The 230686-nt window shown below is 36.6% G+C and carries 193 protein-coding genes and 4 tRNA genes (1 of these 197 cut by a window edge); 104 read left to right on the forward strand and 93 right to left on the reverse strand.

Going from position 1 to position 230686, the window contains the following annotated elements:
• Nucleotides 1-113 precede the first annotated feature (113 nt).
• Genes nth through FNW07_RS06530 form a run of 4 tightly spaced genes read right to left on the reverse strand, consistent with a single transcriptional unit; the run spans nucleotide 114 to nucleotide 2532 of the window.
• Nucleotides 114-752 carry an endonuclease III gene (nth, locus tag FNW07_RS06515; protein WP_126745248.1) on the reverse strand — a complete coding sequence of 213 codons (639 nt, stop codon included), beginning with the start codon at nucleotides 750-752 and terminating at the stop codon, nucleotides 114-116.
• The gene (msrB, locus tag FNW07_RS06520; protein ID WP_126745247.1) at nucleotides 753-1145 is read right to left on the reverse strand and encodes a peptide-methionine (R)-S-oxide reductase MsrB; all 393 of its coding nucleotides are present in this window, start codon (nucleotides 1143-1145) and stop codon (nucleotides 753-755) included.
• Nucleotides 1142-1618: a peptide-methionine (R)-S-oxide reductase MsrB gene (msrB, locus tag FNW07_RS06525; protein WP_126745246.1), complete on the reverse strand. Its 477-nt coding sequence runs from the start codon at nucleotides 1616-1618 to the stop codon at nucleotides 1142-1144. The genes msrB (FNW07_RS06520) and msrB (FNW07_RS06525) overlap by 4 nt, the downstream gene beginning before the upstream one ends.
• 11 nt (nucleotides 1619-1629) lie before the next feature.
• Nucleotides 1630-2532 carry an alpha/beta hydrolase family protein gene (locus FNW07_RS06530; RefSeq protein WP_370511495.1) on the reverse strand — a complete coding sequence of 301 codons (903 nt, stop codon included), beginning with the start codon at nucleotides 2530-2532 and terminating at the stop codon, nucleotides 1630-1632.
• Between the two features lie 206 nt (nucleotides 2533-2738).
• Here FNW07_RS06530 and FNW07_RS06535 point away from each other — a divergent pair, with 206 nt between their 5' ends.
• The 7 genes from FNW07_RS06535 to FNW07_RS06565 all read left to right on the forward strand — a co-directional run bounded on the left by FNW07_RS06535 (nucleotide 2739) and on the right by FNW07_RS06565 (nucleotide 11810).
• A complete protein-coding gene (locus FNW07_RS06535) occupies nucleotides 2739-3557 on the forward strand; it encodes a M48 family metallopeptidase (protein WP_126745245.1) in 819 nt (272 codons plus the stop codon).
• A 65-nt stretch (nucleotides 3558-3622) separates the two neighbouring features.
• Entirely contained in the window at nucleotides 3623-4948 is a 1326-nt protein-coding gene (locus tag FNW07_RS06540) for an MFS transporter (RefSeq protein ID WP_126745244.1), read from the forward strand.
• Between the two features lie 46 nt (nucleotides 4949-4994).
• A complete protein-coding gene (locus FNW07_RS06545; protein WP_126745243.1) occupies nucleotides 4995-5939 on the forward strand; it encodes a DUF6252 family protein in 945 nt (314 codons plus the stop codon).
• A gap of 185 nt (nucleotides 5940-6124) precedes the next feature.
• On the forward strand, nucleotides 6125-8575 hold the full coding sequence (lon, locus tag FNW07_RS06550; RefSeq protein ID WP_126745242.1) for an endopeptidase La: 2451 nt from the start codon (nucleotides 6125-6127) through the stop codon (nucleotides 8573-8575).
• A gap of 85 nt (nucleotides 8576-8660) precedes the next feature.
• Nucleotides 8661-9683: a type IX secretion system protein PorQ gene (gene porQ / locus FNW07_RS06555; protein ID WP_126745241.1), complete on the forward strand. Its 1023-nt coding sequence runs from the start codon at nucleotides 8661-8663 to the stop codon at nucleotides 9681-9683.
• A 14-nt stretch (nucleotides 9684-9697) separates the two neighbouring features.
• Complete coding sequence (gene cmk, locus FNW07_RS06560; RefSeq protein ID WP_126745240.1) at nucleotides 9698-10384, forward strand: (d)CMP kinase; 687 nt, start codon at nucleotides 9698-9700, stop codon at nucleotides 10382-10384.
• Nucleotides 10385-10484: 100 nt separating this feature from the next.
• A complete protein-coding gene (locus FNW07_RS06565; protein WP_126745239.1) occupies nucleotides 10485-11810 on the forward strand; it encodes a nucleoside permease in 1326 nt (441 codons plus the stop codon).
• 19 nt (nucleotides 11811-11829) lie between these two features.
• On the opposite strand, the gene FNW07_RS06570 is transcribed toward FNW07_RS06565, so the two are convergent.
• Entirely contained in the window at nucleotides 11830-12414 is a 585-nt protein-coding gene (locus tag FNW07_RS06570) for a hypothetical protein (RefSeq protein WP_126745238.1), read from the reverse strand.
• A gap of 359 nt (nucleotides 12415-12773) precedes the next feature.
• On the opposite strand from FNW07_RS06570, the gene rpsA reads away from it, so the two are divergent.
• The 4 genes from rpsA (at nucleotide 12774) to FNW07_RS06590 (ending at nucleotide 23648) form a co-directional block, all read left to right on the forward strand.
• A complete protein-coding gene (gene rpsA, locus FNW07_RS06575) occupies nucleotides 12774-14549 on the forward strand; it encodes a 30S ribosomal protein S1 (RefSeq protein WP_126745237.1) in 1776 nt (591 codons plus the stop codon).
• Between the two features lie 538 nt (nucleotides 14550-15087).
• A complete protein-coding gene (locus FNW07_RS06580; protein WP_144265619.1) occupies nucleotides 15088-18627 on the forward strand; it encodes a T9SS type A sorting domain-containing protein in 3540 nt (1179 codons plus the stop codon).
• Between the two features lie 106 nt (nucleotides 18628-18733).
• Nucleotides 18734-21079, forward strand: a complete 2346-nt coding sequence (locus tag FNW07_RS06585) for a T9SS type A sorting domain-containing protein (RefSeq protein WP_144265620.1) — start codon at nucleotides 18734-18736, stop codon at nucleotides 21077-21079.
• Between the two features lie 106 nt (nucleotides 21080-21185).
• Nucleotides 21186-23648 carry a T9SS type A sorting domain-containing protein gene (locus FNW07_RS06590; RefSeq protein WP_144265621.1) on the forward strand — a complete coding sequence of 821 codons (2463 nt, stop codon included), beginning with the start codon at nucleotides 21186-21188 and terminating at the stop codon, nucleotides 23646-23648.
• A gap of 68 nt (nucleotides 23649-23716) precedes the next feature.
• Here the strand turns inward: FNW07_RS06590 and FNW07_RS06595 are convergent, their stop codons facing one another.
• Entirely contained in the window at nucleotides 23717-24382 is a 666-nt protein-coding gene (locus tag FNW07_RS06595) for a spermidine synthase (protein ID WP_126745262.1), read from the reverse strand.
• Nucleotides 24383-24440: 58 nt separating this feature from the next.
• On the opposite strand from FNW07_RS06595, the gene FNW07_RS06600 reads away from it, so the two are divergent.
• A complete protein-coding gene (locus FNW07_RS06600; protein ID WP_126745261.1) occupies nucleotides 24441-24995 on the forward strand; it encodes a 1-acyl-sn-glycerol-3-phosphate acyltransferase in 555 nt (184 codons plus the stop codon).
• A gap of 2 nt (nucleotides 24996-24997) precedes the next feature.
• On the opposite strand, the gene FNW07_RS06605 is transcribed toward FNW07_RS06600, so the two are convergent.
• Nucleotides 24998-25465, reverse strand: coding sequence for a helix-turn-helix transcriptional regulator (locus tag FNW07_RS06605; RefSeq protein ID WP_126745260.1), 468 nt, complete (start codon nucleotides 25463-25465; stop codon nucleotides 24998-25000).
• Nucleotides 25466-25777: 312 nt separating this feature from the next.
• On the opposite strand from FNW07_RS06605, the gene FNW07_RS06610 reads away from it, so the two are divergent.
• The 3 genes from FNW07_RS06610 (at nucleotide 25778) to FNW07_RS06620 (ending at nucleotide 28098) form a co-directional block, all read left to right on the forward strand.
• Entirely contained in the window at nucleotides 25778-26932 is a 1155-nt protein-coding gene (locus FNW07_RS06610) for a M14 metallopeptidase family protein (protein WP_126745259.1), read from the forward strand.
• A gap of 83 nt (nucleotides 26933-27015) precedes the next feature.
• The gene (locus FNW07_RS06615; RefSeq protein WP_126745258.1) at nucleotides 27016-27495 is read left to right on the forward strand and encodes an Lrp/AsnC family transcriptional regulator; all 480 of its coding nucleotides are present in this window, start codon (nucleotides 27016-27018) and stop codon (nucleotides 27493-27495) included.
• Between the two features lie 87 nt (nucleotides 27496-27582).
• Nucleotides 27583-28098, forward strand: a complete 516-nt coding sequence (locus tag FNW07_RS06620) for a DinB family protein (protein WP_126745257.1) — start codon at nucleotides 27583-27585, stop codon at nucleotides 28096-28098.
• Nucleotide 28099: 1 nt separating this feature from the next.
• Here the strand turns inward: FNW07_RS06620 and FNW07_RS06625 are convergent, their stop codons facing one another.
• The 6 genes from FNW07_RS06625 to aroB all read right to left on the reverse strand — a co-directional run bounded on the left by FNW07_RS06625 (nucleotide 28100) and on the right by aroB (nucleotide 35013).
• The gene (locus tag FNW07_RS06625) at nucleotides 28100-28576 is read right to left on the reverse strand and encodes a DNA-deoxyinosine glycosylase (RefSeq protein ID WP_126745256.1); all 477 of its coding nucleotides are present in this window, start codon (nucleotides 28574-28576) and stop codon (nucleotides 28100-28102) included.
• On the reverse strand, nucleotides 28576-30693 hold the full coding sequence (gene recQ / locus FNW07_RS06630) for a DNA helicase RecQ (protein WP_126745255.1): 2118 nt from the start codon (nucleotides 30691-30693) through the stop codon (nucleotides 28576-28578). Before recQ ends, FNW07_RS06625 begins: the two co-directional genes overlap by 1 nt.
• A 72-nt stretch (nucleotides 30694-30765) precedes the next feature.
• The gene (locus tag FNW07_RS13775) at nucleotides 30766-31173 is read right to left on the reverse strand and encodes a DNA primase (protein ID WP_158626885.1); all 408 of its coding nucleotides are present in this window, start codon (nucleotides 31171-31173) and stop codon (nucleotides 30766-30768) included.
• A 10-nt stretch (nucleotides 31174-31183) separates the two neighbouring features.
• Nucleotides 31184-32155: a deoxyhypusine synthase family protein gene (locus FNW07_RS06640; RefSeq protein WP_126745254.1), complete on the reverse strand. Its 972-nt coding sequence runs from the start codon at nucleotides 32153-32155 to the stop codon at nucleotides 31184-31186.
• 96 nt (nucleotides 32156-32251) lie between these two features.
• On the reverse strand, nucleotides 32252-33652 hold the full coding sequence (locus FNW07_RS06645; protein ID WP_126745253.1) for an arginine decarboxylase: 1401 nt from the start codon (nucleotides 33650-33652) through the stop codon (nucleotides 32252-32254).
• A gap of 293 nt (nucleotides 33653-33945) precedes the next feature.
• Nucleotides 33946-35013: a 3-dehydroquinate synthase gene (gene aroB / locus FNW07_RS06650; protein ID WP_126745263.1), complete on the reverse strand. Its 1068-nt coding sequence runs from the start codon at nucleotides 35011-35013 to the stop codon at nucleotides 33946-33948.
• A 93-nt stretch (nucleotides 35014-35106) separates the two neighbouring features.
• On the opposite strand from aroB, the gene FNW07_RS06655 reads away from it, so the two are divergent.
• Together FNW07_RS06655 and FNW07_RS06660 are read left to right on the forward strand one after the other, a co-directional pair.
• Entirely contained in the window at nucleotides 35107-36276 is a 1170-nt protein-coding gene (locus FNW07_RS06655; protein ID WP_126745252.1) for a proline dehydrogenase family protein, read from the forward strand.
• 136 nt (nucleotides 36277-36412) lie between these two features.
• Nucleotides 36413-37048, forward strand: a complete 636-nt coding sequence (locus tag FNW07_RS06660) for a class I SAM-dependent methyltransferase (protein ID WP_126745251.1) — start codon at nucleotides 36413-36415, stop codon at nucleotides 37046-37048.
• 5 nt (nucleotides 37049-37053) lie between these two features.
• Here FNW07_RS06660 and FNW07_RS06665 read toward each other — a convergent pair whose 3' ends face one another.
• From FNW07_RS06665 to FNW07_RS06700, 8 genes are all read right to left on the reverse strand, one after another.
• Entirely contained in the window at nucleotides 37054-37554 is a 501-nt protein-coding gene (locus FNW07_RS06665) for an SRPBCC domain-containing protein (RefSeq protein ID WP_126745250.1), read from the reverse strand.
• A gap of 103 nt (nucleotides 37555-37657) precedes the next feature.
• A tRNA-Val gene (locus tag FNW07_RS06670) sits at nucleotides 37658-37732 on the reverse strand.
• Between the two features lie 59 nt (nucleotides 37733-37791).
• Nucleotides 37792-38166 carry a DUF4258 domain-containing protein gene (locus tag FNW07_RS06675; RefSeq protein WP_126743495.1) on the reverse strand — a complete coding sequence of 125 codons (375 nt, stop codon included), beginning with the start codon at nucleotides 38164-38166 and terminating at the stop codon, nucleotides 37792-37794.
• A gap of 34 nt (nucleotides 38167-38200) precedes the next feature.
• Nucleotides 38201-39394 carry an alanine dehydrogenase gene (locus FNW07_RS06680; protein WP_126743494.1) on the reverse strand — a complete coding sequence of 398 codons (1194 nt, stop codon included), beginning with the start codon at nucleotides 39392-39394 and terminating at the stop codon, nucleotides 38201-38203.
• Between the two features lie 70 nt (nucleotides 39395-39464).
• On the reverse strand, nucleotides 39465-39872 hold the full coding sequence (tsaE, locus tag FNW07_RS06685) for a tRNA (adenosine(37)-N6)-threonylcarbamoyltransferase complex ATPase subunit type 1 TsaE (protein WP_126743493.1): 408 nt from the start codon (nucleotides 39870-39872) through the stop codon (nucleotides 39465-39467).
• A gap of 13 nt (nucleotides 39873-39885) precedes the next feature.
• Nucleotides 39886-41439 (reverse strand): PglZ domain-containing protein, encoded by a 1554-nt coding sequence (locus FNW07_RS06690; RefSeq protein WP_126743492.1) that lies wholly within the window; start codon nucleotides 41437-41439, stop codon nucleotides 39886-39888.
• Nucleotides 41440-41539: 100 nt separating this feature from the next.
• Entirely contained in the window at nucleotides 41540-42277 is a 738-nt protein-coding gene (locus FNW07_RS06695) for a DUF72 domain-containing protein (protein WP_126743491.1), read from the reverse strand.
• Nucleotides 42274-43005 (reverse strand): DNA-formamidopyrimidine glycosylase family protein, encoded by a 732-nt coding sequence (locus FNW07_RS06700; protein WP_126743490.1) that lies wholly within the window; start codon nucleotides 43003-43005, stop codon nucleotides 42274-42276. Before FNW07_RS06700 ends, FNW07_RS06695 begins: the two co-directional genes overlap by 4 nt.
• Before the next feature lie 199 nt (nucleotides 43006-43204).
• Here FNW07_RS06700 and FNW07_RS13780 point away from each other — a divergent pair, with 199 nt between their 5' ends.
• Nucleotides 43205-43843, forward strand: a complete 639-nt coding sequence (locus FNW07_RS13780; RefSeq protein ID WP_185964628.1) for a DNA polymerase ligase N-terminal domain-containing protein — start codon at nucleotides 43205-43207, stop codon at nucleotides 43841-43843.
• A 38-nt stretch (nucleotides 43844-43881) separates the two neighbouring features.
• Entirely contained in the window at nucleotides 43882-45744 is a 1863-nt protein-coding gene (gene ligD, locus FNW07_RS06705) for a DNA ligase D (protein ID WP_185964629.1), read from the forward strand.
• Between the two features lie 2 nt (nucleotides 45745-45746).
• On the opposite strand, the gene FNW07_RS06710 is transcribed toward ligD, so the two are convergent.
• Nucleotides 45747-46523: a Ku protein gene (locus FNW07_RS06710; RefSeq protein ID WP_126743489.1), complete on the reverse strand. Its 777-nt coding sequence runs from the start codon at nucleotides 46521-46523 to the stop codon at nucleotides 45747-45749.
• 198 nt (nucleotides 46524-46721) lie between these two features.
• On the opposite strand from FNW07_RS06710, the gene FNW07_RS13785 reads away from it, so the two are divergent.
• The 3 genes from FNW07_RS13785 to FNW07_RS06720 all read left to right on the forward strand — a co-directional run bounded on the left by FNW07_RS13785 (nucleotide 46722) and on the right by FNW07_RS06720 (nucleotide 49583).
• Nucleotides 46722-46886 carry a hypothetical protein gene (locus tag FNW07_RS13785; RefSeq protein ID WP_158626839.1) on the forward strand — a complete coding sequence of 55 codons (165 nt, stop codon included), beginning with the start codon at nucleotides 46722-46724 and terminating at the stop codon, nucleotides 46884-46886.
• An 8-nt stretch (nucleotides 46887-46894) separates the two neighbouring features.
• On the forward strand, nucleotides 46895-47317 hold the full coding sequence (locus FNW07_RS06715) for a hypothetical protein (protein ID WP_126743488.1): 423 nt from the start codon (nucleotides 46895-46897) through the stop codon (nucleotides 47315-47317).
• Between the two features lie 226 nt (nucleotides 47318-47543).
• Nucleotides 47544-49583 carry a M13 family metallopeptidase gene (locus FNW07_RS06720; RefSeq protein ID WP_126743487.1) on the forward strand — a complete coding sequence of 680 codons (2040 nt, stop codon included), beginning with the start codon at nucleotides 47544-47546 and terminating at the stop codon, nucleotides 49581-49583.
• Between the two features lie 56 nt (nucleotides 49584-49639).
• On the opposite strand, the gene FNW07_RS06725 is transcribed toward FNW07_RS06720, so the two are convergent.
• Together FNW07_RS06725 and FNW07_RS06730 are read right to left on the reverse strand one after the other, a co-directional pair.
• Nucleotides 49640-51931: a BamA/TamA family outer membrane protein gene (locus FNW07_RS06725; RefSeq protein WP_126743486.1), complete on the reverse strand. Its 2292-nt coding sequence runs from the start codon at nucleotides 51929-51931 to the stop codon at nucleotides 49640-49642.
• Between the two features lies 1 nt (nucleotide 51932).
• Entirely contained in the window at nucleotides 51933-56936 is a 5004-nt protein-coding gene (locus FNW07_RS06730) for a translocation/assembly module TamB (protein WP_126743485.1), read from the reverse strand.
• A gap of 241 nt (nucleotides 56937-57177) precedes the next feature.
• On the opposite strand from FNW07_RS06730, the gene FNW07_RS06735 reads away from it, so the two are divergent.
• The 9 genes from FNW07_RS06735 to FNW07_RS06775 all read left to right on the forward strand — a co-directional run bounded on the left by FNW07_RS06735 (nucleotide 57178) and on the right by FNW07_RS06775 (nucleotide 65244).
• Nucleotides 57178-58413 carry an HD domain-containing protein gene (locus tag FNW07_RS06735; protein WP_126743484.1) on the forward strand — a complete coding sequence of 412 codons (1236 nt, stop codon included), beginning with the start codon at nucleotides 57178-57180 and terminating at the stop codon, nucleotides 58411-58413.
• Nucleotides 58414-58446: 33 nt separating this feature from the next.
• On the forward strand, nucleotides 58447-59472 hold the full coding sequence (gene lpxD / locus FNW07_RS06740; protein WP_126743483.1) for a UDP-3-O-(3-hydroxymyristoyl)glucosamine N-acyltransferase: 1026 nt from the start codon (nucleotides 58447-58449) through the stop codon (nucleotides 59470-59472).
• Between the two features lie 11 nt (nucleotides 59473-59483).
• Nucleotides 59484-60899 (forward strand): bifunctional UDP-3-O-[3-hydroxymyristoyl] N-acetylglucosamine deacetylase/3-hydroxyacyl-ACP dehydratase, encoded by a 1416-nt coding sequence (locus FNW07_RS06745; protein ID WP_126743482.1) that lies wholly within the window; start codon nucleotides 59484-59486, stop codon nucleotides 60897-60899.
• 9 nt (nucleotides 60900-60908) lie between these two features.
• Nucleotides 60909-61694, forward strand: a complete 786-nt coding sequence (gene lpxA / locus FNW07_RS06750; RefSeq protein ID WP_126743481.1) for an acyl-ACP--UDP-N-acetylglucosamine O-acyltransferase — start codon at nucleotides 60909-60911, stop codon at nucleotides 61692-61694.
• A gap of 65 nt (nucleotides 61695-61759) precedes the next feature.
• Nucleotides 61760-62326, forward strand: coding sequence for an elongation factor P (efp, locus tag FNW07_RS06755; protein ID WP_126743480.1), 567 nt, complete (start codon nucleotides 61760-61762; stop codon nucleotides 62324-62326).
• Nucleotides 62327-62384: 58 nt separating this feature from the next.
• A complete protein-coding gene (locus FNW07_RS06760; protein ID WP_126743479.1) occupies nucleotides 62385-63314 on the forward strand; it encodes a UDP-3-O-(3-hydroxymyristoyl)glucosamine N-acyltransferase in 930 nt (309 codons plus the stop codon).
• Between the two features lie 2 nt (nucleotides 63315-63316).
• Nucleotides 63317-63679, forward strand: a complete 363-nt coding sequence (locus FNW07_RS06765) for a nuclear transport factor 2 family protein (protein WP_126743478.1) — start codon at nucleotides 63317-63319, stop codon at nucleotides 63677-63679.
• 96 nt (nucleotides 63680-63775) lie between these two features.
• Nucleotides 63776-64657, forward strand: coding sequence for a succinate--CoA ligase subunit alpha (gene sucD / locus FNW07_RS06770; protein ID WP_126743477.1), 882 nt, complete (start codon nucleotides 63776-63778; stop codon nucleotides 64655-64657).
• Between the two features lie 158 nt (nucleotides 64658-64815).
• Nucleotides 64816-65244, forward strand: coding sequence for a hypothetical protein (locus tag FNW07_RS06775; RefSeq protein ID WP_126743476.1), 429 nt, complete (start codon nucleotides 64816-64818; stop codon nucleotides 65242-65244).
• A 53-nt stretch (nucleotides 65245-65297) separates the two neighbouring features.
• On the opposite strand, the gene FNW07_RS06780 is transcribed toward FNW07_RS06775, so the two are convergent.
• From FNW07_RS06780 to FNW07_RS06810, 7 genes are all read right to left on the reverse strand, one after another.
• Nucleotides 65298-66476, reverse strand: a complete 1179-nt coding sequence (locus FNW07_RS06780; RefSeq protein WP_255512733.1) for a cytochrome-c peroxidase — start codon at nucleotides 66474-66476, stop codon at nucleotides 65298-65300.
• A gap of 22 nt (nucleotides 66477-66498) precedes the next feature.
• Complete coding sequence (locus tag FNW07_RS06785) at nucleotides 66499-67845, reverse strand: YHYH protein (protein WP_126743475.1); 1347 nt, start codon at nucleotides 67843-67845, stop codon at nucleotides 66499-66501.
• A 67-nt stretch (nucleotides 67846-67912) separates the two neighbouring features.
• Entirely contained in the window at nucleotides 67913-68935 is a 1023-nt protein-coding gene (locus FNW07_RS06790) for a cytochrome-c peroxidase (RefSeq protein ID WP_126743474.1), read from the reverse strand.
• The gene (locus tag FNW07_RS06795) at nucleotides 68932-69630 is read right to left on the reverse strand and encodes an MbnP family protein (RefSeq protein WP_126743473.1); all 699 of its coding nucleotides are present in this window, start codon (nucleotides 69628-69630) and stop codon (nucleotides 68932-68934) included. The genes FNW07_RS06790 and FNW07_RS06795 overlap by 4 nt, the downstream gene beginning before the upstream one ends.
• Entirely contained in the window at nucleotides 69623-70096 is a 474-nt protein-coding gene (locus tag FNW07_RS06800) for a periplasmic heavy metal sensor (protein WP_126743472.1), read from the reverse strand. The genes FNW07_RS06795 and FNW07_RS06800 overlap by 8 nt, the downstream gene beginning before the upstream one ends.
• Before the next feature lie 4 nt (nucleotides 70097-70100).
• The gene (locus FNW07_RS06805; RefSeq protein ID WP_126743471.1) at nucleotides 70101-70367 is read right to left on the reverse strand and encodes a hypothetical protein; all 267 of its coding nucleotides are present in this window, start codon (nucleotides 70365-70367) and stop codon (nucleotides 70101-70103) included.
• A 20-nt stretch (nucleotides 70368-70387) separates the two neighbouring features.
• A complete protein-coding gene (locus FNW07_RS06810; protein ID WP_126743470.1) occupies nucleotides 70388-70936 on the reverse strand; it encodes an RNA polymerase sigma factor in 549 nt (182 codons plus the stop codon).
• 210 nt (nucleotides 70937-71146) lie between these two features.
• Here FNW07_RS06810 and fabG point away from each other — a divergent pair, with 210 nt between their 5' ends.
• The 4 genes from fabG to FNW07_RS06830 all read left to right on the forward strand — a co-directional run bounded on the left by fabG (nucleotide 71147) and on the right by FNW07_RS06830 (nucleotide 75229).
• Nucleotides 71147-71893, forward strand: coding sequence for a 3-oxoacyl-[acyl-carrier-protein] reductase (gene fabG / locus FNW07_RS06815; RefSeq protein ID WP_126743469.1), 747 nt, complete (start codon nucleotides 71147-71149; stop codon nucleotides 71891-71893).
• 151 nt (nucleotides 71894-72044) lie between these two features.
• Nucleotides 72045-72464, forward strand: a complete 420-nt coding sequence (locus tag FNW07_RS06820) for a hypothetical protein (RefSeq protein WP_126743468.1) — start codon at nucleotides 72045-72047, stop codon at nucleotides 72462-72464.
• 31 nt (nucleotides 72465-72495) lie between these two features.
• Nucleotides 72496-74523, forward strand: a complete 2028-nt coding sequence (locus tag FNW07_RS06825) for a hypothetical protein (RefSeq protein ID WP_126743467.1) — start codon at nucleotides 72496-72498, stop codon at nucleotides 74521-74523.
• A gap of 205 nt (nucleotides 74524-74728) precedes the next feature.
• Nucleotides 74729-75229 (forward strand): hypothetical protein, encoded by a 501-nt coding sequence (locus tag FNW07_RS06830; RefSeq protein WP_126743466.1) that lies wholly within the window; start codon nucleotides 74729-74731, stop codon nucleotides 75227-75229.
• Between the two features lie 45 nt (nucleotides 75230-75274).
• On the opposite strand, the gene FNW07_RS06835 is transcribed toward FNW07_RS06830, so the two are convergent.
• Nucleotides 75275-77404 (reverse strand): LTA synthase family protein, encoded by a 2130-nt coding sequence (locus FNW07_RS06835; RefSeq protein WP_126743465.1) that lies wholly within the window; start codon nucleotides 77402-77404, stop codon nucleotides 75275-75277.
• A gap of 202 nt (nucleotides 77405-77606) precedes the next feature.
• On the opposite strand from FNW07_RS06835, the gene FNW07_RS06840 reads away from it, so the two are divergent.
• From FNW07_RS06840 to FNW07_RS06850, 3 genes are read left to right on the forward strand one after another with little or no spacing between them, the layout of a single operon-like run.
• A complete protein-coding gene (locus tag FNW07_RS06840) occupies nucleotides 77607-78272 on the forward strand; it encodes a response regulator transcription factor (protein WP_126743464.1) in 666 nt (221 codons plus the stop codon).
• Between the two features lie 2 nt (nucleotides 78273-78274).
• Nucleotides 78275-79663: a cell wall metabolism sensor histidine kinase WalK gene (locus FNW07_RS06845; RefSeq protein WP_126743463.1), complete on the forward strand. Its 1389-nt coding sequence runs from the start codon at nucleotides 78275-78277 to the stop codon at nucleotides 79661-79663.
• Nucleotides 79664-79720: 57 nt separating this feature from the next.
• Entirely contained in the window at nucleotides 79721-80839 is a 1119-nt protein-coding gene (locus FNW07_RS06850) for a VIT1/CCC1 transporter family protein (RefSeq protein WP_126743462.1), read from the forward strand.
• A gap of 71 nt (nucleotides 80840-80910) precedes the next feature.
• On the opposite strand, the gene FNW07_RS06855 is transcribed toward FNW07_RS06850, so the two are convergent.
• Together FNW07_RS06855 and FNW07_RS06860 are read right to left on the reverse strand one after the other, a co-directional pair.
• Complete coding sequence (locus FNW07_RS06855) at nucleotides 80911-81312, reverse strand: glyoxalase (protein WP_126743461.1); 402 nt, start codon at nucleotides 81310-81312, stop codon at nucleotides 80911-80913.
• Nucleotides 81313-81387: 75 nt separating this feature from the next.
• Complete coding sequence (locus FNW07_RS06860) at nucleotides 81388-82674, reverse strand: OmpA family protein (protein WP_126743500.1); 1287 nt, start codon at nucleotides 82672-82674, stop codon at nucleotides 81388-81390.
• Nucleotides 82675-82869: 195 nt separating this feature from the next.
• On the opposite strand from FNW07_RS06860, the gene FNW07_RS06865 reads away from it, so the two are divergent.
• Entirely contained in the window at nucleotides 82870-83289 is a 420-nt protein-coding gene (locus FNW07_RS06865; protein WP_126743460.1) for an NUDIX hydrolase, read from the forward strand.
• Entirely contained in the window at nucleotides 83286-83663 is a 378-nt protein-coding gene (locus FNW07_RS06870; protein ID WP_126743459.1) for an acyl-CoA thioesterase, read from the forward strand. The genes FNW07_RS06865 and FNW07_RS06870 overlap by 4 nt, the downstream gene beginning before the upstream one ends.
• Before the next feature lie 5 nt (nucleotides 83664-83668).
• Here FNW07_RS06870 and FNW07_RS06875 read toward each other — a convergent pair whose 3' ends face one another.
• Nucleotides 83669-84934, reverse strand: coding sequence for a mechanosensitive ion channel family protein (locus FNW07_RS06875; protein WP_126743458.1), 1266 nt, complete (start codon nucleotides 84932-84934; stop codon nucleotides 83669-83671).
• A complete protein-coding gene (locus tag FNW07_RS06880; RefSeq protein ID WP_126743457.1) occupies nucleotides 84927-85205 on the reverse strand; it encodes a DUF3817 domain-containing protein in 279 nt (92 codons plus the stop codon). The genes FNW07_RS06875 and FNW07_RS06880 overlap by 8 nt, the downstream gene beginning before the upstream one ends.
• Before the next feature lie 105 nt (nucleotides 85206-85310).
• On the opposite strand from FNW07_RS06880, the gene FNW07_RS06885 reads away from it, so the two are divergent.
• From FNW07_RS06885 to FNW07_RS06915, 7 genes are all read left to right on the forward strand, one after another.
• Nucleotides 85311-85826, forward strand: a complete 516-nt coding sequence (locus FNW07_RS06885) for a DUF6155 family protein (protein ID WP_126743456.1) — start codon at nucleotides 85311-85313, stop codon at nucleotides 85824-85826.
• Nucleotides 85827-85906: 80 nt separating this feature from the next.
• Nucleotides 85907-87436, forward strand: a complete 1530-nt coding sequence (locus FNW07_RS06890) for a DEAD/DEAH box helicase (protein ID WP_126743455.1) — start codon at nucleotides 85907-85909, stop codon at nucleotides 87434-87436.
• A gap of 271 nt (nucleotides 87437-87707) precedes the next feature.
• Complete coding sequence (gene pelF, locus FNW07_RS06895; protein WP_126743454.1) at nucleotides 87708-89249, forward strand: GT4 family glycosyltransferase PelF; 1542 nt, start codon at nucleotides 87708-87710, stop codon at nucleotides 89247-89249.
• A 38-nt stretch (nucleotides 89250-89287) separates the two neighbouring features.
• Nucleotides 89288-90901, forward strand: a complete 1614-nt coding sequence (locus FNW07_RS06900) for a hypothetical protein (RefSeq protein ID WP_126743453.1) — start codon at nucleotides 89288-89290, stop codon at nucleotides 90899-90901.
• Between the two features lies 1 nt (nucleotide 90902).
• The gene (locus FNW07_RS06905) at nucleotides 90903-91697 is read left to right on the forward strand and encodes an endo alpha-1,4 polygalactosaminidase (protein WP_158626838.1); all 795 of its coding nucleotides are present in this window, start codon (nucleotides 90903-90905) and stop codon (nucleotides 91695-91697) included.
• 7 nt (nucleotides 91698-91704) lie between these two features.
• A complete protein-coding gene (locus tag FNW07_RS06910) occupies nucleotides 91705-93663 on the forward strand; it encodes a hypothetical protein (RefSeq protein WP_126743451.1) in 1959 nt (652 codons plus the stop codon).
• A 2-nt stretch (nucleotides 93664-93665) separates the two neighbouring features.
• Nucleotides 93666-97550, forward strand: a complete 3885-nt coding sequence (locus tag FNW07_RS06915) for a DUF2194 domain-containing protein (RefSeq protein WP_126743450.1) — start codon at nucleotides 93666-93668, stop codon at nucleotides 97548-97550.
• Nucleotides 97551-97616: 66 nt separating this feature from the next.
• Here FNW07_RS06915 and FNW07_RS06920 read toward each other — a convergent pair whose 3' ends face one another.
• Nucleotides 97617-99296: a DUF4832 domain-containing protein gene (locus FNW07_RS06920; protein WP_126743449.1), complete on the reverse strand. Its 1680-nt coding sequence runs from the start codon at nucleotides 99294-99296 to the stop codon at nucleotides 97617-97619.
• A 262-nt stretch (nucleotides 99297-99558) separates the two neighbouring features.
• Here FNW07_RS06920 and FNW07_RS06925 point away from each other — a divergent pair, with 262 nt between their 5' ends.
• The 3 genes from FNW07_RS06925 (at nucleotide 99559) to FNW07_RS06935 (ending at nucleotide 103578) form a co-directional block, all read left to right on the forward strand.
• The gene (locus tag FNW07_RS06925) at nucleotides 99559-100896 is read left to right on the forward strand and encodes a DEAD/DEAH box helicase (RefSeq protein WP_126743448.1); all 1338 of its coding nucleotides are present in this window, start codon (nucleotides 99559-99561) and stop codon (nucleotides 100894-100896) included.
• 163 nt (nucleotides 100897-101059) lie between these two features.
• A complete protein-coding gene (locus tag FNW07_RS06930) occupies nucleotides 101060-102973 on the forward strand; it encodes a DUF294 nucleotidyltransferase-like domain-containing protein (protein ID WP_126743447.1) in 1914 nt (637 codons plus the stop codon).
• Between the two features lie 2 nt (nucleotides 102974-102975).
• On the forward strand, nucleotides 102976-103578 hold the full coding sequence (locus tag FNW07_RS06935; RefSeq protein WP_126743446.1) for a 3'-5' exonuclease: 603 nt from the start codon (nucleotides 102976-102978) through the stop codon (nucleotides 103576-103578).
• Here FNW07_RS06935 and FNW07_RS06940 read toward each other — a convergent pair.
• The 11 genes from FNW07_RS06940 to FNW07_RS06990 form a co-directional block, all read right to left on the reverse strand.
• Nucleotides 103575-104063 carry a 4'-phosphopantetheinyl transferase superfamily protein gene (locus tag FNW07_RS06940; protein ID WP_126743445.1) on the reverse strand — a complete coding sequence of 163 codons (489 nt, stop codon included), beginning with the start codon at nucleotides 104061-104063 and terminating at the stop codon, nucleotides 103575-103577. The two genes, FNW07_RS06935 and FNW07_RS06940, sit on opposite strands and share 4 nt — an antisense overlap.
• A 1-nt stretch (nucleotide 104064) precedes the next feature.
• Nucleotides 104065-104313: an acyl carrier protein gene (locus tag FNW07_RS06945; RefSeq protein WP_126743444.1), complete on the reverse strand. Its 249-nt coding sequence runs from the start codon at nucleotides 104311-104313 to the stop codon at nucleotides 104065-104067.
• A gap of 3 nt (nucleotides 104314-104316) precedes the next feature.
• Nucleotides 104317-105588, reverse strand: coding sequence for a beta-ketoacyl synthase (locus FNW07_RS06950; protein ID WP_126743443.1), 1272 nt, complete (start codon nucleotides 105586-105588; stop codon nucleotides 104317-104319).
• A gap of 27 nt (nucleotides 105589-105615) precedes the next feature.
• Nucleotides 105616-106050, reverse strand: coding sequence for a 3-hydroxyacyl-ACP dehydratase FabZ family protein (locus FNW07_RS06955; protein WP_126743442.1), 435 nt, complete (start codon nucleotides 106048-106050; stop codon nucleotides 105616-105618).
• A 5-nt stretch (nucleotides 106051-106055) separates the two neighbouring features.
• A complete protein-coding gene (locus FNW07_RS06960; protein ID WP_126743441.1) occupies nucleotides 106056-106850 on the reverse strand; it encodes an enoyl-ACP reductase in 795 nt (264 codons plus the stop codon).
• 10 nt (nucleotides 106851-106860) lie between these two features.
• Nucleotides 106861-107913 (reverse strand): type III polyketide synthase, encoded by a 1053-nt coding sequence (locus FNW07_RS06965; protein ID WP_126743440.1) that lies wholly within the window; start codon nucleotides 107911-107913, stop codon nucleotides 106861-106863.
• Nucleotides 107910-108620: a methyltransferase domain-containing protein gene (locus tag FNW07_RS06970; protein WP_255512734.1), complete on the reverse strand. Its 711-nt coding sequence runs from the start codon at nucleotides 108618-108620 to the stop codon at nucleotides 107910-107912. The genes FNW07_RS06965 and FNW07_RS06970 overlap by 4 nt, the downstream gene beginning before the upstream one ends.
• A gap of 9 nt (nucleotides 108621-108629) precedes the next feature.
• Complete coding sequence (locus tag FNW07_RS06975) at nucleotides 108630-109754, reverse strand: NAD(P)/FAD-dependent oxidoreductase (RefSeq protein WP_126743439.1); 1125 nt, start codon at nucleotides 109752-109754, stop codon at nucleotides 108630-108632.
• Nucleotides 109755-109761: 7 nt separating this feature from the next.
• Entirely contained in the window at nucleotides 109762-111669 is a 1908-nt protein-coding gene (acs, locus tag FNW07_RS06980; protein ID WP_126743438.1) for an acetate--CoA ligase, read from the reverse strand.
• Between the two features lie 115 nt (nucleotides 111670-111784).
• Nucleotides 111785-112012: a DUF6814 family protein gene (locus tag FNW07_RS06985; protein ID WP_126743437.1), complete on the reverse strand. Its 228-nt coding sequence runs from the start codon at nucleotides 112010-112012 to the stop codon at nucleotides 111785-111787.
• Between the two features lie 11 nt (nucleotides 112013-112023).
• A complete protein-coding gene (locus FNW07_RS06990; RefSeq protein WP_126743436.1) occupies nucleotides 112024-113559 on the reverse strand; it encodes an MFS transporter in 1536 nt (511 codons plus the stop codon).
• A 172-nt stretch (nucleotides 113560-113731) separates the two neighbouring features.
• On the opposite strand from FNW07_RS06990, the gene FNW07_RS06995 reads away from it, so the two are divergent.
• Genes FNW07_RS06995 through FNW07_RS07030 form a run of 8 tightly spaced genes read left to right on the forward strand, consistent with a single transcriptional unit; the run spans nucleotide 113732 to nucleotide 122489 of the window.
• Complete coding sequence (locus FNW07_RS06995; RefSeq protein WP_126743435.1) at nucleotides 113732-114337, forward strand: flavin reductase family protein; 606 nt, start codon at nucleotides 113732-113734, stop codon at nucleotides 114335-114337.
• A 7-nt stretch (nucleotides 114338-114344) separates the two neighbouring features.
• Nucleotides 114345-116636: an FAD-dependent monooxygenase gene (locus tag FNW07_RS07000; protein ID WP_126743434.1), complete on the forward strand. Its 2292-nt coding sequence runs from the start codon at nucleotides 114345-114347 to the stop codon at nucleotides 116634-116636.
• Between the two features lie 8 nt (nucleotides 116637-116644).
• Complete coding sequence (locus FNW07_RS07005) at nucleotides 116645-118225, forward strand: AMP-binding protein (protein ID WP_126743433.1); 1581 nt, start codon at nucleotides 116645-116647, stop codon at nucleotides 118223-118225.
• Between the two features lie 2 nt (nucleotides 118226-118227).
• Nucleotides 118228-118653, forward strand: coding sequence for a thioesterase family protein (locus tag FNW07_RS07010; RefSeq protein WP_126743432.1), 426 nt, complete (start codon nucleotides 118228-118230; stop codon nucleotides 118651-118653).
• A gap of 31 nt (nucleotides 118654-118684) precedes the next feature.
• Nucleotides 118685-119665, forward strand: coding sequence for a carbon-nitrogen hydrolase family protein (locus tag FNW07_RS07015; RefSeq protein WP_126743431.1), 981 nt, complete (start codon nucleotides 118685-118687; stop codon nucleotides 119663-119665).
• Nucleotides 119666-119668: 3 nt separating this feature from the next.
• Entirely contained in the window at nucleotides 119669-120781 is a 1113-nt protein-coding gene (locus tag FNW07_RS07020) for a cupin domain-containing protein (protein WP_126743430.1), read from the forward strand.
• 5 nt (nucleotides 120782-120786) lie between these two features.
• Nucleotides 120787-121695: a fumarylacetoacetate hydrolase family protein gene (locus FNW07_RS07025; protein ID WP_126743429.1), complete on the forward strand. Its 909-nt coding sequence runs from the start codon at nucleotides 120787-120789 to the stop codon at nucleotides 121693-121695.
• A gap of 44 nt (nucleotides 121696-121739) precedes the next feature.
• Nucleotides 121740-122489, forward strand: a complete 750-nt coding sequence (locus FNW07_RS07030; RefSeq protein WP_305069002.1) for an Asp/Glu racemase — start codon at nucleotides 121740-121742, stop codon at nucleotides 122487-122489.
• Nucleotides 122490-122519: 30 nt separating this feature from the next.
• Here the strand turns inward: FNW07_RS07030 and FNW07_RS07035 are convergent, their stop codons facing one another.
• On the reverse strand, nucleotides 122520-124454 hold the full coding sequence (locus FNW07_RS07035; RefSeq protein WP_126743428.1) for a T9SS type B sorting domain-containing protein: 1935 nt from the start codon (nucleotides 124452-124454) through the stop codon (nucleotides 122520-122522).
• Nucleotides 124455-125424: 970 nt separating this feature from the next.
• Between FNW07_RS07035 and FNW07_RS07040 the strand changes: the two genes are divergently transcribed.
• Nucleotides 125425-125604 carry a hypothetical protein gene (locus FNW07_RS07040; protein ID WP_126743427.1) on the forward strand — a complete coding sequence of 60 codons (180 nt, stop codon included), beginning with the start codon at nucleotides 125425-125427 and terminating at the stop codon, nucleotides 125602-125604.
• A 301-nt stretch (nucleotides 125605-125905) separates the two neighbouring features.
• On the opposite strand, the gene FNW07_RS07045 is transcribed toward FNW07_RS07040, so the two are convergent.
• Entirely contained in the window at nucleotides 125906-126595 is a 690-nt protein-coding gene (locus tag FNW07_RS07045) for a Bax inhibitor-1 family protein (protein ID WP_126743426.1), read from the reverse strand.
• A 41-nt stretch (nucleotides 126596-126636) separates the two neighbouring features.
• Complete coding sequence (locus FNW07_RS07050; protein ID WP_126743425.1) at nucleotides 126637-128613, reverse strand: thiamine pyrophosphate-dependent enzyme; 1977 nt, start codon at nucleotides 128611-128613, stop codon at nucleotides 126637-126639.
• A 185-nt stretch (nucleotides 128614-128798) separates the two neighbouring features.
• Here FNW07_RS07050 and FNW07_RS07055 point away from each other — a divergent pair, with 185 nt between their 5' ends.
• From FNW07_RS07055 to FNW07_RS07095, 9 genes are all read left to right on the forward strand, one after another.
• Entirely contained in the window at nucleotides 128799-129749 is a 951-nt protein-coding gene (locus FNW07_RS07055; RefSeq protein ID WP_126743424.1) for an isopenicillin N synthase family oxygenase, read from the forward strand.
• Between the two features lie 125 nt (nucleotides 129750-129874).
• Nucleotides 129875-130231 (forward strand): translation initiation factor, encoded by a 357-nt coding sequence (locus FNW07_RS07060; RefSeq protein WP_126743423.1) that lies wholly within the window; start codon nucleotides 129875-129877, stop codon nucleotides 130229-130231.
• 57 nt (nucleotides 130232-130288) lie between these two features.
• Nucleotides 130289-131158: a nucleoside phosphorylase gene (locus tag FNW07_RS07065; RefSeq protein ID WP_126743422.1), complete on the forward strand. Its 870-nt coding sequence runs from the start codon at nucleotides 130289-130291 to the stop codon at nucleotides 131156-131158.
• Between the two features lie 117 nt (nucleotides 131159-131275).
• The gene (locus FNW07_RS07070) at nucleotides 131276-131662 is read left to right on the forward strand and encodes a VOC family protein (protein WP_126743421.1); all 387 of its coding nucleotides are present in this window, start codon (nucleotides 131276-131278) and stop codon (nucleotides 131660-131662) included.
• Nucleotides 131659-132189 carry a GNAT family N-acetyltransferase gene (locus FNW07_RS07075; RefSeq protein ID WP_126743420.1) on the forward strand — a complete coding sequence of 177 codons (531 nt, stop codon included), beginning with the start codon at nucleotides 131659-131661 and terminating at the stop codon, nucleotides 132187-132189. Before FNW07_RS07070 ends, FNW07_RS07075 begins: the two co-directional genes overlap by 4 nt.
• The gene (locus tag FNW07_RS07080; RefSeq protein ID WP_126743419.1) at nucleotides 132186-133037 is read left to right on the forward strand and encodes a substrate-binding domain-containing protein; all 852 of its coding nucleotides are present in this window, start codon (nucleotides 132186-132188) and stop codon (nucleotides 133035-133037) included. Before FNW07_RS07075 ends, FNW07_RS07080 begins: the two co-directional genes overlap by 4 nt.
• A gap of 21 nt (nucleotides 133038-133058) precedes the next feature.
• Nucleotides 133059-133991: a transglutaminase gene (locus tag FNW07_RS07085; protein ID WP_126743418.1), complete on the forward strand. Its 933-nt coding sequence runs from the start codon at nucleotides 133059-133061 to the stop codon at nucleotides 133989-133991.
• Between the two features lie 73 nt (nucleotides 133992-134064).
• On the forward strand, nucleotides 134065-134646 hold the full coding sequence (locus FNW07_RS07090) for a DUF3575 domain-containing protein (protein ID WP_126743417.1): 582 nt from the start codon (nucleotides 134065-134067) through the stop codon (nucleotides 134644-134646).
• Nucleotides 134647-134657: 11 nt separating this feature from the next.
• Nucleotides 134658-135242, forward strand: coding sequence for a hypothetical protein (locus FNW07_RS07095; RefSeq protein WP_126743416.1), 585 nt, complete (start codon nucleotides 134658-134660; stop codon nucleotides 135240-135242).
• Here FNW07_RS07095 and ung read toward each other — a convergent pair whose 3' ends face one another.
• A complete protein-coding gene (gene ung / locus FNW07_RS07100) occupies nucleotides 135243-135911 on the reverse strand; it encodes a uracil-DNA glycosylase (RefSeq protein ID WP_126743415.1) in 669 nt (222 codons plus the stop codon).
• A gap of 144 nt (nucleotides 135912-136055) precedes the next feature.
• Here ung and FNW07_RS07105 point away from each other — a divergent pair, with 144 nt between their 5' ends.
• Together FNW07_RS07105 and FNW07_RS07110 are read left to right on the forward strand one after the other, a co-directional pair.
• On the forward strand, nucleotides 136056-138218 hold the full coding sequence (locus FNW07_RS07105; protein ID WP_126743414.1) for a DNA mismatch repair protein MutS: 2163 nt from the start codon (nucleotides 136056-136058) through the stop codon (nucleotides 138216-138218).
• Nucleotide 138219: 1 nt separating this feature from the next.
• Nucleotides 138220-138633, forward strand: a complete 414-nt coding sequence (locus tag FNW07_RS07110) for a thiol-disulfide oxidoreductase DCC family protein (RefSeq protein ID WP_126743413.1) — start codon at nucleotides 138220-138222, stop codon at nucleotides 138631-138633.
• 49 nt (nucleotides 138634-138682) lie between these two features.
• Here the strand turns inward: FNW07_RS07110 and FNW07_RS07115 are convergent, their stop codons facing one another.
• The 3 genes from FNW07_RS07115 to aroC all read right to left on the reverse strand — a co-directional run bounded on the left by FNW07_RS07115 (nucleotide 138683) and on the right by aroC (nucleotide 142218).
• Nucleotides 138683-139711: a T9SS type A sorting domain-containing protein gene (locus FNW07_RS07115; protein ID WP_126743412.1), complete on the reverse strand. Its 1029-nt coding sequence runs from the start codon at nucleotides 139709-139711 to the stop codon at nucleotides 138683-138685.
• A gap of 142 nt (nucleotides 139712-139853) precedes the next feature.
• Nucleotides 139854-141134, reverse strand: coding sequence for a dicarboxylate/amino acid:cation symporter (locus FNW07_RS07120; RefSeq protein ID WP_185964630.1), 1281 nt, complete (start codon nucleotides 141132-141134; stop codon nucleotides 139854-139856).
• A gap of 22 nt (nucleotides 141135-141156) precedes the next feature.
• A complete protein-coding gene (gene aroC / locus FNW07_RS07125; protein ID WP_126743410.1) occupies nucleotides 141157-142218 on the reverse strand; it encodes a chorismate synthase in 1062 nt (353 codons plus the stop codon).
• Nucleotides 142219-142378: 160 nt separating this feature from the next.
• Here aroC and FNW07_RS07130 point away from each other — a divergent pair, with 160 nt between their 5' ends.
• Nucleotides 142379-143182 carry a hypothetical protein gene (locus tag FNW07_RS07130; protein WP_126743409.1) on the forward strand — a complete coding sequence of 268 codons (804 nt, stop codon included), beginning with the start codon at nucleotides 142379-142381 and terminating at the stop codon, nucleotides 143180-143182.
• A gap of 169 nt (nucleotides 143183-143351) precedes the next feature.
• Entirely contained in the window at nucleotides 143352-143867 is a 516-nt protein-coding gene (locus tag FNW07_RS07135; RefSeq protein ID WP_126743408.1) for a hypothetical protein, read from the forward strand.
• Between the two features lie 48 nt (nucleotides 143868-143915).
• Here the strand turns inward: FNW07_RS07135 and FNW07_RS07140 are convergent, their stop codons facing one another.
• The 10 genes from FNW07_RS07140 to FNW07_RS07185 all read right to left on the reverse strand — a co-directional run bounded on the left by FNW07_RS07140 (nucleotide 143916) and on the right by FNW07_RS07185 (nucleotide 154851).
• Nucleotides 143916-144338: a protease complex subunit PrcB family protein gene (locus FNW07_RS07140; protein ID WP_126743407.1), complete on the reverse strand. Its 423-nt coding sequence runs from the start codon at nucleotides 144336-144338 to the stop codon at nucleotides 143916-143918.
• Nucleotides 144335-145468: an N-acetyl-alpha-D-glucosaminyl L-malate synthase BshA gene (gene bshA, locus FNW07_RS07145; protein ID WP_126743406.1), complete on the reverse strand. Its 1134-nt coding sequence runs from the start codon at nucleotides 145466-145468 to the stop codon at nucleotides 144335-144337. The genes FNW07_RS07140 and bshA overlap by 4 nt, the downstream gene beginning before the upstream one ends.
• A gap of 98 nt (nucleotides 145469-145566) precedes the next feature.
• Entirely contained in the window at nucleotides 145567-148566 is a 3000-nt protein-coding gene (locus tag FNW07_RS07150; RefSeq protein WP_126743405.1) for a glycoside hydrolase family 3 N-terminal domain-containing protein, read from the reverse strand.
• A gap of 9 nt (nucleotides 148567-148575) precedes the next feature.
• The gene (locus FNW07_RS07155; protein WP_126743404.1) at nucleotides 148576-149058 is read right to left on the reverse strand and encodes an ABC transporter ATPase; all 483 of its coding nucleotides are present in this window, start codon (nucleotides 149056-149058) and stop codon (nucleotides 148576-148578) included.
• Nucleotides 149059-149205: 147 nt separating this feature from the next.
• Nucleotides 149206-149820 carry a hypothetical protein gene (locus FNW07_RS07160; protein WP_126743403.1) on the reverse strand — a complete coding sequence of 205 codons (615 nt, stop codon included), beginning with the start codon at nucleotides 149818-149820 and terminating at the stop codon, nucleotides 149206-149208.
• 216 nt (nucleotides 149821-150036) lie between these two features.
• Entirely contained in the window at nucleotides 150037-150828 is a 792-nt protein-coding gene (locus FNW07_RS07165) for a (Fe-S)-binding protein (RefSeq protein ID WP_126743402.1), read from the reverse strand.
• A gap of 57 nt (nucleotides 150829-150885) precedes the next feature.
• Nucleotides 150886-151332 carry a phosphoheptose isomerase gene (locus FNW07_RS07170; protein ID WP_126743401.1) on the reverse strand — a complete coding sequence of 149 codons (447 nt, stop codon included), beginning with the start codon at nucleotides 151330-151332 and terminating at the stop codon, nucleotides 150886-150888.
• Between the two features lie 10 nt (nucleotides 151333-151342).
• Nucleotides 151343-152671 (reverse strand): (Fe-S)-binding protein, encoded by a 1329-nt coding sequence (locus FNW07_RS07175; protein WP_126743400.1) that lies wholly within the window; start codon nucleotides 152669-152671, stop codon nucleotides 151343-151345.
• A gap of 6 nt (nucleotides 152672-152677) precedes the next feature.
• Nucleotides 152678-153643, reverse strand: coding sequence for an MlaD family protein (locus FNW07_RS07180; RefSeq protein WP_126743399.1), 966 nt, complete (start codon nucleotides 153641-153643; stop codon nucleotides 152678-152680).
• Nucleotides 153644-153693: 50 nt separating this feature from the next.
• A complete protein-coding gene (locus FNW07_RS07185; protein ID WP_126743398.1) occupies nucleotides 153694-154851 on the reverse strand; it encodes an N-acetylmuramoyl-L-alanine amidase in 1158 nt (385 codons plus the stop codon).
• Nucleotides 154852-154933: 82 nt separating this feature from the next.
• Between FNW07_RS07185 and FNW07_RS07190 the strand changes: the two genes are divergently transcribed.
• On the forward strand, nucleotides 154934-157651 hold the full coding sequence (locus FNW07_RS07190) for a putative LPS assembly protein LptD (protein WP_126743397.1): 2718 nt from the start codon (nucleotides 154934-154936) through the stop codon (nucleotides 157649-157651).
• Between the two features lie 25 nt (nucleotides 157652-157676).
• The gene (locus tag FNW07_RS07195) at nucleotides 157677-158057 is read left to right on the forward strand and encodes a RidA family protein (protein WP_126743497.1); all 381 of its coding nucleotides are present in this window, start codon (nucleotides 157677-157679) and stop codon (nucleotides 158055-158057) included.
• A 9-nt stretch (nucleotides 158058-158066) separates the two neighbouring features.
• Here FNW07_RS07195 and FNW07_RS07200 read toward each other — a convergent pair whose 3' ends face one another.
• The 5 genes from FNW07_RS07200 to FNW07_RS07220 form a co-directional block, all read right to left on the reverse strand.
• A complete protein-coding gene (locus tag FNW07_RS07200) occupies nucleotides 158067-158435 on the reverse strand; it encodes a methylglyoxal synthase (protein WP_126743396.1) in 369 nt (122 codons plus the stop codon).
• The gene (locus FNW07_RS07205) at nucleotides 158435-159286 is read right to left on the reverse strand and encodes a BadF/BadG/BcrA/BcrD ATPase family protein (protein WP_126743395.1); all 852 of its coding nucleotides are present in this window, start codon (nucleotides 159284-159286) and stop codon (nucleotides 158435-158437) included. The genes FNW07_RS07200 and FNW07_RS07205 overlap by 1 nt, the downstream gene beginning before the upstream one ends.
• 16 nt (nucleotides 159287-159302) lie before the next feature.
• Nucleotides 159303-160307, reverse strand: a complete 1005-nt coding sequence (gene gap / locus FNW07_RS07210) for a type I glyceraldehyde-3-phosphate dehydrogenase (protein WP_126743394.1) — start codon at nucleotides 160305-160307, stop codon at nucleotides 159303-159305.
• A gap of 53 nt (nucleotides 160308-160360) precedes the next feature.
• Nucleotides 160361-161347: a 6-phosphofructokinase gene (gene pfkA / locus FNW07_RS07215; RefSeq protein WP_126743393.1), complete on the reverse strand. Its 987-nt coding sequence runs from the start codon at nucleotides 161345-161347 to the stop codon at nucleotides 160361-160363.
• 77 nt (nucleotides 161348-161424) lie between these two features.
• Nucleotides 161425-165945 (reverse strand): translocation/assembly module TamB domain-containing protein, encoded by a 4521-nt coding sequence (locus FNW07_RS07220; RefSeq protein WP_255512735.1) that lies wholly within the window; start codon nucleotides 165943-165945, stop codon nucleotides 161425-161427.
• A gap of 26 nt (nucleotides 165946-165971) precedes the next feature.
• Between FNW07_RS07220 and tsaD the strand changes: the two genes are divergently transcribed.
• The 7 genes from tsaD to FNW07_RS07255 all read left to right on the forward strand — a co-directional run bounded on the left by tsaD (nucleotide 165972) and on the right by FNW07_RS07255 (nucleotide 172655).
• Entirely contained in the window at nucleotides 165972-166994 is a 1023-nt protein-coding gene (gene tsaD / locus FNW07_RS07225; protein ID WP_126743392.1) for a tRNA (adenosine(37)-N6)-threonylcarbamoyltransferase complex transferase subunit TsaD, read from the forward strand.
• Between the two features lie 3 nt (nucleotides 166995-166997).
• Nucleotides 166998-167702 carry a 16S rRNA (uracil(1498)-N(3))-methyltransferase gene (locus FNW07_RS07230; RefSeq protein ID WP_126743391.1) on the forward strand — a complete coding sequence of 235 codons (705 nt, stop codon included), beginning with the start codon at nucleotides 166998-167000 and terminating at the stop codon, nucleotides 167700-167702.
• A gap of 32 nt (nucleotides 167703-167734) precedes the next feature.
• Nucleotides 167735-168376 carry a DUF4159 domain-containing protein gene (locus FNW07_RS07235; RefSeq protein WP_126743390.1) on the forward strand — a complete coding sequence of 214 codons (642 nt, stop codon included), beginning with the start codon at nucleotides 167735-167737 and terminating at the stop codon, nucleotides 168374-168376.
• Between the two features lie 306 nt (nucleotides 168377-168682).
• Complete coding sequence (locus FNW07_RS07240; protein ID WP_126743389.1) at nucleotides 168683-169633, forward strand: zinc metalloprotease; 951 nt, start codon at nucleotides 168683-168685, stop codon at nucleotides 169631-169633.
• A 236-nt stretch (nucleotides 169634-169869) separates the two neighbouring features.
• Nucleotides 169870-170817 carry a zinc metalloprotease gene (locus FNW07_RS07245; protein WP_126743388.1) on the forward strand — a complete coding sequence of 316 codons (948 nt, stop codon included), beginning with the start codon at nucleotides 169870-169872 and terminating at the stop codon, nucleotides 170815-170817.
• 82 nt (nucleotides 170818-170899) lie between these two features.
• Nucleotides 170900-172081, forward strand: a complete 1182-nt coding sequence (locus FNW07_RS07250; RefSeq protein ID WP_126743387.1) for a class I SAM-dependent methyltransferase — start codon at nucleotides 170900-170902, stop codon at nucleotides 172079-172081.
• A gap of 4 nt (nucleotides 172082-172085) precedes the next feature.
• Nucleotides 172086-172655 (forward strand): hypothetical protein, encoded by a 570-nt coding sequence (locus FNW07_RS07255; RefSeq protein WP_126743386.1) that lies wholly within the window; start codon nucleotides 172086-172088, stop codon nucleotides 172653-172655.
• On the opposite strand, the gene FNW07_RS07260 is transcribed toward FNW07_RS07255, so the two are convergent.
• The 5 genes from FNW07_RS07260 to FNW07_RS07280 form a co-directional block, all read right to left on the reverse strand.
• Nucleotides 172652-173368 (reverse strand): M15 family metallopeptidase, encoded by a 717-nt coding sequence (locus tag FNW07_RS07260; protein WP_126743385.1) that lies wholly within the window; start codon nucleotides 173366-173368, stop codon nucleotides 172652-172654. The two genes, FNW07_RS07255 and FNW07_RS07260, sit on opposite strands and share 4 nt — an antisense overlap.
• 422 nt (nucleotides 173369-173790) lie before the next feature.
• Nucleotides 173791-174210 (reverse strand): lipocalin family protein, encoded by a 420-nt coding sequence (locus FNW07_RS07265; RefSeq protein WP_126743384.1) that lies wholly within the window; start codon nucleotides 174208-174210, stop codon nucleotides 173791-173793.
• A gap of 352 nt (nucleotides 174211-174562) precedes the next feature.
• Nucleotides 174563-174636: transfer RNA gene (locus tag FNW07_RS07270), tRNA-Arg, on the reverse strand.
• Between the two features lie 14 nt (nucleotides 174637-174650).
• A tRNA-Pro gene (locus FNW07_RS07275) sits at nucleotides 174651-174725 on the reverse strand.
• A 14-nt stretch (nucleotides 174726-174739) separates the two neighbouring features.
• Nucleotides 174740-174826, reverse strand: a tRNA-Ser gene (locus FNW07_RS07280).
• Between the two features lie 308 nt (nucleotides 174827-175134).
• On the opposite strand from FNW07_RS07280, the gene FNW07_RS07285 reads away from it, so the two are divergent.
• Together FNW07_RS07285 and FNW07_RS07290 are read left to right on the forward strand one after the other, a co-directional pair.
• Nucleotides 175135-176313, forward strand: coding sequence for an acetyl-CoA C-acyltransferase (locus tag FNW07_RS07285; RefSeq protein ID WP_126742834.1), 1179 nt, complete (start codon nucleotides 175135-175137; stop codon nucleotides 176311-176313).
• Nucleotides 176314-176399: 86 nt separating this feature from the next.
• Nucleotides 176400-177161: a C40 family peptidase gene (locus FNW07_RS07290; RefSeq protein ID WP_126742835.1), complete on the forward strand. Its 762-nt coding sequence runs from the start codon at nucleotides 176400-176402 to the stop codon at nucleotides 177159-177161.
• Nucleotides 177162-177208: 47 nt separating this feature from the next.
• Here FNW07_RS07290 and FNW07_RS07295 read toward each other — a convergent pair whose 3' ends face one another.
• A complete protein-coding gene (locus tag FNW07_RS07295; protein ID WP_126742836.1) occupies nucleotides 177209-178540 on the reverse strand; it encodes a lipopolysaccharide assembly protein LapB in 1332 nt (443 codons plus the stop codon).
• Between the two features lie 42 nt (nucleotides 178541-178582).
• Entirely contained in the window at nucleotides 178583-181201 is a 2619-nt protein-coding gene (gene gyrA, locus FNW07_RS07300; RefSeq protein WP_126742837.1) for a DNA gyrase subunit A, read from the reverse strand.
• A 262-nt stretch (nucleotides 181202-181463) separates the two neighbouring features.
• On the opposite strand from gyrA, the gene FNW07_RS07305 reads away from it, so the two are divergent.
• The 3 genes from FNW07_RS07305 (at nucleotide 181464) to FNW07_RS07315 (ending at nucleotide 186000) form a co-directional block, all read left to right on the forward strand.
• A complete protein-coding gene (locus FNW07_RS07305; RefSeq protein WP_126742838.1) occupies nucleotides 181464-184016 on the forward strand; it encodes an ATP-dependent Clp protease ATP-binding subunit in 2553 nt (850 codons plus the stop codon).
• 92 nt (nucleotides 184017-184108) lie between these two features.
• Nucleotides 184109-185482 carry a 30S ribosomal protein S6--L-glutamate ligase gene (rimK, locus tag FNW07_RS07310; protein WP_126742839.1) on the forward strand — a complete coding sequence of 458 codons (1374 nt, stop codon included), beginning with the start codon at nucleotides 184109-184111 and terminating at the stop codon, nucleotides 185480-185482.
• A 14-nt stretch (nucleotides 185483-185496) separates the two neighbouring features.
• The gene (locus FNW07_RS07315) at nucleotides 185497-186000 is read left to right on the forward strand and encodes a DUF421 domain-containing protein (RefSeq protein WP_126742840.1); all 504 of its coding nucleotides are present in this window, start codon (nucleotides 185497-185499) and stop codon (nucleotides 185998-186000) included.
• 69 nt (nucleotides 186001-186069) lie between these two features.
• On the opposite strand, the gene hutH is transcribed toward FNW07_RS07315, so the two are convergent.
• Nucleotides 186070-187578 carry a histidine ammonia-lyase gene (gene hutH / locus FNW07_RS07320; protein ID WP_126742841.1) on the reverse strand — a complete coding sequence of 503 codons (1509 nt, stop codon included), beginning with the start codon at nucleotides 187576-187578 and terminating at the stop codon, nucleotides 186070-186072.
• A gap of 126 nt (nucleotides 187579-187704) precedes the next feature.
• On the opposite strand from hutH, the gene FNW07_RS07325 reads away from it, so the two are divergent.
• Entirely contained in the window at nucleotides 187705-189060 is a 1356-nt protein-coding gene (locus tag FNW07_RS07325; protein ID WP_126742842.1) for a TlpA disulfide reductase family protein, read from the forward strand.
• Between the two features lie 31 nt (nucleotides 189061-189091).
• Here the strand turns inward: FNW07_RS07325 and FNW07_RS07330 are convergent, their stop codons facing one another.
• On the reverse strand, nucleotides 189092-189940 hold the full coding sequence (locus FNW07_RS07330; protein ID WP_126742843.1) for an NAD(P)H-hydrate dehydratase: 849 nt from the start codon (nucleotides 189938-189940) through the stop codon (nucleotides 189092-189094).
• Between the two features lie 141 nt (nucleotides 189941-190081).
• Here FNW07_RS07330 and gcvT point away from each other — a divergent pair, with 141 nt between their 5' ends.
• From gcvT to FNW07_RS07345, 3 genes are all read left to right on the forward strand, one after another.
• The gene (gene gcvT, locus FNW07_RS07335) at nucleotides 190082-191164 is read left to right on the forward strand and encodes a glycine cleavage system aminomethyltransferase GcvT (protein ID WP_126742844.1); all 1083 of its coding nucleotides are present in this window, start codon (nucleotides 190082-190084) and stop codon (nucleotides 191162-191164) included.
• A 54-nt stretch (nucleotides 191165-191218) separates the two neighbouring features.
• Entirely contained in the window at nucleotides 191219-191929 is a 711-nt protein-coding gene (locus FNW07_RS07340; protein ID WP_126742845.1) for a YebC/PmpR family DNA-binding transcriptional regulator, read from the forward strand.
• A gap of 102 nt (nucleotides 191930-192031) precedes the next feature.
• Nucleotides 192032-193816, forward strand: a complete 1785-nt coding sequence (locus tag FNW07_RS07345; RefSeq protein WP_126742846.1) for an ABC transporter ATP-binding protein — start codon at nucleotides 192032-192034, stop codon at nucleotides 193814-193816.
• A 69-nt stretch (nucleotides 193817-193885) separates the two neighbouring features.
• Here the strand turns inward: FNW07_RS07345 and FNW07_RS07350 are convergent, their stop codons facing one another.
• Together FNW07_RS07350 and FNW07_RS07355 are read right to left on the reverse strand one after the other, a co-directional pair.
• Nucleotides 193886-194926 carry a PLP-dependent cysteine synthase family protein gene (locus FNW07_RS07350; protein ID WP_126742847.1) on the reverse strand — a complete coding sequence of 347 codons (1041 nt, stop codon included), beginning with the start codon at nucleotides 194924-194926 and terminating at the stop codon, nucleotides 193886-193888.
• A gap of 79 nt (nucleotides 194927-195005) precedes the next feature.
• Complete coding sequence (locus FNW07_RS07355) at nucleotides 195006-197066, reverse strand: S9 family peptidase (RefSeq protein ID WP_126742848.1); 2061 nt, start codon at nucleotides 197064-197066, stop codon at nucleotides 195006-195008.
• 137 nt (nucleotides 197067-197203) lie between these two features.
• On the opposite strand from FNW07_RS07355, the gene FNW07_RS07360 reads away from it, so the two are divergent.
• Nucleotides 197204-197524 (forward strand): YbaB/EbfC family nucleoid-associated protein, encoded by a 321-nt coding sequence (locus tag FNW07_RS07360; RefSeq protein ID WP_126742849.1) that lies wholly within the window; start codon nucleotides 197204-197206, stop codon nucleotides 197522-197524.
• 42 nt (nucleotides 197525-197566) lie between these two features.
• Here FNW07_RS07360 and FNW07_RS07365 read toward each other — a convergent pair whose 3' ends face one another.
• On the reverse strand, nucleotides 197567-198595 hold the full coding sequence (locus FNW07_RS07365) for a low specificity L-threonine aldolase (protein WP_126742850.1): 1029 nt from the start codon (nucleotides 198593-198595) through the stop codon (nucleotides 197567-197569).
• Nucleotides 198596-198643: 48 nt separating this feature from the next.
• Here FNW07_RS07365 and prfB point away from each other — a divergent pair.
• Together prfB and FNW07_RS07375 are read left to right on the forward strand one after the other, a co-directional pair.
• Nucleotides 198644-199742 (forward strand): peptide chain release factor 2 gene (prfB, locus tag FNW07_RS07370; protein WP_126742851.1). Its coding sequence is split into 2 segments (ribosomal slippage): nucleotides 198644-198706 and nucleotides 198708-199742, totalling 1098 coding nucleotides; the frame shifts between segments, so codons are not numbered across the junction.
• A gap of 52 nt (nucleotides 199743-199794) precedes the next feature.
• Nucleotides 199795-201027: a hypothetical protein gene (locus FNW07_RS07375; protein WP_126742852.1), complete on the forward strand. Its 1233-nt coding sequence runs from the start codon at nucleotides 199795-199797 to the stop codon at nucleotides 201025-201027.
• A gap of 90 nt (nucleotides 201028-201117) precedes the next feature.
• On the opposite strand, the gene FNW07_RS07380 is transcribed toward FNW07_RS07375, so the two are convergent.
• Nucleotides 201118-202476, reverse strand: coding sequence for a T9SS type A sorting domain-containing protein (locus FNW07_RS07380; RefSeq protein ID WP_126742853.1), 1359 nt, complete (start codon nucleotides 202474-202476; stop codon nucleotides 201118-201120).
• Between the two features lie 98 nt (nucleotides 202477-202574).
• A complete protein-coding gene (locus tag FNW07_RS07385; RefSeq protein ID WP_126742854.1) occupies nucleotides 202575-203486 on the reverse strand; it encodes a phospholipase A in 912 nt (303 codons plus the stop codon).
• 167 nt (nucleotides 203487-203653) lie between these two features.
• Between FNW07_RS07385 and lpxD (FNW07_RS07390) the strand changes: the two genes are divergently transcribed.
• On the forward strand, nucleotides 203654-204643 hold the full coding sequence (lpxD, locus tag FNW07_RS07390) for a UDP-3-O-(3-hydroxymyristoyl)glucosamine N-acyltransferase (RefSeq protein ID WP_126742855.1): 990 nt from the start codon (nucleotides 203654-203656) through the stop codon (nucleotides 204641-204643).
• 50 nt (nucleotides 204644-204693) lie between these two features.
• Here the strand turns inward: lpxD (FNW07_RS07390) and FNW07_RS07395 are convergent, their stop codons facing one another.
• A complete protein-coding gene (locus FNW07_RS07395; RefSeq protein ID WP_126742856.1) occupies nucleotides 204694-206019 on the reverse strand; it encodes an inorganic phosphate transporter in 1326 nt (441 codons plus the stop codon).
• Between the two features lie 22 nt (nucleotides 206020-206041).
• Complete coding sequence (locus FNW07_RS07400; protein ID WP_126742857.1) at nucleotides 206042-206686, reverse strand: DUF47 domain-containing protein; 645 nt, start codon at nucleotides 206684-206686, stop codon at nucleotides 206042-206044.
• Between the two features lie 199 nt (nucleotides 206687-206885).
• On the opposite strand from FNW07_RS07400, the gene FNW07_RS07405 reads away from it, so the two are divergent.
• The 3 genes from FNW07_RS07405 (at nucleotide 206886) to FNW07_RS07415 (ending at nucleotide 210693) form a co-directional block, all read left to right on the forward strand.
• Nucleotides 206886-208514, forward strand: a complete 1629-nt coding sequence (locus FNW07_RS07405) for an acyl-CoA carboxylase subunit beta (protein WP_126742858.1) — start codon at nucleotides 206886-206888, stop codon at nucleotides 208512-208514.
• A gap of 64 nt (nucleotides 208515-208578) precedes the next feature.
• A complete protein-coding gene (locus FNW07_RS07410) occupies nucleotides 208579-210201 on the forward strand; it encodes a M1 family metallopeptidase (protein WP_126742859.1) in 1623 nt (540 codons plus the stop codon).
• A gap of 66 nt (nucleotides 210202-210267) precedes the next feature.
• Complete coding sequence (locus tag FNW07_RS07415; RefSeq protein WP_126742860.1) at nucleotides 210268-210693, forward strand: DoxX family protein; 426 nt, start codon at nucleotides 210268-210270, stop codon at nucleotides 210691-210693.
• Nucleotides 210694-210750: 57 nt separating this feature from the next.
• On the opposite strand, the gene FNW07_RS07420 is transcribed toward FNW07_RS07415, so the two are convergent.
• Both FNW07_RS07420 and FNW07_RS07425 read right to left on the reverse strand, forming a co-directional pair.
• Nucleotides 210751-211797, reverse strand: a complete 1047-nt coding sequence (locus FNW07_RS07420; RefSeq protein ID WP_126742861.1) for an AMP-binding protein — start codon at nucleotides 211795-211797, stop codon at nucleotides 210751-210753.
• Complete coding sequence (locus FNW07_RS07425) at nucleotides 211790-212722, reverse strand: CPBP family intramembrane glutamic endopeptidase (RefSeq protein ID WP_126742862.1); 933 nt, start codon at nucleotides 212720-212722, stop codon at nucleotides 211790-211792. The genes FNW07_RS07420 and FNW07_RS07425 overlap by 8 nt, the downstream gene beginning before the upstream one ends.
• A gap of 116 nt (nucleotides 212723-212838) precedes the next feature.
• On the opposite strand from FNW07_RS07425, the gene arsC reads away from it, so the two are divergent.
• Together arsC and FNW07_RS07435 are read left to right on the forward strand one after the other, a co-directional pair.
• Complete coding sequence (gene arsC, locus FNW07_RS07430; protein ID WP_126742863.1) at nucleotides 212839-213180, forward strand: arsenate reductase (glutaredoxin); 342 nt, start codon at nucleotides 212839-212841, stop codon at nucleotides 213178-213180.
• Nucleotides 213181-213274: 94 nt separating this feature from the next.
• Nucleotides 213275-215791, forward strand: a complete 2517-nt coding sequence (locus FNW07_RS07435; protein WP_126742864.1) for an outer membrane beta-barrel family protein — start codon at nucleotides 213275-213277, stop codon at nucleotides 215789-215791.
• A gap of 49 nt (nucleotides 215792-215840) precedes the next feature.
• On the opposite strand, the gene FNW07_RS07440 is transcribed toward FNW07_RS07435, so the two are convergent.
• Entirely contained in the window at nucleotides 215841-216032 is a 192-nt protein-coding gene (locus FNW07_RS07440) for a hypothetical protein (protein ID WP_185964634.1), read from the reverse strand.
• A gap of 256 nt (nucleotides 216033-216288) precedes the next feature.
• Between FNW07_RS07440 and fumC the strand changes: the two genes are divergently transcribed.
• Together fumC and FNW07_RS07450 are read left to right on the forward strand one after the other, a co-directional pair.
• On the forward strand, nucleotides 216289-217686 hold the full coding sequence (gene fumC / locus FNW07_RS07445; RefSeq protein WP_126743066.1) for a class II fumarate hydratase: 1398 nt from the start codon (nucleotides 216289-216291) through the stop codon (nucleotides 217684-217686).
• 129 nt (nucleotides 217687-217815) lie between these two features.
• Nucleotides 217816-218523, forward strand: a complete 708-nt coding sequence (locus tag FNW07_RS07450; protein ID WP_126742865.1) for a potassium channel family protein — start codon at nucleotides 217816-217818, stop codon at nucleotides 218521-218523.
• Here FNW07_RS07450 and kdsB read toward each other — a convergent pair whose 3' ends face one another.
• The 3 genes from kdsB to FNW07_RS07465 form a co-directional block, all read right to left on the reverse strand.
• The gene (kdsB, locus tag FNW07_RS07455) at nucleotides 218524-219249 is read right to left on the reverse strand and encodes a 3-deoxy-manno-octulosonate cytidylyltransferase (RefSeq protein WP_126742866.1); all 726 of its coding nucleotides are present in this window, start codon (nucleotides 219247-219249) and stop codon (nucleotides 218524-218526) included.
• A 22-nt stretch (nucleotides 219250-219271) separates the two neighbouring features.
• Nucleotides 219272-220693 carry an ATP-dependent RecD-like DNA helicase gene (locus FNW07_RS07460; protein WP_126742867.1) on the reverse strand — a complete coding sequence of 474 codons (1422 nt, stop codon included), beginning with the start codon at nucleotides 220691-220693 and terminating at the stop codon, nucleotides 219272-219274.
• A gap of 491 nt (nucleotides 220694-221184) precedes the next feature.
• Nucleotides 221185-225399: a T9SS type A sorting domain-containing protein gene (locus FNW07_RS07465; RefSeq protein WP_126742868.1), complete on the reverse strand. Its 4215-nt coding sequence runs from the start codon at nucleotides 225397-225399 to the stop codon at nucleotides 221185-221187.
• 271 nt (nucleotides 225400-225670) lie between these two features.
• Between FNW07_RS07465 and FNW07_RS07470 the strand changes: the two genes are divergently transcribed.
• Both FNW07_RS07470 and FNW07_RS07475 read left to right on the forward strand, forming a co-directional pair.
• On the forward strand, nucleotides 225671-226489 hold the full coding sequence (locus tag FNW07_RS07470; RefSeq protein WP_126742869.1) for a DUF3822 family protein: 819 nt from the start codon (nucleotides 225671-225673) through the stop codon (nucleotides 226487-226489).
• A complete protein-coding gene (locus FNW07_RS07475) occupies nucleotides 226486-227076 on the forward strand; it encodes an RsmD family RNA methyltransferase (RefSeq protein WP_126742870.1) in 591 nt (196 codons plus the stop codon). The genes FNW07_RS07470 and FNW07_RS07475 overlap by 4 nt, the downstream gene beginning before the upstream one ends.
• Nucleotides 227077-227082: 6 nt before the next feature.
• Here the strand turns inward: FNW07_RS07475 and FNW07_RS07480 are convergent, their stop codons facing one another.
• Entirely contained in the window at nucleotides 227083-229179 is a 2097-nt protein-coding gene (locus FNW07_RS07480) for an outer membrane beta-barrel family protein (protein WP_126742871.1), read from the reverse strand.
• 164 nt (nucleotides 229180-229343) lie between these two features.
• On the opposite strand from FNW07_RS07480, the gene FNW07_RS07485 reads away from it, so the two are divergent.
• Nucleotides 229344-230686: the 5' portion of a sensor histidine kinase KdpD gene (locus FNW07_RS07485; protein ID WP_126742872.1), read on the forward strand. The gene runs 19 nt beyond the window's last position; 1343 of the gene's 1362 nt are visible here — the first part of the coding sequence; it begins with the start codon at nucleotides 229344-229346; its stop codon lies off the right edge, out of view.

Raw genomic sequence — 230686 nt, forward strand, 5'->3', positions numbered from 1 at the left:
TGTTTAAATGTTGTTCGCGTGAGGGATTGCAGCGGCATCCCACGCTTTTTGGCGTGGATACAGCATAAAGCCCGACCTGACCTTTTCCGGAAGGGCACGCCCAAATCCTATAATTAATGCTCTTTGTAATATTCACAAACGTTTTTTACTGGACATTCCGGGCATTTAGGCGTAGGACGGCAGATTTCTCTTCCTAAAAAGGAAATGGCCATACCAATTTCGCCCCAGATATCTTTTGGCAAGGCTTGCATCAGCAGTTTTTCCACTTTAATTCCGTCTTTGGCTTCGGGAATTATCCCAATTCTTGGGGCGACCCGAATCACATGCAGATCCGCTATAATACCTTCAGCAGGCACTTTTGATTCGCGCATAATCACATTCGCAGATTTTCTGCCGACACCTTTCAAGGCAGTTAAACCTTCCATTGTCAGCGGGATAGCCTTGTCTTTTTGTATGGTGTGGGCAATTTCTATCAACCAATTAGCTTTGGTATAAAAATTTCTGACTTTGGAAATATGTGGAATTAATGCTTCTGCATTTGAAACAACAAGCGTTTCCATGCTCGGATAAACTTCGAAAAGGGCATGGGCAATTTTGTTGATATTGGCATCGGAATCCTGAGCCGACAGCACCACCATCACCAATAATTGATACAGATTCTGATAATCCAACGGATGTTTTCTGCCTTTATATTTAACCAGGATAGGCTTTAGTTTATTTTTCCAGTCTTCTGAATCCTCAAATAATTCCATTTACTTTTCTTTAAAGTCTATCGATAATGAATTGACACAATAACGGACACCGGTAGCGGATGGTCCATCATCAAAAACATGGCCGAGGTGACCGCCGCAGTTAGCGCAAAGAATTTCAGTACGTATCATTCCATGTGTACTGTCCTTTATATAAGTTACTTTTCCGGGCAAAGCCTCGTCAAATGAAGGCCAACCACAATGAGCATCAAACTTGGCATCACTTCCAAATAAAGCTTCTCCACAACCTCCACAACAGTAAGTACCATCCTCATTTGTCATGTTGTATTGCCCGGAGTGCGGCGCTTCCGTTCCTTTCAAACGCAGAATTCGGTATCGTTCTTCCCCTAATTCCTCTTTCCATTGTTCTTCCGATTTTTCGATTGGATATTTCATTTTTTCTCAGGTATAAATTTAACAGATACGGAATTGGTACAAAAGCGTTGTCCGGTAGTTTCTTTTGGTCCATCATCAAAAACATGACCTAGATGCCCTCCGCAGCGTGCGCAATTAACCTCAGTCCTCGACATCCCAAAAGTATTGTCCGTTACATACGTGACAGAACCTTTTATTGCTTTGTCAAAGGACGGCCAGCCACAGTCCGAATGAAATTTTGCATCCGAATAAAATAAGACGTTCCCGCAGGCTGCACATACATATTTTCCCTTTTCAAAAGTATTTACATATTTACCGGTAAAGGCTCTTTCCGTTCCTTTTTGACGCAGGACCTGATATTCTTCAGGGGTAAGGATTTTTTTCCATTCGGCTTCCGTTTTATGGATTTTCGCCGTGGTTGTTTTCTTTTTTTCTTGTCCTTGACAGCTTACTATGGAAAAAATAAGTGTAAATAATATTAAACAGTTTTTCATACTTTAAAAAATTAGTTGTTAATGAACTGTATTACCTTTTCAATCACCTGATGATTACCAAGAATCTTGCGATGTCCCAAGCCTTTTGTTATCAATAGATCTCCTTTTCGGAGTTGCTTATGGATATGAATTCCTGCTTGAACAGGAACTTCATAATCATTTTCATCATGTATGACCAATACCGGAATATCAATTTCCTTTGCAGCTATATACGAAGAATAGCTCTCCATGGTTTCCCCAAATTGCTTTTCAAAATGCAATTTCAACTGTTCGCCACTTTCAGGTGTCAGCTCTAGTTTTGTGACAAAATCAGTTATAATATCCTGAACTTTATCTCCACTACCTATGATAACCACCTTATTTAATTGCAAACCTCTTTTAAGAGCATTCAATAATGTCATTCCGCCTAACGAATGTCCAATGGCAGCTTCGAATGGCCCAAACTTTTTTTCAATTTCCATTACCGAAGCAATGAACTCCGTCATGATGGTCTTGGTGCCAGGTGATTTCCCATGCGCGGGGGCATCAAAACTAATGGTACAATATCCCAATTTCACTAACTCTTGGGCAAATTTTACTAACTGCGTACCGCGTCCTGACCAACCGTGGACCAAAAGAACGGTCTTTTCTCCACTCCCATAATTGTATACCATTACCTTTTTATTCAATGTCGGAATCCGTAGCAATTCTTGCTTACTCTTTCGATCCATTTCCAATTCCCTTTTTGGCATTTTATGCTTGATAGGCGTCGTAAATAATCTTGCTAAAAATAAAGTGGCCCATCTCTCGGATAGGAATCGCAGTGTTTTTGCAAAAATAATGATTGGTCTGGGAATTGTTGGGACCGTCTCTTTTTTGGTGATAGTAGTTTTTTCCATATATGACAATAGACTGCAAGTTACTTTATTTATCATTTTATTAGTATTAAATAAAACTTAAAAATGCAGAATGATGCGAGGCTGGTATTTTATTTGGTATGATTAAAATATAATCGTAATTGTATGAAATATAAATCATTAGCTATAATGTTAATACATAAAAATGTAAGAAATTTAAATAATTATGATATTATAGTTTTAATAAAAATTTGTAAATTTACAATATACAAAAAAACAATATTATGAAAAAACGTCTTTTAATTACAGTAATCTGTGTGTTTTCAGTAGTCTCGTGTACTACTAAAAACCCGTTCACCGGTAAAAACAATTTGAATTTTGTTTCAAATGAACAATTATTTCCGAGCGCTTTTCAACAGTATGATTCTTTTTTGAAAGAACATAAAGTGATTACCGGAACTACAGATGCAAGGAGGATTGAAACTGTAGGTATGAAAATTAAAAATGCTGCCGAAAAATATCTGGATGCAAATGGCTATAAAGGATATTTGAACGGCTATGCATGGGAGTATAAATTAATCGACAATAAAGAGGTAAATGCCTGGTGTATGCCGGGTGGTAAAATTGTTTTTTATACAGGGATCCTTCCTATTTGTCAAGATGATGCCGGTATCGCTACGGTAATGGCCCATGAGGTTGCGCATGCTTTGGCCAATCATGGTGCTCAACGTATGAGCGCTGCACAGCTACAGCAGCTTGGTGCCGTTGGTGTTGGACTTGCAACTGGAGGGCAAAGTGCGGAAAAACAACAAATGTGGCAACAATATTATGGTTTGGGTTCTAACCTGGCAGGGATGCTGCCTTTTAGCCGCAGTCATGAGAGTGAGGCCGATATGATTGGATTAAAATTAATGGCGATTGCAGGGTATAATCCCGACCATGCCATTACTTTTTGGACGAGAATGTCTGCAAAAGCTGGTGGAAATGCGCCTCCGGAATTTTTAAGTACGCACCCTTCTGATAAGACGCGTATCTCCAACTTGAAAAAGCAGATACCGGATGCAAAAGCCGATGCTAAAAAATTCGGGGTTGTTTATAAATAAAAAAATAGACTATCTTCGAGCTGCCCATTTGGGCAGCTTTTTTTTTATCTGAATAAAAAATTATTATGGCAAATCTGGAGAAGGGAAGTAAAAAATTATTGAATGCATGGGCATTTTATGATTGGGCAAATTCGGTGTACAGCCTGGTGATTACGTCTGCCATTTTTCCTATATTTTATGGTGCACTTTTCAAAATCAAAGGTGATTTGTATATAGATGCTTTTGGGACGCATTTCAAAAGTTCGGCTTTAATTGGCTTTGTAACGGCAGCTGCTTTTTTGACTGTAGCTTTGTTTTCCCCTATTTTATCTGGTATTGCCGATTATATTGGGAACAAAAAAGCCTTCATGAAATTCTTTTGTTATCTGGGCGCGTTGGCCAGTATCGGTTTGTATTGGTTCAGTTTGGACCATATCTATTTGAGCTTACTCTTTTATTATTTTGGATTAATCGGTTTTTGGGGGAGTTTGGTTTTTTACAACTCTTATCTTCCAGATATAGCTTTTAAAGACCAGCAAGATAAAGTAAGTGCCAAAGGTTTTTCGTTCGGATATATTGGTAGTGTGCTTTTACTACTTGTGAATTTGGCTATGGTAATGAAACCTGATTTTTTTGGAATTAGCGGAACTTCTGGAGAAGCAAGTATGAAAGCCATGCGATATTCCTTTGTTATGGTTGGTATTTGGTGGATTATTTTTAGTCAATATACTTATTATTATTTGCCAAAAGGCAATAAAGGACATAAAGTGACCAGAGCTGTTGTATTTAATGGTTTTCAGGAATTGAAAAAGGTATGGAAATTATTAGGCGAAAATCAGACGTTAAAGAAATATTTATTTAGTTTTTTCGTCTTCAATATGGCTGTTCAGACCGCTATTCTGATTGCAGCCTATTTTGGAGAACAAGAAATAGCCTGGAAATCGGATAGCGAGAAAACCACCGGCATGATAATAAGTATTTTATTGATTCAATTGGTAGCGGTTTTTGGAGCTATTTTAACTTCAAAAGCATCCGATAAATATGGAAATATCAGGACGTTGATCGTGCTTTGTTTCATTTGGGTGGGAATATGTACCGCCGCTTATTTTATCACATTGCCGATTCAGTTTTACATTACTGCGGCTGTGGTAGGGGTAGTTTTTGGTGGGATTCAAGCTTTATCCCGTTCTACTTATTCCAAAATGTTACCACAAACAGAAGATACCGCTTCTTTTTTTAGTTTTTATGATGTTTCCGAGAAAATTAGTATCGTTATCGGTATGTGTATCTATGGGGTTATAGATCAGGTTACTGGCAGTCCAAGATTTGCGATAGTCTTTTTGGCAGTATTTTTTATATTGGGAATTGTTTTATTAAATAAGGTGCCAAAAAAAATATTGGTAAAAGAATAAAAATAATATACATTTGGGAAAAATTAAATCTTCCAAAATCTTCATAATGAAAAAAATAAAATTTTTTAGAGCGGCTCTTTTTTTGTTCGCAGCTATAAGTTTGATCTCTTGTACAGGTGATAATGAACCATTAGATCCGGCAATTGATTTAAACGATAATGGAGATAATGCAGCTGTTTTTAAAGCAGATTTCGATGGACAAACATTCACCGCAAATACCACTCAAGCAATTGTTAACGATGATTATATTTCGATTAACGGAAGAAAATCGTCAGGAGAATTTTTTCAAATCACAATACCTAATGCAGCTGTAGGTACCTATACTTGGGATGATTTCGATACAACGGGCGGTTTTGCATTGGCGTACAGTGGAGGTTCAGGCAGTATTCCTTATTTGGGAGCCAGAGATGATGTGGGAACTTTTGCTGATTTTGCCAATTATACAGATACGGCTGAAATAACAATCACAAGCATCGATATCCAAAATCATAAAATTTCCGGGACATTCCATTTTACCGGAGTTAGATTTGCGGATGGTTCCGTAACTACTGTAACTACAAAAACGTTCACGAACGGTTCATTTACAAACCTGCCCTATACAGGAGATACCACTGCACCAACAGGAAATGTATTTACAGCAAAGCTTGATGGGGCAACTTATACTCCGACAAATATTACCGGAATGAAGATGAGTGGAATGATATCCCTTGTAGGCAGAAGAGGGAATATTGAGAATATTGGTCTCTCCATGCCTGATAATGCAGTAGCGGGTGCGGTTTATCCATTTACCGCTTTCAGTTCAGATGCCAGGGGACAATACATTGATTCTGCCTCAGGTATATACGGTGGGGATGGAACAATGACAATTATTTCGCATGATGTTGCAAATAAAAGAATTAAAGGGACATTTAGTTTCACAGCAAGCACAGTTTTACCTCCTACAACGACTCACGCAATTACAGAAGGAACTTTTGATGTGACTTATTTATAACAGCAATCATAATAAAATTAGAATCCCGAAGTAATTCGGGATTTTTTATGGCATAAAGATTGTCTATTTTAGGTGCGTATTAAATTAGGTGGCTAATGATCAGTTTTTCGGTTAATAATCGCTTAGTTATGCTATATTTGATACCCTTTATAAATTTCTAACGCCAAAATGACTTAATTTATACCATGTCACAACATAAGATAATTACAATTGACAATTTGTCACTGCAGGAATTCGATACTGATGCCGAATTAATACCTTTATTAACGCCGGAGGATGAAGAGGAGATGAACAATGAGGAACTGCCTGGTTCCTTGCCTATTTTACCTTTGCGTAATACCGTTTTATTCCCCGGAGTTGTAATTCCGATTACCGCAGGAAGAGATAAATCCATCAAATTGATCAACGATGCGAACGCTGCCGGAAAAATCATTGGAGTGGTGGCCCAAAAAAATGAACTTGACGAAGACCCTTCCAAAGATGACATTCACCATATTGGTACCGTAGCCAGAATTCTCCGGGTATTAAAAATGCCTGACGGAAATATTACCGTTATCCTTCAGGGAAAAAAACGTTTTGAAATTGACAGTGTGATTTCAGAAGTGCCTTACATGACCGCTGCCATTAAGGAGGTTTCCGAAAAGAGACCCCAAAAAAACAACACCGAATTTTTGGCGATTATTGAGTCGATTAAGGAATTGGCTATCCAGATTATCAAGGAAAGTCCAAACATCCCAACCGAAGCCACTTTTGCCATCAAAAATATAGAAAGCCATTCTTTCCTTATCAATTTCGTTTCCTCAAACATGAATTTATCAGTTGAAGAGAAACAGGATTTACTGATGATCAACGACTTAAAAGACAGGGCCTTAAAAACGCTTCGTTTTATGAATGTGGAGTTACAGAAATTGGAATTGAAAAATGATATCCAATCGAAAGTCCGTTTTGATTTAGACCAACAGCAACGCGAATACTTTTTGCATCAGCAAATGAAGACCATCCAGGAAGAATTGGGTGGCGCTTCGCAGGAAGAAGAAATGGACGAAATGCTTCATAAGTCCTTAACCAAGAAGTGGGATGAAAAAACAAAAAAACATTTCGAGAAAGAGTTAGCCAAAATGCGTCGGATGAATCCACAGGCACCAGATTTTGGTATACAGAGGAATTATCTGGACTTGTTTTTGGAATTGCCGTGGAATGAATATTCGAAAGATAATTTTGACCTGAAACGCGCCCAGAAAATATTGGACCGCGACCATTTTGGATTGGAAGATGTAAAGAAGAGAATGATTGAGCATTTGGCGGTTTTGAAATTGAGAAATGATATGAAATCACCAATTATCTGTTTGACAGGACCTCCCGGAGTCGGGAAAACATCCATTGGAAAATCAGTAGCCGAAGCGTTGGGCAGAAAATATGTCAGAATCTCGCTTGGCGGACTTCGTGATGAGGCAGAAATCCGTGGTCACAGAAAAACCTATATTGGTGCGATGTCCGGAAGGATTATTCAAAGCCTGAAAAAAGCGGGGACATCAAATCCGGTTTTTGTTTTGGATGAAATCGATAAGTTATCGGTTAGCAATCAGGGAGATCCGTCTTCAGCGTTATTGGAAGTATTGGATCCGGAGCAAAATAACGCGTTTTACGACAATTTCCTTGAATTGGGTTACGATCTGTCGAAAGTAATGTTTATTGCCACCTCAAACAATATGGCGACTATTCAGCCGGCATTGAAAGACAGAATGGAAGTGATTAAAATGTCAGGATATACCATTGAGGAGAAAGTTGAGATTGCACGTCAGCATTTGTTTCCAAAACAATTGAAAGAGCATGGGTTAACTCCAAAACAATTGACTATTGGCAAAAGGCAATTAGAAAAAATTGTGGAAGGCTATACCCGGGAATCCGGAGTTCGGGGTCTCGAGGCTAAACTGGCACAGGTTATCCGTAATGCGGCTAAATCTGTAGCAATGGAAGAAGAATACAATCTTAAAGTGACCGATGCGGATATTATAAAAGTTCTGGGTGTTCCAAGATTAGGAAGAGACAAATCCGAAAGTAATGATGTTGCCGGGGTAGTTACCGGATTGGCCTGGACCAGTGTAGGAGGGGATATCCTGTTTATCGAATCCTTGATTTCACAAGGAAAAGGAACCATGTCGATTACCGGAAATTTAGGTACTGTCATGAAGGAATCGGCCACGATCGCTTTGGAATACATAAAATCCAATGCTGAATTATTAGGTATAAACCCAGAGATATTACCAAAATACAACATTCACCTTCACGTTCCGGAGGGAGCAACTCCAAAAGACGGACCAAGTGCAGGAATTGCAATGTTGACTTCATTAGTGTCACTCCTTACACAGAAACGTGTAAGGAAAAACCTTGCGATGACAGGGGAAATTACCTTGAGAGGTAAAGTATTGCCGGTAGGTGGTATCAAAGAAAAAATCCTGGCAGCAAAGAGGGCCAATATTAAGGAAATCATCCTTTGCCACGAAAATAAAAGCGATATTGATGAAATCAAAGCCGAATATGTGGAAGGGCTCACTTTTCATTATGTTAAGGAAATGAGTGATGTATTGACTATAGCCATCACGGATCAAAAAGTTAAAAACCCAAAAGTCTTATAAATTAAAAACGGCTGAGAAATTAGCCGTTTTTTTTATTAAAAATAATATCTTCGCATTTGCGTTATACTATGCAGAACCGAAACTTATGACTGGAAAATTCCTTTATGTTTGCTTTTTTTTACTTTGTACTGTATCGTACGGGCAGATAGGAGGTCAGTCTGTTTATCAATTCCTGAATCTGATAACGTCGCCCCGACAAGCAGCCTTAGGAGGTAAAGCCATTACTATTTATGATGATGATGTCAATCAGGCGCATTATAATCCGGCGACCATTAATGCCGACATGGACAATCATCTGGCATTGAATTATGGAAGCTATTTTGGCGAAGTTACCTACGGAACGGCATCATATGCCTATACTTACGACCGGCATCTCCAGACTTTCCAAGCGGGAGTCAACTATGTAAATTATGGAAAATTTGAAGGTCGGGATGAAAACGGGGACGCCACTGCCGAATTTACCGGAAGCGAAATAGCATTGTCATTTGGCTATGCCTATAATGTTCCCAACACCGATATACATTTGGGTGCTAATGCCAAACTCATTTCTTCAACACTCGAAAGTTATAATTCTTTTGGAGGCGCACTGGATTTGGGAGCATTGTATCTGGACGAAACCAATGAAATTAATTATGCCCTGGTCGTCAGGAATATTGGGATGCAATTCACTACTTATGATGAGACAAGGGAAAAACTCCCATTGGAAATAATAGCAGGGGTTTCCCAACAATTGCAAAATGTACCCATAAGATGGCATTTAACGTTGGAAAATCTACAACAATGGAAAGTGGCTTTTTCTAATCCGGCAAGAGCTGAAGGTTCTATTGATGGCGGATCCACAGAAGAAAAAGTATCTTTTTTAAATAATGCGATGCGTCACGTAATTCTGGGTGCCGAATTGTTTCCCAAAAAAGTATTCAATATCCGGATCGGTTACAATTTCCGGCGGGCGGCAGAATTGAAGTTACTGGAACAACGAACCTTTTCCGGTATTTCGGTAGGTTTTGGAATAAAAGTCAATAAATTGAAATTTAATTATTCGTACTCCAGATATACTCTGGCAGGGAATACCAGTTTATTTGGACTCACAATTAATTTTCAGGAATAAAAATCAACTTCATTTTGGATAAAAAAATCACTATTGCAATTGATGGATTTTCATCAACAGGGAAGAGCACTTTGGCCAAACAATTAGCGGCCGCATTAGGATATGTATATGTGGATACCGGTGCTATGTATCGCGCTGTCACTTATTTCGCATTGCAGAATGGGTATATCGACGCTGCATTTTTTGATAAGGAAACCTTAATCAGAAGCCTTCCTTTTATCAATTTGCAATTCCAATTTAATCCTGACTTGGGATTTGGGGAAATGTACCTTAACGGAACCAATGTTGAGCAGGAAATCCGGAGCCTCAGGGTTTCTAATTTTGTCAGCAAAATAGCCGAAATCTCCGAAGTACGTGCCAAATTAGTGGAACAACAAAAGGAAATGGGAAAAGATAAAGCTATCGTGATGGATGGCAGGGATATCGGAACCGTTGTTTTTCCGGATGCCGAACTCAAAATTTTCATGACCGCCAGTGCGCAAACCCGTGCGCAGCGACGTTTTGACGAACTTCAGCAAAAAGGTGATGCTGTTTCTTATAAAGAAGTACTTCAAAACGTGGAAGAGCGGGATTACATCGATACCCACCGCGATGACTCCCCTTTGGTAAAAGCGGAAAATGCCATTGAAATCGACAATTCCCACCTTTCAAGAGAAGAACAATTTGATAAAGTTTTGGCATTAGTGAACCGAATCCAATAATTTGTTGATAATAACTTCGATTTTCATTTGAATATATTAATTTATTGTTAGTTTTACGCCCGCTAAAATTTACAATTACATAATTAAAAATACCAATACTATGAGTATTAAGAATCGTCTGACCATGATGAGCTTTCTTCAGTTTTTTGTTTGGGGAGCCTGGTTAATTACAATTGGAACATATTGTTTTAATGCCAAAGGATGGACAGGAGCTCAATTTGGAGCCATTTTTTCAACTTTGGGTCTTTCTTCTTTATTTATGCCGGCAATCACAGGTATTATAGCTGATAAATGGCTAAATGCTGAAAAATTGTATGGAATTTTGCATATTTTTTATGGAATAATTTTGTTGTATGTCCCTAAAGTCAATGATCCCGATACTTTATACTATGTGATTTTTGGAGCAATGATTTGTTATATGCCAACTATCTCGTTATCAAATTCTATTGCATATACTATTTTAAAGAATAATAAATTTGATGTTGTTAAGGTTTTTCCTCCGATTCGTGTTTGGGGAACTGTTGGATTCATTGTGGCTATGTGGATAACAAATATCTTTAGTTCACCAACCCCGCCACAAATTGTAAAGGAATTAGGTTTAAGCGTTGGTAACACGTTGTCAGGGTTCACTGGTAGTCCCATTTACGCCAACCAATTCTACATAGCAGCTGTCATGGCAATCGTTTTGGGAATCTATTCTTTTACGTTGCCGAAATGCCCGCCGCAAAAAACAATTTCAAATGAATCATCATTTATTGAGCAATTAGGTTTAACGGCCTTTAAGTTGTTTGGAAGTTATAAAATGGCGTTGTTCTTTATATTTTCTATGTTTTTGGGAGGTGCTTTACAATTGACCAATATGTATGGGGATACTTTTTTAAATGATTTTGCAAAAATCCCTGAATATAAAAACTCTTTTGTAGTCGAATATTCGACCATAATTATGTCCATATCTCAAATATCAGAGACTTTGTTCATTTTGGCTATTCCGTTTTTCCTGAAGCGTTTTGGAATTAAACAGGTAATGTTGTTTTCAATGATAGCGTGGGTATTGCGTTTTGGTTTGTTTGCATATGGTGATCCTGCTGGTGGTTTATGGATGATAATTTTATCTTGTATCGTATACGGAATGGCATTTGATTTCTTCAATATTTCAGGTTCACTGTTTGTAGAAACTACGACAGATCCCAAGATCCGTTCCAGTGCTCAGGGATTGTTTATGATGATGACAAATGGGTTTGGCGCCTATCTGGGAAGTAAAATCAGTGGCTATGTAATCGATAATTATTATACACAAGGAGATGTAAAAGACTGGCATAACATCTGGTTATCGTTTACCATCTATTCCTTGATTATCGCTATCGCGTTTGCCATCATGTTCAAGCACAAGCACGATCCGAAAGCATTGGAAAATATAACACATTAATAAAAATAAAAGAGCCTGATTATTCAGGCTCTTTTTTGTTTAACTCGTTTTTGAATTTGTTGATATAAAAATCATCATCCAATTTTAAGACTTCCAACGCTTTCTCAAAAGATATCCGTTCATTTTTTACTAATGAAATGACAAATGGTTTTAAGGATTCGTGCTGCATAAAATTTATTTTGAAAAACAGCTTAATAACTTCCCCGGAAGTTAATGTCAGTTCCAATAAATTATTTGTACCGTTAGACATCGGAAAAATGTTCTTAGAACCCCTTTCTTTTCCTTCGTAATCGCTAGTTCCTACATGAATTGTTTTAATTTCTGAAATGTTTATTTTCCGTTCATTTATGCTTAAATCCGTTGCATTAAAAGTGAGAGTGCCTTCATATTTTCCATTTAGGGATTGATACCTTAGAGAGTTTGTTGTTATATAAAAACTCCAAACTAACACTAGAACTACTGCGGTAATTTTTATATAGGGATGTGGATTTTTTACTACTGATATAATAATAAAAAACGCCAGTGCCGCTAGAGACAGTATATTCCCTTTAGTAGGCTGAAAAATTTTATTACTGGGTTCAAAAATTGGAAAAGAGTTATTCACGTTGGTTTTTTTGCCAAAAGTAAGAAACATTTCAATGCTGACAATCACTACAAATCTCCCATAGCCCCGATGGCGACGATATCCTCGCAGCGCAGCGGAGAGATAAAGGCAAGAGCGGGAATGACACCGGTAAAGAAGCCCGCACTATGCGCTTCTGAAAATCAAATCGTTACTTATGGTGCGATTAATTATTTTCGTGTTAAAAAAACTTGACAAATAGATATAGATGTGTTATCTTTGCACACCTTTTGGTGGATAAGGGTTTCCATTAGGTATCAATAAATTACACAAACAACTTCTGTTGTTTTCTTTCACAACCAGAAACCCGAGAGAATGCAGAATACAAATTTTTTATCAGAATGTCTGAAACATTAAAATCACAAGAGCAGTTTTTAGCAGAATTCAACTGGCACAACTTCGAAGAAGGTATCGATGCTGTTGATCAGAAAAACCTGCAGGAATTTGAAGAATTAGTATCAAAAACTTTTATTGATACTGATCAGGAAGAAGTAGTAGAAGGTACTGTAGTAAGAATTACAGACAGAGACGCTATTGTTGACATCAACGCTAAGTCGGAAGGTGTTATCTCTCTTAACGAATTCCGTTACAATCCAAACCTAAAAGTAGGTGACAAAGTAGAAGTATTGATTGACATCCGTGAGGATAAAACAGGTCAGTTGGTATTGTCTCACAGAAAAGCACGTACTATTAAATCTTGGGACAGAGTTATTTCGGCTAACGAAACAGGAGAAATCGTTAATGGTTTTGTAAAATGCAGAACTAAAGGTGGTATGATCGTGGACGTTTTCGGAATTGAGGCTTTCCTACCAGGATCTCAAATTGACGTTAAGCCAATTAGAGATTACGATGTATATGTAAACAAAATGATGGAATTCAAAGTTGTGAAAATTAACCACGAATTCAAAAACGTTGTTGTTTCTCACAAAGCGCTTATTGAAGCGGATATTGAAGTACAGAAAAAAGAAATTATCGGTCAATTACAAAAAGGACAAGTATTAGAAGGTGTTGTTAAAAACATTACTTCTTATGGTGTCTTCATTGACTTAGGTGGTGTAGATGGATTAATCCACATTACAGACCTTTCTTGGTCAAGAATCAATCACCCAAGTGAAGTTCTTGAATTAGACCAAAAATTGAATGTTGTTATTCTTGACTTTGATGATGAGAAAACAAGAATCCAATTAGGTTTAAAACAATTGAACGCTCACCCATGGGATGCTTTGAACGCTGAACTAAAAGTAGGTGATAAAGTTAAAGGTAAAGTAGTTGTAATCGCTGATTACGGTGCATTTATCGAAGTTGCTGAAGGTGTTGAAGGTTTGATCCACGTTTCTGAAATGTCTTGGTCTACGCACTTGCGTTCAGCTCAGGATTTCGTAAAAGTTGGAGATGTTGTTGAGGCAGTTATCTTAACTTTAGACAGAGAAGACCGTAAAATGTCATTAGGTATCAAACAATTGACTCAAGATCCTTGGACAGATATCACTTCTAAATACCCTGTAGGTTCTAAACATTCAGGTATCGTTAGAAACTTTACAAACTTTGGAATTTTCGTAGAACTTGAAGAAGGTATCGACGGATTGATTTATATCTCTGACCTTTCTTGGACTAAGAAAATCAAACACCCATCTGAATTTGTAAATGTTGGTGAAAAATTAGAGGTACTAGTATTAGAATTAGATGTTGATGGACGTAAATTATCTTTAGGTCATAAACAAACTACTGCTAATCCTTGGGATCAGTATGAAGATTCTTTCGCTGTTGGAACTATCCACACAGGTGAAATTTCTGAAATTGTTGACAAAGGAGCTACTGTAGAATTCGGAGATGATATCGTTGCTTTCATTCCTACACGTCACCTTGAAAAAGAAGACGGAAAGAAATTGAAAAAAGGTGATTCAGCTGACTTCAAAGTAATCGAATTCAACAAAGAATTCAAAAGAGTTGTTGCATCTCACACTGCTATCTTCCGTGAAGAAGAAGAGAAAAATGTGAAAGCGGCTGTTGAGAATACCAATTCATCATCTAACAACAATGCATCTGCATCTACATTAGGAGATAACAATGATATTCTTGCTGAATTGAAAGCTAAAATGGAAAAAGGAGGAAAATAATCTTTCTTATCTGAATATTGAAAAGCCCCGCAATTGCGGGGCTTTTTTTGTTTTGGTACTTTCCGGTCAGGGCAGGAGGTGTGTAAAACGTGGTCAACCACGTTGGGGGACGGGGTTGACCACGTTGTTAGACGTGGTGAACCACGTTCGGAACTCCGTCTACCACGTTGTAGGACGTGGTCATCCACGTCGTAGGACGTGGTTCGCCACGTTTGGAAATCCGTTTGCCACATTGAGGGACCTGGTCAACCGCGTCCGGAACCCCATTTACCACGTTGGTGGACGTGGTTAACCACGTTGTAGGACGTGGTCAGCTATGGTCAGCACGTGGTCAACCACCTTTCGGGACGTGGTCAGGCACGTTAGGAGACGTGGTCTACCACGCTCGGGACGCCCTTTACCACGTTCAGGACACTATTTATCGGGTCTGTTACGTGCAAGCTGTATTAAAATCAAGGTGTCATACCATTGCCCATTTTGTGGAAAAAAAATTAACTAATTCGTTTATTAGTATATCTTTGTAGCCAAAATTATTTTTATGACAAAAATATACTTTCTGTTTGTGTTTTTTATTTCCTCACTTGTTTTTTCTCAAAATGCCGCAGATATTGAGCATGCTTTTAATGATTTAATGCCTTTAAATTATTATAATTACTCAAAACAAGGAAAAAACAGTAGCCGCCCAATAGCTAAGATACAGCCCGATGGTAAAATAATAATTAATAGTGGTTTTGGATTGGAAAGAATTGATAATAACATTAAGGATTTAAGCTTTAATGTTGGATTAGGTTTTTCACTATATACATTGGATTATTCAATTGATATTTTTGAAATTCAACCAAGCGGGAAAATAGTAGTGAGTGGAACGTTTAATAGTTATAATGGTACGCAAGTCAATAAATTAATAAGATTAAATACCAATGGTGATCTGGACACTACTTTCAATTGTCCTGGAGTAACGGTAACTAGGTCTGTTAGTTTTCAATCTGATGGAAAAATTGTTGTTTGCGGAATCTTAAATGGAGTTTCATCTCTTTTTAGGTTAAACGATGACGGAAGTATTGACAGTAGTTTTAATATCAGCGATTTGAATGGACAAATTAAATGTCTGTCAAATGGGAAGATATTAGCAATAGATAATTATAACAAAAGAGTAAAAAGATTTAATTCTGAAGGAAGTTTAGATCTAACATTCATTAGTCCAAGTGTATGGTTTGCACTTAATGATTATATTATGTCATTTGCAATACAATCTGACGGGAAGATATTATTAGGAGGAGAATTTACAACATATAATGGATTGCCAGTCAATGATTTAATAAGATTGAATGCCGATGGCAGTTTTGATTCGTCCTTTTCTACCGACGGTTATGTTTTTAGTAAAATACAATCAATAGTTGTTGATTCTACTGGGGAAATATTTATAAGTTCAGATTTCGCTATGTCAAATGGCAATTATAATAGCAATAACTATGTATTAAAACTAAATGGTAACGGAAGTATAGATACAAGCTTCAATTTCACAACTGGATCTGCTATGTGTGGTACTCAACAAATTTATTATGGACTAACCATTCAAAATGACGATAAAATACTTATTCAAAGGGCTGGGTATTGTTCAGGTTTTGGATTTAAATTTGACGGGGTTGGAAGGTTAAATAATGATGGAACAATTGATAATACTTTTAATTCATTTGCTGGCTTTAATGCTAAGGTTAAAGTTATTGTCCTTCAACCGGATAATAAAATTTTGGTAGGAGGTGAGTTTACTGCATATAAGGGAGAACCATCTAATTTTATTGTTCGTCTAAATCCAGATTACAGCAAAGACATGACCTTTAACGTTGGAGCAGGTTTCAACAATACGGTAAATGCAATTGTAATACAACCGAATGGTGCTATTCTTGTTGGGGGTGATTTTTATATGTTTAATAATGTAATAGCTCAGAAAATTATCAGGTTAAATATAGATGGGAGTATGGACAATACTTTTAATATCATCAACAAAGGTTTTGAAGGTACAGGTGGGGTCAGAGCTATTAAATTGCAGCCTGATAGTAAAATTATTGTCGCCGGAGCATTTACTGGTTACTATGATAATCTGGGTGGAAGATCTTTAGCAATGGGAATAGTAAGGCTAAACGCCAATGCAAGTGTGGATACTAGTTTTAATACTGGCGCAAATGGTTTTTATCCTGGAGTTGCAAATTCCATTGTATTACAGTCTAGTGGTAAAATAATTGTTGGAGGATCATTTTACCAATATTCATATGGTGGTAATTATCCCCAAAGCGTAGATAACCTTGCACGATTAAACAGTAATGGCACATTGGATTCTTTTCGTTCCAGTTATATTGACCCGATAAATGTCCTGATTGAAGAACAGTCCGGTAAAATATTAGCAGGTACTACTACCGGTATAAAAAGAATAGAGCTTAACGGATCATCAACATATGTTAATCCATTTCAAGTAGTGGGAGGCGTTAGTTCAATTGTAATTCAACCAGATAATAAAATTTTGATAGGTGGAAATTTCACAAAAATTGGAGACCAGTTGCATACTAGGTTTGCACGATTAAATGTAACTGGAAGTGTAGATATGAATTTCAATTCATATGGCGCAGTTGATGCTTCAGTTTTAGCAATTGCACTTCAGTCTACTGGGAAAATTTTTATCGGCGGAAATTTTAATTCGTACAAACAAACATTGTCAAGTAAAATAATAACTTTGAAAGGAGATGATTTTTATGGCGTTTCTGGAAATAATAAGTTGGATTTAAATATTGACGGGTGCGATATCAATGATTTAATTTTCCCTTTTTTAAAGTTGGAAATTGATGGATTTACTCTAATACCCAATAATTTAGGAAGTTATAGCTTTTCTATAGGAGCTGGAACACATATGATAGTCCCTGTTTTGGAAAATCCGGCCTATTTTAATGTTTCACCATCCACGGTAAATGTTACTTTCCCAGCACAAGCTAATCCGTTTATTCAAAATTTTTGTGTTACGGCGAGCGGTATGCATCCCGATTTGGAAGTTTCGATAATACCTGTTGCACCTGCCAGACCGGGTTTTGATGCAAAATATAAAATCATCTATAAAAATAAAGGAAACAACATACAATCAGGAACCGTAAATTTAAATTTTAATGATTCAGTTTTAGATTTTGTTTCTGCAAATCCAATAACTTCAAATCAAACGACTAATAACTTGAGCTGGGATTTTGTTAATTTTAAGCCATTTGAAACAAGGGAAATCATGTTAACCCTAAACGTGAATTCCCCAACGGAAACACCACCGGTAAACAATGGTTATGTTTTGAATTATACAGCCACAGTTTCGGGGGCAACTGATGATACGCCGATAGATAATACCTTAGTTTTTAATCAAACTGCACTGAATTCATTTGATCCAAATGATAAAACCTGCTTGGAAGGTGCTACCATCTCTCCTGCAAAAGTGGGCGATTATGTACATTACATGATTCGTTTTGAGAATACAGGAACATTCCCTGCTCAGAATATTGTAGTGAAAGATATGATTGACTTAACAAAATTCGATATCAATACTTTATTTCCAATAAAAGGTAGCCATTCGTTTGTTACCAATATCACATCTGGAAACAAGGTAGAATTCATCTTTGAAAATATCAATTTACCATTTGATGATGCCAATAATGATGGCTATGTCGCTTTCAAAATCAAGACCAAACCAACACTGGTTTTGGGGAATACTTTCAGTAATACCGCCAGCATTTATTTTGATTATAATTTCCCGATCGTGACCAATACCGCTACGACCACTATAGCTGTTTTGGCGACACAGGATTTTGTGTTTTCAAATTACTTCAGCGTGTATCCCAATCCGGTGAAAGACGTCCTGAATATTACCGCAAAAGAAACGATTGAAGTAACTTCCATCAGTATTTACAATACATTAGGTCAATTGGTTTTGGTGATTCCAAATGCCCAAAATACCAAAAACATTGATGTTTCGGGTTTGACCAAAGGAAATTATTTTATTAAAATCAATTCGGATAAAGGGACTGCGAATACGAGGTTTATCAAGAACTAATGTTCATTAATAGATATAAAAGCCTCACAATGTTGGGGCTTTTTTTGTGGGAAAAAATGACTATAAAAGATTCGGTTCCTTTATATTTGCAACCTAAATTGTATTTATGAAGAAGTTTTACTTTTTGTTGTTGGGGTTGTTTTTGTTTAGTGGTGTATATGCACAGATTGTGAATATTCCGGATGCTAATTTCAAGGCGAAGTTGTTATCCGCAACTCCGAGTAATTATATAGCTAAAAACTTAGCAGGCAATTATATTAAAATTGATTCAAATAGTAATGGACAGATTGAAGCTAGTGAAGCAATGCAGGTTGGTGAATTATATGTTTATAATAGCGCAATTTCATCGTTGGAGGGAATAAATAGTTTTACAAACCTTAAGGCCCTGAATTGTAGCACTAATCCATTAACTTCACTTAATATTTCATCAAATAATCTCTTATATTTAAGGTGTGAAAGTAATCAACTGACTTCAAGTACTTTTCAGCTTTCCAATTTGCCAAACCTTATCAGTTTGCATTGTTTTAATAATCCATTAGGTTCTTTAGATCTTAGGGCCCAAGCTAATCTTGTAATGGTGGATTGCAGTAGTTGCAGACTGACTTCTTTAAATGTTTCAGGCCTAAATAATTTAGATGATCTTGACTGTCCCTACAATCAACTTACAACATTAAATGTTAGTAACTTACCAAGTTTATTAAGTGTGGATTGTAGTCATAATTATTTAACTTCGATTAATACTTTAGGAGTATCGAGTAATTTTAGAGACCTACAGTGTTCTTACAACAGACTTACTTCTTTGGAAGTGAATCATTTGACAAATCTTACTGGTTTATTTTGTGGTACTAATTTCTTAAGGACACTTAATGTCTCTAACCTAACTAGTTTAACCAGCTTGTGGTGTGAACTAAATCAACTTACTTCCTTGTTTATGAAAAATGGGAGAAATGAATCATTATCCATGCAAGGAAACCCAAACCTTAAATATATTTGTGCGGATGAGAGCCAAGTTAGTTCTGTAGAGAGTATGATTTATGGTGATGGCTTTCTATATTATAATTGTTCAGTATCGACTTATTGTACATTTGTGCCTGGTGGAATGTATTATACTATTAGTGGTAACAGTAAATTCGATGCAACTGCTAATGGATGTGATAGTAATGACGCGTATTTCCCTAATTTAAAATTTAATCTTTCAGACGGAACAAATTTCGGAATTGCAACATCCGGCATTTCTGGAAACTATTCTATTCCTGTTCAGGCGGGAACACATGTTATCACCCCGGTTTTAGAAAATCCAACTTACTTCAACGTTTCACCAACATCAGTAAATGTCACTTTCCCAGCACAAGCCAGTCCATTTAATCAAAATTTTTGCGTCACTAAAAATGGAATTCATAATGATTTAGAGGTTTCTGTATTGCCAATAATTCCTGCAAGACCAGGTTTTGATGCTAAATATCAAATCATATATAAAAACAAAGGATCAAACACACAATCAGGTTCAGTAAATCTTACTTTTAATGATGCAGTTTTAGATTTAGTTTCCGCAAACCCAACTGCTTCCAGCCAAACATTGAATAATTTATCCTGGAATTTTACCAATTTATTACCATTGGAAAACAGATTGATTTTACTAACACTAAATGTAAATTCTCCCATGGAGACACCTGCAGTTAATTCAGGATATATTTTAAATTATCGTGCTTCCATTACAAGTCCAGTAACGGATGAAATACCAAATGACAATATATTTGCTTATAATCAAACCGTTGTGAATTCATTTGATCCAAATGATAAAACCTGCTTGGAAGGTGCTACCATCTCTCCTGCAAAAGTGGGCGATTATGTACATTACATGATTCGTTTTGAGAATACAGGAACATTCCCGGCTCAGAATATTGTAGTGAAAGACCTGATTGACTTAACAAAATTCGATATCAATACTTTATTTCCAATAAAAGGAAGCCATTCGTTTGTTACCAATATAACTGCAGGAAATAAAGTGGAGTTTATCTTTGAAAATATAAATTTGCCTTTCGATAATGCCAATAACGATGGCTATGTTGCTTTCAAAATTAAGACCAAACCGACACTGGTTTTGGGAGATACATTTACTAATAATGCAAGTATTTATTTTGATTATAATTTCCCGATTGTAACCAATACGGCTACGACAACTATTGCCGTTTTGGCGACACAGGATTTTGTGTTTTCAAATTACTTCAGCGTGTATCCCAATCCGGTGAAAGACGTCCTGAATATTACCGCAAAAGAAACGATTGAAGTAACTTCCATCAATATTTACAATACATTAGGTCAATTGGTTTTGGTGATTCCAAATGCCCAAAATACCAAAAACGTTGATGTTTCGGGTTTGACCAAAGGAAATTATTTTATTAAAATCAATTCGGATAAAGGGACTGCGAATACGAGGTTTATCAAGAACTAATGTTCATTAATAGATATCAAAGCCTCACAATGTTGGGGCTTTTTTTGTGGGAAAAAATGACTACAAAAGATTCGGTTCCTGTATATTTGCAACCTAAATTGTATTTATGAAGAAGTTTTACTTTTTGTTGTTGGGTTTGTTTTTGTTAAATGGAGTGAATGCACAGATTGTGAATATTCCGGATGCTAATTTTAAGGCGAGATTGTTGGCATCTAATTCCAATAGTGGTATTGCATTAGATTTAAATGGAGTTAATTATACAATTGATGCCAATAATAATGGAGAGATTGAAGTAAATGAAACTATAAATGTGGGCTATCTGAGTATTGGCTCTTCCAATATTTCATCCTTAGTGGGAATATCAAATTTCATTAATCTAACCTATTTACGATGCGAAGAGAATCAGATTTATTCACTGGATTTGAGCGGATTGACGAATCTCATCAACTTGGACTGTACTCATAATAATATTAATTCATTAAATATTAGTAGTTCAAATAATTTGGAAAGACTAAGATGTGACTATAATCAATTAACGCAATTAGATGTCAGCAATATGCCTAATTTGCAAGAGTTGTTTTGTTCAAGAAATTACATCACTTCTCTTAATATAAGTGGCAAACCTAATTTTTCACAATTGGATTGTAGATTTAATTTACTTACTACATTAAATTTAAGTGCTTTGCCAAGCCTGACCTATATGGAATGTAATAACAACCAACTTACGACATTAGACATAAGTGTATTACCTAATATCGGATTTGTTGAATGTGGTCAAAATCTGCTTACTTCAATAAATATCGGTTCAACCGAGCTTTATATTTTGTATTGTTATAATAATTCATTGACTGTTTTAGATTTAAGTGGTGTGGAAATTAATGATTTAATATGTGACAATAATCAGTTGTCTAGCTTGGATTTTTCATCTACGGATTTTCTGGGTACATTGAGTTGCTCAAATAATTTATTATCTGGTTTAGATTTGACCGGACAAAGATTTCTACAATATTTAGATTGTAATAGCAATCCTTTATTAACTACATTACTAATAAAAAATGGTAGTATTGAATCTGATTTTTTAGATTTTTCAGTCAATCCAAATTTGAATTATATCTGCGCAGATGAAAGTCAATTAACAGATATACAAAATTTAATTGCAACTTATGGCTATACTAATTGTCATGTAAATACCTATTGTAATTTTCATCCTGGCGGAACATATTATACAATTTCAGGGGAAAACAGAGTAGATATGAATAATAACGGCTGTGACAATTCAGACATACTTTTTCCAAATATAAATTATAATGTTACTAGCGGTACAGCCAGCGGAAATTTTATTTCTGATACATCCGGAAATTACTCTATTCCAGTTCAATCAGGAACACACACGATTACTCCAATTTTAGAAAATCCAAGTTATTTTAATGTATCACCCGCATCAGTAGTTGTTAATTTTCCTGCGCAAACAAGTCCACACACACAAAATTTTTGTGTAAGTATCAGTGCTCCGAAACCAGATTTGGAGATAGTTTTTTTGCCTTTGCAACCAGCGAGACCTGGATTTGATGCGAAGTATAAAATCATTTATAAAAATAAAGGTAATACCATTCAATCGGGAACTGTAAATCTTGCCTATAACGATGATATTTTAATTTACACAAATGGTTCTCCGTTTATTGATGGTTTAACAACAAATAATTTATCCTGGAATTTCACAAACTTACTGCCTTTAGAAACGAGAGTAATTACCTTAACATTATATGTACATTCGCCTACAGGAACGCCTCCGGTAAATGGTGGCGATATTCTAAATTATTCAACGTCTATAACGTCCGCAGCTACAGATGAAACGCCAAATGATAATACGTTTGTGTACAACCAAACTGTTGTAAATGCTTTCGATCCAAATGATAAAACGTGTTTGGAAGGCACTACTATCAGTCCTGCAAAAGTGGGCGATTATGTACATTACATGATTCGTTTTGAGAATACAGGAACATTCCCGGCTGAGAATATCGTCGTGAAAGACATGATCGACCTCGCAAAATTTGATATCAGTACTTTAGTTCCAATAAAAGGAAGCCATTCGTTTGTTACCAATATAACTGCAGGAAATAAAGTTGAATTCATCTTTGAAAATATAAATTTGCCTTTCGATGATGCCAATAACGATGGCTATGTGGCGTTCAAAATCAAAACCAAACCAACACTGGTTTTGGGTAATACGTTCAGTAATACCGCCAGCATTTATTTTGATTATAATTTCCCGATCGTGACCAATACCGCTACGACCACTATAGCTGTTTTGGCGACACAGGATTTTGTGTTTTCAAATTACTTCAGCGTGTATCCCAATCCGGTGAAAGACGTCCTGAATATTACCGCAAAAGAAACGATTGAAGTAACTTCCTTCAATATTTACAATACATTAGGTCAATTGGTTATGGTGATTCCAAATGCTCAGAATATCAGAACAGTTGATGTTTCGGGTTTAACCTACGGGAATTATTTTATCAAAATCAATTCGGATAAGGGGACTTCCAATACAAAGTTTATCAAGAATTAATTTTATGTAAAAAAAAGCCTCACAGGAATGTGGGGCATTTTTTTTTTGGACTATTTGAATTATTTATTTTATGCTATTTTCTGAACCACAATCAGTTCGTTGTGCTGTTCCACTCTGGGAATGGTCCTGCAATGGAATTCTGTGGTCTCAAAAGCCTGGATGTATTCCATATTGCGTTTGTTCCCGGATTCCTTTAAAATCATAGTGTTAAAAAGAATATAGCCATTCATTTTTAAAAGAAACCCGCTACGGTCAATGAAGAATTTTTCAAATAAAAAGGTGGGCATATTCGTGTCCTGGAAAATATCAATGATAATCAGGTCGTATTTCTCTTTGGTTTTCAGCACAAACTCAAAAGCATCATCAATCACGATACTGAGATTGGGGATTTCGTTAAGCTTAAAATAGTCGTTGGCAATTGTTATGATATCCGGATCAATCTCCACACCGGTAATTTTGCCTTTATACTGTATTTCCTCCGTCAGGGTTTTAATAACACTTCCACCGGCGACACCCAAAACCAATATGCTTTCCATATGTACGATGTTTTGGAATCCAATTGATTTCAGGCCCTTTCTCAAAATCCGCTGCAGACTTCCATAAGAGTAATTCGTGTTTTTTGAATCCAGGACCAATTCGCCATTCGCCCATGTCACTTCAAGTGTCCTGCTCAATCGGGATTTTTTCTGGTAAACAATTACAGGAATCAGATAACTCAGTAGCTTTTTGAGCATTTTACTTTTTTTTCCAAAAATAAGAGATTAATGTTACTTTTGCACAAAATTGTTGAGGATGAAGAAACTAATTTATAAATTGATTTTTTTCCGATTGATGGGATGGAAAATTACCGGTACAATTGATAATAGCATCAAGAAGTGTGTTATTATAATTGTTCCCCATACCAGCTGGCATGATTTTTATCTTGGTCTTTTTGCCAGGGGAATCACTGGCCTGCAGATCAATTGGGTCGGAAAAAAAGAATTGTTTCGTTTTCCTTTTAATATCTATTTTAAATATATGGGAGGAGCACCATTAGATCGTTCCGGAAAAATGAATAAAGTGGATGCTATCGCAGAAATATTTGCTAATAAACACGAATTTCGCCTTGCCATCGCTCCGGAAGGAACCCGTAAAAAAGTATCCGAATTGAAAACCGGATTTTATTATATTGCAATGAAAGCAAAAGTACCCATAGTTCCAGTGGCTTTTGATTACAGTAAGAAGGAAATCCGATTTGGGAATCCATTTGCACCAACCGGAAATTTGGAAGAAGACATGCAAATTTTATGCAGTTTTTTTGCAGGTGCAAGAGGGAAGGTGGCTCAAAATGGTTTTGAGTCAAAATAAATCTAACTCGGCTTATAATCCTTAAACGTTCCATTTTTATAAAAAATCACAATTTTATCGATATCACTTTGAATAGACGAGAATGCGATATTTTCGTCTGCGAACGTTTTTTTTATTTCTACGGGATTATTTGCGGAAGGAATTTCCACGCTGCTAAATAAATTTACGGGAATTTCATTTTGGATTGGAGTAGGTGGCTGTATTTTTTTTTCGGTTTCCAATGCAAATGCATTTTCATCCGTTCCTTTTGGAAAAGTTCCTTTACCATTCAAAATCCAATACAGATCCACTTCCGGAAAAACTTCCAAAATCTTTAGTATAAAATCAAGACTTGGCTTGTTTCTGCCCGAAAGGAGGTGAGACAAACTTGAACGCTGTACACCAATTTTATCCGCAAATGCGGAGGCATTAAGACTATAATAATCCAATATAACTTCCAGTCTTTTAATGAAATCTTCAGTGTTTACCATTGTAAATAATATAAATTATTTCTTAATGTTACAAATGTAAATAAAAAGATTGAGATAAACAAAATTACAGTTGTAAACTGCGTATTTCCGTAAAATACATTAATCCCACGGTTTACATAATACCAAGTAAAGCACTGATAAATAAGGCATTAATTTACAGTATTAACAAAAGTAAAAACATTAAAACTCTAACCGACAAACGGTAGTGTGACATACAGAACCTTTGTTTACATCACTAAACAATTAAGTTGGTTCTGCTGTTTACATTTGTAAATACAAAGATGTTTACTTTTGTAAAACTAAAAATAAGCTATGAATTTGAGTGTCTTATTTAATCAATATAAAGAGCAAAGCCTTTTTGGCAGATATATTACTTTATTGGAAATTGAACCTCTTATAAATCAATATGGAAAAAAAACTGCAGTACAGAATATAGGCAAATCTGTTCTTGGCAAACCTATCTATCAACTTGAACTAGGAACTGGTAAAACTAAAATTTTCATCTGGTCACAGATGCACGGAAATGAAAGTACGACTACAAAAGCGCTTTTTGATTTCCTTAATTTATTAAATAGTAACTCCGAAATAGCGAAAACCCTGTTGCGGAAGTTCACTTTTTGTTGTTTGCCAATTGTAAATCCTGACGGCGCCACCTTATACACCCGTGAAAATGCCAATAAAGTTGACTTGAATCGGGATTCTCAAACCTTGACACAACCTGAAAGTCAATTGCTGAGAGAAGTTTTTGAACGTTTTAAACCACAGTATTGTTTTAATTTGCATGATCAGCGGACTATTTTCGGACTTGAAAATAATCACAATACCGCAACTGTCTCTTTTTTGTCTCCAGCCTATAATGAGGCAAGAGAGATAAATGATGTCCGCATGAAGGCTATCAACGTAATCTCGGCGATGAATGATACTTTGCAACAGTATATTCCCCAGCACATAGGACGATTTGAAGACTCATTTAACATAAACTGTATAGGCGATACTTTTCAGTCGTTAAACACGCCGACCGTTCTTTTTGAGGCTGGTCATTTTCCAGAAGATTACCATAGAGAAGAGACCCGGAAGTACATTTTTATGGCATTAGTTGCTGGTTGTCAGTTTCTTTCAGAATCGGAAAGTGTTAGCAACAGATTGCTGGATTATTTGAATATTCCTCAAAATAAAGTGTGTTTTTATGACTTTGTTTATAAAAATGTCAAAATAAATTATGATAATACCGAAATAATTACGAATTTTGCCGCTCAATACAAAGAGGAGTTGGTTGATGGTCAGCTTTGTTTCAATGCCTATATCGTTGATATAGGGGATTTGGAAGGTTTTACGGGTCATTACGAATATGATGCTCAGAAAGCCATGTACTGGGATGGTAGGCAAAATGTTCCGCAATTGGGGCAAAAAGCTAATTTTACTTTAACGAATAATGTTAAAATAGTTAATGGATTGATAAAAATTTAAAAATTTAACTTTTTTTAAATATAAAAACCTGTTCTTTGTTCTTTGTTTTGAATAATTAGTATATAATAATTTTAAATATTTTTATGAGTAAGTTTCGTTTAGATGAAGTCGATCACCAAATTTTGGACATGTTGATTGATAATACAAGAGTTCCGTTTACAGATATTGCAAAAAAATTGTTGATTTCTGCAGGAACAGTTCACGTGAGAGTTAAGAAAATGGAAGATGCAGGGATTATCATGGGTTCTTCATTGACACTTGATTATGAAAAATTAGGGTATTCGTTCATCGCTTACGTTGGTGTTTTTTTGAATAATACTTCTCAAACCAAATTTGTTTTGGAGCGTATTAATGAGATTCCATATGTAACTGTTGCGCATATCACTACAGGAAAATTCAACATTTTCTGTAAAATAAGAGCTAAAGATACTAAACATGCTAAAGATGTTATCTTTATGATTGATGATATCGAAGGTGTTTATAGAACAGAAACGATGATTTCGCTTGATGAAAGTATCAATGATAAAAAACGTTTGATGCATACTATCTTCAAAAATATGTAATTCATTTTTGAATAAAATACAAACCTCATTTGCCTTGGTAAATGAGGTTTTTTTATTTAATTTAGGTGAATCTAACAAAAAAACACAATGAAATCAGACCAATTACCAGTTACCGAATATGCCAGTTATTATTCCAGTTACATTCAGGCGTTAGAAAATGTAGAATTGATTGAGGAATTAGAAGTTTCCGTGCACGAATTTATTCGTTTTGTACAAAATATTCCAATGGATAAATTTGATTACCGTTACTCGGAAGGCAAATGGACTATTAAGGATATAATCCAGCATCTGATTGACGCGGAGCGTATTTTCAGTTATCGTGCATTGAGAATCTCAAGAAATGACAAGACGCCGTTACCCGGTTTTGAAGAGAATGATTATGTGGAGAACACAAATGCAAATGATAGGGGTATTCAGGATTTACTGACCGAAATGGCGGTAGTGCGACAATCAACAATATCTCTTTACAAGAGTTTTACCCAAGAACAGCTACAACGAATTGGAACGGCATCTGATAAGGAAGTTTCTGTTCGTGCCATCGGATTTATTATTATTGGACATCAAAAACACCATCAGAGAATATTCCAGGAAAGATATCTTTAATTTACTTTAAAAATTCAGACCATATTTTGAGTTTGTTTTCAAAAGACATCGTATTGGCAGGACTTGTTGAAGGCATTACATAATAAGTGATGCCTTGTATCTGGCCAAATTTCCTCAAAAAATATTTGTGGCTTTCCTTTCCGTTGAAAACGATTTTTTTTATTAGTGGGAACTCCTGAAAAAGGGTGTCAAAATCATTTTCCTTGTGATTTTTGATGTGAATATCCAGACTTCCCTTGCGTTCACAGTATTCCAACACATCCCAAAGGCCGACTTTATTTTTAAGAAGGATTTTTATTTTTTCCTCAAAAAGCTTCGGAACAGTTTCGTTGCCGAATAAATTATAGATGATGGGCCAAAAATGATTTCGCTTATACGCATAATACTCCTGCCTGGCGAGTGAGGTAGCACCAGGCATGGTTCCTAAAATGAGAATTTCGGTGTCATTTTCTATTATTGGTCGAAAAGAACTAATCATTAATTTATTGGTATTTGATTTTCTTTTTCAATTATGGCCAGGCCAATCCGGATTTTATCATAAGAAACCATTTCTTCGAAATAATCAAAATAGGGTTTCAGTGCATTGGGTGAATCTAATTCAACTTTCGCTTCCTTGATTTTTATCACTTCTTCATTTGAAACAAATCCGCTTAAATCGATGTCATTTCCATCAGTGTATAATTTTGCCAAATGGGAAATAACGGTTGGAATTCCCAATTTTCTTTTGGTGGCAATATCCACTGCGTTAAGCCCGCTTTGATATAATGCCAGTGTCTCTTTATATGTGCTTGATTCTTTTTTAATCTTTGATGATTTACTCTTCTGGAAATCAATAATCGCTTTGATGAATGCGTCGCCATACTTCTCCAATTTGGCTTTCCCCACACCGTCAATCGTGATTAATTCCTCGTCACTCATCGGTCTTTGTGATTCCATTTGGCGTAAAGCCGCATCACTAAAGATGATATAGGCCGGAACGTCTTCTTCTTTTGCGATTTTAAACCGAATTTTTCTCAATATTTCAAAAAGAGAATCTGGTGATGTCTTAATTTTTTGCGTTTTGGCTTCTGATTTATCGATGCTGATTTTTTGAACGGCAGTTAATTGCACTTTTTCGCCATCAAACAACACTTTGCTAGCAAACGCGGTCAGCCTGATTTTATTTTGTTGGTGAAACGCAATTTCACAATAACCTAAATTAATCAGTTGAATTAAATACTGATTCCAATCGTACCACGAAATATCCGCACCAATACCATATGTTTTTAAATGTTGGTATTCATTTTCAAAGATATGAGCATTTTTAGAACCTCTTAAAAAATCAATAATGACAGGCAAGGGTTCTCTTTCCTGTAGACGGCTGATAGCTGATAATGCCTTTTGGGTAATGATGGTTCCATCAAAAAAGGAAGGTGGATTTTTACAGATATCACAGTTTCCGCAATTTTCGGTCACCAGTTCGCCAAAATAGGATAGGAGTATTTTTCTGCGGCAGCTCAAAGCATCTGCATATTGTTTCATGCGGTCAAGCTTTGCTAGTTGGACTTCAGAATTCAATCCTTCGGAAGCGAATTTTTGCAATTGGATTACATCACCATAGCTTTCAAATAAAATAGTTTCTGACGGCAATCCATCCCGTCCGGCACGCCCAATTTCCTGGTAATACCCCTCAATGTTTTTAGGCAGGTTATAATGGATTACCCATCGCACATTCGATTTATCGATACCCATTCCAAAAGCAATGGTTGCGCAAACTACCTGGCAATCGTCATTGATGAATTCGTCCTGGGTTTTGGATCGGGTGGTGTTGTCCAAACCCGCGTGATAGGCTTTGGCTTGGATTCCAGCCTTAAGTAATTTTCCGGCGAGTTCTTCAGTTGTTTTTCGGCTTAAGCAATAAACGATACCAGATTCGTTCGGCTTTTCTGAGACAAACTCGATGATTTGTTTTACACGGTCAAGAGCAGGACGAACCTCTAAACTTAAATTTTTTCTATCGAAAGAAGCAACGAAAACTTTGTTACAAACAAGATTTAATTGCGTACTAATGTCTTCACGTGTAGCCTTATCAGCGGTTGCAGTTAAAGCTAAGATTGGAGTGGAGGGGAAGCGGTTTTTCAGATACCCCAAGTTGGTATATGCCGGGCGAAAATCGTGTCCCCAGGCAGAAATACAATGGGCTTCATCTACAGCAATAAGACTGATGTTTAATTCACTGAAAATATTATCCAGATATGACAGACTTTCGGGAGCAATATACACCAACTTCACTGTATTCTCTTTTAGGCTTTGTATATGATTTTGCTGTTCAGCTTGTGTTTGGCTGCTGTTGATAAAGCAAGCGTTGATCCCATTTGCCTTCAAACTGTCCACCTGGTCTTTCATTAAGGCGATTAGTGGAGAAATAACAATGGTTATCCCGGGAAATAATAACGCAGGCAATTGAAAGCAAATCGATTTCCCTCCACCGGTTGGCATTATGGCGAGAGCATCCTGACCGGAAAGGATAGTATGGATTATCTCTTCCTGATTAGGCCGGAATTTTTCGAAACCAAAATTCTCTTTAAGTGTTGTATGTAAAATTTGAGTAGTCATTCGGTTTACTTGAAACTTATGAAATAAAAAAAGGAACTCCGAAAAGAGCTCCTTTAATGTATTTAAGTTAGGTTAATCTTCGTCATCTTCATCGTCTTCATCAGCAATATCGTTGGTATCCATATCATCCTCATCTTCCTCATCATCGGTCTCCGGCTTATCCACATTCAAATCGTCATCCTCCTCGTCCCCTGTGGCATCATCATCATCTTCATCAAGGTCAATTCCTTTGATACCTTCCAATGGAACGATAATATCATCATCTTCATCAAAATTGATGATTCGGTCAGATAACTTGGTGCTTATTTTTACCAGGAAAATAGTATCTTCAGTTTTTACCTCTACCGCTTCAATGGTTTCATTTTTATGATTTTTAAAACGGATAATATTTGAATCATCGTATCCGTCAGGAAATCGTTCCACTAACAGGGATAAAATCTCATTAGTCAATTTGGCGTAATCAACAATTACTCTTTTCATAAAAATTCTATTATAAATCTAATAAATAAGCAAAAATTAAAGGTGCTACAATTGTGGCATCCGACTCGATGATAAACTTAGGTGTATGGATATCCAATTTTCCCCAAGTGATTTTTTCATTTGGAACAGCTCCGGAATATGACCCGTAACTGGTCGTAGAATCAGAAATCTGGCAGAAATAGCTCCAAAAAGGGACATCATGCATTTCCATATCCTGATACAACATTGGTACAACACAAATTGGAAAATCTCCTGCAATTCCACCACCAATTTGGAAGAAACCTACGCCATTACTACTGTTTTTTGAATACCAGTCCGCTAGAAACGTCATGTATTCAATTCCAGATTTCATTGTGAAAGCTTTTAATTCTCCTTTGATAACATAGGATGCAAATATATTTCCCATTGTACTATCTTCCCAACCCGGAACGATAATAGGAAGGTTTTTTTCGGCAGCGGCATACATCCAGCTGTCTTTCAAATCAATTTCATAATATTCCTCAAGAACTCCTGATAATAACATTTTATACATGAATTCATGCGGTAAGTAACGTTCCCCTTTATTATCGGCATCTTTCCAAATTTCGTAAATATGTTTTTGCAAACGACGGAAAGCCTCATGCTCAGGAATACAGGTATCAGTTACTCGGTTAAGTCCTCTTTCCAATAAATCCCATTCTTCTTGTGGAGTTAAATCCCGATAATTTGGAACTCTTTCATAATGAGAGTGAGCCACTAGATTCATAATATCTTCTTCAAGATTGGCACCTGTACAAGAAATAATCTGAACTTTATCCTGACGGATCATTTCCGCGAAAATTTTTCCAATTTCGGCAGTACTCATTGCTCCAGCCATGGTTACCATCATTTTTGCTCCATTGGCTAACTGTTGTTCATAACCTTTTGCGGCATCAACTAAAGCTGCAGCATTGAAGTGCAGATAATGCTTTTCAATAAACTGACTGATTGGTCCTTTACTCATTGTTGTGTATTTGTTTTTATTCTTGATTTAAAAGTATAAAGTTAAAGTTACGATTGAAAATATAATTTCCTACATCGAAAACTAAAAACTTTGAAATTATTTTTTATTGTAGCCCAATATTTTTAAAACTTCTTCTGATGTCTGGTGATCAGAAAAAACTTCGGTGCCTAATATTCCGTTTTCATCCCTGTCAATCAGAATATGCTGTGGCTGTGGAATCAGGCAGTGATGCAATCCTCCGTAACCGCCAATGGTTTCCTGATAGGCCCCTGTATTAAAGAAACCGATGTATAAAGGTTTTTCTTTGTTGTATTTAGGCAAATAAATGGCATTCATATTTTGCTCTGAATTGTAATAATCATCACTGTCACAAGTCATTCCGCCTAGTAATACCCGTTCGTATTGATCGTTCCAGCGGTTGATAGCCAGCATGATAAAACGCTTATTGATTGCCCACGTATCGGGTAAGGTAGTGATGAAAGATGAGTCAATCATGTTCCATTTTTCCCTGTCATTTTGTTGTTTCTGATACAAGACCTGGTAAATAGCACCTCCACTTTCTCCAACTGTGAAAGAACCGAATTCGGTAAATATATTTGGAACATCCACTTCAGCTTCCTCACAGGCAATCTTAATCTGATTGATGATTTCGTCAATCATATATTGGTAGTCGTATTCAAAAGCCAGGGAATTTTTGATAGGGAATCCACCACCAATATTCAGGCCGTCTAACGAAGGACACTCTTTTTTCAGGGCAATATATACTTTAATACATTTAACCAATTCGTTCCAATAATAAGCATTATCATTGATACCAGTATTGATAAAAAAGTGCAGCATTTTCAGTTCCAGATTTTTATTTTCCTGAATTTGCTTTTTATAAAAGTTGACGATGTTTTTATATCCAATTCCTAAACGGGACGTATAAAATTCGAATTTTGGTTCTTCCTCAGCGGCAATCCGGATTCCAATTTTAAATTTCCCTTTAATCTGTGCCTGAAGCAAATCCAATTCTTCATAATTATCAATAATCGGAATAGTGTTTTTATGACCGTTGTTGATAATTCTTGCAATGTTTTCAATGTATTGGTCTCTTTTGAAACCATTACAGATTACATAGGTGCTTTTGTTTATTTTTCCCGATTCCAATAAATTTTCAACAATATTAATGTCAAAAGCGGAAGAGGTTTCTATGTGTATGTTATTTTTAAATGCCTCATTCATGATATATTCAAAATGAGAACTTTTGGTGCAATAGCAGTAATAATATTTCCCTTCGTATTTATTTTTCTCCATTGCATGACGGAACCACCCTTTGGCTCTGTTGATGTTTTTGGAAATTTGTGGTAAATACGTAAATTTAAGAGGCGTTCCGTATTGTTCAACCAATTTCATCAAATCAATATTGTGAAATTGTAAGTTGTCTTTGTTCAGTGTGAACTCCTCTTGAGGGAAATAGTAAGTTTGATTTATTAAGTCGAAATATTTTGTATTCATTTATTTGTCAGGAATTTAGATTAAAAGTAATTGAAAAAATTAAATTAATCTAATTTTCAAACCCGAATATTTGCATAAATTATTTGAAGTTTCTCCCTATAAATGATGGAGTATTGAAAAACATCAAAATTGAGGAACCCCGTAAAGGCAGAAAAACTGCTCCATAATTCCGTTAGGAGATGGCTGTTTGTGCTTCCGCAGAGGGAAAGTTGGCTTGTATTTTGGTGTTTATTCATTAAGGCAAATGTAAAAAATAATATATCCGACTTGCAACCCTTTTCAGTAAAAAAATGTTAAGATTTATAATCTTCAAAGGCTATTTTAATCAGTTCATTTTCAACTTCTTGATTTATTTTTATGCTTCCAATCCCATCTATAAGGGCAAATTGAATATTTCCGTACTCATTTTTTTTGTCATGAATCAGTAAATCAAGGATAGGAATAAGGTCGTTTTCCTCAAACGGAATTTTCTCAAAAATGGAATTGATCGTTTCTTTAATCTGTAGGTATTCTTCTGCCGAGAGCAATTTTTTCTGCCATGAAATATAGCTTTCCAAAACCATACCCGCGGCAATCGCCTCGCCATGTAATAAGGTTGTTTTGTTTTCGTGTTCCAAAAAGTAACTTTCAATGGCATGTCCCAACGTGTGCCCGAAATTCAGCGCTTTCCGAATTCCATTTTCAGTGGGATCCTGCATCACTATATTGTTTTTGATTACCACCGAATCATGTATCAGTATGTCAAAATCGGCAAAATCAAGCTTGCTTAAATCCAAAAATTGCTCCCAATACTTCTTATCGAATATCAATCCATGTTTCAGCATTTCCGCCAGTCCCGAACGCATTTCATTTTGCGGAAGCGTTTCCAGATATTGGGTATCTATCAAAACCATCGCCGGAACATTAATGACTCCAACCTGGTTTTTGAGATTGCCCAAATCAACTCCGTTTTTTCCTCCAACGGAAGCGTCGACCATTGCTAACAGGGTAGTGGGAACATGAACGAAATCAATTCCTCTTTTGAATGTCGAAGCCACAAAACCACCTAAATCTGTAACGACACCGCCGCCTAAATTGATAATCAGGCTTTTCCGGTCGCCGCCCAATTCGGTTAATACATTCCAAATCTGCACACAGGTTTCAATATTCTTAAAGCTTTCGCCGGCATCAAATTCAATGATTTCAATGGCAATCTCAGTTTCCAAAAAAGGAAGAAACCTTGACAGGCAATATTCATTAGTATTGCTGTCGACAATAACAAATAGCTTGGAATATTTATTTTCGGTCAAATGACTGTTGAGAGCTTCGTAACCATTTTCGTTAAAATAAATAGGATAACCGTTGGCCTTAATGGACTGCATCATTTTTTAATTGTGTTTTGATAAGGCAAAATACGGGATTTTTTGGTTAAAAATAATCGAAGTCTATTATATTTGCATAATTATAAAATTCAAATGGAAAAAATATTCAATAATACCCAAGTTGCCTTTTCGTTAAAGAGTGATACCGAGTTAGATAGAGCTTATTTTCTTTTCAAAATGATTGATAATCAGCCTTTGGTCCGTATTGGAACGGCAGTCACCAATTTTGCCATCAAGGCCCATTTGCCTGTTGAAGGATTGATCAGAGCCACTGTTTTTGATCACTTTTGTGGAGGTATCAGCGAAGAGGATTGTCTTCCGGTAGTTGATAAAATGTATACCAAAGGCGTTTCCTCTGTTTTGGATTATTCTGTTGAAGGGAAGGAAGACGAGGCGCATTTTGATGATGCGATGAATATGACCCTGAAGATTATTGATTTCGCCAAGGAAAAGAAAGCGATTCCGTTTGCGGTTTTTAAACCAACAGGATTTGGACGTTTTGAATTGTATGAAAAATTAGGAGAAAAAAATGCTTTTACAGCAGCTGAACAAGCAGAGTGGGACAGGGTAGTTGCCCGTTTTGACCGGGTGTGCAAAGCGGCGCATGATAAAGATGTGGCCCTTTTAATTGATGGGGAAGAAAGTTGGATGCAGGATGCCGCCGATGATCTGGTAGAAGAAATGATGGTGAAATATAACCAGCGAAAACCAATCGTTTTTAACACCCTGCAAATGTACCGTTGGGACCGAATGGATTATTTGAAAAAATTGCATGAAAGAGCCAAAACTGCCGGTTTCTATATCGGTATGAAATTAGTCCGTGGCGCTTACATGGAAAAAGAAATCAAACGTGCCGAAGAAAAAGGATACCCGTCACCGATATGTGCTTCAAAAGATGCAACCGATATCAATTATGACGAATCGGTTCATTATATGATTGAAAACATTGATAAGATGGCCATTTTCGCCGGCACACACAATGAGTTAAGTTCCTATAAACTGATGGAATTCATGCAGGAAAGAAATATGTCTAAAAATGATGACCGTATCTGGTTTGGTCAATTGTATGGCATGAGCGATAATATCAGTTATAATTTGGCTGCCAATGGTTATAATGTGGCAAAATACCTGCCGTTTGGACCCGTTCGCGATGTGATGCCTTACTTAATAAGACGTGCTGAAGAAAATACTTCGGTAGCCGGGCAAACCAGCCGGGAGCTGACACTGATTAAGACGGAACGCGACAGACGAAAAAAAGCATAATTACCGAATAAAAAATCCCCGACTATATTGCAGTCTGGGATTTTTTTTTAAGTTTAAGTTGCTTTTTATAATTTAGCATAAAATTCATCACCCAAAGTCAAACGACTTTTTCTGATGTTAAAATGAAGAAAATAAAATGGACAGATACCAACAGACCATCGACACATACAATCAGCTGGCTTCGGCTTATCAGGATAAATTCATGGATTTGGATTTGTATAATGATACCTATGACCAATTTTGTTCTCTGATCGAAAAGAAAAGTCCAAAAATTTTTGAAATCGGATGCGGTCCGGGAAATATTACCCGGTATCTATTGGAAAAAAGACCCGATTTTAAAATTGAAGCAATTGATGTGGCTTCAAATATGGTTCAATTGGCTAAACAAAACAATCCAACAGCTGATATTAAGATTATGGATTGCAGAGAGATTGACCAAATTCCGGATAAATTCGATGGAATCATATGTGGTTTCTGTATGCCGTATTTATCGAAAGAAGATTGTATGAAATTGATAAGTGATGCCTCTGTATTATTGAATCCTGACGGAATATTTTACTTCAGTGTCATAGAAGATGATTACAGCAAATCCGATTATGAGACCAGTAGTAATGGACAATACAAAGTATATGTTTATTACCATCAGGAAGATTATCTGCGTGAAGCTCTGGAGCAAAATGATTTTGAAATAGTCGATTTACCTCGGAAAAACTATTCAAAACCGGATGGCTCCACTTCGACTCACCTTATATTTATTGCCAGAAAAAAATAATAAATTTACGAATTAACCATTCGTTTGAGCTTATCGTTTTTATTTCTTAAATCGATTCCTCCTTCGAGAATGGATTTTAAATTGGATAAATAAAAAGTCCAGCCATTAGAACATCCTAAATGAAAACGGACTTTTGACTGATCGTCGGTCGGAATATTTTCCTGAGATAATTCCATTATGGTTTCTTCACTTTCCCCAAATATTTTCATGGTTACGATGCATTGTTCCGCAAATGTGAACTGGAGTAAATCTAGCCCATTTGCTTCCAATATTTCTCCATACTCCACCACTTCATCCGAATAGCCGTGCCACATCCATTTGTAAGTATCTCCTTTTTGAATTGGAGTGGTCGGATTTTTTAAACTTTTTTCTGAAGTGTAAAATTCACTTAATCGTAGAAACCATTTTTCCATTCCCTCTTGGGTAGTCCAATAATCATAGATTTCCTGGATTGTTGCTTTGATAGGAATTCGCTGTGTAAATTTTGACCAATCGTAATTTTCCATAATTGCTGCGGAGGTTTAATGTTAAGCAATTAAAGATATAAAAAAGAGAAGAAAGTCCGGATTGGTTGTAAAAAAAAACTTCTCAATTTCTTGAGAAGTTTTGTGGGCGATGAGGGGTTCGAACCCCCGACCCCCTCGGTGTAAACGAGGTGCTCTGAACCAGCTGAGCTAATCGCCCTGAATGCGAGTGCAAATATACATTTAGTATTTGTATTTGCAACTATAATTTTAATATTTTTATTTTTTTATGATGTCTTTTAAAACTGCCTTATCAGAATAATTGACCACTTCTAATATAATAGGCTGATTTTTAATGGTTTTGCCTTCTACAACATATAGCTTCCCGTTTTCGAATTTCTTATTGCTTTTATCAAAATCAACATCGCCATATTCCAAAGTATTTTTGATATCGATGGTATCAATCCATTCTTCCGCTAATTTTTGCGAGGCTACATCTGAATAATGAAAAGGTTTGTTTCTTAAATCATTTAAAACCCTTGCATTTGGAAAATAATTACAACGGGTATCTTTTCCGCTTAGTACCATAGCCACAAAGAACAATCCGATTACTAGACCTACCAGATAATAGGCAAAACGTTGGTAAAATTTCATTTAAATATTTTTGGTAAAGGTAATTTGAAACTATTTAAAAAACAATTAAATTAATGTCGCTGTCCGGGATGTTAAACCATTCCCCGATTGCTTTGTTGGTTAAAATACCGTGATACAGATAGACCCCATTTTTCATTCCGTTATCACGGCGTATGGCAGTTTCAATTCCACCATCATCGGCAACTTGCAATAAATAAGGAGTGATGATATTGCTGATTGACAGGGAGGCGGTTTTTGAATACCGCGACGGGATATTCGGAACGCAATAATGGATTACGTTATTTTTAATAAAGGTGGGTTTTTCATGTGTAGTTACTTCGGAAGTTTCGAAGCAACCGCCGGTATCAATAGTGACATCAACAATGACAGATCCTTTTTTCATATGTTCGACCATGGTTTCGGTTACGATAATCGGGCAGCGTTCCTTTCCATGCATGGCACCCACTGCAACATCACATCGTCTCAGGGCTTTTAATAAGGATTTTGGATGAATTGTAGAAGTGAACACCCTTTGGTTCAAATTGTTTTGTAAGCGTCTTAATTTAGTAATGGAGTTATCAAACACTTTAACTGTCGCTCCAAGGCTTAAAGCGGTTTTGGTCGCGAATTCGCCAACCGTTCCGGCACCAAGAATAACTACTTCAGTAGGAGGAACTCCTGTAATATTACCAAAGAGCAGGCCTTTTCCAAATTCGTTGTTGATCATTAGTTCTGACGCAATCAAAATCGAGGCTGTTCCTGCAATTTCGCTTAACGACTTCACAATAGGGTAGGAGCCATCATCATCTTTGATGTACTCAAAAGCTAATGCGGTAATTTTCTTTTTTATGAGGGCGTCAAAATATTCTTTACGTCTGGTTTTCAGCTGAATTGCGGATACAATTATCGTTTCGGGATTTACCAATTCTATTTCAGTCATTGTAAGGGGTTCCACTTTTAAAAGCATCGGACAGCCCAGGACTTTTTTTGTGTCGGGAGTAATTTCCGCACCCGCGTCGCTATATTCCTTATCACTGTAGCTGGAGCTCAGACCCGCACCGGCTTCGATCATTACCCTATGGCCATTGGCAGTAAGAGTGTTTACGGCATCAGGAGTCAGGCAGATTCGACGTTCCTGGTAGCTGGTTTCTTTAGGTATTCCAATAAAAAGCTCGCTCTTGCGTTTGGTAATTTCAAGTTTTTCTTCCTGTGGAATTAATTGCTGTTTGGTAAAAGGGGTAAGTGCCATAAATAATTCTAGCTGTAAATGATTGGTCTAAGTTATGAAAAACTGCCATAGCTACAAAGCTTAATACCAACTAATTCATAATTAATTGCCTTTTACCATCGGGTAAAGTTTTAATTTTCACGACGGCATGCTCCAGCGGAATTAAATTCGGGATTTTTTCCGACCATTCAATAAAGCACCAATTTCCCGAATCCAGGTATTCATCAATTCCCATATCATATGCTTCGCTTTCGTCTTTTAAACGGTAAAAATCAAAATGATAAACAATTTGATTTTTAGTTGTTTGATATTCGTTAACTAAAGAAAAGGTTGGACTACTTGTCGGTTCCTGAACACCTAAAATTTTCACCAATGCTTTTATCAAAGTAGTTTTTCCGGCACCCATTTCCCCGTTAAATAAAATGACTTTAGGAGGATTTTGGTCTACTATTTTTTCTGCAGCGTGATTGATTTCATCAAGGGTAAACTGAATTTCCATGGGAAAATAAAATTTATTTTGGGTTAAAAACTAAAAAAGGTATAATCATTTCTTCCAGCGAAATACCACCATGCTGGTATGTATTTCTGTAATAGCTGACATAATGATTGTAATTGTTGACGTATGCCAGGAAATAATCATTTTTGGCAAAAATATACGAACTGCTCATATTTATCGCCGGCAATCCAATTTGCTTAGGATCTCTGACTGCGTAAACGTCTTTGTCTTCATACGTAAGGCTTCGCCCGGTTTTGTAACGCAGGTTCAGACTGGTATTCTTATCACCGATGACTTTGGAAGGGTTTTTTACATTGATGGTTCCGTGATCTGTAGTCAAAATTAATTTGAAGCCCATTTGCTGTGCCTGCTGGATGATTTCCAGAAGAGGAGAATTCTTGAACCAGCTGAGTGTGAGTGAACGGTATGCTTTGTCATCAGAAGCCAGCTCTTTCACTACATCCATTTCGGTTTTGGCGTGCGACAACATATCCACGAAATTATAAACCACGGTTACCAAATCATTGTTTTTTAATGACTTGAAATTTTCTACCAATTTTTTTCCGGAAGCGAAATTAGTGATTTTGAAATAATCCTGCTTGATGTTCAATCCTAATCTTTTCAGGTGTGCAGTCAAAAATTCGGCTTCATAAAGGTTTTTTCCGCCTTCTTCCACATCATTTTTCCAATATTGCGGAAATTGTTTTTCCATTTCCAGTGGGGTCAAACCGGAAAAAATAGCATTTCGGGCATATTGGGTGGCTGTTGGCAAAATCGCATAATAAGGCACTTCTTTTTCCAGTTTGTAATGGTTGTTAACTACACTTTCAAAGGCTTTCCATTGATCGTATCGCAAATTATCGATAACTACGAAAAGTACTGGTTTGTCTTTCTTGGTAATTTCCGGAACTACCAACTCTCTGAATAACGTATGGGATTGGATCGGTCTTTCTGATTTTGGCATAAACCAATCTTCGTAATTTCTTTCGATGAATTTACCAAACTGTGAATTTGCTTCCACTTTTTGGGACTCCAGGATTTCGGACATACCTTGGTCGTTGATATTTTCCAATTCCAATTCCCAGAACAATAATTTTTTGTACAATTCCACCCAATCCTCAAAAGAGTTGACCATGGACATCTCCATGGCTATTTTTCGGAATTCTTTCTGGTAATCCAAAGTTGTTTTTTGGGAAATCAATCTTGAATGGTCCAGATTTTTCTTCAGGCTCAATAAAATTTGGTTGGGATTCACCGGTTTAATCAAATAATCGGCAATTTTAGAACCAATTGCTTCCTCCATGATATATTCCTCTTCACTTTTGGTAATCATAATTACCGGTGTTGAAGATTTTTTCTCTTTAATTTCCTGTAACGTTTCCAAGCCGCTCATTCCGGGCATGTTTTCGTCCAAAAATACAATGTCAAAATCGCCTTCTTCAAAAACATCCACAGCATCACGTCCATTATTGCAAGTGGTAACGGTATAATTTTTTTTCTCCAGAAATAAAATATGCGGTTTTAATAAATCAATTTCGTCGTCAACCCAAAGAATATTTATATTGTCCATAGTAGTGTGTTTGTTTTTAAAAAGGCAATTTACCACTTATCCGAACGGTTTGTTCTTAATATTATTGTAAAATTTTTTTGATTTTTTTAACTTTTTGGTCTTACGGGTGAAATTCAATTAATTGTTGTAATTCCTGTGCATTTACAACTCCGGAAGGACTTGCAGTGTTATTAAAATAGACATATATCTCTTTAACTGACTTTTTTTTCAACAAATCTTCGCTTAATGCTTTTAGCTCCGCATGGCTGTAATTGGAATAAAACATTTTTGGATTTCCATGAAGCCTGATATAGGCGGTTTTTGCCGTGGTTATTAGGGTAGTTGGTAATTTCGGATGGTTGACGGTGCAAAAGATTATATGATGTTTTTTCAACTCATCGTAAACTGCTTGGGTCCACCAGCTGATATGGCGAAATTCAATCACATTTTTAAACTTCGGATTTAAACTTTTTATGATGAGCTCAAGCTTTTCAGCACTATAGTGAAAAGTGGGAGGTAATTGGAATAAAATGCATCCGGTTTTTTCCTTGAGTCCATCTTTGCATACCGCATAGAAATCATCAATCATTTGCTGGCAGCCGACAAATTGATGGATGTGAGTAATGAGTTTTGATGCTTTAACCGAAAATTGGAACCCTTCAGGACTTTTCCCATACCAGGTCTGCATGCTTTTTAAGGTCGGAAATTTATAAAAAGTAGCATTGATTTCCAATGTATTGAAGTTTTCACAATAGAACCCGAGCCATTGACTTGCCGGCATATCTTCCGGATAGAAAATAGTTTTCCAATGCGGATTGTAAAAACCCGAAGTGCCAATATAGGTTGACGGTTTTTTCATTGGTACAACAATTGGCAGTTAACACAGAAAAAGCTTCTTCTTTTTTTTACTCCGGTATGTTTTTTAATGATGGGGAGATTACAGCGCAAACATTCTTTTTTGGTATGGGCAAGCCAATGTTTCTTGAGTTCGTAATTTTTTTTCCATTTCAGAAAATCAAAACTATAAATATGAGCTTGCTCAATAAGCTCCTTGATTTTGGCGGCCGGGAGTTTGCCTACTTTTGATTCCGGGTGAACAAAGATTCGATAAAGGACTTCATTCTTGATGATATTCCCAACCCCGGAGAAGATGTCTTGCTCCAGAAGTGCATCGCAAACTAATTTTTCCGGTGTTTTTTTTAGTTTTTCTTTGGCACATTTAGGATTCCAATTCTCATTCATCACATCGGCAGACCATTCGTAAAGGGTTGCCAGGTCTTCATCCAGAAATTTTATGGAGCAGGAATAGAAATTTATTTCGCCGTTTTTAAAAGTCAGGTTCAGTCGCACGGGCTTGTCTCTTTTTTCATTTACCCGATAGGTTCCAAAAAGTAAAAAATGGATTTTGAGTGTAAATCCTTCGAAACAAATCAGGAAATGTTTGCCCCAGCTTTTGAATGCAATAACTGTTTGTTTTTCAAGACGTTTCTGATCTATTTTGCTATTACCGCTTACCGAGAGGATTTTTTGCCCGGTAAATTGCTGTACTTCTTCTTTTAAGATAACAATGCTTGGTCCTTCTGGCATCTGTACGAATATTAAATGAATTTATAAAGCTGATAATAAAGTCAATTTGGGATTATTAAAGTTACTAAAAAAGTTTTAGGGAGCAATAATTTATTCTATAAATAACAAGAAATCAACACTTTACTTTTATTATTAGGTTATATTTAATAAATTTACAATAACTGATTTCCAATTAATTGTATACTAAAAAAGTATTTCAATGACACTAAGCAAATACAATCAAAAACGGAATTTTAAGTCTACTTCCGAACCCGAAGGAGTAGTTGCCAAATCGGAAAATGACCTCCTATTTGTTGTACAGAAACATGCAGCTTCGCATTTGCATTATGATTTCCGTCTGGAAATCGATGGTGTTTTAAAAAGTTGGGCAGTTCCCAAAGGTCCGTCGATGAACCCGGAAGACAAAAGGCTGGCGATGATGGTGGAGGACCATCCTTATAGTTATAAGGATTTTGAAGGCAATATTCCGGAAGGAAATTATGGCGCCGGAAATGTTATTGTATGGGATAACGGAACCTATACGGCCACTGAGGAAGGCGGGGATATGGAGAATAAATTAAAAGCCGGAATTCACAAGGGGCATCTAAGCATTGTCCTGAAAGGCAAAAAATTAAAAGGGGAGTTTTCTTTAATAAAGTTAAAGGGGAAACAGGAAAACGCATGGCTTTTGATTAAAAAAGATGACAAATATGCCAGTGATACCGATATTTTGACAAAGAATAAATCTGTTATTTCAAAATCAACATTGGAAGCTTTGGAAAAGAAATCCGCCAAGGAAAAGAAACCGGCAGAAAAACCAAAAAAAGAGAAAGTAGTTTCTGAAAAAAAAAAGCAGTAGCTTCATCTAAAAAAGCTAAAGTCGGTTTTGTAAAACCAATGTTGGCGACCCTAACCGAGAAACCCTTCGATAATGAAGATTGGATATTTGAAGTGAAGTATGATGGTTATCGAACGGTAGCAGTGGTTGAACCAAACGACGTCAATTTGTTCAGCCGCAATCATATATCTTTTAATAAAAATTTTGGCGCTATTGCCCAGGAATTGAAGAAGATGAAACATTCGGCAGTTCTGGACGGAGAGATTGTGGTAGAGGGTGCTGATGGCCGTTCCAATTTTCAGTTGCTGCAAAATTATCTGAAAACCGGAAAAGGAAAACTGAAATATTATGTCTTTGACCTCATCAATCTCGACGGGAATGACACGTCGGAATTATCGTTATTGGATCGGAAAGAATTGGTTCACATCCTGCTTCGGCAACATCCGTTGAAAAACATTCATTATTCGGAACATATTATTGACAAAGGGATTGATTTCTATGCCATGGCCGAAAAAAATAATCTTGAAGGGATAATGGCCAAGAAGGCGGAGGGTACTTATAGAATTAATCAAAGAAGTAACGAGTGGCTTAAAATCAAGATTTCGCAGCAGGAAGAAGCTATTATTATTGGGTTTACCGAACCTCAAAATTCACGTAAATATTTTGGAGCCATTTTACTGGGACGATATGAAGACAATCAATTAAAGTACATTGGGAAATGCGGTACTGGTTTTAAGGAAGACACCTTAAAAGAATTGTATGAAAAATTCAAACCTTATTTCATAAGCGAATCTCCGGTGCCGGAGAAAATCAGTATCAGGGATAAAATACAATGGCTGAAACCAAAATTGGTCTGCCAGGTAAAATTTACCGAATGGACTTCGGATAATAGCCTGCGACATCCTGTTTATTTAGGATTACGATTGGATAAAAAACCAAAAGAAGTCTTGGCACCAACATTATTAAAAGGAAATGCAATGGAAGCAAAAGAAAAGGAAACAAAAACAACCGAAAGCAATTTTGATTTAAAAGTCGGTAAGGTCAATTTGCACCTGACCAATCAAAATAAGATTTATTATCCGGATGATGGCATTACAAAAGGCGATATCGTCAATTATTATAAGGAAGTTGCCGATTTCATACTTCCGTATATAAAAGACCGGCCCCAATCTATGAACCGTTTTCCGAGTGGTATCACTGGCGATAGCTTTTATCAGAAAGATGTCGATTTGGACAAAATCCCTTCCTGGCTTAAAACCCAAAAAATATATTCAGAATCCAATAAAGGATATATCGATTATTTGATCTGCAATGATAAAGCGACGCTGATGTATATGGCCAACTTGGGTTGCATCGAAATCAATCCGTGGAATTCCACCTTAAAACACATCGAAAAACCGGATTGGGTGGTAATCGATATCGATCCCGCAAAGGATGATTTTAAGGAAGTAGTTAGAACTGCCCTGACCGTTAAAGAAATAATGGATGAACTGGAAACCGATTGCTATTGTAAAACATCCGGAGCGACTGGGTTACATGTTTATATTCCCTTAGGAGCGCGTTACGAATACGATTCGATAAAAATATTAGCGGAATTGATAGCACGGGAAGTACATTCGCGGCTTCCCGAAACTACCAGTATCATTCGAAGCGTAAAAAAAAGAGACGAAAAAATATATATCGACTTTTTACAAAATCGTCAGGGACAGACATTGGCCGCGCCATATTCGGTGAGACCAAAACCCGGTGCAACAGTTTCGACACCATTGGAGTGGAAGGAAGTCAATAATAAATTATCACCATCACAATTTACCATCAAAAACATATTGAAACGCCTCGACAAAAAAGGCGATTTATGGAAACCCGTTTTGGGAAAAGGAGCTAATCTGGAAAAGATTATTAAAAAGTTTTCGCAGGAATAATATTAGGAAGATTTTCGTTTTTTGGTTTCAAGGCTTGCTTTGAGCATACTCATCAGGTCGTCACTTTGTTTGTGAACCACTTTCAATTTAGGGAGGGCCTGTTTTTTACCTTTCGCTTTGTCTTTAATGATTTTCATAAGCTTATCGGTGTATTGGTCCTTATAGGCCGAGATATCGAATTTTTCTGTAAGCTGTTCAATCAATTTTTTGGCCATTTCGGTTTCTTTGGTTTTGACTTTTGCCACCGGCGGCAGTTTTAGTTCGGAAGTAGCTCTAAGTTCCTGTGTAAAACGAATACGGTTCAGTACAATAACATCTTCGTAGGGTTTAAGAATCGCCAGACTTTCCTTATTTCTTAAAACAAAAGTAGTGACACCCACTTTACCGGAAGATTTCAAAGCATCCCTTAATAATGCATAGGCTTTCATTGCACCTTTGTCGGGCTCTAGATAAAAAGGTTTTTCATAATAGAGACTGTCAATTTCTTTTTCATTAGCAAAATTAAGTATTTCTATCATTTTGGTCTTTTCGGCACCAGCCGCCTCAAAATCCGTACTGTCAAGAACCACATATTTTTCGCCCAGCATATATCCCTTGACGATGTCAGCGTATTCAACTTCTTTTCCAGTATTTTCATTAACACGTTTATATTTAATGTGGGAATGGTCTTTTTTATCCAGCATATCCATACTCAAGGAGCTGTCTTCGGTCGCCGAAAATAATTTAACGGGTATATTAATTAACCCGAAACTGATAGTACCTGTCCAAAGTGATTTCATCTTTATTGTGAATTTAATGAATATTTAAACGGCAGCTTAATCAAAGCTTATGTAAATTTAAGCAAAAAAGTGATGTGTTTCAAGGACTTAAAACTCAATATTAACGTCATGTTAAAAACGTTATATTTATCATAACTATTTGGAGTTTAAATGATTATGAATTAATTTTATGACTTATTAATTTTAAACTTTATAATTATGGAACCTTCAAGAGACACCAGATCATCTGGTACCGGAAATGCTTCGTCATCCAAGTCGGATGATAAAAAAATGGAAGATAAAAGAACTACAACTTCTTCAAAAAGTACTGATAAAACATCAGGTAGTAAAGACAGTAAATCTTCTTCAACTAAAAAACATTAACAATAGTTATGGCAACAGACAACATTGGTAAATCAGGTCAAGGTAACCGAGATAACCAAAATCCATCAAATGAAAGAGATCCTAAAAATGTAGGAAACCAAGGTGCGATGAACCAAGGCTCTCAAGGAGGCGCACAAGGTTCTAGAAGCCAGGGAACTGCTCAAGGAGCTAACCAAGGATCTCAAGTAGGATCTCAAGGAGCAAATAAAACCGGTTCTCAATGGGAACAAAATAAAGGAGCCTCTGATGACAAAAATAGAGATCCTAGAAGTGAAAGCAGCTCTGATCAAGCAAGAGGTGCTAATCAAAACTTCGAAAATAAAAACTCTATTCAAAATGACCGAAACAGTAATATGGATAAGTCAAATTTTGAAGGTGAGGACGATTCAGAAGGTGAAGATCAAAACCGATCTTTTAACAGAGATCTGTAAATTGAATTTTTAATAATCCGCTTTACTGCGGGCCTGTTAGGAGTTAATTGGCACTCTGTCAGGTAAAAACAAATACCAATTAAAAGAGAAAATCACTTACTGGTTACAGTAATAGGTTTTCTCTTTTTTATTTAGAGAAATACAGCTTTTAGGAGATTAATAGTGTTTACCAAATAAAAAGCGATAAATTTGACAGCACAAATTAGTCATACAAATTGAAATATTTATGAATCAATACCAAAAACTAGTAATAGTTACAGTTGCCAGCGTTTTGCTCTTCAGTTGCAATAAAAAGGAAGACACTTTTACTGATCCGTTAATTACCAATAGGGATACACTTGTAAATCCAGGGGACAATTTTTTCTTATATGCCAATGGAGGCTGGTTTAAAAAAAATCCTATTCCGTCATCTGAAAGAAGTAACGGTATTTTTCGCACGATAGGGGATACTATAAACAGTCAGATTAAACAAATTTGCGAAAAATCTGCCGCTGATTCTGATGTAACCAAAGGAAGCATCAAACAAAAAATCGGTGACTTTTATGCGTCCGGAATGGATTCCACTGCCATTGATAAAGCGGGTCTGACACCACTGAGTGCTGAAATGAAAATCATCGATGCTGTAAGGGATATCCCAACCCTTATGAAAACGATTGCACATCTTCATACTATTGGAGCCAGTCCGGCATTTTCCTTTTACTTAGGCCAGGATGATAAAATCAGTACTAAATACGCTTTGTTCTTTGGACAAGGAGGATTAGGAATGGGTAACAGAGATTATTATTTCAATACTGATGCGCACACGGCTACTATCCGTAAGGAGTATGTAAATCACTTGCAGGCCATGATGAAATTAATGGGTAATGATGAAGCATCTTCTATAAAAAATGCCAATACGGTTATGAAACTGGAAACCGATTTAGCCAAATCGTCCCGTAAATTGGAAGCACTTCGTGATCCGATTAAAAATTACAATAAAATGAGCGTGGCTCAATTCAATAAGATTACACCTAACATTGCCTGGAATACAGTTTTACAGACATTGGGAACTGCCACAGCCGATACGGTGATTGTGGGACAACCTGAATTTTACAAAGCATTGAATAATGTAATTAAAAGTTATACAATCGAAGATTGGAAAATCTATCTGAAATGGGATTTGGTCAATTCATATGCTTCATATCTGAGTAGTGATGTTGAAAAACAAAACTTCAAATTTTACTCTACAGTAATGGGCGGCGTGACCCAACAAAAACCCCGTTGGAAAAGAGTGGTGGAACAAACGGACGGTTCCTTGGGTGAATTAATCGGACAGGTATATGTGGCCGAATATCTCCCAAAAGGTTCCAAAGAAAAATTATTGGAAATAGGAAATAATATCCGCGATGTATATGCGCTCCATATTAAAAATTTAGACTGGATGAGTGCCGTCACTAAGGAGAAAGCATTACATAAATTGAGTAAAATTGTAATGAAAGTAGGCTATCCTGACAAATGGAAAGACATGCGCACTCTTACTATCGACAGAAAATCATATTGCAGCAATGTAATGAAAGCTAACGCTTGGGGATATAATTATATGATTGATAAATTCGGAAAACCGGTGGACAGAACGGAATGGAGTATGAACCCACAAACGTACAATGCGTATTATAATCCAAGTAATAACGAAATTGTAGTTCCTGCATGTAATATTATGGTACCTGGTTTTGAAGGCCGTATGCCAGACGATGCTATTTTGTATGGAATTATCGGAGGTTCAACTTTCGGTCATGAAATAACCCATGGTTTTGATGATCAGGGAAGCCAATATGATGAAAATGGAAACCTGAACAATTGGTGGACGGCTGAGGATTTGAAAAAATTTCAGGAAAAGACCAAGTTAATCGTTTCGCAGTTTAATAAATATACCATCCTAAAAGACAAGCATGTTAATGGTGATGCCACTCAAGGTGAAAACATTGCCGATTTAGGTGGAGTGGTAATGGGATATGAAGCTTTCAAAAAAACGGATCAGTACAAGAAAAGCCAGAAAATAAGTGGCCTTAGTCCTGAAAAACGCTATTTCTTGGCCTACGGTTATGCGTGGATGGTCAACATCAATGATGATGCATTGGCTACGCAACTGATGACTGATGTTCATGCTCCTGCACAATTCCGTATCAATGGGCCATTAAGTAATATGCCTGAGTTTTATAAAGCATTCAATATCAAAAAAGGAAGTCCGATGTACCAGCCGAATTTATCTCGTGTTGTTATCTGGTAATTTTTAAGTGTTCATAACAAAAAGAAAAACCATCAAGCAATTGATGGTTTTTTATTTTAAAACGGATAGCCAATAGCGAGATTAAATACCAGATTCTCTTTTCTCCAGCTACTGCTGCCAAAATCAATTTGGTCCAATACCCAACGATTTCCATCAGATAAATAGGGTTTCCGGAGAGGGAAGGCGAGGTCGGTTCGTAGCAACAGGAACGAAAAATCAAAACGAAGTCCAACACCGGTACCAACAGCTAATTCATTTAAAAAGTCACTTGTAAACTGTGACCCCGGTTTGTTACTATCTTTATTGATCAGCCAAATATTTCCGGCATCAATAAATACAGCACCATGTACAACGCTATACAATTTGGCTCTTAACTCGGTGTTGATTTCAAATTTTACATCTCCTGATTGGTCCGGTAAAAACGAACTGGCATCGGTATCTCTAAAGGTGCCCGGACCAATAGATCGTGCCCTAAACGCCCTCAAACTATTGGTGCCTCCAATAAAAAATTGCTTGATAAATGGCATTTCTGCAGAATTTCCATAAGGAAAACCGGCGCCAACAATAACGCGGCTGGCCAGTTGTGTCCTTTCGCTTAATTTTAGGTAATGACGGAATTCAGCTTCCATTTTTGAGTATTGACTGAACGGAACACTAAACACGGTTACAGGTTCTTTTTTAGTGACATCAGCACCGGTAATTAATCCGGCCGCATTTCCGGCAAAATCAGCAGCACCCTTAAAGTAAATGGTATGCCTTTTTGCCGTTTCCATTGTATTGGTGTACGTATAGGAATAAGTAGTACCAAAAATCAATTGCTTCGCAATGACTTTCTCCAAGCTGCCTGTGGAATCTGCGGCCATTTTCTGACGGTATAAATCGGTGACGTTTGTTGGACTGACATACATAATATCGACTACATTCAGTTGGTGTTCCTTACGAATATTTTCTTTCCATAAATAACCAAAAGAGCCTTTAAATGAGTTTAAGGAATATAGTTTAGACCTGTTTTGATATTCATAACCTATGGTTGCTTTGGTTTTAGGTACAAACCCACTGGAGGACTTGATTTTTAAAGGCGATATGAACCTTGGCCAGATTAAACTGGATTCAGCCCCTACACGATAGACATTGAACCCTTTATTAATTCCGCTGACTTGTACTTCTAATCCGCCAAAAGCACTGATAGTAAGTAATTCCGCACCTTTAAAAGTATTACGGTTACTCCAGTTGATATTTAATTCGGTACCGGAATAATTCGCAGAATTGGTCTTTGCCAATACTTCCGTACGGATGGATTTTTTTGGTAACGGAGTCAGGTAATAATAGGCATCCAGATAATTTCCTGTAGTATCAGATTCCTTAAACTGGTTTTTTACAAATTTAAAAGTTCCCAGATTCACTAATCGGTTTAAACTCAGATTGTGATTTTTTCTGTTGTATAAATCGTTCTTTTTAAAGTACAAAGTCCTGTCAAATATACGGGGATTGAAAAGCTTCTCCGGATCAATTATTTTAAAATCATTGTGTATGGTTAAGGAATCCGCATTTTTTTTTCTATTTCTGCTTAGGGAATAATTTGGATAAATAATGATATTGTTGATTCGGTACACATTTCTGGCCGCAAGAGGGGTTTCGCCTTTGACTTTCACCAACAAATCTACCTGATGATTTCCGACAGTACTGTCCACCTGGACTTTTAGAAAATCCGGACTAAAGTAAAAATAACCTTGTTCTTTTAAATAGGCATCAATCCGGATTCTTTCCGCTTTGATTTTATCTAAATCATAGGATTCACCGACCTTCAAAAAACTTTTGTCTTGAGTAGTCGTAACAATTTTGTTTAATTCCGTTGAATCGGAAGGGAAAATGACTTGCTTGATTTTATATTGCTGACCGGGTTTGATGGTATACAGCGCTTTTACTTTTTTCTTTTTTCTGGTTGAATCGGCTGCCGTTGATGCATTAAAAAATCCTTTGTTTTCTGCATGGTTCTGCAGTACATTTTTATTGTAATCCAAATCAGAAATGCTGAAAAGAACTGGTGGTTCGCCAACTTTAGTACGTAACCAATGACGGAATCCTTTTTCTTTTTTGGGCTTGCCCGCCAAATTGTAGAAGAACAATCGGTGTCGTAATCCTAATAGTTTCTTGTTTGGCTTTGGCCGAAGCAAATTTTCGGATTCTTTTTTGAGTTTTTTACGTTCTTTATTTGAAATTTCTTTTCCTTCCACTTTCACTTTACCGCCCACATAGAGTAGTTCGCCGTCAGCTAAGTATTTGGTGTTGCTGCAGGAAGTGGCAAGAAAGAGAATGAAAACGGCATAATATAAATGGTTCAATTTCATCTTATGGCTTTTTAGTAGAAGCTTTTTTTGCTTTCATTTTTGATATGGCTCTGCCTTCTTTTACTCTGTGAAATAATTCACTGAATTTATTATAATTCATTGTGATGATAAATGCGACACCGGTTTCTACAATCTGTCCCTGCAAAGCCATCTGATATTGGTTTTTACGATAGGCTCTCAAACGGTATCTTCCGTCTTTTGAAAGTTTATAATCTGCAGAAATATCGCCCGCAATAACATTGCTTTCCTGATTGACCTGTTGCTGGCCTTCCAATCCAAAAGTACTCCCGATGGTAACTTTCAATCTATCGTCAAGCAGGCGTTTGGAAACGCCCACATTCAAATCGGTTTTGTTTTCCAATTTTCCAGAAGTATAGCTTTCATACGAATCCAGATCAAAATCCAATTCCACTCCTGAAATTAAATCACTTGCCAAATTATTCAACTGTTCGGATAACAATTTACTCGCACTCTGTCTGGCCAGGGATTGTACCGTATTACCGCCTGATTCACTGGCGAAAGGATTTTCTCCAATGAAGCGGTTCAGCAATAATAAAGCAAATACCTGTTTATTTAACTCTGATGGTTCCTGACGTAATTGGGTCAGTTTTGCTTGGGTTTTGTTAATGATATCAGTAGAAACAATATTATTTCCTTCCGGTAAAACAATATCAAAGGTAATATCCGGTTTTAATAATTCACCCGTCATATTCAAGCGTGTTTCAAAGGGGATTTTCTGTTTGTAGGGATTCCGTACTTCGGGGGATTCATTGGGTAACTGATCATTTAATAAATCGATCGGTGCGGCCTCGGTTTTATAAACTGCCATTACTTTTATGTCGGCTGTTGTTGGTTCGCCGGTCCATAAAATGTAGCTGCCTTCCTTGATTTCAAATTTTCTCTTTAATAAATTGAAGGTCATTTCATAAGTTCCTTCCGTGAATTCATATCTTCCTATCAGAGTTGTTTTCCCCGAAGGATCGATTCCGCCAGTCAATTGTGCTTCTCCTTTAAGTTTCAAATAATCACCGTTCCCTTTGTCGATTACCATGCTCAATTCGGCTTCCTTATCAATAGTAATATTTACCGAAACGTTCATTCCCCGGTAATCACTTCTGCTTAACGAATCATTTGCTATCAATTTTTTATTGAATTCAGGATTGTCCTGATCTATGAATTCCACAATACCCTCGCGTTCTACTATTTCCGGATCGGATTGCGGCAAAACGACAGTCAGTTTAGATTTTTCTTTTATTTTGACATTTCCATCTACGACTGGGTTCTCTAAAGTGCCTTTGATACGCAAACGGGTGTCCAGATAAACTTCTCCGTAATACAGTTCGTTGTCTTGCGCCTTGGAGTTCAACGCACGGAAATTCTCGGCATTGACTCTTAAGTTAAAACCGTAATCCCTGAAAGTAGTTGTTGTCATATTACCATCAACCAAAAGAAGATTGTTTTTTTCATCACTGACCGTGAAGTTATCAAAAACTATGTCGTTGTTATTAATGCCGATTTTATCATTCATAGATTTAAAATACGAATTCAGGTCTTTCACTTTAAAACCAATCTCATTGAATTGCAAATCACCATTTACTCTTGGTTTATCAAAGCTTCCGTTTATTTTAAATCTTCCGGATAAAAAACCGGTGCTTTGTGTTAGATGACCCATGGCAAATCCCTGAATACTTTTCAGGTTTAGTTTTATCATATCCAGCACCATATCAAAACTATTGCTGTCGGATCTGTATATTCCATCCAGATTTACCTGATTGCCTTTTCCTGTTATTACAGCATTTGTTTTATAAATGTTTGCGATTTCATTGTTGACTTTAAGATTTATGTTTCCAATGGTATCTTTTTTAAAATTGAAATCAGCAATTTCTAAATCCGCGGTAAAAGCAATGGTTTTACTTAGATTTTTCAAAACCGCATTCCCATTCATGCGGCCACCCATAAGGAGGGAATCTTTCTGAATAATTCCGGTTATAGTTTCAATTTTAAAATCTTTAAATTCAATAGCCATGGGAGCATTCGGTCGTGCCGACTGTGATTGGATACTGATAACGTGTTTATCCTTACTTAAAGTAACCGCATTGGCATTCATGCCCTGATCTCCGAAACGGATTGTATTTGCAGGATCCATGTTCCAGGATTCATAATTCAGAACCAATTGTTCTTTCAGTTTCATTTCGGTATTCTTATCAGAAGCTTTTAGATTTCCCGCTATAAGATAACGTTCCTTATCTTTATTGTCTTTTAACTGTAAAGTATAGTCAAGTTGATTATTCTGGACAGCACCAGATAAACTGGTGTATGGCAAATCAATTTGACTATTGCGCATATTATCTACCGTAACGCCATAAACCAAAGCCTTATCCTTAGTGTCGACTTTAACAACTGCATTGGTTATCGTATTATCATTGTACACGATTTTTGGAATGGTACCATTTAAAATAATAGTATCATTTACAGAATTATAATGTCCGGTAATTAGAATAGGTTCCACATCCGTCAGTTTTGGAACTAACTGCATTAAGATCGGATGTTTTTTTATTTTGACTTCGAATGCTAATTGCTGAGGTGCAGTTTTTGGTTTTCTTGCAGATGAATGAGTATCATAATAAGCAGCAATCGAGTTGGCTATCGCATCCGCCAATTGAGTCAATTTATATTTCCCGTTGATGTTGGCATCCAGGAATTGCGAATTAAGATCAATGGTATTTTTATCAGATGTTGCTGTCGCAATGATATTGATAGTATCCAATGCGAACTCTTCATTTTCATTCGCAATCCGTAAGTGATGGATGCTCATGTTTCCGTTAAGGTAATCAGGGTCAGCGGTCGGAAAATCAGCTTCTGCCTGCCCTTTTAATTTTAACGGACCCGCATGCAGATTCAATTTTTCCAAATCAGCAATATCCACATTCATTTTTAGTTTCACGGCGGGATATTTGTCTTCAAAACTTCCATTGCTGGCTAAATCCATTGCCAGATTGGGATCTTTTACGGCCATCGTCAAATCATATACGCCACTTTTAATTGTGCCATTTAGGGTAGCATTCCGATACGTGTATTTGTTATATTGCGCGCTGGCGATTTTTCCATTTACGGCAGCGGTGGCTGTTTTGGGATTGAATCCCGTTCCATTTACTTTGGCGGATAAAGTAACTTTACCAATATCCTTATTCTTGATTAATTTTCCGATGTCAAAACTGCTCAGTACCGCATCACCTCGATAGGTTTCCCGATTTGGTCTTCGGAAATCAAAATCGCCTTTTAACTTCGCGGCACCGTAACTGCTTTGCAGGTTAATATTGGTAAAAAAATCTTTCAGGGTTCCCTTAAAAATACCTTTGACACTAAATTGAGAAGGCAACTGAATGGTATTTGGAACCGTATGGGCGGGAAGCAATTGTGTGACATCTTTTGCGGTCGATTCGATGTTTCGGATGTTCAGATCGAAATAGGCTTTTTCGGCATCGGGTAAACCAATAATTTTTCCACTGGCCGCAATTCTGGTATCGCCAATCCCGCTGACTTCCAGATTTGGAAACTGAATATTATTCATTTTTCCGCTAATTCTTGTATTAAGGGTCATTACCGCATTCGGATAACTTTTGAACGGATTTTGGTCTGCCCATTCCGGGATAAATACCATAACATCTTTAAAACCAATGCGGCTGCCTTTGATGGAAGCCTGGATATCCAATTGCCCGGGATTTTTACGTAAAGATTCCAGAGATGGATAATGCAGAATGATCTCATCCTTTAATAATGTCTGCGGCGTTTTTAAATATAAATTTTTTAAATGGGCTGATTTTTCTCCATAATAAAATTCCGTTTTTAAGGATTGGATATCAAGTCCCCGATTTTCCTTTATGGTAAGTGCATAAATATTTCCGGAAATAGCGTCAGAACTATAACTGAATTTTTCGCCGTCCAGGTTAAAATTAGATACGTCCAGATGTTTGTAATCAATACCTTTTTTATTAGCTACATAATTCTCATCATCAAAACGAAAATTAATCCGTTTTAAATCAGCCTGATTCAATTTGACTTTCCATGCGATGTCAGGAGTTTTAGAAGTTGGTGCCGGTTTTATGACTTTATATTTTCCAATGGTCAATCCGCCTTTCATGCCTTCAACTTCCAGACTTTCCACATCAATGAGTTGCTTTTTTATATCAAAAGCATTCATCCGAACGATCATTTTATCTAAGGTCAATCCTGAGTTCAGGCTGGTTCCAATGTTATCATAGCCGACTTTGATATTGGATAGGGATATTTCGCCAAGCTTTAATTTTAAATTAGTGTAAATGGTCAGCGAATCCGCTATTGCTTTGGTATCCTGGACAATTTCCTGAACAAGTTCCCCTTGCTTCAGTTTTAGGTTTAATCCATCCAATTTAATTTTTGGAATTTCAAAATCGGTATTATCCAAATCAAATTTATCAATGTGGGTGTCAAAATGTTCAAAGTAGAATTTTAAATCATTTTTGGTTATGGCATCATCAAATCTGACATTGATTTTATCAAGGTTAATATCCTTTATGGAAAACGTATAAGGCTTCGAATCGGCTTTCTTTTCTTTTTTGGATTCGAATGCCTTGATGATATAAGCGTAATTGTAAACCGAATCTTTATCCCTGCTGATATGGGCGGAAATTCCTTTTAAATCAATCGAGTTAATCTGCACTTCATTGCTCAGTAATTGGAACAGGCTAATATTGATATTTAATTTTTCGCCATATAAAAGAGTATCTTTTTGCCGGCTTTCGAGATAAACATTTTCAAGGATTACATTTTTCGGAAAACCCACATTGATGTATCCGATGGAAACTTTGGTATGGATTTTATCCTCGAGATACGTTACCGCTTTGTCTTTGATTTTATTTTGTACCGCAGGAATCTGAATGAGGAGTATTAGTAATAAGAGCAGGCCAACAATGGAAAGCAGTATCCAAAGTAAAATTCGTATGCTCTTTTTTATGTGCTTTTTCAAATTCAAAATCAATCATTTATGGTTTAAAAAAGTCAGTTAAATTAAAAATCTAATCTCTTCTTTTTATTTCAATGGTTTAAAGGGTAAAGATGAAGCTTTATTCGCTCATTTTCTTTTATACTTCAGATTTAAAGTTACATAATTATTTGCTGGATTTATAAGAATATGGAGTTAAAATTTGTCAAATGTGTTGCAACCTTATTATTTCTTATCTTTGCTCTCCTAAATTCTAATAAAAAAAGTGAGCCAAATCAATAAACTAAAAATATTAAATGACCCGATTTACGGATTTATTACGATACCCAACCCTTTTATTTATGATTTGGTACAGCATCCGTATTTTCAGAGGCTGCGTCGGATTTCGCAAATGGGATTATCCTATTTAGTTTATCCCGGAGCTCACCATACGCGGTTCCATCATGCTTTGGGCTGTATGCACATGATGCAGAAAACAATTGAAGTGCTTCGTTTTAAAGGAATTTCGATATCAGTAGATGAAGAAAAAGCATTGGAAATTGCTATTTTATTACACGACATCGGACACGGACCATTTTCACATGCAATGGAACACAGTATCGTTGAAGATGTGAATCATGAGGCCATTTCGCTGCTTTTCATGAATAAATTAAACCAGGATTTCAACGGTGAGTTGAGTCTGGCTATCCAGATATTTAAAGGACAATACCCTAGAAAATTCATGTTACAGCTTATTTCCAGCCAATTGGACATGGATCGTATGGATTATCTGAAACGCGATAGCTTTTATTCCGGTGTAGCCGAAGGAAATATTAATTCCGACCGTTTGATTCAAATGATGACTGTCGTAGATGATACGTTGGTTATTGAAGAAAAAGGAATTTATTCGGTAGAGAAATTTTTAATGGCCCGCCGATTAATGTACTGGCAGGTCTATTTGCATAAAACGAGTCTGGCTGCCGAATTGATTTTAACAAAAGCCCTAAAAAGAGCTAAAGAATTGACGCAGAAAGGAATTATTTTGCCTTGCAGTGAGCCACTTTTGTATTTTATGCAGAATAAAGTAGAGTTAGATACGTTTGATAATGATACATTAGACAAATTTGCGCAATTGGATGATTTTGATATTGTCAGCGCATTGAAATCCTGGCAAAATCACGACGATTTTATTTTGAGCACCTTGAGTAAAATGATTATTAACAGGGATTTGCTTAAAATTAAAATCAATACTGAAAAATATACGAAGGAAGAAGCGGCGGGTTATATTGCTGCTTTTGCACAATTGAATACTATCTCAATTCAGGAGGCAAGCTATTTTGTTTTCAAAGGCAAAATAAAAAATCAGGCCTACAGCAAAGATGCTGAGCCTATACAAATTCTGAAAAAAGATAAAACGATTAAAGATGTAGTGGAAGTTTCAGACCAGTTGAATCTGAAAGCGTTATCCAAACCAGTAACGAAATACTATATTTGTTTTCCAAAACAACTGGTTGAAAATTAATAATTAAAATCTATTTTTTATATTTTTGTCGGGATGAAATTTACAGCAGAACAAATAGCGGGAATTTTAGAGGGAGAAGTTGTTGGTAATCCCAATGCGGAAGTCCACACCTTGTCAAAAATTGAAGAAGGGATACCAGGTTCGTTAACTTTCCTGGCTAACCCAAAATACAACAGCTACTTATATACTACCCAAGCCACTATAACGATTGTAAACAACAGTTTTTCTCCCGAAAGCGAGTATTCAACTACACTAATAAAGGTCGAAGATGCCTATCTTGCTTTTTCTAAATTATTGGAATTTTACGATCAGGCCAAAGGCGTTAAAAGCGGAATAGAACAACCTTCTGTGATGTCGGAAAGTGTAAAATATGGGGAGAATCTGTATTTAGGCAGTTTCAGTTATATTGGAGCGAATGTTATTTTAGGCAATGACGTCAAAATATATCCCAATTGTTTTATTGGTGATAATGTTGTCATTGGCAATAATGTTACTATTTTTGCCGGTGCAAAAATCTATTCTGATACCATAATTGGTAACAATTGTGCCATTTATTCAGGTTGTATTATAGGAGCTGATGGTTTCGGCTTTGCGCCAAATCCGGATGGCACGTTTAGTAAAATCCCCCAAATTGGGAATGTAATTATTGAAGATAATGTGGATATCGGTTCTTGTACAACTATAGATAGGGCTACAATGGGATCGACCATTATCAGAAAAGGAGTAAAGCTGGACAATCAAATCCAGATTGCACATAATGTTGAAATTGGGGAAAATACAGTCATAGCCGCACAAACAGGAGTGGCCGGTTCAACCAAAATTGGAAAGAACTGCATGATTGGGGGACAGGTAGGTATAGCAGGTCATCTTACCATCTCGGATAATGTCCGTATCCAGGCCCAATCCGGTGTTGGTAGAAATATTAAGGAAGGCGAGGTTGTACAAGGAAGCCCCGCATTTAACTATACGGATTTTAGTAAATCCTATGTGCATTTCCGGAATTTACACAAAACAATGTCTGAATTTGATGAATTTAAAAAACAAAATGATAAACAATAAAAGCATAAATAATGGTTAAAAACCCGAGCGCAGGCGAACAGGCGAAGCAAACAACCATCAAATCTGAAATTTCCCTTACAGGAGTTGGATTGCACACCGGAGAAGAAGTAAAGATGACTTTTAAGCCCGCACCAGTAAACAATGGCTATACTTTTGTTAGGGTTGATCTCGAAGGACAACCGGTTATTGAGGCAGATGCCAATTACGTAGTAAATACTCAAAGAGGTACCAATCTTGAAAAATTAGGGGTAAAAATTCAGACATCAGAACATGTTTTAGCTGCCTTTGTAGGTTGCGATGTAGATAATGTTATTATAGAACTAAATGCCTCTGAACCTCCAATTATGGATGGTTCTTCGAAATATTTTGTAGAGGCGATCGAAAATGCAGGTGTAGTTGAGCAGGAAGCTGACAGAAATGTATATGTTGTAAAGGAAATTATATCTTTTACCGATGAAGCTACCGGAAGCGAAATCCTGGTTATGCCAAGTGATGATTATCAGGTGACTGCTATGGTTGATTTTGGCACTAAAGTTTTAGGCACACAAAATGCAACAATGAAAAGCATTTCCGAGTTCAAATCTGAAATTGCAGATGCCCGAACTTTCAGCTTTCTTCATGAACTGGAATCTCTTTTAGAAAACGGCCTGATTAAAGGTGGTGATTTAAACAACGCTATAGTATATGTGGATAAAGAAATATCCGACAGCACTATGCAAAACTTAAAAGTTGCATTTGGAAAAGATACTATCTCGGTAACTCCAAATGGAATTTTGGACAATCTTACATTACATTATCCAAACGAGGCAGCAAGACACAAACTCCTTGATGTGGTGGGTGATTTAGCTTTAATAGGAACCCGTATTAAAGGTAAAGTAATCGCTAATAAACCAGGTCATTACGTGAATACGCAGTTTGCCAAAAAAATGGCGAAGATGATTAAATTGGAACAGCGAAATCATGTTCCAACATTTGATTTGAATCAGGAACCGTTAATGGATATTCATAAGATTATGAGTATTTTGCCACATAGACCACCGTTTTTATTTATCGACAGAATAATCGAAATGTCTGACAGTCATGTGGTAGGATTGAAGAATGTTACGATGAATGAGAGTTTCTTCGTCGGGCATTTTCCGGGAGCACCGGTCATGCCAGGTGTGATTATTGTGGAAGCAATGGCACAAACGGGAGGAATCTTAATTTTAAGTTCGGTTCCGGATCCTGAAAATTACCTGACTTATTTCATGAAAATTGATAACGTTAAGTTCAAACATAAAGTTTTACCAGGCGATACGTTAATTTTTAAATGTGTTTTGATTACCCCAATCAGAAGAGGGATTTGTCACATGCAGGCGCATGCTTACGCAAATGGTAAGTTGGTCGCTGAAGCTGAATTAATGGCGCAAATCGCAAAAAAACAATAAAATCTACTTATGAATCAACCTTTAGCATACGTTCATCCAGGTGCGAAAATCGCCAAAAATGTAGTCATAGAGCCATTTACAACCATTCATAATAATGTTGTAATTGGAGACGGAACTTGGATTGGCTCCAATGTTACAATCATGGAAGGCGCCAGAATCGGAAAAAATTGCAATATATTCCCGGGAGCAGTTATCTCTGCAGTGCCGCAGGATTTAAAATTTGGAGGTGAAGATTCACTCGCTATAATTGGAGACAACACAACCATCAGGGAATGTGTTACTGTAAACAGAGGAACCATCGCTTCAGGTCAGACTACCATCGGTAATAATTGCCTGATCATGGCTACAGCTCACATAGCACACGACTGCCATATAGGCGATAATGCCATAATTGTTAATGGCGTAGCTCTTGCTGGTCATGTTATTGTTGGGAAATATGCTATTATCGGAGGTTTGGCTGCTATTCATCAATTCATTCAAATTGGTGATCATGCAATGATATCCGGAGGTTCATTGGTTAGAAAAGATGTTCCGCCATTTACTAAAGCAGCAAAAGAACCTTTATCCTACGTCGGAATTAACTCTGTCGGATTAAGACGAAGAGGTTTCTCCACTGAAAAAATCAGAGAGATACAAGAGATTTACAGAATATTATATCAGAAAAATTACAATACTACCCAAGCGATTGGAATCATTGAAGCAGAAATGGAAGCAACTCCGGAGCGTGATGAGATTTTGGATTTTATCAGAAATTCTTCCCGTGGGGTAATGAAAGGGTACACTGGAAATTATTAAGCAATTTGAATTAAAAATTAATCAGGTTACTGATTGACATATAAACGAAATAAATATAAAATATAATGGCATCTACATCAGATATTAAAAACGGATTGTGCATCAAATATAACAATGACATTTACAAAATCATTGAATTTCTTCACGTTAAACCAGGAAAAGGACCTGCATTTGTACGTACAAAATTAAGAAGCTTAACTAACGGAAAAGTATTAGACAACACTTTTTCTGCCGGTCACAAGATTGATGAGGTACGTGTTGAAAACCATAAATTCCAATTTTTGTATCCGGAAGGGGACTTATTTCATTTTATGAATACCGAAACTTTCGAACAGATATCTTTGAATAAAAACATCCTTGATTCTCCGGATTTATTAAAAGAAGGTGAAAATGTGATGGTAAGTATCAATACGGAAACCGATTTACCGCTTTCAGTGGATATGCCGGCATCAGTAATCCTTCAGGTAACTTATGCTGAGCCTGGTATTAAAGGAAATACCGCTACAAACGCAACCAAATCAGCTACAGTTGAGACAGGTGCAACGGTGAATGTTCCATTGTTTATCAATGAGGGCGACAAAATTAAGATCGAAACAGCGACAGGTTCTTACATGGAACGTGTGAAAGAATAGTTAATAAGATTAGAAGTTCTGTTTTTAACCTATAACTTTCTAAACTAAACAATTTAAAATGAAATTTCCAAAAGTCTATTCTTTAGAAGAAATCGCTACATTCCTTAATTGTGAATTTGTTGGAGATAAAAACTTTTCGATTCGCGGTATGAATGAAATTCATGTTGTCGAACACGGAGACATTGTCTTTGTTGATCATCCAAAATATTACGACAAAGCCCTGCAATCGGCAGCATCTATTGTTTTAATCAACAAAAATGTGGATTGTCCGGAAGGGAAAGGACTTTTAATTTCAGATGATCCTTTTAGGGATTTCAATAAATTGACACAACATTTCAAACCTTTCCAACATTCGGGTGCAGCAATTTCTGACTCAGCCAGAATAGGAGAGGGGACGGTAATCCAACCCAATGCATTTGTTGGGAATAATGTGGTTATTGGAAAAAATTGCCTGATACATTCTAACGTTGCCATTTATGACCATACGGTAATTGGCGATAGCGTGATTATCCATGCCGGAACGGTTTTGGGTGCAGATGCATTTTATTATAAAAAACGCCCGGATGGTTTTGATCAGCTGATTTCTGGCGGAAGGGTTGTTATTCACGATAATGTCGGAATTGGGGCATTATGTACTATTGATAAAGGAGTAAGCGGCGATACTATTATCGGCGAAGGCACCAAAATTGATAATCAGGTACATGTGGGCCACGATACGGTAATCGGAAAAAAATGTCTGATTGCTTCGCAAACCGGTATTGCCGGTTGTGTGATCATTGAAGATGAGGTTACGCTTTGGGGACAGGTTGGAACCACCAGCGGTATCACTATTGGGGAGAAAGCGGTAGTACTGGGTCAGACAGGGGTTACCAAATCAATTGAAGGGGGTAAAACCTATTTCGGAACACCGGTAGAGGAATCCCGTGAAAAATTGAAGCAATTGGCCAATATCAAGAAAATCCCTGAAATCATAAATAAATTAAAATAGTTATGACGGCAAAAGAACTCGTTCAGAAATTTTATCAATCCGATGCATTTATTGATCAGAAGTTGATGGAATCCTACCTGCATCCGGAAATTTTATTGGACTGGAACAGTAGTAAAGGATTTATTCAGATGAAATCAGATGATATTCTCTCCTTTACAAAGGAATTGAGTGCCGCTTATCTGGATTCAAATATAAAAATCAGTCATATTCTGGAAGAAGGAAATCTGGTTTCTATCCGTTATTCTCATTTTGTAAAAACAATCGAGAACCCCGCAGAAGAAATGCTGCTTGCCCATTTTATTGTGATCTGGGAAGTGAAAGACAATAAATTATTCCGTGGATATCAGATGAGTCAATTGTCATAAAAATATCAAATATAAAGTCCGAAAAAACTTTACAGTTAGGTATCAAAACCTTACTTTTGCAACGCGCTAATCAAAAAATAATTTAAAATATATATCATGAGTGTTTTAGTTAATAAAGATTCTAAAATAATTGTTCAAGGATTTACTGGAAGTGAAGGAACTTTTCATGCTTCTCAAATGATTGAATACGGGACAAACGTTGTGGGTGGTGTAACTCCGGGTAAAGGAGGAACAACTCATTTAGAGCGTCCGGTTTTCAATACCGTAAAAGATGCAGTAGATCAGGCAGGAGCAGACACAACTATTATTTTTGTGCCGCCCGCTTTTGCAGCTGATGCAATTATGGAAGCAGCTGACGCAGGTATCAAAGTAATCATCACGATTACAGAAGGTATTCCCGTTGCAGATATGATTAAAGCAAATGAATATATTAAAAGCAGAAACTGTACTTTAATCGGGCCAAACTGTCCTGGTATAATTACTCCGGGTGAAGCTAAAGTTGGTATCATGCCAGGTTTTGTATTCAAAAAAGGAACTGTTGGTATTGTTTCCAAATCAGGAACTTTAACGTACGAAGCAGCGGATCAGGTTGTAAAACAAGGTTTGGGAATTACAACAGCTATCGGAATTGGTGGAGATCCAATTATTGGAACTACAACTAAACAAGCGGTTGAATTGCTGATGAATGACCCTGAAACCAAATGTATCGTTATGATAGGTGAAATCGGAGGTCAATTGGAAGCTGATGCTGCCAAATGGATTAAAGCGGACGGTAACAGAAAACCAGTTGTTGGATTTATCGCTGGTGTAACAGCACCAAAAGGAAGAACAATGGGGCACGCGGGAGCAATCGTCGGTGGTGAAGACGATACTGCTGAAGCTAAAAAACGCATAATGAAAGAATGTGGAATTCACGTAGTGGATTCTCCTGCTGAGATAGGTAAAAAAGTAGCAGAGGTATTAGCTATTTTAGCATAACCCAACTCTCAATATAAAATCTAATACCTCACGGTTTCCGTGAGGTATTTTTTGATAATAACAGATTGTTAGATTGTAGGAATACTATAACAATCAAATGATTAATAATACACTTCGTCAGTTCGCTTTCGCTTGGGTGTGACCAATAAAAAATAAAAATGTATAAAGAATTAAAAAAGTTTAAAGTCAACAATCAGTTTACTTTCACAACCGATGATAGCCTCGAAGAAGTTTGCAATGCATCTGAAACAGGAAGTGGCATTTTCTTAGTGTATGCTGTCGATGGTGAAGAGAAAGAATTGATTATGGTAAGTTCTACCGGGACAGTTCAGAATGACGGAACCTTGAAAAGCAAAAACGGCGGATTGCACGACAAAATCGTAAACGGTCACCAATTTGCAAAAACCGGAAGAAAATATACTTGGCCAACTCAAATGAAATTGGAAAACATCGATAGATTGGAAGTACAATGGTACGAAACCTACAATGATAAAGTGAAAGCAATTCCAACGTTTGTAGAAGGACAAATTCTACAAAATTTCTTAGATGAAAGCGGGAAATTGCCAAGATGGAATGTAGCATTCTAAGAAACATTATATTTAATAAAAAAGGCTCCAATTTGAGGAGCCTTTTTTTTTATTTAAAATGGGCTGGACCATTTAGGATCAGTATAAACATTTGACCCCGAGAGTGTTTTTATAAAGGCAATCAGCGCATTGACTTCTGTTGCGTTCAGATTCAATTGTTGCCCAATGCCATTTGGTTTCAGCTTTGAATCCAGATTTGTATTTCCCGGAGCGATCGTAATGGTGCCATAATGTCCAATTACGTTTTGCAATGTTTCCAGATTTCCTGTATGCATCATCGGGCCGTTAGTCGTTCCGTCCTGTTTGACCAAATCCCGTAGCGATGGCGCCCTGGTATTAGTAATATCAATTCCGGTTCCGTTCAAGACACCGATGATGCCGTTATTGCCGGTATTGGGGGCGATGTCAAATTCGGGTGCGGCGTGACAGCCCGCACAACCCACTCCGCCGCCGGTCCTTACACTGAATGCATTAAAAATAGGTGGTGTCAAAAACAAATTTTTACCTTGGTTTTCCTGAGACGTAAAATTTGAAAAAGGCTGGTTATCATTCGCTGCCAATGTTCTCCCAGCATCATATCTGGAATCAAATGATTGAATGCTTCTGATGAATTGCGCCAAAGCAGTTTGTACCTTAGCTTCGGTTATTTCTTCAGAACCATAGACAAATTGAAATAACTCCTTATAGTATTCGATGCTGTTCAGTTTGGTAAGTAAGGAATCAAATCCTAAATCGCCATCAGCACCACTGAATCCCATTTCGCCATGATTTTTAATCGGCATCGTGGTTTGCAATTCTAATGACAAAGCTCTTTCATCCCAAAAGAACTTGGTCTCAGTTGAAAATCGGGTATTGATCAATCGCATACCATGTCTTCCGGTAGTTCCATTTACCCCATTACTCGCTACGGCCACGTCACTAAAAGCATTGGCCTGAACGTGACAACTGGCACACGAAATAGTATTGTCGGAAGAGAGATTCTTGTCATAAAACAATACCCTGCCTAAAGTTGCTCCTTTATCAGTAACTGGATTGGCGCCCGAATTGTCTTTGGTAATGTAACTCGGAATTTCCTGATTGGCATAATTGGCAAGATTATTTAAATCTAAAGTATTTCCGAAAGTGGCTTCAACATTGGGATAATTATTCAGAGCCTCATAGTCGGTATTACTATTGTTACAAGAAACCAACGTTGAAAATAACAGAATTACCGGAATTGATTTTAACATCATGATTTCAATTTTAGGGGTTGTCTTATTTATCGATAATAACTTTAAACGTCTTCACATTCGTTTCGTCCGATATTCTTAAGAAATAAAGTCCGTTATAAATCGTGTCAGTTTCAAAATGGCAAATGGTGCTTCCCTGCAAGAAGCTTTTAGTGTCGACAATTCGTCCTTGTTCATCTATTAATTCTGCTTTCAGGTTGCTTGCAATCATTTCACTGGACTGGATGGCAATCAGGTCTGTTGCAGGATTAGGGTACACTTTAAAATTTAATTTATCCGGGTTAAAAACGGCCGTTGCCAATGTTGTGGTAGACTCAGAAATCGATGTTACTTTAACTGCAGTTTTAACACCATAAAACGTAGGTCCGACGGCGTATGGATAAGCCGAATTATGATTGGCATCTACTGTTGTAAAATAGGCATAAGTCCCAGCTGGATATTCCGGTGTTATACAAAAACGTCCGTTGTGCGCGTCTAAATAATCAGGCGTGGCGGCAAAAGTGGCGGTATATTGATAATCTTCACGATATAATCCCAAAGGAAATGTGGCGCTTACCGCGGGGCCATCGGTAACATTTGTTCCATCTGCATATACTGTCCTCGTAGTAATATTACGAAGGCTATAGCTCGATTTCATTCTGGTTATTCCCCCGGTTCCATCCGCATTTTTATACCCATAGGCACCATAAATAGGGTAGCCATCATAGGCAAAGCCGATTAAAGGGGAGTGGGTTGATGAATTTATAACGTACAGTCCATCCGCTAAGTACAAATTGCAAACGGTGGAAATCACGGTCAAGTCTAAATTAAAAGCACTCGGGTTTTGGTGATGGTGGTAATTTCCCATAGCAGGATGGCCTTTTGCACAATCGAAACCGCCTTTTTCTGCTACGATGGCATCCCTGTTCCATATGCCGTCACCGGTTCCACCCAATGGGCCTCCGGCATTTGCTCCGGTTGTTGATTTATAAGAAACACCATCCCGGTAATCAAATAATGCCACACCATTAATAAAAACGCCGATATTACCACCAGTGGTATTGGTTGGTGTTCCCATATTTTGAGCAGGAGTCAGAGGAAATTTAAAAATGGCGTTTTGGTTTGTTGCCAAAGAAGGATTTCCATCTAAGTATGGCCCCGTAATATACGAGGGAATACCAGTCGTGGTTACATAAACATAATTTGTAGAATACTGCACCGTTTGAACATTGGCCAAAGTAGCATCATTGACAGGAGTAGAGTTTCCTGAAACATAATGTCGTCCCGTGATTCCGGTTGTATTCCTTAGCCAGGAAGTTGTAATGGGATTAGTTTGGGCGATTGCGGAAATTCCGAATGAAATTATTCCAAAAAAGATAAAAATTTGTTTCATAAATATTCTTATTATTCGTTCATACTTTAGACGATAAAAGAATTTTATTCTTGCGCAGAAAAGAAAATTATTCTCCCGGATAAGAAAAACGTTTGTCGAAAAGAGACTCCGAATCAGTTAATGTGGTTAAAAACAAAACCAGATCAATCCTGTCATTGTCCGAAAGATTCATAGGATTCCGGAGTTGTTCTGGCAAATTTTCATGAGGGCTAATCGAGTTATAATGTTTTACTACATCGGATAATTTTTTAAATCTTCCATCATGCATATAAGGAAATGTAAACTGTATGTTTCGCAACGTAGGAACTTTAAACAACAAATAATCTTTTGGATTGTTGGTGATTTTCATCCTTCCTATATCGTTCAAAGTAGTATCAATGGACAATCCGTTATTTTTAAACTTCTCACTGGTAAAAAGTGGCTCGTTATGACAGGAAGCACAATTGGTTTTAAACAAAGCATAGCCTTTTTGTTCTCGTTCCGTAAAAACTTCTTCCTTTCTCATCACTTTATCATACTTTGAATTGGAAGATTTCAACATCACTAAAAATTGAGATAACGCTTTTAATGTTCGCTGTCCGGTAATTTTTGAATCTCCAAAGGCATTTCGGAACAGGCGTTTGTATTTGTCGCTTTTTTGAAGTTTGCTTACCACATGTTCCATTGTTTCATCCATTTCCACAGGATTTGTAATTGGGTTTATGGGCTGCATATCCAAATGATTCACACCGCCATCCCACATAAACGATTTACTCCAAGCCAGATTCATCAGCGTTGATGAGTTTCGGGTACCAATTTTGCCTCCGATTCCGTGACTCAAATCATGATCAACATGAGTAAAACCGGTCGCCTGTAAATGACAACTCGAACAAGAAATAGTACTGTCCTTAGATAAAATGGGATCGTAAAACAACTGTCGACCCAATTGGAAACCTTCTTCAGTTAATTGGTTTTTAGAAAAATCGTAATGGGTTTTGGGCCAGTTTTTTGGTATTTCCAAATAAATGGGAGTTGCTTTTGTTAAAGCAAAAGCAAGCGAAATCAAAATTGAAATTCCTAAAAACAGTATGTATTTTCGTTGGATTTTCATTCGATTGAGAACATTTTTATACTATAATCCGCAAATTTCATCGCTTGTTTTCCGGGTATCATGATGCTGTTGATTTCGGATAGCGCTACTTTTGAAAATAGTGTAGCGACACCAACATTAAGCTCAAGATTTGAAGTGGCATTTTTTGGTTCCAAAGTTATTGTCCTCATAGCATATTCGGGTTTTAAGTAACCGCCTATATGAAATTGAAACGCATTTTTACGGGTTTTGCAACTCTTGCTTCGTCCTTCCAGTTTCATATTGATATACCCACTTTGCCAGGCCCAATACATTCCTTTTGTCGGATCTAAATCATCAGCCATAGCACCGGAAACGCTTGTCAGGCTATCAATCCCGATATTAAAAATAATTTTTGTTATCTTTTTTTTTGAATAGTCACAAAGCGGAATTCTATTGGAATCGGGATTTTCGATATCAATAAGATGATAACTGTTCTGTTGTTTAAATACGGTATGATCGGAGTAAAAAATCTGAATGTCAGAAAGATAAAACTTAAACAAGTCAATCTGTAACGTATCCTTATTTTCAGAGATATAGGTTTTGCTGGGTTCCAAAGGTAATTTCCCGAATTTAAAATTCAGGTGCATTATTAATGAATCCTTTTTTATCTGAGCCGAAACCGCCTGAAAAAAAAGAGCGCCAAAAATTAAAAAAAGCACTGTTTTTTTAATCATCTTTTGGTTTTGGAGGATGGGAAAATATTTTCGAAAGTTCTTCGGTTAAAACATCGTAATCTTTGAGCTGCTCTTTTCGACACAGTTTTTTAATGTCCTGGAAATGCTTGAAATGGGTAATTTCAATTTTTTTTTGATAGTTCGCTATTTCATCAATCAGACTGTCTTTTACTTTAATATCGATAGTTGATTTCACTAATTCCAAATACAATTTGTTCTTGGCTTCACGGATCTGATAATCGAAATCGTCGATCTGGCTTCTGTGCCATTGGATCAATTGTTGGTATGACTCTTGTTGTTTATCATCCAAATGTAATTTCATAATGATTATTTCCTGAGGTTTTGGCCTGTTTCCCGGGCCGCCATGTCCTTTTGGGTTATTCAAAAATAAAAAGCCCATTGTGGCCAGATTCAGCAACAGCAGTCCAATTACAGCTAAAGTCAATAATTTTGTTTTGTCCATCATTTTATTAATAAAGTTGATTGGTTTTTGTGATTGACGAGGCCAGTAGTTCTGTTTGACTATTTGTCTTGTCAGAATTAGAAAACACAAACTTAATATTCAATGAAATTAAAACGGCAAATGAAGCCGCCGCTGCCCAGATCCATGGATTTGGAAGCGTATTTTCATGTCTAATTTTATTTTGGATTTTTGAAAATAACATCTCATCCGGAACAACTTTCGTCATTCCGTTTGTGCTATTCAAAATTTCGTTGATCCATTTTTCAGTTTCCATAATTGTTTAGACGATAAAATTTATTTTTTCTTGCGGTATTCTTCGAATTTATTTGATAATTTCTCTTTCAGGTTACTTTTTGCCCTAAAAACAAGCGATTCTACGGATGAAATACTGACCTGCATGATTTCGCTGATTTCCGGATTACTCAAGCCATCGAGTTTAGAAAGGATAAAAGCAGTTTTCTGATTTTCGGGCAATTCATTAATAACACCAAACAAAATTTCTGATTTTTCTTTATTCTCCAATAAAATTCCGGGATGTTGAAAATCAGAAATATTTTCAATTTCGTATTCATTGTTGCTTTTGCGTCCAAAAATGAAAAAGCGTTTTTTACTGTTTTTCTGTTTAATGAAATCCAGGCATTTATTAATGGTTATTCGGTAAATCCAAGTTTTAAAAGCTGATTTTTCATTGAATTTTTCCATTGAGTGATGCACCTGAACAAAAACATCCTGTGTGATTTCCTGAGCGTCTTCCATATTTTGCAAATAATTCAACGCCACATTATAAACCAGCACAGTGTACTCATTATAAATGGATTGGAAGTTCTTGGGATTATTTGACATTATGGAAAATTAGGTTATTTTTTAGAATAACAAATCTTAAATTGGTTTAATTGGAATTGCGCTTTTTTTAAAAAAGGATTTATTATATATTTGAACACCGTAAATTAGCCCTGATGGTAGGGGAAATCCTTTTATTTTTTTGTTTAAAAAATAAAAGATTGTAACGGACAGCAGGAATAGCTTCAAATAAAAATAAACTTAAACGATAATATGAAATTACTAGAAGGAAAAGTAGCGATCATAACAGGCGCGAGCCGCGGAATTGGAAAGGGAATTGCAGAAGTTTTTGCACAACACGGAGCAAATGTTGCTTTTACATACAGTTCATCTGCTGAATCAGCAATGGCGTTGGAAAATGAATTAAATGCTACAGGAATTAAAGCGAAAGGATACCAGTCGAATGCAGCGGATTTTAATGAAGCCCAGACTTTAGTAGATTCAGTTCTGGCTGAATTTGGGAAAATAGATATTTTGATTAATAATGCCGGGATTACAAAAGACAACTTATTAATGAGAATGTCTGAAGAGGATTTCGACAAGGTAATTGACGTGAATTTGAAATCGGTTTTCAACATGACCAAAGCCATTCAAAAAACATTATTAAAGCAACGTTCCGGATCAATCATCAATATGAGTTCGGTGGTAGGAGTAAAGGGGAACGCTGGGCAGACCAATTATGCAGCTTCCAAAGCGGGTGTTATCGGATTCACAAAATCGGTAGCATTGGAACTGGGTTCAAGAAACATCCGTTGCAACGCTATTGCACCAGGATTCATCGAAACCGAAATGACTGCCAAACTAAACGAAGATGTGGTTCAGGGCTGGAGAGAAAGTATTCCGTTGCGTCGTGGAGGTACAACTGAAGATGTGGCAAATGCATGTCTTTTCTTTGCTTCCGACATGAGCGCGTACGTTACCGGTCAGGTAATGAATGTAGATGGTGGAATGCTGACATAGTTTTTTCAGGAGCTTATTCCTGCTGTACGCTGCAATCCACGCTAAAAAGCGTGGGATTTTCACTTCCATCAGGGCTAGGGATTTTGCATTTCAATTAATATTTATCGAAAGCATGAGAAATTATTCATTTTGGTTAAAAACGGCAGCTATTATGCAAATACTCACGGGATGTCTTCATTCTGTGACTTTATTTGTAAGTCCAAAGCCGGCTAATACAACAGAAAAGCAGCTTTTTGATTTGATGGATAACTACCACTTTGATTTCGGATCCGGATTTACCCCAACCATGGGTGATTTAATGACTTCATTCAGTATCAGTCTTTCATTATTTCTGTTATTTGCCGGGGTAATGAATTTGGTGCTGCTTCAGAATCGCGTAGCGGCGGAAACCATGGATCATGTCATCCGGATCAATACGATTTTTTTTGGACTATGTCTGTTAACAATGATTTTTATGGCCTTTCTTGTTCCAATTGTTTGTTTGGCACTGATTGTTTTAGCATTAATGATAGCCAACATTACTTTGCCAAAAAATGATAATGTTAATACAAGTGATTTTTTAAACAATTGATTACAATTTAGCTTATAAATCACATTCCATTATGACAACAAATACTGTTTTATTACTTATTCTATCGGCAGTAGCAGCATTTGGATTGTCCTATTATCAATACTTATGTAAAGCCAAAAACAAGTCTAAAATTTACTTGTTTTTGGCTTTTTTACGTTTTTTATCAGTCTTCGGTATTTTGTTGTTGCTGATAAATCCAATTATTACGAGAAAAAAATTTGAAGTTGAGAAAACGCCATTGCCAATTGTAATGGATAATTCCAGTTCCATAATCGATTTAAAAGCCACCGAAGCGGGATTGGAAGTGTATAAAAAACTGATTTCCAACAGTGCAATACAGGAAAAGTTTGATGTAGCTTCTTACCAGTTTGATAGCGAGTTTGCACTTTCCGATAAATTTGATTTCAAAGGCCGGCAGTCCAACTTTGAAGAGGTCTCCAAAAACCTCAAAAGTATCTATAAAAACAAATCCTATCCAGCGATCCTGATTACGGATGGAAACCAGACATCGGGGAATGATTATGTGTATAGTTTCGATGCCAGCAATAAAGTTTATCCGTTGGTTTTGGGCGATACGACGACATTTTTGGATTTAAAAATCAGCCAGCTGAATGTCAATAAATATGCTTTCCATAAGAATAAATTTCCTGTGGAAGTCTTTCTGAATTATTCAGGAACGAAAAGCGTTACCGCCAATTTTAGCATTTCACAGGGGAATTCGGTTTTGAATAGACAAAGCATCACATTTTCGCCATCTAAAAGATCCGCCATTATTAATGTTTTGCTTCCCGCCAATAATGTGGGGTTGCAAATTTTCAAGGCGTCGGTTTCATCAAAAGAATCAGAAAAAAACAGCTATAACAACACGAAGAATTTTGCCGTAGAAATTATTGACCAGAAGTCGGAAATCGCTATCGTATCTTCGATTAATCATCCGGATATTGGAGCTTTAAAACGTGCTATCGAAACTAATGCACAGCGTAAAGTGACCATAGTCAAGCCAAACGATATCAAATCGTTACAGAATTATAATGTTTTGATTTTGTATCAGCCCACCATTGATTTTAAATCTGTTTTTGAGAATAATAAAACTGCTGGCATTAATACCTTTATCATTACCGGAACCAATACTGATTTTGGATTTTTGAATCAGCAGCAAAACAATTTGGTTTTCAGAATGAGTAGTCAAAAAGAAGATTATCTGGCTGAGTTCAATCCTCAGTTTAATCTCTTTGCCACCGACAATATCGGATTCGAAAATTTTCCGCCTTTGCAAAGCGCCTTCGGAACCATTACTACTAATGGAAACGTGAATGTTTTATTGTCATCTAGAATCAGAAATATCGCCACAGGTGCACCATTATTGGCCTATGCTGAAAACGAGGGTAGGAGGACAGCCTATCTTTTAGGGGAGAATATTTGGAAATGGCGGATGCAAAACCATTTAGACAATCAGTCTTTTGAAAAATTTGATGTTTTTGTAGACAAGACTATCCAATATCTGGTATCGGATAATTCCAGAAAATCTTTGGTTGTCAATCATGAAAGTTTTTATAATTCAGGTGAAGCAATTGAAATTACGGCCCAATATTTCAATAAAAACTTCGAATTGGATGAAAAAGCCCGTCTGACTATTTCAGTGACGAATGCAGTAACAAAGCAGACAAAAAACTACGATTTACTGAAAACTAACAATGCTTTTAAGGTTAACCTGGACGGACTTTCTTCAGGGAAATATACTTTTGCTGTAAAAGAACTGGTTTCCAGAACAACTTATAACGGCTATTTTGAAGTATTGGACTTTGATATTGAAAAGCAATTTGTCAATCCGGATTTAACCAAACTGAACCAACTCGCGGCTGAAACTCAGGGAAAAACCTATCTTCCTAATCAAACCGATCTCTTGATTCAGAATTTGTTACAGGATACTGCTTATACAGCTACGCAAAAAGAAATCACGGCTAAATCGCCCTTGATTGATTGGATGTTTCTGTTAATTCTTTTAGCAGTCTTATTCGCAACCGAATGGTTTGTTCGAAAATACAACGGATTGGTGTAAACTCCGCCACACAATTATTGCAACCTGTTCCCCAGTAGGATTTTAAACTAATTAAAGATGTTTAAGAGCTGTTCGTATGGTGATTTTTTAGTAACTTTATGTAAATTATTGATTGTCAGAATATTAACAATATAAAATATTTTGAAGCATACATTTTTTATTCTACAAAGATGTTTTTAGTTGCCTTTAACTTAATATGAGAGTCATGAAAACAATTTTATTATTAACAACAATTATGTTTCTTTCTTATAGCTGTACGGAGCAAGAATTGGAAATGGAACAAAACACAGCATTTGCGACCGCGAATAAAATGTTGGTTGGTGAATTTCCGGGTGAGATAAAAACTGTTTATTTTCAATGCTGGGTTGCAGGCGTTAGGGGAGGCGGGTCTGGGACTGACTTTTATATTGAATTGGCAAAGCCCCTTCCTAAAGGAGTTGTAATGAGCCAAGTATACTTCAGAGATAAAAGAGAACCTATTACTATGACAGATGAAACTCATTGTGAAGCTAGTTTCCGGAACGAGTTAAATAATGATAACGAATATACTTTTCTAAGTAAAACCAAAAGCGAAGCACCAGTTAAAGCGATTCATTCTTTATCGCCGGATGATACACAGGCGGTAATTGTTTATTACGAGGATGACGTGTTAAAGTCATATTTGTTATTGGCCGTAAAAGAAATTCCACCGATAATGTATCCTTAGTATACAGCCGGAATCAGTAACGGCATGGTCTAAACGTTTTTTGCTTTAGGGAACATAGCTGATTTTGGGAGCCACAAAGAGTGTTTTCTGGTATTTCTTATCCTTTAAAAGCGAGGACTGCGTCTGATAGTAGGAAATCGTTTCATTAATTAAATCAAGCCTTTCTTTTGCTAATGGCTTTTGGTCATAATACAACTGAAAATCCCGGCCTACACCTGATTTTGGAGCCAAAGTCAATTGAAATTGTTTGGATTGGCGAACTGGTGAAATAATGGTAAGGATATTGTCTTTAATCAATCCTAAATTTTGATAGGTAGCGATCAGGGCGCGCGGCTTGTAACTTGGTTTTAGGACGTCCTGACCGTAGAACTTACTTTGATACGCAAAATTAAGCAACCCAAATAAGGTGGGCATCACATCAATCTGAGACATCATCGGAGTGAATTTTTGTGGTTGGATAAAATCAGCTCCATAAATCATTGCCGGAATCCGGTATTTATCAAGTGGTAATTCTGTTTTTCCTGAACTTGAAGCACAATGATCTGCGAGAATTACAAAAACCGTATTAGCAAACCAAGGCTCTTTTGCTGCTTTTTCAAAGAATTTTTTTATCGCAAAATCAGTATATTTTACGGCTCCTTCGCGAGACTTTAAGTCGCCGGGTATGTCAATTTTATCATTAGGATAAGTATAAGGCCGGTGGTTACTGACCGTCATTATATGGTTAAAGAATGGCTTGTTTGCTTTTGCTTCAGCATTCATAACTTTAATTGCTTTATTAAACATGTCTTCATCACAAACACCCCATATATTTTTGAAGGTAATTTCATTAGGTTTAAATGTTTTCTCATCGACAATATCATAGCCGTTGCCACTGAAAAAATCCTCCATATTATCAAAAAAGGCATCACCCCCATATAGATATTTTACATCATACCCGCGTTGCTTGAAAATGCTTCCGGTAGAGAATTTGTCTTTATTATCTTCCCTTTTGACAATACTTTCCCCTGCAGCCGGAGGTAATGATAAGGTAACTGCTTCCAATCCTCTGACGGTACGGTTTCCCACAGCATAAAGGTTTGTAAACATCAGACTCTTATTCGCTAAAGAATCCAGAAAAGGGGTGAGGTTTTCCTTATTTCCGTAGGCTTTCATATAATCAGCGCTATAACTCTCGATTGTAATCAGCACCACATTTTTGTGGTTTTCTGTACCGTTATTTTGAATTTGTCGTAAAGTGTTTTTCCCATTTAGATTTGGAATCTGCTGTTCCAAAATGGCAAAAGCATCCTTTTCCGGCAGGGTTTTATAGAATTTGAAATAATCCAACTCACTGTTCATAAATGCCAAATAAAATCTGTAAACGCCGTTCGAAGCCAGTTCATTGGTATAAATATTCTGTGAATTTTGTAGTTTGGTCAACTGTGGCAATGCAAAAAGGGAAATTAAAAACAGACCGAGATAAACTCCACTATATTTAAGTTTATCAATGAATGAAGGCAATTTTTGGAGCACTGCCTTAGATTTTATTACGATTAAGGTTGTTATTGCAACGGCAGCAATTCCAATTCCTGTGAATAAAGGAACAACAGGATACGATTCCATAATATTCCCGATTACCGTATTGGTATACACCAAATAATCTACCGCAATAAAGTTATACCGTACTCCAAATTCATTCCAAAAAAAATATTCGCTCACTGCATTCTGAATGATTATCAAGACGAAAAGGAATATTGTTACGGAATATAAAGCGAGACGGATTTTCGCTCTGTATTTTTTTGCAAACAGCAGCAGTCCAAACAATCCGGTTTTAAGTGCAATAAAACCAATTCCAAGAGTTGGCATCACGCCACCATATTCGTTCAGGATAGTATCGAAGAAAGTAATATACCCCAACAATGCGCAAAGGAGACCGAAAATAATATAGCCCCAAGGCTTGTCGAATTTAGAATTCGACAGAAATAATAAATAAATCCACAGAAAAGCACTGGCCATTATAAAAACCAAAAAATCGGAAATAATGCCAAAAGTAAATATTTTAAGGATCTCATACCATTGGAATGAGGCTTGCGTAATGGGATGCACTATTAAAACGATGCGCAGAATAAGGCTGACAGCGATATAAAAAAGCGCCAGATAATAAAAAGGAGAATATTTTTTGAAAGGTAACATAACGATTGGGGATTTATGCAAAATTAATTCAAATCGTATGCTACGGGTGGTGAATACGGCTTAAGATTGGTTTAAGATTTAAGTCAATTAATTTTAGCTTAAATTGGTGCCAAGATAGCTATTTCTATAAGAAAATGAATAACTTTACTTTGTCAATCACTTTTGTAGTGTTTCCAATGACTTGTAAAATTCCAAGAGCTTTATGCATATATTGATTGTAGAAGATGAAGCCGGTATTGTCCAATTTCTTCAGCAGGGACTTGTAGAAGAAGGCTATCTCGTTACAAGCGCTTCCGATGGTTTAAAAGGATATGAGCTGACGCAAAAAGAAAATTTTGATTTGATTCTTTTGGATTGGATGCTGCCAAAAATGTCAGGTCTTGAAGTATGTAAAGCCATACGTTTGAAAAACACTAAGACGCCAATTATTTTTCTGACAGCAAAAGACACTATTCAGGAAACTATAGAAGGAATTAAGGCTGGGGCCAATGATTATATCAAGAAGCCATTCAGTTTTGACGAATTGGTAGAACGCATTAAAATTCATTTCAGAAATCAAAAAGAGCAGGAAATTCTCAAGCTTGGAAGTATAGAAATCCATGTTTCGCAGCACCGTGTTTTAGTCAGTGGCAATGAAGTCTCCCTAACTCAGCGTGAGTTTGAACTTTTATATTATTTGGTTAAACACAAAGGAGAAGTCTGTACTAGAAGCCAAATTATTGAAGATGTCTGGGATATTCATTTTGAATATGATACCGGTGTTATTGATGTCTTTATGAATGCTATCCGAAAAAAATTAAATTTAAAGATTGAAGAAGATTATATAAAAACCATTCGCGGTATCGGATATATGGCTAATGACAAATAAATATGCAACAACTTTCGTTTAAAAACAGAATTGCTTTCAATTATCTGATCAGCACGGCCTTGATGGTGCTTTTTGTCTTTGTCATCATTTATTTTATAGTATCTTACAGTGTTTATTCTGAGATTGACAGCGATATTAATGCTGAGGCTCAGAATTATCTTAAAGAAATCGAGATAAAAAACAACAGTATCAGTATGATTGATGCCGAAGAATGGAAAGAGAAGGAACATAATACATTAAGCGTAAATCCGGTTTTTGTAGAAATTCTGAGTAAAAAGAAAGAAATACTTGATAAATCCCCAAATCTAAAAAATTCCACTTTACAATTTAATGCAGATCACGAAAATTTTAAAAATTATGATGCCATTTTGGCAGGGAAATCAATCAGGCAGAGGCAATTTTCAATTTTGCATAAAAATAGGACTGCAGGGTATATTCTTATAGCTATGTCGTCAGAAGATGCCAATTTGGTTCTTAGAAATTTAAATCAAGTATTATGGATTTCCTATCCAATTATTCTGGTCCTGTTATTTTGTTTTGCCCGGTTCGTAGCCGGAAGAAGTATCATACCAATCAAAAATATTACGCATACGGCAAGTGTCATAACTAAAGAAAATTTATCTACACGGATAAATCTTCCCCATAATAAAGATGAGTTGTACGTACTTGTAAAAACAATCAACGATCTTTTGGACCGGCTTGAAAATGCGATTGAACGCGAAAAACAGTTCACCTCTGATGCTTCACATGAACTGCGGACACCGTTAACGGTTATTAAAGGAACATTAGAGGTATTGATTAGAAAACCACGGGATCATGCTGAGTATGAAGAAAAAATAAACTATTGCATAACCGAAGTGGACCGTTTGGATCATTTGGTCGACCAATTGCTGTTACTGGCCAGATTTGAGAACCAGCAACAAATGCTCAAAATGGAAAACGTATGCCTGAATGCTATTATATTGGATACGCTCTCACGTCATTCCCACGTTATCCAGTTTAAAAACATTCAGGTTTCTACGGACTTTAATACTCATTATTATGTTAATTCGGATTTTTATCTTTTGTCAATTATTGTTGAAAACCTAATTTCAAATGGATTAAAATATACAGATAACAATGGTTTCTTAAAAATCGGAATAACTCAAACTCATGATAGAATCGAATGTGCCATCGCTGATTCGGGAATCGGTATTCCAAAAGAAGAGGTAGCGAGAGTATTTGATCAATTTTACCGTTCCCGGACGAATCAAGTTTCCGAAACCAAAGGAAATGGTTTGGGTTTGTCTATAGTGAAGAGATTGTGTTTACTGCTTAATATTGACATTGAACTTTCCAGTCAGCAACATGTGGGCACTACAGTTATTTGTAGTTTTCCAAAAGTTAATTGAGTGTTAGTAATAATTTCATCTAAATTTATAGGTATATTGACATAAAATTTGCTGCATATGGATATCGGGAAAATGAAGAGTCAGATACAGGTAGAAGTGGATACTGCATTTTTGTATGCAAGTATCGCGGCGATTCAGGAAGATTCAAGTATGCGTCAAATACTTCAGGCAATGGCTGAAATTGAAAAAGGCCATGCGAGCAGATTCCTTATCATGATTCGGGTAAAGGATCCGGATTTCCAACTTCCGGGTGTATCTCAAAGAGCCAAATTACAATTTTATCTTGGAAAATTTTTCGGCTATTCGGCTATCATTTCCGGATTGGCCGATATTGAAAAACAGATGGCTAAAGTAGCAGTACAAAATAAATTAAAAACAGGGGAGAAAGTTTCAGGTTTTGAACACAATCACCTGAAGATAATTGAATCACTCAATTATAATAAGGCATTCAATGTTTCTGGAGGCATATTCTCCAAATTAGAAAGCCGTCACAAAACAGTAGGAGGGAACGCCCTTCGCGCAGCCGTTTTGGGAGCTAATGACGGTCTTGTATCGAATATGAGTCTGGTAATGGGAGTGGCGGGTGCCTCTTTGGCAAATAATACAATTTTACTGACCGGAATTGCCGGACTATTGGCAGGTGCCATTTCGATGTCGTTGGGTGAATGGCTTTCGGTTCAGAGTTCCAGGGAACTGCATTTGAGGCAAATCGAATTGGAACTGGAAGAATTGGAATCTTCGCCGGAAGAAGAAAAGCAAGAACTGACCTTGTTGTATCAGGCCAAGGGGATGGATTATGAAGCGGCGGTCCAGTTGGCCGAGAAAGCATTTGAAAATCCAGAAACGGCCATTGAAGCACTTATTAGTGAAGAACTTGGAATCAATAAAGACGAATTGGGTGGCTCTGCATGGGAAGCAGCACTGACCTCATTTTTTCTGTTTGCATTCGGAGCAATTATTCCGGTATATCCGTATATGTTTTTAAAAGGGATGAATGCCGTTTATTTGAGTTTGGGAAGCAGTGTTGTCGGGCTTTTTTGTATTGGGGCGGCAATCACTTTATTTACAGGAAAGAGTATCTGGTTTTCAGGAATCCGCCAGGTTTTTTTCGGTTTGACAGCAGCTGCCGTAACATATGGGATTGGCTCGTTAATTGGGGTTTCACTAATGAGATAATTTCCAACGAAAAAATAAAAAATCTGCTGAACATTTGATTCAGCAGATTTTTTATAGGTATTCAATAATACTTACAACTCCGTTATTTCCATGAGTTGCACTTGATTTTGTAATCTTTCAATCAGGAGATTCATCATTCTTTTGTTCAGATGCGAGGAGTTCTTAATGTATTCGCGAAATTCATCCACTGTAAAAAGTCCTATAATCATTCCTTTCAATGCATTTCGAAATTTAATGTCCCTGTGAATTGCATTTTCAATAAAATTCAATTTTTTCTCTGGAGAAAATAAATAAAATTCACTTTTGTATTTAGTGACATAATTTTGAAATGATTCAATAAACAAATCATTCTGCAATTTTAGAATTGGTCTCAAAGTTTTATTTTGAAACAATTCTTCAGATGAGGACTCACTGGATATTGCCCCAATAACTTCACCTCTGAATTCGCTGATAAAAGTGTCCCTTGTTTCCATTTTTTATTTAAAGCTACAAAAAAAACCGCTATATCTCTATAGCGGTTTAATAAGTTATGAGTAACTATTTGTTAATTACTTTATTTTAAAAGTAACTCTTCTAACAATCTTACGTGCAAGTTTTGATTCTTTAGCAACTGAAGTATCTTCTCCATTACCAACGATATCCATTCTTGATGCATCTATACCAGCAGCGATAAGAATGTTTTTAACGCTTTCTGCTCTTCTTGCAGATAATGCGTTGTTGTATTCTGTGCTTCCAATTTCATCAGCGAATCCAATTACGTCAGCTCGTGCAGCAGGGTTAGCTTTTAGGTATTTAACTAAGAAGTTAATACTTGAAACTGAATTTTCAGATGGAGTAGTAGAATTAGTATCGAAATAAATATTAACGTATCCACCATCAATCAACTCTTTAAGAGCACCTTGGCTTGCATTTGCTGCAGTTGTTCCTTCACCGTATGTTTTAGTTAAGTAACTTTCCAATTCGTCCGGAACACCATTTTGGTTAGTGTCAATAGTTCTACCTTTAGCATCTACAGCAACACCTGCGATTGTATTTGGTTCTACATCTAAATGATCTACGATACCGTCTTTATCAGAATCATCCATCATCGTTTCCAATTCACCGATTCTATTTTCTAACTCAGCAAGTTTTTCTGTTGGTTTTTCTTCAACATACCAGTCAGCATGAGTTGTATTTTTTCCTAAGTAAATAGAAAGACCGATAGACGCATTAAATATCGTACCATCAAAACCTCTGTCTTCACCTAATGCCGCATTCTCTGCACCATCGAAAGTGTAAGATTGGCTAATGTTATTGACCATTGTGAAATCAGCATTGAAAGCGACTCTTTCGGATAATTTTATTTGACCGGTTAGACCTACTAAAAAATTAGCCATATTATCATTTCCTTCAAAGGCATCATTTGTCATAAATGAATACCCAGGGCCAGCGTGAACCTGAAGATTCACACGTTTTGTCCAATCCTCAAAATTGAATATTCTACCCAAGTTTGCTACACCTTGAATATTTGTACGGAAATATTGTCCGTCAAATTCCATGCTGCCATCTCCGGCGCTGAATTGATCATACCCAAAATCCAATTTCAAACCAAATTTGTTATTGAACATATAACGTGCACCTAAATCCGCATGAAATAAGTTTGTGTTATCTGAAAAGTGATCTGGTGTGAAAGGTTGTGTAGGTTTTGAAATACCGCCATTAATGTCTATAGACCATTGATTGTATCCTTTTCCTAAATTTTCATTCTTTACTTCAACATCTTTTGCAACATCTTGTGCAAATAATGTTGGCACAGAAAATACAGCTAATATGGCTGATAATACAATTTTTCTCATAAATAAATTAAGTTTATAAATTTCCATTGTAGGAAATATGTAAGTTTGATTACAAAAGTAATATATTTCGGCAAAGTCTCGGTATCATAATTATATTCCTTAATTTTACTATGCTTAAAACGAGCTATTGTCTATATATATTCTCTATATTAATTAAATTTTAACAGCGAATATACTAATAATAATTAATATAAAATGAGAATTTCAAAAATATTTGTGACAGTTGATGCGATTGTCTTAAAAATCACCGCAATTGGTTTTTTATTACTTTTAATTAAAAGGAAGAACGAACCGTTTAAAGATTTATGGGCATTACCCGGGGGGTTCCTAGATGAAAATGAAGATTTAGAAAAAGCGGCTATCAGGGAGCTAGAAGAAGAGACCCAAATTAAGGTGGAAGCATTAGAACAAATCGGTACTTTCGGAAAACCGTTTCGCGATCCACGAGGGCATACCATTTCTGTAGCTTATCTTGGTTTTGTTCCCGAAAACACGATCGCTGTTGCAGCTGATGACGCTAAAGAAGCAGAATGGTTTCCCATCAATCAATTGCCTGAATTGGCTTTTGATCATTCAGCAATTATACAAACAGCACTCAAAAAGCATGACTTATGAGATTCCTCACCAGAAAATGGGTAAAACCAGAAGATTTGAATCCTAATGGAAGTTTATTTGGCGGTAAATTATTGGCGTGGATAGATGAAGAATTAGCCCTGTATTCCATCATTCAATTGGAAAATTCCCGCATAGTGACCAAACACATGTCAGAGATTAATTTCAGGAGTTCTGTAAAACAAGGTGATATCGTGGAAATTGGAATCGATGTCGTTAAATTCGGAATGTCATCCCTGACCTTAAAGTGCGAGGCGCGGAATATCATTACCCGTGAAACAATCATTACCATTGACACCATTACGATGGTTAGTTTGGGTGAAGATGGCAAATCTAAAGCACATGGTAAAACACGTTTAGATCCTCGTACGGATTAAAAAAGCTATTCCGTCTCCCATACTTTTTTACCTTCTGATGGCAATTCGAAAATTTCGAGGTCAAAATAGATTATAGAGGCAAAAATATGATCGAAAATATCAGACATGATGTATTCGTAATTTTCAAAACGCTTATCATTGGAAAAGGTATAAATTTCCAACGGAATTCCGTGAGCGGTAGGCTGAAGCTGGCGACAAAGTAAAATCATGTCCTTATTCAAACCCGGATAATTCTCCAGATATTGCGTAATGTATTTCCGGAATAATCCAAAATTAGTCAGATTCCTTCCGTTGATAGAAAGGGATTTATCGACCTTATTATTAATGTTGAAATTATCAATTTCCCCTTGCCGCGCATCAATATAGCTGCTGATAAGCTGGATTTTCTTTAACTCCTGTAATTCTTCTTCGTTCAAAAAACGAATGCTTCCGGCTTTAATAAGTATATGACGCTTTATTCTTCTGCCATCAGAATCCAGCATGCCTCTCCAATTTCGAAAAGAATCCGAAATAAGGCTGTACGTTGGAATTGTAGTCGTAGTGTTGTCAAAATTACGGACCTTTACCGTAGCAAGATTAATTTCGATTACATCTCCATCGGCACCGTATTTATCAAACGTAATCCAGTCTCCAATCCGGACCATATCATTTAACGAAACCTGTACACTGGCGACAAATCCCAAAATAGTATCCCTAAAGATTAAGATGATTACTGCCGAAATGGCTCCTAAATAAGTTAGAAGTTCGGTATGGTTGACGTCAAATATTTTCGAAATAATCACAGCGACCCCAATTACCCACAAGATAATCATGATTACCTGAATATAACTGTCTATGGGTTTATCACTATAACGTGAAAATTGTTTCAAATAATCCCGCAACGAATTAAAAACGGTACGGACAATCCATAAAATTAATACAACAATATAGATGCCGACGAGCTTTCCAAATTTAGATTCCCAATAAACATAATGGTTCAAAATGATGGGCACCGACTTATAGATGAACAGAAATGGAATTAAATGCGCAATGTATTTTGCAGTTTTATTGCTGACTAAAAAATCATCGAATTTGGTTTTGGTTTTCCTGGCAATAACAGTAATGCAACTTACCAGCAGAAATTTGAATACAATATAAATGAAGTAAGCTAAAAAACAAAGTATAAAAATGTTGATCAGCAAACTAGAGTAGGAGGCAATTGTATCCTCAAATCCCCATTTTTTAAAAAGGGGATAGCACCAGCCAAATATCTTTTCGACGATGTTATGCATTCTTTAAATATTTCTTTTCAACATAAAAAGTTCCAAATGGAATGATGGAAGCCAAACAAACAATACCTAGTTTTTTTGCACTCCAATTATCTTCAAATTTCAGCATTATAGCTAGGATGATATAACCGATAAAAAGCAATCCGTGGGACATTCCAATAGGGAAAATAAATTCTGGATGTCCAAATAAACGTTTCATTGGCATTGCAAAAAAGAACAAAAGCAGAAGCGAAATCCCTTCCAAAAGAGCGATAATTTTAAATAATTTGGTCATTCGGATATTATTTTAGAAATTGTAAGGGCAAAATTAAGTATTAAACTTGACTATTAAAGTATACAACTTGAAAGTAATTTTTTTTGAAGTTATAATTTTATAAAAATGAGCAAGCGTGATTTAAAAAAATACCTTCATCAACTCGACAAACAACAGCTCGAGGAACAAATTCTGGAATTGTATGAAAAATTTCCTCCAGTGAAAACCTACTATGATTTTGTCTTTAATCCAAAAGAAGACAAACTTGTTCAGGAAAGCAAATCCAAGATTTCCAATGAATATTTCCCGGTAAAAGGAAAGCGTCCGAAAGCCAGGCGTTCAGTTGCCCAGAAATACATCAAGCATTTTCTGACTCTGGGAGTAGATCCTTTTATCATTGCCGATGTGATGTTATACAATATTGAAACAGCCCAAAAATTTGCTGCGAAAAAACTAGTGAAACATGACCTGTTTTATAAAAGTATGCTCAATTCTTTCGAGCAAGCCATAAGTTACCTTATTGAGAATGGAATTTTGTATGAATTCAAGAACAGGGTAATGGCCATCAATGAGGAGGCAGCAGCTCAAAAATGGGTCACCAGATTTGAGTTTAATGCCGCCGTGGAACGATTCGATAACTGAAATAATTTATCAATTTAAATTTTAATGGTTGGAATAACTCTTTTTTAAGCGTATTTTTGCAAAAACCATTAAGATTTACAATGCCTCACAAAGATTCAGAACTGGAAATCGAAGATAAAAAGGAGCTGTACGGCTACCAACAAGGAGACATTGACGCTATTTTTGAACGTTTGGACAATGCCCCTAAAAATCATCACTTATTGTACCAACTCCCTACTGGCGGCGGAAAGACAGTGATTTTCTCTGAAATTGTCCGACGTTATTTATCATCTCATGATAAAAAAGTGGTGGTTCTAACGCATCGGATTGAACTTTGTAAGCAAACTTCAAAAATGCTGAAAGGCTTCGATGTAAAAAACAAAATCATCAACAGTAAAGTAAAGGAACTTCCGGATCAGAATGATTATTCGTGTTTTGTGGCGATGGTCGAAACGCTGAAGAACCGAATCAACGATGAAAAATTGCATTTGGATAATGTCGGTCTTGTCATTATTGATGAGGCACATTACAATTCATTCCGAAAATTATTGAGTTCCTTTAAAAATGCATTTATTCTTGGAGTAACTGCCACGCCTTTGAGTTCAAACGTAAAACTCCCGATGAATGAGAATTACGACGAATTGATTGTAGGGGATACTATTAGTTCATTAATCGAAAAAGGATTTTTGGCGAAAGCTATTACCTATAGTTATGACGTTGGACTTACTTCATTGAAAGTGGGAATCAACGGAGATTATACAGTCAAATCTTCGGACGATCTGTATTCCAATATGGTTATGCAGGAAAAGCTGCTTCATGCCTACACTGAAAAATCGTTAGGCAAGAAGACATTAATATTCAACAACGGTATTAATACCTCTTTATACGTTTACGAAACTTTTCGAGAAGCCGGTTACGCCATTCGACACTTGGATAACACCAGCAGTCCCGAAGAACGTAAAGAAATTCTACATTGGTTTAAGAGAACTCCGGATGCAATCCTGACTTCTGTAGGTATCTTAACCACTGGTTTTGATGAACCTACAGTGGAAACAATCATATTGAACCGGGCTACTAAATCATTGACGTTGTATTACCAAATGATTGGGCGTGGATCGCGAAAATTACCTAATAAAGATACTTTTGCTGTTATAGATTTAGGAAATAATGCCGCGCGTTTTGGTTTGTGGAGTGCGCCTATCGATTGGCAGCATATATTTAAGTCCCCAGAATTCTACCTGGAAAACCTTCGTGATGATATTGAGATTGAAATGTATTTCAAATATCAGATGCCGCCGGAATTACGGGCCAAATTTAGTAAAACTACCGATGTGACTTTTGATATTGATCAGGAGCATAAGATAGTCATAGCGCAAAACCTGCGTTCTAAAATTGTTTTGGAAAAATCATTAGAACAGCATGCTACTATGTGCGTTATAAATACGGAGGAACTTTATGATGCCAAACTTCTGGCACGTGAACTCCATGATGATATTGAGTGCCGAATGAAACGGTATGCAAGTTGTTTGAGTCATTGCAGTAAAAACTATCGGGAATGGCTAATCGAAGATTACAAGGTAAAACTGAATCTTTTGATTGGTAAAAAGTTCCGAGAATCGCTTTACGACTAATTAAATTCCCCACAATCGACTATATATTTGAGTCTTTAAAGTACTTAATTTTTTCATTTTGAGTAGTTTATCGATTTTCTTCTACGTTCAACAGAACTTTTTTCTGATGCTGTTTTTTCCGTATATATTTGTTAAATAAATCCTACTTTATGGTTAAGTTTTACTGCCGTGGTCTTGTACGGTAATAAATTTAGCTCAAAATTTCGCACTTGCCCTAATTCCGCTCATCTGTGTTTCAATTACTTAATGTATACAATTTTATATTTTTTATATGAAAGAAAAGTACTCGGTATTGTTAATTTTAGAAGGTACATATCCTTTTAATGGTGGCGGAGTTTCTACCTGGGCCCACATGCTTTGTAATGATGTGAAAAATGTTAATTACATTCTTTATTCCATAAATGCCAATTTCGAAATTAAATCCAAATATACCCTAAGCGAAAATGTCAAAGATGTGATTCAGGTTCCATTATGGTCTCCATTGGAACCCCGAGAATTGCTTGATTATGGCAAAAGATATTACAAATTTGTTGACCTAAAGGAAACGGATGATGATAGTATTGTACACGATATTTTTCTGCCCATTTTTGAAAAATTCCTGACAAGTATTTATGCGGACAACAGAAGTCTGGAGGAGTTTGATAAAACCATTTTTGATTTATGGAGTTTCTTTCAGGAACATGATTACAAAAAGACCATGAAAAATATTATTGTTTGGCGGTCTTTCTGCAGTATTGTTTCAGACATCATTGCCAAAGAAAAGGATGAGGAAGTATCGTTGAACGATTTAACTGTTGGGCTGAGATGGTTGTATCGATTTCTGATCCCATTATCCATTGATGTTCCTAAAGCAGATATTTCCCATTTGACGGTCTCCGGTTTTCCGGTAATTCCGGCATTGGTTTTAAAATACAAATATGGCACTCCTATTATCGCCACTGAACATGGCGTATTTATACGAGAACGTCTGCTTTCGATAAATACTTCAGAGTATTCATTTTTTTTGAAAAAATTATTAATCAAACTTTCGGAATGCATTACGGAGTTGGTGTATTATAAATCCGATTTAATTTTGTCGGTAAACAAATTCAATATTATTTGGGAAAAATTATATGGGGCCAATCCGGAAAAAATCGAAATAATTTATAATGGTATCGATCACGAACTTTTTGTACCGGCACCAAAACCAGCGCACCTGGAAGGAATACCAACAGTAGTTGCAGCAGCAAGAATTTTTGAATTAAAAGATATTATTACGATGATTCGTTCGTGTGATGTGGTGCGACAGACCATACCGAATGTAAAATATCTGGTATATGGTGATAATAAAGCCGTGCCGGAATATACTGAAGAATGTGAGAAGCTGATTGACGAACTTGATCTTCGGGATAATTTTGTGCTGGCAGGATTCCATGCAAAACCACACCTACTTTTCTGCGAAGGTGATATTTCGATACTGACCTCTATTTCTGAGGGTTTCCCGTATACGGTTTTAGAATCCATGAGTTGCGGAACGCCAGTAGTTTCAACGGATGTGGGTGGTGTAACGGAAGCTCTGGATGATCAATGTGGCTTTATCTGTAAACCAAAAGATCACGTAGAAATTGGAAACAGGGTAATTGAATTATTGCAAAATCATGAACTAAGAGCTAAGATGGGCGCTTATGCCCGCAATAAAGTAGTGGCTAATTTCACTATAAGTAAATTTATTAAAGAATATGAACTTGCCTATGATAAAATAATGCGCAGTGAAACGATTGAGGTCCAAAATCCAACAGTCTTGGAATTACAGAATCATCAGGAAGCTTCGTAATAATGCACTAAATCTAACATTTAATCTGTCCGATCTGAATGGAAAATTACAATGAAAATATCAAGTCCTTAATACTGAAAATCAAAGATAAAATAGGAAAGCCAGTCAGTAACAGAGTGGTGATGGCTACTATTGAATCCTTGGGAATACGGGATAAGGATACTCAATATGATTTTGGCGTGCCCTCAATCAGCTATTTAGCGGATGTAATTTTCAAAGAACTGACTTTTTCGCCGGCGCACCGTGGAGCAAAAAACAAAAAAGAAAGAGAACATAATATAAAATCAACTAAATCATTACAGATCTCCGATTATTTATGGATTAAGGCAAAGATTTTTGCACATTATTATCCATTGGGAATTTTCCATTTAATGCCTGTTTTTCTGCAAATTGCTTCCATTATTTTGTTTGGGTATTCCTTATGGACGTTTGTTGGTTTCAATCATGTACAGTCTACAGCAGTAGTGCTGGGAGTAATTATTGGATTGGTTGGAACCGGTGGTTTTGTCCAGGTTATCGGAAGACAGGCTTCATTCTACTGGAATTATGAGGATTACGTAATGACAAAACAAACAGTAAATTATCTTTTAAAGACCGGTATGCTTTTTCTGTTATTGTTGTTGGGTTTAATAATGACGGCTAACTTTTTTTTCCATGTTTATCCGTTTAAGGTGCTGTTGATTGTATTTACATACGCGCTGTTGATTGGGGTTCTTTTACTGCTTCTGGCACCATTGCATACAATCAAACAGCGTTGGGTAATTTCATTAGCCGTTTCTGTGGGAACCGTTACCGCAGTGTTACTTAAGACCCAAACGGAAATGATGATTTATTTCACGCACTGGATAGGAATCCTAATAGCCATAGGCATTACAAGAGTTTATTTAATCTTGTTTTTTAGGAAAATGTTGAAAAAAGAAAAATGTAATTTCCACATTGAAATGAAATCTACGGTGGTTTTATATCACAATTATAAATATTTTTTTTATGGGTTATTTTTGTACCTTTTTATATTCACCGACAGGATATTAGCCTGGTCATCCACTATGAATGGTCCACTGCCCTTTGTAGTTTATTTTGAAAAAAATTACGAATTGGGAATGGACTTAGGGATTTTGGTATTCCTGTTATTGTCCGGAGTATTGGAATATGGAGTAGCTTCGTTTAGCCAATTTTTGGATTTGGGTCAAAAAAGCACTTCTTATAATTCACCCGAAGTATTCAATAAGCAGCTTTCTAAAATGTATTGGCAACATGTTATATTGTTGTTAGTAACTACAGTAGCTATCTTTATGTTAATTTATGCTTTAATCAATGCCCCTTGGGGATATAGAGGGCATTTTAATGAAGCATTGGATATTGTCAGCATTAATGTAAGCCTAATTGGTGGTCTTGGTTATATGTTTTTGGCTTGGGGCATGCTAAACACGCTGTATTTATTTACACTCGGACAGCCTGCCCATCCCTTAAAAGCCATCATTTTTGCGGCACTCTTAAATTTGATTGTGGGCCTGATCTGCAGCCGCTTCATCTCCTACGAATACAGTGTAATCGGAATGCTCAGCGGTTCGGTTCTGTTTATGCTTTTGACGCTTAAGGCAAATATAGATTTTTTTAAAAAACTAGACTACTACTATTATGCGGCTTATTAAGATGATACTATTTGTTTTACCTTCAATGCTGACAACCGATATGGTTGGAACTGGAATTACAAAGAATTCCGTATTGGTTTGCTATGGCAGATTGGAACCCGAAACCATAAAAGGATATACCTATGTCATTTTGGAATCCCAATATTACAATATGTATGAAATTCAAAAAATAAAATCACAAAATGAAAAAGTGGTGGCCTACATCAGCCTTGGTGAAGTAAACGCCAATTCGAGATATTTTGATTTGCTGAAAGAGAACTCTTTTGGAAAAAATGAAATATGGAATAGTTATTACTTGAACTTAAAATCAGAAAAAGCTATAGAAAGTTTAAAAGAGATTATAAGGAATACCTTAGCCATGGGATATGACGGAATGTTTTTTGATAATGTTGAAAATTTTTCCACCCACGGTCCCCAATCACAACAACGGGTGGAATTGGTGAATCTTCTCAAGGATATTGATAGTGAGTTTCCTACTCATTTCTTTATTCAGAATTCCGGAATTCAATTAATTGATGATTCCGCACCCTATGTGGATGCCGTGGTTATGGAGTCGGTGGCAACCAATTATACTTTTGAAGATAAAAATTATAAATTAAGAAATGAAACCGAATACAAAGAGTATATAAAAGAGTTAAAATCGGTAAGAAAAAAATACCACCTACCTATAATATTAATTGAATATGCTGATAGCATAACACTTCACGACGCCATACAGAAAAGGATAAAATCTTCAAGGTTTGATTATTTTATCGGGAATATAAATTTGTTGACGATGCCTCAATTCTCAAATTAAATGCAATATGTTTACGAGTTCAATAGTCTTAGGCCTGATGAGATTTTTCGGGATGTTGCTGGTTTTATTCTACATGAACCGAAAGTGGATAAATCAATCAGCGTCCAATACTTTCACGGAATTTTTAGTACACCAGTGGTTCAAATACGGAAGTATTGTTGGGATAGTTATTTTTGTGACCGTACAACTCAATATATATGACTTACTAAACTGCTTTTTGATTTTGATATTTATAATCATCATTGATAGTATCGGAATTCATAATATTAAAAGTCATGTCTATTTTGATGATAAAATAAAAGCGATCATCCACAAATTATTAAAGAGAATTGAACTCCATAAATCGCTTTCATCCTGGATTGTTTTTAAAAAAAATGACAGTGTCCTGAAAAATATTTTTTTTGAACTTGCCTTGTTTTTAAACCTCGCTGTAATCACTTTTGTAAGCCGTTACTATTTCTTCAGGTACGACTTATATTCCTTATCCAATATGTGGATTTTGGATCTTGAAAAGATAAACGCCTTTGATGCACAACATTGGTTTTTAGATGATATGGCTTTGGGAGGTGATTTGGCATTCGTAAATTTTTATTCAAAAATTACTGCTGTCAGTCCTGAAATTGCATTACAGTCTATAGGTATTCTGGAATCTATCCTGCTTAGCCTTTTGTTATTTTGGATGATGAGGAAGATTACCTTATCAAATTATTTTGCACCTATTGTTGCCGCTTTGTCATTTGCCCTAATTTATACTCTGATACCGATAAACATTAATTTCTTACTCCAGACAAAGTCAACCTTCTTAGCGTTGACATTTGCGTTTCCGGCCATGGTGTACACCTTAAAACCGGATTTGCTAAAAATAAGGAAGCTCAATTATTTTATATGTTTCATCGTGGTTTTTATAGTGATCGGACTGATCGATCTATTTACTTTGTACATACTTTTGCCACCATTTTTTGTTATTTCTATCTTCTTGACAAGCCGCATTTTACGAAAACGATTTTGGATTGGCATTGGCGCATATATCGTTGCCGCTGCCATCATATTAGGCGTTTACGCTTTGGCCTGCCGTCATTTTGAAACTGATTTTTTTATGTTTATGCATGCTAATCTGCTTTCTGTAAATTCTTACACCTACATTCCACAGTTGGTTCTGCCATTAAACAAATTACTGAATTATTACATAATAAGTGCCTTATGCGGAATCCTTTGTTTGTTGAAATTCACATTTTACAATAAGGAAAACTGGAAAGCCGCAATTGCTTTTTTACTTTATTTCATCTCTTTAATATTTATGGGATTTCTAAAAAATCCATGGATAGATCCGGATTTATTGATACAATCTCTTTCGGCATTTATTCCGATCGTTATTGGTATTAACGCTGCCATTATCGTCAGAATCTTTAAACCGGTAGCTATAAAAATGGAAAAATTCAATAAATATGCGGTGACTTTGCTTGTTATTACAATAGTTTGTTCAGCGGTTTATTATCAAAAAAATGCGATTGACCAATTTTCAGAATCCGATGATGTTCCAAAGCAGGTGCTTCAGGTGTATGATAAAATTTCCCATAACTATTTTCCGTATTCCTACGCGGTAGTGAATGATAATTCAACTCAGGCAATTAGTGCCCACAAACATTATTTTATGAATTATGAAGATTTTCTGAATGAATATCCAAAGCAAGATTCCATTTATTTTAAGAATATCAGAAATCCAAAGTTTTTTAAAAAAAATCCACAAAACGTAATTCCAAAGAGCGTACTTCTTTTTGTATTCAATAGCAAAGAACCGAGTCCTTTCGCAGAAAATGACAGTCTGACTAAAACGCTGATAAATCAGATGGAAATCTTAAAAAAGAGAGGGCGTAAAATAGAATTGTTTTATGCCAATAAGAATTTTAAAGTATATGAAATAATTAATGAACCCAAATCGAGTAAAATTTCGGACTTAATATTTTAATTATGAAGGTGATAAACGCGGTATTAAAAAGATATAAATTTTTGCTTGCTCTCGCAATCGCAATGGTGTTTGTAAATTGTGGTACGGTTGATAATTTTGATTCGGATGCCTTTAATCTCGCAGGAGAGAATAAAAAAGGCACAAATCAGTTTCGTAGATATTCAGAGAACCCTATTATGCAGCCTCCAATTATTGAATTTATTCTAGATAATGACGATGATTTAAGTGTTAACTTTAACAGCAACTTGAAAAAAGTTTGTGATTATACCAAACTTCCCTACAAAATTATTGACATTAATAAATGGGATGCTACACCTGAAATTTCTTCCTCAACCCGCGTTTTATGCATGACATCAACTATAAAATTAAGTGACGCTTCGATAAAAACCATTACTGAATTTATAGTGAACGGCGGAACATTTTTCTTACCATTAGGAGTGGAAGACAAAAGACTTGCCTATTTATTGGGATTCAGGCCCGAAGCATTATTTTATACGGATATCACTGCTAAAGGTTTTTATTTAAAGACGCCAATACTTCCGAATTTCAATGGAAAAAAAATAAATCCAAACGAACTTCACTATGGTTATGCAAAAGAAAATTTTTCAAATAATATAAAAATTTTGGCGACTGCTGTAAACGACCCGGCCTATCCAACGATAATTAAAAATACCATTGGAAAAGGGAGAGTTATTCTTTTTAACAGTCAAAAAGACTTTAAAAAGAGAGATCGCGGCTTTCTGTTTGCCGGTATTATGGAAGGCTTGGAAGGTATTCCATATCCCGTGGCGAATGTCAGTACGATTTTTTTGGATGATTTTCCGTGTCCGCTTTTTGATATGAAATCTGAACCCATCGCTTCAGAGATGGGTCTTTCTGCTCGGGATTTTGTCAAAAAAGTTTGGTGGCCTGATATGGTAAAATTGGGCAAAAAATACAATATTGATTATTCAGTTATGTTGACCTTTGATTATAAAAATAAAGTGGAACCACCATTCACTTTTGATCAATGGGATAAAAATAAAATTAAATCCGGTCCCAATGTGGAGTCATTGAGCGATTGGTTTGTTAAAGATGCGGCTAAAAATGGACACGAGCTTTCTTTCCATGGGTACAATCATGTGGAGCTTATTAAAGGTTTGTGGAAGAATAAAGATTTCATCGGCACTTCATTAAAATCAGTACAGAAAAGATGGGAGGTAAGCAATTTTGGACCCTTACCGGTAACCTATGTTCCCCCATCGAATTTTATTGATAACATGGGAATTGACGAACTCAAAAAGGGTATGCCCTTCCTGAAATATATGTGCAGTAGTTATGATGGGGTAACTTCTGAAGGTGAAAACAGGGAATTTGATTTTGACCCTTACAATAAAGATTTTTTTGATTTCCCCCGAATTACCAGTGGCTACCATTTAAATGTCGCCCAACAATACAGCCAGCAATCGACTTATTTGTTTACCGGAATCTGGACACATTTTGTGCACCCGGATGACGTGTATCAAGTAAATACGATGAAGAATCACACGCAGGGCGAATTTGATTATAGAAATGCACTGAATTTAGGATGGTACAAAACCAAAGGCAAGAAAATCGGCATGTACTCGGAATTTGATAAATACCTAAAAGAGATGACTACGCTATATCCTCAAATGCGATTTTTAAGCGCAGGCGAGGCAGCACATATTGTTTTGGATTGGAGAGCTTCCAATTTCAATCATAAAACTGAAAATGGGTTGTATACTGTTGAAGAATTAAAACCCGAAGAATCCATATCCGGAAAGCAATATTGGTTTGTTTATATCAGTTCCGAAAATATCCAAAAAATGGAAGCGGCACTAAAAAATCAAGCAGTACGGTTTTCGAGAACCCCTTATTTGGATGGATATCTGTATTCTGTTTACACCAATACTTCAAAGCTGATCCTGCCGGATTTGAATTACATGACGGCGGAACAAAGACTAAAGCTCGATGATTTGCAGAAAAATGTTAATGCAGACATCTTGGCTTATGAAGCTAAAGTAAAAAAATTCCTGTTGGATGCAACTGGTGAAACTTGGGTCGATACGGATATGAAATTCAAAGTTGAAATCGAGAAATTAAAGCAAAAAATACAAACCGATTCCAAAATTGATCCGATTGCCTGGAATAAATATGCTAAATATATGATTTCGGAAGATAGGGCAGTAGAGGTCTGGAAGGCATTGGAAAATCATTGTCTGCAATATCCATTGCCGGAAAATATTATGTATTCCAAAGAATTAAATAAAATTATTGAATACCCGAATGATTTATCAAAAGAGAAGTGGCTCGAAGCTCAAATCTTGGTAACCCCGAATGATAAGGATTTGTTGAACAGTTATGTGGCTTCATTTTACACTCCTGAAAATCAGGCAAAAATAAAAAGCGCATTGCTGAATCTACTAAAAATAGATACCGGAACCGGTTCTTATTTGCAGTATATTCAATATTTATTAACTTATGAACCACAAAATGCTTTGGCCGAATTAGACAAAGAACAGCCGTCTGAAAAACTAAAATCCCTGGCAACAGATATTGCATGGCTTTATGCTGATAATAGTCAGTTTCAAAAAGCATACGATTGGGCGTCCTATAGTAATGACATCGATTTTGCAATACGTATGTCGTGGTTGGTAGAACTAAAATCATTTAAGGTTTTGGAATCCGAATATAAAAATTACATCGCTACAAACGGAACGGATTATAAGGCATTATCGGTATTAAGCAATATCAATCATGAAATCGGAAAATTCAAGGAAGCGTGGGTTTTAGCCAGTTCTCTACCAGAAAATACTGAAAAGGAAAATTTACGGGCGATGCTTAATAAAGATGTTATGTACGTAGATGCTTCGATTCAACAGGATTTGATTCAGAATTATCCCGCTCTTTTTTATTCTGATGTAAAAAACGTATTGATAAAAGCCGACCGAAAAGAGAATGGCGATTATATTACTTTGGCATCCGTATTGGAAAGTAACCGTACCGACCCATCTGCCTTTAAAAATTTAGTTGGCTATAGCTCGCACGATAAGTATAAAAACATTCATACACTCGCCGCAACCTTTAGCAAAATGTATAATATAGATGTTGAAATTGAAGATCCCGATAATGTTACTCATACCATTTATGGATTACAATATCAATTCAATAATCCGAAAAATTTTGACAAATTGCAATATTGGGCACGCATTAGAGGAGAGTACAGTGATTTTGATAAATTATATATTCATGCCGGAATAGGGGCGAACTACTCCAGAAACAAATGGTATCGGTCTTTGGAAATTAAATTGTTCCCTGCAGAAACGGGTCCTGCTTACAGTAAAAGTATATATCGATTGCAAGGAACACTTTACCAGGATGCCTATTTTTTTGGACTAATCAATGCCAGTTTATCACTTGAAGCCAATTATTATACATACAGCATTTCAAAAACGGTGGCGGAAACCAGTGATTCTTATGAAGGATCATCCACTGCAAAAATTATTTGGGATAATGGAAAGGAGAAAAAATCGAAGTTTCTGCCATTCGTTGAAGCTTCATACTCAGAATCCTCTATCGGAGACGCCACTTTAGATCCAGCATCCGGTTATCCATATTGGATAATTGACAGTCGGTTTTATATGGGTGGAGGATTGGGCTGGAAGTTTGGAAAAGAAGAAAGTAATTTTAATTCCCGACTAGAAGCTGCTTGGTTCTATGATGATTATAGTGGTGATTTTAAACGATTTATGGGTGAGGTTGCTTATCAAATATTTGACTATACTGCTATTACCGGCGCATTTGAAATATATTCACAATCCGAATTTTATTCAAATGTACTTCGTTTAGGTGTAAAATACAATTTGAAAAAAAAACAAAAAAAATAGTGGTTGAAGAATCCTAAAATTCTATCAACCACTATTCAAAACTTATTAATTTTTAAACTTTATAAATTAGTGAGTTACTGTAACCCTTCTAGTTTCTTTTTTGTCATTATTTTCAAATTGAACCAAGTAAACACCACTGCTTAAACCTTGAGTGTTCAAAACCATTTTATTTGTATTCAATGTAGAACTCAAACTTACTCTTTGTCCTAATGAGTTGTAAACAGATACTTTGTAGTTGCTGATTGCATCAAATTCAATGGTCATTTCATTGTCAGCAGGAACAGGATAAATCTTCATTTCTAATGTATGGATTTCAGTAGTTCCTAAAGAAGATGAAGTACCAACATTTACTGTATGTTTCAAATCATTGCAACCTGTTGTACTTTCCCAAGTAGTTTCATTTGCCATACGGATAGAATACTCTGGACGGGTGCTCAATGCTGAATCCATATCTGGCAATTTCAAGAACAATTTATAGCTTCCACCTACCATGTTAGTTGGCAAAGTCACGTTTTCAGTAATTGTCTGCTCTACACCAGCTGCCCATAATCTTGGATCAGTGTTCAATGCAACAGAATATTCCTGACCAGTTGAAGAGTTTCTCAAAACCAAGTATACTTTTCTTTGGTTGTATGGAGAAGCAAAACCAGTATTTTTTATTTTAAGAGTAATAGGCATTGCTGCTCCGATACTTGCTGTCTGTGGCAAAGTTGCATTCACCATTTGGAAACGGTAACCTAATCTGTTTTGAATTTCACTGAAACAGTTGTTAGCTTGGAATCCGCTAATAACACTAGGATTATAATCAAAATTCAAATATGACCAGTGGAATTTTGTCATTTCAGCAACTGCTGTAGAACATCCTGACCTTGGCTCATTAACCGCACAAGTTTCTCCACCCATTGCTGTATATTTTGTTTCTTGCTCCAAATATGGATACTCAGATGAAATATTGTTATACGTTCCAAAATCTGATGAACTAGCCAGGAAACAGTCATTGTGGTGACCAATTCTTGCAATGTTAGCCCCGCTGAAAGCTTGTCCTGCAGTCAAAGCTGAAGTTGAACCATATGTTTTTTGTTTTAAGGAAGGGGTTCTAATTTGAACCATTCTTGAAGCCGGCAATGCAGAAAGGATTCCGTCCACTACTTCTTTACGGTTAGCAAAATCAGTTGTACTTGGACTCATTCCAAAATTATCTGTATAATACCATTCTCCCCAAGACCCGATAAATCCGGCTTGCATAACGCTAATGATATCAGTATTAGTAACCAATAATGGTTTTACTTGTTGAATATGTGCTAACACCTGAGCTTTTGAAGCATCTCTTTGTCCAGCTACATCTGTATCAGAATAAGCAAAACGAACGATAACTTTCAAACCTGCACTTCTGATTTTATTAAAATCCGCTTGCATTGCACTTAAATATGCACTTGATATTGGAGAATTTCTAAAACTTTCTAAGTAAAACACTCTCAATAACAGTGTTGTGTTGTTGGCACGATAACCATCTAATGTAGATTGACTTAAACTAGAATAACTGGCAGAGTGCGTTTCGGTATGTTTATAGAATCCTCTTTCCGGATTATTTATAGCAGCCGATGATGGCGTATAAGTTACAGTTGAATTTTGGGCATTACTATAGAAAGATAAAAGTAATACCATGGCGATAAATAATTTCTTCATAATATTATTAATGTTAGAATTTGTTGTTGTTTTTTTTGTGGTTGTGGTTGTTGTTTGCATTGTAAAAATTTTTATTGTTTTTGATTGTAACACATTGCAAATGTATATGTTACATCTATTGGTGAATTAAAAAGAAATGTTAAAAGTGCATTTTTTGTCGATTAAGTGCACATTTTAACATTATAAACAGATAAATACTTACAAAAGGGGTAAATATCACTAACTAACTAGAAATCAACTATATATATTGATTGGTTTATTTATTATCAAAGGATTGATTTTAAGGGGAAAAGACTCTTTATCTTTGTTCAAAATTAATTTTATGTCAAAGCATTTTTCCGAATTAGGAATTTCCAACCCTGTATTACAAAGTTTAGACGAAATGAAGATTGCTGTTCCCACAGAGATCCAGGAAAAATCGATCCCAATCTTATTATCACAAAAAGATGATTTTGTTGGTATAGCTAAAACCGGTACTGGGAAGACTGCTGCATTCGGATTACCGTTATTACAGTTGGTTGATGTGAATAACAATAAAATTCAGGCTGTTATATTGGTTCCAACCAGAGAGCTGGGTCAGCAGATATATACTAATATGGAAGCCTATGCGAAATATTTACCTGAAGTTTCTATAGCAGCCACGTGTGGCGGAATCCCAATCAAACCACAAATCGAACGGTTGGCCACTACAACGCATATTGTAATTGCAACACCTGGACGTTTAATTGACCTGATTAAAAGAAATGCCATTAATATTAAAGAGGCAAAGTATTTAGTTCTGGATGAAGCTGACGAAATGGTTACGGCCTTAAAAGAAAGCCTGAATGAAATACTGACAGAATTGCCTAAAAGCAGAAGAACCTTCCTGTTTTCGGCAACCATGCCAGGTACTATCAAACAACTGGTGCAGAATTATATGTCCAAACATGTAACACAAGTTAGTGCAGATATGCAGACTGTAGGGAATCAAGGGATTGATCATCAGTACATTGTTGTTGACGCCATTGAAAAATTGGATGTGTTGATGCATTTTTTATCATCAAAAGAAGGGGAGCGGGGCATCATTTTTTGCAAGACCAAGGCGGCAGTGAATAAACTGGCTAAGAATCTGGCTATCAACCGGTTTTCTTCCGGGGCACTTCATGGCAGTCTGACGCAGCCAATCCGTGATCGTATCATGGCACAGTTCCGCGAAGGACATATCAATATATTAGTGGCAACTGATTTGGCTGCCAGAGGAATTGATGTAAAAGAAATCTCTTATGTAGTCAATTATCATTTGCCGGATGTATATGAAACGTATGTGCACCGTAGCGGAAGAACGGCTAGAGCTGGCGCAAAAGGATTGTCTTTGACTGTTTTACAACCAGAAGAAACTGCAGAATTAGTTGATTTTGAAAAAGAATTAGGAATCAAATTCACGGAGTTTAAAAAACCGGACGCTATAAGTATTGAAGAAAATAATACTTTTTTATGGGCAAAACAAATTTTCAAAACGAAACCAAACCACGAAGTTTCACCAATACTTAAGGATAAAGTCAAAACGGTATTTCATCATTTAACTAAAGATGAACTGATTGAAAAGATGCTGGCCAATTATTTACTGCAACATAAAACTGATATTAAAACAGAAACTCCCGCAAAGAAAAAGAAGCGATAATTAGATTCATATATGTGATACTACCAAAACTGTGCGATTATTGTACAATACTATTTGCACTATAATTTATATTATGTAAAATAGAATATTTTAAATCCTACTATTCTTGCATCATTACATAATAAATCCTATTTTTACAATACATCTCTTTTTTCTATTGCCTATGAATACTATTGCTGCTCGTATAGCTGATTTTCTTAAGGAATATCCCCCTTTTCACAATTTGTCCTACGAGGAATTGATGGAAATCGCAATGAGCGTTCGCGTAGTTAATTTAGAAAAAAATAAAACATTATTTCAAATTGATGATCCGCTTCATGACAGTTTTTATGTTGTGGCAGCCGGAACGATTAATTTATCGGTAATAGCTGATGCCGAGGAAACTTTATTGAATAAATGCCGCGCCGGTGATATTTTTGGTCTTCGTCCTTTTTTTGCCAAAAATAATTATATGATGACGGCTAAGGCCCGTGATGAAAGCATTTTATACGCTATTCCCATTGCGGCGTTCAAACCTTTTGTCGCGCAGAATATGGAAGTGCTGGACTTTCTTTTACAGAGTTTTGCAACCAATACAGTTAACCCTTCTGATAAGGAAAATCGCGGAAAATTCATTTCTGACAATATAGTTTATTCGGAAAAACAGCCTGAAATTCAGTATTTTCAGTCGTTAGCCTATAATAAAACGCCATTAAAAACCAGTGCATCCACTTTTGTAAAAGATGTGGCCCAGGTGATGACCGATAATCTTATGAATAGTATTATTGTCGCTGAACAAAACCTTCCTATTGGTATTGTCACGGATTCGGATATTCGCAGTAAAATTGGTACCGGTCGTTTCCTGATTACTGATGCCATCAGTAAATTAATGTCTTCCCCTGTCATTACTGTGCCGCCAAATATTTCTTTACCTGAAGCGCAACTACTGATGCTCAAAAATAATGTGACTCATTTATGTGTGACACAAGACGGTTCTGATAAGTCAGAAATTAAAGGAGTCATTTCTGAACATGACCTGATTGTAGCTCAATCCAACAATCCTGGGGTTTTGATTAAAGAAATTAAACGCTCTATAAATGCTAAAGACTTAAGGTCAGTTCGGGAAAAATTATCCCATCTGATTCAAAATTCCATCACGAAAAATATTCCGCTTTCGCATATCACCAATATTTCGGGTGAAATCACTACCGCTATTGTCAAACGGGCTGTAGAAATCGCAATATTGGAAATGGGATCCCCTCCTGCCCGGTTTGCGTGGTTATGTATAGGAAGCCAAGGTAGAAAGGAACAATTATTACTGACAGATCAGGACAGTATTTTGGTGTTCGAAGATGTGTCGGCCGATAAATACCGGGATGTAAAAGATTACTTTCTGAAACTTGCCAAAAAAGTAACGGCGACTTTAGAAAAAACTGGTTACGAATTTTGTCCTTATAGTAATATGGCCAGTAATATGTCTTGGTGTAAATCATTGACGGACTGGGTAAAACAATACAATACCTGGATGAATACTCCGGGAGAAAATACAGATGAAATAACCGGTATTTTCTTCGATTATGAGATAGCATTTGGCGAAATAAAAATTGAAGAAGTATTGACCGAATCAATTTTTGCGAATGTAAAAAACAACTTGCTGTTCTTTGATTATTTAGGAAACGATGCCCTTAGGAAACCCGCACCATTGAGTTTTTTCAAAAAATTTAATGTAGAAGAAGAGGGGCCCAATAAAAACAAATTTGACATCAAAACCCGGGCTTTATTACCGTTGATTGATGGTGCGAGACTTTTTACGTTGAGTCATAACCTGAAAGGAATCAACAATACCTATCTGCGATTTAAGCAATTGGCGATGATTGATCCCAAACATTCGGAAATTTACCTGAATTGCGCCGAAGCCTTTCTTATATTGTCAAAATTTAGGACTTTAGAAGGAATAAAGAACGAGAACTCGGGCCAATACATAAATTTAGAAGAACTTTCAAAACACGATAAGGAGAAACTTAAAAATTGTTTTATACCTATAAAAGAACTAGAGGAATTAGTAAAGGATAATTTTCAACTTACACACTTTTCATAGTTATGTTAGAATGGCTGAAAAATATTAATAGGGAGTATCCGGAATTTTGGAAAGAATATGTTTCCAAATTCGATCACAAGGAAAAAACCAAGCGGTTTGTGATTCTGAGCGCCGAAACTTCGGGATTGAATCCACAGAAAGATGTGATTTTATCCCTTGGTGCAGTTGCGATTATTAACGATGGTGTTATCATCAGCGATAGTTTTGATGTGGCGCTGCTTCAGTATATTTTTCTTCATGACAATGGACTTTCCAATGAATTCCTGATAGAAACCAAGCAGACGAAATTAGCGGAACCGCAAGCCATTCAGGCTTTTATCGAATATATTGGAAATTCAATATTAGTAGGGCATCGTATTGATATGGAGGTCGATATGATAAATGAAGCACTGGAAAAAATGCATTGCGGAAGACTGAAAAACGAAGCGTTGGATATCGAAATCATGTATAAAAAGTGGAAAGATGATTACGACAGACCATTTCCTTTAGATGAGATGTGTACGGATTTTAAGATTTCCAAAACCGACAGGCACACCTCGTCTGAAGATGCTTATAATATTGCGTTGTTATTTTTGAAATTGAAAACCCGACTCGGAATCCACTAAGAAATCATTATCCTTCTTTCAAATCTCCCGTGATGACTGATGGAAATTGGTTTTAATAGAGTATCATTTTTAATTAAAATCTCAGGAATTCCATCTTTTTTATAAATTTTGATCGCAAAATCAAGTATTTCAAGCTTTTTAAAATCTTTAATAGATGTAACCGCAATGGTATGAATGTACTCGTTCGTTATTTCCGTTTTTACAAAATAGACATTTTCTTTGCAAATCACTTTCCCTACAGCTAAATGAACGTCGGAACAGACAAATTGCATCGGATTATAATTCCGGATTTGTGTTTGACGATTATAGATTTTATAAGCAGCCTCTTTCCTACTCCACAGGTTCCACACCATATTTTCCGGGGTAGAAGATTGAAAAATGAGCAGTTGTTCTTCTGCGGTAAAAATTTTATTTAAAAAACCTTCACGTTTCCAATTACTTTCTTTTTTGGCTAAAGCTAAATCGATAATATCATTTCCAATCACATTAGGCTAATTTTGTTTTTATAATTTCCATCGCCGACTTCACATCCATCATTCGCTCCATCGATTGGTTATCAATGACAATGTTAAATGCTTCTTCGATATCTAAAATAACATCCACTAAGTTCGCGGAGTTTATTTTCAAATCATTAATAAAATCCGTATTCTCATTCAAATTGTTAAATGCTTCCTGATCTTTGATATATGGCTTAACAATGGTTTTCAATTTTTCGATTGTTTCTTCTCTGTTCATGGGTTATTTATATTTTTTTAAGATGACACATCCGTTTACGTCTCCAAAACCAAAACTGGCTTTGGCAATAATATTTAATTCTTTTTCAATCAACTGCTGAGGAATTCTGGAAGCACCTATGACTTCTGTCACTTCGGGATGCATGTCTTCGCAATTGATATTCGGAAACACAAATCCATGATGCAATTGTAACACTGTAGCGACACTTTCTATACTACCGGCGGCAGAGATGCAATGTCCTATCATCGATTTCAAGGAGTTAATATACGGAAAATTTTCTCCTTTTCGATTTAATGCCTTACTCCAATTCTGTATCTCCAGCCCATCTTTTGTAGTTGCTGTCAAATGACCATTAATTGCATCAATATCTTCGGGTCCAATTCCGGCGTTTTCAAGCGCATCAGTGATGCATCTTTGCACTGCTATCGGATTGGGTGCCGTCATTGTTCCCAAACCCCGTTGTCCTCCGGAATTTAAATTTCCACCCAGAACTTCTGCATAAATTTTGGCGCCACGGGCTATAGCCGAATCCAGATCTTCTAACAGTAAAGCACCCGCTCCGCTTCCTGGAACAAATCCCGAAGCACTGGCTGACATAGGCCGCGATCCTTTTTCAGGGGAATCGTTGTGTTTGAAAGAACAAACTTTCAAGGCGTCAAATCCACCCCAAATATAAGGACCGGAATCACTTGTACTTCCCGCAAGAATACGTTTGGCCTTACCGGATTTGATTCGGTCATACGCCATTAAGATACTTTCTGTTCCGGTAGTGCAGGCAGAAGAGTTGGTCGAAACCTGATTTCCTAAACCTAATTTCCCTGCTATATAGGCACTTACGCCACTGTTCATCGTTTGAGCTACGGCAGTGCTTCCTAATCGTTTGGTTTGAAAATCGTCAATTTTATAAATGCATTCACGGAATTTTTCTACACCACACATTCCTGTTCCAAAGATAGTCCCACTGTCCCAGTCCGGTTCTTCTGTAATATCCATCGATAATCCCGCATCTTGCCAGGCATCAATTCCTGCAATAACCCCATATAAGATTCCGGTTGCATTAAAATTACGAAGCTCCAATTCCGAAAAATAACGAAGCGATAATTCCCTGGAAACGTCCGGTTTGCCGGCAATCTGACAGGAAAATTGAAGTCGTTCCAATTCCTTGTCATGTTTGATTCCCGAAATTCCGTTTTTAATGGCGTGAGTAAATTCCTCAAGGCCTACTCCATTTGGAGCAACTACGCCAAGACCTGTTATGACTACTCTTTTTTCCATTTTATTGAAATTTAGTGCAATTGTAATTTATTTTGAAGTGATTATTCCTGCAATTGTTCCGGTGCAAATTTCCTCATTTTTGCTATTTATCATAACAACGCTGCATTTTAATTTACCAAACCTGAAATATATTTTTTTGGAAATCACCGTTATTTTCTCATTTGGGAAAACAGGCTTTAAAAATTCTATTTCTGTTGATGTTAAAGCAATTGCGGTATTCATATTAAAGGAATCATTCATTAAAAAAATACCAAGGCAAACCAAACCAATCTGTGCCATGGTTTCGGTCAGAATTACTCCTGGTGTAACTGGAATTTGCTTGAAATGACCTTTGTAAAAATAAAGATTTTCATCAAAAAAATACGTTCCGATTACTCCATCTTCATTTATTTCCAAAATGTCGTCCACAAACAAAAAAGGTTCGGAATAAGGTAATTTTGAAATGATTTCTTGTTTGTCCATCTTATTCAGCAGATCCGTTCGCCACCATCTACTGGAATCGTGGCACCATTAATCCAGGAAGCTTCGTCTCTACATAGCAAATACACTACATTAGCCACATCTTCCGGAGTTGTTAATCTTTTAAAAGGATTCCTTTTTGCTGAAAAACTGATGATTTTTTCGCTATTGGGAATCATCTGCAAGGATTGGGTATCGGTCACCCCGGCCTGTATACAATTGGATCGGATTCCGTAAGGTGCAAATTCTAAGGCAATATTTCTGGAAATTGCTTCCAATGCGGCTTTTGCTGCAGAAACGGCGCCATAATAGGGCATTGCTTTAGCGTTTCCTTCACTGGTGAACGAAATAATCCGTGCATCTTCTGAGAATAATTTAGATTCAAAAATGGCTTTGGTCCAATCATATAAACTGATAGCCATCGCATACAATGTAATTTGAAAATCGTCTGAAGATAAAATAGATTCGGTTTGACTTGTCATCGGTTTTAAATTTCCTTTTGCAATACTGTGTACCAAACATCTTATTCGGCCTTTCTCTCCGATTTTAGTTTTAATTTCGGTAATGAGCTCGGCGGTTTTTTCTTTATTAAGAGCATCTGCATTGAAACTCAAAAATTGTATACCATTGGATTTGATATGGTCAAAATTCGTTTTAATTAACTCCATTTCGGAACGGGAATTCCTGTGGATAATACAGATATTCATTCCTTGCTGCGCTAATTTTTTGGCGGAAGCCAGACCTAAACCACTGCTACCTCCGAGAATAATAGCCCAATAATCGGTATTCTGAAATGTTGCCATTGTGCCGAATTTAAAATTGCAATAAAACTCTTTGAGCCGAAAACCCGGGCCCAAAGCTCAACATCAATCCTTTTTCTCCTTTATTTGGTTTGTTGTCCATCATGCGTTCCAACACATATAAAACCGTAGCACTGGACATATTGCCATATAAACGAAGTACTTCTTTAGTATCTGCGATGTTTTTTCCTAGATCCGAAAATAAATCTTCGACGGTCTGTACAATTTTTTTTCCTCCCGGATGAAATATCAAATGATCAATGTCCTCAATTCGCAGATTATGTTTTTTCAAAAAAGGATGTATGATATCAGGAAAATGAGATGAAATAGTCTCAGGAACCTCAATATCCAATACCATTTGTAAACCTGAATTAGTAAGTTTGAAACCCATCATATGAATGTTGTCATAGAAATGATACATTTCTTCCGCGATAATTTCAGGCCCTTCATCATCTTCATGCGAAGAAAGCATTACACAGGCGGCACCATCTCCGAAGATAGCAGCACTAACAATATTTGCCATCGAATAATCATTCAACTGAAAAGTTGCTGTTGGGCTTTCAACTGCTATAACGGCAGCTCTTTTTCCTGGATTCGCCTGAAGGAAATTTTTAGCATATATAATTCCGGAAATACCTGCGGCACATCCCATTTCTGTTACCGGGAGCCTGATAATATCCTGACGCAGTTTCAGCGAATTGATGAGATAGGCATCGAGTGACGGAATCATAATTCCGGTGCAGCTAACTGTAATGATATAATCAATGTCTTCAGCATTCCATTGTGCTTTCTGTAAAGCACTGGTTAGAACTTTTTCCCCTAAATCAATCACTTCGCGAACGTAAATATCATTTCTTTCTTCAAAGGAAGTATTGGTAAAAACTTCAATCGGATCCATAATGGAATAGCGTTTATCCACTGCCGCCCCTTCAAAAATCTTTTTTACTTTTCGGATGAATCGTTCGTCCTGGCCAACTAACCAAGTGTCCAGAAAAGGGATGATTTCTTCGGTTGTCCTCGAATATTTTGGCAACTGCTTAGTAACGGCCTTTATTTTTACACTCATATTTTTGAAATTATCCACTGGTAACGGAAAGCCCATTTCCATTGAACTGTATAATTTTTAATGTTTAATTTTTTTGAAAAACGAATTAGTTCTTCTTTTTTAAAACCTCTTAAAATAGACGTTAATCCATCTTCGCGAGGCATATTTTTTAGTCGGAATACAAAACACAACAGCTGAAACAGACGGTATGCGATTTTGTTTCTGTGCAAATCATTAATGACGACTCCAATACTCGCCTGTTTGTTAAAAATAGTCATTAATTGAATAATTTCGTCATTTTTAAAATGATGTAATGTCAAAGTACATAGCACAATGTCATACTTTAGTTCGGCAAAATCCTGATTTAGAATATCTTCGCATCTAAAATGGATATTAGAATATTTTTGAGATAATTCCTTCGCGTGCTGAATTGCAAAATTATTGGCATCGATTCCGATTAAGTTAAATTTCAATCCGTTTCCTAAACCATAATTTGCCAGAGTCCGTAACATATCACCATTTCCACATCCGACATCAACAATAGTGATTTCCTGGAAGTTGGGAATCTTCATTATCAAATGTTGAACACCCCGCAAAGTTAGTTGGTTTCCACCCAAAAGGTGGTTGATTCTGGCGATTTTATCCAATGCATCAACCAAGGCTTCTCCTCCAATGGTAAAATCATCCATGATTTCAGGTCTTTCGGTCCTGTATTTGGTCTGTAACATGCCGTGATTTTAGTAAATTGGTTTTCCGTGTGTCTTTTTAATGATCTTTGGTAATAAAAATGGAAATTTAGTCAATAAATTTAACAGTTGTTCGGAAAGGTTCTGTTTTTGCAACAATGTTCCTAAAAACCGCCCTGTTTTTAATCGGTTTTTGAAATTTTTATTCCAGTCCAATGTGTATTTTTTTTCCAACTGTTCCCTTGAATTTATTTCCCCGTTGAAATATTTTTCGATTAGTTCAGAAACTATTTTAGCACTGTGAATGGCCATTGCCATCCCATTTCCGCATAAAGGATGGATTAGTCCTGCGGTATCACCTATCATCAGGATGTGGTTTTCGACGGCTTCCTTTTTTTCAAAGGAAATCTGGCTGATGGTTAATGGTTTGTCAAATAACAATTTACTGTTTTTGAATATTTCTTTTAGATTAGGATTCTTGAGCACTACATTTTCCTGATAGTTCTCGATATTTTTGTATTTCTGAAAAGTCTCATAATCGGCTAAATAACAAATATTTATTACATCTTTTTCGACTTTTGAAACTCCACAATAGCCACCTTTGAAGTTATGCAATCCAACGGCATCATTAGGAAAATCTCCTGAATAATGTCCTTTTACGGCCAACCATGGTGATTTTTTCTGAATAAAATTCCGATTAAGTTTTTGATCTACATTGGAACGTTTACCAAATGCCCCGATAACAATTTCGGATTTAAGAATAGTGTTTTTGGAAGTTGTTACGGTAAAATTATTATCCTTAAAATCTATGGATTCTACTGTTTCATGAATCACATTGCAGCCAATGCTGATTGCTTTTTTGTATAAAAATTCATCCAAAGCATACCGGCTAATTCCAAATCCTCCTAAAGGAAGATGGCCTTCTATAACTTTTCCTTTGCTGGTTGAAAATATAATCTTGGTTATAGCCGTTGGATTCAATTCGGATATATCGATTGCCAATTCTTTGAAGTAAGGTAATACTTCATTGGAAATGTATTCCCCACAGACTTTATGCTTGGGAAATTCATTTTTTTCAATCAGGGTTACCTCAGCCCCATTATTGGACAAGTGAATTGCCGCAGTTAATCCTGCGAGGCCTCCGCCAATTATAAGTACTTCATTATTTGGTTTCATAATATAATTATAATTTCCCGTCTTTTATTTCATCCACAATTTCAGGATTCAATAACGTCGAGATATCCCCAAAAGCAGTAAAATCCCCTTCAGCAATTTTTCGCAAAATCCTGCGCATGATTTTCCCCGAACGTGTTTTGGGTAATCCTGACACAAACTGGATTTTATCCAATTTGGCTATCGGTCCGATATGATCCGCAACATGTTGGTTGATTTCTTTGGTTAGATTTTCGCGGTCGCGATATTCGCCTGTTTCTTTTAGGATAACGAAGCCATACAACGCATTTCCTTTAATGTCATGCGGAAAACCTACTATGGCGCTTTCGGCAACCGCCGGATGTTCATTTATGGCATCCTCAATAGGAGCAGTTCCCAAATTATGTCCCGAAACAATTACGACATCATCGACACGGCCTGTGATTCGGTAATAACCCACTTCATCGCGCAATGCACCGTCGCCAGTGAAATACTTTCCTGGAAAAGCCGTAAAATAAGTATCCTTATACCGTTGATGATCACCCCAAATGGTTCTGGCGATTCCTGGCCATGGAAATTTAATGCACAGACTGCCTTCTTTTTGATTGCCTTCTATTTCATTTCGTTTATCGTCCATTAAAACCGGTTGGATTCCCGGTAAAGGCAAGGTGGCGTAAGTGGGTTTTGTAGGAGTAACAAATGCGATTGGGGAAATCATGATTCCGCCTGTTTCAGTCTGCCACCAGGTATCCACTACTGGGCAACGCTTCCCTCCTACGTGGTCATTGTACCAATGCCAGGCTTCTTCATTAATGGGTTCCCCTACGGATCCAATTACTTTCAATGATTTTAATGGGTATTTCTGAACATAATCGACGCTTTCTTTTGCCAAAGCCCGAATGGCAGTTGGTGCTGTATAAAATTGGGTGATTTTGTGTTTTTCAATAATTTCCCAAAAACGACTGAAATCCGGATAGGAAGGAACGCCTTCAAAAATTACCGAGGTGGCCCCATTCAATAAGGGACCATATAAAATGTAAGAATGTCCGGTAATCCAGCCAATATCGGCAGTACACCAGAAAATATCATTCTCTTCGTAATTGAATACATTTTTAAAAGTATAAGCGGTATACACCATGTAACCCGCGGTGGTATGAACCATTCCTTTCGGTTTTCCGGTGGATCCGGAAGTATACAGAATGAACAACGGATCTTCGGCATCCATTATTTCAGCGACGTTATTATCCAGTGCATTGTCCAAAAGTGGTTGCAACCATTGATCGCGGCCGTCTTTCATATTTACAGGAGTATTGGTTCGTTTGACTACCAAGACATTTTCAATAGTTGGGCATTTTTCCAATGCTTCATCCACGATTCCTTTTAAATCAATAGTCTTATTGCCGCGATATCCTCCGTCAGAAGTAATGACCATTTTACATCCGCTGTCATTGATGCGCGTTGCCACCGCGGATGATGAAAATCCCGCAAATACAACCGAATGGACAGCACCTATTCTGGCGCAAGCCAATACAGAAACAGCCAATTCAGGAATCATAGGAAGATAAATACAAACGCGGTCGCCTTTTTTTACGCCCTGTTCGCGAAATACATTGGCCATTTTTGAGACGCGTGCGTACAATTCGTTATATGAAATATGGAGCGCTTCTTCATTCGGATCGTTTGGTTCGAAAATGATAGCTGTTTTATTTCCGCGTCGCGCTAAATGACGGTCAATGCAGTTTTTGACAATGTTAACCTTTGCTTCTGTAAACCAACTTATTTTAGCTTCGGCCATATCAAATTCCATAACCTTGTCCCATTGCTGGTACCAAGTGAAGTTTTCCTCTGCAATTTTTCCCCAAAATTTCCGGGGTTCGCGAACGGATTTGTTATAATGTTTGAAGTATTGTTCTAAATTATCAATTTTATAGTAACTCATAATTAAATTATCTAACGGATATCTTAAGGGTAAAGAGCAGTAGTTTTGGTTTATTCCGAAATAAAAATACGTAATCCATTCTAATATTACTACGCTAATGGCTTAATTCGACTGACTATTTCTTCGATTCATCATATTCCCCTTTGAGAGAATAATAACCAAAAATTCCTAATCCTAAAACAATCAGTGGAGTAAGTACGAAAAGTATAATAATTCCGAAAACCAAATCTTCCTGTTTCCCGCTTTGGAATTTAGGCAATCCAAATTCGAAAATGCAGAAATAAGCCGCAGCAAAGGCAAGTGCCAGCCAAAGTATTCCCAGAATTCTTTTTAAATTATCCATAGTGATGATTTTTAAATGTGTTTCCTGCTATTTTTATTATCAATATAAATCATTCCGATGACAAAACATACTGATGCAATTACAATGGGATACCACAGTCCTTCAAGATAAAATTCACTTTCTCCGGCATCTTTAGCATGGGTTACAAAATAAGTAGAGATGGCAGGAAGCAATCCTCCAAAAATCCCATTCCCAATATGATAGGGTAATGACATAGAGGTGTATCTTATTTTTACCGGAAACATTTCGACCAGGAAAGCGGCAATTGGCCCATAAACCATCGTAACAAACAAAACCTGGATGAATATTAAAAAGATCAAAGACCATTTATCATCCGAATTAATGTGAATCGTGGTTTTAGTTTCTGTTTTGGGTTTCCCGTCAACGATTTTTGCTTTTCCGTTTTCTAAGATTATGGTTTTGATTTCCAGTAAAGTCGTTCCGTCAGAAAATGTTTTGTTTGTGGTGTAAATGGAATCCAGAGTGTGTTTCTTATTTTCCTTCAGTTCCGCGAGTACTTTTGTATTTTGGACAATTTCTGTTTTATTTTTTACGAATGTAGTTTCGTACATCTGTTTGTAAATTGGTCGATATAGTAAAATTGCCAATAGCATCCCTCCCATCATAATATACTTCCGCCCCACTTTGTCGCTTAACCATCCAAAAACAATAAAAAACGGGGTTCCAAACAATAACGCAATTCCCAATAAGGCATCCACTTGAGAAGAATCGATTGACATCACGGTTTTCATGAAACTCATCGCATAAAATTGTCCCGTATACCAAATGACGCCCTGTCCCATCGTTGCCCCAAACAAGGCTAATAACACATATTTTAAGTTGTAACGGTTTCCAAAACTTTCTTTCAAAGGATTGGTGCTGGTTTTACCTTCGGCTTTGGCTTTCGCGAAAACCGGTGATTCATCCATTTTCTTCCGAATCAGATACGATATCCCGACCATAATTATCGAAATCCAAAAAGGAACTCTCCAACCCCAGGCATCGAATTCTTCAGCAGAAAGGATGTTTTTGGTGAGTAAAATAACCATTAATGAGATAAACAATCCAACAGTAGCAGTCGTTTGAATCCAGGAAGTCCAATACCCTCTCTGTCCAACCGGAGCGTGTTCCGCGACATAAGTTGCAGCGCCGCCATATTCGCCGCCAAGTGCCAATCCCTGAAGTAATCTAAGTACTAATACTAGTACAGGCGCTATATATCCGATGGTTTCATAACTCGGAATGCAACCAATTAAAAAGGTAGCGCCCCCCATCAACAGCAAAGTAACCATGAAAGTATACTTCCTCCCAATAATATCGCCTAACCTTCCAAAGAAAAGTGCACCAAAAGGCCGGACCACGAATCCTGCAGCAAATGTTGCCAGAGTGGATAAAAAAGCTGCAGTGGGATTATCAGAAGGAAAAAATTTAGTGGAGATAACAACGGCCAGACTTCCAAAAATGTAAAAATCATACCATTCAATCATGGTTCCCATTGAGGATGCTGAAATAATTTTCCAAATTCCTTTAGTAGATTTAGTACTCATATTCTTTTGCTGGGTTAAGGCGTTGAGAATCTCAGGTTTAAATTATTCTTTTACTAAAATAGTATTTTATTTACAAAATAACTAATGAAATCAAATAAGCTTGTTTAATTGTTTTAACTATTTCCTGACAGATATTCGCGATTTTTTATTTTATTTGTAGTAAACAATCACAATGCAATTCGATCCTACTGAAATTGACCAGAAATCTATCTATAAATTACTTACCGGTGCTGTGATTCCAAGACCCATCGGCTGGATTTCCACCGTAGGAATAGATGGTGTTTTTAATTTGGCCCCATTTTCTTTTTTCAATGCGGTTGGTGATGATCCCCCACATGTAATGTTTTCTACGGTTCACCCGGACGGCGGCAATAAAGACACGCTCAATAATGTGTTGGCCAATAAAGAATTTGTTGTGAATATGGTAACAGAAGATGTTGTCGAGCAAATGAACCTCACATCCAAGACCATTTCATCCAATGAAAGCGAATTCGATTTGGCGGGCTTAACGCCCATTCCTTCCATTAAAATAAAAGCACCAAGAGTAAAAGAAAGCGCCATTACGATGGAATGCGAACTCGTGCATCATTATACTTTGGAAAACCATAAATTTGGCGGGGCGACAATTATTATCGGTAAAATTGTAATGTTTCATGTCGATGAAAATGTCCTGTTGGATGATTTCAAAATCAACCTCGAAACCTATAAGCCAATGGCGCGTTTAGCGGGTTCCAATTATTCAAAATTAGGAGAAATTTTCTCTCTCAAAAGACCATAACCAAAATATGAAAATAGCAGTTATAGGAGGCGGGCCAGGAGGTTTATACTTTTCAATATTAACGAAAAAGGCAATGCCCGACTGTCAGATTGATGTTTATGAACGCAATAAAGCAGATGACAGCTTTGGTTTCGGTGTTGTTTTTTCAGATGAAACCTTAGGCGAATTCCTAACCCGGGATACCGAATCATATAAACTTATCCGAAGTAAATTTGCCTATTGGGATGATATTGCTGTCGCACGTGATGGTGATATCGTAAGCATTTCCGGAAATGGATTTTGTGGGTGTTCCCGAAAAACGTTATTACAATTATTGCAGCAACGCTGTACGGAAGTTGGTGTAAATCTTCATTTTGAAGCCAATATTGACGATGTTTCTAAATTAGAAGCAGATATAATCGTGGCAAGCGATGGTATCGGAAGCCAAATCAGGACCCAGTTTGAGAATGATTTTGGAACTAAAATTGAACTCAAAAAAAACCGTTTTGTATGGTTAGGCTCTACAAAACCCTTGGATGCCTTTACCTATTTTTTCCGTTCCACACCTTTTGGAATGATAGTAGCCCATTCCTATCAATATGAAGAAGGAATGAGTACCTGGATTTTTGAATGTTCCGATGAAACCTGGCAAAAAGCTGGTTTTGAAGTGACTAATGAAGAAGATACCATTCGAAAAATTAGTGAATTCTTCAAAGAAGAACTCGATGGGCATAAATTGATTTCTAATAAATCTCATTGGAGACAATTTCCAGCCATAACGAGTGACAAATGGCATAAAGACAATATTGTATTGCTTGGCGATGCCAAAGCGACCGCCCACTACTCTATTGGTTCAGGAACAAAATTAGCAATGGAATGTGCTATTTCGCTTTCGGATGCGATTGTGGACAACAAATCAGATATTCTAGCAGCGTTTGAACAATATGAAAAAGCCCGGAGAAACCGCGTCGAGATGATTCAGCATGCTGCCAATGTTTCTTTGGACTGGTTCGAAAATATGGACCGAAACAGCCAGCATGATTTTATGCAGTTTGCTTTTGGCGTAATGACCCGTTCTAAAAAAGTGACATTTGAGAATTTAGCGATTCGCGATGCTTCATTTCCTCAAAAAGTATTGTCCGATTTCAATTTAAAAAATGGTACTGATAAAAATACTCCTGCTGCATTTACGCCATTTCAGTTAAGGGAAATGCAACTGAATAACCGGATTGTGATGAGTGGCATGGGTCAGTATTCTGCTGAAAACGGATTGGTGTCCGATTGGCATTTACTGCATTACGGAGCCCGGGCAATTGGAGGTGTCGGACTGATTTTAACCGAAATGACGGCAATTTCCAATACCGGACGTATCACTTTAGGTTGTGCTGGAATTTACACTAAGGAACAGGTAATTGCGTGGAAAAAAATAATTGATTGTATTCATAATAACAGTCAGGCAAAAATAGGAATCCAATTAGGGCATTCCGGACGGAAAGGCGCTACTTTAAAACCTTGGGATGGTGTGGGTAAACCAATGGATGAGCCATGGAAATTACTTTCAGCTTCCCCGATTCCTTTCAATGAAAAAATGGCTGCTCCAAGAGAAATGACTTTGAAGGATATGGATCAAATAACTTCCGAATTTGTTCAGGCAGCAAAAAATGCTGACGAAGCCGGATTTGACATGATTGAATTGCAGGCGCATCACGGATTTTTATTGGCCTCTTTCCTTTCACCGTTAACAAATATTCGCACCGATGAATTTGGCGGAAACATAACAAACAGATTAAAATTTCCGCTACGTGTGTTTACTGAAATTCGGAATTTTTTTCCGGATAGAAAACCCATGGCAGTCCGGATTTCAGCGTCAGATTGGGCAGAAAACGGAATTTCGGAAGCAGATGTGCTAACCATTTGCGAAGCCTTTAAAAATGCCGGAGCAGATATTATCAATGTCTCTTCCGGAAATACAGTTTCTAATCAAAAGCCTCAAATGGGCAGGATGTGGCAGACTCCTTTTTCGGATATGGTCCGGAATACAGTTCACATTCCAACAATAACGACAGGATATATTCAGGATATTGATCAGATAAACACGATTTTACTCAATGGAAAAGCCGATTTGGTAGCTTTGGGAAGACCATTGTTATTGGATCCAAATTTCGTAAGGAATGCGCAGGCGTACGAGCAATTCCAGGTAACTGATATACCAAAACAATATCAGGCAGGTATTTCCCATTTATATCCATACAAAGCCTCCGAAAGAAAAATGGTAGAAGGAATGAAAAAAGCTTTGAAACCGGAAAGTCATAAGAAATAATAATTCAAATGAAACACTACGTAGATAATTTTGCTCATGATAGTCTTCCGGATGTAACATTACAACCGGATTATATTTTTCCTTCCGCTGAATTTCAACAGCCTGAAATGCTCAATTGTGTCGAAAGATTATTAGATTATCATATTGCAAATGGTCATGGAGATACTAGTTGTTTGCAAACTTTTGATGAGAGTTGGACCTATCAGGATTTATACGAAAAAGCCAATCAGATGGCGCATGTATTGGTGGAAAATTTGGGTTTGAAATCAGGAAACCGTGTATTAATTCGTTCTGCGAATAATCCGATGATGGTTGCCTGTTGGTACGCTATTTTAAAAGCGGGTGGGATTGTTGTTGCAACGATGCCGTTATTGCGATCCAAGGAGTTAACGACAATAATTGATTGTGCCGAAATATCCCATGTTTTGTGTGATGATTCTCTTATTGAAGAAATGAATTTGGTCAAATCCCCTTTTTTAAAAAGCGTTAGTTTTTATGAGAAGTTGAAAACTTTAATGGCCGGTAAACCGAAAGATTTTACAAATTATCACTCCAAATCAGATAGTGTGGCGCTTATTGGTTTTACGTCGGGAACGACAGGATTGCCAAAAATGACGGCCCATTATCACAAGGATATTCTCAATATTTGCGAAGCTTTCCCTCAATATTCATTACAGCCGACAGCTGAGGATGTTTTTACAGGAAGTCCTCCTTTGGGTTTTACTTTTGGTTTGGGTGGACTGGTTTTGTTTCCGATGTATTTTGGGGCCTCAACCTTTTTGATAGAAAAACCAACCCCTGATTTATTATTGAAGGCTATTCAGGATTATAAAGTAACAATATGTTTCACGGCTCCAACTGCCTGGCGAATCATTACGACGAAAGTTAAAGAATACAATGTTTCCAGCTTGCGCAAATGCGTCTCAGCTGGCGAAACTCTTCCGATGAAAGTATGGGAAGATTGGTATAAAGCCACCGGATTGAAAATTATTGATGGGATTGGTGCCACCGAAATGTTGCATATTTTTATTTCTTCCAACGAAGAAAATATGAGACCGGGCGCTACCGGATTGGCAGTAACAGGTTATGAAGCTAAAATCGTTGACAAGAAAGGTAACGAAGTTGCCACAGACGAAGCTGGGAGGTTAGCCGTGCGGGGAATTACAGGTTGCAAATACCTGAACAGGGAAGAAAAACAAAAAGAATATGTAGAAAATGGATGGAATCTCACTGGCGATATTTTCAAAAAGGATGAAGATGGGTATTTCTGCTTCGTTGCCCGTGGCGATGACATGATTATTTCTTCAGGCTATAATATTGCCGCGATCGAAGTTGAAAGTGTACTGCTAACGCATGACGAAATTCTCGAATGCGCCGTTATCGGTTTACCCGACGAAGAGCGCGGCATGCTGGTTTGCGCCTATATTGTTTTGAAAGACCATTCTAAAGCACAGGATGAAACCGCAAAAACGATTAAGGACTGGTTTAAAGAAGTGGCCGCACCTTATAAATATCCAAGAGAAATACGTTTTTTAGAGGCTTTGCCAAAAACAGAAACCGGAAAAATTCAACGATTCAAATTAAAATAGAAATGAATATACCCTTTATAAAAACAGAAAAAATAAGGTTTCAGCATATTGATTATGCCGGAATCGTTTTCTATCCCCGATTTTTGGAAATGCTGAACGGATTGGTTGAAGACTGGTTTGCTGAAGCATTGGACCGACCATTTGAAAAAATGCATACAACCCATGGAATTCCGACAGTCGATTTAAAAGTACAATTTAAAAAACCGGCACGTTTGGGAGAAATCCTGACCAAAAAGCTGTGGGTGATAAATTTGGGAGGCGCTTCCCTACTTTGCGGATTCCGTTTTGAAGATTCAGAAGGTAAAACCTGTGTAGAAGGTGAAGTAACTTTGGTAAATGTGGCGTTCAAGGAGAACAGGGACGACATCAAAGCCGAACCGTTTTCAGAGGAGATGAAAGGGAAAATTACTCCTTTTATAATGCAATAAGTGTTACATTTATAATCAAAAAATAAAATAAATGGATTTTTCAAAATTCAAAGCCGCCACCGTTCAGACTTCACCTGTTTTTTTAAATGTCGAAAAAACGATTGACAAAGCCATTTCGTTTGTAAAAGAAGCTTCTGCAAATGGCGCACAACTGATTGCTTTTCCTGAGGTTTTCGTTGCGGGTTATCCGTATTGGAACTGGATTATGACGCCGGTTCAGGGGAGTAAATGGTATGAAGAATTGTATAAAAATTCCGTTACTGTTTCCGATCCGGATATGGAGCGATTGTATCAGGCTGCCAAAGAAAATAATATTCATATTGTAATTGGAATCAACGAAAGAGGAACCAGTTATGGTGAAATCTACAATACGAACCTGATAATTGACAATCATGGAACGGTAATCGGGAAACACAGAAAACTGGTTCCGACTTGGGCGGAAAAACTGACATGGACTTCCGGTGACGGTTCTTCTTTAAAAGTATATGACACCGAAATTGGACCCATCGGAACTTTAGCCTGTGGGGAAAACACCAATACATTGGCCCGTTTCACCTTACTTTCGCAAGGGGAATTAATTCACATCGCCAATTATATTTCATTGCCGGTTGCTCCACCCGATTATGATATGGCAGAAGCGATTAAAATACGTGCAGCGGCCCATTCGTTCGAAGGAAAATTATTTACTATCGTTTCCTGTTCAACGATTTCTCAGGAAATCAAGGACGCTTTACGTGCAGATGTTCCAAATGTGGATGAATTACTGACCCGTAAAAACTCCGCATTTTCAGGTTTTGTTGGTCCAAATGGCGCCGTTATTGGCGAACCATTGATAGATGATGAAGGAATAGCTTACGCTGAAATCGATTTACAAAAATGTATTCAGCCGAAGCAAATGCACGATATTTTAGGACATTACAATCGTTTTGATATTTTTGATTTGAGGGTAAATATTGCTCCGACTAGAAAAATTACTTTTATTGACAATCACGAAGAGTTTAATAAAAAATAAATTATGGAAGGTAAATACAGCGATGACCAAATTGGTCGTGCCAGAGTAAAGGATACGCCTGAACTGGAAGCCTACTACAAAGAATTAGAAACATTGGGCGCCGGTGCCTTATGGACTGTTGCCAATGATATAGAACCTTGGGAACCCAGAACGTCTTCGATTCCGATGTTGTGGAAATACGATGATCTACGCGAATTGGTGCTGAAATCTTCAGAATTGGTCACTCCGGAACAGGCAGGCCGACGTGTTGTTTATTTGGTAAATGACAAACGCAAAGATGTTAGTGCTGCTGTGGGTTGGCTATACACCGGAATCCAGGTTACACGCCCGGGCGAAAGTACTTCCGCTCATCGCCATAGAGCATCAGCTTTGCGTTTTATAATGGAAGGCTCTGGTGGATACACGGTTGTTGACGGGAACAAAATTACCTTTGAAGTCAATGATTTTGTTATCACTCCAAATTCTGCATGGCATGAACACGGCGTGGCTGCGGATGGGAAAACGTGTATTTGGCAGGACGGTTTGGATATTCCGTTGGTGAATGCTTTGGAAGCTAATGATTATGCCGTTTATGATGGCAAACAAAGCTTAAATAATCCGGTAAATTATTCTCCGCTAACCTATGGAAGTTCAGGATTATTACCGGCTGATAAAGTCTGGGACAAACCCTATTCTCCCCTTTTTAAATACTCCTGGAAAACCGTTTACCCAGCTCTTTTAGAAGCAGCGAAGGTTAACGATGGTTCTCCTTTTGATGGCATTTTAATGAATTATTCGAATCCGTTAACAGGTGGCGCGGTAATGCAGACTATGGGTGCCTCGATGCAGTTATTACGTCCAAGCGAACACACCAAAGCACATAAACATACCGGTTCATTTGTGTATCAATGTGCCAAAGGAAAAGGGTATTCGGTTATAGGCGGAAAACGTTTTGATTGGAAAGAAAGAGATATTTTCTGTGTGCCATCGTGGGTAAATCATGAGCATGTCAACCTTTCGGATACTGAAGACGCTTGTTTGTTTTCGTTTAACGATCTGCCGACAATTAATGCTTTGGGATTATACCAGGAAAGAGAATACACTGAAAATAATGGTTATCAAATAATTGAAAAATAAAACAAATGAAATTAGCTACTTACCAAATCAATCATACTTCACCACGATTAGGATCGGTAGAAGACAATCATGTTATCGACTTTGAAGATATAGGCAAAATAAAAAAAGAAGGAATGCCAAAAACAATGTTGGATCTCATTGATTTGGGTTTGCCTGAAGTGCAAAGAATTCAAATGATTATTGACAGTCTGAGCGCAGAAGAACGCAGTAATTGTATTTATCCATTGTCTAATGTTACATTGCTTGCGCCTATTCCAAAACCTCGAAAAAACATTATTGGAATTGGTCTGAATTATACAGAACATGTGGCCGAAAGCGCCAGAACATTGGACACTTCGCATGATTTACCACAGGCACCAGTCATTTTTTCTAAGCCACCAACAACGGTAACAGCAACAAATACTGAAATCCTGCACAATCCGAAATTGACACAGCAATTGGACTGGGAAGTGGAATTGGCTGTAGTTATTGGTAAAAAAGGAAAATATGTACCTAAGGAAAAAGCTATGGATTACGTTTTTGGATACACTGTTATTAACGATATTTCTGCAAGAGACTGCCGCCGTTCCGGACAATGGATTGTTTCCAAAGGGCAGGACACTTTTGCACCTATGGGACCATTTTTGGTTACCAAAGACGAAATACCGAATCCGCATAATTTAAATTTATCCCTAAAAGTGAATGGTGTTGAAAAACAAAATTCAAACACAAAATTCATGTTATTCAATATCAACGATCTGATTAATGATTTGAGTACTGTTTTTACATTGGAACCAGGTGATATTATCGCGACCGGAACTCCTGCTGGCGTTGGTGCGGGTAGAAACCCACAGGAATGGATGTGGGATGGTGACGTGGTGGAAGCTACCGTGGAAGGTATTGGAACGATTGTCAATACGATTAAAGAGATTTAATTTTTGGCTTTAGCCAAATTGTAAAACAAAAGAATATTTTAAAAATGAAAAAATACAGAATAGGCCAAATAGTTCCATCATCGAATGTTACAATGGAAACGGAGATACCGGCTATTTTCCGTTCCAGAGAAAGCATCTTACCGGAACGGTTTACTTTTCATTCCAGTCGCATGCGAATGAAAAAAGTGACCAAAGAAGAACTGGAAGCGATGGATGCCATGAGTTTAAAATGTGCTCAGGAACTTTCTGATGCTCACGTAGATGTTATGGGGTATGCGTGTCTGGTTGCCATAATGAGCATGGGGCGCGGATATCATTGTGTTTCGGAAGTGAATTTGCATCAGGAAACAATCGCCAATGACTTTCCTACTCCAATTGTTACCAGTGCCGGTGCCTTAATCAATGGATTGAAAGTATTGGGGGCTAAAAAAGTAGCAATCATTACTCCTTATATGCGCCCATTAACGGATATGGTTGTTGATTATATTGAACACCAAGGATTTGAAGTAGTAGATTCTATTGCTTTGGAAATTCCGGATAATTTGGAAGTGGCGGCCCAGGATCCAATGAATTTACTCAAAATATACAAGCGCCTGAATTTAGAAGGGGTTGATGTTTTAGTAGCTTCTGCCTGTGTACAAATGCCATCGTTGGAAGCCATAGATCTGATTCAAAAGGAAATCGGAATTCCGGTAACTTCTGCTGCAATTTGTACCACCTACGAAATGATGAAAAAATTAGGTATTGAAGCAAAATCGGATATCGGCGGAGAATTGCTCAGCGGCAAGTATTAAAAATTAAAAAGCTCCAATTGGGAGCTTTTTTTATCTCTTTAATGAAAAATGTGCTTTAAATGTTTTGGAGACATTATTTTCTGTGTATTCAGCAGTAAACCAATAATCAGTACTAGGGAGTGGCTGTCCAATAAAAGTTCCATCCCAACCCAGGCCGTCCGGACTTATTTGTTTCAAAAGTTTGCCATACCGGTCAAATATAAATATTTTGGGATTAGTTAGATTTCGTAAAGTTGTAATGTTCCAATAGTCATGATAATTATCGCCATTGGGCGTAAAGTATGTCGGGTAATCAATAACCCATACATTCTCTCTAGTTTTTGGTGGTGAACAGCCATTCGCATCATATACAGTTAAAGTGTGTGAACCAAATGAGACATTTTCAAATACATTACTAGTTTGTAATGGACCATAATCCAATTGGTATAAGTAGTTTCCCGCATTTGCAGTGGTAACAGTTATAATTTGATTTTCGGAAAAAGCATCCGTAACATCAGTTGTAAAATCTATTATTATGGGTTGATTTACAGTTATCTGGTAAACGTACGTGGGTTCCGTGGTACACTGTCCGGGATTAGGAGTAAAAGTATAATCGGTTGTCCCCAAGGTTGCAGTATCGATCGAAGTCGGATTCCAAATTCCAGTGATAGTATTTGAGCTTGTCGGCAATATTGGTGGATCAGCATTTTGGCATAATGTTGTTGGTATGGTGAAAGTCGGAGCGACTGTTGGTATAATCGTTACATTCAGGGGTTGGGTGGCAGCGCAGGGAAATAAAGCTGGATTTGGAGTAAAAACGTAGATGCCACTGGTTGTAATTGCTGGCGGATTCCAAGTCCCGGTAATACCATTTGGAGAGGTATCAGGATTATTTAATATTGGTGCAGCTGTATCAGAGCAAAAGGGAGCAATTTCCGGAAAATCAGGGGCAGTAACTGCAACTACAGTTATCGGGTAATTGTATGAGGCTGCTGTGGTACACTGCGCGGGAGTAGGTGTAAAAGTATAATTGGTTGTTCCCAAAATGGCAGTATTGATAGAACTCCATGTTCCTGTGATTCCATTTGAAGAACTTGTCGGTAATACCGGTGCAGGAGCATTTTGGCATACTGTTGTTGGTATAGTGGTGGTGAAAGTTGGAGCGACTTTTGGAGTGACCGTTACATTAAGCGTTTGAGGGATAGCGCAAGGAAATAAAGCTGAATTTGGTGTAAAAACGTAGTTCCCACTGGTTGTAATTGTTGGCGGATTCCAAGTCCCGGTAATATGATTTGGAGAAGCAACTGTATTATCTAATATTGGTGCAGAACCAGAGCAAAAGGGAGCAATTTCCGGGAAATCAGGAGTGACTGTCATAGCACCGCAAGGGACCGTACATGTTAAAGATTTAGGCGGAATGCAAGGAAAGCCCACGACAGATGTTACGGTAAGCGTAACTGACTGACCTGGTGATAGACCAGTTACATCAAAACTCGATGGGTCGGTATTTCCTGTAACGGCTGCTCCTCCTTGAATAGTATATGAATAATTGTAGGCATTTGTCGGGTGCCCAGTAATACCACCCCAGTCAAAAAATATTGAAGATGCTGAAGTAGTACAAATTATACTAATTGCATCACCTGTATCGGCCCTGACGTCAATAAGAATCGCAACTCTAGGACTTTCAGTACAGCCTGCAATTGTCTGACTCACATAATAATTCGTTGTACCCACAACAGCAGTATTAGGTGTTGGGGCAACAGGTGAAGCGGTGCCTCCAGTTGCATTCGTTCCATACCAGTTTAAAGTGCCTCCGGCAGAAGGTGTTACTACAATTGGAGTCGCAGTCGTATTTTGACATAAATATATAGGAGATGTAACTACTGGTGGATTACAAGGCGCTTTGAAACTCTGTGCATGCAAGTGTAAAAAAGAGGAAACACTTATAAATGCTGTGATAACCGCGAGCCTTGTAAAGTTTATCATTTCGTTTATATTTATTATTTTAACTTAAAATACACAATTGAAGTAATGACATTAAATTTACTAAATTTAACATTCATAAAAAACAGTTATTGTTAAATTTATTAATTAAACAATAATAAACATCTAATTTTTGTTTTAATAGGAATTAATTATGAATTTGACTAGAAAAGATAATTTTGTGCAGGATGTCTATTTGCAAATAGATGACAGCTTCCATTTTGAAATTTGCAGTAAATTTTTTTATTGGGTAAAAATTCTTATATTTAACTGAACAATAAAAACATATAATTATGAACAGTTTCTTCAAAACGCTTATAGCAGGATATGGTGCTAAAAAGATGGGTGGCGGTTGTATTGGTATGATTATAATATTTATAATCATATATTGGCTTCTGGGACGTTTCTAATACAAAAAAGACTGCTCGTTGAGCAGTCTTTTTTATTTTGAAGTCCTTCAAACTGGCCAATGATATTGCCTCCGTGTGAAAATAGTTATTTCGCCAATTTTATCTGATTTTTGCACATATTCCATTTCTTTCAAAGTCCTTAACAGCTCATTTTCTTCCGGCGGTATGTAAAGCTTATTATCACATCTGTCTCCTCTCATGAATGCCATTAGCTTGCGTTTTATTCTAGGCTACCAAAAACTAATTTTACCGTTTATACTTTCACAATAATGATGTTATTACAAAAGTACCAGTGACAAACAACAAGGCTGTCTCAAAGCGCAATACTTGTAAGAAATATTTGCTAAAAAAACTGAACAATTTTTTTGAATTCTTACTATTAATAGATATATTCGTAAAATAATTCCTATATAATATAGCATTCACGTAAAAGGAAATAGAGTACTTAAGGTATAAATAACGTAAAAAAAAAATACAAAAACATTCTTGGCCAAGAACAGACAGATGCCCTAATTGTCTTAAATCTACTGGGCTATATTAAATAACTAAAAAAACTTTAAATCATGTTAAAAAACATTTTGAAATTAGAAGGCGCTCAACAATTAAGCAAAATTGAGCAAAAAAATATTCAAGGTAAAGGTGGTGAGCTTATGGCTTGCCGTTGTCCAAATGGTGTGCTTGTTGTAGGGCATGCTGATAGCTGCAGTACATTAATCAACACTTTATGCGAAATGGACTCCTAGTTTTTTAAGCTTTTGAAATAAAATTTAATCCCCGGGTGTAATCAATCTGGGGATTTTTAATTTTTTATAAAAGATTTTCGCTACACTCCCTTTCCTAAACCGGGCATTAGTTACTGTTGCACTATTTCCCGTGTCGATAACCTGTTGTAATGTTATAGGGTTTTGGAAAAAATGTTATTGTGTCATCAAAAAAAACAGGTTTTCAAAAAGACGACACTTTTTGAAAACCTGTTTTTATACGTTGTTCCTATAAAGTCTTAAATACCTTTACTTCTCAGAAACCTTCACATCTTCGTATTAATTATTTCTTACTCATAAAAATCCTTAATATATACCAGAATAATAACATTATCGATGAAAATAACTGCAGTGAAGCACCTACATATTGTTCGGTGCCAAATTGCTCTTTAATTTGATGCGTCTGATACAAGATACATGCAGAGGCTAAAACTACCATTCCAACAGAGAACCATAATCCTAAATTGAATCCAAAAATAGCTCCCACTACAATTACTCCTAATGAGACGAAACCGCCCACTATAATCGCTGTTCTTAGAAAAGAAAAATCAGTTTTAGTAAAAAATACAACGGCAGTTAAGCCTGAAAACATAAATAATGTAACTGCTGCAGCCTGCATGATTATATCTCCTCCTGTAAACGAGACTGCCATCGCAATCATTGGCAAAAATATTATTGCCTCTAAAATAACATATAACCCTAATCCTAAATACTGTTTTTCCCGTGAGGGATGAAAGGCTAACTTATTGGATATCGTAGTTCCTAACCAAAATAATCCAATAATAAAGAGCCAAATAAATCTACCACCGCTTATCATCGAGAAAATCAATTCCGCTGGAACTGTTTGAAGCAAAAGGGTTTCAACCATAATAAATGCCAGAATAGCTAATGCTACATGCGTATAGGTTTTTCTAAAAAATGTTGCTTTTTCAATATCTGAAGCCCTTGAAACTAAAATATTTTCTGTATTCATAAAATTGTATAATTAAAGTTTAATCGAATATAGTAGATTTCTTAATATGCCATCAATTGCAATAATTCTGCTTCAAATCTGCCTTTAGGTAAATATTGATCTTCAAGAGCTTTTGTAAATGGAATTGGAGAATCTAAACTCGCCACACGTTTTACCGGTGCGTCTAAATATTCAAAACAATTTTCCATAATCATCGCTGAGATATCGCTGGCGACACCGCCAAACATAGTATCTTCCTGATATATAATCACTTTTCCTGTTTTCTTGGCGGAAGCATAAATCGCTTCAGTGTCCAATGGTTGTAAGGTTCTTAAATCCAACAAGTCAGCAGAAATGTTTGGATTTTTGCTTAATGTATCCAAAGCCCAGTGTACTGCTGCTCCAAAAGCGATAATCGTCACATCGGTTCCTTCTTTCAATAAAGCTGCTTTTCCTAATGGCAAAGTATAATAATCCTTGGGTACGTCCTGAGACATGCTTCGGTATAATTGTTTGTGTTCAAAAAACATGACCGGATTCGGATCATTGATAGAAGCGTTCAATAAACCTTTTGCATCATAAGGAAATGCTGGATAAACCACTTTTAATCCTGGAGTTTTAGTAAACCAGGCTTCATTGGTCTGCGAATGGAAAGGCCCGGCCTGAGTTCCTCCGCCACAAGGCATGCGGACTACAACGTCGGCTTTTTCTAACCATCTATAATGGGATTTGGCCAACAAATTCACTATTGGATTAAATCCTGTAGAAACGAAATCAGCAAATTGCATTTCTACTATAGCTTTATGACCGTTAATTGATAATCCCATTCCCGCGGAAACAACGGCGCTTTCGCAAATTGGTGTGTTGCGAACCCGCTCTTTTCCGAATTGAGCAACAAAACCATCAGTGATTTTGAAGGCTCCGCCATACTCGGCAATATCCTGACCCATAATAACCAGGTTGTCGTGACGCTCCATCGATTGTCTCAAAGCTTGTGATATGGCATCAATATATCGAACATTTTCAACTTCAGCAGAAGGTTTAACTTCTTCAAATTGATACGGTTTATATACATCATTTAATTCTTCGCTTAAACTGGCTTCGATAACTGCCTCGCTATTTGCAATCAGTAAATTATCGTCTATTTCCCTTTTGATATCAGCTCTAAGTGCTTCGTCAAATTCAGCTTTAAGGATATTATTTTCAGTCAGGTATTTCCTGAAATTGTCGACTGGATCTTTAATAGCCCACATGTCCATTAAATCTTGAGGTACATATTTGGTACCACTCGCCTCTTCGTGCCCACGCATACGGAAGGTTTTGAACTCCAATAGAACCGGGCGTGGCCTTTCGATCATCGATGCTTTTAATTCGGATATCAGATTATAAACTTCCAAAATATTATTACCATCCACGACATAACTGTCCATTCCGTAACCAATGCCTTTGTCAGCAAGGTTTTCGCAACGGTATTGTTCGTTGGTTGGTGTCGAAAGTCCGTAACCATTATTTTCAATAACAAAAAGTACCGGTAAATCCCATACTGCCGCAATATTCAATGCTTCATGAAAATCACCTTCAGATGTGGCACCTTCTCCTGTAAAAACGGCGGTTACTTTGCCATTTTTCATCAATTTATTGGCTAATGCAATTCCGTCAGCAACGCCCATTTGCGGGCCTAAATGCGAAATCATTCCAACAATATTATATTCCTGCGTCCCGAAATGAAACGAACGGTCACGGCCTTTGGTAAATCCATTGGCTTTCCCTTGCCACTGCGAAAATAATCGGTATAACGGAATATCTCTTCCTGTAAAAACACCAAGATTTCGATGCATTGGCAAAATGTATTCGTCTTTATCCAAAACTGCCGTAATACCAACAGAAATAGCTTCCTGCCCAATTCCTGAAAACCATTTAGAGACTTTTCCCTGACGAATCAAGATTAACATTTTTTCCTCGATCAATCTTGGTTTGAGGAGTCTTTTATATAAGTCTAATAAGGTATCGTCAGTCAGGTTTTTTCTATCGAAATTCATATTTGTATGGTAATAAATGAGTGTTTTTTTACGCCCTCAAAAGTATAAAAAAATAACTGTTTGACCTTGATTTGTTATATTTTTTTAAAGTGTTGATAACTTTTGAAATCCCTATTAAAAATTATTCTATATATTTGTATTCATAAGGCTTTTAGCTTTAAAAGTTATTAACAATTATTGATTATATGCAAAACATTCCTAGTGTTGACTTGCGTGATTTCCTTTCGGGTGACCCGGAACGTAAACAAAAATTTGTAAATGAAATCGGAAAAGCATTTGAAGATATTGGCTTCGTTGCTTTAAAAGGGCATTTTTTAGATGACCAGTTAGTTGATGAATTGTACAGTGAAATCAGAAATTTTTTCTCTTTACCATTAGAAACTAAGTACAGTTATGAAATCCCTGGCATTGGTGGCCAGCGCGGTTATGTTTCTTTCGGAAAGGAACATGCCAAAGGTAAAAAAGAAGGCGATCTTAAAGAGTTTTGGCACTTTGGACAATACGTCGACAAGGATTCCAAATATGCTTCTGAGTATCCTGACAATGTTGAAGTTAAAGAATTGCCTCGTTTCAATGTGGTTGGTAAAGAAGCCTACCAAATGTTGGAAAAAACAGGTGTTTATGTATTAAGAGCCCTGGCTTTGCATTTAGGTCTGGATGAATTTTATTTTGACCAATATGCTTACGAAGGAAACAGTATTTTGAGACCAATCCATTATCCGCCGATTACCCAAGAGCCGGAAAACGCAATCCGTGCTGCCGCTCATGGTGACATCAATCTGATTACGCTTTTAATGGGTGCTCAGGGTAAAGGACTTCAGGTTCAGAATCACAAAGGCGAATGGATTGATGCTATAGCAGAACCGGACGAATTGGTAATCAATGTGGGTGATATGTTATCGCGTCACACCAATAATAAATTAAAATCGACTATCCATCAGGTGGTTAATCCTCCAAGAGAACTTTGGGGAACTTCCCGTTATTCCATTCCGTTTTTCATGCATCCGGTAAGCGACATGCGTTTGGATTGTTTGGAAAACTGTATCGATGCTGAAAATCCTAAAAAATACGAAGATATTTCTGCAGGTGAATTCCTGTACGAAAGATTGGTTGATTTGGGCTTAATCAAAAAATAATACCTAATTTTATACTTTATAAAGACATTGAGTTCGCTTGATGTCTTTTTTGTTTTAATAACCACAAATTCGCAGATTAAAAGAAAAATAAAATTGCGAATTTGCGCTTAATTAATTTTAATAGCATGGACTTACAAGACCAATTAAAAAATCTTTTTCCCAATCACAAGGCAATTCCTGAAGAAGCAATTCCTGAAGTCGAACACGACCCGAGCTATAGCGAACAGGCGAAGCAATTATACATTCAAAAAGAACCTATGATTTGCAAATTTGAAAAACGAAAAGGAAAAGCAACCACCATTATAGAAGGGTATGAAGGAAGTGATGATGATTTTAAAGTTTTAGCTAAAGAAATAAAAACTAAACTCAGCGTTGGCGGTACTTTCAAAGATGCTTCGATAATTATTCAAGGGGATTACCGTGATAAAATAATGGAAATACTAAAAATGAAAGGATTTAAAGTGAAACGTGTTGGCGGCTAAGGTTTTAGATTGCAGATTTTAGAACTTTAACCCTTAAACAATTTAAACAAAAAATTAATGATAAAATCATCAGAATTAATACTTAACCCGGACGGAAGCGTATATCATTTGAACTTAAAACCGGAACATATTGCACATGATATCATCTTTGTAGGAGATCAGAATCGGGTTGAGAAAATAACACAGTTCTTTGACACTATCGAATTTTCTACCCAAAAAAGGGAATTCAAAACCCAAACCGGGACCTTAAACGGTAAACGGATTACAGTAATGTCAACAGGCATCGGACCTGACAATATTGACATCGTAATCAACGAATTGGATGCTTTGGTCAATATTGATCTGGAAACCAGACAGCCAAAAGAACAACTGACTTCCCTAAATATCATCCGAATCGGAACTTCCGGTTCGTTGCATGCTGACATTCCGGTGGACAGCTTCGTGATGTCGAAATACGGATTGGGATTGGACAACATGCTCCGCTCCTATTTGATTGACGGTGTTTCGAATCCGGCTTTTGAAGATGCATTCGTAAGTCATACCAACTGGGATGCCAGAAAAGGAAAACCGTATGTGATTGCCTGTTCCGAAAAACTGGAAAAAATTATCGAAAGCGATAAAATGCACAAAGGAATTACCGCAACAGCAGGTGGTTTTTATGGTCCTCAGGGCCGTGTGCTGCGTTTGAACATCCAGGACGAAAACTTAAATTCTAAAATGGATTCCTTTAAATTCCAGGACAACAGAATAACCAATCTGGAAATGGAAACCGCTGCCATTTATGGACTCTCGGCGTTATTGGGACACCAGGCATTGTCGCTCAATGCGATTATTGCCAATCGTGCTTCGGGAACTTTCAGCGAAGACCCATACAAAGCAGTTGACGAATTAATTGCTTATACATTGAAGAAATTATCCGCTAAATAATTTTTAAGGAGCTATTTCCCGCTAACCGTTTCAATCTTTTTTGTTTTAAAGAAAAACAAAAAAGGATTTTCACTCTTATCGGGGCTATTAAAAGTGAATTACCATTGAAATATAAATATGAATTTACGAATTGCAAGACACACCAATAATCTAGAAAAAATCAAATCCTTTTATATTGATATACTAGGATTTGAATTATTGGGGAGTTTTGAGAATCATAATAATTATGATGGTATTTTCGTTGGAAAACCTAATTTAGACTGGCATTTTGAGTTTACCACATCCACGGAAAAAGCCAATCACCATTTTGATGAAGATGATATTTTGGTGTTATACCCAACTGAAATAAAAAAGTATGATGAATTGCTTCGAAATTTAGCAATAAATAACATTGAAGTAATTGCTTCTAAAAATCCATATTGGAATAACAACGGAAAAATGTTCCAGGATCCCGATGGCTACAGAATCGTTATTTCTCCTTTAAAAATCAACTCAGAAAAATGAATTTAATTATACAAACTGAAAGATTGATTCTTCGCAAAATGATGATTTCCGATGCAGAAGCCATGTTTAAATTGGACAGTAATCCTAACGTAGTGAAATATTTAGGAAATACTCCTTTTAAATCAATTGGCGAATCAATCAATTTAATTAACAATGTAAGTAATCAATACCTTAAAAATGGTATTGGAAGATTTTCTGTTGTTTTAAAAGAGACTAATGAAGTTATTGGCTGGGCCGGTATTAAATTTGTTACAGAACCTGAGAATAATCAAACCCATTTCTACGATTTGGGATATCGATTACAAGAAGAGCATTGGGGTAAAGGTTACGCTACCGAAGCAACAAGAGCATGGTTGGATTACGCCTTTCAAACCATGAACCTTCCTGTATTAATTGCTTCGGTCAATGTGGATAATTTCAATTCAAATAAAATTGTGCAAAAATTCGGTTTCCAGCTTAAAAGCCAGTTTTATTACGGGGATATACATTGCAATTGGTATGAATTAAAAAATCCGAATCTCTCATGAAAACTATAAAAATTGCCGGCGTTCCGGAACATTTCAATTTTCCGTGGCATCTGAGTATTGATAATGGAGAGTTTCAAAAGGCAGGCATTGATTTATTATGGACCAATGTCCCTGAGGGTACCGGAAAAATGTGCCAGATGCTTCGAGATGCCGATACGGATATGGCCGTTATCCTTACCGAAGGTATTATAAAAGACATAGTGGCCGGAAACCCAAGTAAAATTGTTCAGGTTTATGTGGAATCGGCTTTGATTTGGGGAATTCACGTTGATGCCCAATCGGAATATAAAACATTAGAAGATTTGGAAAATAAAAAAGCGGCGATCTCCAGATTAGGCTCCGGTTCTCAATTAATGGCCTATGTCAATGCCAGTAATCAGGGTTGGCAGACGGAAAAACTGCAATTTGAAATTGTCAATACTATAGACGGCGCCGTTCAAGCGCTAAACAACGGAACCGCCGATTACTTCATGTGGGAACGTTTTATGACTAAACCTCTTGTAGATAATGGAACTTTCAGGCGCATTGCCGATTGTCCTACTCCGTGGCCGTGTTTTGTGATTGCCGTACGCAATCAGATATTTGAGGAGCAACCTGAAGCTATTACTGAGATTTTGAGGATAATCAATCAGAATACAAGCCAATTTAAAGAAATTCACAGTATTGATAAAACTTTGGCTGAAACCTATCACCAGCAATTGAAAGATATTCAGGAATGGTTATCTTTGACAAAATGGTCTCAGAAACAATTAGATGCGAAAATGTTAGACGAAATTCAAAACCAGTTGCTCGAATTGTCGCTTATTGATAAAAGAGTTACATTTGATGAAATAGTAAAAACTAAATAGCGTTAGACTTTTTAGTATCTTATGATAAAACTCCAAAATATTCCATTTCAAAAATTAAAGGCCCGTCTTCAGGTTCCAAAACCCTGGGATAATGTTATTATTTTTGCATTAAATATTCTGATCGCCATTCCGGTTTTTATCATCATCCATAAAAATGCGGTCGAACTGAATTTCTATTTTCAAATTGACCGGATTGTGTTATTTATCCTGATTTTAATTATAATCCAATTAATTTTAAGATTATTAAAAACAGTAATAATTATCTGTCTTGCTTTGTATCTGATAGCACTTTTGTTCGGAACTGTATTCGGCAATTATGGTTTTAATGCGGTTTTTGAAGATTACCGGTCTATGGTGTATTCCATGTCTGACAATCCGAATCCCCAAGATTTAATTCTTTCTAAACTTCTCCCTTTCCCCAATAAATCGAAAGTTCTTAATGCCATTGAATATCAAAATCCAAAAGTGCGGAATTTTTCCATCATGGCCACAACAAAACATCTCAAAAATATCAAAGGATACGGCGATTACCGTACCCTGATCCAGTGTTTTGCTATCTTCAAGGAAATAAATACCAGGTGGAATTATGTCAGTGATCCAAAGGGCAAGGACTATATCGCCACCGCCAGCGAGTCATTGCGATACCTCTCCGGCGACTGTGACGACCATTCCATTTTGATGGCCGCCTGCATAAAATCTATAGGTGGTACTCCCAGATTGATTCATACCGGCGGACACATTTATCCTGAAATATTAATTGGCGGGAAAAGTGATTTGGAAGAAATCAATTATTTAGTCAAAAAGATACTTTTTGTTGATGAAAGTAAAGACAAACAACTTCATTATCATATTGATGAGCGTGGACTGGTGTGGCTGAATCTCGATTATACGGCCAAATATCCGGGTGGTCCATTCATGCACGAAGAAATTTTGGGAGCGTTAACACTGAATTGATTTATTTAGGCAAAATAAAAATTTAACAATTCCTTTTTTTATATATTAGCTATTTCAAATTAAAAATACATTTATGAAGAAATTCTTTTATATACTGCTGCTTTCATCTCAATTTATGAATGCGCAGGATTCCACCTCAAAAACGGACTCCACCAACTTTAGAAAAAACGAAGTTCGTGTCGATGTATTAACGTTGGTGGCTTCATCAAAAATCAATCTTACTTATGAACGTTTTTTGAATCCTCGATTTTCATTGGGATTAAGTGGTAGTTATGCCGACAGTAAAAAAATCAACGAGGATTTTGACGAAGGATACAGAAATACCATTCCAAAATACGAAATCATTCCTTTTGCACGGTATAATTTATCCAAAGGGCTTTACAGTTTTTATTTCGCTGAAGTATTCGTGTGTGCTAACGGTGGGGATTTCAAAGAAACGGTTCGTTTAGTCGATGGAAACGGAAATGGCTATTATATGAACCAAAAAAGTAAATATTCTGATGTGGCACTCGGTGGAAGTTTGGGTTATAAAATCTATTTTCAGAAAAAAATAGCTGTTGAATTATTAGTAGGATTTGGAAAAAACTTAATTGATACTGACAGAAGCCCGGATGTAATCTCTCGAGTAGGTTTAAATGTTGGTTACCGATTTTAAAAAATAAAAATATGAAAACTTTAAAATATTACTTTTTACTTACTACCAGCTTATTGATTTTATCCAGTTGTGATACCAATGATGATGGTTTTTATAATGTAGTGTATCTAAATGCTACCGATTTAGTTACCGTAGAAACGGAGCCATCTTATAATGTTGGGGATTTTATTTTTGTTACTGCCGATTTTTCGCGTTATCAGCAAGAAGTGGGACAAGATGAACTCCTGGATATATACAAGACTACAGGAAATGCAACCAGATTTATTTTTCCGTATTACTTAGAACGAAAAAAGGCTGACGGCACATGGGAAGTGGTTCCAATTCCAACAAATACATTGCAAATTATAAAAGGAAGTGCAATTTCAGGTCCATATGTATCAGGTAGTTGCGTATTTAATAGTGCTGATGATACTTATGAGTATAATGTAGGTGTCCCATTGACACAAGCCGGTGATTACCGATTAGGTTTTGGTTATGATACCAGTTCGAATCGTGTTGAATTGGTTTCAAATAGCACTGGACTGAATCTGTATATGGATATTATGTCAACTACGAACTACAATTCGCCTCCGTATTACCTTTTTACGGTAAACTAACTACCATTCGATTTCTGGAATACCTTTGGAACTAAGATAGGAGTTGGTTTGACTGAAATGTTTGTTCCCGAACCATTTCCCTTGATTAGCACTCATAGGTGACGGATGTCCACACTCTAAAACCAAATGTTTATCTTGATTGATTTTTGCTCCTTTTTTCTGTGCAAAACTCCCCCAAAGCAAGAATACGATATTATCTTTTTCTTCAGAAATTTTCTGGATAACAGCATCTGTAAAAATATTCCAATCTAAATGTTTATGACTATTTGCCTGATCTTTTCGAACTGTTAAGGAAGCATTTAAAAGCAATACGCCTTGTCTTGCCCAACGTTCCAGATTACCCGAAGTGGGGAGAAATATATTACCCAAATCATCGTTCAATTCCCGGAATATGTTGCGCAACGAAGGAGGAATATTTACTCCCTCATTCACTGAAAAACACAACCCATTTGCCTCGCCATCTCCATGATACGGATCCTGCCCTATTATTACAACTTTAAGGTTTTCAAAAGAAGTATAATCGTATGCCGCAAAAATTAATTCCTTGGGCGGAAAACAAGTATGCAGCGAACATTCTTTTTCAACCTCATTAATTAAATTCCGAAAATAAGGTTTTTCAATTTCGTCTGATAAAATGTTTTGCCAGGAATCGGCTAATGTAATTTTCATTTCGCAAATGTATTGCATAAAATCTACCGAAGAACCATTTCCTTACAATTTTTCATCTTTAAAGAATTGCGAAAACTTTGTGAAACCGCACACAATAGTTTCAACTATTCCCTATTTTTGCAAGGTAAAAGCGCAAAAAACAAAATGATTAACATCACAGATAAAACCCTTCAGGATTTACAGTTTCCAACTATTTTAGAAACTATTTCGGAAATTTGTAATACTGATATCGGAAAACAAAAAGCATTAGAAATCGTTCCTTTTAAAGAAAAGGCAATGTTGATGGACGCTCTAATGCAAACATCTGAATATGTTGCTTCTTTCCAAAACAATAATGCGATTCCCAATCATGGATTTGATGCAATTACCAATGAAATCAAATTCCTTGCAATAGAAGATAGTTTTTTAGAAGTAGGAAGTTTTAGGAAAATTGCTGCCATTTCTGAAACGACAAATGTCCTTTTACAATACTTTAAAAAATTCGACGATTATTATCCGTTTCTCAATACCAAAGCTTCGCAGGTTGAATATACCCGTGAAATTATTCAAAAGGTGGATGAAGTTGTTGATAAGTATGGTGAAATAAAAGACAATGCCTCGCCTGAATTACTCAATATCCGCCGGGACATGAATTTGGTTCGCGGCAAAGTGAACCAGAGTTTTGGTATCGCCCTTACGCAATACAACGCCTTGAACTATTTGGATGATATTAAGGAAAGCTTTGTTCAGAACCGCCGGGTTCTGGCGGTGTTATCGATGTATCGACGTAAAGTGAAAGGTTCCATTCTCGGGAGTTCAAAAACGGGAAGCATCGCCTATATTGAACCTGAAACCACATTGAAATATTCCCGGGAACTCAGTAATTTGGAATATGAGGAAAAGGAAGAAATTACCAGAATCCTGAAGCAATTGTCCAATCACATACGACCATTTTTACCTCTCATTTCCCAATATCAGGATTTCCTAAGTGATATTGATGTCATTGCTGCCAAGGCTAAATATGCCCGGAAAATAAATGGCATTTTACCCGCAATTACTGATAATCGGCGCGTGTATTTCAGAGATGCCTTCCACCCTATTTTGTTTTTAACGAATGCGGCCAAAAATGCAGTAACATATCCTCAAACAATTGAGCTGGATCAGGAGAATCGGATCATTGTAATTTCGGGTCCCAATGCCGGTGGAAAAACGATTTCTCTAAAAACCGTCGGCCTACTTCAATTAATGTTACAAAGCGGGATGCTGATTCCGGTTCATGAACGCAGTGAAACATCCTTATTTGATCGGATAATGACTGATATCGGAGATAATCAATCGATCGAAAATCATCTGAGTACCTATAGTTACCGGTTAAAAAACATGAATTATTTCCTGAAAAAATGCAATAGTAAGACCATGTTTCTGATTGATGAATTTGGAACAGGTTCCGATCCCGAATTAGGGGGTGCTTTAGCGGAAATTTTCCTTGAAGAATTCTATCACAGGGAAGCTTTCGGAATTATCACTACCCATTATTCCAATTTGAAAATTCTTGCGAACGAACTGCCGTTTGCCATGAACGCCAATATGCTTTTTGATGAAAAGACACTGGAACCACTCTATAAGTTAGTTCTGGGACAGGCAGGAAGTTCCTTTACATTCGAAGTGGCACAAAAAAATGGAATTCCATTTGGTTTAATCAACCGTGCCAAAAAGAAAATTGAAGTCGGAAAAGTACGTTTTGACAAGACTATTGCCACTCTTCAGAAAGAACGCTCTAAATTGGAAAAAACCTCTCAAACCCTAAAAGAGGAAGAATCCAAAGCCCGCGAGGAGAGTAAAAAAATGGAAAACATCAATGTGAAAATCAAACATAAACTCGAAAGCTATCAGGAATTGTATGACAGCAATCAGAAAACGATTTACATTGGTCAGAAGATCGAGGATATTGCAGATAAATATTTTAACAATAAAAATAAAAAAGACCTTATCGGTGAGTTTTTGAAAATTGTCGAAATAGAAAATTCAAAAAAAATCAAGGTCACTGCCAAAGAGAATAAAGTAAAGGAGGAAAAGAAGAAAGAAATTATAGCCGATGTAACGGTGCAGGTGGAAGAAATTCGTAAAGAGAAAAAAGAAAAAAAATTAAAGCCAGTGGTAGAAAAACCAAAACCGGTTTTAAAAGTTGGAGACAGAGTGCGAATGGTCGACGGAAAAGCGGTAGGAAGTATTGACAATATTGAAAAAAATAAAGCAACGGTCAATTATGGTGTCTTTACTTCAAAAGTAAGTCTGGATGCTTTGGAATTGGTTGAAGCAAAAAAATAGTATGGAAGTATTACCAAAAGATAAAAAAATCATTCTATTTGACGGCGTTTGCAATCTATGCAATTCGATGGTTCAGTTTGTGATTAAAAATGATCAAAAAGATATTTTCAGATATGTAGCCCTACAGTCTGACTTAGGCCAAGAAATTCTTAAACATATCGGAATTGATCAGAGAAACATAGACAGTATTGTTTTATATCAACCTGGCATCGCCTATTATTACAAATCTACCGCGGCAATTGAGATAGCCAGACAATTGGGAGGTGCTTTTAATCTGCTAACTTTATTCAGAGTAATCCCTGTATTTTTGAGAAACCCAATTTATGATTACATAGCCAGAAATCGGTATAAATGGTATGGCAAAAAAGACAACTGCATAATTCCTACTCCAGAATTGCAATCCAAATTTTTATAAAAAAAACTCCTTAATTTCTTAAGGAGTTTTATTATGGAAAGGAAGGAATCTAGTTTTTAATAAATTTCTTAATCAAAGAACCTTTGTCTGACTGAATGTTCATCATGTACATTCCAGATTCTAAATCCGAGACATTTATCTGATTTTCTGAAATTTCAGCAGAATTTAAATGTTTAACAATTCTTCCGTTTAGGTCTGAGATTGTAATTTCATTAATAAGAATATTTTCGTTATTTGAAATAGTAATGACATTCTTTGCAGGATTTGGATATACTGAAAATTTATTAGCAACAATTTCATTTGAAGATACACCCAATAAAGTATCTGTACTAGATGCTTTAACATTTATGTTGTCATATATCCCGTTACCCGCTAAAGTGTTACCTGTAGCAGTAGCTGCAAATAAATCTATTTCACTAATATCTGTACCGGTACCTGCACCCATTACAGATCCGCTGAATAATCCAGTACTTTCTTTAAACTTTATCTCACCGGTAGTTTTGTTGAAACTAAATCCAAGTTTATACCATGTATTTGGAGCTAAAGTAACAACAGCGCCTGCAGCTCCCAAATTGAATGAATAGTTACCCAATGTTCCAGCATTATCATAATAAGCTAAACCGGTAATCGCCATTGTATTTAATGTAATACGTAGTCCACCTAATATTTTTGCACCGCTACCGTCATAAAAAGCAACACGCATACTGTTTAAACTTGTTGTAGCAGGTCCGGTAAAAAAATCATAATCTGCTTCAGCAATATTGTTACCTGGTGTTCTGGCAGTCCAAGCTGCGGCTAAATCTTTAAATAAATATCTTGTATTTGCAGCCGTATTTGATCCTGTTACCCTCAGTGCATTTCCATAAGCACCTCCTTGGTTAACAACCTGAAAATCTGAATTAGCTCCACCAGTTGCTACATAAGTCAACCAACCTCCTTGTCCTGCAGTAGTACCTGTCAAATCAGATGCTATGTTACCCACTGTTAAAGCAGTAGAATTTTCGGTTAATAATACTTGGGCTTGCGTGCTAAAACTAAATAAAGTTATTGCAAACAATAATAGAGTAGTTTTTTTCATAATTTAAATTTTTAAAGTTTGGAATCAAAAATAAGATTATTTTGCTTTAGTTTCTGTTTTTTGATAAAAAAAATATAAACAAATTAATGTAATTAGGTGAATTTAAATAAAAAACTCCTCAAAAGAGGAGTTAATAATTGATTTATTTTAAGGGAATTGACTCAATATCATCTTCTTTTTCCCATTTTCCAACGACTGATGTGGCTAAAGCATTTCCTAAAACATTAGTGGCGCTTCGGAACATATCGCAAAAATGATCAATTGGAAGGATCAGTGCGATACCTTCGATCGGGATTTTAAACATTCCACATGTAGCTGCTACCACTACCAAGCTGGCACGGGGAACACCTGCGATACCTTTACTGGTTAACATCAGAACCAAAAGCATAGTCATTTGTGTTCCAATATCTAAATCTACGCCATATGCCTGGGCTATGAATATACTGGCAAAAGTCATGTACATCATACTGCCATCTAAATTGAAGGAATATCCCAAAGGCAGCATGAAGGAAACAATTTTATCTTTGACACCAAAACGCTCCAATTCTTCAGTTAATTTAGGAAAAACTGCCTCACTGCTGGTAGTCCCAAAGGCAATTATTAATGGACTGACAATTCGCTGCAGCAAAGCACTCATTTTTTTTCCAAGAAATAAATAACCCGCAAGCAAAAGAATAACCCAAAGGGATGAGATTCCGACGAGGAAAGAGCCAAAAAATTTAATGTAAGTCAGTAAAAGATCGTTTAGGTCACGTATGGCAAATACAGCAGCGATAGCGCCAAAGACTCCGATCGGTGCGAATTTCATCACGTAGTTTACCATTTTTAGGATGATATGTGATGTTTTATCTAAGGCATTAATTACCGGTTTAGCATGATTTCCTATAGATGCAGCAGCCAATCCGAAGAATATAGAAAAAATTACAATCTGTAATATTTCATTACCCGCCATTGCCTCAACGATACTTTTAGGTATGATGTGCTCAATAAAATTTTGAGCTGAAAAATTCTGCGTTTTCTCAGTTACTTCTGCAGCAGTACTAATATCTACATCTGTAAGATTTAATCCTATTCCGGGCTCTAAAATATTAACCCAAAACATTCCTATTAATAAAGAGATGAAGGAAGCGGTAAAAAACCATCCTAAAGCTTTCCCGCCAATTCTCCCGACCGCTTTAATATCTCCAAGCTTTGCAATTCCAACTACTAATGTTGTGAATACCAAAGGGGAAATAATCATTTGAACCAAACGAATAAATACTGTGGCTAAAATTTTAATGTAAGTACTGAATTCCTTGGCAGCTTCAGCATCCCAGTTGTTATGGATTACAATTCCTAAAACTGCACCCAAGGTCATGGCAATTAAGATTTGGAACGTCAGATTTCCCATTAGGGAAGGTTTTTTATTTTCGATGGTATTCATTAATTTGGAAATTTATTTTTGGTTATTTATAGGTTTTGTTTAAAAGATAAAAGTCGGCTAAAACTATCGCCGCCATGGCTTCAACAATGGGAACGGCACGAGGGACTACACATGGATCATGACGTCCTTTACCACTCATTTCTACAATATTTCCCTGATTGTCCAATGTTTCCTGTGTTTTCATAATAGTGGCCACAGGTTTGAAGGCGACACGGAAATAAATATCCATCCCATTTGAAATTCCGCCCTGGATGCCACCGGACAGATTTGATTTGGTAGTGCCATCAGCATTGTATAAGTCATTGTGTTCGCTGCCTTTCATCTTAGCGCCGCAAAAGCCGCTTCCGTATTCAAATCCTTTGACGGCATTGATTGAAAGCATTGCCTTACCTAATTCAGCATGAAGCTTGTCAAAAACCGGTTCTCCAAGTCCAATCGGTACATTTTGGATGACACAGGTAACGGTCCCTCCAACAGTATCACCCTGTTTTCTGATTTCCCGGATGTATTCTTCCATTTTTATGGCAGTAGGTTCATCCGGACAACGGATTGGATTATTTTCGGTTTTGGAAAAATCCAAATCCTGATAAGGCTTATCTATAAATATGTCACCAACTGAGGAAACGAAAGCATTGATCTGAATGTTGGACAATACCTGTTTGGCAATGGCACCGGCCACTACCCTGGATGCTGTTTCTCGTGCCGAACTACGTCCACCACCCCGGTGATCCCGTATTCCATATTTTTGTTCATACACATAATCGGCATGACTGGGACGATAGGTATCTTTTATATGACTGTAATCTTCTGATTTCTGATTGGTATTTGGAATGATAAAACCAATCGGTGTTCCGGTAGTTTTTCCTTCAAAGATTCCGGATAAAAACTGAACTTCATCATCTTCTTTTCTTTGGGTAACAATCGCCGATTGGCCTGGTTTTCTGCGGGACATTTCCCCCTGAATAGCTTTAAAGTCGAGGAGTATTCCAGCCGGACATCCATCTATAATTCCGCCCAATGCCTCTCCGTGTGATTCGCCGAAAGTGGTGATTTTAAAAAGGGTTCCAAAGCTATTTCCAGCCATACTTGATTGTTTGAAACAAATGTAAGTTTTCTGATTTAGAATAAAAAATTTTAAACTCCCATAATATATCTGCTTGTAAAACCTACGGAACAGTTTTTTAGTTTGTTTTTCTCAGACCATTAAAAAATTATTATATTAGCGAAACTAAAAAAATTTAAAGATGAAATTCAGATTCTTATTATCATCTGCTTTCCTATTAGCATTGGCTTCCTGCTCTTCCGACAGCAACAACACCAATAGTGGTAATACTACTAATTATTTACCATTAGAAGATGGGAATTTTTGGACATACCGAGTGGAAGGAGACGCAGTTTCAGAAAGGGATTCTTTATATGTCTCCAATGACACTGTTATCAATTCAAAAACCTATAAGAAGTTCAAGACGCTGTTTCAACCTTTTGGTTTTTACTCGAATTCATTGCACGACAATGGTGTTCGGAAAGAAGGTGCTTCACTTCTTTTAAGTGGCAGTGCGGGATTAAATCTAGGCGATGTCTTCCCTGTAGATTTTACGTTAGACGATTTTGTTATTTTTAAAGAAAGTGCCATAGACAATGAGCAGTTAAGTTCAATATCAGATATAATCGACCAGGATTTTCAAGGTTATCCATTGAAATTGGAATATACTATGAAATCGGTTTCTGTAGAAACGCTTCCGGTTTTTACATCACCTGATGGTGAAGTTTACGCTGATGTCAAAAAAGTAAAAACAACTTTGAATTTAAAAATTTCTACGACAGTAACTATACCTAATATTCCATTTCCGGTTCCTATTACGATAATGAATCCTCAGGACGTAGTTTCTTCTTTCCAATATTATTCAAAAGATATCGGGATGATATATGCCACTACCACTATAAGCTATCAATTACAGGATTTATCATCTTATGGAGTAACACTTCCAATTCCTACTTCAGGTAGTCAGACACAGGAAGAATTTTTAGATACTTATCAGGTTGATTAGTAGAATATTGGGTGAAAAATGAATATTTTTTCATTTTAATACAGCATAAACGCACAAATTTGGCGTTGTTAGTAAAATATAAATGTGAAATATGTAAGTTTTTATAAATATTTTGTAAGTTTATATAGCAGTTTTAGAATGTATCTTTGTAAAAACAAAAAACTTAAATATGAAAAACCTTATTTTATCGGCTACAATGTTAATTGGATTAGCATTTAGCGCACAAGCACAGGAAATATCGAAGAACGCCATTGGTTTGCGTATAGGTGATAACGATGGAATTGGTGCAGAGGTATCCTATCAAAGAAAATTAGGAACCCGCAATCGATTAGAGCTGGATTTAGGATGGAGAAACAGACGCGATTACTATGGGGATAATCGGGATGACAGTTCTGTAAAATTAGCAGGATTGTATCAATGGGTATGGAATATTGATGGGGGATTCAACTGGTATGCGGGTGTCGGTGGTGGTTTGGCAAACAGTAGCTATGACTATAATTATGCTGGTGAAAAATATAACGATAGCTATACATATGCTTTTGCAGCGGGTGACATCGGTATCGAATATAATTTTCCTATTCCGTTGATGATTTCATTGGATTTCAGACCTGAAGTATATTTCACTGATAAAGTAAATGAAGATTTTGGTCCGGATGTTGCTTTTGGTATTAGATACCAATTTTAAAAAAAAATAAAGATTAATAAAAAACTCCATTGGAAACAATGGAGTTTTTTATTTTATAATAATTTCTTTTTTAGAATTTATTTTTACGATACTATACGGATAAGTGTATTCTCCAAGGGGATCCGATTTTCCTTCAGGTTCATTTTCTTTGACAGTAATAATAATTTTATCTGCTGTTTCCTGAACATCTACCACTTCAATCGAATAGCCCTTTCCCGTTTTTGCTCCCATATTCAATATGATAAAATTAGAAGTGTTGATATCGTCCGGTTTTATTTTCCGCTTCAGGTTATCATCATTCAGCAACATGGTAAACTCTCTTTTATCGGATACAATTTCAAAGAAATGAATATTTCCCCCGCCGTCATTCTGTTGGGTCAATACCTGGAATAAGGGTTTTTTGCCTGTCGTTTTCTTGGCACCGCATGATAGTACCGCTAAGGCCAGAAATAAGAAGGCGACTTTTTTCATAATTCTTTATTGATTGTTTTTCGATATAAATCTTCGTATAAAGGTAATATATTTTCTATGTCAAATTGCTTAGCCACAGATAAAGCATTTTTTTTGAATTCAGCCAAAACGGAATCATCTTTCAAAATTTTTAAAGCATTTTCAGCCATCTCATCGGTATTTCCAACTTCGCTTAAATAACCGGAAACTCCGTCAAAATTTACTTCGGGTAAACCGCCTGAGTTACTTGAAATTACTGGAACACTCCAAGCCATAGCTTCTAAAGCCGCCAACCCAAAACTTTCTGTTTCAGATGGCAATAAAAACAAATCGGTATAACTTAAGATTTTGTCAATTTCATTACTGTTTCCAAAAAAGATGACTTTGTCTGAAATCCCTAATTTGTGGCACATATCTTCTGCCATTTCTTTTTCAGGCCCATCCCCTACCATCATCAATTTGGCCGGGATTTCTTGCTGAATTTTGTAGAATATGGTAATGATATCCGGAATTCGTTTTACTTTCCTGAAATTACTGATATGGGTTATGATCCTTTCATTTTCCTTTGCCATTACGGAGCGATGACAGGAAATATTGGGATCTTTGATGTTGTTATTTAATTCAATGAAATTCGGGATTACGTGAATATCTTTGTTGATGTTGAACAATTTATAGGTATCGTCTTTTAAACTTTGGGACACCGAAGTTACCACATCCGACTTATTAATGCTGAAACTTACGGCGGGTTTATAAAATGGATGGTTTCCCACCAAAGTAATATCGGTACCGTGAAGTGTGGTGACCATCGGAATGTCTATTCCTTCGTCTTTGAGCATCTGTTTTGCCATATAACCGGCATACGCGTGTGGAATTGCATAGTGAACGTGCAAAAGCTCAATTTGATACAATTTTACCATATCTACCAATTTACTCGACAAAGCCAATTCATACGGTTGATAATGGAATAAAGGATAGTCGGGAACATTCACCTCGTGGTAATGCACATTAGGATTCAAAAGTGCTAAACGAACGGGTTGACTGTAGGTAATAAAATGGATTTCATGACCTCTTCGGGCTAATTCAAGTCCTAATTCTGTTGCTACTACACCACTCCCACCAAAAGTTGGATAACAAACTATTGCTATTTTCATTAGTATTTTTTAGTTAAACGAAATTAACCAAAATTTAATAGCCATTTAGGAAAAATTTCGTTAAATATAACCCAAAACAAAACCCCTGATTTCTCTCGTTATTTGACGATGGACTCATAAATTACTTTCTGGATGTCCTCACGGATATTTTCCTTAGATAAAGTATTGGATGGATTTGTTCCAGGGAAAGTCCGGTTGGACAAAAAGATATAAACCAGTTCTGTTTCCGGATCGGCCCAGGCGATAGTTCCCGTAAATCCAGTATGTCCGAAACTGGTCAACGAAGCACAACCACAGGTTGGCCCTTCTTTCCCGGGTTGCTGCGGTTTGTCAAAACCAATTCCTCTACGGTTATTTTCATTACAGAAATAACAAGTATTGAACTCATCAAAAGTTTTGGAGGAAAAATATTGGCGATTACCATAATTTCCTTTTTGAAGATACATCTGCATCATTTTCGCCACATCCATCGCATTCGAGAAAATTCCCGCATGACCTCCCACTCCACCTTCCATGGCAGCTTCCATGTCATGAACATATCCCTGCAGCACCTGATGACGAAAGTAACTGTCAACTTCGGTTGGTGCAATCGTGTTTTTATTCATTTTGCGCAACGGATTATACATTGTATTGTTCATCCCTAAAGGGCCGTAGAAATTTTCCTGACTTAGACTATCCAATCTTTTATTGGTTGCTTTTTCCAAATATTCTTTTAGAATGATAAAGGTAAAATCACTGTATTTATATTCTTTTTTTGCAGATAATTTACTGTTAGCAATCATCTTCATGATAGTATCGTGGTAATCATTTCTGATAAAAAGACTGTCGGCAACTTGCTTTGAAAATTGCTCATCGTAGGTCTTTCTGTAATATTTCTCTAAAGGAACCCCTTTATTGTCTAATGTCGCCTGATAAAATGGAATCCAGGCCTGCAAACGGGCGTAATGTGATAAAAGATCTTTAAAAATGATTTTTTCCTTATCTGTATTTTTAAATACGGGAACCATTTCCCCTAAGGTAGTTTCCATATTGATTTTCTTAGCATCATAAAGTTTCATTACATTAGGCAGAGTCGAAATGATTTTGGTCAAAGAGGCAATATCGTACACATCAGAATTGCTGACTTTCAGGAGATTATCGTAGGTATGATAGCCGTAAGATTTTTGATATACTACTTTTCCTTTACGTGCCACCAAAACCTGAATACCGGGAGTCATTTTTTTATCAATTGCTTTTTGGGCAATGGCATCGATTTTAGATAAAATCGCAGGATTCATTCCGACATTTTCAGGAGCCGTAAATCCAAGACGATTAATTTTATCAGTTGTTAAACCATCATTTACCTTGAAAGCAGTGTTGATGGATACCGGCAGTTTTCCTTTCGCTGCGACGGCTCCAAAAATCAATTGGGCAGAAACATCCTGCGCAACATCTGCATTTTGATACGAAACAATTACCCCTTCGATCTCATCGAAAGTTGTAATTGGCAATAGGGAATATGGTTTGGCGAACACGTCTAAAATGACAATATTGTTTTTAGCGATTTCCTGTAACCATAGTAATTCTTTTTCAGTAAAATCATGGTTTTTCCAAGCTTTATCAGATTTATGGAAACCCACAATAACGGTGTTGAATTCTTTCAACTGAATATTTAAGCTGTCAATATTTTCATTGGCAACCTCGGTAACTTCTGTGTATTTTTTTAAAGTAGATACAAAAGTGCTATTGGTATCATCACCTAATTTTACGTAAGCAATTTTGTTGTTTTCCAAGTTCCGGATTGGAAGTATTTCATTTTTATTCTTCAATACAGTTATTGCGTTTTCATACAATTCGTATTGTAATGCCTGATTGGTTGTCGGCGTAATTTCAGAAACCAGATTGGAAGTGGCAACAGGTTTGTATTTATTAAGGCCAGCGAAATATTTGTATTTTAAAATCTTTTTAACCGAATGGGCAATTCTTTCTTCTGAAATTAAACTGTCCTGATATGCCAGACAAATTTTGTCTATTCCCAATGGGACATTTTCGGAAAAAAGTAAAATATCATTTCCAGCCAAAAACGCTTCCAGATCAATTTCCCCAGGACTTAATGATGTATTATCCGGCCTTTTAAACGTACTGGCACCTTTCATATTCAATGCATCAGTAAATATCAAGCCTTCGAATCCCAATTGGTTTTGAAGAATATTCGTTACTACATTATAGGAAATCGAACTTGGATAATTGGTACGCGGTTCAATGCTTGGCACATTTAAATGCGCCACCATTACAGAAGCTAATCCTTCCTCAAACATTTTTCTGTAGGGATAGAATTCTACTTCCTCCAGTCTTTCTTTCGAAAAATTGACCATTGGCAGTGCGTGATGAGAATCCGTGGCCGTATCACCATGACCCGGGAAATGTTTTCCTGTAGAAAAAACGCCCTGACTCTGAACACCTTTCATTAAGGCGACAGCATCGTTAGTCACATTTTCCTTGTTTTCACCAAAAGAACGGAAACCAATAATTGGATTTTTAGGATTGGTATTGATATCCAACACCGGGGCAAAATTGAAATGAATGCCCAATCGTTTGCTTTCCTGACCCATATTAGCACCCACTCTTTCAATTAATTTGGTATCCCGAATAGCACCGAGAGTCATGTTCCAAGGATAACGATAGGTAGAATCCAAACGCATGCTTAGTCCCCATTCTGCATCAATCCCAATAAATAAAGGGACTTTGGATTGTGACTGGTAACGGTTGGTTAAATTAGCCTGGCGCATTGGACCGCCCTGAAAAAAAATCAGTCCCCCAATTTTATATTCGGCTATAAGTTTGTCAATGGCATGGATATGTGTAGTGTCCTTATTGGAATAGGCGGCGACCATAAATAATTGCCCAATCTTTTCATTGGATGTCATCTTATCATAGACACTGTCTACCCATTTCTTTTGATTGTCGCTTTCTTTAAAAAAGGGATTTATATAATGTGGGGTTACAATTTCTTTTTTTGGTGCTGCCAATGCCGTTTTTGTCTTTTTGGTACTGGAGCAGCCTATAGCCAATATGATTATACCAATTGGTAGAAAAAGTTTATACGGAATAGATTTCATAAGTGTATTTTAAAAAAATCGGCTGTGCCAGCTTTCATTTGCGGGAACTTCCCAGTATTCTTGCCATTCCCCTACAGTATTAACGAGATTGTTGAATACTATAGTATTCTCGGTAACGGCTTTATCTTTTGCCATTTTTTTGAAATCAATCAATGATTTATGTGCGATATGCTCTCCTAATTTGAAAGTCACATTCATTTTATCCAATAAATCGACACTGTATTTTTGTTCCAATTCTTGAATAAACTGTACTGAAGCATCAATCGAACAGCCTGTTGCCATTTGATTTTCCTGATTTACAGCAAGTATAATAAAACGATTGTACTTGGTGATAAAACCAGCTTCAAGACCGGTACCATGTGCGGCCCAGTTATTAACAAATTCTTCTAAAGCTTTTTCTATTTCTATAATTTCATCATCGGAAAATTTTCTGTTGGATTGGTAAATCCAAATTTTTGATTCTTCCGGAAGTGTATTAAAATCTACTGACATAAATAATTAGATATTTTTACAAAAATACCTTTTTAGAATTATATTTCCTCATAAAGTATTTATAATTTCTGTACTTAATAAATACAAAAAAAACCATCACGAAACCCACGTAATGGTTTTTCCAGGTATAAAAAATCAAGGTATTTCTTAATCTCTGATAGCAATGACAATCCATTTTGAAGCGGCACCATCATAAACCAATTCGACAGTTCCCACGCCAGAAGTTGAAGTTGACGCACCAATAGTATCTATAGTATTTGCCGGCACGGAAGACGATAAATGATTAATTTTCATATTTACCGCTGATGCATTGTATAAAATAACATGCCTACCGTCTGTTCCACCCCGAAGACCGCTGATGGAAAAATTATGGCCCGAACCAATAAATCTAAAAACAACCACACCAGCATTAGCCCCATTGAGTTGTAAATCAATATTATCAAAGACTTGATTGGAGAAAAGGGTTGGCATTGGAACCGTCGCTATTCTGTATTTAGAATTATCAGAATCAGCTGCACTCAATACATTGTTTACTAATGACAGATTACTCCCTACGCTTACATCCGCCATAACCCCTTGTGAACAGGTTCCTGTAAGCTTGGTTGTTGTAGTCGTGTTATTTGTATTTGTTACTCTCATGGTGCCCTCCACATGCAAGGTGGAAAGCGGATTAGATGTTCCAATTCCGACCTGCGCATTGGAGATGAATCCTGAAAACAAAAACAATAAAATGAACGATTTTAGAAAGTATTTTTTTTTCATAACCACTAGTTTTAAGTTCTAGTTTAAAGCTACTTTTTTTAAATCTAGAAATAAAAATTATCCGTTACATAGCAAGAATTTCAGACAAACAGTTCATTAGTTAATATTTTGTTAACCAATTGAATACGTAAAATGTTAATAACAAGTTAGGAGTACAAAAAAAGGTTAAAACCATTTCTGATTTTAACCGATTTAATGTGACAGTTGAGCGATATTTTATAAATCCTGGGCGTTTGCAATTAGTTCTGCTATGTCCATGACTTTAACTTCAGATTCTTTCTCTTTATTCTTAACACCATCCGTAAGCATAGTATTGCAGAATGGACAACCGGCTGCAATAATTTCTGATTTGGTTTCCAATGCGTCTTCGGTTCGTTCAACATTGATTTCTTTATCACCAGGTTCAGCGTCTTTAAACATTTGGGCACCACCGGCACCACAACATAATCCATTTGCCCGGGAACGTTTCATCTCTACCAGTTCGGCATCTAATTTTTGGATTAAATCCCGAGGCGCTTCATAAATCCCGTTTGCTCTTCCTAAATAGCAAGGATCATGAAAAGTGATTTTTTTTCCTTTGAATTGTCCACCTTCAATAGTTAACCTCCCGTCGTCCAATAATGATTTTAGAAATTCAGTATGATGTACCACTTCATATTTACCACCCAACTCAGGATATTCGTTTTTTATGGTGTTAAAACAATGCGGACAGGCAGTAACAATTTTTTTTGCTTCATAGGCATTCAACACCTCAATGTTCATCATGGCCTGCATTTGAAATAAAAATTCATTTCCGGCACGTTTTGCAGGATCTCCGGTACAGCTTTCTTCCGTTCCAAGAACTGCAAAAGAAACATTAGCACGATTTAAAATCCGTACGAAGGCTTTGGTAATTTTTTTTGCCCTATCATCAAAACTACCCGCACATCCAACCCAAAATAATACTTCCGGCTGTTTTCCCTGCGCTAACATTTCTGCCATTGTAGGCACTACTAAACTTTCTGACATAATTTTTTTTATAATATGCGAGATGCATGAATGCAAATGCAATGTTTATTTAATTACTTATTCGTGTTGCCCGTCATCAAAAACCTCAATGGTCACTTCTTTGTTTACCAAATCAGTAAATTTTCCTCTGTAGCGGGTGGCTTTTACTAAGTGATTGTCTATCCAGTGGTAATTTCCTCCACGGGGTTTTCCCATTAGCATTCCATGGTATTTAAAACCGTGTTTTTTTAGCCATGTCTCCGTAACCTCACGATGCGCTTCGGTACGGGATGTAAAAAAGAAAATGATGTGACCTTCGTCAAACCATTTATTTAAAGTAATCAAAGCATCCGGATAAACTTCAGCGGTTGCCATTCTCTCGGGCTGTTCATTTGGAATATCATCACAAATGGTTCCGTCAATATCAATCAAATAGTTCTTGATGCCATTTGGAAGTATGGGACTGATCAATTCTCCGTTTTCAGTTGCCGGGACTAATTGCTTGTCTAAATCTTCAATATTCATTGTTGTGCTATTATTGTTCGTCTTTCCAGTTCAAGCGGTCCTGTTGGTTGTATTGCCATGGCGCTCCGTTGTTTTCAACATTTGCCATCATCGCATTTAGCGACATCGGTGCTGCACTTTGTTCCATTACCAAAAAACGGCGCATGTCCATAATTATGGATAATGGGTCAATATTTACCGGACATTCTTCAACACAGGCATTACAGGAGGTACACGCCCAAAGTTCTTCGGGTGTGATATAATCGTTCAATAAAGTTTTATTGTCAGGAATGAAATCTCCTTTATTTTCATCCATATTTTTCCCTACTTCTTCCAGTCGGTCTCTGGTGTCCATCATAATTTTACGAGGAGACAGTTTTTTACCGGTTTGGTTGGCAGGGCACGAAGAAGTACAACGGCCGCATTCGGTACACGTATAGGCATTCAATAACTGAACCCAATTCAGGTCGTGAACATCGCTGGCGCCGAATTTTGACGGAGCAGCATTTGAATCAGCTGGTGCCGCAGCGAAAGGATCTGCGTTTGGATCCATCATTAATTTTACTTCAGCGGTTACGGATTCTAAATTATTGAATTTACCTTTTGGCTCTAAATTTGCGAAATACGTATTTGGGAATGCCAGTAAAATATGAAGGTGTTTTGAAAAATAAAGATAATTCAGGAAAATCAGGATTCCGGTGATATGTAGCCACCAAACCGCTCTTTCAATCATCATTACCGTGCTCTCTGATATTCCGTTAAAGATTGGTTCTATATATTGAGATATAGGAAACGCTCCGGCTTTTTCGTAGTGCCCAAAACCTAATAATTGCAAATGATAATCGGCAGCATTCATTAATAGGAACAAAGACATCAATGCAATTTCAAAATATAATATATAATTAGCGTCACTTCTTGGCCATCCTTTTAAGTCAGAATGAATAAAACGTTTTAATTTAATAACGTTACGTCTGATTAAAAAAGTGATCACGGCAAATAACACAAGGAAGGCTAAAATTTCAAAGGAAGCAATCAGTACATCATAAAAGCCGCCTAGGAAAACAAAAATACGATGTGTTCCGAAAAGACCATCGATGACGATTTCCAATAACTCTAAGTTAATGATTACAAATCCGATATAAACCAATATATGAAGAATTCCTGCAACAGGCCTCTTGACCATTTTGGATTGTCCCAAGGCAATCATCGCCATGTTTGTCCAACGGGCCGATGGGTTATCAGAACGATTGATATCTTGGCCTAATTTAATATTTCGTATAATTTTTTTGATGTTTCGGGCAAAAAATCCGAAACCTAACCCAAGAAGAATGGCAAATAATATATTGTCTAAGTAGCTCATAAATTGTTAGTTTTTGGCTTTTGATATCGTGTCGTTTACTGGCGCTATATAAGGTTTATTTTTCTTTCCAAATAAAGATACATTCACATATCTTGTCGGATTCAGTCTTAAATCCTGTAGTAACAATTCCAATTCTTTGGACGTTTTGTCCAGATTGTTGTACAATGCCTCATCTGTCATCATTTTGCCTAATGTTCCTTTTCCGGATTGAACACCGTCCATGATTTTATCGACTTTAGCCAATGTTTCGCCTAAATTCTTAACCGTTCTGCTGATATTGGCTTTTGAAAGTGAATCGGAAATTTTGGAAAAGTCAGAAGATACCTTATTAAGGTTGGTCATGGTTACAGCAATTTTCTCTTTGTTCCCATCCAAAATGGTATTGACACTTTTTGAAGCATCACTAAACTGAGCCATGGTCTGGTTCAGGTGCGCAATACTGCTTTTCAGGTTTTCTTTGGTTTTAGCATCCAGTACCTTATTGAGGCTCGTCAGGAGAGAGTCAGCGCTAACCACGGTTTTTTCAACTTTGTCCTGTAAAGGAGTCAGTTTCTCACCTACAAGATCGGTTAATCCCTTTTTTACACTCCCTTGTAGTGTATCACCGGATTTGGCAAGAACCTTATCAGTATAATTGGGAATGATTTGAATTTGTTTTCCTCCGATCAATCCTGGTTCGTAGATTGCAACAAGACTTGATTTAGAGACCGGGAAATCACTTTTGATTTGAAGCTCGACAATCAACTTTCCAGTAGTATTATCGATTGAAATTGTAGTTACTTTACCTACCACAAGTCCGTTGATAGTGACTGGAGCCGATGCCGCCAATCCTTCGACATTATCGTATTGGACATAGAAAGTCCGGTAATCGGTAAATAAATCTTTACCTTTTAAAAAACTGTATCCCCAAATAAACAATAAAATGGAAGCGATAACTAATATGGCGGTTTTAATCTCTCTGGTAATTTTCAATGGTCTGAATTTTTGAACAAAATTAAATTAAAATCTTGGAATTGCTGTCATTATTTAACAGCTTCTTGAATATCTATTCTATTGCCGTTTTTAAAAGCAATTAAAAAAGCAGAGTTATACCCTTTTGATTTAGCTTCTTCCAGATTTTTTTTAGCTTCGTTAAAATCAGTTGTTTCGCCATACATATATTTATAAATCCCAGAACCATTAGTTATTGAGATGTTTCGCAATCCTTTGAAATTACTCGGAATCAGTTCGATCTTTTTGCTGCTGGCAGAAATCTGCACTTTAAATACCGTACCTGTGGGAGTATCTCTATTTGTTTCTTTCGGAGTTTCAGAAGCTATTTTTAGTGTTTCTTTGACAGGACCTGAAGTATCCCTTATTGGTTTTTCATTTATTTTCTGAGAAGGTCTTTCATCCTCATCGGTATCGCCATTTCCAAAATAATCTCTCTTATAGCTCATTATCGCATCGGCAATAGCTTTGGCAATCTCGTTTTGTCCTTCCTCAGAATCCAACAATGCACCTTCAGTTATGTTAGAGATAAATCCCATTTCGATTAAAACACGGGGCATATATGCTTTATGTAAAACCATGAATGGCGCCTGGCTTAGACCTCTATTTTTTTTACCTAAATCAATAGTAAACCGATCCTGAATTTTACTGGCTAAGGCGATACTGTTTTCAAGAAATTCCTCCTGCATTAACGTCATACCTATTAAAGTTTCAGGTGCATTGGGATCGTATCCTTCGTATTTTTGTTTGTAGTCTTTCTCTAAAGTAATAACCTGATTCTCTTTTTTTGCCGCAGCAAGATTAGAGGCATTTTTGGTCATACCCATTAAAAAGGTTTCTGTACCGGATGCGGCAATATTTTTATTGGCATTACAGTGCATGGAAACAAATATGTTCGCATCTACCCTGTTTGCAATATTGGCACGTTCTATCAAGTCGATAAAAACGTCAGTTTTTCGGGTGTAATTAACTTCCACACTGGGCTGACTTTCCAAGATTTTACCCACTTTAAGCGTTACTGCTAAGGTGATGTTTTTTTCGATATGACCATGATAAACGGCCCCAAAATCATGGGCGCCATGCCCGGCATCCAATGTCACTTTGAATTTTTTATTCTGACTAAACCCCGAAAAGGTCAGCGCACAAAATAACACTAGAAATGAAACTTTGATTTTATTTGATATATACATATATATAAAAGTTAATTTTATTTAAACCTTAAGGAGATAATTTTATTATTTGTCTATTTTTGAAGAAAAATAATATGTAAGTTTGACACTCCAAAAACTAAGCCATATTTTTACAAAAATAGCATTTAAACCTTTGCATACAAACTTATTTAATATCGTTTTATTATCAATTTTCCTAACACTGGGAACGACAAAATCGTACTCGCAGGAAATAAAGAATAAAACCACAGCTGTACCTCCTGAAAAACAGGCAAATACTCCTTTAGAAGTCAATGTTAAAGACCTTGTTCAGGTTACAGATTCTATAAAAAAGGACTCCGTTAAACCCAAAAAAGGGTACCTCGAAAGTAAAATCAAACGGAAAGCTGTTGATTATGAAAAAATAGATCAAAAAAAGAAACTCATAACTTTATATAATAAAGCCGAATTATATTATCAGGACATTGAATTGAAAGCCGGAATCATTGTCATGGATTATGAAAAGGATGAAATTTACGCCGGTAGGATTAAAGATTCCACTGGACAATATACTCAGGCACCGGTTTTCAAACAAGGCACTAATGTGGTGGAGCCGGATTCCATCCGTTTTAATTACAAAACAAAAAAAGCTTTGGTCTGGAACTCCAGGACCGAACAAGGGGAATTTAAAATTAAGGCGGAAATCACCAAAAAGGAAAATGACTCCGTATATTTTATGAGTGGAGCCCGCTTCACCACTGCAAAAGACATTAATAATCCGGAATATTATTTTCAGACCAACCGTGTGAAATTTGTTCCCGGTAAGAAAGTGGTCGTGGGTTTAACCAATCTGGTGATTGCCGATGTACCGACTCCTATCGGTTTGCCGTTTGCGTTTTTTCCGATGACTGAAAAAAGCCAGTCGGGAATCATTATGCCTACCTTTAATGATACCCAGGCCAGAGGTTATTCTTTGCAAAACGGTGGCTACTATTTCGCCTTAAGCGATAATTATGATTTGGCGGTTTTGGGTGATTATTATACTAATGGTAGTTATGGAATGCGTGCTGAGTCCAGTTATGCCAGCCGCTATAAATTCAGGGGGAATGTGAATCTTCGTTTTGAAAACCTGATCACAAGCGAAAGAGGATATCCCGATTATGAAAAAAAGAATATTTACAACATCCAATGGTCACATTCTAAGGATCCAAAATCGAATCCTAGTTCACAATTTTCGGCATCTGTCAATTTGGGAAGCAGTAAATATTTTCAGCAATCTATAAATCAAGTAAATGCGGGTTCGCAATTGAATAATACTTTAACTTCCTCGATCCATTATAAAAAAATATTTAATACTGTTCCACAGGTAGATATGTCCATATCGGCTTTACATTCACAGATTACCCAAACTCAGGTGATTAACATGACCTTGCCTTCATTGCTTGTGAACGTTGACCGTATATATCCTTTTGCTCCAAAAGACGGGATAAAAAAAGGATTTATTAAAAATATCAACTTTCAATATTCCATGAAAGGTGAAAACAAAATCGAAACAACGGATTCATTGTTTTTTAAGCCGCAAATGTTCCGGGATGCAAAATCCGGGATGAAGCATTCGATTCCATTAAGCACAAATTTCAAAATTTTAAAATATTTAAGTGCATCTGCCAATGCTACCTATGAAGAGGTTTGGTATTTGAAAACGGTTGAAAAAAACTTTGATGTTCTTCAAAACAAAGTTCTTACTACTGATGTTAATGGTTTTGATGCCTATAGAACGTATTCTTTGAGTTCCAATTTGGGAACGACGATTTACGGTACTTTTAATTTTGGAGATGATAAAAAAATAAAATCCATTCGTCACGTCATGCGTCCGTCCATTTCTTACGCCTATACTCCAAGTTTTGACCAATATTATGATAATTATACTGCGGACGGAACCGGAACAATTAAAAATTATACCCGTTTTGAGGGCGGAATTTTTGGTGCTCCCGGTCAAGGGAATTCCAATATTTTAAGTTTTAGTTTAGCCAATAATTTGGAGGCTAAAGTAACAGATAAAGATTCGACGAAAACAGAACCTAAAAAGATTACACTTTTAAATAGTTTGAATTTCGGTACGAGTTATAATGCGTCCAGCGATTCATTACGTTGGTACCCATTAAATATTAGTGGAGGTACAAAGATTTTCAATGAAAAGATGAATATCAATTTTTCTGCTATTTTAGACCCATATGCCTTAGGTAATTCAGGACAACGTATTAATACATTTAATTTTAACAATGGCGGAAGTTTGTTTCGATTGACGAGTTCAAACTTGACCTTGAATTATTCCTTGTCTAGCACAGACAGTGAAGCCAAGAAAGAAAATAAGCAAGGTCTGAGAAATGGCGGACGTGGTGATGATTTATTTGGTTCTAATACTGATTTCAGTGACCGTAGGGAAAGTCAATTTGGGGAAGAAGATAAAGTGGGAGACGATAAAATTTCGGAATTGTTTAAGACCGACTTACCATGGGATATGACCCTTGCCTACTCCTTAACTTATAGTAACAATAATCGAGAAAATAGAATTGTTGGGAATTCCATAATGGTCTCAGCTAATGTGGATCTTACCCCTAAATGGAAAGTCGGAGCCTCATCGGGTTATGATTTTGTGCAAAAAGGGGTAACTTTTACCCAACTCCGGTTTGAAAGGGATTTATTAAGTTGGAGAATGGATTTCAACTGGCAGCCTTTTGGAAATAATGAGTCGTGGGGATTCTTTATCGGAATCAAATCCAGCGTGTTGAGCGATATTAAATGGGAGAAACGTTCAGGTCAAGACCGACAATTAAGATAATCTAGAGTTTATTATATATATCATGTTGAAAAAAATAATATTTACTGAAAAAGCCCCTGCTCCCATTGGGCCCTACAATCAAGCCGTTTTAGTTGGAAATACTTTATATACTTCTGGTCAGATTGCCATTAATCCATCCACGGGAGAATTGATTTTGGATTCTATTGAAGCAGAAACCAAGCAGGTTATGGAAAATATGAAAGCCGTTCTTGAAGCTGCTGAAATGTCTTTTGAAGATGTTGTAAAAACATCAATTTTCATCATGAATATGAATGATTTCGGAGCTATAAATTCTGTTTACGGAAGTTACTTTGACGAAAAAACCGCTCCAGCTCGGGAAACGGTTCAGGTGGCTTGTCTGCCAAAGAATGTAAATGTCGAAATTACGATGATCGCGATCAAATAATTCCATATTTCATTCAGCAATAGCATTCAATAATAATTGGGCTGTTGCTTCATTGGTTGCCAAAGGAACATTATGTACATCACAAACCCGAATCAGCATATTGATGTCGACTTCATGAGCGTGGCTCGCTAAGGGATCTTTAAAAAAGAGAACCATCTTCGTTTTTCCTTCGGCTACCCTGGCAGCAATTTGCGCGTCCCCACCCAACGGTCCCGAAAGCATTTTCTTTACTTTAAAACCCGCATTTTCTGCTTTACTTCCTGTTGTTCCGGTGGCAATCAGTTTGATGCGTTCGGCAATTAAGATGTCCCTGTTTTTGTTTAAAAACTGAACCATATCGGCCTTCATTCCATCGTGGGCAATTATTGCTATTTCCATTATATATTGTGCATGTGAAATTGAATCAATCCGTCAATGGGTCTTCGAAGGACATTTCCCAATTGTATTCCGTGTTTCTCCAATACCTGTCTCAATTCATCTTTAAGATAAAACGCGATTGAACCTATAAAATGTACCGGAACTTCTTTGTAATTTTCAAATTGCTTGATGTAATTTTCCACAAAATCCTCCATATCTGAAAGGATTATTTTTTGGCAGAAATCATCGTCTTTATGTTGTATCAAAAACTTGGCGAATGTCGCTAAATAAGCATTCGGATTTGGTTCTTTATAAAGATTGTGCTTGATAGAATCGGGATCTAGATCGTATTCTTTTTCAAATTGGGCTGCCATATCTTTTGGCATTTTCCCAAAATAATAACCGCGAATTAATTTTCTTCCAAATTGGTTTCCGCTGCAGTCATCCATAGCAATATACCCTAGAGACTGCACTTTTTGATGTAATACACGTCCATCAAAATAACTACAATTTGAACCCGTTCCCAAAATACAGACTATCGCTTTCTCATTTTTTGGTGTCGTTGCATATACTGCGGCATACGTATCTTCATGTACAGTTACGGCAGCATTTGAGAAATACTCCTGAAAAACCTGTTTCAGGAAAATTTTCATTCTGTCGGTTCCACATCCGGCACCATAGAAATATAAGTTGGAAACCTTGTTTTTGTTGTGCAGAATATCAAAACGGTCGTTAAGACGTGTAATCAATTCTTCTTTAGTAAGAACTTCAGGATTCAATCCCAAAGTTTGGGTCGTGAATAAAATCGACCCGTCTTCATCTAATGCAATCCAATCCGCTTTTGTGGAACCGCTGTCTACAAGTATTTTCATTTTATGTCGTATAGGATTACTTTAAACCGGCAATGTGAACCGACAAATCGATTAATTTATTGGAATAGCCACTTTCATTATCGTACCAGGAAATGATTTTGAAAAAAGTCGAATTTAATCCAATTCCGGCTTTCGAATCTACTATCGAAGATCTTGGATCCGAAATAAAATCCTGAGAAACTACGTCATCTTCGGTGAAGCCTATAATTCCTTTAAAATCGTTTTCAGAAGCATTTTTCAAAACAGCCATAATTTCTTCGTAGGACGTTTCTTTAGATAACTTCACAGTTAAATCCACTACAGAAACATCAGCGACAGGAACGCGCATTGACATACCCGTTAGTTTGCCTTTCAGTTCCGGGATAACTTTTGTTACAGCTTTTGCAGCACCGGTTGAAGCCGGAATGATATTGAGCAAGGCTGATCTTCCGCCACGGAAATCTTTTTTAGAAGGACCGTCAACCGTAAGTTGTGTAGCGGTTGTCGCATGAATGGTCGTCATTAATCCTTCTACAATCCCGAAATTATCATTGATCACTTTTGCTATCGGAGCCAGGCAGTTGGTCGTACAAGAAGCATTAGACACAATGGTATCTCCAGCGGTTGCCTTATCATGGTTGACACCCATCACAAACATTGGCGCATCAGCAGAAGGAGCTGAAATAATAACCTTTTTTGCTCCACCTTTGATGTGGGCGTTGGCCGTTTCCAAAGTGGTAAAAATACCAGTACATTCGGCAACAATATCTGCCCCAACTTCATCCCATTTTAATATGGATGGATCTTTTTCAGCAGTTACACGAATTTGTTTGTCGTTTACAAAAAGTTTCCCGTCAATGACTTCTACTTTTTCTGAAAATTTGCCGTGCACGGAATCAAATTTTAATAAGTACGCCAAGTGGTTCACATCCAATAAATCATTAATAGCCACCACTTCAATATTATCCCTGTTATATGTTTCTCTGAAAACAATTCTTCCTATTCTGCCGAATCCGTTGATTCCTAATTTTATTTTTGACATCTTAATTTTATTTATTTTTTAAAGTGAATCCACATTACCGTCACTTTTTACACTTATGTTGACATTATATCAGAAACTCTTAAAAGTTCCTCATCAATTTTTGAACTTCCTTTTATGGCCTGTTCCAATGGGGTTAACGTGATTTTATCATGCATCAGTCCCACCATGTAATTTGATTTTCCCTGAAGAAGTGATTCTACCGCTTTTACACCTAACCGACTTGCCAAAACCCGGTCGAAACACGAGGGAGTCCCGCCCCGCTGCATATGACCCAAAACCGAAACACGGACATCATATTCGGGTAAATTCGCCTCTACGTAATCTTTGAGTTCAAAGACAGTTTTACCGATTTTATCGCCTTCAGCAATGACCACAATACTCGATGCTTTTCCTGAGGCTTTACTTCTTTGCAGGGATTCCAGTAATCGGTCCAGTCCTAAATTTTCTTCAGGAATCAGGATTTCTTCTGCTCCGGCACCAATGCCTGCATTTAAAGCAATATGACCGGCATCCCTTCCCATCACCTCGACAAAGAACAATCTGTTGTGGGAACTGGCCGTATCCCTGATTTTATCGACCGCTTCAACCACGGTGTTTAAAGCCGTATCGTAACCTAAGGTATGTGTGGTACCAAAAATATCATTATCAATAGTTCCCGGAATTCCAATAACAGGAAAACCGAATTCCTTATTAAATACTTCTGCACCGGTAAAGCTTCCATCACCACCGATGATCACCAACGAGTCTATTCCAGCTTCGACCAAATGGCCGTGGGCTTTCTTTCGACCTTCAGCAGTCATGAAATCTTTGGATCGTGCCGTCTTTAAAACGGTACCCCCTTTATTCACAATATTATTTACAGATCGCGGACCCATTTCTTTGAAGTCGCCTTCAATCATTCCCTGGTATCCACGGTATATTCCGACACACTCGATATTATAATAGGCACAAGTACGGACTACAGCCCGTATTGCGGCATTCATTCCCGGAGAATCCCCTCCAGAGGTGAGTACTCCTATTTTTTTTATTGCTTTCGACATTTTTTAAAGTATGATAATAGTAAATTTGGGAAAAGAAGATTTTTTGCAAATTACTAATTATTTAATATAAAAGAAGATTATTCTTCTTCGGGAACAGCATCCTGATTGACTTTTATCTTTTCCTTTTCTTTTTTCTCGCCTTTTTGGAAATTGATATAATCCGGTTGTGGTGGTAAGTCTGAATCGGGATCGACTGTTGTTGGTTTTGATTCCTTATCCAGTTTATTCTTGAAGATTTTGTTTACTAATTCTTTAAAGGTATCAAAATCCACTTCATATGTTACACCGACACCCTGTGTATAACCAATGATTCCCTGGCCGAAGTAATTGATGTCATTTTCCCGATTGAACATTCTAAGATTAAGCGTTCCGTCTTCATTCACACGATATTGAACCTCCACATCACCCACGATGGCAGATTCGTTGACGCCTCCCACAGGAACTCCCAGTTTACCGTTTATCATAATTCGCTCGTTGATCTTTGTAGAAACCGTTACACCAAATCGGGCATCTGTTTCTGTACCTGGTCTTTTATCAGCGGAGACATAATCCAATCCAACATTGAAAACCCCTTCTTCATCTTTAAAGATATCCTGAAACAAACCACTGGCTCGTTCGAATAAATTGCCTGCAAAATCGGCCTGGTTCACGCCTTCAGGACTTAGGAATCCTCCTGACGACAACAAGTATAAAGCTTGTGTCTGTCGGGTGTCCCTGTCGTCTAATTTATATTGGATTTCCGATTTCAGGATGGAACTCACTGTTGGAAATTCAATATTAAAATCAAGTTCCGGATTGCTCAGACTTCCTCTTACCCCGATCACCACCTCTACCGGCACTTTTCGGTTGAAAGAAGGATTTTCCAGTAAAACTGCGGGATTGGCTGTTGTTTTATAGATTGCCTCCAGATTTAATATCGCCCGCATAGGGTCCCCTTCCCATACAATTGAACCAAACTTTTTAACTATGAATTTCTTGTCAATTAAACCACCGTATTTGAAATTATAAGTTCCTTCATAGATCTGGAAATCCCCGTACATATTAAATTTCCCAAGGGTATTGATTTTTAACAACAATCCACCTCGACCTCTTCCCTTGATTCCATGTCCGGAATTCCTGTCCAGAATTACTTCAATTTCCGCATTTTGATTGATGTCCAAATCAAACTCCAATTCAAGACCGTTGTAATTTCGGTTTTTTTCAACGATGCCTTTACCCAGATTAAATTTTTCTGTGGAACTCAAAAAATGAATGTAACTGCTCGTTCCCACTGCATCAGCATCATTAATAGGAATTTTTATAGCTGTGCCTTTCTCAGACTTCGCATCTACTTTAATAAACAGACCATTTGTAGGCCCGGAAATGGTTGCCGTTCCATCGATAAATGCTGTTCCATAATAAGCGGCATCTTCGCTGTCTTTCGTATCCAATGCAAGAAGACGGCTTGAATTTATACGTAAATCCAAGTCCCATTCCGAAAACTTTTTGTGTTTGATGCGACCGTCTAAAATTCCTTTGGTATTGTATTTCGTATCCGTCAAAGTGGCATCTCTGATTATAAACAGGCTTTCAGTAACATCTACAATTGAGCTTTTCTCCAATTCATAACTCACATTCATATAAGGAATAGTAAGTCCCGCTTCATCGAGATAAAGTCGGCCATTAATATCGGGGTTGGAGGCGGTTCCTTCGATACTTGTCGTTCCGGAAACAAATCCTTTAATATTGGTAATGATATCGCCGCCTAAAAGACTCAGTGCCCCGAGATTAAATTTACTGAAACGCATATCCAGATCCATTACAGTTTCTTTGTTTTCAATGCTAAAATCTCCTTTTGCGGTAAACGATTCCACGTTATCATTTTCAATAGTAGAGTTCACACTGAATTTCTTCAGGTTCTCATCCCCTACAATATCTAACTTCAGTTTCCCTAAAAGGTTATTGTTCACATTCAGGCTATCGACAGTTAACGACGAAGTAGGCTGATATACATTATTATTCTGCTTAAAATTAATATCCCCGTTTAGGCTTCCTTTTATTTTGAACTGCTCAATATCGGGGGTCAGTTTGCTCAGGTCAATATCGGTAAAACTAAGATTCAGGTCCTTGTAAGTAGTGCCTTTTAAGAGACCGTTTAATTCTATTTTCTGATTTTCATGTGACATTACAATATCATCTATAGCAAAGTTTTTTAACGCTTTATCAAAAACGATTTTATTGTTTTCTTCATCATTTTCATTCAGGTACCATAAGTAATCCTTGAACATTATTTCTGATTTCTGGATTCCCACAACACTGTTTTTCTTTTTATCTATGGTGTGAAATAAATTCAGGTTATAATAATCTTCAGCCTTATTACCACCTTTAAATTCTGTTCTCAGAAATAATGTATCGTTCATCGTCACGTTAATCAGACTGAAATCGGATACTTTATAATATTTGGTTTTAATGCTGTCCATTTGAATGTAGGCATTGTATAGTGGATTCTTGTTGTCAATTTCAATCTTGATTTCATCGAAATAATTATCGAACGCGGCTATTTTTGGTGACGTGAAATTGAATTTGAATTCATCATTATCTGAATTGATATTTCCGCGCATCACAGTATTAGAACCAATGGAAATACCAGGATAAAATATTTCGACAACCTTGTTATAGATGGCAAAGTCAAATTTTAAAAACTGGCCTTTCTTAACTTTATTGGGAGTATAATTAGCATAAAGGCTTCCCAATGAATTCTCGACCATTTTCTGCAATTGACCAAATTGGAATTTCCCAACAATCTGCCCTTCAATAATATCCGGAGAGTTAATCGCAATAGTGCGGACGCGGTTTTCATCAAAACTGGATTTAATTGTAAAATCGTCAAAAAGATAAATATCCTTTTTGTTTTGATACGAAGTTTTGGTGATATAAATATCGCCCTGCATGTCATCCAGGGTGTTCCCTGAAATTTTCATGTCGACATTTCCTTTAAATATAGAAAGGGAGTCCGTTTTAACCAGTTTCAGGTTGATGAGATTGGCATAATCGATTTTAGTTTTAAAATCAAAGAAAACATCCTTCTGTCCTAAATTAACCAAACCATCAAAATCCATTTGCAGATTCGGATCATTGATAAACAGCTTCCCTTTAAATATAGGCTGTTTGAAGTTCCCGTTAACGACAATGTTTTTATAATTATACCCTTTATAATAGACTCTATAAATATCCCCTGTAAAGGATGTGTTCAGATATTTTTCTTTGAAACCTTTTCCGTCCACATCCAGATTTAGGGTTACGGTTCCTAAATCTTTTTTGTCCAGAAAAGCCCCAATATTAAAATTTTCCAAAATGACATTCCCCGAGTATGAGGCATTATCAATATTGTTAATGTTGGACATCAATAAATCGGACTGAATATTACCCAGGGCAGTCGACATATAAAAGTCTGCATCAATTGAAGTGGTCGTAATTTCTGCCTTCCCACGAAGATTGAACTGTCCTAATTTGCTTAATGAAGACGGTAATTTCTTTCCTAAAATATTTGGTAATAAACTGGTCAAGTTTTTGTAATTGGAAGAAACTTTATCAAAGCTTCCTTTCATGTAAAAATTCTGTCCTTTCTTACCAAAAAGATTTCGGAAATTGACATCACCGATTATTTGCGAATGGTGATCGTCCACTAATTTCAGATTAGTTGCATAGAAATCGTTCAGGGTTCCTTTTACAGTCGTTCTTATACTGAAATGCTGGTTTCGCTCCAATTCCTTGTAATAATGTGAAATATCATTAGTAGCCAAAGAAGCCGAATCCAATTTGATGTCAAATTGCACTTTATTGTTGAAATCGGAAAAATCCTTACGCTCATAATTCAGAATTATAGTTCCTTTGATATAGGATTGCTTGGTTAATACATCCAGACTTTCAAGCTTGATATATTTTTTGGTATAGGTAAAATTAGAGCTCAGGTTTTCGACATACAGCCCGCGGTGATCACGGAAAGCCATTTTCTTGATGTTCATCGTCACATCGGGGCCATAGACCATGAAATTGCTTATTTCGGAGTCGAGTTTGGTCAGATCCAATGTTTTTAGAGCCTCGATATTTTCATCAATCAGGATAAAGCGGCTATGGTCTACATATAGATTTTTGGCTTTCATCAGGAACTTCTTTGTTGAAGCCTTTCCGGAATCAAATAAAGCAATAAATTTATCGAGGTTAGTATCTTTTTCGCCTTTATAGGTTTTCATTTGGATCACGAGGTGGTCAATTCGAATGTCACCAAATAATAAATCACCATTATACAACTTTTTAAAACTTAAAACATCGGTTTTAATTCGATGGGCAGCAATGAGAGTATCTTTATGATGGTCCCTGATGATAACATTTTTCAACTTAATGCCCCCAAATATGGAGACAGCTACCTGCTCTACTTTGATGTCAGTTTTGTAGTCTTTATTGATGATTTCAGTAAGGTAGGCGCCGATTTTTGTCTGAACAACAGGTAGAGAAAGTGCAATGCCAAGTATCAGCAAAAGTAGGATCAGTCCAAGGATAGAACGAAATACTATTTTTTTAAATTTTTTGATACCTTTTATTGTTTTAAATTTGTCCAAATATAATTCAAAATTCGTGCCCTTTTATGCATAATCAGGCTGTTTTTATACTAGCAATTGAAAGTTCCTGCGATGACACGGCAGCATCCGTCTTACAAAACGATAAAGTCTTGTCGAATGTTGTTGCTAATCAGCTTATTCACAACCAATATGGAGGTGTTGTACCTGAATTGGCTTCCCGTGCCCACCAGCAAAATATCGTTCCCGTTATTGATGCAGCGCTCCGCAAAGCAAATATACAAAAAGAACAATTGTCAGCAATCGCCTTTACCCAAGGTCCCGGCCTAATGGGTTCGCTATTGGTGGGAAGTTCGTTTGCAAAGTCTTTATCGCTGGCCTTAAATATTCCATTAATTGCTGTCAATCACATGCAGGCTCATATTTTGGCTCATTTTATTGCAGAAGAAGATTACACTAAACCCACGTTTCCCTTTCTGGCATTGACGATTTCAGGAGGACATACCCAAATTGTGAGGGTAAATGATTTTTTCGACATGGAAATTATCGGGGAAACCACTGACGATGCTGTCGGTGAAGCTTTTGATAAAAGTGCAAAAATTCTTGGGCTGCCTTATCCGGGAGGCCCTTTGGTTGACAAATATGCGCAATTAGGAAACCCGAAGGCATTTGCTTTTACAAAACCTAAAGTTCCTGGATTGGATTTTAGTTTCTCCGGGCTTAAGACAGCAATACTTTATTTTGTTCAGAAAAAGGTAGCTGAAAACCCTGATTTTATCGCAGAAAACATCAACGATATCTGTGCTTCCATCCAACACACCATTATTGAAATATTAATGGATAAATTAAAACTGGCTGTCAAGGAAACGGGAATTAAGCAAATTGCTATTGGCGGAGGGGTTTCGGCCAATTCCGGAATCCGAAATACATTGAAAGAGGCAGAAAAAAAATATGGCTGGGAAACTTTTATTCCCAAATTTGAATACACCACCGATAATGCTGCAATGATTGGAATTGTAGGTTATCATAAGTTTTTATTAGAAAATTTCGAAACTTCATCTGTTGTTTCCAAAGCAAGAATACAATTCTAAATTATGCAATTATTTTATAATCCAGCAATCAACGAGGCAACCGAAAGCTTTTCTTTCGATAAGGAAGAAAGCAAGCACATTGTTAAAGTAATGCGTAAAAAAGGTGGCGATATCTTATTCGTAACCAACGGTATTGGATTTTTATTTAAAACCGAAATTGTGTTGGGTTCCGATATCAAATGTACGGTAAAAATCGTTTCTTATGAAAAAGCAGAAGTGCCAAAATACCATTTGCATTTAGCAGTAGCGCCTACAAAAATGAACGACCGCTATGAATGGTTTTTGGAAAAAGCAACCGAAATGGGTATTTCTGAAATCACTCCTATAATATGTGAACATTCCGAAAGAAAGTTTGTAAAAACAGATCGCTTTGATAAAATCATCCAGTCGGCAATGAAACAGTCTGCACAAGTGTATCTACCTAAAATAAATGAACCGATTCCCTTTAAGGATTTTATGAAAATAAAAAACGAAGGACAACTGCTGATCGCGCATTGTGAGAAAACAGATAGAAAATCCTTAAAGGATATTTTAAAACCGGGTATGGATATTACAATGCTTATTGGTCCGGAGGGAGATTTCTCAAATAAAGAAATTGCACTCGCTATCGAAAATAAATATATTCCGGTATCTTTGGGAAACACGCGTTTACGAACTGAAACAGCAGCAGTAGTGGCTTGCCACAGTGTCGTTTTTGTGAATGAATAATCTTAAGAGGATAAAACCAGCCATACGATATTATGAAAAGAATATTTTTATTGATGATTCTGATGGGTACGATTTCAATGAATGCCCAGGAAATCGCCCTGTTAAAATATAGTGGCGGTGGTGACTGGTACGCAAACCCTACTGCTCTCCCTAATCTGATTAAATTTTGCAATCAGAGCGTTACAACAAAAATAAAATCTAAAAATGCGGTGGTGGAACCAGGTAGTCCTGATTTATTTTCATATCCTTTTGTTCATATGACTGGTCACGGAAATGTTTTTTTTAATGATTCGGAGGTGATTAATTTAAGGAATTACATGACTTCTGGCGGTTTTTTACATATTGATGATAATTATGGTATGGATGAATACATCCGAAAAGAAATAAAAAAAATATTCCCCGACAATGATTTAACTGAAATCCCTTCCAGTCATTCTATTTTCCAAAAACCTTATTCTTTTCCGGCTGGTATTCCCAAAATACACGAGCATGACGGGAAACGTCCGCAAGCATTTGGAATTTTTGTAGCAAACCGCCTGGTTTTGCTTTATACCTACGAAACTGATCTGGGAGACGGATGGGAAGATGCGGATGTCCATAATGATCCGTTGGAAGTTAGGGAAAAAGCTTTAAAAATGGGTGCTAACATCCTTAATTATGTTTTCAATAATTAGCAAATTTATTCTTAATATATTAAATTATACTATTTAAAATTTTTTTATTTTAATAGTAATACTACAACTTTAACAATTTTTACGGTTTTACCGTAACAATTTATTTAAAATCCTCATTAGTTTTACAGAGCACAATGAATAATTTGCGCTGTGCATCCCTTAATTACTGTAATTGAACAGTTTAGATTAACTTTTTTTTTTAAAAAAAAACATTTTATGCAATATAAAATGTTAAATTTACGTTAGTGAGTATATTATTAATTATTTACCATAAATCAAAATTTTCTAACCAAACCTTATTTTATTATGAAAAAATTTCTTTTATCAGTAACAATGGTGTTGTTTTTAGTTTCATGTAATAATGAAGAAACTGCGGTTTCAAGCGAAACTGCTAAAGTAGCCGAGCGAGGTTGTGCATCTCATGATGTTCTTATGGAACAATTGAGAGTAAATCCGGAATTGGCAATTAAAATGAATGAAATCGAATCTTTCACACAAAAAGCTATGATGGAAGGTCGATTAGTAAATGGAAAAATTGAAATTCCTGTTGTAGTGAATGTACTATACAGAACTGCAGCAGAAAACATTTCTTTGGCGCAAATCCAATCACAGATTGATGTTTTAAATAAAGATTTTAATGCTACGAATTCTGATTATAATCAGGTTCCAGCATTATTCTCAGGTGTGAAAGCGAATGTTGGAATTTCTTTCGTGCTTGATGCGGTTTACAGAAAAGCAACGACAAAAACATCATGGGGAACTAGAGATGCTATGAAAAAAACTAAACAAGGTGGTTTGGACCCTACTTCACCAACTACCAAACTTAATATGTGGGCTTGTACTATTGGAGGCGGAATCTTAGGATATGCGCAATTCCCAGGTGGATCTTCTGCTACCGATGGTGTTGTAGTTGATTCACAATATTTCGGTTTATCTTCTTCATCAAGCTATCCTTATAACTTAGGAAGAACGGCTACTCATGAAGTAGGACACTGGATGAATTTACGTCATATTTGGGGTGATGCTACTTGTGGAAGTGATTTAGTGAACGATACGCCTCTTCATAACACTGCGAATTACGGTGTGCCAGCATATCCTCATTATAGTACTTGTACTGGAACTCCAGTGGAAATGACTATGAATTATATGGATTATACAGATGACAGAGGTATGTATATGTTTTCAACAGGACAAAAAGCCAGAATCGATGCAATCTTTGTTTCAGGTGGTGCAAGATTCTCGTTTGCCCAACCATAAGAAATATGAAAATAAAGTTAGTTATGTTTATAAAGACTCGCTCCTGGAGCGAGTTTTTTTTGTTATATTATAAAAATGTCATAACGTTACATTTTTGTTAAAATAACTGCGGATTAGCACAATGTTTATAACTTTTTACTTATTTATTCATAATTGTTTTATTGTTAGAATAATTTAGTATATACTTGCATATTATTAAACCAACCAATTAAAATTTTAACAAAACACTATTAATTATGAAAAAATTTCTTTTATCGGCAACAATGCTTGTTTTTTTAGTTTCATGTAATAATGAAGAAAATGCAGTTTCAACTGAAACTAGTAAGGCAGCCGAAAGAGGATGTGCTTCTCACACAGTTCTTGAAAATCAATTGAGAGCAAATCCAGAGTTAGCCATCAAAATGAATGAAATCGAAGCCTTTACTGAAAGAGCGATGCAGGAAGGTAGATTAGTAAACGGGAAAATAGAAATTCCGGTTGTTGTTAACGTATTGTACAGAACAACTGCTGAAAACATTTCTTTATCTCAAATTCAATCGCAAATTGATGTTCTTAATAAAGATTTCAACGGAACAAACACTGATTTCAATAAAGTGCCAGCTTTATTTTCAGGCGTTAAAGCTACCGTAGGAATTTCATTTGTATTAGATGCTGTTTACAGAAAAGCTACTACTAAAACTTCATGGGGAACTAGCGATGCTATGAAAAAAACAACTTATGGTGGAATGGCTCCTACTTCACCTACTACTAAATTGAACCTTTGGGTTTGTACGATTGGTGGTGGAATTTTAGGTTATGCTCAATTCCCAGGTGGTTCATCTTCTACTGATGGTGTTGCTATTGATTCTAAATATTTTGGAACTACAGGATCAGCAACATATCCTTTCAACTTAGGAAGAACTGCTACTCACGAAGTGGGTCACTGGATGAATTTACGTCACATTTGGGGTGATGCAACTTGTGGAAGCGATTTAGTTTCTGATACTCCTTCTCATAACGATGCTAATTATGGTGTTCCTGCTTATCCTCACTACAGTACTTGTTCTGGTACGCCGGTTGAAATGACTATGAACTACATGGATTATACAGATGATAGAGGAATGTATATGTTCTCTAACGGACAAAAAACAAGAATGAACGCAGTATTCCTTTCTGGAGGTTCTAGAGCGTCTTTCAGATTGTAATTTCCTATACATTAAAATTAAAACTCGCTCTAGTAGCGAGTTTTTTTTTGTTTTTATACCTTTGCAAAAAAGATTAGTAACGTTGGATAAAAAGATACTTGATAGCGAATTTCAAAATTTTATTATCGACAATATCGATAAGGATGTTGCTAAGTTGGCACTCCAAAAAAATCCGTTCCCCGAGATCCCTTGGCTTGAAATTCTGAATCAGATTGCTGCAAAGTCCAAAGCAAAAGAAAAATTGCCTACTTTTTTTAATACTCCCCACATTATTTTTCCAAACAAAATTTCTGTGGAACAATCATCTTCTGAGAAAACGGCATGGTATAAATCAACTTTAATTTCGGGTAACACGATAATTGATTTAACAGGCGGTTTTGGCGTAGATGATTTCTATTTTTCCAAAAAAGTAAAACAAGTAATTCATTGTGAAATCAATAACAAACTATCAGAAATTGTAGAGCATAATTTTGACATTTTGAATGCTTCCAACATTCAATGCATTGCAGGAGACAGTTTAGATGTTCTGGAAAAAGGCAACAAAAAATACGATTGGATTTATATTGATCCGTCACGACGAAATGATGCCAAGGGTAAAGTTTTTATGTTGAAGGATTGCTTGCCTAATGTACCTGAATTGCTTGATTTTTATTTTTCCCATACCGAGAACATCCTTATAAAAACTGCCCCTATACTTGATATTTCAGCAGGACTGTCAGAATTATCAAATGTGAAATACATTCATGTTGTAGCGATTGATAATGAAGTAAAGGAATTACTTTGGGAATTATCCAAGGATTTCAAAGGAAGTCCTATTATTAAAACAATAAATTTCAATAAAGGAAATTTGGATAGGTTTGATTTTGAATTGCCTACAAACGGGGATAATGCGCGGTTCGGTTTACCCAAAAAATACCTTTATGAGCCTAATAGTGCCATCATGAAATCCGGTGGTTTTGATGAGATTTGCAGTAAGTATAATATAGACAAATTACATCCCCACTCCCATTTATATACTACTGATAAAATTATTGAGTTCCCGGGAAGAGTTTTTGAAATCGAAAAAATCATTCCTTATAATAAAACAGAGTTAAAAATTTATCTTGAAAATAAAAAAGCGAATATAACCACCCGAAATTTTCCGGACACCGTAGAAATCATACGCAAAAAATGGAAAATTAAAGATGGCGGAAATATGTATTGTTTTTTCACAACTGATACGAATAATCATAAAATAGTTTTAATTTGCGCTAAAATAAATTAGAATAATGAAGTATTTAATTGTCATTGCGACACTATTATTGAACCTTACTGTATTTGCACAAACACCATGTGAATATACTGTGAATGTGAACGATAGCATCGGAAGTTATAAAACCACTAAAGAATACATTGTCCACGAACGGAACTTTGCGGGAAACACAAATTATTTATTTTTCTCTTTGGTATTGACCGACGGCCTGCCGACTTTAAACGTGCAATCCATCAAAAAAAGTAAAGACTTCATTAAGGCGCATTGCCTGGATAAAAATTCCAAAATATACCTTCAGCTGGAGAATGGAAAAATCATCACGTTATTGCATGTGGACCAGGAAAATTGCGGTGTTTCGGTTACTGATAATGAAAAGTTTAATAACAGAATCCACACCAGCAGTTTTATGTTCCTGAAGAATTCTTTCGCCGATTTAAAAAGTTCGCCGGTTTCCTTTATGCGAATAAAATATACTACAGAAACCGTTGATTATGCTTTTAAAAAACAACTAAAATCAGAAATGGATGGGCTGTGGTATGAGCCTTCAACTTATTTTATCAATTTCCTGAAATGTGTTGAAAATTAATCGCATTCCCATTTGAAATTGGACACCCTTTCCAATTTTGCATTTTTGATATTGTAATGCCACCATTCGGAATCAAAAGATTTAAAACCGGATTTCAGCATTATTTTCTTTAACAGTTTCCTGTTGGCTAATACTTCATCGGATACATTCAAATACTGATGGCTGGCTTCGATGCCGAAATGATCAAATGCGGTTCCCATATCGAGCTCCTTACCATTTTTATCGACCAATGTAATATCCACCGCCCCTCCCCGATTATGAATGGAGCCCTTCTTGGGATCGGCCACATATTCCGGATTGGAGACTATGGCCCACATACGCTTCTGAATATCCAAAGGACGGTAGCAATCGTATATTTTGATCCGGTAGCCTTTCTTTACGAAGCGTTCGTTGGCTTCCAGTAATGATTTGACCGTTTTATAGCGTAGAAAGCACTCCGCACAATCATAAACTTTTGCTTTCAAAAAATTATCAGTTGTGGCATATTTCATATCTAGGATAAAATCCTGGCTATAGATCTTTAAATTGACGAATGTACTGTCATTGACTTCGGGTAGCTTAACTTCAGGAGATGTTGGCGTTCTGTTGGAAACAATGACGGGTTTGGTTTTATTAGGAGTATTTCCAGGTGTTTCGGTGTCCACTACTTTTGCTCTGCAAGAAAACAAAAACATACTGAGAATAAGGATCAGCAACTTTATAGAAGAAGGCATAGTTAGTAAATTTGGAACATTTCGTATCAAATATAACAAATAAAAATTAAGTAGATTGTAGGAATTATGTGTATGTTTAGCGCTGTTTAAAATCTATAAAAGCACAGTGCCTTCAATTGGAAGCAACCTGTCACGCACAATGGAACGTATAATTGCATAATAACCTTGTCATTTATATTCTATTTTAAAAATGAGGACTATGCTTCAGAAAAATATTTTGGAATGGAAAGTCGAAACCATGACCCGCAATGCCAAAAGCATGGGAAAAGATACTTTAGCCTGGAAAAACATTTTTTTGAAGAACGCGGAAAAATGAACCAATAAAGATAAGTTCCGCCAAAAAAAACGGAAACAACTTTTAAAAGTCATCTCCGAAATTTTTATTCCAACCGAAAGATTCCGGGTTATACTTTAAAAAATAATTAATTCCTAACGTAAATTACTATAGCACCACTATCATTTCTTGTTTTTAATTCTGTAAGTGTAAGATTTATAATATCTACTGTCTTAGTTACACCGTCAATGACCGTTGTTAAATTATTATGGGACCTGGAATAAATTCCGTCGTTAGTGTCCAACGCGCATGGTGTAGCAGTTGAATCATAATCTCCTTCGGTCAGCGAATTATCAATGTTAAGGTCAAGATAGTCTTTATCACATCCGCTTTCATTTTGTGGTGCATCAACCAAATATTCTTGTCCGTTTACAGTTGTCCCAACCTGGGTAATATTCCATTTTCCAGCTAAAGGCGCTAACGTTTCTCCATCATTATCATCATTACTACAAGAAGTTGCAAATCCGATACATAACGCTAAAGCTAATAATTTACTTCGATTTTTCATATAATATCTTTAAATTGTTAGCTGTAAAATTAGCTGTAATGCTTTGAAGGAATGTTGCATAATTATTGATTTTTATTGCATAATTATCTTTGGAACCGACAATCCTTTGAGTTTTTTATCGTACTTGGTGCATTTTTATGCTAACTTTACCTTAAGAGGTAGTTAACCATGGAAGTCGAAACCTATATTAACACTCAGATAGAAAATCAAATTTACATCTATGATTTTATAATCGTATCATAAGTTTTCATTGGTAATTTTTAGGTTGGTTTTAAGGAGGTAGTAATATCTTTATATTCATTGGGATAATTCATGAAAACAAAAAACCCACTGATTTCAGTGGGTTTATCTGTGAACGCAGAAGGATTCGAACCTTCGACCGCCTGCTTAGAAGGCAGGTGCTCTATCCAGCTGAGCTATGCGTCCATTTTCAATAAGTGTCGGGGTGGCAGGATTCGAACCTGCGGCCTCCTGCTCCCAAAGCAGGCGCGATAACCGAGCTACGCTACACCCCGTGTGCAAAAAAAAGCGGAGAGTGAGGGATTCGAACCCTCGGTACAGTTTCCCATACGCATGTTTAGCAAACATGTCCTTTCGGCCACTCAGGCAACTCTCCAATTAAGAACGTTTATTCCTTTTAAGCGGTTGCAAATGTAACTTACTATTCTATATTTCCCAAATTATTCGCGGGTTTTTTTAAATGTTTTTTTATTCTGAAATTAAAATCATTAACAATCAATCGTATAGCTATTTTAAAATTACCCTCCCCTTTTCTCAGGAATTGTCTAATATTTCAAATATACCTTGTAATTAATTTTAAATTCAAATTTTACGGACATCAAACCTATAATATTATCCAAATTGTAATTTGGTATTTGGACAAAATGATTAAATTCGCAACTTAAACAAACTTACAAATACGTCATGAATAAAAAAGTTGTTATCGTTTCTGCTGCAAGAACTCCGATTGGAAGTTTTATGGGAGGTTTATCTACAGTATCAGCGCCACATTTAGGTGCAGCTGCTATTAAAGGTGCTTTAACCAAAATAAATTTAGATGCGAATTTAGTCGACGAAGTTATAATGGGTAACGTGGTTCAGGCTGGTGTTGGACAAGCTCCTGCTCGTCAGGCTGCTATTTATGCCGGACTTCCTAGCTCAGTTATCGCTACAACGATAAACAAAGTATGTGCTTCAGGAATGAAAGCAGTAATGCAGGGTGCACAAGCTATTATGGCTGGCGATGCCGAAATCATCGTTGCAGGTGGAATGGAAAACATGAGTTTGATTCCACATTACATGCATTTACGTAACGGCAATAAATTTGGTCCGGCTTCTATGGTTGACGGAATGCAAAAAGATGGTCTTACAGATGCTTATGACAACAATGCCATGGGTGTTTGTGCCGATTTATGTGCTACGGAATATGGTATTTCAAGAGAAGCTCAGGATAATTTTGCAATTCAATCGTATGAGCGTTCTGCAAAAGCTTGGGAAGCAGGCAAATTTGATAATGAAGTAGTTCCTGTTGCTGTTCCGCAAAGAAAAGGAGATCCAATTATGGTGACCAGAGATGAAGAATATACCAATGTTAAATTGGATAAAATTCCATCATTGAATGCCGTTTTTACAAAAGAAGGAACAGTTACTGCTGCGAACGCTTCTACTATCAATGATGGTGCCGCTGCTGTAATTATGATGAGCGAAGAAAAAGCATTGTCTTTAGGCTTGAAACCTTTAGCATACATCAGAGGATATGCTGATGCTGCTCAGGAACCAAAATGGTTTACCACTACTCCTGCCAAAGCATTACCAAAAGCATTGGACAAAGCGGGATTATCTATCAGCGATGTTGATTTCTTTGAATTCAATGAAGCTTTTGCTGTTGTTGGTTTAGCCAATTCACAAATATTAGGTTTAAACAATGATAAGGTAAATGTAAACGGTGGAGCTGTTTCATTAGGCCATCCATTGGGATGTTCCGGTGTCAGAATCATTGTTACTTTAATGAATGTCTTGGAACAAAACAATGCAAAAATTGGTGCTGCAGCTATTTGTAATGGTGGTGGTGGTGCTTCTGCCATTGTAATTGAAAGAGCATAAATTTATTCTTAAAATGATGAATTTTGAATGATTAGTGATTTTATCCTGCATTCAAAGTTCATCATTTCACAATTTAAAACCATTCCATGTTTGGCATTTGTAATTTAGCTATTATTCCTCTTCGGTCTGAACCCAATGACAGAAGCGAAATCGTTTCCCAAATTTTGTTTGGGGAGCATTTTGAAGTGACTGAAGAATTAAAACAATGGTCTAAGGTGAGGATGCATTATGATGGTTATGAGGGCTGGATCGATTCCAAACAATTCCAAACCATTACAGAATCACAATACATCCAGCTTTCGCAGGATAAGATAGTTCTCAATTCGGATCTGATCGAATATATTACGGCTCCAAACAACCAACTTATTCCTATTCCATTAGGAGCAGCACTTTCGTTTTTAAAAAACAGTTCCATCAATACTACTAAGTTGGATTTTGAAGGGACTACTATCAGCGAAATCAAGCCCAAATCCAATCTGATCAATACGGCTTTCATGTATCTGAATGCACCTTATTTATGGGGAGGAAAAACCCCTTTTGGAATTGATTGTTCCGGTTTTACCCAAATGGTTTACAAACTCAACGGCTATAGATTATTGCGGGATGCTTCACAACAGGCTACACAAGGTGAAGCTTTAAGTTTCATTGAGGAAAGTGAGCCAGGCGATTTGGCTTTTTTTGATAATGAGGAAGGAAATATCATCCACGTTGGGATTATCATGGAAAACAATTACATTATTCATGCCAGTGGAAAAGTTAGAATTGACCGTCTGGATCACTTAGGAATTTACAATGCAGAAGTAAACAGACACACACACAAATTAAGAGTTATCAAAAAGATTATATAAAAAAATCCCGTTCATTGCTGAACGGGATTTTTTATTGTGGGTTTATTCTATTTATTGATTTTCGCTTTTAAAGCTTTTGCTTTATCAGTCATTTCAAGTGCATTATAAACACCCAATAATGTTTTGGCAGCGTCTATGTTATTTTCATCCATTTGAACTACTTTTTCTAAATAAGGAATAGCACTGTTGTACATATCCTCTCTTTTCCTTTTAAGGACTTCGTATTTTTTGTTATCCGCAGGAGAAGTTCCCAGTTTGTTCATTTGATCAATCAAACCTTTTTCAGCATCCAATTTTAAGATGGCCAAATTTAGGTATGCGTTGCTGTACTTAGGATCGATTTGGATCGCTCTCAGGTAATATTTTTCAGCATCAGCATATTCTTTATTATTATTACTAAGCACACCTAAATTAAAAATTAATTCGACGTTATTTGGATTTTTTTCCACTACCTCAGTAATTAATTTTTTATAAGTTACCATATCTCCCGCTTTTAAATACAGGTCAGCTTCAGTCATGGCTAATGAAGAATCATCTGGATTTAGAGTTCTGGCTTCCTGGATAGCTGCTTTGGCTTCCTCCGTTTTACCCTTTTCGGTTAATATCAAAGCAATGTTTTTATAAATCTCTCCTCTTTTTGAAGGGATTTTTTCATCACGTGGCTTCTCATGGGATACTTTTAAATAAAGTTCTCTTTCTTTTTTTGTAGAAAAAGATTCTTCCTTTTTAGTTTCTTTATTAATTGCATAGTAAGCTGTTCCTTCACCTGAATAATTTATATTCTTCAGTTCCTGGTAATATTGCAAAGCCAAATCCATATCTTTTGCATTCACCGCATAATTAGCCGCGTAGTATAATTTCTCCGGATCTTTTTTGTCCAATTCATAGATACTGTGCAGAATTAAAGCTGCTTCTTTGTATTTGGTTCCATCGCCCAATGCAACCGCATAGTTGATTAACATGGGCTTAAATGAAGTGATTGTTTCTTCAATATCTTTCGTGTAAATCATCTTCCCGGATTTTTTTTCAAAATCCAATGTGTTGTTCAAACCGGTAGCCAGTTGATTTACATTTTGAACGGTCAGATATCTTAAAATCACTTGAGGATTGTTCTGATTGGCTGGTTTTGACATTGCCAAATTCAAATCCAGGACCGGAGCCATCGCTTTATAAAAATTCAGATATACTTTGTCAGCCTCAGTAGAGTTGGTTACTAAAGGTTCCGCTTTTGTGATCGTAGCTCTGTATTCAGCCAGGTCGTTATCGGAAGGCTGCTCTTTATCGTACAGCTTTTTTAGCGTTTTCATTTCGTCTTTTTGAGCAAAAGTGCTAACCGAAATCAGAATTGCTGACGCAAGGATTACATATTTACTTTTCATATTTAAAATTCTAAATTGTTAATATTTAATTTTATTTGCTGGTTATGCTTCCTCATCTGAGTCATCCTCAGAATCCTCTTCGTCAGTTTCTTCTTCTTCCGAATCATCATCTTCGTCTTCGTCTTCAGTACCTTCATCTTCAAGGACTTCCAAAACCGGCTTCACTCTTTCTATGGAGTCAGATATCACTTCGCCGTTTTCATCCAATTCTACTTCCGCTACATCGTCTTTCATAACTTTGGTTACCGCAGCAATCGAATCATTTCCTTTGATGTTGATTAATTTCACTCCCTGAGTGGCACGTCCCATAACTCTCAAATCTTCAACCGCCATTCTGATGGTCAATCCTGACTTGTTGATAATCATCAAATCGTCTGCATCGGTAACGGCATTGATAGAAATCAGTTTACCTGTTTTCTCTGTAATATTTAAGGTTTTAACTCCCTTACCACCACGGTTGGTAATTCTGTATTCATCTAAACTAGAACGTTTTCCGTAACCGTTTTCTGCAACAACCAAAATTTCGCTATTCATATCGTTTACAGTAACCATGCCAATTACTTCGTCGGTATCGTCTTTTAAAGTGATTCCACGAACTCCTGATGCGGTTCTTCCCATCGGACGGGTTTTAGTTTCTTCAAAACGAACTAATTTACCTGATTTTACAGCTAAAATAATCTGGCTTTCACCATTGGTTAATTTAGCTTCTAATAATTCGTCACCTTCTTTAATGGTTATAGCAGCAACACCATTTACCCTTGGTTTAGAATATTTCTCTAAAGATGTTTTCTTCACCTGACCTTTTTTGGTCACCATCACCAGATTATGGCTCTTGATATATTCCTGATCTTTCAGATCCTGAGTACAGATAAATGCTTTTACCTTATCATCACTTTCAATATTCACTAAATTCTGAATCGCTCTTCCTTTAGCGGTCTTGCTTCCTTCGGGAATTTCATAAACCCGCATCCAGAAACATTTCCCTTTTTGCGTGAAGAACATCATATATTGGTGGTTGGTCGCAACAAACATATGTTCCAAGAAATCCTGGTCCCTTGTTCCGGCGCTTTTTTGTCCAACTCCTCCTCTGTTCTGTGTTTTGTATTCGGTCAGGTTTGTACGTTTGATATAACCCGCATGCGAAATGGTAATTACCACATTTTCGTCAGCGATCAAATCCTCAATACTTACATCACCACCTGAATATTCGATCAATGAACGACGGGCATCCCCATATTTATCACGAATTTCTTCCAACTCTTCCTTGATCAAAGCAATTCTTAAATTAACATCCGCTAATAAAGCTTTCAAATGCTCGATCAACTTCATAATTTCTTCGTACTCAGCTCTTAACTTGTCTTGTTCCAGACCGGTTAACTGACGAAGACGCATTTCGACAATCGCACGAGACTGGATATCAGAAAGTTTGAATCTTTCCATTAATTTCTCTCTTGCTTCCTCAGTGTTTTTAGAGGCTTTAATCAATGCAATTACTTCATCAATATTATCAGAAGCAATAATCAAACCTTCAAGGATATGGGCTCTTTCTTCTGCTTTTCTTAATTCGAATTGTGTTCTGCGGACAACCACATCATGACGGTGTTCCACAAAATAATGAATCATTTCTTTCAGATTCAGCATTTGAGGACGTCCTTTTACCAATGCAATATTGTTAACACTAAATGAAGATTGCAATTGTGTGTACTTATAAAGTGTATTCAACACTACGTTTGGAGTAGCATCACGTTTCAGTATATAAACGATACGCATACCATTTCTATCTGATTCATCACGAATATTCGCAATACCTTCTATTTTTTTATCATTTACAAGATCAGCTGTACGCTTAATCATGTCTGCTTTATTAACCTGGTATGGAATTTCGGTAACAATGATACATTCTCTTCCGTCAACTTCTTCAAAACCAACTTTGGCACGCATTACTATACGTCCTCTACCGGTTTTAAATGCTTCACGGACACCTTCATAACCATATATGATACCGCCGGTTGGAAAATCCGGGGCTTTGATGTGGTGCATCAATTCGTCGATTTCGATATCGTTGTTATCCATGTAGGCCAATGTTCCGTTAATAACCTCTGTAAGGTTGTGCGGAGGCATATTGGTTGCCATACCTACGGCAATTCCTGTCGCTCCGTTGATTAACAACGTAGGGACACGAGTTGGCATTACTTTTGGCTCATATAAAGTATCGTCAAAGTTCAGTTGAAAATCTACTGTTTCTTTTTCGATATCTGCCATTATCTCTTCTGAAATTTTGCGCATTCTGGCTTCGGTGTAACGCATGGCAGCCGGACTATCGCCATCGACTGAACCAAAGTTACCCTGGCCATCCACTAATAAATAACGTAAACTCCATTCCTGAGCCATACGAACCATGGCATCATAAACAGACGTATCACCGTGGGGGTGGTACTTACCCAGAACTTCTCCAACAATTCTAGCAGATTTTTTATGGGCTTTATTAGAAAAAACTCCTAAATCATACATACCATAAAGTACTCTTCGATGTACTGGTTTCAAACCATCTCTAACATCTGGAAGCGCTCTTGATACAATAACTGACATCGAATAATCGATGTAAGCAGATTTCATTTCATCTTCAATGTTAATAGGAATTAACTTTTCTCCGTCAGACATATTATATAGTTATATTTAAAAATTATATTGTTTTAAAAATCCTGCTAATATAACCTTTCTCGATTATTTTTCTTGTATATTTATATATAAATTTATCTGATTTATTAACAAGTTTTAAAGTCGTTTCGGTTAATAAATTAATTCGCATTTTACGCTTTTATTGAACTTTTTTTTGTCACTTAGCTGACAGTACTTCCCCGAGGTACGATTTTTGCAATTACTCATTTTATTCACTAAATTTACAATACCAATTATATTTATTATGGATGATAATTTTTCACCAAGAGTAAAAGATGTGATAACCTACAGTAAAGAGGAGGCCTTACGATTGGGCCATGACTTTATTGGAACGGAACATCTGATGTTGGGTATCTTGAGAGATGGCAATGGGAAGGCTATAGATATTTTGAATAATTTGTCTATCGACCTGGATTTTTTACGCCGAAAAGTAGAAATCCTGAGCCCAGCCAATCCAAACACAGACATTAACAACGAAAAGAAAAATCTTCATCTGACCCGTCAAGCGGAAAGAGCGTTGAAAACTACTTTTCTTGAAGCCAAAGTTTTTCAAAGCACGTTAATCAGTACTGCGCATCTATTGTTATGCATTCTTAGAAACGAAAACGATCCAACAACCAAGCTGTTAAATAAACTAAAAATAGATTATGATACAGCTAAAGAACAGTATTTAAATATGACGCCAAACAACAACGAAGAAGAATTCTTGGAAAATTTACCAAGAGCATCTGACTCTTATAACGAGGATTCAGGTCAGGACGACAGTCTAAAAGAAGGGAATTTTAATAATCCGGCGAATAAATCCAATAAAAAATCAAAAACTCCGGTTCTTGATAACTTCGGAAGGGATTTAACCGAAATGGCAGAGGAAGGAAAACTCGATCCTGTGGTGGGCCGCGAAAAAGAAATAGAACGGGTGTCGCAAATTCTGAGCCGACGTAAAAAGAACAATCCGCTTTTAATTGGAGAGCCCGGTGTGGGTAAATCAGCTATTGCTGAAGGTCTGGCGCTGCGCATTATCCAGAAAAAAGTATCGCGAATTCTATTCAATAAACGTGTGGTAACACTTGATTTGGCGAGTTTAGTTGCCGGGACAAAATACCGCGGACAGTTTGAAGAGCGTATGAAGGCGGTAATGAACGAACTGGAAAAGAATGATGACATTATTCTTTTTATTGATGAAATCCATACCATTGTCGGTGCTGGAGGAGCTACCGGTTCTTTGGATGCATCTAATATGTTTAAACCGGCTTTAGCCAGAGGGGAAATCCAATGTATTGGAGCAACAACCCTGGATGAATACCGCCAATATATTGAAAAAGATGGCGCTTTAGAAAGACGTTTTCAAAAAGTGATTGTGGAGCCAACATCTGTTGAAGAAACCATTACCATTCTAAATAACATCAAAAACAAATACGAAGATCACCATAATGTAACGTACTCTCCTGAAGCCATTGAGGCTTGTGTGAAATTGACAAACCGATATATGTCGGAGCGATTTCTTCCGGACAAAGCTATTGATGCGTTAGATGAAGCGGGTTCGCGTGTTCATATTGTCAATATTGATGTTCCGATCCAGGTTTTGGATTTAGAGCGTCAATTGGAAGAAGTGCGAGAATTGAAAAATTCTGTAGTGAAAAAACAGAAATATGAGGAAGCCGCAAAACTTCGTGATGATGAAAAACGCATCGAAAAGGATTTGGCTATCGCGCAGGAACAATGGGAAGAAGATGCTAAAAATAACCGAATCATGGTAACAGAAGATAATGTTGCTGATGTGGTTTCGATGATGTCAGGAATTCCTGTAAACCGTATTGCCCAGACTGAAAGTAATAAATTAGCCAGGCTGCCGGAATTGATTCAAAATAAGGTAATTGGACAAAATGAAGCGGTCATGAAAATTGCACGTTCCATCCAAAGAAACCGTGCCGGATTAAAAGATCCTAATCGCCCGATTGGTTCCTTTATTTTCCTTGGTCAGACAGGTGTCGGCAAAACGCAGCTGGCCAAAGTTCTTGCCAAAGAATTATTCGATTCAGAAGATGCTTTGGTACGTATCGACATGAGTGAATACATGGAGAAATTCGCGATTTCCCGTTTAGTGGGTGCGCCTCCGGGATATGTTGGATATGAAGAAGGGGGGCAATTAACTGAAAAAGTTCGTAGAAAACCTTATTGTGTGGTACTTCTGGATGAGATTGAAAAAGCGCATCCTGATGTATTCAACATGATGCTACAGGTTTTGGATGACGGTTATTTGACGGATAGTTTGGGTCGTAAAATCGATTTCAAAAACACCATCATTATTATGACTTCCAATATTGGTGCACGCCAGTTGAAAGATTTTGGACAAGGGGTCGGGTTTGGAACATCAGCAAAAGTTGCTCAGGCCGATGACAACTCAAAAAGTATCATTGAAAATGCGCTGAAAAAAGCATTTGCTCCTGAATTTTTGAACAGGATAGACGACGTAATTGTCTTCAATGCATTGGAAAAACACGATATTGATGTCATTATTGAAATAGAATTGAAAAAATTATACGCTCGTATTGCCGAATTAGGATACACCCTAAATCTGTCAGATACCGCAAAAGCATACATTGCTGAGAAAGGTTTTGATAAACAATTTGGTGCACGTCCTTTAAAAAGAGCCATTCAAAAATATGTTGAAGATGCTTTGGCAGAAGAGATTATCACTTCTAAAATCGCCATCGGAGATGAGATTTATATGGATCTGGATGAGGCCACACAAGAGCTGACCGTCACAATTCAAAAGAAAGAAGAACCTACTAATTAGTAGGTTTTTCTTTTTTAAAACTATTCTTTGGAATTAATTTACATTTCAAAAAATATAGTACTTTAGATGAAAGTTTCAATACAAAAAATTATATGTTGCAAGATAAAGTTATCCTAGGAAGTGAAGAATGGTGCTCTTTCCCGGAATTAGGAATTCCAACCATTAAAGCCCGAGTGGATTCCGGCGCAAAAACCTCTGCCCTGCATGCAATAAACATTGCTCCTTTCATCAAAAGTGATTCGAATTGGGTAAAGTTTGATATCAATCCAATCCAAAATAATCTGAAAACGGTCATCCATTGTGAAGCGCCTTTAGTAGATAAAAGGGTGGTGAAAAGTTCCAGTGGTTTCAGGGAACAACGTTATGTAATTCAGACTACATTAGATATTGGAGATTCCAACTGGACCATCGAAATGACATTGACCAATCGTGATTCAATGGGGTTCCGTATGTTATTGGGCCGTGAAGCGATGAGCGGAAGAGTTTTGGTGGATCCCGAGAAAAAATATCTTTTGGGACAGCCCTCTGTGGAGAATCTTAAATCGTTATATCAAAATTCGGAAGAAAATAAAAGTGGTCTTCGTATTGGAGTTCTTGCCAGCAATCCGGAATTGTATAGTAACAAACGGATTATGGAAGCCGGAGCTATTCGGGGACATGAGATGCACTTTCTGAATATCAAGGAATGCTATATGAAACTGGATGCCACAACTCCCGAAATTCATTATCGCGGCGGAAGAGTTTTAGATAATTTCGATGCCATTATTCCGAGAATCCGTCCCAGCATTACCTTTTATGGTTGTGCTTTGACCAGACAGTTTGAAGCTTTAAAGGTATATTGCCTGAATTCGGCTTCAGCCATTACACAGTCCCGTGACAAATTATATTCCTTACAGTTATTGCTAAATCATGGTGTCGATATTCCTACGACGGGTTTTGCGAATTCTCCTTTAGACACAGATGATTTGATAAAAATGGTTGGCGGCTCTCCACTCATTGTAAAATTATTAGAAGGAACGCAAGGGAAAGGTGTCGTTTTGGCAGAAACCAAAAAAGCAGCAGAAAGCGTAATCAATGCTTTCAAGAGCCTGAATGCAAATATATTGGTTCAGGAATTCATCAAGGAAGCCAATGGAAAAGATATTCGTTGCTTTGTAATAGACGGAAAAGTCGTGGCCGCTATCCAAAGGGAAGCTTTGCCGGGGGAGTTCCGTGCCAACATTCATTTGGGCGGTACAGCTTCAGTCATTAAAGTCACTGCAGAAGAAAAACGAATCGCTATAAAGGCAGCAAAAGCCATGGATTTAAAAGTCGCCGGTGTGGATATTATCCGTTCATCAAAAGGCCCGTTATTATTAGAAGTGAATTCATCTCCAGGTCTGGAAGGAATCGAAGGCGCCACAAATAAAGATATTGCCGCCGAAATGATTAAAGCTATTGAAAAGAATTTCAAATATAAAATCTAAATAAACATCATAAAATGAACGCATATTTCGATATTATAATAAGAAGTGCTGCAGTTTATTTTTTTATGGTGATTGCGCTGCGTGTTTTTGGGAAAAAGGAATTATCGCAACTCAATACAGCTGATGTAATTCTGATTTTATTGATAAGCAACTCGGTTCAAAACGCAATGGTAGGCAATAACACCAGTCTTTACGGTGGTTTAGCTGCTGCTACAGTTTTGTTCGGAATTAATTTTGTTTTGAAGAAACTGATGTTCAGATATAAAATATTCAATAAAATTATGCAGGAAAAGCCATTAATTCTGATTCATGACGGAAATTTGGATTTCAAATCATTGAGCAAACTAAATATTTCATCGGAAGAATTGAAAGAAGTTATCCGGGAGCACGGTGTGGAACATTTTGGCGAAGTAAAACTTGCCATGCTTGAAGCTGATGGAAATATCAGTATTATTTCGGGAAAAATACATTTAAAACAAACCCATCATAAGAGACGGTTACACAAAACTTTAAGTTAATATTTTTAAAAATAAAAAAGGTTTAAAGGGATATGACTTTAAACCTTTTTCGATTTATATGAGAAGTTCTTAGTTAAACAACTCCTCCTCTATCTGAAAACTATTTAAGAAGTCGACAGTTTTCACAATATCATAATGCAAAATTCGGTCTTCTTTTACGAAAGGTACTTCGGCACGATACGATTTCAAAAACATTTCTATAAATTCACTGGATTGTAAAGGTCTTCTGAATTCGATTGCCTGCGAAGCATTCATTAATTCAATCGCTAAAATACGTTCCAGATTATCCATAACTCGCAACGCTTTTGTCGCTGCATTGGCGCCCATACTTACATGATCTTCCTGCCCATTTGATGAAACAATACTATCGATACTGGCTGGAGCTGCCAATTGCTTATTTTGGCTGGCAATACTTGCTGCAGTGTATTGTGGAATCATAAATCCGGAATTCAATCCCGGATTATCAACTAAAAATGCAGGAAGGTTTCTCAAACCTGAAATTAACTGATAGGTTCTTCTTTCAGAAATACTGCCTAATTCGGATAATGCGATGGCAAGAAAATCCAACGAGATGGCCAACGGTTGTCCGTGAAAATTCCCCCCGGAAATAATCTGATCACTTTCAATAAAAATATTCGGATTGTCGGTTACGGAGTTGATTTCCGTCTTAAATACTTTCTTTACATAATCTATCGCATCTTTCGAAGCACCATGCACTTGCGGAATACAACGGAAAGAATACGGGTCTTGTACATGTGCTTTTTCCTGTGCAATAATCTGGCTTCCGTCAAGGAAATTATTTACACGATTAGCAGTTACAATTTGCCCTTTATGAGGACGGATAAAATGAATCAATTCGTTAAATGGCTCTTGTCTTCCGTCAAAACCTTCTAAGGAAATAGTTCCGATTAAGTCGGCCAAATAGGAATATTTAGTAGCTTTGATTAAAATATGGGCACCGTAGGCACTCATGAATTGGGTTCCGTTTAGTAAAGCCAATCCTTCTTTAGACTGTAAAACAATTGGCGACCATCCAAATTGATCTAAAACATCCTTCGACTGTACTTTTTGTCTCTTGAAATAGACTTCTCCCTCACCCAAAAGTGGTAAAGATAAATGAGCCAAAGGTGCTAAATCCCCTGAAGCTCCAAGAGAACCCTGTGTATAAATTACAGGTAAAATATCATTATTATAAAAATCAATCAGACGCTCCACAGTGATTAATTGTACTCCTGAAAAACCGTAGCTCAAAGACTGAATTTTTAAAAGCAACATTATTTTTACAATCTCCTGGGGTACCTCTTCTCCAATTCCGCACGCATGGGACTTTACCAGGTTTTCCTGTAACTGCGACAAATTTTCATTAGAAATTATCACATTACAAAGCGAACCAAATCCAGTGTTAATACCATAAATCGGTTTATCATGGGATTGCATTTTTTTGTCAAGATATTCTCTGCATTTTTGTATATTAACCTTAGCTTCTTCCGATAAGGCCAGTGTTTTATTTTGAGTGGTGATTTCCTGCAGTTGTTCTAAACTCAGTACGTCCGTACTGATATAATGGTAATTGTCCATGTTGGTTGTTTTTGTCGCCCAAAATTCCGTAAATACAAGCTAATAAACAAGGTTTGTTAATAATATTTAAAATAATAATAATCATTTAAAATTTTGGTTACTTTTGGGTAACTATAACCCATACCTATGAAAAATACTATTTTCTTATTCTTATTTTTTGTTTTAGCTTCTTTTACCCATGCAAAGGAAACAGTAATGTTATCTGGTAAAATTCTAAATGTCCCGGAGGGAAAAATCTGGATTAAAGGGGAATCATTCAGCAAAGAAATTACTTTGCAGGGGGATGGATCATTTTCAGAAACATTTGATATTAATTATATCGGCACGTATACTATTGCTACGAAAAACAACAGAGCTTCCCTTTATTTATCAAAAGGAACCACTATGGTTATCAATGCTGATGATAAGGATTTCAATACAACGCTGAAATTCACCGGAAAAGGAAGTGTCGAAAATGAATATCTTATTGAGAAATCCAAAATTACCTCCGCAATTACCAATGAGGTCCTCTACAAATTGACCGAAGAGGAATTTTTGAAAAAGATCAATGAAATTAAGAGTTCCGTAACGGCAGCATACAAAAAAAATAAATTTTCAGATGTTAATTTCAAAAATAAGGAATTAGCGAACATCAATTATCTGGAACAATTGTATATCGTGAATTATCCTAGTTATCATACGCATTATGCAAAAATAGAGGGCTTCAAACCTTCTGAAAATTTTCCGAAATTCGATTCAAAAATAGATTTGGACAATGACAATGATTTCTTATTTTCCAATACTTATAAGCAAATTGTCAATACAAAGTTTGGAGAAAAAATTGGATCCCTGTTAATGAACGAAGAAGAATTAAGTGGGAAGTATGCACTTCCGATCATTAAAAGCTATAAAAGCCAATCTATCAAAAATGCATTGGTACAGACTTTATCATACGAAGTAAATGCTGGAAATCCTGATGCGCAACAGTTATATAATGACATCATTGCCATTTCAACAGATGCCAAATTCAAAGAAGACTTGACATTAAAATACAATAAGGTTAAGACGCTTTCAGCAGGGAAACCTTCTCCGGCTTTTGATTACGAAAATCATAAAGGAGGAAAAACTTCACTGGAAAGCCTTAAAGGGAAATATGTTTATATTGATGTATGGGCAACCTGGTGCGGTCCATGCCGAAAAGAAATTCCATCGCTTAAAAAAGTGGAAGAACAATACCATGGTAAGAACATTGAATTTGTGAGTATTTCAATCGATGCCATGAAAGATCATGAAAAGTGGAATAAATTCGTAACCGAAAAGCAATTGGCAGGAATTCAATTATTTGCTGATAGTGACTGGAACTCGAAATTCGTAAAAGAATATGCAATTGACGGGATTCCACGATTTATTCTTATTGATCCAAATGGCAATATCATCAGTGCCGATGCGCCAAGGCCTTCGGATTCAAAACTGATTACGTTATTCAGTGATTTAAAAATATAATAAAAAAAGCCCTTCAGATTGAAGGGCTTTTTTATGCTATGATATGCAAGTAGGCTTCGCCTATGGTCGCAATAATATCCGATGCAATAAAGGATTCGTAGCTCATTTCCGAAAAGGCAATATCAGCAGTCAATCCGTGCAGGTATACACCCAGAATTGCCGCGTCTATCGGTTTATACGATTGTGCAACAAGACTGGTGATAATTCCAGTAAGTACATCACCGCTTCCGGCCGTGGCTAAAGCCTGATTTCCGGTAGTGTTTTCAAATACTTCATCGCCATCAATAATCATTGTCGGTGCTCCCTTTATCACTACGATCAGATTGTATTCTTTGGATAAATGTTTCACCTTATCTATTTTCTCTATATCCGAATTCCAACCGCCAATTAAACGTTCCAATTCTTTCAGATGTGGTGTTAATATAGTTTTTCCTGGCAATAAGGCGAGCCATTCAATGTTTAACGCCAGAATATTTAAGGCATCAGCATCGATTACCAGTGGCAATCTATTCATTTTGAGGAAATGAAAAAAGGCCTGTTGTGTTTCCTGGTGCTGTCCCATCCCTATTCCGATTCCTATAGCCTGTAGTTTTAAGTCAAAATTAATGGAGGTAATATGTTCCAAATAATCATCTGTAACAACCATCACCTCCGGAACTGAAATCTGCACAATATCATATCCACACTTAGGAATAAATGCAGTCACTAATCCGCAACCCGTTTTCAGGCACGCTTTAGAAGCCAAAATCACGGAACCCATTTTTCCATAACTACCACCAATAATCATTGCATGGCCACGAATTCCCTTGTGGGTGAATTTATCTATGACTTTATATCTTTTAATAATTTCGTGTTTATTGACTTGGCAATGATTTTCCATAAAAATGTATTTATCCACTTTAAATCTACGAATTATTTGCCAATTATTGTTGAAAAACCAATCTAAATTTGGGATTACTGACCTTTGCCACTCCGTAAAAAATTAATACATTAGCGACTTCAAATTTATATACAATACAAAATGAAAAATACAGCATTAACACACGTTCACGAAAGTTTAGGAGCAAAAATGGTACCGTTTGCAGGGTACAACATGCCTGTTTTATATGAAGGGGTTAACGTTGAGCACGAAACGGTCCGTAATGGTGTGGGTGTTTTTGATGTTTCACATATGGGTGAATTCTTTTTGAAGGGTGAAAATGCGTTGGCTTTAATCCAAAAAGTAACTTCAAATGATGCTTCCAAATTAGTTGACGGGAAAGCACAATATTCTTGTCTGCCAAACAATGAAGGCGGAATTGTTGATGATTTAATCATTTATAAAATTGCAGACAATCATTACATGTTAGTAGTGAATGCTTCTAATATCGAAAAAGACTGGAACTGGATCTCCAGCCATAATGATTTGGGTGTTGAAATGGAAAATCTTTCAGATGGTTTTTCGCTATTGGCTATTCAAGGTCCAAAAGCTGCTGAGGCAATGCAATCCTTGACGTCAATCGATTTGATAAACATGCCGTATTACTCTTTCCAGATGGGCGAATTTGGCGGTGTGAAAGACGTGACTGTTTCGGCGACAGGATATACAGGTTCAGGCGGATTTGAGATTTATTTCAAAAACGAAGATGCCCAACAAATTTGGAATAAAATATTTGAAGCCGGAGCTACATTTGGAATCAAGCCAATCGGTTTGGCGGCACGTGATACTTTGCGTCTGGAAATGGGCTTCTGTCTGTACGGAAATGATATTAATGACACTACTTCCCCTCTAGAAGCCGGTTTGGGTTGGATTACTAAATTCGACAAGGAGTTTACCAATTCTGCCAATCTGAAAAAACAAAAAGAAGAAGGTGTTTCAAAAAAATTAGTGGCCTTCGAAATGCAGGATCGTGCGATCCCACGCCATGATTATGAAATTGTCGACAAAGACGGAAATGCAATCGGAATTGTAACTTCAGGAACTATGTCACCTTCCATGAATATCGGAATCGGTTTGGGATATGTTCCAACTGCGTTCTCCACTATAGACAATGAAATTTTCATCAGAATCAGAAAAAATGATGTTCCTGCCAAAGTGGTAAAATTGCCATTTTACAAGAAATAAAAATATATAGAAAGTTAGAAAATTATAATTTTGAATTGTTAAAAGAGATTAGAAATGGGAAGAGCATTCGAATTTAGAAAAGGTAGAAAAATGAAACGCTGGTCAGCGATGGCCAAAGCTTTTACCAGAATTGGAAAAGATATTGTAATGGCCGTTAAGGAAGGCGGGCCAAATCCAGAGGCAAATTCACGATTAAGAGCCGTAATCCAGAATTCTAAGGCAGCTAATATGCCTAAGGAAAATGTGGAACGTGCCATCAAAAAAGCGACAGATAAAGATACCGCCAACTATAAGGAAGCATTATTCGAAGGATATGCGCCACATGGTATCGCTATCTTAATAGAAACAGCTACCGATAACAACAACAGGACTGTTGCCAATATCAGAAGTTATTTCAATAAGTGTAACGGGACATTAGGAACACAGGGTTCAGTAGAATTCATGTTCGATCATACCTGTAACTTCAGAATTCCTGCGAATGGACTGGATCCTGAAGAATTGGAATTAGAATTGATTGATTTTGGTGCTGAAGAAGTTTTCGAAGACGAAGACGGTATCTTAATCTATGCGCCATTCGGAAGCTTTGGAACCATCCAGAAAGAATTGGAAAGCAGAACCATTGAAATCCTTTCTTCCGGTTTTGAGCGTATTCCTCAAATCACCAAAAAACTAACAGAAGCTGAAATGGCCGATGTAGAGAAATTGATTGAAAAAATTGAAGAAGATGACGACGTCATGAACGTGTATCATACGATGGAGGAGTAATACCCTTTTATATTTAATCAAGAAACTCCAGTATATTCTCTGGAGTTTTTCAGTATATAAAATACCAGTACGTTAATATTATTTACTTTTACAAGAAAAAAAATGGCACGTTACAAAGAGAATGATTTGCCCAAAGCAAAAATCAATAAAACCACACTCCATAAATCCCTGCTCATATTCAAATATGCGGGTCAGAATAAATGGAAATTTTATGTGGGATTATTCTTTTTATTGCTGACAGGTGCCACTGCATTAGCCTTTCCAAAATTAATGGGTGTACTGGTTGATTGCGTGAAAAATAAAAATGCGGAACAGGCCGACCAAATTGCGCTGATGCTGATCGGTATTTTACTCCTGCAGTCTTTCTTCTCCTTTTTCAGATTGTCCTTATTTATCAATTTTACCGAAAATACTTTGGTGAATCTGCGTCTGGCGTTATACACGAATCTGATCAAATTGCCCATGTCGTTCTTTTCGCAGAAGCGGGTTGGCGAATTAAACAGCCGGATAAGTTCTGATATCAGCCAAATCCAGGATACGTTAACTTCCACCATCGCCGAATTTTTAAGACAATTCATATTGATAATTGGTGGTGTTATCTTATTGGCAAATGAAAGTCTGAAACTGACCTTGATGATGCTTTCCGTTGTACCATTAGTGGCTATAGCTGCGGTTATCTTTGGGCGTTTTATCCGGAAATATTCCAAAAAAGTACAAGATCAGGTAGCAGAAAGCCAAGTAATTGTTGAGGAAACCTTACAAGGAATTACCAATGTAAAGGCTTTTGCCAACGAATGGTATGAAATTGCCAGATACAATGGTAAAATTGCTGAAATTGCAAAAATCGCCATTAAGGGCGGAAAATACCGTGGTTACTTCGCCTCTTTTATTATTTTCTGTCTTTTTGGTTCTATTGTTGCTGTTGTTTGGTACGGCGTTACCCTAAGCATCCAAGGAGAAATGACTGTTGGACAATTGATAACCTTCGTTCTCTACTCTACTTTTGTTGGTGCTTCTTTTGGTGGAATTGCCGAATTGTATGCCCAAATCCAAAAAGCAGTTGGTGCCACCGAACGTGTCTTTGAATTATTGGAAGAAATTCCGGAAAAGATAAACAGTACCAATGCTGCTTTAAAAGAAAAAATAAGAGGGAATGTCGAATTTAAGAACGTTTCCTTTAGTTATGCTTCCCGAAAAGAGATAGTGGTCCTGGAAAATGTTAATTTTACCGCTGATTTTGGACAAAAGATCGCTCTCGTTGGTCCAAGTGGCGCGGGGAAGTCAACCATATCCTCTTTATTGCTTCGCTTTTATGATATCAACGATGGTGAGATTTTGATAGATGGGAAAAGTATTTACGATTTTGATTTAGAGCAACTTCGGGGTAATATGAGCATTGTTCCTCAAGATGTTATTCTATTTGGCGGAAGCATTAAAGAAAATATCGCTTATGGTAAACCGGATGCTACTAATGAAGAAATTTTTCTGGCTGCCAAACAAGCCAACGCGTTGGATTTTATCAATGGTTTCCCTGAAAAGTTTGAAACCCTGGTTGGAGAACGGGGAATCAAATTATCGGGCGGACAACGCCAGCGTATTGCTATTGCACGTGCCCTGTTAAAAAACCCAAGTATCTTAATCCTGGACGAAGCAACATCTTCATTAGACAGTGAAAGCGAGAAATTAGTTCAGGAAGCATTAGAGACTTTAATGAAAGGCCGAACGAGCATCATTATTGCACATCGGTTGTCCACAATCAGGAATGCTGATAAAATTTTAGTACTGAATAAAGGCGTCATATCCGAACAGGGAACCCACAAAGAATTGCTCGATATTGAAAATGGAATGTATAAGAATTTAAGTAATCTTCAGTTCACTGACTTTTAGTTTAAATCTGTGTAAAACAAAAAACTCCAGAAAGCTCTGGAGTTTTTATATCTAAAAATAAAGGAATCTCTATTTTATAAATTCAATTTTTTGTGCTTCTTCTTCGTTGATGCTGTCAAAGAAACCTTGTTTATTCATCCAGTCGTCACTAAACACTTTACTCATGTAACGGGAACCGTGATCTGGGAAAATAGCTATTACATTACTATTTTTGTCAAATTCTCCTTCTTCTGCGTACTGTTTGATTGCCTGAAGTACAGCTCCGGAAGTATATCCTACAAATAAACCTTCACGTTTTGCGATTTCTCTTGTTGCATGAGCACTTTCTTCGTCGGTAACTTTGATAAATTTATCAATCAAATCAAAATCAGTAGCGGTTGGAATCAGGTTTTTTCCTAAACCTTCAATTCGGTACGGATAGATTTCCTCATTATCAAATTCTTTTGTTTCGTGGTATTTCTTCAATACCGAACCAAAAGCATCAACACCAAGAATCCTGATGTTTGGATTTTGTTCTTTCAAATACTTGGCAGCACCGGAGATAGTTCCTCCTGTTCCACTACAGCAAACAAGATGCGTGATCTTTCCAGAAGTCTGCTCCCAAATTTCGGGACCGGTTGATTTATAATGCGCTTCAATGTTTAAATCATTAAAATACTGATTGATATAAACAGAACCTTTGGTCTCTTCGTGTAAACGTTTTGCAACATTATAATAAGAGCGTTCATCATCAGCAGAAACGTGAGCCGGGCAAACATAAACTTTTGCTCCTAAACTGCGTAACATGTCAATCTTGTCTTTGGAAGACTTAGAACTCACTGCCAAAATACAGTTATATCCTTTGATTATGCTAACCATTGCCAAACTGAATCCGGTATTTCCGGACGTAGTTTCAATTATGGTATCGCCTGGAGTAAGAATTCCTCTTTTTTCCGCTTCTTCAATAATATATAGTGCAATTCTGTCTTTGGTAGAGTGTCCAGGATTAAAAGCTTCTACTTTTGCGTAGAAATTACCTTTTAAATCTTCTGTAACTTTATTTAGTTTAATAAGTGGTGTATTACCTATTAATTCCAAGACATTATTATACGCTTTTATTTCTTCTTTCATAAAAAAATAGTTAATCAAGGCAAATACTTTAATTTTATTAAACCTCAAATACGGGCAAATTTAAGTAAAAATTTTTTAATTACTTTTTAATTCCTTCTAAATCTAACAAAAAACTAAATTCCTTAGCTAATTCTTTTAGCGCTTCGAATCTTCCGGAAGCTCCTCCATGCCCTGCATCCATGTTGGTATCCAATAGTAAAAGATTATTATCTGTCTTCAACGCCCTCAATTTGGCCACCCATTTAGCTGGTTCCCAATACTGTACCTGAGAATCATGAAGTCCTGTGGACACATACATATTCGGATAATCCTGTGGTTTCACATTATCATATGGGGAATATGACTTCATGTAATCGTAATATTTTCTTACGTTTGGATTTCCCCATTCGTCATATTCTCCAGTTGTCAATGGAATTGTGTCATCTAACATCGTCGTAACCACATCGACAAAAGCTACCTGAGCGATGATTCCGTTGTATAATTCAGGTGCCGAATTCACTACTACGCCCATTAACAAGCCTCCGGCTGAACCGCCTTCCGCATATAAATGTTGGGGTGACGTATATTTCTCTGAAATCAGGAATTTGGAACAGTCAATGAAATCGGTAAAAGTATTTTTCTTTTTTAATAATTTTCCGTGATCATACCAAATTCGGCCTAAATCCTCGCCTCCGCGAATATGAGAAATGGCAAAAATAAATCCTCTGTCCAATAAACTCAATCGTGTGGAAGAGAATGTGGCATCCATAGAATGTCCATAAGATCCGTAGGCATACTGAAGTAACGGGTTTTTACCGTCTTTTTTCAGTCCTTTTCTGTGAACCAGTGAAATTGGAATTTTCGTCCCATCTGCTGCGGTAGCCCAAACTCTTTCTTCCGCGTAATTATTTTTATCAAATTTGCCACCGAGAACCTGTTGCTCTTTCTTGATTTCTTTATCCTTGGTTCTCATATTAAAGTCAATAACCGAAGAAGGTGTGGTCATCGACTGGTAGCTGTAACGCAAAATTTCAGTCTCAAAATCAACATTCGCGCCTGTACTTGCAGTGTAGGTTTCACTTTCAAAAGGAAGATAATACTCCCGTTCTCCGCTCCACGGCATTATCCTGATTTTATTCAGGCCATTGGTACGTTCTTCAACAACCAAAAAGTCCCTGAAAATCTCGATATCTTCCAATAAAACATCTTCCCGGTGCCCAATAACTTCGACCCAATTCTCCTTAGATGTCGCCTCAATGGAAGTTTTCATCAACTTGAAATTCTCGGCCTTGTCTTTATTGGTCATGATATAAAAACTGTCGCCATAATGATTGATGCTGTATTCCAAACCTCTGACACGCTTCTGGAACATCCTGAATTCTCCATCCGGATTATCGGCTTCCAATATTCTGTACTCTGTCGTAAGGGTACTTCCAGCTTCGATAGCAAGATATTTTCTGGATTTTGATTTGGCTATTTCGATGTTGAAAGTTTCATCTTTTTCAAAATAAACCAAGACATCTTCTTTAGGATCAGAACCTAATTTATGTTTGAAAATTTTATCGGAACGCAACGTAATGGCGTCCTGTGTCGAGTAAAATATCGTTTTATTGTCATTTGCCCAGACAGAAGTACCGGTGATATTTTCGATTACATCGTCTAACATGGCGTCAGTTTCTAAATTTTTAACCCGAAGCGTGTAAATTCTTCTTCCAACAATATCTACCGCGAAAGTGGCAAATTTATTATCAGGGCTGATGCTCATTCCACCCAACTGAAAATAAGGATGTCCGGCGGCTAATTCATTGCAATTGAATAAAATTTCCTCTTTGGCATCCAAGCTTCCTTTTTTACGGGCATAAATTGGATAATCTTTTCCTTTTTCATATCTCGTCAGATAATAATAGTCGTTATATAAATAAGGTACAGATTCATCATCTTCTTTTATCCTGCTCTTCATTTCTTCAAATAATTCCTTTTGGAAGTCTTTGGTATGGGCAGTCATTTTTTGATAATACTCATTTTCTTTATTCAGATAATCAATCACTTCCGGATTTTCCCTGTCATTTAGCCAAAAGTAATTATCAATTCTGGAGTCTTCGAATTTTTTTAATGTTTTAAGTATTTTTTTGGCAACCGGAGGAAGTATTATTTCTGGCATATTGGTATCATCTTTAAATAATGTACTACAAAAATAAGACAAAGGCAATCAAATTGAATGCATTTAAATCTATTTTCTTATAGTTTTTTTAAATTGGAATCGTAAATTTGTGGTTCAATAATTTTAAAATTATACACATGGATTTAATGGGAATGATGGGTAAACTTAAAGAAACCCAACAAAAAATAGAAGATACCAAAAAGAGATTGGATACTGTTTTAGTTGATGAGCAAAGCACTGATGGTTTATTAAAAGTAACCCTGACAGCCAACAGCAAAATAAAATCAATTACAATTGATGACTCTTTATTGGAAGACAAAGATCAGCTGGAAGATTATTTAATTGTAGTGATGAACAAAGCCATTGAAAAAGCGGCTAATGTAAATCAGACGGAAATGGACGCGGTTACCAAAATGGATTTGCCGAGTATTCCGGGAATGGAAGATATGTTCAAATAAATCATAATAAAAAACCCTTTCAGAATCTGAAAGGGTTTTTTATTATTTAACGATAATTCTTTCCAGGGTTTCCAGAACGTAGTTATGCATGACCTCCCGATAATCCAAATGGGTTACAATCCGTAATTTGCCATGTCCCATCGAACTGATATGAATGTTCCGTTCCTTCAGTTTTTCAATAAGCAAATGCTCGTTCAGTCCTTTTTTTACCGAGAAAATCAAAATATTGGTTTCTACCGGCTCTACTTTTTCAATCCAATTCAGGTTTTGCAACAGCGCTCCAAGTTCTTTGGCACGTCGATGGTCTTCTTTTAACCGGTCAATATTATTATCCAATGCGTAGATTCCGGCTGCCGCCAAATAACCTACCTGACGCATTCCTCCTCCCAATATTTTTCTAACCCGTAAGGCTTTGTTAATGGTTTCTTTATCAGATAATAAAACAGAACCTATTGGCGCACCCAATCCTTTGGAAAAACAAACCGAAATGGTATGAAATACTTCTCCATAAGCTTCCGGATTGTCATTGGTTGCAACCAAAGCATTCCAGATTCGGGCGCCATCCAGATGAAATTTCAAATTATTGTCATCACAAACCTTTCTGATTTTTTTAAATTCTTCAAAATCATAACAGGCTCCTCCTCCCTTGTTGGTTGTATTTTCAACACAAACCAAACTGGTCAGCGGACTGTGATAAAACTCTGGTGGATTAATCGCCCCCGCTACCTGCTCTGCAGTAATCATTCCTCGGTTTCCTTCCAATAAGCAACAGGAAACCCCACTATTGAACGAAACGCCACCGCCTTCATAATTATAGACATGTGCCCATTTATCTGCAATTAACTGTTCCCCAGGCTGAGTATGTAATTTAATCGCAGTTTGATTTGCCATTGTTCCCGATGGAAAAAACAATCCGGCTTCCAATCCGAACATCTTAGCGGTTCTGGCCTCGAGTTCAATAACGGTCGGGTCCTGTTTGTAAACATCATCCCCTACTTCTGCCTGAAACATAAAGCGCAACATTTCCTGGGTAGGCTTGGTTACAGTATCACTTACTAAATTTATTTCCATAATATAAAAATGAAATGGTATTTTTGCGAGAACAAAATTACACAATTTATGACAACTACCGAACAAATAAAAGGTATTGTGGAGCGCCTTGGTGCGTTGAGGAGGTATCTTTGACGTTGATGCCAAATTAATAGAAATCACTAACGAAGAAGAAAAAACACTGGCACCTGATTTTTGGAACAATCCGAAAGATGCTGAAATCTATATAAAAAATCTTCGTTCTAAGAAAAAATGGGTAGAAGATTATAATAAGGCAGTCGACCTGACTGACGAATTACAATTAGCGTATGAGTTTTATAGGGAAGGCGAACTAACGACAGAAGAACTAGACGAACAATATGCCCGTACCTCCCATCATATCGAAGCGATCGAATTCAAAAACATGTTGTCTGATGAAGGCGACAGTTTGAGTGCCGTGGTTCAAATTACGGCAGGAGCCGGTGGAACCGAAAGTTGCGATTGGGCTGAAATGCTGATGCGTATGTATATGATGTGGGGCGAAAAATCCGGTTATAAAATAAAGGAACTGAATTTCCAAAAAGGGGAAGCCGCCGGTATAAAAACCGTTACACTCGAATTTGAAGGCGATTATTCGTTTGGTTACCTGAAAGGTGAAAATGGTGTGCATCGTTTGGTACGGATTTCTCCTTTTGACAGTAATGGAAAACGTCATACCTCGTTCGCTTCCGTATATGTTTATCCGTTAGTGGATGACAGCATCGAAATTGATATTAATCCTGCTGATATCGAAATTATTACTTCGCGCTCCAGTGGTGCCGGAGGACAGAATGTGAATAAGGTTGAAACCAAAGTACAATTGCTTCATAAACCCACGGGAATTCAGATTCAATGTTCAGAAACACGTTCGCAGCAAGACAATCGCCAACGTGCGATGCAAATGCTGCGTTCTCAATTGTATGAAATTGAGCTAAAAAAACAGCAGGCACAGCGTGCTGATATTGAGGCTGGAAAAATGAAAATCGAATGGGGCTCACAAATCCGAAATTATGTCATGCATCCTTATAAACTGGTCAAAGATGTCCGAACAGGTTATGAAACCAGCGATGTGGAAGGGGTAATGAATGGGGAAATAGACGAGTTCCTGAAAGCTTTTCTGATGATGATGGGACAAAAAAGTGAAGAATAGTCGTACTTTAAAAATAAAATAGTACTATTGCCTCCGAATTTAAAAACAAAACATGAAAATTAAATCCTACTATTTACTGTTATTGACAGTAATTTCGTTCACTTCTTTTGCCCAGATTAATTATGAAAAAGGCTATTTTATAAATAATGGCAATTTAAAAACCGAATGTCTGATCAAAAATATGGATTGGGAAAATACCCCTACTGAAATTCAATATAAACTGGCGGAAGGATCAGAAGATGTAAAGATCGGTATTAATGATGTCAGTGAATTTGGTATCGGTAATGCGTTACGCTACATCCGATATGATATCGATATCGATCAGTCATCGGAAGATCTTAACTTATTAAGCAAGGAAAGAAATCCGGTTTTCAAAAATGAAAGAGTTTTTCTGAAACAACTTGTAGCAGGAAGTGCGAATCTTTATCTTTATTCCGGTGTCAATAAGAAAAAATATTTTTACAGTACAAAAGATGTCCCAACCAAACAGTTAATCTATAAACAGTTTTTCAAACAGGTAGACTTTAATGGCCACCTAGAAACCAATAATTTTTACAGATCCCAATTATTTACCGATGTTAACTGTAATAATGCACCGCCAAAATCTTTTGATAAAATCAGTTATACAGAAAATAGTCTGGCAAAATATTTTCAAAGCTATAACCAATGTAAAGGAGATAAAACGGATGCATTAACCGAATCTTCGGTGAATAAAAAAGGAATGTTTCAATTCAAAGTGATTGCTGGTATTAACCAATCTTCTCTCTCGATAGACAATCTGGATTATTACAAAACCACACTTAATTTTGATGCCAAAAGCTATCCTGTATTTGGTGCACAAATTGAATACATACTACCTTTTAATAAAAACAAATGGTCTGTGTTTGTAGAATCCTCTTATTCAAATTATAAATCTTCCGGGGTGTATACTTACAATAGTATCTCAGGTCCTAAAAGTGAAACAATGGAGATTAAGGGAAGATTTTTAGACTTAGCGGCTGGTATCAGGTACTATATGTTTTTAAATAATGATTCTAAAATATTTTTGAGTCTTGGACATAATATGAGTATTATCAAATTTTCAGATCTTAAATCCCAAGATTCTGATAATATAGATCTTACGTTTGAAGGAACACTTAACAGATACATGTTTGGTCTAGGATTAAGTCATAAGAAACTGAGTCTGGAAGCAAGGTATTATAGCTCACAAGATATAAGTGACTATATTTCACGTACCAGCAGTTTTAAAAACATATCATTTATTTTAGGATATAAAATATTTTAAATTTTATGAATTTATATAAAAAACTCCAGAAATTTTTGGAGTTTTTTATTTTCTATCGCTTTATGCAACGAATTTATCATTAAAATAAATTTATTTTTTAATGAATTTATCGTGATAATTTTTTCCTTCTATAACTACCTTTAAAAAATAAATTCCCTTTTGCAGTTCTTGTACATTTATTTTACTACCATTTCCATTTTGCTGTAATACTTTTTTACCTGAAAGATCAGTTACAATGATTCCATCAATTGATTTATTGGTGTCATTTTGAATATAAAGCATTTGCGTTGTAGGGTTCGGATACAGATAAAAAGGCTTGTTTGCAACCATCTCTTCTCCTCCTAACATACCACAACTGATATTTGTTGGGATGTTTTTATCAATATTTGCGCCATCACCTAATTGTCCTTCTCCATTATAGCCCCAAGTCCATAGGCTACCATTCGTTTTCAATGCAATGGTATGTAGAATTCCTGCATGGACAGATAGCCAATTTGTATCAGTCCCTATTTGTATAGGTGAATTTATAGAAGTATTGTTTCCATTACCTAATTGTCCCAAAAAATTGTTGCCCCAAGCCCATAAGGTTCCATTGATTTTTTTTGCGATTGTATGGCGCTGGCCACCAGCAATCAATTCCCAATCTGTCGATATCCCTATTTGTGTTGGGATATTTTTATTTATGTAAGTTCCGTCACCTAATTGTCCCTTATTATTATATCCCCAAGCCCATAATGTTCCATCTGTTTTTATTCCTACTGTATGATATAAACCGGTGCTAATAGATTCCCAATTCATTTCAGTTCCTATTTGTATTGGAGAAGATTTGCTAATATTAGTTCCGTCACCTAATTCACCATAACCATTCGTCCCCCATGCCCACAAGGTTCCATCTGTCTTTTTTGCCATAGTAAAACTATGCCCTGCATAAATAGATTGCCAATTTGTTTCCGCTCCTATTTGTACTGGAGTATTTTTACTAATTGTAGTTCCATCACCTAATTCCCCTGAAGCATTAGCCCCCCAGGCCCAAAGAGTACCATCAGTTTTTATTGCAATAGTATGCCAAATTCCACCAACAACATATTCCCAATTTGTACCTGTTCCAATTTGTATTGGTGTGTTTTTACTAATATTTGTACCGTCACCTAACGCTCCAACCGCATTATCCCCCCAAGCCCATAGCGTTCCATCATTTTTTATAGCAATTGTATGGTTACCACCAGCTATAACAGATTGCCAATCGGAATTAGTGCCGATTTGTGTTGGCGTATTTTTACTAATGTTTGTACTATCACCTAATGCACCATCATAATTATAACCCCAAGCCCATAAACTTCCATCAGTTTTGATTGCCATCGTATGATCTTTTGTGGAAATTGATTGCCAACATTGCGCATTCATTTGAGAAGTTAATGCGACTATTACTATTATAAATATTTTTTTCATTTAATTTTTTAGGCAAATTGGGTTGAATTTCCTGCAAAAATAAATGATTAATATTATTAACCTAATTGTAATCTTACAAACTAATAATTATTAAAAAATCATAACCACTCAATCAATGAAACTCCAACACCAACAGTAGTTTGTCTGTTGTTGTAGTCAATTAATGTTTCGCCAAAACCGTGGGATATCAGCAAATAACCTTTCAAATTATTCTTTATTGGATATGACCAGGAGAATGAAGCATTTCCTTTCGATTTGGTATTAAAAATTAAATTATGACTGCCTATAAACGAAAGGATGTTTCCGTTTTTGGTATAAATTACATTCACATCGCCATGTCCGACATATTTCGAAATATCAGGATTATCATCTTTTTCGGCTGACATTCGAATCCATGGCCTAATATAAACGCTCCAGTTTTTGCGTTCAAATCCGGCATGAAAAATAACCCTGTTCCAACTTCGTGAAAAAGGCTCACTTTTTCCATTGGATTCATGATTGAATGCGACACCAGCCATTCGGGCTTTAAAACCTAATAGCTTAAATTTGATTGGAAAATTAAGGATAACTTCCGGTTCATAATTAACCTCTCTAAATGGACGTGACAACTTGGTATTATAGATTTGCCAATGCGATATTTGAGTATAGGCAACCCATAAATCGGCATGGCCCCACAAAAAACTTTGCAGTATCTTGGTTTTAAAACTCAATTGAAATTTAGTCTCAATATTATCATAATCCATTCCTGGGGGAGCTATATAAGTAGGATCTATATTTCCGGAATGGGGTTGTTCATTAGGATGACTTGTCCATCTCCCGGGTAAAATATATATCGGTTTATAAGGTGTAACTAAAAATGTTCCTCTGACCGCTGTGGTATCCAATTCCCATCGTTCTGTCATATTCCGGAGTTGCGTTTTATTGTTGAACAATGCCTGAACCTGCGCACTTGCAGTTAATGAATAAACCAGTAACAGAAACACCGTAAATTTTGTTCGGAGCAAACCCATAAATAGCTGAATATTTGGCAAATGTATCCCAAGATCTGATGTAATGAATTATAGAATTTACAGGGATGCTTACATAATTAGCACATTTTAATTCTTTAATGGGTATTCCATTTGGATTCTAAGCTGTAAATTGTTTTATTTGATAATAATAACAATCAATCTAAATAATGAAAACCTATTCGATTCAGCAAATTAATGACATCCTTCAAGGAGAAATTGTAGGTAATACCACTGAAAACATAACAGCTCCTGAACAACTTGAGGCTGCCGGCAATACAGAAATATCATTCATCGGAAACAAAAAATACGAGAAGTTATGGGAAAATTCTAAGGCATGTGCGGCAATAGTGAACGAAGATATCGCCATTGAACCGGGAGAAAATAAAGCGTTCATAAAAGTTAAAAACGCCGATTTGGCCATGTCTCAGGTGCTGGAACTTTTTGCCCCGCCTGCTCCATTGTTTGCCGTTGATATTCACCCGGCCGCATTTGTTGATGCCACGGCCATAATCGGAAACGGAACACGAATTGGTGCCGGAAGTTATATCGGACCGGATGTGCAGTTAGGAGATAATGTCACCATTTATCCAAATGTGACCATTCTTGACGAATGTACCATTGGCAATAATACCATTCTTTGGCCCGGTGCAGTAGTGCGCGAGCGTTGCCATATTGGTAATGACTGTATCTTACATCCCAATTCTACAATTGGAGCCGATGGTTTCGGATTCCGTCCGGACCCACAGAGAGGTTTGGTAAAAATTCCGCAAATAGGGAATGTTATCCTCGGAAATGGTGTTGAGATTGGAGCCAACTCTAGTGTAGACAGAGGAAAATTTAGTTCTACGGTTTTGGGTGATGGCTGTAAAATTGATAATTTAGTTCAAATTGGGCATAACAGTAAATTAGGGAAATTCTGTATTATGGCAGGTCACAGTGGATTGGCAGGTTCCGTAACTTTAGGGAATGGTGTTATCATTGGCGGAAGCGCATCAATAAAAGACCACCTTACTATTGGTGATGGTGCTATTGTAGGAGCAGGTTCGGGTGTAGCATCAGATGTTCCTGCACAAAAGACCGTGTTAGGTTATCCGGCAGTTGATGCCAGAGAAGCATTGAAGCAATGGGCGATTTTAAAAAGAATGGCCAAAAATTAAATATTCAAACTAATAAAAAAGCCTTCATAATATGAAGGCTTTTTTTTAGGCTATAAAAATATACTTAGGAAATAATATATCAATGCTGCTAATAGTGCCGAAATCGGAATAGTAAGTACCCATGCCCATACCAGGCTTACGGTAACACCCCAACGAACTGCTGAGACTCTTTTTGTTACACCTACCCCAATGATAGATCCAGTGATTGTATGTGTCGTTGATACGGGGATTTTAAAATGTTCTGTGATAAATAATGTCAATGCACCCGCAGATTCAGCAACAACTCCTTCAAAAGCGGTTACCTTAGTAATTTTGGACCCCATGGTTTTCACAATTTTCCAACCGCCGCTCAATGTTCCGATAGCAATCGCAGAATAACAGGCTAACGGAATCCATCCTGGCATTACTCCTTCTATTTTTACACCGTCTTTATCCGAAGGCAAAACAACATGTAGCCATTCCGGTAAAGTATCAACAGTAATACCGCTAGTATGGATATACACTGCTACTGCAGCGGCAATAATACCCATTACTTTTTGCGAATCATTACCACCATGTCCTAAACTAAAAGAGGCTGAAGATAATAATTGCATTTTTCTTAAAATTGCTTCTGATTGTGTGGTTGAGAAATAACTGAACAATAAGTTGAAAATAGCAATACTGTAGAAAATTATCGCAACCAATAGCCATTTTATATTGGATGGCTCACAAATTACAGAAAGAAAATGACTGTCAAATCGAGGTTTCTTGATATCTTCATAACCAACAAGAACGGTAGATAGGAACCATAACACGATCAACATTAAGACAACAGTAAAGATTTTAGGATATATATTCTTTTTAGAGGAATACATTAGCCACAGCGAGATGAAATAAGAGATTAGCATCCCTAATAATGGAGCAAAAACAATAAATGCAATTACCACTAAAATACCACTTGGCAACAATTCGCCTTCTTTGGTTGCTTTGTACCAGTTCACAATTTTGAATCCGTAATGATCAGGATCGGTTACCGCACCCGAGAATCCGTGTGCAATCGCAGCTCCTGCAAAACCACCAATTAAGGTATGCGAAGACGATGATGGTATTCCTCTCCACCAGGTAAGTAAATTCCAAATTATCGCGGCAACAACACCGGCTAAAATAACAACTAGGTTGATACTGTCAGTTTTTGCCGTTTTTGCTACGGTATCAGCAACACCAAAACCAAATACCCAATAGGCCAAAAAGTTAAAGAATGCTGCCCAAAGTACCGCCTGAAAAGGACTCAATACCTTGGTTGCCACAATGGTAGCAATCGAGTTTGCAGCGTCGTGGAAGCCATTTATATAATCAAATATTAAGGCCAATACTATAATTACTATAAGTAGAATCATAATTTATTTCTGATAACAGCGATTACGAATGTTTAACTGAAATTTGTTCTAAAACGCTTGCAGCACTTTTACATTTGTCGGTTGCTGATTCCAAAACAGAAAGTACTTCTTTGTACTTGATAATGTTTTTAGCGTCCGTTTCGTTTTCAAATAATTCAGCTACAGCCTTATCATATACATTATCCGATTTGTTTTCCAGTTTATTGATTCGGGCACAAGCGTCAGTAATGTTTTTGATATTTTTAAAGTTTCTCAATTCTCTAACGGCAACGTCAATATTCTGACAGGCTTCAAGATTGATTTCTGTCAGTTTACGGATGGACTTGGTAATCTTATCCACATGATACAATTTCATTCTGCTGGCAGCACCATACAGGTTTCCGGCAACATTATCAATAGATGTGATTAGGGAATGAATATCCTCTCTGTCAAAAGGAGTAATGAAATTTCTGCTCAATTCAAGATTCGTCTGATGGGTAATCTCTTCAATACGCGCCTCAAGATCTTCAATTTTTTTATAATACTCTTCTCTTTCACTTTTAGGAGCATTCACAGCTTCATGCAACGTTTGTGCTAACAAAATCAAACTGGAAGACGCTTGTTCAAATAAAGGAAAGAACTTTTTATCTTTCGGAACCAAAAATTGGAAAATATTGTTTAATGACATAATTAGTGTTTTTTTAAGCGGTGCAAATGTATTGTTTTAATGTTAAGCCAATATTAAATTATCATCAAATCGAGGTTTTCAATCAACTTCAAATTGAATCAGAAATTTACAAATACGAGGATACTTTTTTATTTAAATCGTTTTTGTAATTTAGCGCACCTAAAATTAGTATTTACATATTTACACATAGCCACACAACATGGATTTAAACTTCAATAAAAACGAAGACCACAATAGACTTTTATTATCCGATCTAAAACAAAAGTTTGCCAAAGTAAAATTAGGTGGAGGCGAAAAACGCATCGCTAAATTACATTCTGAAGGTAAAATGACCGCTCGCGAGCGTATCGATTATCTTTTGGACGCTGATGCTAATAGCATTGAAATTGGAGCGTTTGTCGGAAAAGGAATGTATGCTGAACATGGAGGCTGTCCTTCTGGTGGTGTTATTGTGAAAATGGGTTATGTAAAAGGGAAACAATGTATCGTAGTAGCCAACGATGCTACCGTGAAAGCTGGTGCGTGGTTTCCGATTACAGCAAAAAAGAATCTTCGGGCACAGGAAATCGCCATGGAAAACCGCTTGCCAATCATTTATTTGGTAGACAGCGCCGGAGTTTATTTGCCTTTGCAGGATGAAATTTTCCCTGACAAGGAACACTTTGGACGCATATTCAGAAACAATGCCATCATGTCCAGCATGGGAATTACCCAAATTGCGGCGGTTATGGGAAGTTGTGTCGCCGGGGGTGCCTACCTTCCAATTATGAGTGATGAAGCACTGATCGTAAATAAAACCGGAAGTATTTTCCTTGCCGGAAGTTATTTGGTGAAAGCAGCTATTGGTGAAAGCATCGATAATGAAACATTAGGCGGAGCAACTACTCATTGTGAAATTTCAGGTGTAACTGATTACAAGGCTAAAGATGATAAAGATGCTTTGGATAAAATAAAAAATATAGTTGATAAGATTGGTGATTTTGATAAAGCCGGATATAGCCGAATTAAGGCTGAAAAACCTGCTTTAAATGAAATGGATATTTATGGGATTCTGCCAAAAGCACGAAATGAGCAGTATGACATGATGGAAATCATCAATCGTCTGGTAGATAATTCGGAATTTGAAGCTTATAAAGATGGTTACGGTCAATCGCTAATCACCGGTTATGCAAGAATTGACGGTTGGGCTGTCGGAATTATTGCCAATCAAAGAAAAGTTGTAAAAACAAAGAACGGCGAAATGCAGTTCGGTGGTGTAATTTATTCTGATTCGGCCGATAAAGCCACCCGTTTTATTGCCAATTGTAACCAAAAGAAAATCCCGTTGGTTTTCGTTCAGGATGTTACCGGTTTTATGGTCGGAAGCAAATCGGAACATGGCGGAATCATTAAGGATGGTGCCAAAATGGTAAATGCCGTATCTAACTCTGTTGTTCCAAAATTCACTGTAATAGTAGGAAACTCGTATGGTGCCGGAAATTATGCCATGTGTGGAAAAGCATTTGATCCGCGATTGATTTTTGCATGGCCAAGTGCGGAACTTGCGGTTATGGGTGGAACTCAGGCAGCAAAAGTATTGGCACAAATTGAAGCTTCTTCATTAAAAGGAAAAGGGGAAGTTGTGGATGAGGCTAAAGAAAAAGAGCTGTTTGACAAAGTAAAAGCCCGTTATGATGCGCAGGTTTCTCCATATTATGCAGCTGCTCATTTATGGACTGATGCCATTATTGATCCATTGGACACCAGAACCTGGATTTCAATGGGGATAGAAGCGGCTAACCACTCGCCTATTGAAAAAAAATTCAATCTGGGTGTGATTCAGGTTTAAATCCATTATGAAAGTAACAAAAGTGAAAAGCTAACAACTAATAATATATTCTAAAGGTGTAATTATGAAAAATATAATTCTTTATTTATTGTTTGCATTTGGTATCCAGCAACTTTCAGCACAGGAAACTTTTACCCGAAAAGACAGTCTTCAAGGTGGTTTACGAATTGAGAGAACCAGTTTTGACGTGCTGCATTATGACTTAAATATCAAAATCAATATTGTCGAAAAATCCATTGCAGGCTATAATGAGATTCGTTTTAAAACAATTGACAATACAAATACAATCCAATTGGATTTATTTGACAACATGCAGGTTGACAGTATCGTTTACAATTCGAAAAAACTTCAATATAAAAGAGATTTTAATGCTGTTTTTATCAATTTTGAAAACTCACTTATCAAAAATTCTGAACACCAGCTTCGTTTTTATTATTCTGGAAAGCCTCTGGTTGCAAAGCATGCACCTTGGGACGGTGGTTTTGTATGGCAAAAAGATTTAAATGGAAAAGACTGGGTAGGCGTTGCTGTTCAAGGAACAGGAGCGAGTTTGTGGTATCCGGTAAAAGATTCACAATCTGATGAACCTGATTTTGGTGCAAGCATAAAAGTAGCGGTCCCCAATGGTTTGATGAATATTTCCAACGGACGGTTTATGGGCAGTACCGACTTAAAAAATGGTTACACCCGTTGGGATTGGGAAGTTAAGAATCCTATTAACACGTATGATATAACTTTGAATATCGGCGATTATGTTCACTTTGGTGAAAACTACAAAGGATTGGATTTGGATTATTACGTTTTACGCGAAAATTTAGAGAAAGCTAAAATCCAGTTTGAACAAGTAAAACCAATGATGGATTGCTTTCAATCTAAATTTGGAGAATATCCATTTAAAAATGACGGTTATAAATTGGTTGAAACCCATTATTTAGGTATGGAGCATCAAAGTGCTGTTGCTTACGGGAATAAATACCAAAATGGATATTTAGGAAACGATTTATCAGGAACAGGTGTTGGGCTTTTATTCGATTTCATAATCATACACGAAAGTGGCCATGAATGGTTTGGCAATAGTATTACTAGTAAAGATATTGCCGATATGTGGATTCACGAAGGATTTACACAATATACCGAAAGTGTTTTTGTTGAATGCCAATACGGTTATGAAAAAGGGCAAATTTACATCAATGGATTGCAAGAAAATGTACGAAATGACAAACCAATTATTGGTAAATACGGCGTAAATAAAGAAGGTTCGGGCGATATGTATCCAAAAGGAGCACTAATGTTAAATACCTTGCGCCATGTAGTTAATGATGATGCTAAATGGTGGAATATAATTTTAAAATATTCTGAAACCTTTCGTCATCAAATTATTGATACCGAAATGGTAATTGCTTTTTTTAGTCGAGAAACAGGGATGAACCTTACTACTATTTTTAATCAATATTTAAAATATGAAGGCATACCTCTTCTTGATCTTAAACGCAATAAAGATGTGTTAGAATATAAATGGAGAACGGATGTCACCGATTTTAATATGCCGATTGATATAAAATTAAAGGGGAAAACAATTCGTCTGCACCCAACAAATAATTGGATAAAATCGAAATATAAAATTAAGGACTTTTCAGAAGTTGAAGTATTAAAAAATAATTTTTTCATTAATGTAATAGAAAATTAAAAATAAAATATTTTCATATATAACTAATTTATAGTATCTTAGAGTTGAATTTTAAACTTAACTGTTATGGATACTAGTGTAAAAGGTTTGAATAAATGGGCAAATGCACATACCTATTATTCATTAGATATTTTAAGAGTTGTACTTGGTGTTTTTCTTCTTATAAAAGGAGCTGCATTTATAACGCATAGTAGGGATTTTGAGGATATAATAGCGCCATTCAGTAATTTTTTAGGTGGAATGTTTGTATTTCACTATATCGCTTCGGCCCATATCATGGGAGGAATGTTGATTGCAATGGGATTGCTTACAAGATGGTGTATAATTGCCCAACTTCCGATTCTTATTGGAGCTGTGGCCATTAACTTCATAGGCGAAATGAACGCTCAGAATCTTATATTATCAGTATTAGCACTAGGAGTTTCTATTTTTTTCTTATTCTATGGTAGTGGTAAACATTCTGTAGATTATTATTTTAAGATGGAGAAATAAAATAGAAACAACTAAAGAAACGCCCTAATATATAATGTATTAGGGCGTTTTTGATTTTTAAGACAGTTTGAGTGTTTCCTTTCGCATAACCTTCCCACTCGCGGTTTCCTTAAATTTTGGAACGTACCTAATTTCTTTTGGTTTTTCATATTTGTCCAGAACCTCCAGAATAGTGGAATCAATAGTTTCAGCTTCACCCTCAACGACCAAAATTAATTTTTCGCCCAAAGTTTCATCCGGAATTCCAATTGCGAAAAAACGTTGCAAAATGTTTCCCGACAGCTTTTCTTCGATATGCTCCGGAATCAATTTTACGCCGCCACTATTGATCACATTATCAATTCTTCCCAATAAAAGGAAGTGATTTTCGGATACCAGTTCCACCAAATCATTGGTAATAATTTTCTCTTCTGAAATCCTCGACGCACTAATCACCAAGCATCCTCTTTCGTCCTGCGAAATTTTTACATCTGGTAAAACCAAAAAGGCCTTATCCTCTATTTTTTTTGCCGCCATATGTGTAATGGTTTCCGTCATTCCGTAGGTTTCATAAACCAGCGTATCTAATTTCAATAATTCATTTCGCAATGTTTCATTTATTTTTGCTCCGCCAATGATGACTTTTTTTATATTTTCCAGTTCCGGTAAAGAATTCTGTACCTGTAACGGAAGCATAGCTGCAAAATCGTACTCTTTTATATTATTATCCAAGGGCGTTGAACTTGGTGGCACGAAATCCATTTCCAGTCCCAATATGAGCCCGCGGACAAACATCATTTTACCGGCAATATATTTTACGGGCAAACAATGCAGTGCCGTATCGCCTACTGTAATATCAAAAAAGTCCCCAGTTGCCAACGCCGAATTGACCATTGCCTGTTTGTTGATTTGCATCTGTTTAGGCGTCCCGGTGGTTCCGGAAGTAGTGACTTCTATGAATGATTTTTCATCAAACCACTCCAGAATGAATTCACCCAAATCTTTTTCATAGTCATTTCCATCTCTAATAAAATCAATAGCATTCTGAGACAAATCTAAAGCGTCAAGATGCAATCCGTTCCATTTAAAACGGTTGTGAACATTCTTATATGTTGGATTATTCATGCTCTTCAGTTTTATTAGTTGGAAGTGGAATTACTTTTCCGGTTAATTTTTCCTTCCAATTGGTCCATTTGTATTTTTTTGCCATAATAAATAAGATGATCGGGTATGTAATTGCAATGGATGCAAGCATCTCATTCAACATATCAGCAGTATTTTCAATTCCGGTATATTTAAAAACAGCATCAGTCTGTAAAGCAGAAAAATCTGAAGTAATCAGTAATGCCGCCATCAGGTTATTTCCCAAATGAAATCCCAAGGCCAATTCGAGGCTTTCATCCATCAGAGTCATGATGCCCAGCAATAGTCCTGTTCCGATATAAAATGCCATTACGCCATATCCCATTTCGGCGACTTCAGGATTCGCACTATGAAATAATCCAAATATTATAGAAGTTGACAGTAATGGAAACCATCTGTTTTTGGCAATAATTCCAATTTGCTGCATCAGATACCCTCTGAATAAATACTCCTCGAAACCGATTTGGAGCGGGAACAAAATGATACTAATCATAAAAAGAATGGTGAATTTCAGCGGGTCAAAATTCCACACTATGGCAGAATGGTCCATGTAATATGAAATCCCGAAGGTACCCAAAGTCAATACCACGATTAAGGCAAAAGCGAAAAACATTCTCCCATAATTCACTTTAGCTCTGGAAGTTGTCAGTGATTTAACGCTTCTTTGATGCAATAAATAAACTAGTAAAAACAATATCCCTAATAGAAATGCAAACGGCAGCAGATTGATTATCAAAGACAAATTTTTAGGAATTCCCTTCATCAGATCATACGCCGCCTTCATTTGTTCTTTGGACATCAGGAAAAACATGACGAAATTCATAATGAAAATTCCGGTAGTGATTAATGTCGTAATTAAAACCCGCCACCACTCATTATTTCCTTTGTAAGCTTGTGCTATAAACATTTTTCATTTTTTTTAATTAATTCAAACGAGTTATGAAGATCCTCATTTGTTTGGCCTAATTTACTTAAATTTTAAATTTTATCGGTTACTTTGCGTAAAAATTAAAATCATTCTTCATGATACAGGTTTATCATAATTCACGTTGTTCAAAATCCCGGGAATGTTTGGCTTTTATAGAAGACAGCGGGCAGGAATTTGAAGTCATCAAATATCTCGAAGATACACCCACTTATGACGAATTAAAAACCGTTATTGAAAAACTTGGAATTAACCCCATTGAGTTGGTGCGCCAAAAGGAAAAGGTATGGATTGATAATTTTAAAGGCAAAGAAATGTCTGATAAAGAAATCATACATGCTATGATTTCCAATCCAATTCTTATCGAAAGACCAATTGTTATCAACGGAGATAAAGCCATCATTGCCCGCCCGATAGAAAAAGCAGCAACATTTATTTAGAATAAGTATGCAGATGTTTTAACAAAGCTTTGTGAATGGGCTCTTAAACCATAGAGTAATTTTGCGGTCTTAAATTGAAATCAATTTTGACCGTATGAAATCATTAAAATCTGCAATAACGCTTGTATTACTTTGCACTGCTTTTTTAAGCTTTTCCCAAGGAAGACCCACAGCTAAAAAAATAAAAATTACAGGAAAAGTAGTAGAGAATGTGAGCAAGCAACCTCTTGAATACGCTACCATCACTTTTCTCAATCCAAAAAATCCAAAAGCGGTTGCCGGAGGTATCACCAATGCAAAAGGTGAATTTGATATTGAAATCAATGCAGGAACCTATGACATCGTAATTGAATTTATTTCTTTTAAAGTATCCCAAATGAAAGGTAAAAAACTGGCTGAAGATACTAATTTAGGGCAAATCGGATTAGAAGAAGATTTAACGCAGTTAAATGAAGTTGTAGTCCGTGCCGAGAAAACTACAGTTGAGATAAAATTAGATAAAAAAGTTTACAACGTCGGTACCGATTTATTGGTTAAAGGTGGTACAGTGAGTGACGTATTGGACAATATCCCTTCAGTTGCTGTGGATGCAGACGGAACAGTAAGCCTTAGAGGAAATGAAAACGTCCGAATCCTTATCGACGGAAAGCCTTCCAATGCGATCAATATTGCTGAAGCGCTTCGTCAGATTCCTGCCGATGCCATTGAAAAAGTAGAACTGGTAACCAATCCATCCGCCAGATATGATTCTGAAGGCGGTGGCGGACTTTTAAATATCATCCTTAAAAAAGGAAAAAATCAGGGAATCAACGGAACCATTATTGCTTCTGCCGGAAATCCTGAAAGTTATGGTCTTTCCACTAATCTAAATTTCAAATCTGAACAGTTTAACTTATTTACCAATATTGGCTATAATTACAGAACTAATCCTGGAAATTCCCTGACCAATACGGAATACCTGAATGAAGATGGGAGTATACAAGGTTACACGGATGAACGCAGACACAATGAAAGAGTAAGCAAAGGATACAATTCTAGTTTTGGAATGGACTGGTTTCTGGACAAAACAACGACTTGGACAAACTCTGTAAGTTTCAGAAAAAATAAAGGTGAAAATCCAGATACCGTAAATTATTTCCGTTATGATGAAAACCATCAGTTTGAATCAACAGATTCCCGTTTTAATGACCAGATCAGTAAAAGCACGAATTTTGAATATGCTAGTAATCTGACCAAAAAATTTAAAAAAGACGGACACAAATTAACAGTTGATGCTTCATTTGCACAAAACCGTGACAATGACAGTTCTGTTATCACCAGCGATATTTTTGAACAGACCAGTAATGCCCAAAAGCAAAACAGGAATATGATCCAGACGGACTATGTTTTTCCATTTGGTAAAGCAAGCCAATTTGAAATGGGTTATAAAGGGGATTTCAATAAATTGGTAACCAATTATAAAGTTGGCGAAATTGAGAATGGTCTTTATGCGCCCAACAATCAATTCACTAATATTTTAGAATACAAAGAACAGGTTAACGCATTATACACCCAGTACGGGACAAAGATTGATAAATTCTCATTTTTATTTGGATTGCGTTGGGAAGATTCCAAAATCGACATCAACCAATTGGCTACGAATGATTACAATACTAAAAAATACAACAGCTTCTTCCCTAGCGCATTCTTCACATATGAAATCTCAAATCAAAGCAGCGCTTCTTTGAGCTATAGCCGAAGAATCTCAAGACCAAGAGGAAGACAGATCAATCCATTTTCTAACTATTCCAGTAACATCAATATCTTCCAGGGTAATCCGAATTTGAATCCTGCCTTTACGGATGCAATTGATATCGGATATTTAAAAAGATGGAGTAAACTGACTTTCAATACATCTTTATATGTTAACAAGACAACAGATTCTTTTCAGATGATCAGAAGGGAGAATGGTGATTTTGTTATAACTGTAGTTGATGAAGCAGATACAATAGACCCAAACACGGGTAGTCCAATAATCAATGGTGGTGAAGACATTAAAACACCTGTAATTTTGAGTACACCTATTAACCTTGCTACCGAATACCGTTTAGGATTTGAGTTTACGCTAAATTATTCTCCATTCAAATGGTGGAAATTAAACAGTAACTTCAATTTCTTCAGAAACGAAACACAAGGGGATTATACCTATACCAACTCACAGAATGTGATTGTAAGTCAGAATTTTGACAATACCGCCTATTCTTGGTTTACTCGCATAACCTCGAAAGTTACTTTACCATACAAAATCGACTGGCAGACGAATGCTACCTACAACGGGGCGCAAAAAAATGCACAAGGGCGTAGTTTAGGAAATCTGAGCGCCAACTTAGGATTGAGTAAAGATGTCCTTAAAGACAAAGGAACCATTGCCCTTAACGTTCAGGATGTTTTCAATTCCAGAAAAAGAATTTTCGAAACGTCTATTCCGGGAGTTTTGAATTCCTATAGCGAAATGCAGTGGCGTGTTCGACAAATCAACCTTTCGTTTACTTATAGATTCAATAAGCAAAAAGGCGAAAAGGAAAAGCAACCGAAAAGAGAAAATGATAATGGTGAAGAATTCCAAGGATAAAAAAAAAGGACTCGTGAAAACGGGTCCTTTTTTTATGCTGTCAATCAGATTAAACTGATTGCTCTTTCTTTGCTTTTCTAACTTTATATTTTTCCCATAAAGCTCCGCCAATCCAATATTGAACGAAACCTACTAAGAAAAACATTAACCAGAATCCAATAGTAAGAATGGTTAAGAAAAGTAAAAAGCCTAGATACTGTGAAAATTCAAACATGTTTTCCGGAATTTTGAATGTAGCCACAAATGTATGTTTATTATTTTTCCTCAGCAATAAAAAACCAAATCAATTTTCATAAAATAGTATTTATCCGTATTTTTGAGCTCAGTTTTCAGGAGCTGTTCCCGCTATCCGTTTCAATCCACGCAAAAATGCGTGGGATTTCCACTTTTATCGGGGCTATGCACCAATGTAGGCACCAGAAAACTTAAGTAAATAATTAAAATAAGCACACAACCTAATGCAAACAGACGAAGTAAACACGCAAATAAAAAACAAAATGGAATACAGAATAGAGAAAGATACCATGGGTGAAGTGCAGGTTCCTGCCGATAAATACTGGGGTGCACAAACAGAACGTTCAAGAAACAATTTCAAAATAGGTCCATCCGCATCGATGCCAAAAGAAATCATCGAAGGATTTGCTTACTTAAAGAAAGCAGCCGCATTTGCCAATTGTGACTTAGGCGTTTTACCTATTGAAAAAAGAGACGCCATCGGGGCCGTTTGCGACGAAATACTAGCCGGTAAACTGGACGACCAATTTCCATTGGTAATCTGGCAGACGGGTTCGGGAACACAAAGCAACATGAACGTCAACGAAGTGGTAGCCAACCGTGCTCAGGTTTTGGCCGGAAATAAAATCGGAGAAGGCGAACAATTTATCAAAGCCAATGATGATGTGAATAAATCACAATCTTCTAACGACACCTACCCTACCGGTATGCACATTGCAGCCTACAAAGCGGTAGTTGAAGTAACTATTCCTGGTGTTGAAAAATTAAGAGATACCCTATACGCGAAAGCAACTGAATTCAATAATGTTGTTAAAATTGGCCGTACCCACTTAATGGATGCAACTCCGCTAACATTAGGACAGGAAATCTCAGGTTATGTGGCGCAATTGAACTACGGTTTAAAAGCGGTTAAAAACACTTTGGCTCACTTGTCAGAAGTGGCTTTAGGCGGAACAGCGGTTGGAACCGGATTGAACACTCCGGAAGGATATGATGTAAAAGTGGCGGAATATATCGCAAAATTCACCGGCCATCCATTCGTAACCGCTGAAAATAAATTTGAAGCTTTGGCTGCTCACGATGCTATCGTTGAATCGCATGGTGCTTTGAAACAATTAGCCGTTTCCTTGAATAAAATTGCAAACGATGTTCGCATGCTGGCTTCCGGACCACGTTCAGGAATTGGGGAAATCCTTATTCCGGAAAACGAACCGGGTTCTTCCATCATGCCAGGAAAAGTGAATCCAACGCAATGTGAAGCCTTGACAATGGTTTGCGCCCAGGTTATGGGTAATGACGTTGCGATTTCCATTGGCGGAATGCAGGGACATTACGAATTGAACGTATTCAAACCTTTAATGGCGGCCAACTTCCTGCAATCAGCCCGCTTATTGGGTGATGCCTGTCTTTCTTTTGATGAGCATTGTGCGCAGGGAATTGAACCAAATTACAAGCGTATCGAAGAATTGGTAAACAACTCACTAATGTTGGTTACTGCTTTAAATACCAAAATCGGATATTACAAAGCTGCCGAAATTGCTCAGACCGCTCACAAAAACGGAACTACTCTGAAAGAAGAATCAGTACGTTTAGGCTATGTTTCAGCGGAAGATTTCGACTCTTGGGTAAAACCGGAAGAAATGGTGGGAAGCCTGAAATAATTCATTTTCTATCAGAATTTCAAAATACAAAACCTGCAGCTTATTTGTTTGCAGGTTTTTTTATTTATAAATTTAAAAAGGAAGACTAATAATCAGTAAATTAGACATCGCATTCTATGTGCCAAATTTATGATAGCAATTTTAAAGAAACTCTTATTAGGAAATATAACGGTTGATGAACCTGAATTCAATCCCATTGAGAAACGGATTCAGAACATTCAGGCGATTTGGAACAATGACCATCAGGACGATAATGGGATAGAGAAAATTTTGCGGATGTTTCTTTCTTCTTCCCTTTTTCTTTTCCCCGGACTTTACATCAAATATCTGGCGAGTAAAATAGGACATGAATACAAGGATTTAACGCTGGATGTTTATGTTTTGCTGAAAGTTACGTTTCCCCTGTTGATTTTAATCAATCATTGGCAAAATAACACATGGGTCATTTGGATTATGGTCTATGTGCTTTTGGAAACCGTTTTGTATATCCCGACCCTAATATTTGCCTCTGATATGTTTTCGAGACCGCGTTCCTATAAAAGATCGGTACTGTTACTTTTCATCAATTATTTGGAAATAATATTTGCGTTTGCCGTTTTATATTCCTGCGGAAACTATCTGAACAAACCTTTCGATCATTGGTTTGACGCCATTTATTTTAGCCTGATTACGTTATCATCCATCGGTTATGGCGATTTTTATCCTGTCACCACATTTGGGAAAGTACTAGCCAGCACACAGGCGTTGATGTTCTTATTCTTTGTAGTCTTATTTATAAATTTCTTTTCGACCAAAATAAAAAACAAGGGCTATTTTGATCATAAGAAAGAAAAGTAATCATAACATTTTTCTAGCCTTTTCTAAATCTTCAGGAGTATCAATTCCAATACCCACATGTGAAGTTTCAACCATTTTAATTCTTTTTCCGTACTCCAGATAACGCAATTGCTCCAGTTTTTCGGACGCTTCCAATGATTTCATCGGCAGACTGTAAAAATCTAATAACGCCTGTTTTCTAAAAGCATAAATCCCGATGTGCTGCATATAAAGCACTCCTACATTTTCTTCTCTCGGATAGGGAATCATCGAACGGGAAAAATAAAGCGCAAAATTATTCTGGTCCACGACCACCTTTACATTGTTTGGGTTTTTGATATCATCAGGGTTGGTAATTTGACGCATCAGCGAAGCCAAATCCACTTGCTGATTTGTATCATTTCTGAAAACTTCCAATACTTTTTCCAACGGCTCTTTATTAATAAAAGGCTCATCCCCCTGCACATTTACTACAACATCGACATCAAGATTTTCAATCGCCTCTGCAATTCGGTCACTTCCCGATTCATGTTCCTTGATACTCATTATCGCTTTTCCGCCCTGCGACACAATTTCGTCGTAAATCAAATCCGAATCGGTCACCACAAATACGTCATCAAACAAATTGGTCTGTACTGCGGCATCATAGGTTCTGGAAATAACTGTTTTACCTCCCAAATCCTGCATTAATTTGGCCGGAAATCTGGTAGATGCGTATCGCGCGGGAATGACTGCTATTATTTTCATACTTTATAAAATCTGAAATATATTATTCTTCAAAATTCTCATCCTTGAAACCAATCAGGTATAATTTGTCCTTGGCCCTGGTAATCGCGGTATACAACCAGCGGATGTAATCCCGGTCAATACCATCGGGTAAATACGGTTGTTCAATAAACACGGTATTCCATTGTCCGCCCTGCGATTTATGACAGGTGATGGCGTACGAAAACTTCACCTGCAGCGCATTGAAATACTCGTTTTCCTTTACCTTTTGGAACATTTTGTATTTGGTTTCGCCTTCATAATCCTTCATCACTTCCTGATACAATTTGTTGGATTCGTCATACGTCAGGGATGGTGATTCGCTGGTAATCGTGTCCATTAATAAAACGGTCTCGAGCGGAATCTGGTTCGGATAATCGACCATTCGGATTTTGACTTTGGCAAATTTGAATCCGTACAATTGCTGGATACTGAAAATTTCCAGTACTTCGATGATATCACCATTGGCAATAAATCCGGCCTCATCAGTTTCCTTTAACCAAAAGTAATTATTTTTTACGACCATCAGAAAATCGCCCGTAGACAATTCGCTTTCCTTATCCAGAATTTTCATCCTGATTTGCTGGTTGTATTGGTTCGCTCTTTTATTGGAACGCACTATAAAGGCGGTGTCTTCAATACTATAATTGCTGTAGGCCGAATTGATGGCATCCTGAATATCATAACCATCCGAAAGACGGACAATATCTTTGAATCCGCGCAATTTAAATTGGAAATCAGTAATGAAATGGTCTTTCAGCACCTCCCGAAGTTCTGTTGCATTGAATAAGATACCGGAATTTTCTTCTTGACGCATTACTTCATCCAATTCAATATGCTTGATTTCCTTGTCGTAATTCCTACCCAGCGTATCAATATTCAGGGCCGGGGAAATATCCAGATTGACCGGTGGTAATTGGGCCGTGTCACCCAATAAAATCATTTTGCAATTGGTTCCCGAATACACGTATGAAATCAAATCGTCCAGTAAGGAACCGTTTTCATACATTTTACTCTCGGAATTGGTATCCGAAATCATCGACGCCTCATCAACGATGAAAAAGGTGTTTTTGTGTTTGTTTTGCTGCATCGTGAAACTCACCCCTCCTCCGCTCCCTTTCTTTGGGAAATAGATTTTTTTATGAATCGTAAAAGCGGGTTTGTTGGAATAATTGGCAATGACTTTTGCCGCGCGGCCAGTTGGTGCGAGCAACACATATTTTTTATTGATTTCGACCAGATTATTGACGATGGTAGAAATGACAGTCGTTTTTCCGGTACCGGCATATCCTTTCAGAACAAAAATCTCGTTATTGTCATTATTGGTAATGAATTCGGCTATCTGCTGGAAGAAAATATCCTGTTTTAACGTGGGGTTAAAAGGAAATTGCCTGCTCAGAAGATTATAGAAAACGCTGGAATTCATTTGGGATTTATTTACCGGCAAAGTACGTAAAGTTTTTGAAGAGAAAAGAATCTTTAGGGTTAGGATTTCCGAAAATGAATCAGAAATAAAGTTGTAACTACTTTTTAATACCGAATACGTGGTGACCCACGTTCCAAAGTGCATTAGCCACGTTATGTAATGGGGTAAAAGGGCTTACAGACGTGGTTAAGCACGTCCCCAAACGTGGTAAATGGAGTTCGGAACGTCGTAAACCACGTCATCCAACGTGGTAAGTATGGTTCAAGACGTGGTCAACTACGTCATACTACGTGGTAAACGGAGTTCAGGACGTGGTTAACCACCTTATCCAACGTGGTTAACGGAGTTCAAGACGTGGCTTACCACGTCATACCACGTGGCAAACGGAGTTCAGGACGTGGCTAACCACGTCATACAACGTGGTGAACCACGTTCCCCAACGTGGTAAACGGGGTTCATCTAAGACAGTCTGTATTACTATTTTATAAACACTACTTTTTAATAAACTTTGCATTCGAGGTTCCTTTATCAGTAGTCATTTTGATGAAATAGTTTCCAGCAGTTAGGCGCGAAACATCAATTGTGGAAACAGTTTGCGCATTTGGAATCGCGATTACCAATTGCCCTAACGTATTGTATATGTTGATAGCACTCGCTTCTACTCCGTTTTTTGAGTCTATATTTAATACTTCCTTCGCAGGATTTGGATACAACGTAAAGTAATTGGAGAACTCAAAATCGGATGTGCCTAAGGTCTGGATGGATGTCGTGGCGGTATTGGTTACAATCGGGAAATTATAGTCAAAATAAATATTCGCCGTATTCTCAAAAGTATCCCCTAAAACAAGTGTTGGCAGCGTTTTGATCTTAAAAGCTACAAAACCATCGTTGGTTGCATTATCAAAAGGAAGATTGATGTTTTCAAAAATAAATTCCACTTTGTTAATTTCCGAAATTCTGGTCACGTATGAATGGCTTCCTTTTATTGGAACCAACGTACTGATGTCGAATTTCGTTGTGTCAATAATGTCTTTCACTACAATGTTTTGCGCCGGGAAAGTCCCTGTGTTTTCAAAACGAATCATATAATGCACATATTCGCCTATCATACCTGGCGAAATGGTGGTTCCTTCCAGACAGGTTTTATCATTTGGATCCAATGAATTTACTACGGTCTGATTGAAAGCCAATGTATTATCATTAGGGATTTCATCTGTAGTTGGTGAAGTTATAGTTGTTGTAAAATGTAGAACATCGCCGCTATTGACAGCCGGAGTTTCCATTGGTGAATTTACATTTAAGGTAATAGTAATTTCCCGTGTTTCAAAGGGTAATAAGTTGGTATAATTCCAAGAAAGAGTATTAAGAATTTGCGCAGTGGTTACAGGTGTAGCCGAAACAAAATCCAAAACTGCATCATCAAAAGTAAAATTAACAGTACCTGATTGGATGGTGTTTCCTTTGTTTTTGTATAGCAATTTATAATTGACATCAAAGCCAGGTCTCGCTACGTCTAAAGGCAATAATGTAATCTCTAAGTCCGGATGAACGCCAGTTGCTGTAACACAAAAATCCTGTATAAACGGGCTTGCTTGTGTTGGAAATTCAACGCTAATGCTTATTGGCGAAATCGTGAAATAATTTGGGTTTTCTAATATTGGAGTGATGGTATGTGTTGCCGCCTGCACCGGAATACTATAATCTCCTGTTTCATTTGAAATTGCATTTCCGGTAGTTGTTCCATCGGTAATTGTAAATTTTAAATTTGGAATTACTATATCTGAAGCATCACAACCGTTGTTATCACTATCCCATTTGTGATTTCCCTGAATGGTGTAATATGTTCCACCCGGTATATATGAACAATAAGAGTTTACGGTGCAATTCGTATAACCATATTGGGTAATTTGATCTTGAATCTGAGTAATTTGATTCTCATCATTACAGATATATTGCAAATTTGGATTGTTTAAAAAACTTACATATTCAGTGCTCCCATTTTTTAATAAAATGGATGATAATAAAGGACTATCATCAGAATTTAAATAATATAAATTGAAATTATCTGTTAAATTAATATTAGTGAGTTGGTTTCCTCCACAAAATAAATGCCCAAGTTCTGCTAAACCGCTTAACACTAAGGATGTTAATTGATTATTAGCAAAATTCAATTGATTAAGGTGTATTAACCCGTTTACATCTAATGTTAGAAGTTGATTACTATCACACTGTAACAGGCTTAAATTTGTCAATCCAAGAACATTCAGGGTAGTTAATTGGTTTTCAGTGCAATTTAACCTTTCTAAGTGTATTAATCCGTTAACATTTAGTGATGTTAGCTGATTATTATAACCTTCTAAAATTTTTAAATTTGTAAATGGACTCATATCCAGTGTAGACAATTGATTATCCCCAAAATATAATTCTTCTAAATTTATTAAACCGCTTAGATTTATTGATGGTAATCCATTTCCTGATAAATTTAGTATTTTTAAATTGACTAATCCTGTTAGGTTTAGCAAAGGTATTTGGTTATAAGCGCAGTTTAAATGAGATAAATTTGTTAATCCATCCACATTTAATAACGGCAATTGATTATAGCCACAATTTAAAATTTGTAAACTTATCAAGCCACTTACATTTAATGAAGTTAACTGATTAAAAGAGCAGTCAACAGAACTAAGAGCTGTACATCCAGTAACTTCAAGATTGGTTAATTGATTGTTACCACAATTCAAAGAAGTAAGAGCTGTACATCCAGTTACTTCAAGGTTGCTTATTTGATTGTAATTACAAATCAAAGAAGTGAGAGCTGTACATCCAGTTACTTCAAGGTTGGTTAATTGATTGTTAACACAACTCAACGAAGTGAGAGCTGTACATCCAGTTACTTCAAGGCTGGTTAATAGATTATTACCGCAATTCAAAGAAGTGAGAGCTGTAAATCCAGTTACTACAAGATTGGTTAATTGATTGTTACTACAATTCAAAGAAGTGAGAGCTGTACACCCGGTTACGTCAAGGGTAGTTAATAGATTGTTAGAACAATTAATAGAATTTAGAGCAGTACAACCTGATATATTTAAATTTGTCAGTTGTAAACTGTTACAATTTAGTTCTGTCAAAGAAGAACATCCCGATACATTTATAGAATCCAAAGGATTAACAGAACAATTTAAAGCAGCTAAAGAAGTTAATCCGGATAAATCCAAATTTAAAAATTGATTATTCGAACAATTCAAAGTACTGAGAGCCGTACATCCACTTAAGTCAAAATTGGTTAATGGATTATTGGAACAATTCAACGAAATCAGAGCATTACATCCCGAAACGTTCAGAATGGACAATTGATTGTTGGAACAATTCAAAGAATTTAGGGCAGTACATCCCGTTAAATCAACAGCAGATAATTGATTGTTTGAAATATCCAAAGAATTTAGCGCAGTACATCCTGAGGCGTTCAAATTGGTTAATTGTAGATTTGCGCAATCCAGTTCTACCAAGGAAGAACATCCGGAGACATTTAAATTCGTTAATTGTGCATTAGTCCCAAACTCTAACAATGCAAGACTACTACATCCTGAGGTATTTAAACTCACTAATTGCGGATTACTCCAAAAATTTAACAATGCGAGGCTACTACATCCTGAGGTATTTAAACTAGCTATTTGGTTACTGCTGCAATTAAGATTCGTAAGATTTGTCGCTCCACCTACATCCAATGAAGTTAATTGACTCCCCCTACAATCCAAATTTTCTAAAAGTGGTGAACCAGTAATATCTATAGAACTTAACTGATTACTACTACAATTCAAATTTTCTAAAAGTAATAAACCAGTAGTATCTATAAAACTTAACTGATTACCGCTGCAATTTAAATTTTTTAAATTATGTAAATTGGATGTTTGCAATGCGGTAAATTGATTCATAGCACACTCTAATGTTTCCAAAATAGTAAAATTAGAAACATTCAGGGTTGAAAGTTGGTTTGACGAACATCTTAAATCTTTCAACAATGGTGAATTTGTAAAGTTTAAAGAAGTTAATAAATTATTACTACAATGAAAAACTTCTAAATTGGGCAAACTTGGTAAACTCAGTGAGGTAAAATTATTATTATCAAATTTAATACTTTTTAAATTGGGTGTATTTGAAATATTTAACTGGGTAAATCCGAATTTAATAAATTCAATAGATTCTAAACTTGGTAGATTTGAGAGCGTTAAGGAAGCAGTCGATTGACTAATATTTTGATGATTCCAAACTACTTTCTTTAAATGAAGTAAATCATGAAGATCAATAAGAGCTATATGATTGTCACTATTAGTCAATTCTACTAGATTGGGTAATGAATTTAGGACTTCCCAGTTAAAAATGGAATTTCGACTGCAATTTAATATTTTGATATTAGTAAAATATTCGAGTCCCATAAGGTCATATATGTAATCTCCACCTGTAAATCCCGGTACAACTTCCCAACTGAGATTTAATGAATAAACATTTAGTGCCTCACTAACTTGGATTTGACTATCATTATTTAAATCAATCTTAATATTATTTCCATTGATATCTTTTGCAATTTCGAGATTTGTATCGGCTAACAGTAATCTATGCTTAAAATTGTAATGGTTAATAGTAATTATTTGCGCATTTACACCAGTAAGTAAAAATAAAGCCAATAATAGAAAGTAAAATTTCTTCATCATAAAAATTTAGGTTGCAAATCTACACAAACCATTTCGTTAAATTAATTTTTCTTACAAAATATAAACCTGCAAGCGGTAACAAATCCAATCAATATTTGATAAAAATGCCTAATAAAAATCCCTAGCCCCGATGGAAGGGAAAATCCCACGCTTTTTCAGCGTGGATTGGAATGACAGCGGGAAGTCATTCCATAAAAACCCCGAAGTTTCTGCTCCTAACAATTATTGTCATTTAAAAAATTTGTAAGTTTGCGAACATCTGCAAATTTCCATGACAATTAATACCAGCATTACCGAAAAGAAATATAAAAAACTCGCCATTCAAGTTACTTTGAACGGGTTTTCGTATTGCGTTTTCGATACGTTGCACCATTCGGTTTTGATGTTTCGAGAAATTGATTTCGGGAGTTTTCCAAAAGCGGCGAAAGTCGAAGATTACTTTTGGAAGGCTTTTATAGATGATCGGGAACTGACCAAAACCTATGATGAAGTGATTGTCCTTCATGATAATAACCTGAGTACTTTTGTTCCGAAAGCGTTGTTTGAGGAGCAGTTTTTAGGCAGTTACCTGCAATACAATACGAAAGTTTTTGAGACTGATTTCTTTGCATTTGATGAAATTCCGAATTACGAGATGAACAATGTGTACATTCCGTATGTGAATATCAACAATTACCTGTTGGACCAGTTTGATACCTTTGACTACAAGCATGCCAATGGTATTTTGGTTTCGAAGCTATTAGATCTTTCCAAAAATGTGGATGACAAGCAGGTTTTTGTCCATTTTTCGGCCGATAAATTTGAGATTGTTGCCGTGCAGAACCAAAAATTATTGTTGTTCAATTCGTTTGATTACAAGACGAAGGAAGATTTCATATACTATCTGTTATTCGCCTCAGAGCAACTGAACCTAAATCCGGAGCATTTCAAATTGCAGCTGCTCGGTGATATTAATGAAGAAAGCGAATTATTCCAGATCGCTTTCAAATACGTGAGGAACATTTCATTGTTGGATGTTTCCGAATTACAAAAACACAATGACTTTTCAACTGCTCAAAACTTAAAGCATTTTATACTTTTTCAATCGTGAGAATAATTTCAGGCAAATTTAAAGGAAGACGTATTTTTCCACCCAAAAACCTACCGGTTCGTCCTACGACGGATATGAGTAAGGAAGCATTGTTTAATGTTTTGAACAATCATTTCAGTTTTGAAGGGTTGAAAGTATTGGACTTATTTGCCGGAACCGGAAATATCAGCTATGAGTTTGCGTCACGGGGAAGTGATAATATAACTTCGGTCGATGCTGATTTTGGTTGTGTCAAATTCATCAAACAGGTTGCCGAAGAATACGATTTCAATATTGCAGCCATGCGCAGCGATGTTTTTAAATTCCTGGAAAAAAATACGAATTCGTACGACATTATTTTTGCAGATCCTCCGTATGCCTTAGACCAGGCTACATTTGAAAAAATAGTTATACTGATTTTCCAGCAAGAATTGCTTCGCGAAGATGGTATGATGGTTATCGAACATTCGAAATACACGAAACTGGACCATATGGATAACTTTTCTTTTAAAAAGAGTTATGGCGGCTCTATTTTTAGCTTTTTTGAAATTGACGGTAATAGCGAAGAGGAAGTAAAACAGGAACTGGATTCGACAGAAGAAGGATAGATTTTATCATCGTATTCTATTGGAATTTTCATCAATATTTTTTTCTTTATAGGATGAGTCTTTAATTTTTCCAAAAGAATATTTCACTGAAATAGATAATTCACTTACATCACTGTAATAGGTTGAATTTGAGTTAATAGCATTGATTTTAAACTTTTCAGTGTAAATCATATTCTTGAAGATATCATTGCAACTTAAAGTCCAATCCCAATGTTTAAATACTGTTTTAGATAATGCAAAATCCATAATAAATATTGCATTCCTTTCAAAAACACCTTCCTTTTGTTGGGTTAATCCCCAGCCTGTCAATAAAAAAGTAAAATCTGACACTTTTAATTGATGATTGGAATAAACATATAGATAAGGTTTTGACTCATTATATAGTGCTGTCGGATCTTCTATTTTATTTATTGTACTGCTAATACTATTGGTCGAACTCCAGGATTTGTAACTGAAAGGCAACGTGAACTCTATATTAAAACCTGATTCTTTCTCGTAATTTATAGGTTTAAGAGTCATTATATTCTGTTGATCATCATACGAAAAACTGCTGTAAACCGGATTTGAATTTTGATAGTATCTTAATCGTACTGATTTATCCTTATAATTGAAATTGGCAGCCATCTCATTAGAAATTGTGGGATCTAAATTGATGTTTCTTGAATATATAAAATAAGGATTTATGTAGCCTGTATTTTGACTTGTGGAAGAATAATCAGGCCTGGAAATGCTTTTTGAATAGCTGACATTTAAAGTTTTCGAACTGTCAATCGGGATATCAAACTGTACTTTAGGAAAAAAATTAGTGTAATTCTTATTGATTAAAGCAGCACTATCGTTTGCAAATTGGCCGCTAATTAATGTGTTTTCAGCTCTCAAACCAAAGGAATAACCAACCTTTTTTACAGTTCCCGAAAACTGGACATAAACGGATGCATTCTGTTCGTCAAAAATGTATTTTGAACTGATTGTATTGTTGTTTTCAAAATCAAAACTTTCAAAACCTGTTCCAGCGGCTGCAGATAAATAGAGACCGCCAACTTCCCATTTCATTCCATTTTTAAAGGTCTTTTCCAAATCAGCTCTTGCTGAGAAAACATCGACATGGAACTTCTGATTTCTATTTTGCGATAATTCAAATTGCGTGTTATTGTAGTTATTAGAAACGCTGCTCTTTGTGTTTTGATTGAAATTTGAATATTGAAAACCCGTAAATAATTGCGACTCTATTGCCTTTATTTTCTTAGAATAATTAATAAAGGAACTGATAAAATTCCGGGTATCTTTATTACTGCTCAACGTGAGGACATTGTTTTGTGTGTCGCCATTTTTATTATAAGTATGGGTTGAAATTCCGAAATTTTCTTTCTGCATTCTGCTATTTACATTAAATGAAAAATAATCATCCTCATTAATTTTATAAAATAGTCCGCTGCCGAAAATAAATTTAGGCTTTTTGGGGTTCGTTGCGACAAGATAATTCGAGATGATATCCTGATCCGGTATTTCATAATTAATACGATGACTTTCCCAGGGATTTAATTGGTTGTAATTAAAATTGGTTTTTATCTCGAGTTTCTTTTTTTTGGCACTGGTGTTTACCCCGAGATAATTATTGAAGGCTTTTTTAAAAGAAGCCACTTCAGAAAAAGCCATTTGGAAACCTTCTTTTTTGCTGAATTTTCTGGTAATCAAAATTACAGCTCTGCCTTCGGCTTCATATTTGGATGACGGATTATTAATGATTTCAATCGTTTTTATATCGTCAACGGATAAAGTATTCAAATCATTCATTCCGACTTTCTGATTGTCAATGTAAATTAAAGGATTGCCTCTTCCGATAACACTTAGATGCTCTCTGTCGGAGCTTATTTGAATGTTGGGCAATTTGGATAATAAATCTATTGTGTTGGGAATGGAATTATAGATGGAATTGGCGACGTCTACTTTAATATTTCCGTTTTTATTGATAAACGTTTTTTTAGTTCCGGTAACGACAACTTCACTTAATTCATTCGAAATACTGTCTTTTGCCTTTAAATTTTGGCCGAAGCCGAAGCCGAAAACAAACAGACAAACTGTAATAATACTGGTCTTTATCATTTTAATTAAACTATTTATTAAATCCCAATTTTCAATTTCCTGAAACTGGACTATGCAAAACTGCTTCTAAAAATTCAAAGCGAAAGTTAATGCAGGGTTAATGCGAGGTTAATGTTCTGTTTCTATAATAAAAGGCTTATTTTTGAACAGTATTTCCTTTACTAATGAAACAGAAAATCAATTTATTAATCGTCTTTTCAGCAATCGTTTTGATAGCACTTTCGGTTGTTCAATACTATTTGGTTAAGACTGCCTACGATTATAAAGTGGCGCAATTTCATTCTGAAATTAAAAATGAAATTGGTAAAATCACCAACAATTACAGCGATATTGATTCGACTATTTTTAATAAAAAAGATTTACTGTACAAGCAATTGGCAGAAAATTATATTCAGGATAAAAAAACCCGATTTGCTATAAAAAATGCGTTGCTTCAAAACGAGTTCAAATCCGAATTAACCCGAAAACTGCAGCGTAAATTTGAAAAGGAAATTCCAGATCTTTCCATTGATTTTGCTATTGTTCTTGACAAATTTGTGATTTATAACAACACCCGAAAAGCAGATACTATTTTTGCCGAAAAACCTTTTATTGAGAACAAAATATATGGCAACCTGACTTCCTTGGACAATGCTTTCTCAGTCCGAAATTATGTCGGAACCACGAGTGACACCAAACTAAATTCAAATTATAAGCTACTAACAGAAGATACTTTATATGTTTCAGTGCATGATTGGGAAATGATTATCTGGAAAAGAATGACGATGATTTTAGCCTTGGCTTTATTTTCGATTCTGACCTTAATCACACTTTTTGTAATTGCAATTAAAGCTTTAATCACACAAAAGAAAGTGAGTGATATCAAAACTGATTTCATCAATAATATTACCCATGAATTAAAAACACCTTTGTCGACTTTAGCGATTTCTACCAAAATTTTAGAGCGAAAAGAGATACGGGACAATGATGTTCATTTTGATACTATTATCAACACGATTTCACGCCAGAACAATCGTTTACAGCATTTAATTGATCAGGTCATGAGTAATTCTTTGGGCGTTACTGAAATTGAATTGCATAAAGAAAAAATTACTGCCGAATCATTTTTGAAAGTCATTGTCGAAGATTTTAAAATTGCCAATCCAAACGTGAATATTGAAACGCATTTCAAAACTAATAAAACCACTTTGATTTTAGACAAATTTCATTTAACCACAGCCATTTTAAATGTATTGGAAAATGCCGTTAAATATGGTTGTAATAACATTCAAGTAACGACTTCCCCGCAGAATAATGATTTCAATATCAGTATTCAGGATGACGGAATTGGAATTTCCAAAAACAAACAGTCCTTATTATTTGATAAATTTTACAGAGTCGAACAAGGAAATTTACACAATGCAAAAGGACTTGGATTGGGACTTTATTATGTGGACCAAATCATAAAAGCACACCAAGGAAGGATTGCTGTGGTGAGTGATTTAGGCAAAGGTGCTTTATTTAGCAT

The organism is Flavobacterium sp. GT3R68 (assembly GCF_007109225.1).
GTDB lineage: Bacteria > Bacteroidota > Bacteroidia > Flavobacteriales > Flavobacteriaceae > Flavobacterium.

Coding starts and splice junctions, on each gene's coding strand:
- nth (WP_126745248.1), bottom strand. CDS start 752: ATGGAATTATTTGAGGATTCAGAAGACTGGAAAAATAAACTAAAGCCT.
- msrB (WP_126745247.1), bottom strand. CDS start 1,145: ATGAAATATCCAATCGAAAAATCGGAAGAACAATGGAAAGAGGAATTA.
- msrB (WP_126745246.1), bottom strand. CDS start 1,618: ATGAAAAACTGTTTAATATTATTTACACTTATTTTTTCCATAGTAAGC.
- FNW07_RS06530 (WP_370511495.1), bottom strand. CDS start 2,532: ATGATAAATAAAGTAACTTGCAGTCTATTGTCATATATGGAAAAAACT.
- FNW07_RS06535 (WP_126745245.1), top strand. CDS start 2,739: ATGAAAAAACGTCTTTTAATTACAGTAATCTGTGTGTTTTCAGTAGTC.
- FNW07_RS06540 (WP_126745244.1), top strand. CDS start 3,623: ATGGCAAATCTGGAGAAGGGAAGTAAAAAATTATTGAATGCATGGGCA.
- FNW07_RS06545 (WP_126745243.1), top strand. CDS start 4,995: ATGAAAAAAATAAAATTTTTTAGAGCGGCTCTTTTTTTGTTCGCAGCT.
- lon (WP_126745242.1), top strand. CDS start 6,125: ATGTCACAACATAAGATAATTACAATTGACAATTTGTCACTGCAGGAA.
- porQ (WP_126745241.1), top strand. CDS start 8,661: ATGACTGGAAAATTCCTTTATGTTTGCTTTTTTTTACTTTGTACTGTA.
- FNW07_RS06565 (WP_126745239.1), top strand. CDS start 10,485: ATGAGTATTAAGAATCGTCTGACCATGATGAGCTTTCTTCAGTTTTTT.
- rpsA (WP_126745237.1), top strand. CDS start 12,774: ATGTCTGAAACATTAAAATCACAAGAGCAGTTTTTAGCAGAATTCAAC.
- FNW07_RS06580 (WP_144265619.1), top strand. CDS start 15,088: ATGACAAAAATATACTTTCTGTTTGTGTTTTTTATTTCCTCACTTGTT.
- FNW07_RS06585 (WP_144265620.1), top strand. CDS start 18,734: ATGAAGAAGTTTTACTTTTTGTTGTTGGGGTTGTTTTTGTTTAGTGGT.
- FNW07_RS06590 (WP_144265621.1), top strand. CDS start 21,186: ATGAAGAAGTTTTACTTTTTGTTGTTGGGTTTGTTTTTGTTAAATGGA.
- FNW07_RS06595 (WP_126745262.1), bottom strand. CDS start 24,382: ATGCTCAAAAAGCTACTGAGTTATCTGATTCCTGTAATTGTTTACCAG.
- FNW07_RS06600 (WP_126745261.1), top strand. CDS start 24,441: ATGAAGAAACTAATTTATAAATTGATTTTTTTCCGATTGATGGGATGG.
- FNW07_RS06605 (WP_126745260.1), bottom strand. CDS start 25,465: ATGGTAAACACTGAAGATTTCATTAAAAGACTGGAAGTTATATTGGAT.
- FNW07_RS06610 (WP_126745259.1), top strand. CDS start 25,778: ATGAATTTGAGTGTCTTATTTAATCAATATAAAGAGCAAAGCCTTTTT.
- FNW07_RS06615 (WP_126745258.1), top strand. CDS start 27,016: ATGAGTAAGTTTCGTTTAGATGAAGTCGATCACCAAATTTTGGACATG.
- FNW07_RS06620 (WP_126745257.1), top strand. CDS start 27,583: ATGAAATCAGACCAATTACCAGTTACCGAATATGCCAGTTATTATTCC.
- FNW07_RS06625 (WP_126745256.1), bottom strand. CDS start 28,576: ATGATTAGTTCTTTTCGACCAATAATAGAAAATGACACCGAAATTCTC.
- recQ (WP_126745255.1), bottom strand. CDS start 30,693: ATGACTACTCAAATTTTACATACAACACTTAAAGAGAATTTTGGTTTC.
- FNW07_RS13775 (WP_158626885.1), bottom strand. CDS start 31,173: ATGAAAAGAGTAATTGTTGATTACGCCAAATTGACTAATGAGATTTTA.
- FNW07_RS06640 (WP_126745254.1), bottom strand. CDS start 32,155: ATGAGTAAAGGACCAATCAGTCAGTTTATTGAAAAGCATTATCTGCAC.
- FNW07_RS06645 (WP_126745253.1), bottom strand. CDS start 33,652: ATGAATACAAAATATTTCGACTTAATAAATCAAACTTACTATTTCCCT.
- aroB (WP_126745263.1), bottom strand. CDS start 35,013: ATGCAGTCCATTAAGGCCAACGGTTATCCTATTTATTTTAACGAAAAT.
- FNW07_RS06655 (WP_126745252.1), top strand. CDS start 35,107: ATGGAAAAAATATTCAATAATACCCAAGTTGCCTTTTCGTTAAAGAGT.
- FNW07_RS06660 (WP_126745251.1), top strand. CDS start 36,413: ATGGACAGATACCAACAGACCATCGACACATACAATCAGCTGGCTTCG.
- FNW07_RS06665 (WP_126745250.1), bottom strand. CDS start 37,554: ATGGAAAATTACGATTGGTCAAAATTTACACAGCGAATTCCTATCAAA.
- FNW07_RS06675 (WP_126743495.1), bottom strand. CDS start 38,166: ATGAAATTTTACCAACGTTTTGCCTATTATCTGGTAGGTCTAGTAATC.
- FNW07_RS06680 (WP_126743494.1), bottom strand. CDS start 39,394: ATGGCACTTACCCCTTTTACCAAACAGCAATTAATTCCACAGGAAGAA.
- tsaE (WP_126743493.1), bottom strand. CDS start 39,872: ATGGAAATTCAGTTTACCCTTGATGAAATCAATCACGCTGCAGAAAAA.
- FNW07_RS06690 (WP_126743492.1), bottom strand. CDS start 41,439: ATGGACAATATAAATATTCTTTGGGTTGACGACGAAATTGATTTATTA.
- FNW07_RS06695 (WP_126743491.1), bottom strand. CDS start 42,277: ATGAAAAAACCGTCAACCTATATTGGCACTTCGGGTTTTTACAATCCG.
- FNW07_RS06700 (WP_126743490.1), bottom strand. CDS start 43,005: ATGCCAGAAGGACCAAGCATTGTTATCTTAAAAGAAGAAGTACAGCAA.
- FNW07_RS13780 (WP_185964628.1), top strand. CDS start 43,205: ATGACACTAAGCAAATACAATCAAAAACGGAATTTTAAGTCTACTTCC.
- ligD (WP_185964629.1), top strand. CDS start 43,882: ATGTTGGCGACCCTAACCGAGAAACCCTTCGATAATGAAGATTGGATA.
- FNW07_RS06710 (WP_126743489.1), bottom strand. CDS start 46,523: ATGAAATCACTTTGGACAGGTACTATCAGTTTCGGGTTAATTAATATA.
- FNW07_RS13785 (WP_158626839.1), top strand. CDS start 46,722: ATGGAACCTTCAAGAGACACCAGATCATCTGGTACCGGAAATGCTTCG.
- FNW07_RS06715 (WP_126743488.1), top strand. CDS start 46,895: ATGGCAACAGACAACATTGGTAAATCAGGTCAAGGTAACCGAGATAAC.
- FNW07_RS06720 (WP_126743487.1), top strand. CDS start 47,544: ATGAATCAATACCAAAAACTAGTAATAGTTACAGTTGCCAGCGTTTTG.
- FNW07_RS06725 (WP_126743486.1), bottom strand. CDS start 51,931: ATGAAATTGAACCATTTATATTATGCCGTTTTCATTCTCTTTCTTGCC.
- lpxD (WP_126743483.1), top strand. CDS start 58,447: ATGAAATTTACAGCAGAACAAATAGCGGGAATTTTAGAGGGAGAAGTT.
- FNW07_RS06745 (WP_126743482.1), top strand. CDS start 59,484: ATGGTTAAAAACCCGAGCGCAGGCGAACAGGCGAAGCAAACAACCATC.
- lpxA (WP_126743481.1), top strand. CDS start 60,909: ATGAATCAACCTTTAGCATACGTTCATCCAGGTGCGAAAATCGCCAAA.
- efp (WP_126743480.1), top strand. CDS start 61,760: ATGGCATCTACATCAGATATTAAAAACGGATTGTGCATCAAATATAAC.
- FNW07_RS06760 (WP_126743479.1), top strand. CDS start 62,385: ATGAAATTTCCAAAAGTCTATTCTTTAGAAGAAATCGCTACATTCCTT.
- FNW07_RS06765 (WP_126743478.1), top strand. CDS start 63,317: ATGACGGCAAAAGAACTCGTTCAGAAATTTTATCAATCCGATGCATTT.
- sucD (WP_126743477.1), top strand. CDS start 63,776: ATGAGTGTTTTAGTTAATAAAGATTCTAAAATAATTGTTCAAGGATTT.
- FNW07_RS06775 (WP_126743476.1), top strand. CDS start 64,816: ATGTATAAAGAATTAAAAAAGTTTAAAGTCAACAATCAGTTTACTTTC.
- FNW07_RS06780 (WP_255512733.1), bottom strand. CDS start 66,476: ATGATGTTAAAATCAATTCCGGTAATTCTGTTATTTTCAACGTTGGTT.
- FNW07_RS06785 (WP_126743475.1), bottom strand. CDS start 67,845: ATGAAACAAATTTTTATCTTTTTTGGAATAATTTCATTCGGAATTTCC.
- FNW07_RS06790 (WP_126743474.1), bottom strand. CDS start 68,935: ATGAAAATCCAACGAAAATACATACTGTTTTTAGGAATTTCAATTTTG.
- FNW07_RS06795 (WP_126743473.1), bottom strand. CDS start 69,630: ATGATTAAAAAAACAGTGCTTTTTTTAATTTTTGGCGCTCTTTTTTTT.
- FNW07_RS06800 (WP_126743472.1), bottom strand. CDS start 70,096: ATGATGGACAAAACAAAATTATTGACTTTAGCTGTAATTGGACTGCTG.
- FNW07_RS06805 (WP_126743471.1), bottom strand. CDS start 70,367: ATGGAAACTGAAAAATGGATCAACGAAATTTTGAATAGCACAAACGGA.
- FNW07_RS06810 (WP_126743470.1), bottom strand. CDS start 70,936: ATGTCAAATAATCCCAAGAACTTCCAATCCATTTATAATGAGTACACT.
- fabG (WP_126743469.1), top strand. CDS start 71,147: ATGAAATTACTAGAAGGAAAAGTAGCGATCATAACAGGCGCGAGCCGC.
- FNW07_RS06820 (WP_126743468.1), top strand. CDS start 72,045: ATGCAAATACTCACGGGATGTCTTCATTCTGTGACTTTATTTGTAAGT.
- FNW07_RS06825 (WP_126743467.1), top strand. CDS start 72,496: ATGACAACAAATACTGTTTTATTACTTATTCTATCGGCAGTAGCAGCA.
- FNW07_RS06830 (WP_126743466.1), top strand. CDS start 74,729: ATGAAAACAATTTTATTATTAACAACAATTATGTTTCTTTCTTATAGC.
- FNW07_RS06835 (WP_126743465.1), bottom strand. CDS start 77,404: ATGTTACCTTTCAAAAAATATTCTCCTTTTTATTATCTGGCGCTTTTT.
- FNW07_RS06840 (WP_126743464.1), top strand. CDS start 77,607: ATGCATATATTGATTGTAGAAGATGAAGCCGGTATTGTCCAATTTCTT.
- FNW07_RS06845 (WP_126743463.1), top strand. CDS start 78,275: ATGCAACAACTTTCGTTTAAAAACAGAATTGCTTTCAATTATCTGATC.
- FNW07_RS06850 (WP_126743462.1), top strand. CDS start 79,721: ATGGATATCGGGAAAATGAAGAGTCAGATACAGGTAGAAGTGGATACT.
- FNW07_RS06855 (WP_126743461.1), bottom strand. CDS start 81,312: ATGGAAACAAGGGACACTTTTATCAGCGAATTCAGAGGTGAAGTTATT.
- FNW07_RS06860 (WP_126743500.1), bottom strand. CDS start 82,674: ATGAGAAAAATTGTATTATCAGCCATATTAGCTGTATTTTCTGTGCCA.
- FNW07_RS06865 (WP_126743460.1), top strand. CDS start 82,870: ATGAGAATTTCAAAAATATTTGTGACAGTTGATGCGATTGTCTTAAAA.
- FNW07_RS06870 (WP_126743459.1), top strand. CDS start 83,286: ATGAGATTCCTCACCAGAAAATGGGTAAAACCAGAAGATTTGAATCCT.
- FNW07_RS06875 (WP_126743458.1), bottom strand. CDS start 84,934: ATGCATAACATCGTCGAAAAGATATTTGGCTGGTGCTATCCCCTTTTT.
- FNW07_RS06880 (WP_126743457.1), bottom strand. CDS start 85,205: ATGACCAAATTATTTAAAATTATCGCTCTTTTGGAAGGGATTTCGCTT.
- FNW07_RS06885 (WP_126743456.1), top strand. CDS start 85,311: ATGAGCAAGCGTGATTTAAAAAAATACCTTCATCAACTCGACAAACAA.
- FNW07_RS06890 (WP_126743455.1), top strand. CDS start 85,907: ATGCCTCACAAAGATTCAGAACTGGAAATCGAAGATAAAAAGGAGCTG.
- pelF (WP_126743454.1), top strand. CDS start 87,708: ATGAAAGAAAAGTACTCGGTATTGTTAATTTTAGAAGGTACATATCCT.
- FNW07_RS06900 (WP_126743453.1), top strand. CDS start 89,288: ATGGAAAATTACAATGAAAATATCAAGTCCTTAATACTGAAAATCAAA.
- FNW07_RS06905 (WP_158626838.1), top strand. CDS start 90,903: ATGATACTATTTGTTTTACCTTCAATGCTGACAACCGATATGGTTGGA.
- FNW07_RS06910 (WP_126743451.1), top strand. CDS start 91,705: ATGTTTACGAGTTCAATAGTCTTAGGCCTGATGAGATTTTTCGGGATG.
- FNW07_RS06915 (WP_126743450.1), top strand. CDS start 93,666: ATGAAGGTGATAAACGCGGTATTAAAAAGATATAAATTTTTGCTTGCT.
- FNW07_RS06920 (WP_126743449.1), bottom strand. CDS start 99,296: ATGCAAACAACAACCACAACCACAAAAAAAACAACAACAAATTCTAAC.
- FNW07_RS06925 (WP_126743448.1), top strand. CDS start 99,559: ATGTCAAAGCATTTTTCCGAATTAGGAATTTCCAACCCTGTATTACAA.
- FNW07_RS06930 (WP_126743447.1), top strand. CDS start 101,060: ATGAATACTATTGCTGCTCGTATAGCTGATTTTCTTAAGGAATATCCC.
- FNW07_RS06935 (WP_126743446.1), top strand. CDS start 102,976: ATGTTAGAATGGCTGAAAAATATTAATAGGGAGTATCCGGAATTTTGG.
- FNW07_RS06945 (WP_126743444.1), bottom strand. CDS start 104,313: ATGAACAGAGAAGAAACAATCGAAAAATTGAAAACCATTGTTAAGCCA.
- FNW07_RS06950 (WP_126743443.1), bottom strand. CDS start 105,588: ATGGAAAAAAGAGTAGTCATAACAGGTCTTGGCGTAGTTGCTCCAAAT.
- FNW07_RS06955 (WP_126743442.1), bottom strand. CDS start 106,050: ATGGACAAACAAGAAATCATTTCAAAATTACCTTATTCCGAACCTTTT.
- FNW07_RS06960 (WP_126743441.1), bottom strand. CDS start 106,850: ATGGCAACATTTCAGAATACCGATTATTGGGCTATTATTCTCGGAGGT.
- FNW07_RS06965 (WP_126743440.1), bottom strand. CDS start 107,913: ATGAGTGTAAAAATAAAGGCCGTTACTAAGCAGTTGCCAAAATATTCG.
- FNW07_RS06970 (WP_255512734.1), bottom strand. CDS start 108,620: ATGTTACAGACCAAATACAGGACCGAAAGACCTGAAATCATGGATGAT.
- FNW07_RS06975 (WP_126743439.1), bottom strand. CDS start 109,754: ATGAAACCAAATAATGAAGTACTTATAATTGGCGGAGGCCTCGCAGGA.
- acs (WP_126743438.1), bottom strand. CDS start 111,669: ATGAGTTACTATAAAATTGATAATTTAGAACAATACTTCAAACATTAT.
- FNW07_RS06985 (WP_126743437.1), bottom strand. CDS start 112,012: ATGGATAATTTAAAAAGAATTCTGGGAATACTTTGGCTGGCACTTGCC.
- FNW07_RS06990 (WP_126743436.1), bottom strand. CDS start 113,559: ATGAGTACTAAATCTACTAAAGGAATTTGGAAAATTATTTCAGCATCC.
- FNW07_RS06995 (WP_126743435.1), top strand. CDS start 113,732: ATGCAATTCGATCCTACTGAAATTGACCAGAAATCTATCTATAAATTA.
- FNW07_RS07000 (WP_126743434.1), top strand. CDS start 114,345: ATGAAAATAGCAGTTATAGGAGGCGGGCCAGGAGGTTTATACTTTTCA.
- FNW07_RS07005 (WP_126743433.1), top strand. CDS start 116,645: ATGAAACACTACGTAGATAATTTTGCTCATGATAGTCTTCCGGATGTA.
- FNW07_RS07010 (WP_126743432.1), top strand. CDS start 118,228: ATGAATATACCCTTTATAAAAACAGAAAAAATAAGGTTTCAGCATATT.
- FNW07_RS07015 (WP_126743431.1), top strand. CDS start 118,685: ATGGATTTTTCAAAATTCAAAGCCGCCACCGTTCAGACTTCACCTGTT.
- FNW07_RS07020 (WP_126743430.1), top strand. CDS start 119,669: ATGGAAGGTAAATACAGCGATGACCAAATTGGTCGTGCCAGAGTAAAG.
- FNW07_RS07025 (WP_126743429.1), top strand. CDS start 120,787: ATGAAATTAGCTACTTACCAAATCAATCATACTTCACCACGATTAGGA.
- FNW07_RS07030 (WP_305069002.1), top strand. CDS start 121,740: ATGAAAAAATACAGAATAGGCCAAATAGTTCCATCATCGAATGTTACA.
- FNW07_RS07035 (WP_126743428.1), bottom strand. CDS start 124,454: ATGATAAACTTTACAAGGCTCGCGGTTATCACAGCATTTATAAGTGTT.
- FNW07_RS07040 (WP_126743427.1), top strand. CDS start 125,425: ATGTTAAAAAACATTTTGAAATTAGAAGGCGCTCAACAATTAAGCAAA.
- FNW07_RS07045 (WP_126743426.1), bottom strand. CDS start 126,595: ATGAATACAGAAAATATTTTAGTTTCAAGGGCTTCAGATATTGAAAAA.
- FNW07_RS07050 (WP_126743425.1), bottom strand. CDS start 128,613: ATGAATTTCGATAGAAAAAACCTGACTGACGATACCTTATTAGACTTA.
- FNW07_RS07055 (WP_126743424.1), top strand. CDS start 128,799: ATGCAAAACATTCCTAGTGTTGACTTGCGTGATTTCCTTTCGGGTGAC.
- FNW07_RS07060 (WP_126743423.1), top strand. CDS start 129,875: ATGGACTTACAAGACCAATTAAAAAATCTTTTTCCCAATCACAAGGCA.
- FNW07_RS07065 (WP_126743422.1), top strand. CDS start 130,289: ATGATAAAATCATCAGAATTAATACTTAACCCGGACGGAAGCGTATAT.
- FNW07_RS07070 (WP_126743421.1), top strand. CDS start 131,276: ATGAATTTACGAATTGCAAGACACACCAATAATCTAGAAAAAATCAAA.
- FNW07_RS07075 (WP_126743420.1), top strand. CDS start 131,659: ATGAATTTAATTATACAAACTGAAAGATTGATTCTTCGCAAAATGATG.
- FNW07_RS07080 (WP_126743419.1), top strand. CDS start 132,186: ATGAAAACTATAAAAATTGCCGGCGTTCCGGAACATTTCAATTTTCCG.
- FNW07_RS07085 (WP_126743418.1), top strand. CDS start 133,059: ATGATAAAACTCCAAAATATTCCATTTCAAAAATTAAAGGCCCGTCTT.
- FNW07_RS07090 (WP_126743417.1), top strand. CDS start 134,065: ATGAAGAAATTCTTTTATATACTGCTGCTTTCATCTCAATTTATGAAT.
- FNW07_RS07095 (WP_126743416.1), top strand. CDS start 134,658: ATGAAAACTTTAAAATATTACTTTTTACTTACTACCAGCTTATTGATT.
- ung (WP_126743415.1), bottom strand. CDS start 135,911: ATGAAAATTACATTAGCCGATTCCTGGCAAAACATTTTATCAGACGAA.
- FNW07_RS07105 (WP_126743414.1), top strand. CDS start 136,056: ATGATTAACATCACAGATAAAACCCTTCAGGATTTACAGTTTCCAACT.
- FNW07_RS07110 (WP_126743413.1), top strand. CDS start 138,220: ATGGAAGTATTACCAAAAGATAAAAAAATCATTCTATTTGACGGCGTT.
- FNW07_RS07115 (WP_126743412.1), bottom strand. CDS start 139,711: ATGAAAAAAACTACTCTATTATTGTTTGCAATAACTTTATTTAGTTTT.
- FNW07_RS07120 (WP_185964630.1), bottom strand. CDS start 141,134: ATGAATACCATCGAAAATAAAAAACCTTCCCTAATGGGAAATCTGACG.
- aroC (WP_126743410.1), bottom strand. CDS start 142,218: ATGGCTGGAAATAGCTTTGGAACCCTTTTTAAAATCACCACTTTCGGC.
- FNW07_RS07130 (WP_126743409.1), top strand. CDS start 142,379: ATGAAATTCAGATTCTTATTATCATCTGCTTTCCTATTAGCATTGGCT.
- FNW07_RS07135 (WP_126743408.1), top strand. CDS start 143,352: ATGAAAAACCTTATTTTATCGGCTACAATGTTAATTGGATTAGCATTT.
- FNW07_RS07140 (WP_126743407.1), bottom strand. CDS start 144,338: ATGAAAAAAGTCGCCTTCTTATTTCTGGCCTTAGCGGTACTATCATGC.
- bshA (WP_126743406.1), bottom strand. CDS start 145,468: ATGAAAATAGCAATAGTTTGTTATCCAACTTTTGGTGGGAGTGGTGTA.
- FNW07_RS07150 (WP_126743405.1), bottom strand. CDS start 148,566: ATGAAATCTATTCCGTATAAACTTTTTCTACCAATTGGTATAATCATA.
- FNW07_RS07155 (WP_126743404.1), bottom strand. CDS start 149,058: ATGTCAGTAGATTTTAATACACTTCCGGAAGAATCAAAAATTTGGATT.
- FNW07_RS07160 (WP_126743403.1), bottom strand. CDS start 149,820: ATGAAAAAAAAATACTTTCTAAAATCGTTCATTTTATTGTTTTTGTTT.
- FNW07_RS07165 (WP_126743402.1), bottom strand. CDS start 150,828: ATGTCAGAAAGTTTAGTAGTGCCTACAATGGCAGAAATGTTAGCGCAG.
- FNW07_RS07170 (WP_126743401.1), bottom strand. CDS start 151,332: ATGAATATTGAAGATTTAGACAAGCAATTAGTCCCGGCAACTGAAAAC.
- FNW07_RS07175 (WP_126743400.1), bottom strand. CDS start 152,671: ATGAGCTACTTAGACAATATATTATTTGCCATTCTTCTTGGGTTAGGT.
- FNW07_RS07185 (WP_126743398.1), bottom strand. CDS start 154,851: ATGTATATATCAAATAAAATCAAAGTTTCATTTCTAGTGTTATTTTGT.
- FNW07_RS07200 (WP_126743396.1), bottom strand. CDS start 158,435: ATGGAAATAGCAATAATTGCCCACGATGGAATGAAGGCCGATATGGTT.
- FNW07_RS07205 (WP_126743395.1), bottom strand. CDS start 159,286: ATGAAAATACTTGTAGACAGCGGTTCCACAAAAGCGGATTGGATTGCA.
- gap (WP_126743394.1), bottom strand. CDS start 160,307: ATGTCAAAAATAAAATTAGGAATCAACGGATTCGGCAGAATAGGAAGA.
- pfkA (WP_126743393.1), bottom strand. CDS start 161,347: ATGTCGAAAGCAATAAAAAAAATAGGAGTACTCACCTCTGGAGGGGAT.
- tsaD (WP_126743392.1), top strand. CDS start 165,972: ATGCATAATCAGGCTGTTTTTATACTAGCAATTGAAAGTTCCTGCGAT.
- FNW07_RS07230 (WP_126743391.1), top strand. CDS start 166,998: ATGCAATTATTTTATAATCCAGCAATCAACGAGGCAACCGAAAGCTTT.
- FNW07_RS07235 (WP_126743390.1), top strand. CDS start 167,735: ATGAAAAGAATATTTTTATTGATGATTCTGATGGGTACGATTTCAATG.
- FNW07_RS07240 (WP_126743389.1), top strand. CDS start 168,683: ATGAAAAAATTTCTTTTATCAGTAACAATGGTGTTGTTTTTAGTTTCA.
- FNW07_RS07245 (WP_126743388.1), top strand. CDS start 169,870: ATGAAAAAATTTCTTTTATCGGCAACAATGCTTGTTTTTTTAGTTTCA.
- FNW07_RS07255 (WP_126743386.1), top strand. CDS start 172,086: ATGAAGTATTTAATTGTCATTGCGACACTATTATTGAACCTTACTGTA.
- FNW07_RS07260 (WP_126743385.1), bottom strand. CDS start 173,368: ATGCCTTCTTCTATAAAGTTGCTGATCCTTATTCTCAGTATGTTTTTG.
- FNW07_RS07265 (WP_126743384.1), bottom strand. CDS start 174,210: ATGAAAAATCGAAGTAAATTATTAGCTTTAGCGTTATGTATCGGATTT.
- FNW07_RS07285 (WP_126742834.1), top strand. CDS start 175,135: ATGAATAAAAAAGTTGTTATCGTTTCTGCTGCAAGAACTCCGATTGGA.
- FNW07_RS07290 (WP_126742835.1), top strand. CDS start 176,400: ATGTTTGGCATTTGTAATTTAGCTATTATTCCTCTTCGGTCTGAACCC.
- FNW07_RS07295 (WP_126742836.1), bottom strand. CDS start 178,540: ATGAAAAGTAAATATGTAATCCTTGCGTCAGCAATTCTGATTTCGGTT.
- gyrA (WP_126742837.1), bottom strand. CDS start 181,201: ATGTCTGACGGAGAAAAGTTAATTCCTATTAACATTGAAGATGAAATG.
- FNW07_RS07305 (WP_126742838.1), top strand. CDS start 181,464: ATGGATGATAATTTTTCACCAAGAGTAAAAGATGTGATAACCTACAGT.
- rimK (WP_126742839.1), top strand. CDS start 184,109: ATGTTGCAAGATAAAGTTATCCTAGGAAGTGAAGAATGGTGCTCTTTC.
- FNW07_RS07315 (WP_126742840.1), top strand. CDS start 185,497: ATGAACGCATATTTCGATATTATAATAAGAAGTGCTGCAGTTTATTTT.
- hutH (WP_126742841.1), bottom strand. CDS start 187,578: ATGGACAATTACCATTATATCAGTACGGACGTACTGAGTTTAGAACAA.
- FNW07_RS07325 (WP_126742842.1), top strand. CDS start 187,705: ATGAAAAATACTATTTTCTTATTCTTATTTTTTGTTTTAGCTTCTTTT.
- FNW07_RS07330 (WP_126742843.1), bottom strand. CDS start 189,940: ATGGAAAATCATTGCCAAGTCAATAAACACGAAATTATTAAAAGATAT.
- gcvT (WP_126742844.1), top strand. CDS start 190,082: ATGAAAAATACAGCATTAACACACGTTCACGAAAGTTTAGGAGCAAAA.
- FNW07_RS07340 (WP_126742845.1), top strand. CDS start 191,219: ATGGGAAGAGCATTCGAATTTAGAAAAGGTAGAAAAATGAAACGCTGG.
- FNW07_RS07345 (WP_126742846.1), top strand. CDS start 192,032: ATGGCACGTTACAAAGAGAATGATTTGCCCAAAGCAAAAATCAATAAA.
- FNW07_RS07350 (WP_126742847.1), bottom strand. CDS start 194,926: ATGAAAGAAGAAATAAAAGCGTATAATAATGTCTTGGAATTAATAGGT.
- FNW07_RS07355 (WP_126742848.1), bottom strand. CDS start 197,066: ATGCCAGAAATAATACTTCCTCCGGTTGCCAAAAAAATACTTAAAACA.
- FNW07_RS07360 (WP_126742849.1), top strand. CDS start 197,204: ATGGATTTAATGGGAATGATGGGTAAACTTAAAGAAACCCAACAAAAA.
- FNW07_RS07365 (WP_126742850.1), bottom strand. CDS start 198,595: ATGGAAATAAATTTAGTAAGTGATACTGTAACCAAGCCTACCCAGGAA.
- FNW07_RS07375 (WP_126742852.1), top strand. CDS start 199,795: ATGAAAATTAAATCCTACTATTTACTGTTATTGACAGTAATTTCGTTC.
- FNW07_RS07380 (WP_126742853.1), bottom strand. CDS start 202,476: ATGAAAAAAATATTTATAATAGTAATAGTCGCATTAACTTCTCAAATG.
- FNW07_RS07385 (WP_126742854.1), bottom strand. CDS start 203,486: ATGGGTTTGCTCCGAACAAAATTTACGGTGTTTCTGTTACTGGTTTAT.
- lpxD (WP_126742855.1), top strand. CDS start 203,654: ATGAAAACCTATTCGATTCAGCAAATTAATGACATCCTTCAAGGAGAA.
- FNW07_RS07395 (WP_126742856.1), bottom strand. CDS start 206,019: ATGATTCTACTTATAGTAATTATAGTATTGGCCTTAATATTTGATTAT.
- FNW07_RS07400 (WP_126742857.1), bottom strand. CDS start 206,686: ATGTCATTAAACAATATTTTCCAATTTTTGGTTCCGAAAGATAAAAAG.
- FNW07_RS07405 (WP_126742858.1), top strand. CDS start 206,886: ATGGATTTAAACTTCAATAAAAACGAAGACCACAATAGACTTTTATTA.
- FNW07_RS07410 (WP_126742859.1), top strand. CDS start 208,579: ATGAAAAATATAATTCTTTATTTATTGTTTGCATTTGGTATCCAGCAA.
- FNW07_RS07415 (WP_126742860.1), top strand. CDS start 210,268: ATGGATACTAGTGTAAAAGGTTTGAATAAATGGGCAAATGCACATACC.
- FNW07_RS07420 (WP_126742861.1), bottom strand. CDS start 211,797: ATGAATAATCCAACATATAAGAATGTTCACAACCGTTTTAAATGGAAC.
- FNW07_RS07425 (WP_126742862.1), bottom strand. CDS start 212,722: ATGTTTATAGCACAAGCTTACAAAGGAAATAATGAGTGGTGGCGGGTT.
- arsC (WP_126742863.1), top strand. CDS start 212,839: ATGATACAGGTTTATCATAATTCACGTTGTTCAAAATCCCGGGAATGT.
- FNW07_RS07435 (WP_126742864.1), top strand. CDS start 213,275: ATGAAATCATTAAAATCTGCAATAACGCTTGTATTACTTTGCACTGCT.
- fumC (WP_126743066.1), top strand. CDS start 216,289: ATGGAATACAGAATAGAGAAAGATACCATGGGTGAAGTGCAGGTTCCT.
- FNW07_RS07450 (WP_126742865.1), top strand. CDS start 217,816: ATGATAGCAATTTTAAAGAAACTCTTATTAGGAAATATAACGGTTGAT.
- kdsB (WP_126742866.1), bottom strand. CDS start 219,249: ATGAAAATAATAGCAGTCATTCCCGCGCGATACGCATCTACCAGATTT.
- FNW07_RS07460 (WP_126742867.1), bottom strand. CDS start 220,693: ATGAATTCCAGCGTTTTCTATAATCTTCTGAGCAGGCAATTTCCTTTT.
- FNW07_RS07465 (WP_126742868.1), bottom strand. CDS start 225,399: ATGATGAAGAAATTTTACTTTCTATTATTGGCTTTATTTTTACTTACT.
- FNW07_RS07470 (WP_126742869.1), top strand. CDS start 225,671: ATGACAATTAATACCAGCATTACCGAAAAGAAATATAAAAAACTCGCC.
- FNW07_RS07480 (WP_126742871.1), bottom strand. CDS start 229,179: ATGATAAAGACCAGTATTATTACAGTTTGTCTGTTTGTTTTCGGCTTC.